We start from the raw sequence: 183,094 nt of genomic DNA, 5'->3' as shown, positions 1-183,094 counted from the left end.
CAGAATCGCCCGTGGCTTCCGCAACTTCCCCAACTACAGACTCAGATGCCTACTCGCCGCCGGCGGCCACCGCCCGCATCGAACTAGACAGACCAACCAAGCCTAAATGCGAAGGGCCGGTCTTGTTGGCTGCCGACGGGATGCCGAATATCCAGATCGAGAAGATCACCGGGTTTTCGGCACCCACGGTTTTGAAGTGGCGCAACCGCTATGCCGAAGGCGGGATCGAGGCCCTCTTCGATGTCCAGCGCCCGGGCCGGGAGCGGGAGATCGACGAGCTCGCCCTGATCGCGGACACCCTGACCAACGACGGAAACCCGCCGGCGGAGCTTGGGATCTCGCACTGGTCTGCCCGCATCATGGCCGAACGCCACGGAATCTCCTTTTCCTCCGTGGCCCGAATCTGGCGGCGGTGGAAAATTCAGCCGCACCGGATCGAGACGTTCAAGTGCTCCACCGACCCCGCCCTGGAGTCCACAGCACGCGGCGACCGCAGCAACCCGGACAACTACAAATCGCGTATTCTCTTGAGAAGTGCAGCCCGGATGGCAGCATGAGCATTCATCTCAGCAGACCATTCCCCGGGAACCTTGAAGAGCCGTTTATCCGCCGGTAAACACCGTACTGTCGGTCCCGGTTCCATGAGGGTGGCAAACGTCGGGCTACAACGGTCCCATGCTGGTGGAACGGATCACGCAAGTGGCAGGGAGAGCACCCGCTGACGGATGGCTGCCGAGAACGGTCAGGATGCTGCACAGCCAATAACTCTGTAGAGTTTGGCCGCCCCCTCGGAATCGACCAAGGCGAAATTTCGGCTTTCTGTCAGTCCACTAGTTCCAGGAAATGGATGGCTCTGGCCGTGTACCTCGGCGGTACCGAAATCTAGTACGTAGTAACTTTGCAGGCTTTGTACAGCTTGACAGACGCGAGGGTCAGACGACATCTCGTCAAGATGCTGCAGGACGGTCCCCGTGGAGTCGTCATAGGTCCCAAACACGTGAGCCGTCAAGGACCGGCGATCGGCCAGCGCGTAGACCAGCGACGCGCCGGTCCAAGGGCTCGCAATCAGGGTGTTTTGGGGTGCGACCGAATTAGGAACTCTGCTCAACAGCTTCCTTTCGTCAGCCGAAAGGAGCGGCGAATGAGCGTCAAACTTATAGTTTTGGGCGGCCTTCGACACTGCAAAGGTCACAGCCCCCCGTTGGACAGCCCCAATGAACAGCAAGACGATGCATACGCCCAAGGCACCTATCACCAATTTGGGTGGCTTGACTGTCATTTTCAGCACCGAATCAGGAAGGGTTATGGAATTGGCTCGCTTGGCTAGGCTGTCCCACAACAACGTCGCGCCATAGGCAGCAACAGGCAGGGCTGCCACTGGCAGGAGCGCCGCAGGTCGGTATGGATCGTTGTACCAAATTCCACCCACAAACGTTCGCAGGGGCCCAAACTTTGCCCCTGAGACAACTACGAACGCAAGACACGAAACGAGAAAGACACCCAAGTACCATCGTGACCCGGAGTCCTTTACAAGGGCAAAGATCCCGGCAATTGTCAGCATAAATATGGCCCAAGGAACGGGTCCGCTAATCGGTGCTGAAGATATAGCCTGACCGATGGCCTGGCTAAGGCTCTGGATCGGCTCCCATGTCGACATTGATTCGTCGGGGCGAAGCGACTTCCAGAGAATGACCATCACGGCTATGTAGCCAAATAGGGCGAGCACCGGCATCCAACGTTGCACTAGTGAGTCGGTATGTTTCGCCCCATCCTTTACGCGACGATAAGTCGCCGTCGCCACTGCCGGTAACGTCCACGGCATTAGGGCTAAGAGTGTACTGGGGTGGGCTAGCGCCAAACCTGGCAGCACAGCGATCAAAAGGCCGGAGCCCAGGGTCCAGCTTTCTTCGACGCTTTTGCCAAGATGCAGAACAACTACGGTCAAGGCTATGGCAGCAGGGAGCATCGCGATAGATAAGAAATTTGGATACAAAACGCCGAAATCAACCATGAGGTACGGGAACGATGCAAAGCCCGACACCAACACACCACTGGCCAGCAATGTAACCGTACGGCTGCCAAACAGGGTGACTACCAACAACATAGAGGACAGCGGCCACAACACGGAAGCGACGATCATGTTTGTAGCATTTACAGATTCCGGAATAGCGGTGCCACTCACTTGCGCGACTAACGAAACAAAGTCATGCCATGCTGCCGGATAGAAACCAGCCTGGCCCGATGATGAAGTGAAGCCAGCGACCAGTAAAGAGGAAGCACGCCCCGTGTCCTCAATGTACCGGATGGCATTTAGGTGGAAAATATTGTCGAACGTTTGGGAGATATTTCCGGGTTGCCCGATAATTTCACCGAAGCGCCAGAGAATCAAAACAAACGGCACAACTAGGGACATCACCGAAACGAGCCTCGGTGCCTCAATCACCCTCGACTTCCGTTTGCGCATATTCAGGTTCGGTTTGCGCCAACGTGTGCAGTGGAACCTACCGACAGCCACCATCACGGCCACGATAATGGCATTGATGACAACCGCGAATACACTCCAAGGTAGGTGGAGAAAGCCTGTGGCGATTGCCGTCACCGCAATGAGCGTGACACTTGTGGGCCCCGCAGTCCCAGCCAGAAGCCAGCCCCGGGCGCCCGCTGCCCTAGCGACAACGAGGCCCGGTACGAGCAAAATTAGAGTTGCTGAGATGAGTGCGGGGGCAAGCTGCCAGTAGATCATAAGTGCTCCGAATAAGATTGCAGTTCAAGCAAGTCCGTGGCCAAACACGACACACCAGTTACGTGCCTGCTACACGGACTTAGAAGATGGCAGGGCGACTAAGCCCGTTATTCTGTCGCTAAGTCTGGCCGCCCCGCTCGCCGCGCAATGACTCGAGTGTAAATATCCCGATATCGGGCCACGAGCTTGCGAGGGTCGAATTCAGTTACGGCGCGTGTACGAACTGCCCTAGACATGGCAAGGCGATCGCTGCTGCTAAGTCCCGCGTACCGATTCATGGCTGCGGCTAGAGCATCGGCATCTCCGGGCGGCACTACATAAGAGTCATCGAAAGCGAAGATGCCCGATTTCCCTACATCAGTTGCAATCACTGGTATTCCCGCACCGTTGGCCTCGACACCCACCATGGGGAACGTCTCGCCATAGAGACTAGAAATAATTAACGCGGACGATGCCCCAAGAACAGCCTGGACGTCATCTGTACTGCCGTTCAGGACTAGAGAACCGTTCTCCAATGCCGCCCTGATACCTGCACCTTCGATGATTTGCAATAGTTCAACATTGCTCAAGTCCAGACCAGGCCCAGTACATACAAGCTTCCAATCTGGATGTTTGCGCAGCACTTCTGCGAAAGACCTGAAAAGCACCGCGTGGCCCTTTACGGGGTGAAATCGTCCGATTGAGCTAAAGATTCGGCTTTCTTCATTGAATAGCGCGGCATCTGGAATATCGGCCGAGTTAGGAATCGAATCAACTAGGTTGCGGAACCCCAAGCGTCGAGCAAAGTTATGGCTCCCGGGAGTTGGAATCGCAGCATCAAAGCGAAACGAGCAGCGGCCCACAACACGCGCAATCAGCTTTGTCAACGGATGGTCCCTCGGTCCGAAACCCTGCGTGTGAATAGTAGTTACCTTGGGCACGCCCGCGGTTCGTGCCAACATCGTGACTAAGTCGGCATGGAACAAATTTGAGTGAATGACATCCGGACGGAAGCGTTTCGCAGCCGATTCTAGTCCACGCACCATTCCCAATAAGTTTCTTGAATGCTCCGAAACGTTTAGATATTCGACTGACTCAAACGCCCGTTCAAGGCGTGAGCTCAGTTGGTCTGGTCCGAGAAGAACGATCAAACCAACATTATCTTCGGGGAACTTTCGCAGCGCAAGAGTCTCAACGAGAGTCTCTGCCCCGCCGATTTTGGCGTCAGTCAGGACATAGAGGATCCTCATATTGGCCTTCTGCTAGACAATTTATAGGTTTTCAATTTATATCCTAAGAACCGTAGAGTCCGAATCGGCTGGCTGGCAGGCCAGCAACGCACGGCGCCATCTGCCCCGTGCATCGACTACTACTGTAAAGGCCGCGGGAAGTAGCCGCCGAGCACGCCGTGCGTAGAACCGTCCCAGTCGCACCGTTCCGCTTACGAAAAGCTCTTTTGCTTAGGTGAGACGTGATCAGAAATCCCGAGATGACAAAGAAGCCGTCAACGCCGACATAACCGCCGGGCAGCCGGAGCGGCCAGAGGTGATTGAGTACAACGAGAATTACGGCTAGCGCGCGAAGCGACTGGATATCGGTGCGGAAGGGCCCTTTCGGGTCCCAGTCGGAACTCCTAGCACCGGAGCGTCCGTTTCACGCTGCGGAGCGCTACACTCCCCCTTAGCGCTGCTGATTCCTGAATTTGTATCCGTCGGGAACTGCACGTGCATCAGCGTGAACTATCGGCCCGGAGCCGCTGTACGGCGTCCTGGACGGGTCCGTCGAACACCACACTGCCATGCCTTAGGACAACCCCTCGGTCACATATCCTGGAGACGAGATCAAGATCATGGCTCACGACCACAAGGGTCTTCCCTGCAGCAGACAGTGCCTTGATCTTGTCCAGGCACTTGCGCTGGAAAGGCTCATCCCCGACAGCGAGGATCTCATCGACCAAAAACACCTCGGGATCTGTATGGACCGCAACTGAAAACGCTAGGCGGAGATACATTCCGGACGAATAGAACTTGACTTCGGTGTCGATGAATTCGCCTATTTCGGCAAACTCGACGATTGAGTCAAATTGTTGATTGATCTGAGGCTCGGTCATCCCTAAGATCGCACCATTGAGGTACACGTTATCGCGACCGGAGAGGTCCGGATGAAACCCTGCCCCGACTTCAATAAGTCCTGCGACACGACCCCGTGTACGAACTGTGCCGGAGTCAGGCAGCATCACTCCAGAGATGTGTTTCAGCAGTGTGGATTTACCCGAGCCGTTGAGTCCCAAGAGCGCGACCGTCTCGCCCGTCTTCACCTCCACCGATACGTTCTTCAGTGCGTGGAATTTTTGGGACAGGTCGCCTTTTCGTCCCTTGGCAAGCCAGACGACAGCTTCCTTGATGGACCGGGTATGCCTCAGCACGAATTGCTTGCTGACATCAGAGACTTCGATTGCGTTGACCACTCACAGCTCCTGCGCGAAGCGGCCTTCGAGCCGCCGAAAAGTGAATTGGCCCAAGACCAGGACCAACAGTGCAATTGCCAGGCCGACCGGAGTCCACAGGCTGAACAAATTCGGAGGCATGGCCACGGATCCGTCCGTTGTCGGGAACCAGAAAGCATAGTGGAACAATTCGACGCCAATAGTCACCGGGTTGGCCTGGTAGACGGCAAAGGCCGCGGTGCCGAGTTTCTGCTCCACCATCGTCCACGCATACATCACAGGTGAGGCCCAAGTCGCTACCATCAGCAACATGTCCACGAGGTTTTCAGAGTCGCGGAAGTAGACGTTGGCGGCGCCGAAGAACAACCCCAGACCGGTTGCAAGCAAGCCAACAATCGCAAAGCCGGCAACGGCCGCAAGAAGCTGGAAGACGTCTGGGTGCCACCCAGCAAAAAGGCAGCCTGCCACCAGCACCACCAGTTGAGGGAAGAAGTGGACGGCCGAGACCCATACGGACGCAACTGGGAATAGCTCGCGCGGAAGATAGATCTTCTTGATCAGGTTGCCATTGTTGACTATCGACCTGGCCGCATTGCCCAACGCCTCAGAGAAAAAATTGATCAGGACGATGCCTGAAAACAGGTAAACGGCGTAGTTGGCCAGGCCCTCAGGGTTCCTCGGACTCCGTTCCAGCCCGAGGAATACACCAAGTGCCACATAGAAAACAATGAACTGCACACCGGGCTTCACGTAGGACCACAGGAGTCCAAGAACAGAACCGCGGTAGCGGACCTTGAGTTCCTTCCGCACCAACAGTTTCAGCAAAAAGCTGGACTGGCGAAGATCGCGCAGGCCGCCGCCCAGTCCGGGCGTCGTTAGTTCCCCGGCACTGGTCCCGCTCACTTGACCTCGTTCTGAGTGTGTTGCTCGAACGTCTTCCTCCAGGACTCAATCGACGTGAGGTCGTTCATTGCGGCCTTGTACTTCCGGCTGAGTTGCGGCCAGTCCTTGAGGAGCTCTGCGTGCAGGCGTGCGCTTTCAGCCAGCATCTTCCGAAGCTGCTTCGGATCCCGCCGGTACCAGGAGGCGCCGGTACCCTCGGCGTTGGACACCACTGCGCTGTCGTACTGGGCCATCCGCCACCAGCGGTTGTCCTGGTGGGCCACAGTCGCCTGCGGCCGCTCGGCATTCGATCCGCTGACTGGAGACGCAAGCTGCCGGATCACGGTCTTGGCTGCCCATGGTAGGAGCGAGAACTTGGACGGCTGTGAGATCCCGTGTCCCCTGCGTGGGGGCTTGGCCATTTTCGGGGCGGGGAACTCGTCCGGGTCGGGGCGGAACACGGAATCTGAGTACCCGGACATCATTTCCCGGATCTGGGGCAGCTTGGACGGGAGCAGGTCCCGTAACGCATCCGGACCCTTCAGGATGTCTTCAAGGGCCCATCCACGGCCTTGCGCGGTGGCGTACTGCATCGACACCAGGTGCTTGACATCGATGTACTGGGATTCCCGGACAACGCGTCCGCCATGTTCATAGGGGCTGTGCAGTAGAGCTGCAACCACCCGGTTACGGGCGTGGAAGTAAGCCTGCCAGCCGACAAGGTCATCCTTGTCGATCCAGGACACGTGCCAGACGGCTGAACCGGGCAGAGAGACCGTGGGGACGCCATGAGCCTTCGCTCGAAGTCCGTATTCTGAATCGTCCCACTTGATGAATAGCGGAAGGGAGAGCCCGATTTCGCGAATCACCTTCGTCGGAATCAGGCACATCCACCAGCCGTTGTAATCCACATCGCAGCGGCGGTGCAGCCAGGACGTCTGCCGCAGGTTTGACGTCATGAAGTCGTGACCCAGGATCATTTCATCACTGGGCAAAGACGGCTGGAACCGGTATGGGTTCACGACTTCGCCGAACGTATGAAGGACTGTCCGGTTGTACAGGTCGAACATGTGTCCGCCGACAATCGTAGGAGTCTTGCAGCGGTCCGCGAACGTCAGCAGCCTTATGATGCTTTCAGGCTCGACGACGACGTCATCATCCATCAGCAGTACGTAATCGCTGCCATTCTCCACAGCTTCGAACATCCCCCGGGCAAAACCTCCGGAGCCTCCGAGGTTGGACTGGTTGATAATCCGCAGTTTCCCCTGCAGGGAATCCCGGACCTCCGCAAAGCCTTCCGCATCCGCAACCTTCTGGGATCCCTGGTCGACGATCAGGATTTCGTGGACGTGTTCCAGCGCCTCGACGCTGTCAGCGAGAAGCCGCAAGTTGTTGAGGCAGAAGTCCGTCTTGTTAAGCGTCGTGATCTGCAGCGTCACGGAACCAGGCTGGCTCTCGGCCGCCGGGCCCTGCCATTCCGCGTCCAGCATGACGAGCGGTTCAGAGCCGGCCACGAGATCGAACCAGTACCAGCCGCCGTCGCCGAACGGTGCCAGGGACAGATCGAAGAAGTTCTCCGAAATTCCCTCCACCCGGCGGGTGTCCACGCGCTGCAGCGAACCGCGCGCATTCGACTTGTAGACGATGACCGATCCGGTTCCCTGCGTGCGCACATGCAGGCGGACGTTCTCAACGGTTGTCCATCGGCGCCAGTAGCTGGCCGGAAAAGCGTTGAAGTAGCTGCCGAAAGAGACGCGCTCCCCGGACCGGACGGACGTCGAGAAACGGGAGAGGAAGTCCTCAACGTGGGCTTCCTTCGTCGGGCTGCTGAAGGCCTGCGGTTTGCTGGCCTTTCCGTCGCGGTCGCCGCCGGTGGGGAGCTGGATACCAGTAGCGGTGCCCATGTCCATGTACAGCGGCACCGTATCCATTTGGCTGGCGCTCGGAAGGATGACGCGCTGCAGCGTGTCCCAGCGCTGTTCGCTGAAATTCAGGCTATCGGTGCCCTTCGGGCTTTGGGTTGAGACACTCATGCGTCTACGCCTCCGCTTTCAAGCTTCGCTCCGCCTTTAAAATGCGGCCGGATCTGGTTGTCGAACATGGTCAGGGCTGAGCCGATGGCCATGTGCATGTCGAGGTACTTGTAAGTGCCAAGGCGTCCGCCGAAGAGCACGTCCTTCTCGGCTGCTGCCAGGTCTCGATACTTCAGCAGGCGTTCCCGGTCCGTGGGCGTGTTGATCGGGTAGTAGGGCTCGTCGCCCTTTTCGGCGGCACGCGAGAATTCGCGCATGACGACGGTCTTTTCCGTCTGGTACTCCCGCTCGGGGTGGAAGTGGCGCGGCTCGATGATTCGCGTGTGCGCCACATCGGCATCGTTGTAGTTGACCACCGACGTTCCCTGGAAATCGCCGACGTCGAGCACTTCCTTCTCGAAGTCGATGGTGCGCCACGAAAGGTCGCCTTCCGCGAAATCGAAGTAACGGTCAACTGGACCCGTATAGATAACGGGGATGTTGCCGACGACCTTGTCCTTGCTGTACTCGTGCGACTCATCGAAGAAGTCGGTGTTGAGCCGGACTTCGATGTTCGGGTGCTCCGCCATCTTTTCGATCCACGCCGTGTAGCCGTTGGTGGGCAGGCCCTCGTACTTGTCATTGAAGTACCGGTTGTCGTAGTTGTAGCGCACCGGGAGCCGGGAGATGATGCCCGCCGGAAGGTCCTTGGGATCGGTCTGCCACTGCTTGCCGGTGTAGTGCTTGATGAACGCCTCGTAGAGCGGCCGCCCGATGAGCTGGATGCCCTTGTCATTCAGGTTCTGCGGATCAGTCCCCGCGAGTTCGCCCGCCTGTTCCTGAATCAGAGCCTGCGCCTGACCTGGTGTCAGGTTGGCGCGGAAGAACTGGTTGATGGTGGCCAGGTTGATGGGCAGTGAGTAGACCTCGCCCTTGTGCACGCCATAGACCTTGTGGACGTAGTTCGTGAAGGTGGTAAACCGGTTGACGTACTCCCACACGCGCTCGTTGGAGGTGTGGAACAGGTGCGCGCCGTAGCGGTGCACTTCGATCCCGGTCTGCTCTTCCTTTTCGCTGTACGCGTTCCCACCGATGTGGTGGCGGCGGTCGAGGACGACCACCTTCAAGCCGAGCTCAGTGGCGGCCTGTTCTGCGATTGTCAGGCCGAAAAAGCCAGACCCTACGATGACGAGGTCAGCGGTCACAAAATCTCCTGGTTCGAAAGCGGGCAGCGCAATGGTGCGCATTGTCTGCTGCACCAGCCTACCCGAGACCCCATCGTGACCTACTAATCCGCCAGCTCAGCCCTTATCCACATACGGCCATCACCCCCACGACACCCGCCTGCCTGATGGCTAGCTTGAAGACAAGCCGACCGTTAGGACTTTCATATTATGCCCATGCACTGCACGCTCGTTCGCAGCCCGGGCGCAGCTCGCCAGGAACCGCCCGTGGAGCTGACCATCGAGGCTCCGGACGGGGCTGCCGGTGCGGAACTGCAGGCCGCGCTGGCGGGCAAATTCGGGACCGGGATTGTGTCCGTCGACAACCTGGATGTCAGTTCGCTCACACTCGGACGGCCTCCGCTGGTCAACGGGGCCACACTCGTCGATGGCGCGGACCTGACGGCACGCAGGTCCAGGCAGCGCGCCTCCGAGGCTCCGGCGTCACTGGCCCTGGCGGTCCATAGCGGTGCCGGCGCAGGGACAGTTGTGCCGCTGCGGCGGGGCACGTACACCATCGGCCGCAGCAATGCCGACATTCTCATCCCCGACGCCGACCTTTCGCGCGCCCACGCACGCCTGGTGGTCACCGAGACTGCCATCACGATTATTGATCTGGACAGTGCCAACGGCACCGACGTGGACGGCGAGCGCGTGCGGAATGCCGTGATTTCCACCGGCTCCACCATTTGTTGCGGAAACTCCACCATGTCGTTGGTGTTCCTTGAGCGTTCCGGCGCCGGCCTGGACGACGCGGGGATGGATGTTCATGAGTCGTTGGTCGTCAACCGCCGCGACGATCCCACGAACCGCGCGGCCCTGCTCCTGACGGCTGTCCTGCCGGTGGTCATCGGCGTGGGCCTTGCCGTTATGACCGGGATGTGGATGTTCCTGGCCTTCACCGCCGTCTCGGCAATCTCCATCCTGGTTCCCGTGATCGGCGGGCGCCGGCAACGCCGCGAACTCGCTGCCGCGGTCAAGACCGCCGTCACCCATGACCAGGAACGACGACGGCGGGCCGCGCCGCCGCTCTCGGACCTGACCATCGGGGGTACTTCAGGTAGGGACCGGGCCTGGCCGGTCACCAACGAGGGCATCTGGCTGCGGCTGGGCCAGGCAATTCAGCCGGCCAACCTCCGGTTCGAGCCGACGGATCCGGGCCGGTCAATTCCTTCAGCCGGCATGATGCCGCTCACGCTCAGTCCTGCCAGGCCCCTCACCACCATCCGCGGGCCCCGCGCCGCCGTCGACGGGCTGGTGCGCTCACTCCTGATGCAGCTCGCCGGCTATCCGCTGGGCCGGAACACCCGGGTGGTCATCCATGGCAAGGCGGAGCATCTCCCCCTCGCCGCACGATATCTGGACGGATTCACGCTTTCCAGTAACTCCAGTAGCGTCGGGACCCTGCTCGAACAAGGCTTCGGACCTACTCATGGACACGGCCTGCTCCTTCTTATGGACGGCACAGAGTCCGCGGCCAGGATCACCGCCACGGCCTTGGAACACGGGTGGCAGGTCATCCATGCCCCGGAAGGCGGGACCGTGCTGACGACAGCCGACGTGGAACTCTGCGAACGCTCTTCCGTGTTCAATCCCGGCGACGAAAGCATCCGCTTCGCCCCTGATCTTGCGCCCGTTGACGTCTTCAACAGGTTTTGCCGTCGTCTGGCGCGGGAGGCCACCAAGCCCGGCGGCGCAGGACGGACCATCCCCACGTCCTGCCCGCTTGCGGACCTGCTCCCCCACGCCACGCACGAAACCACCCGACGGTGGTCAGTGAATAGCAGCCGTCCCGGGCTGGCCGTTCCCATCGGCCGCGGGCTGGACGGTGTCCGTTTGCTCGATCTCCAAACCAACGGCCCGCACCTGCTGGTCGCCGGCACCACCGGCTCGGGAAAGTCCGAACTCTTGCGCACCCTGACCGTAGCCCTGGCCCTCAGCTACGCGCCGGACCGCATCAATTTCCTCTTTGTGGATTTCAAGGGCGGCTCGGGACTCGGACCGCTGACCGGGCTCCCGCACTGTGTGGGAATGCTCACCGACCTGAGCAGCCACGAGCTCGATCGGTCCCTGCAATCCCTCCGCGCTGAAATCAGGTACCGCGAGGAGACCCTCGCAGCAGTTCAGGCGCCGGACCTGACGTCATTCCGGGCGACGTCGGCGGGCAGGGCTTCGCCGCTCCCCCACCTCGTGATTGTCATCGATGAGTTCCGCATGCTGGTGGAGGATGCCCCCGAGTCGCTCAGGGAACTCATGAGGATCGCCGCCATCGGCCGTTCCCTGGGCATCCACCTGATCATGGCCACGCAACGGCCCCAGGGCGCGCTGACTGCCGATATCCGCGCCAACGTCACCACCAGCATCGCGTTGCGCGTCCAGTCGGAAATGGAGTCGGTGGACATCATCAATTCGAAGGCCGCCGCAGGGATCAGCGTGGATACGCCGGGGCGGGCCTACCTGGCGCGCGGAACGGAGACTCCCCTGGAGTTCCAGGCCGGATCCCTGACAGCCGGAGCCATCCGGTCCGAACCGGCCGGAGTCTCGGTATGGTTGGCCGCCGAGTACATTGATGCCCCTGCCGTACCGGAGGGTTCCGGATCCGCCGGCAGCGATCCGACTCCTGCCGAGGCAACCGCCCCGTTGATAGCTTCCATGTCCGGGTTGTGGGAGGCCATGAACCGTCCAGCCATCCGGAAGCCGATTGCTGCACCGCTCCCCTGCCTCCTCCCCGAACCCGCAGGATCGTCTACCCCCGAGGCCGCTGAAGGCGACTCTGACGACGATAGTGCCCGTTATAAAACGAAGGCCGACGGCGGTGGTGCCAGCTGGTCCGTCACGCTCGGCCTGATGGATCTGCCTGCCGAACAGCGAACGGCCCCTTTGACCTGGGAACCTGCCGGCCACGGACACCTGGCGCTGGTCGGCGGAGCGGAATCAGGAGTGCCCGAGGCCATCCGGCTGGCAGTCCTCGGCTTGGCATCCCACTCCCGGGAATCGCACTTGTATGTGCTGGACTCGGACAGTTCGTTCGCGGGGTTGGCTTCCCACTGCCGGGTGGGCGCCAGGGCAGGACTGCACGAGCTTCGCCGCGCCGTACGCATCTTGGAGCGTCTGGCACGGGAGCAGTCACTCCGGCTTGGACGTCCCGCCGCTGACGATGACATACCGCTCGTGTTGGTGATCGCCGGCTGGGGATCCTGGCTCTCGGCCTTCCGTGCCGGGCCGTTGGCGTGGGCCGAGGACGTTCTCCATGACCTTGTCCGTGACGGAAGCCGGGCCGGTATCACGGTGATCATCTCCGGACAGCGGGAACTGGTCACTTCCAGGTTTTTCGCCGCCGTTCCCAACCGCGTGTATTTCCCGACCGGATCAAGCGACGCCAGCCGGATTGCCTGGCCGAAACTGCCTCCGACAGCGCCCGTGGTGGGAAGGGGCGTGGCAGTGGGTGCACTTTCGGGCGGAAGAACGGCAGTTTGCCAGTTCTACACGGCTGCCGGCGCTGAAGCGGTGGATGCGCGGATAACCCAAGCGCAGGATGTGCCCCTAACGAGTCGGCCATTCCGCGTGGAGCCCCTGCCGGCCGTCGTACCGGCGGCCGGGATCCTGAACCGGGCGGCCCCTCAGGTCCCGAAAGGGCTGAAAGCCAGGGTCCCACTTGGGCAGCGCGTCCTCCGCGTCGGCGTGGGCGGCGACGAACTTGAACCGGTATCCGTCCGGGTACCGGCGGGCGGTGTGCTGGCCGTGCTGGGCGGCCCGGCGTCGGGCAAGTCGTCATTTCTCCAGCTCCTGCCGAGGCTCAACCCTGAAGCCGGACCGTGGCTTATGCCGGAGCAGGACACCGAACCGGGAGCCTACTGGTCCGGGATCCTGCGCCAAGCGACATCCGGCGGTCTGGAACGGAACTCGGTGGCCTTGGTTGACGATGCGGACCTGTTGCCGCAGGACGTCAACCGCGACCTTGCCGACCTCAACACGCTCGGAATCACGGTGGTAATGACGGCCGGGTACAGCCCTATACTCCCCCAGCGGGTTCCGCTGGCCCTCCAGGCGCGCAACCTGGGCTGCGGCATCCTGATCGCGCCCCGGACCTTCATGGACGGCGACCTCCTAGGCGTCCGCTTCGAGGCGGAACCCAACCCGCCACCGGGACGGAGCGTCCTCATCCAGAACGGCCGCGCCACCGCCATCCAGCTGGGCTGGGTACCGCCGGATCGGTCGCTGGACGGAGTGGCCGCCTAAATGGCCGGTAATACACCTAGAGTGCCGGGGGCAACCCGCCGGTCCGGGACGCATAGCTGATGACGCGTTTGTCGAACAGGAGCACTATGGCCGCAAGTGCCGGCACCACCATGGCAATCCCTGCCCAGATAACGCCGCCCGTGAGGGTGGGGACGCCGATGGTAAGGACGAACAACTGGGCCACCAGCGCCGCTGCCCGCGTCCACCGGCGCCCACGGAAAAGGAAGTGCCCCACCGAATAGAGCCAGGCCGAGAAAGCGAGCAGCAGGCCCAGGGTAAAAACGGCACCCCAAAAAGACAGGACCGGCGCACCAGTCAGGAGTTCGTAGCCATACCAGGCGGCGGCAATCAACAGCGCAGTGGCCTCGGCGGCAACAACCAGCGCTATCGCCACAACCCCGCGCGGGCGGGCAGAAGGCGACGGATCAGCAGGGTTCATGGGGGGTCTTGACACACTGGCACCCTACCGGAGATAGTCGGACAGTGGCGGGGGTCGCCAATGCCCGTGTGATGTATCGCTCAGCTATCCGGGGATTTCAAGCCCTATTACCCCTTGTTTACACAGCGTTAACATGACAGGCTTGACTGAGATGACCAAGGGGGCCCCTGAGGGCCCTTTTCCTTTGTAGCTACTAGTGAATTATTTCACAAACGGCTTATCCCAGAATTGGAGCAACTGATCAGCATGGATTGGCGTAACCGCGCGGCTTGCCTCGACAAGGACCCGGAACTGTTTTTCCCCGTAGGAAACACAGGGCCTGCCCTCCTCCAGATTGAGGAAGCCAAAAGCGTTTGCCGCCGCTGCCCCGTCGTTGACACGTGCCTCCAGTGGGCTCTCGAGTCCGGCCAGGACGCCGGCGTCTGGGGCGGCATGAGCGAAGACGAACGCCGCGCCCTTAAGCGCCGCGCCGCACGCGCCCGCCGCGCTTCGTAGGCCCAAACACCAAGAGCATTCAGTGGCGATGGCCGCGACCCTTCCGGGTCGCGGCCATCGCCAGTTAAGTCGCCGGTTCGGCCAGCCGCCTACCTGGCCGCCAGGCTGAGGCGGATCTGGACAGCCGTTCCGCCGCCGTCGCGCGGGTGCCACTGGATTGAGCCGCCCAGCTCACTGGTGACCAGTGTGCGGACAATCTGCAGCCCCAGTCCCTCGACGTGCGGCGTATCCGGCAGTCCCACTCCGTCGTCGGCAATGGTGACGGTCAGCAGTTCCTCGCCGTCCTCTTCCTCCGAACGGTCGGCGATAAGCCACACGGTGCCCGTGCGTCCTTCGAGGCCATGCTCGACGGCGTTGGTCACCAGTTCATTGATGACCAGTGCCAGCGGGGTGGCGAAGTCGCTGGGCAGTTCCCCAAAAAGTCCGGACTTCTCGGTCTTGACCTGCTGCGAGGGCGACGCGACCTCAGCGGACAGCCTGAACTGGCGGCCGATCAGCTCGTCGAAGTCAACGCTCTGCGCCAGGCCCTGCGAAAGTGTCTCGTGGACCAGCGCGATGGTGGCCACGCGCCGCATCGCCTGCTCCAGGCCCTGCTTGGCCTCGTCGCTGACCATCCGGCGGGACTGCATGCGCAGCAGGGCAGCCACGGTCTGCAGGTTGTTTTTCACCCGGTGATGGATCTCGCGGATGGTTGCATCCTTGGTGACGAGTTCCATCTCCCGGCGCCGCAGCTCCGAGACGTCCCGGCACAGCACCAGCGCACCAAAGCGCTGCTGCTCATCCCGCAGCGGGATGGCCCGCAGTGACAGGCTCACACCACGGGATTCAATCTCACTGCGCCACGGCATCCGACCCGTCACCACCAGCGGCAGCGTCTCGTCCACCAGCCGCCGGTCCTTCAGTAGCCCAGCGGTCACCTCGGCCAGGGAACGGCCTTCCAGCGACTCGCCGTCGCCCAGCCGCCGGAAGGCCGATACTCCGTTGGGACTTGCGTACTGCACAATTCCTTCGGCATCGAGCCTGATCAGCCCGTCCCCCACACGAGGCGCGCCGCGGCGCGAACCGGTGGGCGAGGCGAAATCGGGCCACAGTCCCAGCGTTCCCATCCGGAGGAGATCGTAGGCGCACTGCCGGTACGTCAGTTCCAGCCGGGACGGCATCCTGGAACTGGACAGGTCCATGTGAGTGGTCACCACAGCCAGGGTCCGGCCGTTGCGGACCATCGGCACAGCCTCCACCCGCAACGCCATGTCCGTGCTCCAGTTGGTCTCACTGGACCGTTCGATGGCGCGGCTGCTCCAGGCCTTGTCCACCAGCGGCTGCAGGTCCTGCCGGATGGGCTCGCCCACAAAGTCGCCGTGGAACACGGTGTGCGTGGTGGACGGCCTGACATGCGCCAGCGCCACATAACCGTGATCCGGGTGCGGGAACCACAACGCCAGGTCAGCGAACGCCAAGTCAGCGACCATCTGCCAGTCGCCCACCAGGAGGTGCAGCCATTCGGCATCGCCCGGCCCGAAATCAGCGTGTTCCCTGATGGGGTCCGTAAAGATTGCCACTGCACCTCCAGTTACGACGCCGGGATTCCTAGCGTCGGACGATTGACCTCAAGAGCCTCAATGCTACCGAGAGTGAGGCCATATCGTCGGCCTCGAGCGAGTTGACCTCGTCAAACATGCTCTTCGCCCTGCCCAGCTGCTCGGCATTCTGGCGTTCCCAGTCCTTCAGCCTGTCCTCGGCAGAGTCCCCGGACGCTGTCGACTCGAGTACCGCCGTCGTCATGTCCGAGACGGTGGAATAGAGGTCATCCCGGAGTGCGGCCCTGGCCAGTGCCTGCCACCTGTCCTGGCGCGGCAGGCTGCTGATCCGTTCCAGCAGCCTGTCAGCGTGGAAGCGGTTGAACACGGTGTAGTAAACCGCCGCAATCTCCTCCACCGGTTCCTTACGGGCATGCACGATCTTGGCGATGTCCAGCAGGGCAAAGCTCTCGAAGAGCTCCGCCCACCGGAAGGCAAGCCCATCCGGAAGTTCCCACCCGTGCGCGGTCTCCAGCCAACTGACAACGCGGTCACGGTCATCACCACGGAGATAATCCAGCAGCCGCGCGCGCATCGGGTCCAGGAGCGGCTTGAATTCGGCCACGGTCTCCGCGATGGGCCGGGACGTGCCGCCCTGGGCCAGCAGCCACCGGACGGCGCGGTCCAGCAGGCGGCGGATGTCCAGGTGGACGGTGCTCCAGTGTTCGGTGGGGAACGACGCCGGCAGGCTGTTCAGCTCCCCCACCATGGTGTTCAGGTCGAAGATCTCGCGGAGCGCCACGAAGGCCTTGGCCACGGCCACCTCCGTGGCGGAGGTTTCCTCCATGGTGCGGAATGCGAACGTGATACCGCCCATGTTGATCATGTCGTTTGCCACCACCGTGGCAATAATCTCGCGTCGCAGCGGATGGGTGTCCAGTTCGGCGTCGAACCGTTCGCGCAACTGCTGCGGGAAATACGCGCGCAGCGTCCCGCGGAACCACGGATCGTCGGCGAGGTCGCTGTCACGCAGCGCCGACGCCAGCTCGATCTTCGCGTAGGCCGCCAGCACCGACAGCTCCGGTGACGTCAGCCCCTGCCCCTGCCCCAGCCGCTCCCGCAGTGTTTCGGTGCTGGGCAGCGCTTCCAGGTCGCGCTTCAGGTCGGCAGACTTCTCCAGCCAGTCCATGAGGCGCTCATAGCTGGGGCTCCACTCGGCAACCCGCATCCGGTCGTTCAGGAGCAGGATATTCTGGTCCACGTTGTCCTCGAGGACCAGCCGCCCCACCTCGTCCGTCATGGAGGCGAGGAAGCCTGCCCGTTCCTCCGGGGTCAGTTTGTCCGCAGCCACCATCCGGTCCACAAAGATCTTGATGTTCACTTCATGGTCGGAGCAGTCGACGCCGGCCGAGTTGTCGATCGCGTCGGTGTTCAGGATGACCCCCTGCAGGGCCGCTTCAATGCGGCCGCGCTGCGTCATGCCCAGGTTTCCGCCTTCGCCCACCACCTTGACCCGCAGGTCCTTGCCGTCCACGCGGATGGCGTCGTTGGCCTTGTCACCCACGGAGGCGTTGGACTCGGTGCTGGCCTTGACGTACGTTCCGATCCCGCCGTTGTAAAGCAGATCGGCGGGGGCGAGCAGAATGGCGCGGAGAAGCTCCGGCGGGCTCAGCTCGGTGGTCGCCTCGGGCAGACCCAGCGCCGCCCGGACCTGCGGCGAGACCGGAATGGACTTGGCCTGGCGGGCGTACACGCCGCCGCCTTCGCTGATGAGGGATTTGTCGTAGTCGTCCCACGAGGACCGCGGCAGTTCGAACAGCCTCCGCCGCTCCACGAACGACGATTCCGCTTCCGGCGCGGGGTCAAGGAAGATGTGCCGGTGGTCGAAGGCTGCAAGCAGCCGGATGTGCCGGGACAGGAGCATGCCGTTGCCGAACACATCGCCGGACATGTCCCCCACGCCCACCACGCTGAACGGCTGGGTCTGGGTGTCCACGTCCAGCTCGCTGAAGTGGCGCTTGACAGACTCCCAGGCCCCGCGGGCCGTGATGCCCATGGCCTTGTGGTCATAGCCCACCGAACCTCCGGAGGCGAACGCGTCACCAAGCCAGAACCCGTATTCAGCCGCCAGCCCGTTGGCGATGTCCGAGAACGTGGCCGTCCCCTTGTCCGCCGCCACCACAAGGTAGGAGTCGTCGTCGTCGTGCCTTACAACGTCCGACGGCGGCACTACAGTTTCGCCCTCAGCTCCCGCGACGAGGTTGTCAGTGAGGTCCAACAGACCCCGGATGAACGTCTTGTAGCTCTCAACACCCTCAGCCATCCACGCCGCACGGTCCGCGGCGGGGTCGGGCAGCCGCTTGGCGAAGAAACCGCCTTTGGCGCCGGTGGGAACGATAACGGCGTTCTTGACGGTCTGCGCCTTCACCAGGCCAAGGATCTCCGTCCGGAAATCCTCGCGCCGGTCAGACCAGCGCAAGCCGCCGCGGGCCACCTTGCCGAAGCGGAGGTGGACGCCCTCGACCCGCGGGGAATAGACCCAGATTTCGAACATCGGCCGCGGGAACGGCAGACCCTCAATCCGGGCAGGATCGAGCTTGAAGCTCAGGTGTTTCTTGTACTGGTAGTAGTTGGTGCGGAGGGTCGCCTCGATCAGGTTCGCCAAGGTCCGCAGCACACGGTCGGCGTCGAGCGTTGCCACCTCTTCAATGGCAGCTGACAAGTCGCCGCGGACCTTCTCCTGCGCCGCAAGGCGCTCGGTCCCACTCAGGGCGGGATCGAACCGGGCCGCGAAAAGAGCCGTCAGGGCCTTGGTGACGTCGGGATTAGCGAGCAGAGTGTCCGCCATGAAGCCCACCGAGTTGGTGTTCCCCATCTGCCGCATATACCGGGCATAAGCCCGCAAGACCGTGATCTGGCGCCACTGCATCCCCTCACGCAGCACCAGCCGGTCAAAACTGTCCGACTCAACGGCGCCGGATACGGCCGCACCGAACGAGTCAGCCAGCAGCTGTCCCGTAGCCAGCGGATCAATCCCGGCAGGGTATTTCAGCCCGAGGTCGTAGAGGAAGAAGTCCCGCTGGTCAGCCGTCTCGATCTCAAAGGGCCGCTCATCCAGCACCTCGAGTCCCAGATTGTGGAAGAACGGCAGGATCTGGCTCAGGCTCTTGGGCTCCAGCATGTACAGCTTGACGCGGGCATCCTCTTCCAGGACTTCACCGGCGCCCTTGGGCAAGTACACGTGGACGCCCGGCCGTTCCTGCCTGGCACCGGCTGCGCGCTCGGCTTCAGCCCCGTATTTCTCGAAACGGGCGATGTCCTCCAGTGCATCTTCAACTTCGTAATCCACCCTGTAGCCGGCCGGAAAAGCCTCCGACCAGATCGCGGCGAGCTGCTTCGCCTCCTCATCAGCGCCGCGTTCCCGCAGGACTTCAACGATGCCCTCACTCCACGAACGGGCCGCCCGGACCAGTCGCGCTTCAAGCTCATCAGCGTTGACGTGGCTGACCTCGGAGCCCTTGGGCAGGCGGATCCGGAAGAACAGGCGTGCGAGGGCCGATTCGGTCATCCGCGCCTCGTAGTCGATGGACTCGGCCTGGAACGTGGTCCGCAGTTCCTCCTCGATGCGGAGCCGGACATTGGTGGTGTACCGGTCACGCGGAAGGTAGACCACCGCGGACATAAAACGGCCGTAGATGTCCGGCCGGAGGAACAGACGGGTTCGTCGCCGCTCCTGCAATCTCTGGATGCCGGTTGCGGTGGCCGCCAGGTCCTCGGTCTCGATCTGGAACAGCTCGTCGCGGGGGTACGTCTCCAGGATCCCCAAAAGGTCCTTGCCGGAGTGTGAGTCCGGCGGGAAGCCGGCATTGCCCAGCACGGCGTCCACTTTCTCGCGCACTATGGGGATGTTCCGGACAGATCCGGCGTAGGCACTGGTCGCGAACAGTCCGATGAAGCGGCGCTCGCCGTTGACATTGCCTGCCGCATCAAAACTCTTCACGCCGATGTAGTCAAGGTACGCGGGACGGTGGACCGTGGACCGTGAGTTTGCCTTGGTGATTACCAGCGCCCGTTTTTCCCGTGCCTTTTTTCGTCCGGCGTCGGTGAGGTGCTGCATATGCGGAGCGCCCGGCTTCGCCCGGAGCAGTCCGAGACCACTGTCTTCACGCAGTTCCAGTACATCTTCACCGTCGACGTTGACGAGGTCGTACTCGCGGTATCCGAGGAAAGTGAAGTTGCCGTCGTCGAGCCAGCGCAGAAGGTCCTGCGCCTGCCGCAGTTCGGCAATCTGGGCCCGGTGGGACACCTGGTCCAGGCTCGCGGCAATCTGTTGGGCCTTGTTGCGCATCTTGGGCCAGTCTTCGACGGCGGCGCGCACGTCTCCCAGGATGCGGTCCAGCCCGTCCAGCAACGACGCCTTTGCCTCGTCGGAGACGCGGCTGATTTCCACGGCGATCCACGACTCCATGTGGGAGGCGTTTTCGCCCTGCGCGATGAGGTGCGACAGCATGGGCATCGCCGCCGTATCACCGCTGGAGAGACCGATATGCGACGGGACGCGGTCAACTTTAACCAGCTGTCCCGTTTCCTGGTTCCGGGTCACCACGAACAGGGGATGAAGGACAAGTCCGATGGCGGCGTTCTGGCGCACAAGCTCGGCGTTAACCGAGTCAACAAGGAAAGGCATATCGTCCGTCACAACATAGACGACACTGCTGTCCTCCTCGTTGACGATCGAAACCTGAGCCTGGCCCGGCAGCCGGTTCGCGGCGACACCGCGGTGGGTTTCCGCCCGGCTGACCAGCACCTCCGGGGAATAAGTCCGGGCATCCTCTTCGGCAAGATGCTGGTAATAATCCGCCAGGAATCCCTCCCGGTCACCAATAGCCAAGGCTTGATCCTCCACGCTGGATCCAGACGACATCGACAAACGCCTCCATCACAAGTTTGATGCTGCACCGTTGCAGCTCCTACGGTGAGCCTAGCCCTTTCACTGAAGCCTCGGTGTGGAAGAAAATACAGAGGATCGGGAAGATCGCTGGACAGGTGCACAAACCAATTCGGCGATCGCCTGCCTGAGCCTGGAATCCGGCGCCGTTTCGAGCAGCAGTGAGCCGCCGAGCAGCGCCGCGTCAGCTGCGGGGCTGTCCGCCGGCAGGAAGGACGCGATCTGCGACGACGGGCCATACCGCCCCCACGCATCCTTCAGCTGGCGTTCCGGGGATCTCCCCACCGCCGCCGCCCGGACCTTGTTCATCACCACAACGGGTGACACGTGCGGTACCGCCAACTCGAGCTCCGCGAGTCCGCGGACCAGCCGGGGAACCCCCACCGGATCGGCGGCCCCCACGGCATAGACGGTGTCCGCCAGTTCCAGGCTCCGCAGGGTCGCGGCATTCCGACGCGGAGCCATCGTGTCGAAGCTGAGTTCTTCGTCCGCCTCCAGGCAGAAGCCGGTGTCCACAACCACGACGTCGGCAACCTCCTTCGCGCGTTCCAGCACCAGCGACAGGGCTGCTGCCCGCAATTCGGTCCACCTGTCCGCCCGCGTGATCCCGGTCAGTACCCGGAAAGTCCCACGCTTGGTGGTGACCGGTGTGGCCACCTTCAGCAACGCATCGGCGTCGAGCAGTCCCTGGTCGGCAAGCCGGCAGGCCTGCGCGATCCCCGCAGATTCGTCCAGCAGGCCCAGGACTGCCGCGATGCTGGCCCCGTAACTGTCGGCGTCGACGAGGAGCACAGACTTCCCATCCGCAGCCAGCTCGCCCGCGATGTTGGCCGCAACGAAGGTCCGGCCGGGTGAACCGGCGGGACCCCATACGGCAATGATCTTGCCCGCCCCGGAGGCCGGTGGCACGTCCGTTTGGTCGGCGGGACGCTGACGCAGCGCGGCACTGGTGTCCCCCAGCCCGCTCCCGAACGTCGTATCTTTGGCCGTGCCGGTCAGCTGGGCAACCGCCTCGGCAATCCTGCCGGCCAGGGCGGCAGACTCCACTCCGGTCAGCGCGGACGCGACGCCGATCCCGCGCAGCCTGGCGGCCTCGTCGGCGTCATCCGTGAGGGCGATGATCGCCACGCCCACGGCGCCGAGCCGGTCAACGAGCGAAGCAGTCAGGCCCTCGCAGCCATCGGCCACAACCGCCGCCCGCGCCAGTCCGCTCTGGCAGGCGGCCAGCAGTTCAGTCAGTTCGGCGCAGCGCCGGACCACCGTGACGGGACCGTGGAGCCGCTCCAACCCGCCCACCACGTCCTCGCGGGCCTGGCCCACGGTGACCACGGGGATGCTCATGAGGCCCCGCCGCCCGGGTTCCACACCACTGAAATTTTGGCTTGGTTCGCCTGCGCGCCGAGGATGGCCGGCATCTGGCTGTCGGCAACCAGCACCATCAACACCGTGTTGCGGGAGGACCCCAAGGCAGTGGAGCCAGCGGTCACCTGTGCAATTTCCGCGCCGGGCAGCAGGAGCTTCGGCTCACCGAAACCGTTGCGCGCATCGGGCAAGGCAACCCAGACATCCACCCGGGTCCCGGCCACCGCCTGCGGCGGCAGTGCTTCATCAATGGTCACGGCCACGGGCTTGCGGTCCAACGCATCCACAGTGGCCAGACTTTCCTTTGGCACCAACTGGTTCCTGCCGATTCTTTGGACTGCCACCAGCCCGCCGGGGAGCCCTGCTGCAACGGTGACGTAGTGCTGTTCGGTCTCACCCAGGCGGACCTTGGCCCGGACCACATTGTCCGCGGTCAGCTTCTCACCCACCGCAATGGAGTCCCGGGCGGCGTAAACCTCGGTGGTCTGGTCAGCGCTGCCAACCAGGGAGATCACTCCCACCACCGATGCCAGGACCAGCAGTACGCCAACCAGCAGGCGGGGATCCTTCCACGACGGCGGTTTCAGCCTGGCACCTGTAGTAGCTGCATCGTGACTCATGCTCTTCTCCCCCTAGCTCCGGTCCAGACGGTTGGCTGCGCCCGGACACCTCATTGTTACGGCATGGGCTCCGGAACAAAAGTCAAAAGACCAAACAACATCAAAGTGTGGATAACCGCACTAGATGGCACCTTCAATGGCAAAATGGAAGTATGCCCAGATTCCTCACTCTCGCCGACGTTGCTGAACAGCTGCAGATCAACTCGCCGGCGGCCTATGCCCTGGTCCGCAGCGGAGAGCTGAAAGCCATCCAGGTGGGTGGCCGCGGGCAGTGGCGCGTCGAGGAAAAGATGCTGGAGCAATACATCGAAGAGCGTTACGCCGAGACCAGCCGCATGATCCAGGAAGCCAAAGCCAAGCAAGGCTGATCCAGGCCCGGGCGTCCGCCGCCGCTACCCCCACGGTCCGCTGAGTTTTTGTCCAGATCGCCTCAAACGGGCCGGAAATCTCGATTATCTGGACAAAAACTCTGGCCCACAGCTACAGATCCCATGCACTCCATGACCGGAGGGCACCCAGCGCCGCAAAGGGAATCGTGGCAACCTCCCGGACCTGCGATGCCCGCCGGGACTCCCCGGGACTGACCAGCGCCAGGTCCAAAAAGTCACTGCCCACCCTGTCAATGACTCCGGCCAGCCCGGCGTCCCTTTCCGGCACGTGGCGCAGAGTAACTGCAAGTTCGGCCCGGTCCCGCGCGAGGCCCCGCAGCGCATGTGCCAATCCGATCCGGCGCCGCACCTGCGAAGTCTCGGCCACGGACACGCGCCCCAGGCCCGCGTAGCGCGTCACCGCGCGATACGGGATCAGGACCTGGTGACGCAACTCGTTCAGGACCAGGGCGTCGGCGCCGGCATGGCTCAGGGTTCCTTCGAAGACGCGACCACACGCCAGGTGCACGGCCACGTGGCTGTTCAGGGAACCCCGCAAGCGGTCAGCCAGGGCCAGGGATGCTGTTTCAGCTCTTGCCCGCTCGGAGATCTCGGCATCGAAGGCCAGCCGCTCGCCCTCGGCGAACTGTGCCTCCATATCACTGAACAGAGCATCCCAACGCATGGGGCCAAGCGTAGGGTGCGGCTTCATTCGCGGTCAATCACCAACAACTTCACTCCAGTCTCTGGACAAATCCCACAAAGCTACGTCAAACTGATTCTACATTTATTAAACTGCATCAAACTGCATCAAACATAAGATAGGAACACCATGACGGCAGGTACAGCACGTGGTCTCCGCGCAGACGCCGTCATGGCAGCGTCCATCTTCCTGTTGGGATTCTTTCTCTGCGTTGCCGGCGGGGGCATGGTGGATCGGTGGCAAGTGTCCACAGCCCGCCGGCAAGGCCCGGACGTCGATGACCTTCTTGGTGCCGTGGCTGTCGCCGCGGGGCTGGCTATCGTGGCGTGGTGGATCTTCTCGATGATTTTGGCGTCAACGGCTGCCGTCCTGGACAGGTGCGGCAATCGGCGGGCAGCCGACAGGGCAGGCAAGTGCTGCCCGGCATTTATGCGGCGGCTCGCTGTGGCCGCACTGTCGGTGCAACTGCTGTCGGCACCGTTGGCTCACGCGGCCGTACCGCCGGCCGGACCCGCATGGGTACCTACGCAGAAAGTGGCCATCCAGGATGCACCGGTTCTCGGCGTTGCCGTCCAGGCCCAATGGTCCCCCTCAAACGGCCACGGGCAGACCCCGGAAGCAGAGAGCACAGCTCCCGGGGACCCAGAAGAACAGGTCACCCAAGCTCCTGCGGCTGCGGTCCGGCCCGACTGGCGTCCCAGCCCCCCGGTCCCGGACCCCGGCCTGATGGCGGCCCAGCCCGTCCGAGCGGAACAGGGCACACCCCCGGCATTGAGTGAAGTTACGGTGCTGGCAGGCGACACGCTGTGGGACATCGCATCCCGCCATCTGGGCCCGTCGGCCTCGGATGTCGATGTCGCCCTCCACTGGCCTCGCTGGTACGAGGCCAACAAATCCCAGATCGGCGAAAGCCCGCACGTCCTGCTGCCAGGGCAGATTTTGAAAGTACCTTCCACGGCCTAGCCGACGTTCCGATATTCATCAGCTCACGACTAAGGGGAATCACATGTACGCAGTTACGCCAATCCGCTCCGCCACGGCCAACCCGGGCCGCGCGGCAGCAGTCCGACAGGTTCCTCTGCGCACCACTACCGCACCGGTCGCGCCGCTGCGTGCCGCAGACGAGAACTCCGAAATCCTGGCGATCACACGCGGTACCGTGCAGGCGGCCATGGAAGTCCTCGCCGGCATCCGGCCGATCCACCAGCTCGCCCGCCGCATGGATCCACGCTGCCTCGCCGTACTGCAGCACCGCGCGGCCCTGATCCGCCGCGAACAGGCCCGGTCCGCCTCGCCATCCCTGGCCCGGCTGCACAGGAACTCCATTGTGCGCTCAGTCCGCGCCTGCGAGGTCGCCCCGGGTATTTATGAGGCAAGCGCCGTGGTGGTTGACGATGTCCGCGCCCGAGCTGTGGCGGTCCGGCTTGAACGCAGCAAGCAGGTCTGGCGCGTGACTGAGTTTTTGGTCGGCTGACCGGTTGCCCACAATTGACGGGAACTGGTCACAGACGAAGAAGTGCCCGGAGCTAATTGCTCCGGGCACTTCTTGTGTCCAGCTACGGCCCTGCAGTTTGTCCTGGAAACTGTGGCTGGATCAGCGGCGCTTTTTCTTGGCCGGACGCTTGGTGGCGTCCTGTGCTGCAGCCTTGGCGGGGTTGCCCGACTTGGATGAGGAGCGCGCCTCCACCCGGGTCTGGGATGCGCCGTCCTCACCGGGTGCCGTGTACTGAAGCTGGGCGGGCTTCTCCGGCGCTTCCAGGCCGGCCGCGTGGATCTGCGGCTCAACGTGCTCGGTGTGGCCACCTGCTGCGTCCGGAACCACCACATCCTGGGCCGGCGTGACCTCAACTTCAAGGTTGAACAGGAAACCGACGCTTTCCTCGCGGATGGCCTCCATCATGCTCTGGAACATGGTGAAGCCCTCGCGCTGGTATTCCACCAGCGGGTCACGCTGTGCCATGGCGCGCAGGCCAATGCCTTCCTTGAGGTAGTCCATCTCGTAGAGGTGTTCCTGCCACTTACGCCCGATGACCGACAGCACCACGCGGCGTTCCAGCTCGCGCATGCTTTCGGAACCGATGGTCTCTTCCCGGGTCTGGTAGACCACGCGGGCGTCGGAGAGCAGTTCTTCCTTGAGGAATTCAACAGTGAGCTTGGACTTGCCCCCGGCTTCCTCGATGATCTCTTCCGGTGTGACGCTGACGGGGTAAAGCGTCTTCAGGTTGGTCCACAGCTGCGTGTAGTCCCAGTCGTCGCCATTGCCTTCGGCCGTGGCGGAGTCGATCAGGGCGATGATGGTGTCCTCCACGAAGAACTGGACTTTCTCGTGCAGGTCGTCACCTTCGAGGATCCGGCGGCGGTCACCGTAGATGGCTTCGCGCTGGCGGTTCAGGACGTCGTCGTACTTGAGGACATTCTTGCGCTGCTCGGCGTTGCGGCCTTCAACCTGGCCCTGCGCAGACGCGATGGCCCGGGAAACCAGTTTCGATTCCAACGCCACATCATCCGGGACGGAACTGTTCATCAGCCGTTCGGCCGCGCCGGAGTTAAAGAGCCGCATCAGGTCATCGGTCAGGGAGAGGTAGAAGCGTGATTCGCCGGGGTCGCCCTGGCGGCCGGAACGGCCACGGAGCTGGTTGTCGATACGGCGGGATTCGTGACGCTCAGTTCCCAGGACATACAGCCCGCCGAGGTTCAGTACTTCCTCGTGTTCGTCCTTCACGGACTGCTTGGCCGTCTCCAGGGCGGCCGGCCAGGCGGCCTCGTACTCCTCGGAATTCTCTTCCGGGTCCAGCGCGCGCTTGGCCAGGTCGGCCACCGCGGTGAATTCGGCGTTGCCGCCGAGCATGATGTCAGTGCCTCGGCCGGCCATGTTGGTGGCCACGGTGACAGCACCCTTGCGTCCGGCCTGCGCAACGATGGCCGCTTCACGGGCGTGGTTCTTGGCGTTCAGGACTTCGTGCCTGATGCCTTCCTTGGCGAGAAGCCCGGAGAGGTATTCGCTTTTTTCCACGCTCGTGGTGCCCACAAGGACCGGCTGGCCCTCTTCGTGACGCTCGGCAATGTCCTTCACCACGGCGTCGAACTTCACCTTTTCGTTCTTGAACACCAGGTCCGACTGGTCGAGTCGCTGCATGTCCCGGTTGGTGGGGATGGCCACCACGCCGAGCTTGTACGTGCCCATGAACTCGGCGGCCTCAGTCTCGGCCGTGCCGGTCATGCCTGCCAGCTTGGAGTACATCCGGAAGTAATTCTGGAGCGTCACCGTGGCCAGGGTCTGGTTTTCGGCCTTGATCTCCACGGCTTCCTTGGCCTCGATGGCCTGGTGCATACCCTCGTTGTAGCGGCGCCCGGCCAGGATCCGGCCAGTGTGTTCGTCAACGATCAGCACTTCGCCGTCGAGGATGACGTAGTCCTTATCCCGCTTGAACAGTTCCTTGGCCTTGATGGCGTTGTTCAGGAACCCGATGAGCGGAGTGTTTGCGGATTCGTAGAGGTTCTGGATGCCCAGGTAGTCCTCCACCTTTTCTATGCCGCTCTCCAGGACGCCGACGGTGCGCTTCTTCTCGTCCGCCTCGTAGTCCTCGCCGGCCTTCAGACGCTGCACCACCTTGGCAAATTCGCTGTACCACCGGTTGGTGTCGCCCTGGGCAGGGCCGGAAATGATCAGCGGCGTGCGGGCCTCATCGATGAGGATGGAGTCGACCTCATCAACGATGGCGAAGTTGTGGCCGCGCTGGACCAGTTCTGATTGGTCCCACGCCATGTTGTCGCGCAGGTAGTCGAAGCCGAATTCGTTGTTGGTGCCATAGGTGATGTCCGCGGCGTACTGCTGCCGGCGCACGGCGGGATCCTGGTTGGACAGGATGCAACCGCTGGTCAGGCCAAGAAAGCGGTAGACCCGGCCCATGAGGTCTGACTGGTATTCGGCAAGGTAGTCGTTCACCGTGATGACGTGGACGCCATTGCCGGTGAGGGCATTAAGGTAAGCGGGCGCGGTGGCCACGAGGGTCTTGCCTTCGCCGGTCTTCATTTCGGCGATATTGCCCAGGTGGAGTGCCGCGCCACCCATAAGCTGGACGTCAAAGTGACGCATGCCCAGGGTGCGGGATGAGGCCTCGCGCACGGCGGCGAAGGCCTCCGGGAGGAGATCGTCCAGTTGCTCGCCGTCCTGGTGGCGGGCGCGGAGGTGGTCAGTTTCCTCGCGGAGCTCAGCATCCGTGAAGGTTTTGAACGAGTCTTCGAGGGCATTGATGGAGTCGGCATAGTTCCGCAGTTGCCGCAGGGTTTTTTTGTCACCCGTGCGGAGAAGTTTTTCGATAAGTGATGCCACGTGAAGATACTCCCAGTCTTATGCTGCCGAATTCTGGCGTTTTTAGTCTACGGGAGAGACACAGGCCACGCGGCCGGTGTTCCCTGAGAGCGCAGCGGACCCGCGGAGACGCAGGGCGCCCGCGAGGGACTCCGCCAGGTCCCCGGCCGGGCTGACCACAATGTCCCCCAGCTCCAGCCACTCAGCCATCAGTTCCAGCTCGGCTGCGAGTTCGACGGCGGTCCCTGGCGGTGCGTCCGGCTCACCGTAGGCGGACCTGACCAGCAGTTTTCCTGCCGCACGGTCCGCTTTAAGATCCACCCGCGCCACGATGGTGTCGCCCAGGAGAAAGGGCAGGACGTAGTACCCGAAGCGCCGGAGGTGCGCGGGCGTGTAAATCTCGATCCGGTAGCGGAACCCGAAGAGCTCCTCCAGCCGGCGGCGCTCGAAGACGAGGGAGTCAAAGGGACTGAGCAGGGCCCGCCCTGCCACCCGCCGCGGCCTTGTGGCACCGGCGTGGAGGTATACCTTCCGGTCCCAGCCTGCGACTGTCACCGGCTCTAGCCTCCCTGTGCTGACCAGATGGTCCACCGACGCGGCAGCCGCCTTGACCGGTGTACGGAAGTAGTCCGCGAAACACTTCACGGTTCCGATGCCATGGGCTTGCGCAGCCGCATCGATGAGCCGATGCATCGCCTCAACAGGGTCCGGGGTGGCTTCGAGGGACAGCCGCCGCGGCAGCACTTTGGCCGTCAGCGTGTACTTTCGCTCGAACTGTTCGGTTCTTGACGCCGCGGAAATGATACCGGCCTCGAACAGGTCTTCAAGCACGCGTTTGACGGCGTTCCAGTTCCATCCCCAGTTGTCGTCCCGCCGCTCCTCCACGTGCCCAATGTTCGCCGTCAGTTCCACCGCTGTCATGGGCCGCCCGGCGGCGAGGGCGCCGAGGATCTTTCCGGCCACCGCGTCGCGCAGCTCCGGGTCCATGGCGGACGCACCCACCCACGTGCGTTTCTGCCACAAGAGGAGGTCCTGGAAGTGCTCGGGCCGGATGAAGCTGGCCTCGTGCGCCCAGTACTCCATCATTCGTCTCGGCGGCGAGCTGGCCATCCGCTGAAGAATGGTGCGGTCGTAGTTGCCGAGCCTTGAAAAGAAGGGCAGAAAGTGACTGCGTGACAACACGTTGACGGAATCGATCTGGACAAGCTGGATCCGGGCAAAGGCACGGCCCACCGTCCGTGAGGTCACGGGGCCGGCGGGCCGTCCTTTGTCGAGTCCCTGAGCTGCCAGGGCGATCCGCCGGGCCTGGTTAAGGCTCAGCGTCGCTGGCACATCGGTCCTTTCATTGAGGGGCGTAAACCGCCCTAGATTTTTGCAGCCTCGTCATCGGAGCGGTAGGCGAGGATCTTTTCTTCGACGGGGGTGTCCCCCGGTTCGCATTCGTGGTCCAGGGTGATCACCCCGTATGTCCATCCACGGCGCCGGTAGACGACCGAGGGTGTGTTGGTGGCTTTGTCCACAAACAGGTAGAAATCATGGCCCACGAGCTCCATGTTGTCCACAGCATCGTCAAGGGTGAGGGAGGCCGCAGGGAAAACTTTGCGCCGGATCAGCACCGGGGAGTCCCCTGCCGGAATGTCGTTCTCGACCTCGTAGGGCGATCGTTCAACGGGCGGCGCCTGGGGTTCGCTGCGATGGCTCGCCTCGACGTATATGGGTTCACTGGCACTTGCGGGCTCCAGTGCCGCGGTGGCCTCACGTACTGCCTTGGGTGTGTGGCGCCCGTGGTGGACCTTCTTGCGGTCCTTGGCGCGGCGGAGGCGTTCAAGCAGTTTGGTGTACGCGAGATCGAATGCGGCGAATTTGTCTGCGGCGCTGGCTTCGGCACGGATTACGGGTCCCCGGCCCAGGACTGTCACTTCAACGGTGAGCTGGTCGCCGGTCTGGCGTGCATTCGTTTCCTTGGAAACCTTCGCGTCAACCCGTTGGACCTTGTCGCCAAGTGACTCGATCTTCGAGATCTTCTCACCGGCGTATTCGCGGAAGCGGTCTGAGACCGTCAGATTTCGTCCGCTAATCATAAACTCCATGGTGCCCTCCAAATGACTTCGGTGACACGACGGCGGCACATCCCAAGGCCGATCTGCTTGACAGTCAAGCCCCTTTCCGAGCCGCCATCGAAAGGTACAACTTGTTCTTGGTACCCACAACCGACGTTAGTTCATAGCCACCTGTTATTCATCCTTTCTTCGTTTATTTTTTTCTAAGACGGGCAGCTTTCCGCCAGCTCCCGGGCCGGGCGATTCGCCGCCAGCTGAATCCGGCGGGCGTGTCGCGGCGAGGACCACCGCCCCCACCACCACGGCGCCGCTGAGGTGGAGCGCGCGGGCTGCTTCCGCCAGCGTGGCCCCCGTGGTGAGGACGTCGTCGACAATGATGCAGCGGCGTCCTGCCACCCGCGCGCCCTGGCGTCCCGGGACCTTCATGGACCCCCTGACCCGGCTCGCCCGGGCACCGCGGCCGAGTCCCTTTTGGCCTCCAGGCAGCCGCTCCAGGGCGGCGCGGCGCCGGGATTTCCGGATCACGTCAACCACCGGCGCTCCGGGAATGGTGGTCCCCCGCCGCAACTCTGCAAGCAGGAGGTGGACCGGGCTGAACCCCCTCTTGACGTAGCCGGCCGTACTGCTGGGCACCGGCACCAGGCAGACGTCGTCGACGCCGGCCAGGGCCGCGTCAATACCCTGCCCCAGCCCCCGCGCCAGGACTGACGTGAGCTGGTGCTGGCCATGGCTCTTGAACGACAGCACGGCCTGCGCCAACTCCTCGCGGTACACCCCGGCCGCCACCACGGGAAGGATCAGTCCGCCGTCGACGTTCATCAGGGCCGGCGCCTGCTCCTCTGCCCGGAACGGGAGCCTGGTCAGCAGTCGGATCTGGCGTTCGCACGCGACGCACAAGGCAAGGTCCTCCGCACCGCAGCAGACGCAGTCCACAGGAATGGCAAGTGCCAGCAGTTCCGCGGCCGCGGCGCCCATCTGGTCGGCGACCCGCAGCCACCGGCTGCGGTGGCCGCCGCGATGCTTGGCGGACTGCAGCGGAGGCGGCAGCAGGTCCGGATCCAGGCTTGCCATACTTCTGGCAGGACGGCCCCCGGCGCGACGCTCAGCACGGCCCTCGGAGCGGCGCGCAGGAGGGTGGCGCGCAGGAGGACGTGCGGGCTGAGCTTCGGTCACACCCCATGGTGGCTTCCCGGCCGCGGCCCCGGAACCCTCAGGCCTCGCTATGTGGATAGCACGCTAGCCGGGGAATGAGGGGTCGATGGGACCCTTAAGCTGGGGCGACCAGCCGTTGCCCAGCCGCTGGAAAATGCCCTCGGCCGACTGTCCGTAGATTTCCTCCACCCCGTTGCCGGCGCTGAGCCACACCAGTCCGGGCCAGGGCGCCAACTGCTGGGGTTGTCCGGACGTGAGGGACAGCAGCTCCGGCGTGACGTTCGAGCCTACCGATGCTTTCATCACGGCAACCGTTGTGTCGTTCACCCAGACTCCCTGGTCCGGATCACCGGAAGCCACCAGGGTGATCGGGGCAGTCAGTTCCCGGGGAGTCCCGTCGGCGTTCCGGATGATCCCGGCAACCTGGACCTTGGTTTTGCCGTTCTGATCCGAAATGACCAGCGCCCGGACACCCTCACGGGAAATCCTCAGCTCCTTGACCGTCCGTCCGGCCAGCCACGACGGAGTGAGCGTAACGGTGGGAACAGCGGCACCTTCGGCCACACCGATGGGCCGGTAGGCGACCACCTCCGTACCGCCGGTAGCTCCCGGCCCTGCGGCCCACACCCAGTCATAAATACTGAAGGACGGGTGCGTGATAGTGCTGCGCGTTGTCAGCGCCCGGGCGGGGTGTCCCGGCACCATGCTGTAGAGCGTCGTCCGGCTTTCGTTGAGGAAGGCAACGGTCTGGGACACCGGGGATTCCGCCGGGTAGCGGGGCCCGAGCGAGGAAACCGGCTGCATATCCGGCAGCGGGGACACCCTGTTGTTCTCGTAGCGAACCAGCTCATTGCCGCTGACGGCGATCTCGCGGACCGGCACGTTTTTGTCCTGCACCGGGGGCAGCACCGAGCCGTTGTCTTCGACCCGGACCAGGTCCTGGTTGGCATGCAACTCCACATTAACGACGTCGGGCTGGCTGCGGAACGTGAGCGAAAGCTGCGTCTGCATCCGGAGCCTGTCCTCCGTGGACGCCTCGGTGAGTTCCTTGGCGGTGAGGTCCACCTGCGCGGCTCCGGACACCACGGGAACGGATTCGCGGGCGAGTTTAATACCGGACGGGAAGGCGCTCACCACCGCGCCCCGAAGGTAAGGCGCGGGGCCGGCAAGAAGGGCGCTGGTCATGGCTTTGACGGTCTTGTTCTTGATGAACCAGCGGACGTCAGGCACGGCATACGTGAAGCTGGGATCGTAGAAGTAGATGGGGTAGGCGCCGTAGATGACCTTAAAGGTTTCCTCCGGGATCGCTGTTCCGTCCGGCATGGCCGAGATCCGCCATTCGCCGTCCACCTGGGTGAGCGTGGCCGGGATGTTCTCGATGGTGCCTTCGGGCATCTGGGTGGCGATGCCGTCAACATCCACGCTGTAGGCAACGTCCAGCTGGTAGTTGTAGACGTTGTCGACGCCGGTGCCCACCACTTTCGCTTCGCGGTACACCAGCGCGCGCTGGTCGGGTTTCCAGGACACTGACGCAGCCTGCGTCAGGTATTCGCGGGCCACCGCGTAGTCCCCTTCGTATCCGGTACCGGCACGGTAGAAGTAATCAATGATGTTTTCCGGAGTAGCGCCGGGCTGGGGCGCGGCCGGGAGGAACACCGGTGCGTTGACGTTTCCGGCGCTGCCTTCCGCGCTCTTCCCGACCGGCCCTGCGGTGGGAATCCGCGCGCAGGAGGCCAGCAGCAGGACAACAACGAGCAGCACAACGCTCCGCTTCAGCATTGCCCGAATTCTTAGTCCCATCATGAAGACTCCTTCGGTGTCGGGGCCGTCCCGGACGGGGCGCGTCCGGCGCCCTGGCCACGCCCGCCAGCGGTGGAATCAGATCCCCCAGTGGGGCCGGGACCCAGGACGAGCACGTTGTTCGCGTGTGGCACGTCTGGGAGGATGATGTCCTCCGGCTCAAGCTGCACGGGTGAGCGGTCGATCTCCTCGCCCTGGCGCAACGGAATAGTCAGCCGGAAGTTGGCCCCCCGGCCCTTGTTTCCCCATGCCTGCAGCCAGCCGTTATGGAGCTTGGTGTCCTCCATCGCGATGGACAGGCCCAGGCCGCTGCCTCCGGTGGTGCGGGCCCGCGCCGGATCCGCACGCCAGAACCGGTCAAAGACCCGGGCGGCTTCGGCCGGGGTCATGCCGATCCCCTGGTCCCGGACAGCAACTCCCACCGCTGACTGGTTGGCCGCGACAGTTACGGTGACCGGCCTGCCTTCACCGTGCTCCACAGCGTTCAGGATGAGGTTCCGCAGGATCCTGTCGATCCTCCTGGCGTCCATTTCCGCGACAATCCCCTCCGCGGGCGCCCGGAGGATGATCTCCGAGCCGTATTCGGCCGCGACGGGCGCCGCCCCGTCAATGACGTGGTTGATCACCTGCAGGATGTCCTCGGGCTCGGCGTCGAGCATGGCCACGCCGGCGTCGAAACGGGAGATCTCAAGCAGGTCGGCCAGCAGGGACTGGAACCTCTCCACCTGGTTGTACAGGAGTTCGGCGGAGCGCTTGTTGATGGGGTCGAAGTCGTGGCGGGCGTCATACAACACTTCCGCGGCCATCCGGACGGTGGTCAGGGGCGTGCGGAGCTCGTGGGAGACATCGGAGACAAACCGCTGTTGCATCTGGGACAACATGGCGAGCTGGGTGATCTGCTCCTGGAGGCTGGCGGCCATGTGGTTGAACGATGCCCCGAGGCGGGCCACCTCGTCCTCGCCTTTGACCACCATGCGCTCCTGCAATTGGCCGGCCGCGAGCTTCTCCGATACCAGGGCAGCGTGGCTGACGGGGCTGACGACATTGCGGGTGACGTACCACGCGATGGCGCCGATCATCAGCACCAGCACCGCGCCGCCGGCCAGGAGGACACCCTGGATTTCGTCGAGCGTCTGCTGGGCCGTGTTGACGTCATAAATCAGGTAAAGCTCGTACACGGTCCCGTTGAATGTAACCAGGTTGCCTACGGCGATGCCCGGCCTGTCCTCGGTACCTACCGGAATCACGGTGGATGCCCAGTACTGGTCCTTGCCTGATTCCTGGACCGCCGTACGGAGTTCAGGCGGGATGACGCTGACGGTCAGCTGGTCCGACGCCCGCGACTCCACCCAGCGGTTCCTGGGTTTGGTCTGCTCGGGCTTGGCTTCGAAAACGTAGCGGCGCTGGATGACAGAGCCGCGGCCCTCCACGACGTTCAGGGTGTCGTAGACCAGGGTGATGACGCTGGACTGGTCGGTGACCTGGGCGCCGTCGAACGTTTCCTGGACCTGTTTGACGTAGTAGCGGGTTTCGGATTCGGCCTGGGTGAGGCGCTCCTGGAACAGGTTGTTGGCGATCTGGTTGGACAAGTAAGCGCCCACGGCGCCAAAGGATGTCACTGCCAACAGCAGCGTGGTGAGGACGGTCCGGAACTGCAGGGACCGACGCCAGCGCCGCCGCAGGGACCGCCCGGCAAAGCGGACCGCAGGGAAGAAACGGGTCACACCGATCCGGACCAGGCGGCCCACCCGTAGCCCCACGATTACTCCACGGCGCCGCCAGATCCGCGCCCGGAACGGCAGCGTTGCCAGCTCCGCCGGCAGTGCATCCGTGTGCTCCGGGCCCTTGGCTGCGGGAAGGTCCGGGGCGCGGTGCGCTTCTGGTCCTGAGGGCTCAGGACCCTGCTTTGTAGCCGACACCACGAACCGTCAATACAACTTCGGGAGCTTCCGGATCCCGTTCAATTTTTGACCGGAGGCGCTGGACGTGGACGTTGACCAGCCGGGTGTCCGCCGCGTGGCGGTAGCCCCAGACCTGCTCCAGCAGCAGCTCGCGGGTGAACACCTGCCAAGGCTTCCGCGCCAGGGCCACGAGGAGATCAAACTCCAGGGGTGTCAGGGAAATCCGCTCATCGGCACGCTTCACAGTGTGGCCGGCCACGTCGATGGTGATGTCTGCGATCCGCAGCGTTTCAGGCGCCTTCTGGTCGCCGGGCCGCAGGCGGGCACGTACGCGTGCCACCAGTTCGGCGGGTTTGAAAGGCTTGGGCACGTAGTCGTCTGCGCCGGACTCAAGGCCGCGGACGACGTCGGACGTATCCGACTTGGCGGTGAGCATCACGATGGGCACGTCCGATTCGGAGCGGATCTGCCGGCAGACCTCGATGCCGTCCACGCCGGGAAGCATCAGGTCAAGCAGCACGAGGTCCGGCTTCGATGAACGGAAAATATCCAGCGCCTGGCCGCCGTCGGCGCAAAAGACCGGCTCAAAGCCGTCATTGCGCAGAACAATCCCAATCATTTCGGCCAGCGCTTCGTCATCGTCAACTACCAGAATGCGTGCCTTCATAGTTATATATTCCCTTATTGAACAGGGTTTGTCCTGTTGAATGGCCTTACGGCATGGCGTCACGCTATGACGCCCGACGCCGGAACTATAGGCTGGCACGACGCGGACAGTCCCGCACGGGGGAAGGAACAGGGTGCCACACCAGGATCCGAACATGCAGCAGCCGCATCCTGCCAGCGAGGCTGGGAGGGGCCAGTCTCCGGGGAGCCAACCTCTGTGGAGTCAGGCTCCGAGGGACCAGCCTCCGTGGGGGCCGCAGCCCGGCCCGGCACAGCCGCCTTGGGGCGGCCAGCCGGTGTGGGGCCCACCTCCGGGTGGTCCGCCAGTGTGGGGCCAACCTCCGCACAACCCCGACGGCGCTCCGCCGCCCTACCAGCAGCCCCGTTATGTGGCCCCGCCCAAACCAGGCATCATTCCCCTGCGCCCGCTGATGTTCGGCGAGATCCTGGACGGCTCCTTCCAGGCGATCCGGCGCAATGCCAAGGCCATGCTGGGCGCCGCACTGCTGGCGCAGACGCTCGCCGCAGTGCTCACGGCAGTCCTCACGGCATTTTCCGCCACGTCCGCGGCGTCGCTGGAGACTTGGGCGGCAGGCCTGACGGAGCAGGACTTGGTCCCGGTGGTGCTCACCTTCGCGTCCGGCATCCTGCTCGTCTCGGTGCTGACCGTTTTTCTCTCGGCGGTGCTGCAGGGCGCCATGGTGGTGCCGGTAGCCAGGTCTGTCCTCAACCGCCCTACTGGCTTCAGGCAGATGTGGTCCCTGGCACGGTCCCGCGCGGGGGCACTGATCCGCCTCGCGGCGCTGCTGGTAGGCGGCGGGCTCCTCGTGGCGCTGCTGTTTGTGGCACTGGCAGTACTGCTGGTCAGCACGGTGGGTGGAGTGGGTGCCCTGATCCTGATCCCGCTGGGGCTGGTGTGCTTTGTGCTGTACGTGTGGATCTACATCAAGCTCATGGTGGCGCCGGCCGCCGTGGTGGTGGAGGAGCTCGGGGCGCTGGCCGGCATACGCCGCTCCTGGGAACTCACGAGCAACAACTGGTGGCGGCTCCTGGGCATCACGCTGGTGGTAGGCATCATGGTGGGGGTCATCGCCCAGATCGTCACCATTCCGGTCTCGCTGCTCTCCGGCTTTTACACCGGTGTGGTCTCACCTCACGGCGGAGCCGAGCAGGCGATCACGGCCGCCGTAGTGGCGGGCGTTGCCACCGCCGTTGTCGGTGCGGTGGTCGGAGCGGTGGGGTTCGCCTTCCAGACCTCCGTGATGGCGCTGCTCTACCTTGACCTCAGGATGCGCCGGGACGGCCTGGATATCGCGCTGCTCCGGCTACTGGAATCCGGCGCAGATCCCGACGGCGTCCCGGGCCGCGGCGTCCCGGTCTACCGGGCAGGACCCGGCCAGAATCCGCGTCCGCCCTACGGGGCACCGCCCGGCGGGGCATGGCCCGATGACCGCTGAACCACCGGTCCTCCCTGGCCGCGACGAGGCCAGCCGCTGGGCCGAAGAAGAACTTGCCAAGCCGGAATACCGTGACGCGGCCCCCGGCTGGCTGGACAGCATGTGGGCGGACATCCTGGACTGGCTGCGGTCCCTGGACGGCGGCTCCGGCCCGGACAGCACCGTGGCGGCACCGTGGATCGGTGTGGCCATCGCCGTGCTGATCGGCGCCGCCGTCATCCTGGCCCGCCCGAGCCTCAACGCGAAGGCCAAGCGGGCCGGAGACGTGTTCGACGCCGACGCAACAGTCAGTGCCGCGACTTACCGCGGGCGCGCGGCGGCCGCAGCCGCAGCAGGCAACTGGAGTGCCGCCGTCGTGGACTGTTTCCGTGCACTGGTGCGCACTGCCGAGGACAGAGCGGTGCTCGACGCGCGGCTGGGCCGGACCGCCGACGAGGTGGCGTATGAACTGGCCACACCGTTTCCGTCCGAGGCCGGCCGTCTGACGGAAGCTGCGCGGACTTTCGACGGGATCCGCTACGGAAATGAGTCCGCCGGCCAGGCTGACTATGCCGCGGTGCGCGAACTGGACAGTGCCCTGCAGTCGCTCACGCCCGCGAGCGCAGCGCTGCCCTCTGAACGTGGCGAACCGGCAGTTCCGCGATGATGCACAGTGCAACGACGCCGGATCGTCTAACGCCCAATCTTCTGACGCAGGGTGGACCGGAGTCGCAGCCGGTTTCCGCAGCTGCCATCGGGTCCGGGGCCGGGTCCCGTGCCGGGTCCTGGCTCCGGCGGCACCGCGGCAGGGCAGCGATCAGTGGGGCCGCCGCCGTCGGACTGGCGGTGGTCATTTCCACCCAACTCGCGCCAAAAGGCGATTCCGTACCCCTCTCCGTCCACAACGCCGGGCCGGACGGCGCCAGGGCGGTCAGCGAGATACTTGGCCGCCACGGAGTCGCGGTCAAGGATGTTGAATCCTTCGACGCGGCCGCTGCGGCACTCTCGGACCGGCCAGGTGCCACCCTCCTCATGTACGACCGGAGCGGGTTCCTGGACCAATCCCGGCTGGACGAACTGACCGCAAGCGCGGGACGGGTGGTGCTGGTGACGCCGCGACTGGGCACGCTGACGGCCCTCGCTACCGGCATCAGCCAGGCCGGCGTGGTGCCGGAGTCAACGGCGCTCCTGGAACCGGGCTGCGGTCTCAGCGGTCCCGCGGCTGCAGGTGCCGTCTCCGGAACCGGCGGATTCCTGTACGACGGCGGCACGGTGTGCTACCACCCGCCGGGAAGCGCCGCCGGGCTACTTGTCGGCACGGACGACGGCGGCCTGACGGTCCTGGGCAGCGCCGCTCTCCTCAACAACGGCGGGCTTGCCGAACACGGCCATGCCGCGCTGGCCCTGCGGACGTTGGGCAGCTCAGGGGACCTTGTCTGGTACCTCCCCGGGCTCGGCGACGCGGCCGCTGCGGATTCAACGCAGACACTGGATGACCTCGCCCCTGACTGGGCGGCTTTTCTGGGGCCATGGCTGGTTTTTGTGGCCGTGCTGACCATCGTATGGCGGGGGCGCCGCCTCGGCCCGCTCGTCTTTGAACCGCTCCCCGTGGTGGTCAAGGCCGTGGAGACCGCCGAAGGCCGTGCCCGCCTCTATCAGGATTCCCACGCACTGGACCGGGCGCGGGACAACCTTCGGGCGGGCACCCTGGTTCGTCTGGCGCAGGCCCTTCGACTGGGATCCGAGGCCACTGCCGACGACGTCGTGCAGGCAGCGGCCCGGCACCTGGGCCGGCCGGCTACGGATATCAGCGGCCTGATCCAGGAACGCCCCGGGACCGCAACCAGGCTGGTGCACTGGTCACAGGAACTGGACAAACTAGAGAACGAGGTCAGGACCCGATGAACGAACCGTACGGCGCCCCGCAGATCATGGAATCTTCCCCGCAGACGCTGGATCCTGCCCGGCAGGCACTCCTGGACGTCCGCCACGAGGTTGCCAAGGCTGTGGTGGGCCAGGATGCCACCGTCACGGGACTCCTGATTGCGCTGCTCTCCCAGGGCCATGTGCTCCTCGAAGGCGTGCCCGGGGTCGCCAAAACACTCTTGGTGCGGGCGCTGTCCGCCGCGCTGAGCCTGGACACCAAACGCGTACAGTTCACCCCTGACCTGATGCCCGGCGACATCACCGGCTCCCTGGTCTACGACTCGCACACCTCGGAATTTAGTTTCCGCGAGGGGCCGGTTTTCACCAACATCCTGCTCGCCGACGAAATCAACCGGACACCGCCGAAAACGCAGGCCTCGCTGTTGGAGGCCATGGAAGAGCGGCAGGTCTCGGTGGACGGAGTGTCCAGGCCGCTGCCGGCAAACTTCCTGGTGGCGGCAACCCAGAACCCCGTCGAGTACGAGGGAACCTATCCCCTGCCCGAAGCCCAGCTGGACCGGTTCCTGCTTAAGCTCACCATGCCGCTGCCCGGCCGGGCTGACGAGGTGGAGGTGATCCGGCGGCACGCGGCCGGCTTTAATCCACGCGATCTCGCTGCCGCCGGAGTCCGGGCCGTGGCCGGCGCAGAGGACCTCGAGCGGGCGCGGCAGGCTGTGGCCACCGTCGCCGTCGAACCGGAAATCATCGGCTACATCGTGGACCTGGTACGCGCAACCCGGCAGGCGCCGTCGTTCCAGCTGGGTGTTTCGCCCCGCGGCGCGACTGCCCTGCTTAACACCTCCCGCGCCTGGGCCTGGCTGTCCGGCCGCGGCTTCGTCACCCCCGACGACGTCAAGGCACTGGCGCTGCCGTGCCTGCGCCACCGGGTGGCCCTGCAGCCTGATGCCCAGATGGACGGAGTCCGCGTGGACGATGTCCTGGGCAGCATCCTGGCGTCCGTCCCCGTCCCCCGCTGATCCGCTTGCACATGGCACTCTCCGGACGTTTCGTCGTGCTGGCACTGCTGGGCCTGGTGCCGGTGCTGCTGTTTCCCGGCTGGGGCACGGTCCTGGGCGTGGTCGTGGCACTCGCCGCGCTCCTTGGCCTGGACCTTGGCCTGGCCGCTTCTCCGCGGTCCATCAACATCGCGCGCGCAGAGCCCGGCAATGTGACGCTGCACGGCACGGCAGCTTCGGTCCTTACGCTGCGCAACAGTGGCCGGCGACGCCTGCGCGCCACTGTCCGGGACGCGTGGCAGCCGTCTGCCGGGGCCGTGAATCCAGTCCAGGACCTGGACATCCCCGCCCTGGAAAGCCGCCGGATGACCGTCCGTTTACAGCCGGTCCGTCGTGGCGACGTGGGCGCCCGGCACGTCACTGTGCGCTCCCATGGTCCCCTTCGGCTTGCGGCACGCCAGCGCACGTTTGACTGTGCCGGCCTCCTGCGGGTCCTGCCGCCGTTCCATTCCCGCCGGCACCTGCCGTCGAAGCTCAGGAAACTCCGCGAACTCGACGGCAAGGCCGCCGTGCAGATCCGGGGCGCCGGCACCGAATTCGACTCGCTGCGGGACTACGTCCGCGGGGACGATGTCCGGTCCATCGACTGGCGCGCAACCGCCCGCCGGTCCGCCGTCGTCGTCCGCACGTGGCGCCCGGAACGCGACCGGCGCGTGGTGATCATGCTGGATACGTCGCGCACGTCAGCGGCGAGGATCGAGGACGAACCCCGGCTGGATACCGGCATCGAAGCGGCGCTCCTGTTGGCGGTGCTGGCCGAGCGTGGCGGTGACAGGGTGGACTTCCTGGCTTACGACCGCCGTCCGCGCGCCAGGGCCGGCTCCGCCACCACCGGCAACCTCCTGGGGCAGCTGGTGCAGGCGATGGCGCCCCTCGAGGCCGAACTGATTGAGCTTGACTGGTCCAGCCTCCCCGGCCAGATCCGGGCGGTCTCCGCCCACCGGTCCCTGGTGGTGCTGCTGACGGCGTTGGACGGCGGGGCTTCGGAGGAGGGGCTCATTCCCGTGGCCGCGCAGCTCGCCCAGCAGCACGTTGTGGTGGTGGCAGCCGTCCGTGATCCGATGCTGGGGCAGATGCTGCGGGAGCGTGAGAACGCCGCCGGCGTATTCCGGGCGGCAGCGGCTGAACGCGTACTCCTTGAACGGGCGGCGGTAAGCGCCGAGCTCCGGCACCACGGGGTGGAAGTGGTGGATGCGGAGCCACACCAGCTACCGCCGCAGCTTGCCGACATGTACATCCGACTCAAGGCGGCCGGTAGATTGTGAATCACTGCAGCGCCACTGACGCTACCGGCCAGGAGGTCACCATGAACGTCCCTATTTACCAGCAGGCCCTGGGCGAGGACTTCCACCGGCTGCAGCCAGAACTGCAGGAGTACTTTTCCCTGACGCCCGGCTCGGGACACTACGGCGTCGGGGAAGGCGTCTTCGACGTTGTGGGCTGCCGGCAGGCGTGGCTGCGGCCGCTGCTGAAGCTCACCTCCGGGGAGGACGCGTTCTTCCCGGATTACGGGGAAGGCATCCCCTTCCGGATTGAAAACCATGCACACCAGGATCCGTTCGGCCGCCCCAGCCTGACCGCCCGGCGGGAAATCCGCTTCCCCGGGCACCTGCGGATTTTCCAGGACACCACGAGCCTCGTGGATTCCGACGGCGGCCCGCGGCTGGTGGACTACCTGGGCCGTTTCCGGCGGATGGTGACCGACCTCAAGCTCAGCGTGACGGAGGAGGGCAGGCTGCGCGGCGTTTCCGAAGCGTCCCGGCTCTTCCTGGGCCCCTTCCGCCTGCCGCTGCCGGCCACTGTGGATGCCAGGGCCTACGCCGAGCAGTGGTGGGACGGCGCCGCCGGCGAGCATGGACAGCACCGGATCCAGGTCAAGGTCATCCAGCCGCAGATCGGGCTGGTCCTGGTCTATGCGGGCGGTTTCGATTACCGCCTGCGACCCTATGTTGGCGGCAGCTCGGCGCAGAGTTTCCTGCCCCGCTACGCCCGGCCGGACCGTTGGGAAAACCGGACGTAGAAGTCTTGCCCTTAGGTCCGCTCAGCGGTGGGCCTGCTCAGCCGTGCGCGCGCTGGTTCAGGCCGTCCGCCACCTGGGTGAGCCGGCCCAGCACCGCTGTGGCGGTGGCCGGCGTGTGGCCGGCGAGTCCAGCCGAGGGGGTGACCCGGATACTGCCCAGGGACGACGCCTGCAGCCCCAGCTGGTGCCACGGCCGCCAGACGGACTCAACGACGTCGGCTACCTGGGGCAGCGTGCCGCGGCTGACGTCCAGGGCGCCGGCCCAGATCCGCTTGCCTGCCTCCACTGCGGTGGCCAACTGCTCCCACTGCCGTGTGGTCAAGGCCCTCAGCGGCACGGCCACGCCGTCGGCGCCGGCGGCAATGATCTGGTCGATCGGGGCCTCAATTTCAGGCACCGAGACAACAATTTCAGCGGCACCCGCGGCGCGCAGCGCCTCGATCACCACCTGCCAGGACTCGGTGACCTCCTGGCCACCCACTGCCCGCAGCGTGCGGTAACCGCTCGACGTCGGAATGGAGCCGGCGAGTACGGCGGCGATGTCAGGCTCGTCGACCTGAACCACCAGCCGCGCGCCCGGGACCGCGCTGGAAATCCGGGACAGGTAGCCGCCAACCCCTGTGGCCAGCGAGTCGGCAATGTCCCGGCGTGCGCCGTAGTCGACCAGTGCCCGTTCGCCGTTGTGCAGGTGCAGGCCGGCGGCAATGCTCAGCGGACCAACCAGCTGGAGCTTAATTTCAGGGGCGGGCGTGTCTTCGGCGCCGGCAACGTCTGCCAGGACGTTGATGTCGGTGGACAGTGCCGACGCGGCCCGGCGGAAATCCTTGCCGGGACGGTCCACCAGCCGCCAGCCGTACGGCTGGACGTCCACGGCCATTTCAACCAAGAGTGCGGCAGTGCGTCCCAAGGTGTCGGAGCCGACGCCGCGGTCCGGAAGTTCTGCCAGGAACGGCAGGTGCGGGCTGCCGAGCTCGCCGCGGATAATGTGGGCAGCTTCCACGGGGTCCTCCCCCGGCCAGGGCCCAAGCCCGGTCGCGGTTACTTCCACTCTGCAGCGGCCTGGTGGTCCTCGGCGATGGCTTCATGATGGCGGATGACCTCGCCGATGATGAAATTCAGGAACTTCTCCGCAAACGCGGGATCGAGGTGTGCATCTTCGGCCAGCCGCCGGAGACGGGCGATCTGGGCGGATTCCCGGCCCGGATCCCCGGCGGGGAGCCGGTGCGCGGCCTTGAGGAAGCCCACTTTCTGGGTGGCCTTGAACCGCTCGGCCAGGAGGTACACCAGGGTCGCATCAATGTTGTCAATGCTGGAGCGGATGGACAGCAGTTCCGCCATCACCGAGTTGTCCACCTGGCCTGCCAGCGAACTCGCGGCGGCATCGTAGGTGTCGGTGTCGGGAACATCATGGTTTTGCTGCGTCATGGTCCAAGTCTATGGGCAGCCGCGGAAATCCCTCCGGTGTTAAGCGGCGGACGGACACCCCGCCTGGTGGGGCGGGATGTCCGTCCGGTGGTGCCGCGACCGTGGGGCCGCTGGCGGTGTCGCTGCTGGTGACTACTGGGCCAGCAGCGCCCGGTGCGCTTCCCGGCGTCGAGCCTGTTCGTCCGGATCAGGGACCGGCAGCGAGGCAATCAGCCGTTTGGTGTAATCATGCTGCGGTGCGCCCATCACCTGGCTGCCGATGCCCTGCTCCACCAGCTTGCCCTTGTACAGGACGCCCACCCACTGCGACAGGATGTCCACCACCGCGAGGTCGTGGCTGATGAACAGCGCCGCAAACCCGAACTCGGCCTGGATTTCCTTGAAGAGTTCCAAGACCTTTGCCTGCACTGAAACGTCCAGGGCCGACGTCGGCTCGTCAGCGATGAGCAGCCGCGGGTTCAGGATCAGCGCCCTCGCCAGCGACGCCCGCTGGCGCTGCCCTCCGGACAGCTCGTGCGGGTACCTTTCAGCGTACGACGCCGGCAGCTGCACCGATTCGAGCAGCTCGGCAACGCGTTTGCGCGCCTGCGCCGGGCTCGGGTTGGTGTGGATGATCATGGGTTCCGCTACGCAGTCGCCGATGGTCAGCTGGGGGTTGAAGGAGGCGGCGGGATCCTGGAACACAAAGCCAATATCCTTCCGGAGGGGCTTGAAGGTCCGCTCTTTGAGGTTCAGCATCTCGTAGCCAAGTACCTTCAGGCTGCCGCCCGTGGTCCGGTTCAGGCCGGCGATGGCCCGGCCGATGGTGGTTTTTCCTGAGCCGGATTCGCCCACCAGTCCAAAGACTTCGCCCTGGGACACGGTGAAGCTGACCCCGTCCACGGCTTTGAAGGCCGGAGTTCCCAGCCTGCCGGGGTATTCGATGGTCAGGTTCGTTGCCTCCACCAGCACCGGCGAGCCCTGGTGGGCGCGTTCCCGGAGGCCCTCCGACGCCGAGTTCCGGCCCAGGTGGGGCACGGCGGCCAGCAGCTTCTTGGTGTAGTCCTGTTTGGGTTCAGCGAACAGCACCCGCGCCGGCGCCTCCTCCACCACATCCCCCTGGTACATCACCACAACGCGGTCCGCGAGGTCGGCCACCACTCCCATGTTGTGGGTGATCAGCACGATCGAGGTGCCGTACTTGTCCCGAAGGTCCCGGAGCAGCTCCAGGATTTCGGCTTGGACGGTGACATCCAGGGCCGTGGTGGGTTCATCGGCCACAATCAGTCCCGGGTTCAGGGCAAGCGCGGCGGCGATCACCACGCGTTGCTTCTGGCCGCCGGAGAACTGGTGAGGATAGTAGTTGACCCGGTGTTCCGGATCCGGGATCCCCACTTTGCGCAGCGCCTCAATGGCACGGGCCTTGGCATCCCTGGCCGAGACGCGCTTCCCGCCGGGACCGCCGGCGTGGGCACGGATGCCCTCGGCAATCTGCCAGCCCACGGTGAAGACCGGGTTCAGGGCCGTGGAGGGCTCCTGGAACACCATGGCCACATCGCGGCCGCGGATCTGCCTCAGCTTCGAGGCGCTGACGCTGATCACGTTGTTCCCGTTGATCAGGACGGCGCCCCCACTGGTAGCGGTCTCCGGCAGCAGCCCAAGGATGGTTTTCGCGGTCACAGTCTTCCCGGAGCCGGATTCGCCCACGATGGCCAGGACTTCGCCGGAGCGGACATCCAGGCTCACGTCCTTTACGGCGTAGACGTCTCCGCCGTCGGTGGCGAAGGTGACTTTGAGGTGGTCGATTTCCAGGACGGGCTGGTCCGCCGGCCTGGACTGGTCAGATACCGAACCAATATTGATGGTCACAGTCCTCTCACATCCGCTGAGATGGCGGCCTGCGCGGCGGCCGGCGAGTCCGGCTTGCCCTTGCTGCCCGCTGCCTTGCGTCCGCGCAGGCGCGGATCGTTCAGGTCATTGATGCTTTCACCCACGAGGGTGAGGCCAACCACCGTCAGGACGATGGCTATGCCTGGGAAGACGCCGGTCCACCAGATGCCGGAGGAGGCATCGGACATCGCCTTATTCAGGTCGAAACCCCATTCAGCGGCCGAGCTGGGCTCGATGCCGAAGCCCAGGAAGCCCAGGCCTGCCAAGGTGAGGATGGCTTCTGAGGCGTTGAGCGTGAAAATCAGTGGTAGTGTCCGCGTCGCGTTGGCGAAAATGTGCCGGCTGATGATCCTGGCGCTCGAGGCGCCAACAACCTGGGCTGATTCCACAAACGGTTCAGCCTTGAGCCGTATGGTTTCAGCGCGGATCACGCGGAAGTACTGCGGCACAAACACTGCAGTGATGGCGAACCCGCAGGCGAGGATTCCGCCCCAGAATCCAGACTGTCCCTTGTTGATTGCAATCGACATGACGATGGCCACAAGGAGTGTCGGGAAGGCGTAAATTGCGTCAGCAATGACCACCAGCACGCGATCCAACCAGCCGCCGACGTAGCCGCTCACCAGTCCGAGGAATACCCCGAGGAAGATGGACATCAGCACGGCTGCAACAATCACCGCCATGGCTGTCTGCGATCCCCAGATCACCCGGGACAGGACGTCGTAGCCGCCCACTGTTGTTCCCAATAGATGCTTGCCACCGGGTTCGGCCTGCGCCGGGAACGAACCGGCGTCGTCGGAAATCTGGGAATAGCCGTAGGGTGCCAGCAACGGCGCGAAGACGGCCGCCACCACAAAAACAGCGCAAAGCACGACGCCGATCAGCAGCATGGTGCGCTGCACGCCAACGCTTTGGCGGATGTGGGAGGAGACCGGGAGCCTGTCCAGCAAGGACTTCTTTTTCGGTTCCAATGTTGTGGTGGCCATCAGTACCTCACCCGCGGATCAATCAGGGCAGCGGCAATATCCACTGCGAAATTGGTGACCGCCACAATGACGGCCAGCAGCATAACGATTCCTTGGACGGCCACAAAGTCACGTGCAGTGAGGTACTGCGCCAACTGATAGCCCAGGCCCTTCCACTCGAAGGTGCTTTCGGTCAGCACCGCACCGCCGAGCAGCAGTGCAATCTGCAGACCCATCACCGTGATGATGGGGATCAGTGCCGGCTTGTAGGCATGCTTTGTCACCAGGCGGTATTCGCTGACTCCGCGGGACCGGCCTGCCTCAACATAGTCCTTGCCCAGCGTGCCGATCACGTTGGTGCGGACCAGGCGGAGGAAGACGCCGGCCGTCAGAAGACCCAGCGCGACGGCCGGAAGGACTGCATGGTGGACGACGTCGCCAAAGGCTGCCAGATTGCCGCTGCGAAGGGCGTCCAGCCAGTAGACGCCAGTGGGCGCTGCCAGCCTGCCCATCGCCAATTCCGTAGTAGTGGAAGCACGGCCGGCCACCGGGAACCAACCCAGGCCCACAGAAAAAGTCAGCTTCAACAGCAATCCGGCAAAGAAGACAGGGGTGGCATAGCAAAGGATGGCGAACATGCGCAGGAAAGCGTCTGGAACCTTGTCGCGTTTGTGGGCTGCAAACATTCCCAGCGGAATGCCTACCAGCAGCGCCACCACAAGGGCGTTGATGCTCAGTTCCAAGGTGGCGGCACCAAATTTGGCAAGCATCTCGACAACGGGCCGGCCATCTGAAATGGTCCGGCCGAAGTTGCCGGTGGCGATGTTGCCAAGGTACTCGATGTACTGAATGAAGAGGTTCCGGTCGTAGCCTGCCTGGTGTACCAAGGCGTCAATTTGTTCTTGCGGGAGGCGTCCGCCCTGCGCCGCCGTAATGGGATCACCGGTGATCCTCATCAGAAAGAAGACCAGGGTAACGAGGATGAAAATTGTCGGGAAAATGAGCAGGAAGCGAATCAGGATGTACTTCCCGAGGCCACCTCCCGCGGACTTGGATGTGGGGGCCGCAACCGTAGGCGGCGGCGCATCAATCAATGTGGCCATGCTGTCCCTGCTTGGTTTGATCTAGAAATTGTGGAGCCAACACGTAGGAGGCAGGGCCGTCCGGCCCTACCTCCTCACGCGGGTTAGTTCGGTGTTGCTTGGAACCAGGTCGCTACTTGGAAACGGTGCCGAGCCGGAACTTGAACGACGCATCCAGGGTGGAATCCACGCCCTTCACATTGGTCCCTGAAACGGCCACCTGGGCACCCTGCAGCAACGGCAGAGTGGAGATGTCCTTGGCAAGCAGGTTCTGGACCTCTTGGATTGTCTTCTCACGTTCAGCCTTGTCTGCGGTGACCAGCTGCTTGGCGACAAGCGTTTCGACCTCAGGGTTTGAGTAGTGGTTGTTCATGAAGCCACCGCCCACAAAGAAGGGTGTCAGGTAGTTGTCCGCGTCGCTGAAGTCCGGGAACCAGCCAAGCTGGAAGACGGGGTAGCTGTCCTTCTTGGACGCCGAGTTATACGTGACCCACTCGGTGGACTGCAGATCCACCGTGAACAGTCCGCTCTTCTCCAACTGGTCCTTGACCATGGCGTATTCGTCACCGGATGACTTGCCGTAGTGGTCGGGGTTGTACTGCAGCTTGATGGTCACGGGGCCTGTGATACCGGCGTCGGCCATGACCTTCTTGGCCTTGTCCACGCTGGGTTTGCCGGAGCCATCCCCGTACGCCAGCTTGAAGGATTCGTTGGCGCCTACGAAACCGGAGGGTACGTTGGACCACATCGGCAAGTAGGTGCCCTTGTAGACCTGGTCCGAAATGGCTTGGCGGTCGATGACGTTGGCAGCGGCCTGCCGGACGGCAAGCGCCTTCTTCGGGTCAGCTTCCGGAGCCTTGGCGCCGTACGGCATGGTGTCGAAATTGAAGACGATGTACCGCATCTCGCCGCCGGGACCGACGTGGACCTTGACGTTGGAGTCCTTCTTGAGGTCGTCGATGTCCGTGGCGCTCAGGCTGCGGTTGGCAACATCGATCTGGCCGCCCTTGACCTCCAACTTCATGTTGGTCTGGTCGGTGTAGTACTTGATGGTGGCCCCTGCGTTGGCCGGCTTGCCTAGTACGCCCTTGTAGTCGGGCCATGCCTTCAGGCTGACCAGTGTGTTCTTGCTGAAGGAGTCAATGACGTATTGGCCGTGGAAGGCGTTGGCCTTGACAATTTCCTCGTCACTGAGGAGCTTGTCTGCCGGGAAGACTTCATCGTCAACGATCGGAGCGGCCGGGCTGGTCAGAATCTGCGGGAACGTTTGGTCGTTCGCCTTCTTCAGTGTGAAAACCACAGTGCTGGCATCAGGGGTAGCAATGGACTCGATGTTGGTCAGCAATGATGCCGGTCCGTTGGGATCGTTGATGGCAACCTGGCGATCAAAGGAGAACTTGACGTCTTTGGAATCAAGCACGTGTCCATTGGCCCATTTGAGGTCGCTCTTAAGCTTGACCGTGAATTCGGTGGGCTTGGTGAACGAGGACGATTCGGCCAGGTCCGGCACGGGATCGGCGCCACCAGGTTTGGAGTTCAACAAGAACGAGTAAATCTGGTTCATCACCATAAACGAACCGTTATCGTACGAGCCCGCCGGGTCCAGTGCGGTGACTTTGTCTGTGGTTCCGTACGCAATGACGCTGCTTGCATTCTCCGATGCTGTACTGCCACCGCCGCCACCGGTTGGGCCCGTGCAGGCCGTCAATGCGAAGGTGGAAACGCCTGCGAGCGCGATTGCGTTCCGCAGGGCTTTAGTGCTCTTGGTCATCTGTGAACTTTCTGTTCGATGAGTACGCGCTCGCCGCCCGCTAATGGGTGTCTTGGCTTGAGCGGGCAGCGCGCTGTCCTGATGCCTAGATTCAACCAGACGCCGGACTCATCAACCGGCTGTTTTGTGAGTTGAGACACAAAATTTACCTGACCAGGGTAAATTTGCTCCGCCTCAGAGCTCCGCGCGCTGCAACGACCGGGCAGCGTCGATGGTGGCCTGGCCCAGGACGCGGCTCCCCTGGTAGAGGACCACCGTCTGGCCGGGCGCCACACCGCGCAGCGGATCGATCAAGGTGACTAGCAGCTGGGGTGCATCCTCGCCGGGCAGCATGCGCGCGGTTGCCGGCACGGGGTCCCCGTGGGCGCGGACCTGGGCGTAGCAGTCAAACTCGGCGCCCGTTTCGATTTCCGCGATGGGCAGGCCGGCCCACGAGACCTTGATGCCGCGGATCTCGTCAATTGCCAGCAGTGCCTGCGGCCCTACCACCACCTTGTTTTCCTTGGGCCGGATCTCCAGGACGAACCTGGGCTTGCCGTCCGCTGCGGGCGTGCCGAGCTTCAGGCCGCGGCGCTGGCCCACGGTGAACGCGTTGGCTCCCGGGTGCTCCCCCACCTTCGTGCCGGTCTCATCCACGATGTCGCCGGTGGTCATGTCGATCTTCTCGGCGAGCCAGCCTGCAGTGTCGCCGTCGGGAATGAAGCAGATGTCGTGGCTGTCGGGCTTGTTGGCCACCGACAGCCCCCGGCGCTCAGCCTCGGCCCGCACCTCAGCTTTGGAAGGCGTGTCCGCCAGCGGGAACATGGAGTGCTTGAGCTGCTCGTGGGTCAGGACGCCCAGAACATAGCTCTGGTCCTTGGCCCAGTCCGCGGCCCGGTGAAGTTCGGGGTTGCCGTCGGCGTCCATGATGACCTTGGCGTAATGCCCGGTGCAGACCGCGTCAAAGCCCAGGGCGATGGCCTTCTCCAGCAGGGCAGCAAATTTGATCCGCTCATTGCAGCGCATGCAGGGGTTGGGGGTTCGGCCGGCAGCATACTCATCGATGAAGTCCTGGACCACGTCTTCCTTGAAGCGCTCCGAGAAATCCCAGACGTAATACGGAATACCCAGCACATCGCAAGCCCGCCACGCATCGCGCGAGTCCTCGATGGTGCAGCAGCCGCGGCTGCCCGTCCGCAGGGTGCCGGGCATCCTGGACAGCGCAAGGTGAACGCCGACGACGTCGTGCCCGGCTTCAACGGCACGTGCTGCGGCAACGGCGGAGTCGACGCCACCGCTCATGGCTGCTAGAACTCGCATGCTGGCTTTCTTTAGGGTTCGGGGGATGCCGGCAGGGGGCGGCTGCCATTCAACCGGCGGCCGCAGGAATAGCACAATGCCTGCCGCACCATTGTATCGCCACGCCGAATCCTCCCCAAAAGACCCTTGACCGCGCCGGCCGTCCACTCTAAAGTCAGGATTAACGGTTTTAGACTTCGAGCACGCACCAGCGGGAATCAGGCGGACATGGCTGAGGACATTGCTAACGCGGGGGACATCGTGATTGCCGGCGGCGGACTGGCCGGGGCCACCGCTGCCAGGACCCTGCGGGCGGAAGGGTTCGCCGGCCCGGTGACGATCATCGGCGCAGAGCGCCATCATCCCTATCTGCGCCCGCCGCTGTCCAAGGAGTATCTGCTGGGCAAGGCCGCAGAGGACGACGTTCCGGTGGTGCCGCCAGGCTGGTACGCGGAGAACGACGTCGGCCTCCGCCTGGGTGCCCGCGTCACGGGCATCCGGCCGGACGCCAGGACGGTGGAGCTGGACGACGGCAGCACGCTGGCATACGGTTCCCTGCTGCTCGCCACCGGGGCGACGCCCCGCACCCTGCGCCTACCCGGAAGCGACCTGGCGGGCGTGTCAACGTTCCGCACGCTGGATGACAGCCGGCGGCTGCGCAGCCGCCTCGCGGCGGGTGGCATGAACGTGGTGATGATCGGCTCCGGCTGGATCGGCATGGAACTTGCTGCGGCTGCCGCCACGTACGGCAACAACGTCACCCTCCTCGGCCTGGAAGACATCCCTTTGGCTTCGGCCATCGGTCCTGACCTCGGACGGTTTTTCCGCGGACTCCACGAAGCCAACGGTGTGAGCTTCCGGCTTCCGGCCTCAGCGCGGGAACTCACCGGCGCCGGCGGGGCTGTCACCGGGGTGATCACCGACTCCGGGGAAGTGCTCCCGGCGGACATCGTGGTCATCGCCGTTGGTGTGGTTCCCGAGACCGGTCTCGCCCAGGCGGCCGGCCTGGCCCTGGACAACGGCATCCTTACGGACGCCTCCCTGCGGACCAGCGCGCCCGGCATTTTTGCCGCCGGCGACATCGCCAACGCCCTGCACCCCTTCACCGGCCAGCACCACCGCAGCGAGCACTGGTCCAACGCCCTGAACGGCGGAAAGGTGGCCGCCAGGGCCATGCTCGGGCAGGACGCCGTCCTGAGCACTATCCCCTATTTCTACACCGACCAGTACGACGTCAGCATGGAGTACTCCGGCTTCCCGGCGCTGGCGGCGGGCGCTGAGCCGGTGATCCGGGGGTCGCTGGAGGACAAGGAGTTCATCGCGTTCTGGCAGCAGGATTCCAGGGTGGTGGCCGGGATGAGCGTCAGCTGGCCGCGAAAGCCACAGCCCGGCGCGCAGAAGACCATCAAGGCCCTCATTTCGGCCAGAACGCCCGTCTCAGCGGAGCGTCTGGCTGACAGCTCCGCTGGACTTGATCAGCTCCTGCCGGAGGACGTCTGACGCGCTACCGTTCCCGCAGTTTGGATCGAGGATTCATGCCCGGCCATCCCTGCCTGGCGGGCGCGCTGGTACGCGCCGGGGAGGGCCGCCAGCAAAGCATCCACGTCCGCGTCGGTTGAGGCGTGTCCCAGGGTGAAGCGCTGCGCGCCGCGGGCTGTGGCCTCATCCAGCCCCATGGCCAGCAGCACGTGGGACGGGCGCGGGACACCGGCTGTGCAGGCTGATCCCGTGGAGGATTCCACCCCCGCCAGGTCCAAGAGGAACAGCAGCGAATCACCTTCGCAGCCAGGGAACGTGAAATGCGCATTGCCGGGCAGCCGTCCGTCCCCCGAGGCGCCGCGGAGCATAGCTTCGGGCACCCGCTCAATGACGCCGTCGATGAGCCTGTCCCGCAGTGCCGCGATCCTCGCGGACTCGGCCGCAAGATGTGTTGTGGCGGCTTCCGCGGCCGCTGCGAAGGCGGCGATGGAAGCCGTGTCCAGCGTCCCGGAGCGCACGTCGCGTTCCTGGCCGCCACCGTGCTGCACCGGGGTCAGCTTGACGGCCCGCCCCAACAGGAGGGCGCCGACACCCACCGGCCCGCCGATCTTGTGCCCGGAAACGGACATGGCGTCCAGTCCAGAGGCCTTGAAATCCACCGGCAACGAGCCGAACGCCTGCACCGCATCCGAATGAACTGGCACCCCGATGGCGTGCGCCAGCTCCACAATCCTGGGCACCGGCTGGATGGTGCCCACCTCGTTGTTGGCCCATATAACCGTCACGAGCGCAATGGTCCCAGGGTCCCGGGCAAGCTCTTCGGCGAGGACGTCCAGGTCCACCACGCCCTCACTGTCCACGGGAAGCCACGTGACGGCGGCGCCCTCGTGCCGCTCCAGCCATGCCACTGTGTCCAGCACGGCATGATGCTCGACCGCGGAGCAGAGGATGCGTCGCCGTGCCGGGTCCTCGCCGGAACGGGCCCAGTACAGGCCCTTGACGGCAAGGTTGTCCGACTCAGTGCCGCCGGACGTAAAGATGACCTCGGAGGGATGGGCGCCAGCCGCCGTCGCGATGGTCTCCCTGGCGTCCTCCACGGAGCGGCGGGCACGGCGGCCCGAGCCGTGCAGGGACGACGGGTTGCCGGTGCGGGACAGTTCCCGGGTCAGGGCTGCCAGCGCCTCGGCAGAGAGTGGCGTGGTGGCTGCATGATCGAGGTAGACGGGCACGCCTCAATTCTAGCGGCGCCCACGGGTGCGCATCCGCGGCCCTGGCTCATCAGGCGTCAGGGCGGGGTGATCCTGGCACAGCACTGGCCCCGCACGCTGTTTGGCGCCACGCGCTCCTCCGGCTCACCGCACGCCGCTGCCGCGCCCTGCAGAAATGACCCGTTCATGGCGCAGACCACGTCCGGGTGCTCTTCCGAGAGCCGACGGAACGGGCAGTTCACCAGCACGAAGCCGCCCGCACCGTCGGGCCGGGGCTCGTAGCCTTCTCCAGCAAGGAAGTCCGCCAGGCTTGCGGCGCCGGAGGCCAGCACCTGGCCCTTGCCGTACGACGTGGCCAGCAGGGAATCGCCCACCGCGCCGCCGGTCGCTGCGGAATGCTCGATCACTGCGACCAACAGCTCAGCGGCGAGATCATAGTTGCGGTCAGGCACGGAGGCGCCGACCTCGCTTGCTGCCTGCCGGTACATTTTCGCCGGCCTACCGGAGCCCGGACCCGACTTCCCGGCAGCCTTGTGGAATTCCACCGCCAGGAGTCCGTCCTGGACCAGCCTGTCGAGGTGAAAGGATGCCGTGCTCCGTGGCAGACCGAGGGCCAGCGCGGCGTCATCGCGCCCGACTGCCGCATCCGAGGCGGCAATCAGCTCAAAGAGCTGCCGGCGCTTCTCGTCGCCCAATGACGCGACGGCCGCCATGCGGCGGCCCCACGGAGGTCTGCGCACCCAGTGCCCCTCACTCTAAAAACAACATCCATTGCTTAATGGTGCCGATCTTTCTAAAATAATGATAGCTACTTTTAGAAGGAGTCCACCATGACAACCAACGCGAAAATCAACGCAGGCGGTCGGTTTCAGGCAACGGCACCGGACCGGCAGGCGTTCTTCCTGCTGCGCACCGTCTTCACCGTCGCACCGATTCTCTTCGGTCTGGACAAGTTCACCAACATCCTGGCCGACTGAACCATCTACCTCGCGCCGGTTGCCAGCTCCGTGGTGCCGGTGTCGGCGCAGACCTTTATGTACATCGTCGGTGTCGTGGAGATCATCGCCGGCATTGCGGTAGCGGTCCGTCCCCGGTTCGATTCCCTGCTGCGCGCTTGCCCTTAACCGCCTTTCCCCCGCCGGGTCCTGGCGCAGGCACGTGGTAACTGGCGCGGCTAATTCGACGGCGGGACCACCAGGAGGCGTTCTGCGACGTCGGCCCGGGCGGCAGCCAGTGTGGCGTCGTCCGGGCAGGCCACGGAAATGTAGACCGATGATGCGGCGGCACCGAACACCCGGGCCATAAGGGCCGTGGACCTGACGCCCGGTTGGCCGGGTCTCTCCAGCACCAGCACTTCGGCCAACGGCCCCGGCTTGCCAGGCTCACCGCCCCACCGCAGCGTCGCGGTCTTCAGATATCCGGGCAGGATGCTTGGATCCAGGTACGTGAAGAGGCCAACAGTTGACTCCTTGTCGTCCTGGAGCGCCAGCGGGGTCTGGTTTGTGCGGACCTTGGCCGCCACCAGGCAGCCGTCGGCCTTCAGGTACTGGCTCTCACCGGCCACGTTCTGCTTGACCTGCTGCCAGCCGGGTGCTTCCTTGAGACCGTCGGAGATCCCCACGGGCACCCCGGCGGCCAGTGAACCGCCAGCGGAGAAGGCCATATCCTTGGCCGCCACCGCTTCTGCGTCGTGGCCGGGGGTGATGGTGGGGGTGGCGAGTGCGGTGACGGTTGGCACTACTTTTAGGGCGGCCGGATCGGGCACGCCAACACTGCAGCCTCCCAGTACTGTGACGCCAAGCAGCGCCCCCGCCACGAGTACAGCCGCCGCCTGTGCCTTCACGTCCACCCCAATATGCTCGCCCCGGACGGCCAGCCTGCCGTCACCTCAAAAGAGTCTAGACGCCGGCCACGGGAACCACTGAGGCCTGCGCAGACGTTGTGTGGGCAGGCCGTAAACTGGGGCCCACCGGGCTGCCTGCCATGGACTGGCCAGACGACAAAAAGGATGAGTGCTTGACCGAGAGCAGCAGCTCCTACTACGAGGTGCTCCGTGTCGCCGTGACAGCCACCGACAAGGAGATCAAGGTGGCCTACCGCCGGGCCGCGCGAAAGGCCCATCCTGACCATGGCGGGGACGCCGCTGCCTTCCGGCAGGTGACGGCAGCATACGAAACCCTGAGAGACCCCACGCGCCGGAAGGCCTACGACCGCTCGTATGCCACAGGGACTGCCCGCAACACCGACGATTCCGCCGCGGGACCGCATTTTGATGCGCCAGCGGCGGGCAGCCATGCCTCGGCCACCGTGCACAGGACCACCACGCCCCGGAATACCGCCGGCGACCCGCCCCTGTACGTCCCGCCCTACGATGCTGCGGCCTTCGAGGCGTCCGGAACGGTGCCGCTCATCCCGTTCGCCCAGGCTGGCCAGCAGGTCCACGGGATGCCGCGAAAACGGGGTATTTTTGGCGCCGAGGCCCGGATCCAGCGCGAACTGCGCACCGTGCAGCTCATCACCCGCCAGGTCCTCCCCGCGATTCCCGCGGCCCGGCTGGTAAATGGCCTGCAGTCCCCCGCCGATAGCAGCCACATCGACCACGCACTCCTGTCCGGCTACCGGCTGGCGCTGATCGGGTCCATGCTGTTGCCAAAGGGCGCCTACGCCTGGGACGGACAGACGCTGAACCACGGCGGACGTTCCATCGCGCCGCCGCAACTGGCCCACGTGGTCCGGGCCATGCAGGACATCTTCCCGGAACTGAACGTCACCGGCTGGACAGTCATCCACAGCGCCGACGGCAACCTCCACGAACCCGTCATCGACCGCCACCGGCGAATAGCTGGCACCTCCGACACCCTCCAGGTGGTGAACGCGGCAGGCCTGGTCCGGGGCCTCAAGCACTTCCTCTCCTCCGGCCCCGCGCCCAACACCGTCAATGTGTCCGTGCTGGCCAGGCTGCTTCGCGGCATGCACTGAGCTGTTGCGTGCGCTGAGCTGCCGGCGCATGGGTTGCATGCACTGAACCGTCAGCCCGGATTGGTTGACTAGGATTGGACGGTGTTCCGAATCCTCTTCCACGCCCCCGAAATCCCCGGCAACACCGGCAATGCGATCAGGCTGGCAGCCATTACCGGCGCCGAACTGCACCTGGTTGAACCCCTCGGCTTTGATTTCTCCGACGCCAAGCTCCGGCGCGCCGGCCTGGACTACCACGACCTCGCCGTCGTCACCGTCCACAAAAGCATCGAGGATGCCTGGCGCGAACTGCAGCCGGAGCGTGTGTACGCGTTCACCTCGGACGGCACCGCCAGCTATGCGGACATCGCCTACCGCCCCGGCGATGTGCTGATGTTCGGACGGGAATCAGTAGGCCTGCCTGAACACCTCAAGAGCGATCCGCATGTCACGGCCACCGTGCGGCTTCCCATGCTGCCGTCCCTGCGTTCGCTGAACCTGGCCAATGCGGCGTCCATTGCTGTCTACGAGGCCTGGCGCCAGCAGGGTTTTTCCGGCGCCCAGATCTGAGCGCCCGCGGCCCATCCGCAGGGCTGCCCGCACCGAATCACTCCTGACAGCAATTCCAGGGCGAGGAAGGAGCGGCAGGTGACACTGCTAGCGACGAGGCGGCCGGCGGCGCCGGCTTCCCCCTCTACCAGGGACAGCACCGGCCGCGATGCTCAGGTTTCACCGCCCGGCGACCTATGCTGGGTAGTGATGGAAACTCCCAACGTGCCAAACTCCGAGGCCCCGGCCGCAGACACAGCCTCACCGGCGGATCTCAGCCATCGCTTGGCCGGGCTGCTCGCCCGCATAGCCGGCGGCGACCAGGCCGCGTTTGCCGAGTTCTACCAATTGACATCGCGCAGGGTGTTCGGCATGGCGCGGCGAGTGCTCGTCGATCCCGAACTCAGTGAAGACACGACGCAGGAGGTTTTCCTCCAGGTATGGCAGAACGCCGCGAAGTTCAACCCGGAAGCAGGCAGTCCGCTCTCGTGGCTGATGACCATTTCGCACCGCCGGGCCGTGGACAAGGTCCGTTCCTCACAATCGGCCACCGACCGTGAGGCCAAGTACGGCGCCAGCAGCCAGGACGTGGACCACGACTCCGTCTCCGCCGAGGTTGACAGCAAGCTCGAGGCCGAGGCGGTGGTCCGGTGCCTGGAAACGCTGACCGATACACAACAGGAATCCGTGCGGCTGGCCTACTACGGCGGCCTCACCTACCGCGAAGTCGCGGAAAAGCTAAACGCAGCAGTACCCACCATCAAGTCCCGCATCCGCGACGGACTGATCCGCTTGAAGACCTGTCTGGGGGTGAGTTGAGATGACAGAAATGAATAGTCAGGGAGGCACCCGCCGTCCCGGCTCGTTCGGAACTGAGATCGCCGCCGATCTGGATTCCGGGCGGGCCGTAGACCTCGCCGAGCTCTATGCGCTGGACGCGATCAGCGATGCCGAACGCGCCGCCATTGACCGCTACATCTCCGCCGCGTCCGACGCCGAGCGCACGTCCTTCCTTGAGCGTGTCCGCCAGGCCAGGGAGACCCTCGCGACGTCCTTTACGGCTGAGGCGGAGCCGCCGGCGGATCTTTTCGCCCGCGTCGTGTCGCAGTTGCCGTTTCTCACGCAGCTGCCAGCCGGTGGGCCCACCGAAGTCATGGCTGCGCCTGCCGCGCCGGCCGCACAGCCGCCGGCAGAAGCCCTGGATGAGCTCGCCGCGGCCAGGGTCCGCAGGGAAGAACGACGCCGCCCTACCGGCGCCCGCCGCTGGCTCACCGCAGTGGCAGCCGCCGCCGTGATTGCCCTCGGTGGCGTTGGCGTGGGCGCCTACATCACCGACCAGAACGATCCCCTGAACCAAGTGGTCCGGGCCGACGACGTCCGTGAGGCCTCCGTTCCCGTCTCCGCCGGCGGCACCGCCACAGTGCTGATTTCGTCATCGAAGGATGCCGTGGTGGTCAAGATGAACGGTGTACCCGCGCCGCCCGCCGGCAAGGTCTACCAGATGTGGCTGATCCCGAAGGACGGCTCGGCACCGGTTTCCCAAGGCCTGATGGACGAAGCAGCCCTGTCGAAGCCTGCCGTGGTGAAGGGCATTGCGTCCGCTGCGGCGCTCGGCATTACCGTGGAGCCGGTTGGCGGTTCGGCCACCCCAACGTTCCCCACCGTGGCTGCCGCACCTTTGGGCGCCTGAGTGAACCCCTCGAGTTTTTGCCCCGTTCCCCGGAGTTCTTGTCCAGATAATGTGCTTCAAACGGCGTTTAGGGCACGTTATTGGGACAAAAACTCACGGGGGCAGGCTCAGAGAAGCCTGACGTCCTAGAAGCCGGCGATGGTCCCGGCACCGTTGACGGCGACCACGTGGAAGGCTTCGGCGCTGCGGCCCTCGGAAAAGCCCGCACGCCGTGCATTCACGTGCAAGCCGTTCCGCACCGCTGCTTCCATGGCCGTGACGTCAGGATGCTGGCTCACGTGCACGTGGATCGCGTCGAGCTTGGCGTCGACGTGTTCGGTGACATCCACAAAGTGGTTCTCCCGCTCCTCCGGCCCGGCATAGAGCCACAGCCACGGCAGCTTGTACGCCGCGAGTCCTGCCTCAGCCAACTCCGGATAGGCGAACGGGTTTTCGACTGCAGGGTAGACAGCCCGGGTCACAGCCTCCCCCACGGCAAGGTGGTCCGGGTGGCTCTTCTGGAGGCGGCTCCAGTTCCGCTCCGGATGCATGGCAAGCACGACGTCGGGACGGATTTCCCGGATCAGCTTCACCACACCTTTCATCACCTCGTGCGTCGATTCCAGGTAGCCGTCGCGCTCATGGAGGTAGTGGATGTCAGTCACACCCACGAGTTCGGCGGCCCTGCGCTGCTCGGCCGCCCTGAGGGCGATGATCTCCGCCCGGTGCGCCGGGTCGAAGCCGCCCGCGTCGCCGTCGGTCATGATGCAGTAGCTGACCGGGATTCCCGCGGCCGTCCAGGCGGCGATGGTGCCGGCCGCACCGAAGTCGATGTCGTCCGGGTGGGCGGCGAAACAGAGCACCCGCCCAATCCGGTGGATGTCCGGGTTGAACGGGCTCTGTGCTGCAGCAGCGGAGTGGGCCAAGGTCAGCCTTTTCGCTTCTTGATTTCTTCGGTGGCCTGCGGAAGGACGTCGAAGAGGTCCCCGATGATGCCAAAATCGGCGATGTCGAAGATCGGCGACTCGGCGTCTTTGTTCACGGCCACGATGACTTTGGCTGTCTGCATCCCGGCTTTCTGCTGGATGGCACCGGAAATACCGGCGGAGATGTAGAGCTGGGGGGATACGGTCTTGCCGGTCTGGCCCACCTGGGCATCGTGGCTGATCCAGCCGGCGTCCGTGGCTGCACGGGAGGCGCCGACGGCAGCACCGAGGGCGTCCGCAAGCTGCTCCACGGGGCCGAAGTCGCCGTCCACTCCGCGTCCGCCGGCCACCACGATGCGGGCGTCCGACAGATCAGGGCGGCCGCTGGCCACCTTCTGCTCGCGGGCGGTGATGCGGGCCGCCGTGGCCGTGCCGTCCGCCGGCACTTCGACGGTTGACGTCTCCGGGGCGGAAGCAACGGATGCCGGCTCCGGAGTGACATTGTTGGCCTTCACCGTCAGCACGGAAACCGCCGTAGTGGTCCTGGCAGCGGTGGTGTAGGAACCCGCGAGGACCGACTTGTGCGCTGTACCGTCGGCGTCGACCGCCACAACGTCAGTGATGACGCCGGCATTGAGCCGGATGCCGAGCCGCGCCGCGATCTCTTTGCCCTCGGGCGAGTTGTCCAGAAGGACCGTGCCGGCACCGGCGGCACCGGCGGCGGCCGCGAGATAAGCTGCCTTCGCCGAGACAAGGTAGTCATCCAGGTCCTGGGCGGAGGGCCGGAAAACGGCGCTGACGCCGTATTCGGCGAGCGTGGCCGAAACATCCTGATGCAGATCGCCGTTCAGGGCAACAGCGGTCTCTCCGAGGGAACGTCCCAGGGTGAGCAGTTCGAGAATGCTCTTCTTCAGGGCATCGCCGGGGTTGTCAATGAATACGAGTACGTTTGCCATGTCTGTGATCCCTCTTAGAGCATCTTCTGGGCGGCCAGGAAGTCGACGAGCTTGATGCCGGCATCGCCTTCGTCGGTGATGATGGTTCCGGCGGTGCGCGGCGGGCGTTCCTCGGCTGCGGTCACAGTGGTCCAGGAGCCGGCGTGGCCCACGTGCGCGGGATCAACTCCGATGTCTGACAGCGACAGCGTGGTGATGCTCTTGCGCTTGGCCGCGATAATGCCCTTGAAGTTGGGGTAGCGCGGTTCGTTGATCTGGTCCGTCACGGATACCACCGCGGGCAGCGAAGCCTCGACGGTCTCCGAGTAGGTGTCGGCGTCGCGGCGCGCGGTGAGCCGCCCGCCGTCGACCGTCAGCGAGGACGCAAAGGTGACCTGCGGCAGGCCGAGGCGCTCGGCGAGCTGGGCCGGGACCAGTGACGTTTCGCCGTCGGTGGATGCCATACCGGTGAGGACAAGGTCCACCGGAGCGCCGGTGCCGAGGTGGCGGATGGCGGCTGCGAGCGCGAGCGAGGTGGCGGCGGCGTCTGAGCCGGCCAGCGCACTGTCCGTGAGGTGCACTCCTTCGGTGGCGCCCATCTGGAGTGACTTCTTCACCGCGTTCACCGCACCGGAAGCGCCCATGCTCAGCGCAATGACCTGGTTGCCGGCTTTGGCGCCACCGCGGGCCTCCGCCAGCTGCAAAGCGGCCTCCAGCGCGTATTCGTCCAGCTCCGAAAGGATGCTTTCGTCACGGTCCGTGGTGTAACCCTCGCCGGTGAGGTGACGGTCAAACTGTGCGTCCGGTACATGCTTGACCAGGACGATGATCTTCAATGTCTCTTCCACTGTATTTACAGCAGCCTTCCATGCTTGTGGACAGCCAGCCGGATGGGGTCATGGCCTCGGAACGCCCGGGGTACGGGTAGATCCTAGCTAACCATATAGCCGTCCCCCGTTGCCGTCCCGTTAACGCCTGTGTCACGGGCCTGCCCGGCGCGCACGGGAACACGTACGACGGCGGCGATCACCTTTGGTGACCTCCGCCGTCGTCCGCGTTTATGGTTTGCCGTGCGTTCTGCTGATCAAGCCCTACTGGTCCGCTGCGGTGCCGAGCGTGACGTTGAACGTCTGTTCCTGGCCGTTGCGCAGGACCGTGAGCTTGACGGTGGAGCCGCCGGCCTGCTCGCGGACGGCCGCGGTCAGCTGGTTGGGCTCGCTGATGACCAGGTCATTGAACTTGGTCACCACATCGCCCACCTTGATGCCTGCCTTGGCCGCCGCTGAGTTTGCCTCGACCGTGGCCACGTCAGCCCCGACGGAGAACCCTGACGTCGTCCCGCTGGAGGACTTGTCCTTGACGCTGACACCCAGCTGGCCGTGGGACGCCTTGCCCGTGTCGATGATCTCCTGCGCCACGCGCTTGGCGTGGTTGATGGGGATGCTGAAGCCCACACCGATGTTGCCGCTCGACGCGGAATCGGAGCCGGCGGACGCGATGGCCACGTTGACGCCGATGATTTCGCCCTTGCTGTTGACCAGGGCACCACCGGAGTTGCCGGGGTTGATGGCGGCATCCGTCTGGATCACGTTGATGGAGATGGACCCCTGGTTCGCGGTGCTTTGGCCCTGGCCACCGTTGGGCGGGGCGAACTGGAAGCCCTGATCTCCGTCCTGGGAAGTGTCGCCTTCCTTGGGTGCTGCCGATGAGGCAACACTGATGGTCCGGTTCAGCGTTGAGACGATGCCGTCGGTGACGGTGCCTGTGAGGCCAAGCGGGGAGCCGATCGCGATGGCCGTGTCACCCACGTTGAGTTTGCCGGAGTCTCCGAGGATGGCAGGGGTGAGCCCGGAAGCGTCGTCCACCTTGATGACCGCCAGGTCAGAAAGGGGGTCGGTGCCCACCAGTGTGGCCTTGAGGACCTTGCCCGCACTGGTGCGGACCTCCAGGGCTGCGTTGGCGCTCTGGCCATCCAGGGTCACCACGTGGGTATTGGTCAGGATGTGGCCCTGGTCGTCCAGGACGATGCCCGAGCCGGTCCCGCCGGAGCTACCGCTGGAAGCGCTGATGGTCACGACGCTGGGGGAAGCCTTCAGTGCGGCCGCCGTGATGGCGTTGACATCGTCCTTGTTGTTAACAATCACGGTCTCAGGCTGGCTGTTGCTGCTCGCCGCCGACGGCGAGCCGTCGTTGAAGAGGTTGCCCGAACCGACTGTCGCTACGCCGCCACCCACGAGGCCGGCGGCAAGGATGCTGGCCACCAGGGTGCCGACGCCGAACGAGGCTTTCCGGCGGGGCGCGTCGGCCGGGTGCGGGGCAGCGTTGTACTGGCCCGAAGCGTACGGGCCTGTGTTGAACTGGCCCGGGCCGTTCTGGCCCGTGGCGCCGCCGGGCGCGGCCGAATGCGCTCCGCGCTGGGCGTACTGGTGGCCGGGAGCCTGTTGGCCCGGCGACTGCTGGCTCGGTGTCTGCTGGCCGTAGAACGGCTCGCGGGGAGGATAAACCGGTCGGGGTGCACCCGGCAGCGGCTGGGTGGGGTTCTCGGGTGCCACGGAGCGGTCCAGCTGCTCGGTCGGATTAGCCTGACCGACAGCGTCGCTCCGGTCCTCCGCAGAGTTCTGCCCGGCATCCGTGTTCTCATCAGGATGCCGGTTCGCAGGCGCTGCACCCGGCGTTGGGTTCTCAGTCATTGGACTTCCTTTCATCCTCGTCTGCATTAACTATGTACCGTCTGGCTGGAACTGTGGCGAACGTAGGCTGGGAGGTTACTGTGAGACCGAATTCCGCTGCCACCAGGCTCTCCCGAGGGTTTCGCTGGTGGCATATTCGCCGCTGTGGACGCACCAAGAGGTGCACCATAGAATCAAAAGGAAATGCCACAGCGACCTGCGGCTTTACACCACGCGTGGGGGCGCTGCTGCATTCTGAGACGCTCATTCGTCCCGAATCGGTGTCAGGCGTGCTGAAGGGTTGCACATGCGGTCAAAGTTCAAACGTATCCTCGCCGTGATCGGCCTGACCGGGCTGCTCGCGGTTCCTGCCGGCGCGGCCTGGGCTGAAGACCCGGTGACTCTGGACCCGGTGACGAAAATTGTCGATACCGCCGGGGTCCTGGGCGGTGACAAAGCCAAGGTTGAGGCCGCCATCAAGAAGCTGGGGACCGACCACGCCACCGTGCTGCACGTGGTCACCGTCAAGAAGTTCGAAAACCCGACTGATCGGGAGGCCTGGACCGACGAAGTTGCCCAAAAGGCCAGCCTGGGACCCAACGCCTTGATTTTCGCGGTTGCCACCGACACCCGGCAGTACAACCTGAACAAGCCCGGCAACAGTAAGATCACCGCTGCCCAAATCGAAAACATCAAGAGCAGCGCCATCGGCCCGCCGTTGGCGGACAGCAACTACGCCCAGGCGGCAATCAACGCCGCGGCGGCCATCGGCGATGCCGCGGGCGGCGGCAGTGGCAATCTTCCCTCAGAAAACGGAGCGGGCACCGCAGTCCTCGTGGGGACCGGTATTGCAGCCGCCGGTGGAGCCGGCGCTTACCTTTACTTCCGCAACAAGCGCAAGAAGGCAGCCCTGGCGTCCAGCGCCAGCTACGGTCCGCAGGGCGCCGAGCTCGATCCGCTGGCTTCACTCAGCATCGAGGAGCTCCGTCGCAAGAGCGGCTCCCTGATCATCGAGGCCGACGACGCCATCAAGTCCAGCGAACAGGAACTCGGCTTCGCGGAGGCCCAGTACGGCGACGCCGCGGTGGGAAACTTCACCAAGGCCCTGGCCGAAGCCAAAGCCCACATGTCCGAATCCTTCAAGCTCCAGCAGCAGCTTGACGACCACATCCCGGACACGGAAGAACAGCAGCGCAGCTGGCTCGGCGAAATCATCCGCCGTTCAGAGGCGGCGCTCGGCTCGCTCCAGGAGCAGAAGGCCGACTTCGACTCGCTCCGCGAGCTCGAGAAGAACGCCCCGCAGGCACTGGCAGCCATCAGCGCCGGAGCGCAGGAAGCCGATGCCAAGATCGCCAGCGCCGAACAGTCACTGACAGCCTTGCGCGCCAAGTACGCGGACAGCGCGCTGGTGCAGGTCGCTGACAACATCACCCAGGCCAAGGAACGGCTGGCCTTTGTGCAAAATGCCACGGCCACCGCCCAGGAGAAGCTCACCGAAGGCGAGGGCAGCCTCGCCGCGGTCGCCGTGCGGGCGTCTGAAGAGAGCCTGCACCAGACCAACGTTCTGCTGGACGCCATCGCCAAGGTGTCAACCAGCCTGGACGAGGCCCGCAACGGACTGGAGGCGGCCGTCGCCGAAACCTCCCAGGACCTCGCGCAGGCGAAGGCCATGATCCAGTCCGGCGAACACCCCGAACTCGCCGGCCCGGTCGCCGGCGTTGAGGCCGCTCTGGGCCAGGTCAAAGCCGAAATCCAGGGCGGGAAAATCGATCCCATCGCCACCCTGCAGCGCGTCGAAACAGCACACCAGGCACTGGACCAGTCCCTCACCGGCATCCGGAACCAGCAGGACCAGGCCCGCCGCGCGCAGGCGTCGCTGCAGCAGACCATCATGTCGGCGCAGGCGCAGATCAGTGCCACTTCGGACTACATCACCGCCCGTCGTGGCGGCGTAGGCACCGAGGCCCGCACGCGGCTCGCCGAGTCCCAGCGGAACCTCGACTACGCACTGTCCATCTCGCGCAACGATCCCGTCACCGCGCTGACTTACGCCCAGCAGGCCCATGCCCTTGCGGCCCAGGCAGCGCAGCTCGCCCAGGCTGACGTCGACAACTTTGGTGGCTACGCCAACCAGGGCTTCGGCGGCGGGGGCATGTTCGGCGGGCGCGGCGGAGGCGGCGGCGGCCTCGGGGGCGCCATCCTTGGCGGTATCCTCATCAACTCCATCCTCAACGGCGGCAGCGGCGGAGGCTGGGGTGGAGGCCACAGTGACGGCGGCGGCTGGGGCGGTGACTCCGGCGGCGGCGATATGGGCGGCGGCTGGGGCGGCGATTCCGGCGGCGGCGGGGACTTCTGATCCGACAAAGGCTAGACGCCGACAGAACGACCCTGCCGGCGAAAAGAAGCGGTACAACAACTGTTCACTGATCTCAGTGGCCACCATTGAGCAGGACGAAAGGTAACACCATGGTTAAGCAGTCCATTTTCGGCCGGATCGCGCAGCTGGCAAAGGCAAACATCAACACTTTGCTGGACAACGCTGAGGATCCGCAGAAGATGCTGGACCAGATGGTCCGGGACTACACAAACAGCATTGCGGAGGCTGAGTCCGCGGTAGCCCAGACCATCGGCAACCTGCGTATGCTCCAGGATGACTACCGCGAGGACATCAAGAATGCCCAGGACTGGGGCAACAAGGCCCTCGCCGCGTCTCGCAAGGCTGACGAATACCGCAGCGCCGGCGACAGCGTAGACGCCGAGAAGTTCGACAACCTCGCGAAGGTAGCGCTGCAGCGCCAGATGTCCGCGGAAAGCGAGGCCAAGGGTGCTGAGCCGAGCATCGCCTCGCAGACCGAGGTAGTGGACAAGCTCAAGTCAGGCCTGGACCAGATGAAGGGCAAGCTCAACGAGCTGACCAGCAAGCGCAACGAGCTGGTTGCCCGCTCCAAGACAGCGGCGGCACAGTCCCAGGTGCACGATGCCATCAAGAGCATCGACTTCATGGATCCCACCAGCGAGGTTGGCCGCTTCGAAGAGAAGATCCGCCGTGAAGAGGCAAAGGTCCGCGGCCAGCAGGAGCTTTCAGCGTCGAGCCTGGACGCCCAGTTCAACCAGCTGGAAGACCTTGGCGAGCAGGTGGAAATCGAGGCACGCCTGGCGGCCCTGAAGTCCGGCGGCGCCAAACCTGCAATCGGTGCTTCCGGTGCGTCAGCCAGGTCTGAGTCCACGGTCGACGAAGCCGACTTCGACAAGCTGTAGCCAGCCGCGGCCGCCGCTGAGCGGGCCAGCCGGGGCCGGGGTTCATCACGAACCCCGGCCCTTGCCATGCCCGGACAGAACCCGCAACCGGCCGTGCGGATGCTGTCGCGGATGTGTAGCGTGGAGGCCATGGTCTCCCCCGCCGCATCCTCCATCGTCTGGCTCCGTGATGACCTTCGACTGGACGATAACCCCGCGCTGTCCCGCGCCGTCGAACTCGGCCTGCCGCTCACGCTGGTCTACATCCTCGATGAGGAATCCCCCGGAATCCGTCCCCTGGGAGGCGCGGCCCGCTGGTGGCTGCACCATTCACTGACGTCCCTGGCGGCGGCGCTTGCTGAAGCCGGTTCCACACTCACCCTCAGGCGTGGACCTGCCAGCCGCGTGATCCGGGACCTTGTTGCCGAAACCGGCGCGCAGCACGTGATGTGGAACCGCCGCTACGGCGGTCCCGAGCGGTCCCTGGACGCGGACATCAAGGCCTGGGCTGCGGAGAACGGCATCGAAGCCGCCAGCTTCCAGGCCAACCTGCTGTTCGAGCCGTGGACCATCACCACCGGCAGCGGCGGCCCCTACAGGGTGTTCACTCCCTACTGGCGGGCCTGCACGGCGGCCAGCGAGCCCCGTGAGCCACTGGATGCGCCGGCCGGCTTTCCCTCCCCCGCCATTGCCTGGTCGAAAAACAAGACGGGCAGCGACACGCTGGCCGAGTGGTCATTGCTGCCCGTGTCCCCGGACTGGAGCGGCGGACTGGCTGCAACCTGGGAACCCGGGGAGGCCGGAGCACACAGCAGGCTTGAGGACTTCCTGGACGGGCCCGCACAGGAGTACGGCACCGGGCGCGACATACCCGGGGTGGAAGGCACCTCCAGGCTGTCCCCCCACCTCCGTTTTGGTGAAATCAGCCCGTTCCGCGTCTGGCATGAGCTCCGCCGCCGCTTCCCCCGCGAGGCCACGCCCGACGTCGGGATCTTCCGGTCCGAACTGGGCTGGCGGGAGTTCTGCTGGCAGCTGCTATATGCCAATCCCCAGCTGGCTACCCGAAACTATCGGCCTGACTTCGACCGCTTCGAATGGCAGCAGCCCACCGCTGCGGAACTGGGCGCCTGGCAGCAGGGCCGGACCGGCTATCCGCTGGTGGATGCGGGGATGCGGCAGCTGTGGCAGACAGGCTGGATGCATAACCGGGTCAGGATGGCCGCGGCGTCCTTCCTCGTCAAGAACCTCCTCGCAGATTGGCGTATCGGCGAGGCCTGGTTCTGGGACACCCTGGTGGATGCCGATGCTGCCAGCAACCCCGCCAACTGGCAGTGGGTGGCAGGCTCAGGCGCCGACGCGTCCCCGTACTTCCGGATCTTCAATCCGGTGACGCAGAGCAAGAAGTTCGACGCCGAGGGCCGGTACCTTCGCGAGTTCATTCCGGAACTCGCCCAGTTGGACCGCAAGGCCATCCATGAACCGTGGAAGCAGCCCGATGTCCAGGGCTACCCCGCACCAGTGGTGGGGCTCCCCGAGTCCAGGGAGCGTGCGCTGGCCACCTACCAGAAGCTTCGGGAGGACCAGCAAGGCCAGGACAACGTTCCGGGCCCGGAAATCAGCGGCTGACTTTGCCCATCAGGGAGGCGATGGGACGAAGGAAGAGGGGACGGGCCAAGAACCAGGCTGCCACCATGGCTGCAACGGACGCGACAAAGACCCAGAATCCGAACCAGCCGGCGTCGTCGCTGCCGCCGTACATGTGGTTCAGGTTCCGCAGTGCACCGGTGGCGAGTACCAGGAAGACATGCACCACGATGAACGCCACGAAATAGATCATGACCGGGAAATGGATGGCCCGCGCGAGCTCAATGGGGTAGGCCTTGTTGAGGGCGGTGGCCTTCTTGGGCCAAGCGGAGGACGTCCGGATACCGGAGATAAAGGCGAGGGGTGCGGCGATGAAGACCGTGGCGAAATACGTCAGCAGCTGGAGCGCATTGTAGTTGACCCATCCGTTGTCGGTGGGCCAGTTCAACGAAGCATACTGAAGCGCTGCGGAGAGAGCATTGGGGATAACGTCCCAGCTGGTGGGCACGATCCGCATCCATTGGCCAGTGGCGAACAGCAGGACGGCGAACACCAGGCCGTTGAGGACCCAGAGCGCGTCCAGCGTCAGGTGCAGCCAAAGCTCCAAGGTGATCTTGGTGGGCGCGTTCTTGGTCTTGATCAGGCCCTTGTTGTTGCGCGTCCATTGGCCGCTGGGCCGCGTGGTGGTACGCACCTGCCAGCCGGTCCTGATGATGAGCAGCAGGAAGAAGCCGTTCAGGAAGTGCTGCCAGGCCAGCCACGCCGGGAATCCCACAGGCGCGCCGTCAGGCAGTTCCGAATGGCCCGGATAGTCAGCCAGGAACGAGGCCACCGCCGGAAGGCCGGTCATCCACTTGGCCAGCAGCACCACGAGCGCCAGCACTACGAGAGCGGCAGGAACACCCCAGTAGAGTCTGGACCGCTTGCTCGTCGAGGAGCCGGGCTTCTTCGTGGGTGTGGACATCGAACAACATTCCTCTCGAGAATGACTGACCAGGTGCTCAAATGGCTTTGCGAACGAGAATACTAGGAACCAGGTGTAATCGGGCAAAAGAAGACCCCGGCCGGCGTACTGCCGGTCGGGGTCTTCTACATGGTTGCGGGGACAGGATTTGAACCTGTGACCTCTGGGTTATGAGCCCAGCGAGCTACCGAACTGCTCCACCCCGCGTCGCAAGATCAACACTACCGTACTTTGGAGTAGGTAAAAACCAATCGGGATTGAGGGCCGCAATAACCCCGTTTTAGGGTCCTATAAAGTCCCAGCCTGCCCGGGTAAAGGACAAACTTGCTGGTACACCGATGACAGGCTCCGCAAGGCCTACCGGGCCCTTGGAACGACTCGGCCGAACCGGGACGCTCTTCACGTGTCTGGGCAAACGTACACACCGGACTGGACGTCGCCTCAAGGACCGACCGGATCGAAGGCTGAACGAACACCACCCAACTTATGCTCGTGCTGCGGACGCATCGTGGGATGTGGGTCGGTCCGATTAAACCAAAAAGTCCGGATTCTGTTTCCAGAATCCGGACTTTCCGCCAGTTGCGGGGACAGGATTTGAACCTGTGACCTCTGGGTTATGAGCCCAGCGAGCTACCGAACTGCTCCACCCCGCGTCGCAAGATCAACTCTACCGTTCGGTGAACGGGGGGCCAAATCCTGGTGGCGTGATGTGCGTCTCGCTGGGTCAATCCCCTTAGTTGCTGGCTGCAGGCGAGGGCGTCACCGTCGGCGTAGCCTCGGGCGACGGCGTGGCTTCAGGGGCCGGCGCCGGGATTTTGCCCTCGGAGTCAATTGCCTTCTGCAGGGCCGCAGCCAGTTTCTTCTGCTCTTCCCCATAGGCTGCAAAGTCGCCGGCTGCCAAGGCTGCCTGGCCGGCCTTGATGGCAGCGTTCGCCTCATCCAACGCGGCCTTCAGGTCAGCCTGGGCCCCTGCGCTCACCGGCGGCGTGGTCCCCGGAGCGGGCGGGGTCTGGCCGGTGTTGTCGGAGTCGCCCGCGGCAGCACCGGAGTCACCGCCGAAGAGTTGCTTCAACGCTCCGTCGAGCGTCGGCGCAAAGCCGACCTTGTCACCGAAAGCCACCAGCACACGCTGCAGGGTGGGGTAGGACGTCTCGCCGGTCGACTTGAGGTAAACCGGCTGGACATACAGGATGCCGCCGCCCACAGGCAGTGTCAGCAGGTTGCCGTTGAGGACCTCCGAGGCACCCTGCCGCAGAAGGTTCAGCGCTTGGGACACGGTGGGATCCGAGTTGAACTTGTTCTGGGCCTGGCCCGGCCCCGGAACCTGGATCTCCGGTGGAATCTGGAGCAGCCTCAACTTGCCATAGCTTTCAGCCTTGACGCCCTTCTCCTTGCCGGCGTCAGAGTCAGCGGCAAGGAAGCCATACAGGACGTTCCGGGCAGTGCCGTTGACAATCTGCGGAATGAAGGATGAGGTCAGTTGGAACGCTGACTTGTCCTGGTCCGGCATCTGCAGTGACATGTAGAACGGCGGCTGCTTGACCTCGGTGTCCACGGTGGGATCGTTGGGAACGCTCCAGACATCCTTCGCCTGGTAGAAGCTGCCCGGATCGGTCACGTGGTAACGGCCCAGGAGCTCACGCTGGACCTTGAAGAGGTCCTCCGGGTAACGGACGTGGCTCATGACGTCCCCCGACATCTCCGAGTACGGCTTCAGGGACGTGGGGAAAACCTTCTGCCAGGCCTTCAGGATGGGGTCCTGGTCGTCCCAGGCATACAAGGTAACTGAGCCGTCATAGGCGTCGACGGTGGCCTTGACGGAGTTCCTGATGTAGTTCACCGAGCTGTTCGGCAAGGCAACCGTCCGGCCTGCAGAAGTCTGCGAGTCCGCGGTGGCGGCAGAAAGCTGCTCCGGCTGCGAGTACGGATAGTGCTGGCTGGTGGTGTACCCGTCCACGATCCATTTGACGCGGCCGTCCACAACCGCCGGGTAGGCGTTGCCGTCCACGGTCAGGTACGGGGCAACCTTCTCGACCCGGTCCTGCGGGCTGCGGTCATACAGGATCTGGGATTCTGCATTCACACCGTCAGAGAGGAGCAGGTCCGAGGACTGGAACTTAATGGAGTAGAGCACCTTGTTGAAGAAGCTGCCCACGTTCGGGCCACCGTTGCCGGCGAAGGTGTACTGGTTGTCCCCCTCGCCCTCCTTGCCGGAGGGCCTGTCTTGCTCACGGGGGGCCGCGCCATCCGGCGCGCCGACAATGGAGTACTCCGGGGAATCCTCGCCGAAGTAGATTCGGGGCTCGTAGGTGGAGTCATCGCCAAGGACACCGGTGGACGGGATGCCCGACTGGAGGAACTCCGGCTTGCCGTCGACGGTGAACTTGTTTCCCTTGGCCGCCACCACGCCGTAGCCGTGGGTGTAGACGACGTGCTGGTTGAGCCAACCTTGCTGGTTGGTGGCGACGTTCGCCGGGTTCAGCTCGCGCACGGCGATGACGGTGTCCTGGATCTTGCCGTCCACCTCGTAGCGGTCGACGTTCAGTGCATCCGGGAACTGGTAGTACGGCCGGTACTGCTCCAGTTGGGAGAATGCATCGGAGATCAGGTTGGGGTCCAGGAGCCGGATGTTGGCGGTGGTCTGGGCGTCCGGAGCCAGCGCACCGGTACTGGCCGTGTTGGTGGCGTCGTAGCGGTCCACCTGGATCTGGTCCAGGCCATAGGCTGCCCGGGTCATCTCGATGTTGCGCTGAATGAACTCCTTCTCCAACGTCTGCTCAGAAGGGCGCACCTGGAACTGCTGGATGACCCACGGGTAAACGCCGCCGGCCAGGATTGAGGTGATGATCAGCATGGCCGTGCCGATGACCGGGAGCCGCCAACGGCCGATAACCGCCGCAATGATAAAGAGTATGGCCACGAGCCCCGCCGCCACGGCGAGGATCGCCTTGGTGGGGATCACGGCGTTCACGTCTGTGTACAGTGCACCGGCCCAGCGCCCGCCGTTGCCCTGCAGGGCGGCGTAGCGGTCCAGCCAGAAGTTTGCGCCGAGCAGGATCAGGAAGGCTGCGCCGGTCACGGCTAGGTGGATCTGTGCCGCGCGGCTGGTGAACACGCCGCGTTCCATCAGCCGGATGCTGCCGTAGAGGTAGTGGGTGAGGATTCCGGCGATGCCGGCCACCACAACCACGCTGATCAGGAACCCTGTGACGAATCCCAGGAACGGAAGAGTCATGAGGTAGAAGCTGATGTCCAAGTTGAACTCAGGATCGCTCTGGCCGAACGGTTCCTGGTTGAAGAACAACAGCACTTTCTGCCATTGGCTGGCCGCGGCGCTGCCCGCGAACAGTCCGAACAGGATGGGCAGGCCCACCATAACGACGCGACGGACCGGTTCAAGCTGGGCCTGGTAACGGTTCAGGTTGTCGCGCATCTCGGAGTCCGGCGCGTAGACGGGCCGTGCGTGGTAGGCAACCCGGATGGCAAAAAAGACGGCCACGAACATAAGCGCGAAGCCGGCGAGGAAGATCCCGATTCGGGAGAGGTTTTCCGTCACAAACACTTCGAAGTAGCCGAGCTGCCGGTACCAGAGGACGTCAGTCCACACGTTGGCGAAGAAGATGAAGCCCACCACTGCGATGGCAACAACAATCAGCGTGGGCGTTAGGGCCCCGCGTCGCGAGGGGGGTCTTCCGGGCGGGATGGGGCTGGTAGGACGGGACAAACTCGGTACCTCATAGCTGGTCGTCAGGTTTACATGAGTAGCGTGCGTGCGGTTGACGTCCGGCGCCGGTCAAGCGTGTGGCAACGTCCGTCATATCTGCCACGAGTGGCGGTAAAGCTTAGTTCCTGGCCTCAGTCTAGTTGCTGGCGCAGACCGGCAAAGCGCCCGTGTCCTGCCCGGATCCGGCGAGTTCGACGGCGCGGCGCGCCTCTGCGATGTTCTCCACTTTGAGCACCTGCAGTCCCTCCGGCACATGGCCCACAACTTCGTCGCAGTTTCCTGCCGGGGCGAGGAATACGGTGGCTCCCCCGGCACGCGCCCCCAGCATCTTCTGCCGGATGCCCCCGATGGGGCCAACGGCGCCGTCGGGGGTAATGGTCCCCGTTCCGGCGACATGCTTGCCGCCGGTCAGGTCCCCCTGCGTCACCGTGTCGATGATGCCCAGCGAAAACATCAGCCCTGCGCTCGGTCCGCCAACCTTGTCCAGGGAAATCTTCACGTCAAACGGAAACGTGAACAGGTACTTGAGCATCACTCCGAGAATGTAGCGGCCCGCACCGTTGTCCATGGGGGTGATGGTCTGCGTGACGGATTCCCCTGCGCGCTGCACCACCAGGCTGGCCGGCGCTCCCTGACCGGCGGCAAGTTCCTCCTGCACAACGGCAAGCGATGTGATGGGCTTGCCGTTGATCGATTCGAAGATGTCGCCGTTTTCAATCTTGCCCGCCGACGGCGAACCGTCGGGGAGCCCCGCGGCCTGGAGTTGCTGGCCGAAGGGAATGTCGAGCTCCTTGAGCGCCGATGCCACAGCATTCTCCTGCGACGAAGTCATGGCCACGGAGCTCTGTTCGTCGGCCTCCTCCTTCGTGGTGCCAGTGGGGTAAAGCAGTTCCACCGGCTGAACGGACTTGGACCCGTCCAGCCATGCGGTGAAGGCACCCAGGACGCTCACGGGGCCGTTGGGTCCCCCGTCAACATAGACGGTGGTCAGGTCCAGATTTCCCCTGGCGGGATAGGTTTCGTGGCCCGTGACGCTGATGACAGGGCTGCCCTGGCTCTGGCCGAGGGTGTTGAAGGTGGGTCCGGGTGATTCCACAACATAAGGCACCGGGACGGTGACAGCCGCGATTCCCAGCCCCAGCGCCAGGACGCCGGACAGCATCATCACGGATACCCGGTCCCCCGGCGGGGAGCTGCGGGGGGCGTACTGCCCGGTTGGCAGGGCGCCGGCCACACCCGTTCCGGGTGCTGCGGCACTCGCTGTGGCGCCGGCGTCGAACTCTGGAGCGTGGTCCTCATGCGGATGATCGCCGCGGGTTGTAGTCACTGAATCAACACTACGCGGTGCCGTCCCCCGCCAGCTCTTTGCCTACAGCGAACGTGACGCCTGTCCGGCAGACAGCCGCCCCGGCCCGGGGTACCGTGAAGTTGAACAGTCACACCGACGATCGGCGGGATCATGACCTCCAACCCACTCAATCCATCCAACGGCGACGATACGCCGAAGGATCCGTTGACCGAGATGCTGCAGAACCTGATGGGCGGCAAGGGCATGGAAAACTTCGACCCCGCCGAACTGGCAAAGGCAGCCGGCCTGCCGAACGACCCCACTCTTCTGGCCCAGATGTTCTCTCAGGTCCAGGCCATGATGAGTGCCCCTTCGGAAGGGCCTGTAAACTGGCAGCTCGCGCACGAGAACGCCCGCCGGGTTGCCGCCAGCAGCGCCGACCCGTCCGTCACGTCCCTGCAGACCCGCGAAGTCGATGAGGCCCTGCGGCTGGCGGAACTTTGGCTCGATCCCGTGACCGACCTTCCTGCCACCGGCCTGATCGGCCGTGCGTGGTCCCGCGCCGAGTGGGTTGAGGCCACCCTCGGAACGTGGAAGCGGCTGACCGAGCCCGTCGCCAACAGCATCGCCAACGCGCTCTCCAGTGCCATGACAGAACAGATGCCCGAAGAGATGAAGTCCACGATGGGCGGGGCCTCTTCCATGTTGCAGAACATGGGCGGCGCGATCTTTGGAATGCAGCTCGGGCAGGCGATCGGCGCACTGTCCGCCGAGGTTGTCAGCTCCACCGACATCGGTGTTCCCCTGGCCGACCTGGAAATGGCACTCCTCCCGGCCAACGTGTCGAAGTTTGGCGAGGGCCTGAGCCTGCCGGAAAACGACATCCGGCTGTTCCTGGCCGTCCGCGAGGCAGCCCACGCGCGGCTGTTTGTCCAGGTCCCCTGGCTGCGTGGCCACTTGCTCGGGGCCATCGAGGCCTACGCCCGCGGCATCCATATCGACACTTCCAGGATTGAAGAGCTGGCCCGCGACCTGGACCCCAGCAACCCTGAAGGCATCCAGGAAGCGCTGTCCCAGGGTGTCTTTATGCCGCAGCGGACCCCTGCACAGGAGCAGGCGCTTGAAAAACTGGAGACTGCCCTGGCCCTCGTTGAAGGCTGGGTGGACGAGCTCACCGCTTCGGCCACGGAGAAGCTGCTGCCCTCCGCCGGCGCGCTCCGGGAAACAGTCCGGCGACGTCGTGCCACCGGCGGTCCGGCGGAGCACGCTTTCTCGTCCCTGGTGGGATTGGAACTCCGTCCCCGCCGCCTGCGCGAGGCTGCCACGCTGTGGGCCGCGCTTAAGGACGAGCGGGGCATTGCCGGACGCGATGCCATCTGGCAGCACCCGGACCTCCTCCCCACCGCCGACGACCTCGATGACCCTCAGGGCTTCAGCGGCCGGCGCAAGCTGGCCGAGGCCAGCGACAGCGAAGTGGACGATGCCCTGCAGAAGCTGCTGAGCGGCGGCTTCGACGACGCACCGCAGGATGATTCCGACGCCAGTGACGACGGGGACCAGCCCGCAGCCGATGGTGAGCAGCCCAAGGGTTAGCCAGACCGCAGGTTAGGCTGCCGGCCGGAACATGTCCTGTTCCGCGGATGGAAGGTACGACGGCGGCCACGCCGCCTTTCTCGGCCACTGGAGGTGCTCGAATGCGCAAGACATCGTCTTTAGCGGCGCCAATTTGGCTTCCACCTTCATGCGGCACGGCCTGATCGACGAATTCCGAATTCTGGTCCATCCCGTGGTTCCGGGGCTGGGCCGGCCGCTGTTCGAGGCCCCTGATGTCCGGATGGCCCTCAGGCTCGAGGGGGCACGGACGTTCGGCAACGGCGTGGTACTGCTCAACTACTCGCGCGACGCCCGGCTCGATTAGTCTGAGGTTCGCGTCACGGTCCCCCTGCGAAGCAACCGTTATCAACGGCCCTTCCCGAACACTGGGCGAAGGTTAGAAGACACGCCTTAGTCGGCGTCGCCTGGCTCTGAGTCGTTGCCGCTCGCGGTCAGGCCCCGGGAGGTGGCGAACGAGACGCCTTCCAGGAAGGCCTTGGCCCGCATCGTGTCGGGGTAGGCCTCCAACAGCTTCCAGAACGCGGCGTTGTGCCCGGCAACGAGCAGGTGGGCGAGCTCATGCAAGAGGACATAGTCGATGACCCACTGCGGCATGGGCCGGAGTTTGTCGGAGAGCCGGATGGATCCTTCCGACGGCGTCGCGGAGCCCCAGCGCGAGTTCTGGTTGCTGACCCAGCGGACGGACGTCGGGACTGCGCGTCCGCCGAAGTATTGGGCCGAAAGGTCTGCGGCGTGGGCGGCCAGCGCGGTATCCGTGGCCGGCTGCTTACTTCCTTTGCGGGAGCGCCGCTCCCCCTGACGGTGCAGTTTCTCCAGCATGCGGTGCACCCATTCAGACTCCTGCGCGGCCGTGAACCGGGCCGGAATGGCCACCACTGCCGTCCCGTTTTCCCAGAAGGCAGCCACGGTCCTGGTCCGGCGGGCCGACCGCCGCACCTCAACCGGCGCTCCGTCCGCCGTCGTGAGGGGCAGGTTGCCCCGTCCTGCCGGCTGGCGGGTCACAGGGTGGTGCTTTCGACGAGCACCCGCAGCACGTCTTCGCCGTATCGTTCCAGTTTGGACGGACCCACGCCGGCCAGTGCCGCCAGTTCCTCCAGCGTGGACGGTTTGGCCTCTGCGATGGCCGTCAGCGTGGCATCGGTGAAGACCACAAACGCCGGCACCTCGGCAGCCAGTGCGATTTCCTTCCGCCACTGCCGAAGGGCATCGAACGTCTGTTCTTCGTAACTGGGAGGACAGTCGTTGCAGCGGCCCACTTTGCGTTCGGCGCCGCTGCCCAGCATGCTCCCGCAGACCCTGCAGGTGGCGGGGGCAGCCGATTTCCGGCGCGGCGCCGGCCCTTTTCCGCGGGCACTGGAGCTGGCCACCGAGTTGGGCCGGAGTCCGTCGAGGAAGCGTGAGGGTTTGCGGTTGGCCCGGCCGCCCGGTGTCCGCGCCGTGGACCAGGAAAGGGCCAGGTGCTCGCGCGCACGCGTGATACCGACGTAGAGCAGGCGCCGCTCCTCATCCACGGCTTCCGGTGTGTCGGCGAAGGAAATGGGCATCAGGCCTTCGCAGAGGCCCACCAGGAACACGGCGTCCCATTCGAGGCCCTTCGCGGCGTGCAGCGATGCAAGCGTCACGCCCTGGACCGTCGGGGCATGCTGCGCCAGCGACCGTTCCTGGAGTTCATTAACAAAGTCACCGAGACTGAACTGCTCGCCGCGGACGTGGACCAGCTCGTCCGCGAGCGCCACCAGCGCTGCCAGCGACTCCCAGCGTTCGCGCAATGCGCCGCCGTTATGGGGCGGGGCGTCCGTGTAGCCAAGCGAGGCCACGATATCGCGGACCAGCTGGCCGAGCGGTTCCGGCGTCGCAGTTTCAGCGACCGCCCTGGTTGCCGCGCGCAGCTGAAGGATGGCATCTCGCACTTCCTTGCGGGCGAAGAACCGCTCACCGCCACGGAGCTGGTAGCTGATCCCGGCTGCCGCGAGCGCCTGTTCGTATGCCTGGGACTGCCCGTTCGTGCGGAAAAGGACAGCGACCTGGCTCGCCGGAGTGCCGGCGTCGAGCAGTTCCTGGACCTTGATGGCCACTGTGGCGGCTTCGGCTTCATCGTCGGTGCATTCGGTGAACTGTGGGACGGGCCCTGCCGGGCGCTGGGCCACCAGCTGCAGCGGAGCCGCCCAGGCGGCATCGGCCACAGGTCCGCCGCCGCGCCGTGCGGCAAGGAGATCGTTGGCCAGCTTGACCACCTGCGGCGTGGAACGGTAATCCCGGATCAGTTTCACCACATTGGCTTCCGGGTACTGGGCCTTGAATCCCAGGAGATGCTTGGGCGAAGCGCCGGTAAACGAGTAGATCGTCTGGCTCGCATCGCCCACAACGCACAGCTCGTCCCGCCCGCCCAGCCACAGTTCCAGGAGGCGCTGCTGCAGCGGAGAAACGTCCTGGTACTCATCCACCACAAAGTGCCGGTACTGCTCGCGGACGGTGGCCGCGACTTTCTGGTCCTCCTGCAGGATCCCGACCGTGATCAGGAGTACGTCCTCAAAATCAATGACGTTGCGGTCGGTCTTGACGTCCTCATAGGACTGGAAGACCCGGGCGACGGCGGTGAGGTCGAACCCGCCGGGGGTTCCCCTGCCCTGCGCGTTCTCCAGGTAGTTGGCCGGGGTCAGCATGGAGACCTTGGCCCACTCGATTTCGGAGGCGAGGTCGCGGATGGAAGCGCGGTCAGTGCTGAGCCGCAGGCGGCGGGACGCTTCGGCGATCATCTGCGCCTTGTGGTCCAGCAGGTTGGGCAGGGTGCCGCCTACCGCCTGTGGCCAGAAAAACTGCAGTTGCCGCAGGGCGGCCGCGTGGAACGTGCGCGCCTGCACGTTGCCCACGCCGAGGTCCCGCAGCCTGCTGCGCATTTCCGCTGCGGCCCGGGCAGTGAACGTCACAGCGAGGAGTCGCTGGGGACTGTAAACGCCGGAGTGCACGCCATACGCAATCCGGTGCGTAATGGCCCGGGTCTTGCCGGTGCCGGCACCGGCAAGGACGCACAGCGGGCCGTTGAGCGTGCTGGCAACCTCACGTTGTTCCGCGTCAAGTCCCCCGAGGATTCGTTCCTCAAGGGACTCTGAACTGTCAAAATTCTCTGTGGTCACTTCTGCTGCTCTGTTGTCGCGACTGCCACATGCTGGCGTCTGGCCAATGGTGCCTGTTCCGGGGCTCAGGTGTCCGTGCGGTCGATGATCCGGCCGCCATACCAGTGCTCAATCAGCGAGCGTGCAATGGACAGCCGGCTGGAGATGGTGATTTCACCGGTAAGCACGGCGTCCTGGAGTTCCTCCCGGCTGAACCAGCGCGCACGGGTTACCTCCACGCCGTCGGGTTTTGCCACGGCGTCTGCGGTGATGGCGGTAAATCCAAGCATAAGGGAGGCCGGGAACGGCCACGACTGCGAGCCCAAGTACTGGCAGCCGGTGACCCTGACGCCCACCTCTTCGTGGATTTCCCTGACGACGGCCTGTTCAAGGGATTCGCCAGGTTCGACGAATCCGGCCAGCGTGGAGTAATTTTTCGCGTCAACGGGCCCGCCGCCGCCGAGCAGCAGCCGTCCGTCCGGCCCTACCACCGTGACGATGATGGCCGGATCCGTCCGGGGGTAGTGTTCCGAGCTGTCCTGGGGGCAGCGGCGCACCCAGCCGCCGGCTTCCACGACAGTGTGGGTTCCGCAGCGGGGGCAGTGCGTATGGCCCGCGTGCCAGTTGGCGATGGCGCTGGCTTCGACGAACAACGCCGTGTCGGTGGGGTTCAGCACGGCGGCGATGTCGCGGAAGCCGGCCCACTGCGCGTTGGCCGGGATTACGGCCGTGCCGGGCTCCGCAGGTTCGGGAAGGACAACAAGGACCACTTCGGTGCCGGCGGCAAGGTCCGAGCCGTTCAGCGCGGCGCCAAGATAGATGACCTGCACTGGGACCGAGCCACGGTCCCGCAGGTCAGCCAGCAACTGGGCGGCTGCGGGCAACAGAAGCTGGTTACCCTGCACCAGGGCCTGCCGCCCGGCAAGGACCACTGCCCGCGTGTGCTCGCTGTCCAGCAATTCCTCAACCATGCCTGGCCGGACACGGTCAGCGGAGCCGCGGTCCACGGCAGCCGGGAGAACCGGCAGTACGGTGTCGAACAGGTGGTTGGCCGGCAGCTGGACTGCCTGCGGCTGGTAGGCCGGTGTAGCGGACTCCGCATGACTCATGTGTCCACCGTACTGATTCGGACAGACAATTTACATTCGGCGGGGACATTCGGCGGGGACATGTGGCGTGGACGTCCGGGCGGGGTGCGGAAGCCGACTTTTGCAGCATATCTGGAGACTCGCCGCCGCACATCGTTGTCTTGGACGCCACTCAATCTACCGTGGAACGGTGAGAAGAAAACCGATCGAACTGGCAGCCGTGGCAACCGCGGCAGTCCCCGGGCTGACCCCAACCGCCGTTAGCTCCGCTGCGGACGATCCCGCGGATTTCGACTCCGCGCTGCTGCTGGATTCGGAAGGCAAACAGTGGCGGGTCAGGTCCCCGCGGCATGCGGAAGCCAGCGCCAGGCTCGAGACGGAGTTCCTTGTCCTCCGGGCGTTCGCGCCGGCCATCCGGGCCGAGCTGCCCTTCCTGATGCCCACCGTGGCCGGCAGCGTCCGGCTGGGCAACCTCAGCACGTTTGTCTACTCCCATCTGGCCGGCGGCACGCAGAGTGTGGAAGAACTCACCGCGGGTCCGGCCGCGCTTGCCCGGGAAATCGGGACAGCCCTGGCGGCCATCCACGATCTTCCGCACGCCCTGGTCAGCAATGCCGATCTGCCCAGCTACACGCCCAACGAATTTCGCCAGCGCCGCCTGAACGAGCTCGACCAGGCAGCCACTACCGGAAAAATTCCCGCATCGCTGCTGCTCCGCTGGGAGCATGCCCTTGAAGACGTCTCGCTGTGGCGGTTCAACCCGTGCGTTGTCCACGGTGACCTCCATGAGGACAACCTCCTGGTGGAAAGCGGCCGCGTCACGGCGGTTACGGGCTGGACGGACCTGCGGATCGGGGATCCCGCCGACGACTTCGCCTGGCTGGTTGCCTCGAACGAACAGGATTTTGTGGACGCAGTTCTTGCCAGTTACACCGGCAGCCGCCGCGACGCCCCGGACCAGCATCTGATCCGGCGGGCCGCTTTGTCTGCCGAGTTCGCGTTGGCGCAATACCTGGTCAAGGGCATCGCTGCCGCCGATACCGGGATGGTTGCCGAAGCCGAAGGCATGCTGGAAACGCTCGCGGCCGACGTCGAAGAGCATGGAGGCCAGGCCATCAGTGTCGAGCCGCTGCCGGCCCCGGCTGCCACGGCCGACGACGCCGCCCAGTCCCCTGCGGCCGACTCCGCGGCAGCGGGCCAGTCCCCCGCAGCCCAGTCCCGGGCGGTGAGTGTTGCCGCAACTCCGGCCGTGACCGTCGTTCCCGTGCCCGTCCTGTCGGTGGAGCCGGTTCCAGTTTTGCCCGCAGTGGAAGTCAGCCCTATCCCGGCAGAGCCCCTCCCGTCCGGCGAAGCACCGGCGGACGAAGAGTCCGCGGACGACGAGCCGGCCGACAATCGGTCAGTACACCGGTCCGCCGAGGACACGTCCACCGCGGCCATCAGCATCGTCGAAGTCAGGAAGCACTGACCTCAGGGAGCACCGACGTCGAGGACGGCGGCCACGATCTGTTCCAGCTCCGCAGCGGAGCCCAGATCGTGCGGCCGCACCACCTGGTTGTCCGCAACGTAGAAGAAGGCGGCCCTGACGTCCTCCACTGCCACGCCCTTGAGCCGGGCCCACGCCAGCCGGTACGCGGCGAGCTGCACCGATTTGGCCCTCAGCTGGGCGGCAGAGGGCCGGCGGCCGGTTTTCCAGTCCACCAGGTCCCACCTCCCGTCTGCGTCCTGGAAGACAGCATCTATGCGTCCTCGGACCACCACGTCGCCCACCCGCGTTTCCACCGGCACTTCCACAAATGCCGGTGACCTGCCGGCCCATTCCGAGGTTTTGAAGGTGGCCACCATGGTGTCGAGGTCGTAGGCGGCGTCAATATGATCGTCGGAGCCGGGGGCCTCGCCGAGATCCAGCATGCCGGCTGCGCCGAAGTACTCTTCAACCCAGGCGTGGAATGCTGTCCCCTTCCGCGCCGACATGCCGGGCTCACGCGGAACGGGTCTTCGCAGCCGGCCGACTACCCCTGCCGGGTCCTCGCCAAGGTCCACCAGCGTGGACGCAGAGATGTGGCCGGGCAGGTGAACGTCCTGCCCGGAGGCGCGCCTGGAACGCCGTTCCAGCAGCAAGGCAGCTTCCCTGGCCCAGCCCGCCGCACTGCCCCGGAGCCTTGGCCCGGACTCATTGGCGGAGGCAGGCTCAAGGACAGGCACCGAGTCCTCAGGAATCACCGGCTCCAAGGCTGCCCGGACACGTGCCGCGGCGCTCTCCATGGCCAGCCGCCTGCCGGGAACAACCCGCAGGCGCTCCCCGGTCCGCGCATCCACCGGGCCTTCGAGGGGGTCATAGGGCCATCCGGCCACCTCAGTTTCGGTAGTCAACGGGCTCTTTTCAGGCAAAGAGGCTTCGTCCACTGACGCCGGGTGCACTATGGCGGCACAGATTTCCGGTGCGTCCGCCGGGGCGGTGTTGGGGTCGGAGCCGACAAGCTGTTCCAGTTCAGCGAGGAACGGTGACATCTCGGCACGGCCTGCCCTGGAGCCCACCCATGCTGCGCTGGAGGCCCAGAGGACGTGCTTCGCCCTGGTGTAGGCCACGTATGCCAGTCGGCGTTCCTCTCCCTCACCATGGACCTGGACCGCAGATTTGAAGTCCTTCTCGGCGTCCAGCCACCCCTTCTGGTCCGGCTGGTCGGTGTCCCACTGGGGCAAATCCGACCGGTCCCCCCGCAGCGGCCACGGCAGGGCCGCCGCGCCGCTGCTCCAGCGGGAGTCCTTGTTGCTGGGGAACGCACCGACGTTGAGGCCCGGAACAAAAACGACATCCCATTCCAGGCCCTTTGACGCATGGACGGTCAGCAGCTGCACAGCCTCGCGGTTGATATCCGACGGCGGGGCTTCGAGGCCGTTTTCCTCGGCCGCGGCAGCTTCAAGCCAGGCAAGGAACGCGAGGATGTCCACCCGGTGCGAGGTCCGCAGGAAGCCGGCTGCCGCGTCCTGGAAGGCATCCAGGTTTCGGCGGGCCTGGTGGATGCTGGTTCCCGGGCGCGCTGCCACTTCGATGTCGAGCAACATGGCGCGTTCCACCTCGCCGAGCAGGGTGGTGAGGTCGTCCCCGAGGTAGCCTCGCAGCTGCCTGAGTTCCGTTGAGAGCCTGCCGAGGCGGTCGCGGGCCGGCCCGGTCAACGTCCGGCCGTGGGAAGAGGTCCAGTCTTCGCGTGGCAGCCAGTCCAGCGCTTCAACCAGGCTGGCACCGTCAGTCAGGTCGCTTTCGATGACCGCCTCGTCGGACGCGTCTGCGGGCCCGTCCTCCGGATTGGCAGCGTTAGCCGGGCGGCCGCGGCGGCGTGCGAGCTGGCTGGACCAGTCGCGGAAGGCCATCAGGTCTGCCGGCCCGATGCGCCAGCGTGCGCCAGCCAGGAGGCGCATCAGGGAGTCCGAGCGTCCGGGATCAGCAAGTACCCGGAGCGTGGCCACCAGGTCAACGATTTCGGGGGTGTCGAGCAGCCCGCCGAGCCCCACGATTTCGTAGGCGATCCCCCGCGCTTCGAACTGCCGCCGGATGGTTTCCATCTGGGCGCGGCGCCGGCACAGGACGGCCAGTGCAGGCGGCACCGGTGTGCCGTCGGCCTCACGTTCAAAGTCCGTGACCCGGTACTTTATAACGTCCTCCGCAAGGGCGGCGGCTTCGTCGAGGTCTGTGCCGAAGCGGCCCAGCACCACCCGTCCGTCCACGGCGAAGGGGCTGGGCTGCAGGGGCGGCACATTCGCCGCAGCGGTGGCCGCAGGGGCGCTGCCGGCAGGGGCCTTCTGAGCCTCGGCGCGCCCTAGTGCCTCTGACATGATGTTGGCGGCGGACAGGATGGCACGGCCGTTGCGCCACGCCGTCGTGAGGTACGACGTAGGGGCCGGCACGAAGCGTCCCTGGCCGTCGTCCCCGTCCACGCGGACAGGGAATTCACGGACAAAGTGGAAGAGCTGCCCTGCCGAAGCACCCCGGAAGCCGTAGATCGACTGGTTGGGGTCCCCCACGGCGGTGACCGCGTGGCCCTCGCCGAAAAGCCGCGAAAACAGGACCAGCTGGGCATACGACGTGTCCTGGAACTCGTCGAGGAGCACCACTTTGTAGCGCTGGCGTTCCATGTCCGCAGCAAGCGGGATCTCCCGGGAGACACGGGCCGCAAGTGCCACCAGGTCGCCGAAGTCCAATGCCCCGCGTGACTTCTTGGCGGCGGCGTAGCGGCCCACCATGTCAGCCACGCTGGCCCTGGTGCGCAGCATCGCGGCCAGTTCACCGGCTGCCTGCGGGGCGTTCTTCTTCGCTCCGGCCAGGTAGGGACGTTCTTCGAACTCAGCAAGGCGCTCCATAAGCCAGGCCTCGACGTCGGCCGGTTCCTGCAGGTGTTCTGCGCACTCCCCCGCGAGCTGGATGACTGCCTTGACCAGTGTGGACTTGGCAGCCTTGAAGTGGCTGTAGTCGCCGTCGAACGCTTCCACCACTTCGCTGGCAAGCTGCCAGGCCTGGGCCCCGCCGAGCAGCACAACGTCGCGTTCCACGCCAAGCCGCAGCCCGTAGTCAGAAACAATGCCGCTGGCAAATGAGTGATAGGTGGACACTTTGGGCTCAAGGGCGTCGCTGCTGAGCAGCCCCGCGGGGAACACGTCATGCCGCGTGTCCTGGGCAGCGACCCGCTGCAGTGCGGCCAGTTTGGCCCGGATCCGGGTGGCCAGCTCGCCGGCCGCCTTCCTGGTGAACGTTACGCCCAGGACTTCCTCAGGTCTGACCGAGCCGTTGGCGACGAGCCAGACGACGCGGTCGGCCATGGTCGCGGTCTTGCCGGAGCCCGCTCCCGCGATCACCAGCCGGGGAGCCAGAGGTGAGGAAATGATGGCGGACTGTTCGGGGGTAGGGGTGTTCTTTTCGCCCAGCAGCCTGGACAGCTGCTCGGGGCTGAACAGGGGCTCTGGAACCTCGGGGTGGCTCATTCGGTGACCTGCTTTCCGCGGACACAGAGCGGACAGACCTCAGGGAGCCTGCAGCCGTGCCCCCCGTGGCTGCTTTTTGCGGGGTCATGCCTGGCTTCGAAGCTGTTGCCGGACATTACTGCGGCGGTATCGGTAACCATGTCCAGCGCCCAGTTATCCTGGGCCTCCAGGGGATCCTGTTGCTGGACGCCCGGGCTCTTGGCGCTTGTTCCGAGCTGCGCCAGCACTGCGCCGCCCGGTACTGGTGAGTCCGGCACTGGCGCGCCGGGTTCTGCTGAGCTGGGCAGTCCGGGTACCTCCGCGAAACCGCCCGCCAGGACCGCCGCCTGGTAGGCCCCCAGCTGGGGATGGCGAGACAACTCTGTCTTGCCAGGCTGCCGTTTGCCCGTCTTGAGGTCCACAATGACCAGCCTTCCTTCGGCGTCGATCTCCAGCCGATCAACCTGGCCGCGGAGCACGGCGGCGCGGGCCTCGCCGCCCTGGCCATCGCCCGGTTCCGCCGCCGGCGTCGGCGTCGACCCCATCACCGGCGGAACGTCGGGCAGCCGGACCTCGAAGTCCTGCTCGACGCCCAGCAGGCTCCGGCCCTCGCTCCGCATCAGCAGGACATACTGGGCGAGCTTGCGCACCATTGTTTCGGCACGCTGGAAGTCGAGTTTGCCTTCCCAGTTGTCCTTCATCCCCAGGGTTGGCCACCGGCGGATGAGTTCGGCGACGTACTCGCCCCCGGAGGCTTCCGGCAGGTCCTGCGCGATGGCGTGGACCAGGGTGCCCAGGCTCCGGGCGAAATCGGTGGCGGCTTCTCCCCCAGCGGCCTGCACAAACCAGTCGAGCGGTGATTTCTGCACGGATTCCACCTTCGACGGCGACACGTAGACGGTCCCTCCCGGCGGGACAACCGGCTCCGACGTCGTCAAGGAAGGCAGGCCCCACCAGCTGTCCGGATGCGCTCCCGGGACAGCCGGTTCCACGGCGGCAAGTCCGGCCAGGACCCTGGCGGCCTCGGCGGCTTCGGGCTCATACCTTCCATCCAGCTGCGCGTACTGCCGCAGTTCTGCCACCAGCGCACGAAGGGTCATGGGCCGTTCCACCGGCGTAAACCCCCTGCCCTCGGCGCCCGGCTCAAGCGGCGCCACATAATCAAGGAAGGACGACGGCTGGTCATCCTCGGACGAAACAGCGGTGCAGATCAGGATCTCGCAGGCCCTGGAAACGGCCGTGGAGAAGCTCCGGAGTTCGTCGTAGCGGATTTCCCGCAGCCGGCTCAGCGGGTCCAGCTGTAAGGCGTAGCTGACGCCGTGTTCAACGGCGTCGGCGTACAGGCTGCTGCCCAGAAGCTCACCGCGGAGCCGGGTATTGGGCCAGACGCCTTCCTGCAGCCCCGCCACAATGACCACGGGCCACTGCCGTCCGGCAGCACTGGCCGGGGTCATCAGCTCGACGGCGTCGTCCACCTGGGCCCGCGCGGCCAGAGTATCCATGGGCAGCTCCTGGTTCAGGAGGTACTCGAGGAACTGCTCCGGCCCGGCGCCCGGCATCTGGTCCACGTACCGCTCAGCGGTGTGGAAGAGCGCCATCATGGCATCGAGGTCCCGGTCGGCGCGGGCTCCGTGGGAACCGCCGGAGAGGGCGGATTCGGTCCACGCGTTGGCCAGTCCGGTGGAGTGCCACAGGGCCCAGAGAACGGTCTCCGCATTGGCTCCGGGCTCGGCGGCGGCGCTCCGCCCGGCCTGGATCATGCGCGCGGTCCGGCGCGCGGAACGGCCTTCCAAGCCCAGCGTCGCGAGGGCGCCGGGTTCCGATAATGCTTCAACCAGCAGGGCGTCGCTGGTCCGTCCGCCGCCGCCCAGCAGTTCCTCCCGCCTGAGCGACTGGCGGAGCCGGCGCAGTTCAATGGATGTGGCTCCCCCGATGCGCGATGTCAGCAGCGCGACGGCGGCCTCCGGGGTCAGCAGTTCGGGATCCAGCGCTATGGCGTAGGCGTCCAACAGCGGGCGCACGGCCACTTCATCGCGGACCGCCGATTCGGCCACCGGAACGCGCACGGGGATCCCCTGGCCCGTGAGGTACCGCTGCAGCTCACCGAGCTGGCCGCCGTTACGCACGATCACGGCGATCTCGGCGAGGTCGCGGCCACGGTTGACGTGCTGGTCCAGGATGCGCTGGGCAACGTACCGCAGTTCGTGGACCGGCGACATAACCAGGTGTGCTTCCACCCTTCCGGCGGACTGCGGTTGGGGTTCGACGACGGCGGCGGGGCCGTGCGCGGTTCCTGCCAGGGTTTCGGGTTGCTCGAGCCGCCTGGCCAGCTGGCCGCCCGCACGCTGCGAGATCCGGCCCGCGACGCCGAGCCAGGCCTCGGCGATGGCGGGGGCGTGCCGATGGGTGTGCCACAGCGGCCGCTCGATGACGCCGGCTTCCGCAGAAAGCAGGCGCGGCAGCTCCGCGACCAGGTCGGGCCTGGCCCCGCGGAATCCCTGCACAACGGTATCCGGGGAGAAGGCGACATAGCAGTCCTTGCCGGCGGCGATGTCAGCGAGCAGTTCGAAAACGGCAGGGTTTGCCTCCTGCACATCGTCCACCAGCACCAGCTGGAGACGATCCCGTTCCGCGGCCAGGAAGTCAGGCTCGTCCTGGAAGATCTGCCGTGCCGTGGTGATGATGCCGGCGGGATCGAAGGCCTCCGGCATGCGCAGGTCCAGGACGTCCCGGTACTCGGCGTACAGTGCCGCCGCAGCGATCCAGTCCGGCCGACCGCACTGATGGCCCAGCTTCTCCAGGTCACCGGCGGTCCGGCCGGATTCGATAATCCGGTCGAAGAGTTGGCGTACCTCGTGGCGGAAGCCCCGTGTCTCCAGCGCCGCTTCCAGGTCCGCAGGCCACGGAAGTTCCAGCCCGGGCATCCGGTGGCCCTCCAGGAGTTCGCGGATGATGAGGTCCTGTTCCGGGCCGGACAGGAGCCGCGGGGCGCGCGGAAGCGGAAGGATTCCTTCTGCCTTTGCCCGGCGGATCAGGTCAAACGCATAGGCTGCCCAGGTCCGGGCCGGCGTGGTGCTCAGGCTCCTGTCCAGCCGTGCGGTGAACCGGTCGCGGAGTGAGTCGGCGGCGAGGCGTCCGGGTGCCAGGATGAGAATCCGCTCCGGGTCCACGCCGTCCTGCAGGGCCCGACGGACGGCGGCCTCGATCAGGACCGTTGATTTTCCGGTTCCCGGTGCGCCGGGAACCAGGACCGGCCCGGAGCCGTGGGGCACGTCGACGGCGTCACGCTGGTCTGCAGACAACGCCGGAACGTCGGCGTGCAGCTGCCGCGGCGGAAGAAGACGCAGGCCCGTTCCGCCGGAACGTCCGGCCGCGGACGCGGGCCTGGCTGACGTGCGTGTGGACTCGGCGGGGTCGACATCAGGGATTGTTACGGTCACACAGACATTTCATCATCAGCGACCGACAATTTATGCAGCCGCCGCTCCAGCTGCTCCACAATAGCGTCGATCCGGTCGAAGTCATCCTCGCCCGGTGCCCAGCGTGCTGCCATCAGGTCCACCCGCCACTTGCCTTCGCCGGTGCGCAGGAAAGCAACGTGGTCGCCGAGCAGCGGCGTCCCCTCCTGCAGGTAGCAGCGGAGGGCTTCGGCCTCGTGGCCTTCCGGACCTTGGCCGCTTGCCTTCAGGATGCGCCACCACCCGACCTGGCTGCCGTAGTGGCTCATGACGTGGCCCACCTGCCGGGGACCGCCGGACCCCAGCAGCTCGGCCACATCACCGTAGGCCAGTGCGGTGCCGGGCGGAACCAGCTCGACCAGCGCGAGCACCGCCTCAATGTACTCAGTCCGCATACATCCAGATTACCGTCAGTGGCGCTGCGGGATCCTGTCGGTGCTGGCCGGTAGCGTTGAAGCATGACCACCTGGAACACCCTTCCCCGCGCAGCCTTCGATCTCGAAACCACCGGACGGAATTCGCGTGCCGCGCGCATCGTCACAGCGTCGGTGACAGTGGTGGACCACAAGGGGGACGTGATTACCGAACACGAATGGCTGGCCGATCCTGGCGTCGAAATCCCAACCGAGGCCAGCGATATCCACGGCATCACCACGGAGCAGGCCCGGCGTGAGGGACGGCCGGCCCATGAAGTCACAGGGGAGCTCGCAACCGTCCTGCAGGACCTGTTCGACGCCGGCATTCCGGTTATTGCCTTCAACGCCAGCTACGACTTCACCATCCTGGCCGCTGAGTCCGCCCGCTACGGCGTCCGGCAGTTGAGCCGGTTCCCCGTCCTGGACCCGTTCATCATGAACAAGCAGGTGGACCGATACCGCAAGGGTAAGCGCACATTGACGGCCCTGTGCGAGGAATACGGCATCACGCTGGACAACGCCCATACGTCGGCCGCGGACGCTTTGGCCACGCTCCGGATGCTGGATGCGATGGCCATCAAGTTCCCCAAGCTCAAGATGCCGGCCAGCCAGCTTCACGAACTGCAAAAGGACTGGGCTGTCAGCCAGGCAGCAGACTTCCAGAACTACCTGCGCAAGACCAAGCCCGCCGCCGTGATCGAAGGGGACTGGCCCGTCCTTCCCCCGGAAGACGCCAGCGGCGACTTCTAGCTGAGAGCTAACTCACAATTGGGCCGGAACCGCGGACTGCGGCCGCCGGAACCCTCGGATTCGGCCGCGTCGGCAGCATTCATTCATCAAATGTTCAGAAAGAGTTTCATTCGTTCTTTTATTCGACTCTTCACCCCTTAGGACATGACTTTATTCGTCCGAAGGCGCTGAAAGCCGGAAATGAGATGATTAAGTTCAGCGGTAATCCCGCCCCGGCCGGCGTTGGGGAGCAAAGCGCCAGGCGCCACACGCGTAGCCTTCGGCCCGGTTGAACTTATGACTCTGATGAAAGTGACTTTCTCATGAAGACCAAAGCCATGAAGTGGCTGACCAGCGTTCCTGTCGCGGTTGCCCTTGCTGTCTCGCTGGCCGCCTGCGGCACGGGGACTGCCCAGCCGAGCGGCACGCCCACTGATGCCCTCGCCGGCAGCGACCAGCAGACGCTGGACAAGTACACCACCGCCGATGTCACGCCGCTGGACCAGATCGACAAGACCAAGCTGGGCCTCAACACCGAAGGCAAGCTGGAGGTTGGCACGCTCTCCGACGCGCCGCCGAACATCTTCATCGACCCCGCCGGCAAGTTCACCGGCTACGACAACGAGCTGCTGCGCGCCGTCGCCGGCAAGCTTGGCCTCGAAGTTGAATTCGTCGCCACCGACTTCTCGGCGCTGCTCTCCCAGGTACAGACCAAGCAGTTCGATATGGGATCGTCCTCGATTTCCACCACGGACGCCCGCCGGGCCAACGTGGGCTTCACCAACGGCTACGACTTCGGCTTTATGGCTGTCGTTGCCAAGACCGACAGCGACGTCAAGGGTTTCGCAGGCCTGGATGCCAATGTCCGCATCGGCGTCGTCCAGGGCACTGTCCAGGACGACTACGTCACGAACACCCTGAAGCTTGAGCCGGTCCGCTTCCCGGACTACGCCACCGTGTACGCCAACCTGCGCAACGGCCAGATCGATGCCTGGGTGGCACCCTCGCAGCAGGCAACCGGCCAGGTGAAGGAAGGCGACGGAACTGTCATCGCAGAGTCCGTCGTGAACACGCAGAACTTCACCGCCTACGCAGTGAACAAGGACAACAAGGCCCTGATCGACGCTTTGAACTCCGGGCTGGACGCTGTGATTGCTGACGGTACCTGGTCCAAGCTGACCAAGGAATGGTACCCGGACCGCGAGACCCCCGCCGACTGGAAGCCGGGAAGCAAAGCTGCTCCGGCTCCCCAGAGCTGATCTGGGCCTAACCGCTTATGGATCTCCTGGACCAGCTGGGTGAAACGTTCCTCAACTGGGAGGAAATGGCGAAAGTCGTTCCCTCCCTTCTCACGGTGGGCTTGCCCAACACCCTGATCCTGGCCTTGGCCTCGGGCATCCTCGGCTCCTTCCTGGGGCTGCTGCTCGCACTCATGGGTATTTCCCGGAATCCGGTGGCCCGCTGGGCAGCGAGGATCTACACCGATCTGTTCCGGGGCCTGCCCGCCATCCTGGTGATCCTGGTGATCGGCATTGGACTCAGCCCCATTGCCCGGGAACTCACCGGTAACCGCAATCCGTATCCACTCGGGATCCTGGCTCTGACCCTGATCGCCGGCGCCTACATCGGTGAGATCTTCCGCTCCGGTATCCAGAGCGTGGAGAAAGGCCAGCTGGAAGCTTCCCGTGCTTTGGGGTTCAGCTACGGCAAGTCAATGCGCCTCGTGGTGGTACCACAGGGCATCCGCCGCGTGCTGCCTGCCCTGGTGAACCAGTTCATTTCGCTGCTGAAGGATTCCTCCCTGGTGTTCGTACTGGGCCTGGCTGCCTCCGACCGAGAGATCTTCCGGATCGGAAATGACGCCATGGCCAACACGGGGAACCTTTCCCCGCTGGTGGCCGCCGGCGTTCTGTATCTGATCCTGACTGTTCCGCTGACCCACTTCGTGAACTTCATCGACAACCGGCTCCGTACCGGCCGGCCGGAGAAGAAGGAACCGGACGAGCTGGCGGCACCTATCGGCAAGGGGGCACAGGCATGACGGAATTTACTTCCGGCACCCTGACCGGCAAGAACCTGCACCTTTCGTTCGGGCATAACCATGTGCTCCGCGGCATCGACCTCCACGTGGAGAAGGGCACCACGGCTTCGGTCATTGGTCCGTCCGGCTCCGGAAAGTCGACGCTCCTGCGGGTCATGAACCGGTTGATCGAACCGGACCAGGGGGACATCCTGCTGGATGGCCGGTCGGTCCTGAAGGACAACCCGGACGAACTGCGACAGCGGATCGGCATGGTGTTCCAGCAGTTCAATCTGTTCCCGCATAAGACGGTCCTGGACAACGTCTCGCTCGCGCTGCGCAAGCTCCGGAAGCTCTCCAACGACCAGGCGCGTGCCGAAGCCCTTGAGCAGCTGGACCTGGTGGGCCTCAAGCACAAAGCTGATGCCCGCCCGGCCAACCTCTCCGGCGGCCAGCAGCAGCGCGTTGCGATCGCCCGCGCGTTGGCCATGAAGCCTGAGGTGATGTTCTTTGACGAGGCCACCTCTGCCCTTGACCCTGAGCTGGTGAAGGGCGTCCTGGCGCTGATGACCGACCTCGCCAAGGGCGGCATGACCATGGTGGTGGTGACCCACGAGATGGGCTTCTCCCGCAACGTCTCAGACACCGTCACGTTTATGGACGCCGGCGTGGTGGTCGAATCGGGTCCGCCCGAGCAGATCTTCACAGCGCCCGCAACGGACCGCCTGAAGGGCTTCCTTTCGGACGTGCTGTAGACGTACCAACAGAAAATCCCCGTCTCCCGGACTTTTCCCCACGCATAGTGCGGGGATTCGTCCGGGAGGCGGGGATTTTCTTAGTTAAGCCGTTGACGGCGCGGGACTAACCTTTGGCGGCCGCTGCGGCCTCGGCGGCGGCCGGGAGAGCGTCAAAGATCCGATTCATCGCGGCGTCGTCGTGGGCGGCCGAGAGGAACCAGGCCTCGAAGACCGACGGCGGCAGGTAAACGCCGGATTCCAGCATCGAATGGAAGAACGGCGCGTACCGGAAGGTTTCCTGGGCCTGGGCGTCAGCATAGTTGTGGACGCCGTTGGCGGACGTGCCGAACGCCACGGAGAAGAGGTTTCCGGCGAACTGGATCGAGTGGTCCACGCCGGCACTGTCCAGGGACGCGGACAGCGCCGAGGAGAGCTCCAGCGAGCGGGCGTCCACAAAGGAGTAGACGTCGCGGGTGGCGTGCGTCAGGGTGGCTACGCCGGCTGCCATGGCCACGGGGTTCCCGGAGAGTGTCCCTGCCTGGTACACCGGGCCGAGGGGCGCAAGGAAGTCCATAACGTCGGCACGCCCGCCGAGGGCCGCCGTCGGCATTCCGCCGCCGATGACCTTTCCGAAAGTGAGCAGGTCAGGAGTCCACGGGTCCGCGGCGTCAGCAGCGCCGCCGGTGAGCCCCCAGTAGCCGGAGTAGCCCGTGCGGAAGCCGGTGAGCACTTCGTCCACGATCAGCAGGGCGCCGTGCTCGCGGGTGATGCGGGACAGCCCCAGGTTGAAGCCCTCCCCCGGTGTCACCACGCCCATGTTGGCGGGGGCGGCTTCGGTGATGACGGCCGCGATGTTCGGCCCGTGCGCAGCAAAAGCGGCTTCGACGGCGGAGAGGTCGTTGTAGGGCAGGACCAATGTTTCGGCGGCAGTGGCTTCGGTGACGCCGGCCGAGCCCGGGAGTGCCAGGGTGGCAACACCCGATCCTGCAGCGGCCAGCAGCCCGTCCAGGTGGCCGTGGTAGCAGCCGGCGAACTTGATGATAAGGTTCCGGCCGGTGAAACCTCGGGCCAGCCGGACTGCCGTCATGGTGGCCTCGGTGCCGGTGGAGACCATACGGACGCGCTCGGCGGCCGGAACGCGCTCCTGGACGATGGCTGCCAGGTTGGCCTCGTCCGGGGTGGACGCGCCGAAGGAGAGGCCGCGGTCAACCGCCGCGTGGACCGCCTCCAGGACGGCCGGGTGGGCGTGCCCCAGCAGCGCCGGGCCCCAGGAGCAGACCAGGTCGACGTACTCTTTGCCGTCGGCATCGGTCAGATATGGACCCTTGGCCGACACCATAAACCGCGGGGTTCCACCCACCGAGCCGAAGGCACGGACGGGTGAGTTGACGCCACCGGGCATCAAGGTCTGGGCACGGGCGAAGAGGGCTTCGGAACGAGTCATGCCCCTATTCTTCCATCCCGGGCGGTGGTATCCGGCGCCACGCCAGAAGCGGGCGCCGGATACAGTGGCCGCCTGCCTCAGCGATCCGCGAGCATGTCTGCAAGCTTGTCTGCAACGAGTGGTGCCACCTTGGAACCGAACAGTTCGATGGAGCGCATCATCTGCTCGTGGGGCAGCGTGCCGCTGCTGTACTTCATCTCGAAGCGGTCCGCCCCGAGGGTGCCCTTGAGCCTGGCGACCTTCGCCGCCACCGTTTCCGGCGAACCAATAAACAGGGCACCGTCCTCGTCGGCCGCGGCTTCGAACTCGCCGCGCCCGGCCGGCCCCCAGCCGCGCTCCGCCCCGATCTTGTTCCTGGTGGCGAGCCAATGCGGGTAGTACTCCTCGAGGGCCTGCTCGTCAGTCTCGGCCACATAACCGGGAGAGTGCACGGACAGAGCCTGCGGATCGTGGCCCTTCTCGGCAAGCGTACGGCGGTAGAGGTCGGCGTAGGGACGGAAGCGCTCGGGCTCGCCGCCGATGATGGCCAGGACCATCGGGTAGCCGTAGGTTGCGGTGCGGACCACGGACTGGGGTGATCCGCCCACGCCGATCCAGGTGGGAAGCAGGCGCCCATCCACGTGCGGATAGACCATCTGGCCGCGGAGGCTGGCCCGCGTGCGGCCGTCCCAGTTCACCGGGTTCTGGGACCGTACCCGGTCATAGATGTCCAGCTTCTCCTCGAACAGGGCGTCGTAGTCGCCGAGGTCGTAGCCAAAGAGCGGGAAGGATTCGGTGAACGAACCCCTGCCCAGGATCACCTCGGCGCGGCCGTTGGAGACGGCGTCGAGGGTGGCGAAGCGCTGGAAAACGCGGACAGGATCGTCCGAGCTCAGGACCGTGACCGCACTGCCGAGCCGGATGTTTTCCGTGGCCGTGGCGATGGCTGCCAGCACCACCTCCGGCGCACTGACAGCGAAGTCCCTGCGGTGGTGCTCCCCCACGCCGAAGGAGTGGAGTCCGACGGCGTCGGCCACCTTGGCCTGTTCCACCACCTGGCGCAGCACCTCGGCGTGGTGCTTGGGTGCCCCGTCGGCAGCCAGGTCGACGTCGCCGAAGGTACTGACGCCAAGCAGGATGGTATCCGCAGGGACGGGGGCGGTGGGGTTGCCCGAGGTTGGCGAAGTGGTTACGGAAGGCTCGGTATTTTCATGCATACGCATACAAACCACGGCGCATCCGGAAACATTCCCTGCCGCGTCAGGATTCCTTGAGCCAGCCTGCAACTTCGGAGGCCCAGTAGGTCAGCACGGTGTTGGCGCCGGCCCGTTTGATGCCCAGGATGGATTCCGTGATGGCACCCCGCCGGTCGATCCAGCCGTTGGCGGCAGCGGCCTCGATCATCGCGTATTCACCCGAGATCTGGTAGGCCGAGACAGGCACGGGGCTCATGGCGGCGACGTCGGCCAGGATATCCAGGTAGCTCATGGCCGGCTTCACCATGACCATGTCTGCGCCTTCCTCAAGGTCCAGCTCCACCTCGAGAATGGCTTCGCGGCGGTTGGCGGCGTCCATCTGGTAGGTGCGGCGGTCGCCCTTGAGCTGCGAATCCACGGCTTCCCGGAAGGGACCGTAGAAGGCGGAGGCGTACTTGGCCGCGTATGCCAGGATGACGGTGTTTTTGTGGCCGGATTCCTCGAGGGCCTGGCGGATAACGGCGATCTGGCCGTCCATCATGCCCGAGGGCCCCAGCACGTGGGCGCCGGCATTAGCCTGGGCCACGGCCATCTGGCCGTAGATTTCCAGGGTGGCATCGTTGTCCACGTAGCCGTCGGCATCCAGGACACCGCAGTGGCCGTGATCGGTGAATTCGTCCAGGCAGACGTCGCCCATAATGACCAGATCATCGCCCACCTCGGCGCGGACGTCGCGGATGGCCTTGTTGAGCACGCCGTCCGGGTCCAAAGACGCGGTGCCGCGTGCATCGCGCACGGCGGGAACGCCGAACAGCATGATGCCGCCGACGCCCAGCTCCACGGCTTCCGCGGCGGCACGCTTGAGCGATTCGGTGGTGTGCTGCACAACACCGGGCATGGAGGTGATAGGCGACGGATCGCTGAGGCCTTCACGGATGAACGCCGGCAGGATCAGGTCCGCGGGGGCCAGGCGGTATTCGGCGGTGAGCCGGCGCATGGCGGGTGTGGTGCGGAGGCGGCGCGGCCGGTGGTTCGGAAAGCTCATCGGGTGTTCCCTTCGTTGGCGAATACGGTGCCCAGCGCGGCCACTATGCCGTCCGGGGTGGGGACTTGGGCGGTGGCGGCCACCGGGATTCCGAGGGCGGCAGCCTCCGCCGCCGTCGGGCCTCCGATGGCGATGAAACGGCAGCGGCCCAGTGGCAGGAGGGTCGCGGCGATGCGGCGTGCAGCGCTCGGCGAGGCGGCCACGACGGCGTCGAGCGTCCCCGCGTCGAGCTCCATGCGGGTCTGCGACTGGCTGAGCTCACGGGGAGAGCCAGGGAGGGAGACCCCGACGGCGGACGGCAGTTCCGCCTCCAGGCGGAGTTCCGGCCGGGCCGGGTAATCCACGGTGTGGTAGGCCACAACAGGGGTGACGTCGGCTCCTTTTGCCGCCAGACCATCGCGCAGGGCAGGTGCAGCGATGTCTGCCTGTGGCAACAGCACGCGCGCCGGGGCGTCAGTCCAGAGGTCCACGAGCCCTTCGGCGGATTGGATGTCCGCCGGGGCGAGCGCCACGGCGATGCCGGCGGCCTCGAGGATCCGCCGGGAGGACGGGCCGATCGTGGCCACGCGCGTTCCCGCCGGCACCAGTGCAGCCGGCGTGGTCCCGCGCTCGGCCGCCTTTTCCACGAGCATGCGCACCGTGGTTATGCTGCTGACCACAAGCCAGTCGAAGCTGCTGGCCGCCAGGGCATCCAGGGCGGCATCGAGAGCCGGCTGGTCCGCGGCCCGTTCAAAGTCGATAAGCGGCAGGACCAGCGGTTCGGCCCCCAGGCTACCGAGCAGCGCTGCCAGCGGCCCGGCACGGTCGGCGCTCCGGGTGATCAGGACGCGCCGACCGCCGAGAGTGCCCGCCGGGGAACCTGGTGCATCAGGATGCGGCAAGGTCCGCGATCTCCGCGGCGCCGGCAGCCAGCAGGAGCTCGGCCACCTCGATGCCGAGCAGCGTGGCACCGACTTCAGTGAGACCGTCCGTTGCCTTCTTTTCGCGCACCGTCCTGGTGCCGTCCACGGCGCATACCACCGCCTCGAGGTACAGGATGCTGCCCTTGCGGTAGGCGAAGGCACCCACCGGGGCGGCGCAGCCGGCCTCGAGGCGGGCCAGCACGGCACGCTCGGCGGTCACGGCGAGGCGGGTGTCCTCATCGTTGAGCGCGGCCAGGGCCTGCGCCAAAACACCTTGCGACCCTTCGGTGGAACCTGCCTTGCGGGGGGCGTCGGCCGTCCGGCATTCGATGGCCAGCGAACCCTGCCCTGGCGCCGGCAGCATCACGTCCACCTCGAAGAATTCGCTGACGGCGTCCAAGCGGCCGATGCGTTCCAGGCCGGCGGCGGCCAGTACGACGGCGTCGAGGTCGCCTGGTGCGCCTGCTGCGTTTCCGGGGAGGCCGGGCACGCGGCCCAGGCGGGTATCAACATTGCCGCGGATGTCCTGCACGTCCAGGTCAGGGCGGGCGGCACGCAGCTGCGCAGCGCGGCGCGGAGAGCCGGTTCCCACCTTGGCGCCCAGCGGCAGATCAGCCAGTTTGAGTCCGTCGCGTGCGCACAGGACATCCCGCACGTCGACACGTTTGGGCGTTGCGGCGATGGTGAGGCCCAGTGCGGCGCCCGTGGGGAGGTCCTTGAGCGAGTGCACGGCGACATCGCAGGTGTCCTGCAGCAGGGCATCGCGCAACGCGGCGACAAACACGCCGGTGCCGCCCATCTGGGACAGTGACCCTGTCTTGACGTCGCCTTCGGTGGTGATGTGCACCAGCTCCACCGGGAAGCCTCCGACGGCGGCCAGCTGGTCCGCCGTCTGCTGGGTCTGGGTCAGGGCGAGCTTGCTGGCCCTGGTTCCAATCCGTACGGTCACGGGTTTCCTTCTCTCCCGGCAGCGCCCGCAGATGCGGCCGGATATGCGTCATGTCCGGTGCCGACGGTGGTGTCGGCTCCGGCGATGGTGGGCTTCTCGCCGCGGAAATTCGCGCAACAGCCCGGCCGGCAGACGTCGTACCAGGGGCCCAGGCCGGTCACGGCGGGCCGGTCGCTGATGTTGTTGGCGAGCGTCCGTTCGGAGATGAGGTCCACCAGTCCGTTCACAAACTTCCGGTGAGAGCCCGGGGTGGGTACACGTGTGGCCGCCAGGCCCAGGTTGCGGCAGGTCTCCAGGGCTTCGGTGTCCAGGTCCCAGACGACTTCCATGTGGTCGCTGACGAAGCCCAGCGGGACGATGACAATGCCCTTGACGCCCTGGCCCGAGAGCTCCTCGATGGCATCGTTGATGTCCGGTTCCAGCCACGGCACATGCGGGGCACCAGAGCGGGACTGATAGACGAGGGACCAGGGCGCGGTCAGGCCTGACTCTGCCTCAACCCTCATGATCACGGCCGCCCCCGTTGCCAGATGTTGGGCAACGTAGGCGGAGCCTTCCTCAAATTCTCGCGGCTCAGCCTCGGACCGTCCAGCGGCGTCGGCATCCCGGGTAGGGATGGAGTGGGTGGCAAAGAGGATGTGCACGGGGGCGTCCGGGGTGCCGGCAGCAGCGAGCTGCGCCCGCACGTCCGCCAGCCCGGCCGCGGTTCCCTCAATGAACGGCTCCACAAAGCCGGGGTGGTCGAAGTACTGTCGGACCTTGTCCACCTCGAGCCGGCCGTCCAGCCCGGTCTCCGTCAGCGCCATCCCGATGTCTTCGCGGTACTGGCGGCAGCTGGAGTAACAGGAGTAGGCACTCGTGGTGACCATCAGCAGTCTGCGGTGGCCGGCGTCGTACGCGTCCTGCAGGGTCTGCGGAATGTAGGGGTCCCAGTTGCGGTTCCCCCACAGCACGGGAAGCTCAATGCCGCGGGCGGTGAGCTCCGCTTCGAGGGCAGCCTTGAGCTCCCGGTTTTGCTGGTTGATGGGGCTGATGCCGCCGTTGGCCCGGTAGTGGTGGGAAACCTCTTCGAGCCGCTCGTCCGGGATGCCGCGGCCGCGGGTGACATTGCGCAGAAACGGGATAACGTCGTCCTGGCCCTCGGGCCCGCCAAAGGAGGCCAGCAGGACCCCGTCATAGTTTTTGGGCGCCATCCGGCCGGCTTCGGTGACCGGGTTGATTCCGGTGACCACGGAGCCCGCCGCGGGATCGGGCTGGGTCATGCGAGGACCTCAGCGACTTCTGCTGCGGTGATGCGGCGGCCGGTGTAGAACGGGATTTCCTCCCGTACGTGGTTGCGTGCTTCTGTGGCGCGGAGGTGGCGCATCAGGTCCACGAGGTCCACCAGTTCGGGGGCTTCCAGTCCCAGGATCCACTCCCAGTCGCCCAGGGCGAAGGAGGATACCGTGTTGGAGATGACCTGCGGGAACTCCCGGCCCAGCATGCCGTGGTCGCGCAGCATCTTGCCGCGCTCGTCGTCGGGCAGGATGTACCACTCGTAGGAGCGCACGAACGGGTAGACACAGAGCCATTCGGCGGGGGCGACACCACGTGAGTAAGCAGGGGTGTGGTTCTTGGCGAACTCAGCTTCCCGGTGGACGCCCATGGCGGACCAGACAATTTCGGTTCCGGCGAAAAGCGTGCTGCGGCGGATGTCGCGGATGGCCTGCTGCAGCGCTTCGGGCTTCGGGCCGTGGAGCCACACCATGACATCGGCATCGGCACGCATCGCGGAGACGTCGTAGCTGCCGCGGTGCGTCACGCCGGCCTCGGCCAGGCGGACCAGCAGGGCATCGAAATCGGCGGCAGCGTCAGCGCTGCGAACGAGTTCCTCAGACCGCTTGAAAACAGTCCAGAGAGTGAAGAACTGCTCGGCTGATTCTTCGGTTTTAGGGACAGATTCGGCAGAAGTGTGGCTCATGGTTACCAGTTTGCCCCTTCCATACCGCCAAGTCGAAACCAGCGACTTCTACAAGACGTAGAAGTGCTTAATGTCACAGGTTCGGCGCAGAATGGGACTTGAACCGATTCCGCACCGAGGTCAAATCCGGCGGATCCGGGCAAAGAGGAGGCCTGCAGCTCCGGCGGACCCCACCAGCCCCACACCAAGCCAGACCTTTGCAGGTTCGGCCGCCGCGGCTGCCTCTGTGGCCGACACCATATTCTCCCGGTTAGCGGGCGCGTTTCCGGGGCGCCTTGGGTTGGAGACACTGGTGGCGTTGCTGCTGTGGGCATCCTGCGTGGGCTGGTCCGCAGTGGGATCGTCGTCCTGTCCGGCACCCTGCGTCCCCTCGGCGGGGGCATCGGGTTGGCCGTTCGGCTGCGTGCCTGCCGGCGAACCTGCGGCATCCGGGGATGTGCTGAGCGGCGCCGGAGCGCTCGACGGCGGGACGGCACCTTGGGGAGCCATGCCCTGCGGAGCTGTGCCCTGCGGGGCCGGGCTGGCAGACGTCGTCCGAGCAGACGACGTCGGCGCCGTGGACGTAGGGGCAGGAGACGATGTAGCCGTGGCCGTCGGAGTGGAAGAGGTTGAGGGTGCGGAAGTCGATTCGGGCGAAGCTGTGGAACGTCCGCCGGAACCGCCCAGGAGGCCCTTCAGCAGGCCGTTGACCCCGTCGATGTCTCCGTCGGCTGCAACCTCTGCGGACCCGGTGAGATCTGCACTGCCATCATCCGCCTGGGATGCCGGCACGCCGGCGGACAGAACCAGTACCGCTCCGACGGCAGCCGCTGCAGCGCCACGCCGGAGTCCCCCATGGAGGCTGGTCCGGGAACGGGAAAATTCGGACCTGTAGATAACCATAGTTATCGACCCTAACCACATCAGTGGGTGGATTGAAAACCGGAAACTGTGCCTCGGAGTGGTCTCTTCAACGCCCATATTCCACTGAACAGGGGCGATGGTCAGCTGAGCAGGCTGCGAATTTCTTTTCGCGTATCGGCCACCACGGCGGCGAGTCCGTTGCCGGCCACCCACCCGCCCACAATGCCGAGGCCGGCCTCTGCCGCGCAGAGTTTCCTGACCTCGGCCACCCGGGCCCTGTGTCCCACGGCCGCGAACGGCAACGCCCCTTGCCACCTGACAACATCCCAGCCGACAACGTCGGTCCCCCGCACCGGGACGTCCAGCAGGGCCGAAGCGTCATGCAAGGCAGCAGCCAGGAGTTCTATATCGAGGGCTGGGACGGAGCGGCCGGTTTCCGAGGTCGCGGGTTCCGAGGCCTCCAGTCGGCCGTAGGAGAGCCGCAGCACGTGCGTCCCGGGACCTGCCGCAGCGGCCAGCCAATCCCACTTCGCGGTTGCGTGCGTGAGGGCTTTTGCCTGGATACCGGGTGTCTGGGGGGCTACCAGGATCCCGGTGCCCCGCGGCCTGCGGTCCAGTTCGGGCAGGTCCACCACCAGGGTGACGAGCCTGACGTCCGGACCGCTTTCCGGGTTCCTACCGGCAAGGGCGGGTACGGCCTCCTGTAGCAGCCCCACGGCTGCCGGGCCGGGCAGCGCCAGCACCAGCAGGACGCCGTCGTACGTTGTGTCACCGGCGGTGACCCGCCACCCGTCCGCCGTCCGTTCGACGGCGTCCGCGGCTGTTCCACTCATCAGCGTGACCCCGCGGCTGCGGAGATCGCTGAGCAGGGCCACCACCAAGGTGTGCATCCCGCCTTCCAGGCCGGCGACGGCGGAACCCGCCTTCGCGACGGACGGCTGGGTGGCACCACGCCGCTGGGCGGCCACGGCCGCTGTGAGGGACCCGTGCTCGCGGATTCCGGCTCGGAGGCCGGGGGCCACCATGTCCACGTCCAGGAGACCGGGGTCCGCTGAGTGCACGCCGCCCACCACCGGGGCCACGAGTCGATCCAACACGCGGCGGCCCATCCGGGCGCGCACCAGCGCCGCGACGCTGGTGACGTCCGCCGACGCGCCGATCGATGCCGGCAGGTACTTATCCAAGGACGCCCGGAGCGAGCCCACAAATCCCAACGACCGCCTGACCTCCGGGTCCCAAGGGTTGGCGGGAATGCCCAGGACTCCGGTCTTGGGCAGTTCGCGCGGGCCGTCCGGAAGCTGCACCCAGGCGCCGCCCGGGCGGGGCGCCACAATGTGGCGACCGAGTCCAAGTTCATCAGCAAGGTCAGCCACGGCCGAGGAGCGCGTGGCGAAGGACTCTGCTCCGCTGTCCAGGGTGAGGCCGGCCACCACGTGGCTGCCCACGCAGCCGCCCCAGGATGCTGTGGCTTCCAGGACGGTCACTGTGCGTCCGGCAGCCGCCAGCTCCCGTGCGGCCAGCAGGCCGGAGATGCCGCCGCCCAGGACGAGGGCGGCCTGGGGCGGGGTCACGGAGCTGCCCACGGTCCTACTCCGGGGAAATGGAGTGGATGAGTTCTACAACCCGGGTCAGGACCGTGGGGTCGGTTTCCGGCGGCACCCCGTGGCCAAGGTTGAGCACGTGGCCGGGCGCAGAGGCGCCGGCCGCAATGACCGCACGCACGTGGGCCTCCAGCACGTCCCACGGCGCGGACAGCAGCGCGGGGTCGATGTTGCCCTGCAGCGGCACCGTTCCGCCCAGGCGCCGGTTGGCCTCATCCAGCGGAAGGCGGTAGTCCACGCCCACCACGTCCACGCCGACGTCGCGCATGGCAACCAGCAGTTCTGAGGTTCCGGTACCGAAATGGATCAGCGGTGCGCCGAGGTGGCGGACGTGGTCCAGCGCGCGGGCCGAAGCCGGTGCAACGAACTTGGTGTAGTCGGCCAGGCCAAGCGATCCCGCCCAGGAGTCAAAAAGCTGTCCGGCGGAGGCTCCGGCTTCCAGCTGGGCGCGGAGGAACATTCCCGAGGCGTCGGCGGCCCAGTTGGCCAGCGCTGTCCAGGTTTCCGGGTCCGCGTGCATCATGGTGCGCGGGCCCAGGTGGTCACGGGAGGGTTTGCCCTCCACCATGTAGGCGGCAAGGGTGAACGGGGCGCCGGCAAAACCGATCAGCGGGGTTTTACCCAGCTCGGCGACGGTCAGCCGCACGGCTTCGCGGATGGGTTCCAGCGCTTCCCAGGTCAGCTGCGGCAGGGCGGCAACGTCTTCAGCCGTGCGCACCGGCTTGTCCAGCACGGGGCCCACTCCCGGCACAATATCCACGCCAACGCCGGCGAGCTTCAGCGGAATGACGATGTCGGAGAAGAAAATGGCAGCGTCCACGTCATGACGCCGGACGGGCTGCAGCGTGATTTCGGCCGCGAGCTCGGGGCGCAGGCAGGAATCCAGCATGGCCACGCCTTCGCGCACCTTCAGGTATTCCGGCAGTGAGCGCCCGGCCTGCCGCATGAACCACACCGGCCGCCGCGACGGCTTGCCGCCGCGGTAAGCGGTGATGAGCGGCGAATCTGCGGTGCGGCCGTCCATCAGCGGATGGCCGGCAGCAAGGGCACCGGCAGCAGACATGGCATTGGACACGGCGGAGCTGGAAGTCATGCCTTTGATTGTGCCCAAAATCGGCCCTAAAAGATAACGACAGCCTGTCACCTGCAGCCGCGCCGGACGCACCGTGGCAGGAATCACGGCCCTCCACCGCCCGTGGCCGCTTGGCGGGTTGTTCTACCGGGCTGCGAAAAAGCTATGATTGATCTGCTGTGGTTCTTTTTTCATTGGTGGCTACACACGCCGACATCGATCTTGAGACCGTTGCTCAACTGAGCAACGGTGCTTCCGGGATCGCCACATCCGCACTCTCCGGATCGCCGGCAGTGACGGGTGCGGTGGTGCTTGCCACCTGCAACCGGTACGAAATCTACGGCGAAGCGCCCCACGCTGACGATGTTGAGGCTGCCCGGGCGGCGCTCGTGTCCGAGATCAGCGGCCTCAGCGGACTCAACGAACAGCTCGTGTCCCGCTCCTTCAGCACACGCACCGGCCCCGAAGTCAGCCAGCACCTTTTCGCCGTCAGCGCCGGACTGGACTCCGCTGTCGTGGGTGAACGTGAAATCGCCGGCCAGGTCCGCCGCGCACTCATCACTGCCCAGCACGAGGGCACGGCAAGCTCCGGCCTGGTCCGCCTCTTCCAGGCCGCGTCCAAGACGGCCAAGGATGTCGGGGCACAGACCGCCCTCGGTTCCCGGGGCCTGTCCATCGTTTCAGTGGCACTGGATCTGGCCACCGATCTTTCCGAGAGCCCCGACTGGTCAGCGAAGAAGGTCGTGGTATTCGGCACTGGTGCCTACGCCGGCGCCACCATGGCGCTGCTCCGCGAAAGGGGCTGCACCGACATCTCCGTGTTCTCCTCTTCGGGACGTGCCGAAGCGTTCGTCGCCACCCGCGGCGGAACAGCGCTGGATAGCGATTCCCTGCCTGTAGCCGTGGCCGCAGCCGACGTTATGATCGGCTGCAGCGGCTCCGACACCCGGGTCGAAGCCGGCGAACTTGCCGAGATCCGAGCGGACTCTTCCCAGCCGCTGATCGCGATCGACCTCGCCCTTACCCATGATTTTGACCCGGAAGTCGGCCAGCTCGACGGCGTCGAGCTGCTCACGCTGGAATCCGTGCGTTTGGCGGCACCCCAGGAACAGGCCGAGTCCCTCACCCAGGCCAGTAGCATTGTGTCCGGCGCCGCCCAGGCCTTCGAGCAGGAACGGGAAGCCCGCTCGGTGGATTCCGCCATCGTAGCGCTCCGCCGGCACACCATGAACGCCCTGGACGCGGAAATGGAGCGCGTCCGAGCCCGCCACGGCTGCACGGCTGCCGCCGAGGAAGTGGAATTCGCCCTCCGCCGGATGGTCAAGCAGCTGCTGCACGTGCCCACCGTCCGCGCCCGTGAGCTCGCCGCCAACGGCCAGCAGGACGACTACGTATCGGCACTCGAAACCCTCTACGGCATCACCGTGGAGCAGCCGGCCACGGCAACTCCGGCGGAGTGCCCCGTGGACCACAGGGGCCTCGAAACCGCCTGACACCCGTCAGTAGACCGGCTTCTGCGGCTCCACGTCGCGCACCCATGCCAGGATTCCGCCGTCGAGATGGCTGACCCGCTGGTAGCCGGCCTTCCGCGCAGCCTCCAGCACGTTGGCTGACCGCGTGCCGGCCTTGCAGTGGAACACAATGTCCTTGTCCTGCGGGAGTTCCGCCCAGGCCTCCCCCGCAAGGATCCGGCCCTGCGGGATCAGCACCGAGCCGTCGATGTTCACAATGTCGTGTTCGCCGGTTTCCCTGACGTCCACCAGCTCGAAGTCCTTCAGGCCTGCCTTCCGGGACGCCAGCATGGTGGCCAGCTGGGTTGCCGTCACGGTGTGCTCCGTGTCTGCGGAGACGGCAGGGGTGATGCCGCAGAAAGCTTCGTAGTCCGACAGTTCCGTAATGGGTTCCGCCGCCGGGTCCTTGGACACGCGGATCTCGCGCCAGCTCCCGCCCAGCGCATCAAACAGTGCCACCCGGCCCAGGAGTGAACGCCCGACGCCCGTGATCAGCTTGACTGCCTCCGTCACCATGAGTGATCCCACGGCAGCGCAGAGCATGCCGAAGACGCCACCCTCGCCGCAGGAGGGCACGGATCCGGCCGGCGGGGCCTCGGGATAGAGGTCCCGGTAGGTGGGACCGTGCTCTTCCCAGAACACACTCACCTGGCCGTCGAAGCGGAAGATCGACCCCCACACATAGGGCTTGCCGAGGATGGCGGCGGCATCGTTGACCAGGTAGCGGGTGGCGAAGTTGTCCGCCCCGTCCAGGATCAGGTCGTAGTCCGCGAACAGTTCGAGTGCGTTGGAGGCATCCAGCCTGACGTTATGCAGCCGGACCTCCACGAGCGGGTTCAGTGCGGCGATGGCGTCCCGCGCGGATTCGATCTTGGGCCGTCCTACGTCGGCGACTCCGTGGATCACCTGGCGTTGCAGGTTGCTGAGGTCAACGTCGTCGTCGTCGATGATTCCCAGGGTTCCCACACCCGCTGCCGCCAGGTAGAGCAGCGCGGGCGAACCCAGTCCCCCGGCACCGATGACCAGCACCTTGGCGTTCTTCAGCCGCCGCTGCCCCACCGCTCCGATTTCGGGAATGATGAGGTGCCGCGAGTAGCGTTCCACCTCGGCCGGCGTCAGTTCACCGGCGGGCCCCACCAGCGGCTTAAGCGATACAGAGGAATCATTTGCGGTCAAAGTCGAAGCCATACTTCAATGTATGCCCCGAGATGCCGCACGGTCATATTACCGCGCAGTATTGTGTAGGTAACGGCAAGCGAAAGTAGGGCAACTGTGGTCCATGAAGCACGGGCTGACCGGGCGTCCGGCGGCGAACCGGCCGCACCTCAACGGACCCCGGGCCAGCGGTCCGCCCGGCTTCCCCGGGATGAGCGCCGGGCGCAGCTCCTCGCTGCGGCGCAGGAGGTTTTTGTCGCCAACGGCTACCATGGCGCCGCCATGGATGAAATCGCCGAAACGGCCCATGTCAGCAAACCGGTGCTGTACCAGCACTTCCCGTCCAAACGGGAGCTGTATCTTGCCCTGCTGGACAGCCATCTCGCGTCGCTGACGGACCTGGTGCTCGGTGCCTTGAGCTCCACTACCGACAATAACGAACGTGTCCAGGCGGTGATGCGCGCTTACTACCGCTTCATCGCCAGCGACGACCAAGCCCACCGCTTGGTCTTCGAATCGGACCTCATCAACGATCCCGATGTCAGTTCACGCCTCGAGACATTTAACAAGACGTTCGCGGACGCCGTAGCCCGCGTGATTGCCGAGGACACCAAACTGCCCCAACTGGAGGCGCAGCTTCTGGGGCGCGGCCTGGCCGGCATGGCCCAGGTCAGCGCGCGGTATTGGCTGGAAACGGACGGAAACCTGGACCTCGATGTGGCCAGCGACCTCATTTACCGTTTAGCTTGGCGCGGAATCTCGCGCTTCCCCAAAGAGTCCTAGACTACAAATAAGAGAACCCAAGAAACTTTGATTGGCTGGGAGGCCCCCTTTTGGAAATTAAGATCGGCATTCAGAATATTGGCCGCGAAATCGTCCTGGAATCGGCTCAGGATGCTGACACCGTAGCCACGGTCGTTGAAGAAGCCATCACTAAGGGCACCGAACTCCGCCTCAAGGACGACAAGGGACGCATCATCATCGTTCCCGGCAGCGCCTTGGGCTACGTGGAAATCGGCGCCGAAGAGGCCCGCAAAGTCGGTTTCGGCCAGTTCTAGCACGTCCGCGGCCAGCCGCCTTGGCGGTTGGCCGCTGCTTTCCGAGGAGATTCCATGCTTTCGCTGACCATCGTTGTCCTGGTCACAGTGGCCGCAGGCTTTGTTGTCTGGGCCAATGACAAGCGCCACACCCGGTACGGCACGGGGTTGCCCCCAGGGGTTGCCGTTGTAGTGGGTGCAATCAGCTGGATCATCTTCATTGCGGCAGGTTTTGGCTACCAGCCGGGCCTGACGTGGATTCCCTGGGTCCTGCCCATGGCGCTCGGCGCCGTCGCTGCCATCGGGACGGCCATTTACCTGGGCCGGACGCGCGAAAGCCACGATATGCAGCGGCTGACGCAGGCGCTCAAGCTGTAGGCCCGGGCCCGTTTCCTTACGTACCGGTGACCACCACCCAGCAGGGTGGTGGTCACAATCCGTTAAGTCACCGGTTGGGCAGTGGCGCCGAGCCGGGCGGCAGCGGCGCTCACTGCCAACGCGGCAGCGGCATCCCGCTCAGTGACCTTGCCGCCGGCGTCGTGGGATGTATAGCGGAGATGCACCCTGTTGAAGCGCCAGTCAAGGTCCGGATGGTGGTTCTGCTCTTCCGCCAGGCGTCCGACGGCGGCAATCAGCTCGAGTGCGGCGGCCGCCGTCGGCGTCTTATAGACAGCGACGAGCCCGCCCAGCCGGTACTGCCAGCCGGGCAGCGCGGCGAGGACGGCCTCGATCCGCTCCCGCGTGAGTGTGTCTTGCTTGCCGGCCATGGCGGCCTCCTTGGCTCGTCCTTTGAGCCCGCCCGTGCGGCTGGTCACGGGGCCGGGCCTGGAGAAAACGGCCTACAGAAATTCTGCCCGTCCTTCCATGGCCGATGACGCCAAGGCGTGCTCGCGGCGCGGAATCCTGCCGGCCGCTTTCGCCAGCCTACCGGCGATGACGGCGTGTTTGAAGGCCTCCCCCATAAGTGCCGGGTTCTGCGCACGCGTGACTGCAGTGGCCAGCAGCACGGCATCACAACCAAGCTCCATGGCCAGAGCGGCGTCGGACGCCGTGCCGATGCCGGCGTCCAGCACCACGGGCACCGAGGCGCGCGAGACGATCAGTTCGATATTGTGTGGATTCAGGATTCCCAGGCCGGTGCCGATGGGCGCTCCGAGCGGCATAACCGCGGTGGCACCCAGGGTTTCCAGCCGCAGGGCCAGGACCGGGTCATCGTTGGTGTAGGCGAAGACTTTGAAGCCCCGGTTTACAAGCTGTTCCGTAGCATCCACGAGCTCCACGGCGTCCGGCAGCAGGGTCTGTTCGTCGGCGATGACTTCCAGCTTGATCCAGTCGGTTTCCAGCGCTTCGCGGGCGAGTTCCGCCGTCATGACCGCGTCCCGGGCGGTGAAGCAGCCTGCGGTGTTGGGCAGGATCCGGATCCCGTGGTCCACCAGGAGCTGGAAAAGGGACCCCGATTCAGCGGGCGAATAGCGCCGCATGGCCACCGTGGTCAGTTCGGTTCCGGACGCCAGCAGGGCGGCGCCCAGCCCGTCGAGGCTCGGCGCGCCACCCGTGCCCATGATGAGGCGGGAGCCGAGCTCGACGCCGTCGATGACCAGCCTGTCTGCGGCCACGGGACGGTTTTGTGTGCTGATGTTGCTGGTTACTGTCATGGTGTCAGCCTCCCTGGACTGCGGTGACCAGTTCGACGTCGTCACCTTCGGCGAGGGCCGTGACGAACCACTGGCTGCGGGGTACTACTTCGGAGTTATGGGCGACGGCGACGCCGATTTTCTGCCCGTCTGTCGCCTGGCCGTTGGCTGCGAGCAGGCGGCCCGTGATCTGGCTGATGAGGGTGGTGATGGAGGCGTCATCCGCCACGGAATGGCGCGAGCCGTTGAGGGTGATGTTCATGCTGATTCCTTCTGTGGGTCGAGGTCCTTCGTGCTGCTGATGTCCTTTCGCGGGGACTGTGTGCCGGCTATGTGGTGCTTTCCTGAAAAGCGGGCCGGACTGAGCGCCCCCCATCGCGGGTCCGTCCGGCCGTCCAGCAGGTCCCGGCAGATGGCCGCCGCCGCCGGAGCAAGCAGCACTCCGTGGCGGAAAAACCCGGTGGCAACAATGAGCCCGGCAATGATCCCCGTGTTCCCTGTGCTTGGTGCGGACACCGGTACGCGGCCGAGGAGAGGTGCGTTGTCCGGGGTCGCCGGTCTTGCCCGTGCTGTGCATTCCAGGAGTTCAAGCTCCGAGACGGCCGGCACCAGGACCTGGGCGTCACGCAGCAACTGGTAGACGCCACCGGCCGAGACAGCAGCGTCGTCGCCTGAACCGGCGAGCGCGTCCTCTCGCTGCGTTGCCCCGATCACCACCGTGCCGTCCTGCCGGGGAACGATGTAGACGGGCACGCCATGGACCATCCCGCGGACCGTCGAGGTGAGGAGCGGGCGCAGGTGCTGCGGAACAGCCAGTCGAAGAATGTCACCGTAGACGGGCCGTAGCGGCAGGTGCAGTCCAACCGGCAGGCCATCCAGCGACGCCGCCTGCAATCCGTTGGCCACGATGGTCTCCCCGGCCTGGACACTTCCGCCGTGGGCGAGCTTCACGCCGCTGACGCGGCCGTCCTCCCAGAGAAGGGCAGCGGCCCTTTGGTCAACGGCGAATCCCCGGCGGGCACCTGCCACGGCGGTTCCTGCTCCCGGTTCGTGGACGGCCAGGACTTCCTGGAGGCACGCCAACAGTTTCCGTGGATCCACCTGGTGGTCTGCGGGGATGTCCAGGGCGCAGGATATGGCCGGGCTGAGCAGGGATTCCCTCGTCCTGGCCACACGGACAGTCAGGGGTTCCACCACCAGGCCGCTGGCCTGCTGCACGGCCCGAAGGTCCATCAGCGCCCGGCGGTCCGCAGCGTCCGCGCCGATGGCGAGGGTCGGCGTCGTCAGATATCCGGTATCTCCAGCCCCGGCCAGTGCGAGGTCTGCCGCGAACGCAGGCCACAGGCCGGAGGATGCAAGCATCAGCTCAAGGAGGTCTTCCTCCTGGTAATGCAGCTCGCTCACAGGAGCAAGCATGCCAGCGGCTGCCCAGCTGGCGCCGTTCCCGGGCGCGTCATCGATCAGCACCACGGAACGGCCGGATCGCCGAGCCGCCCAGGCTATGGCGTGGCCGATGACTCCGCCGCCGATGACTGCCACGTCGGCGTGCAGGACTGCGGCCGGGCCGGCTGATGCAGTCTCAGGTGGGCTGCTTATTGCAGGGGGCACGTGGTTCCTTCCCTACGCCGGTACTAGCCGGATCAGGTCAAGCGGTCGGCTCTGACGCCCTCTCAGCCCGGCCGCTTTGTGACGGCTGCAACGGGCTCCCGCAGTACCCGCCCAGTTTAGGGGAATTAGGCTGGTTTCCATGAACTCGCAATCCATCGCCGCTGCAGGCACGTCCTCCGCCAGCTCTTCCACCCCCGCATCTTTGACCGGAACAGACCCCGCTGGCGGCATAGGCACCGGCCTCCCGCACAGCGCCAGGCTGTACCTGTGCACCGAAGCGCGCCGGGACCGCGGGGACTTTGGCGAGTTTGTGGACGCGGCTTTTGCCGGCGGCGTCGACATCATCCAGCTCCGCGACAAGGCGATCGAGGCGGCCGAGGAACTGGAGTTGCTGGCCGTGCTTCAGGCAGCGGCCGAACGCCACGGAAAGCTGTGGGCAGTCAATGACCGTGCCGATATCGCGATGCTGTCCGGCGCCCCTGTCTTCCACATCGGGCAGAAGGACCTGCCGGTTGCTTCCGCCCGCACGCTCCTGGGCGGGCGCACAGCCATCGGGCTTTCCACGCACACCGCCGAACAGATCGAAGGCGCCATCCGGCTGTCCGGTGGGCTGACTGCCCAAGGCGGCCTGGACTACTTCTGCGTCGGACCGGTCTGGGCCACTCCCACCAAACCCGGCCGGGCCGCCGTCGGCCTTGACCTGGTGCGGTACGCGGCCGAAGCAGTCCGCGCTGCCGGTGGCACACAAGCCACGCTGCCCTGGTTTGCCATCGGAGGCATCGATCTCGGCAACGTAGAACAGGTGGTGGACGCCGGTGCCGGCAGGATTGTTGTGGTGCGTGCCATTACCGAAGCCTCCGATCCCGCAGCGGCCGCCGCGGCACTCCTGGCGGCCCTGGACGCGGGCGCATCCTGACAATCCCCGCGTGGCGGGCGGCGGGCGTGCACGATCCGTGGAAATCGGGCTAACCTGACTTTCGTGTCACATCATCGGTTGGCCCCCAATGTCCACGAGCAGACCAACGACCTCGCGGCGGCGCTGAGCGCCCTGCGGACCGAGCTGGAACTGCCGGGACCCTACCCGGCGGAGGCGGTCCGGGACGCGGAGGCGGCAGTGGCCGCACACGAGTTGCCGGGCGCTGACCTGACGGACGTGGACTTCCTCACCATCGATCCGGCATCATCCACTGACCTGGACCAGGCGCTGTTCATCGAGCGCGCGGGCACTGGCTACCGGGTGCTTTACGCCATCGCTGATGTGCCGTCCTTTGTCCGCCCCGGCGGCGGACTGGACGCAGAGACCCGCCGCCGCGGCCAGACGTTCTACGCCCCTGACGGCCGTATCCCGCTGCACCCGGAGGTCATCAGCGAAGGGGCCGGCAGCCTCCTCGCCGGGCAGCTGTGTTCCGCATATGTCTGGGAGTTCGGGCTGAACGACGCCGCGAAAGTCTCCAAGGTGGCTGTCCGAAGGGCCACCATCCGCAGCCGCGCCAAGCTGAGCTACAAGGGAGTCCAGGCCGAGCTCGACGCCGGAACAGCCGGTCCCGTCCTGCAGCTCCTGAAGGAAGTGGGCCTCAAGCGCGTCGAGCTGGAGCGCCGCCGCGGCGGTGCCAGCCTAAACATGCCTGAGCAGGAAATCGTCCAACTGCCCGACGGCGGCTACCGGATTGCCGCGGCGCCGCAGCTTCCGGTGGAGGACTGGAACGCCCAGATCTCCCTGATGACGGGAATGGCGGCGGCAAACCTGATGTTGGCAGGAAAAGTGGGCATCCTGCGCACCATGCCCGCCCCGGACGAGCGCTCCCTGCGTCACTTCCGCCTCCAGTCCGAGGCGTTGGGCAAGCCGTGGGACGGCAAAATCAGCTACGGCGAATACCTCCGCAGCCTTGATCCGACAGAGCCCCGGCAACTGGCCATCCTGCACTCCGCCGGCATGCTGTTCCGCGGCGCCAGCTACACGGCGTTCGACGGCACAGTGCCGGACGACGCCATCCAGTCCGCCATCGGCGCCGCCTATGCCCACACCACAGCACCGCTCCGGCGTCTTATCGACCGCTTTGTCCTGGTGATCTGCGAAGCCCTGAGCAACGGCAAGCCGGTACCGGACTGGGCGCGGGAAGCCCTGCCGTCCCTGCCGGAGATCATGGCCGGATCCGACCAGCTGGCATCGCGGATGGAACGCATGGCCCTGGACACCGTGGAGGCCGCACTCCTGGTCAACCATGTGGGCCAGGACTTCGATGCGATCGTGATTTCCGGCTCCAAGCCACAAAAAGACAACGGAAACGGCAACGGGAAAAACGGCAACGGCACCAAGATTGGCGCTGCGAAAAACGGGAGCGGTCCCTCGGGGATCATCCAGATCGCCGAACCCGCCGTGACGGCCCGCTGCGCTGGCGACCTGGAATCCGGCACCAAGGTGCGGGTCCGCCTGATCTCCTCCGATATTGCCGCGCGCGAGGTCCACTTCGAGCTCCTTGCCTGAACGATTAGCGCCCTGCCTGTTCGGCCCAAAGCCGGGATTCCGGGTCCGTACGGCTAGACTGAAGAAGTAGATATGGATGCCCGGTCGTTGATTTCCTTGATTTTGAATTCAACAAGCCCGCCCCTACGCGATCTTGAGATGCACCCGTTGGTCACCAGTGCCAGCATTTTGATAGCCCGCGATCGGCTTCCACTGGATTTGCTTGCGCGCCAGAGCGTGCTCCGGAACGGCCACGTTGGCCGGCCCGTTGAGCAGGCAGCGCCAATGCCCAAATGAATAAGGAAACTCCCCTGTGAGTGAATTGCATACCCACCAGATCCTGACTGATGACTCCGGCATCGAGACGATCGAACCCGAAGAAACCATCATCTCGGACGAGAAGCCGCACGAGATTGAGGAGAAATCCTTCGCTGACTACAACGTCCGCGCCGACATCGTGGAGTCCCTCGCCGACGCCGGGATCACCCACCCCTTCCCCATCCAGGCCATGACCCTGCCGGTGGCGCTTTCGGGCCACGACATCATCGGGCAGGCCAAGACCGGCACCGGCAAGACCCTCGGTTTCGGCATTCCCGCCCTGCAGCGCGTGGTAGGTCCGGACGACGCCGGCTATGACAAGCTCGCCGTTCCCGGCGCACCGCAGGCCCTGGTCATTGTGCCCACCCGCGAGCTGGCCGTTCAGGTGGCCAACGATCTCCAGAACGCGTCCCGGAAGCGCAACGCCCGCATCACCACCATCTACGGCGGCCGTGCCTACGAGCCCCAGGTGGAGGCCCTGCAGAACGGCGTCGAGGTTGTCGTTGGTACTCCCGGCCGCCTCATCGACCTCTACAAGCAGAAGCACCTCGTCCTGAAGAACGTCAAGATGGTCATCCTTGACGAGGCCGACGAAATGCTGGACCTCGGCTTCCTCCCGGACGTGGAAACGCTCATCGCCGGTACCCCTGCGGTCCGCCAGACCCTGCTGTTCTCCGCCACCATGCCCGGCCCGGTCATCGCCATGGCCCGCCGGTACATGACGCAGCCCACCCACATCCGGGCCGCTGATCCGGACGACGAGGGCCTCACCAAGCGCGATATCCGCCAGCTCATCTACCGTGCCCACAGCATGGACAAGATCGAAGTTGTTGCCCGCATCCTGCAGGCCCGCGGCCGCGGGCGGACCATCATCTTCACCAAGACCAAGCGCACTGCCGCGAAGGTTTCCGAGGAACTCGTGGACCGCGGCTTCGCCGCTGCCGCCATCCACGGTGACCTCGGCCAGGGCGCCCGCGAGCAGGCTCTCCGCGCCTTCCGCAACAACAAGGTGGACGTCCTGGTGGCCACCGACGTCGCCGCCCGCGGCATCGACGTCGACGACGTCACGCACGTTATCAACTACCAGTGCGTTGAGGACGAAAAGATCTACCTGCACCGTGTGGGCCGCACCGGCCGCGCGGGCAACAAGGGCACCGCCGTGACCTTCGTTGACTGGGACGACATGCCGCGCTGGGGCCTGATCAACAAGGCTCTGGGACTCAGCGTCCCCGAGCCCGTGGAAACGTACTCCTCCTCGCCGCACCTTTACGAAGAGCTGGACATCCCGGAAGGCACCAAGGGCCGCCTGCCCCGCAACAAGCGCGTGCTGGCCGGGGTCGACGCCGAGGTCCTCGAGGACCTGGGCGAGACCGGCAAAAAGAACACCCGCCCCAGCGGTGGCCGTGACGGCGGCCGCGATGGCGGCCGCGATGGCGGCCGCGACAGCAACCGTGACGCCGGCCGCTCCACCAGCCGCCGCACCGGCGAGCCCGGCGGACGCTCCGGTGACCGCCGTCGTCGTACGTCTGATGCGGCGACGGCCGGCACCAGCCCCGCCCCGGAACCGGCTACAGCGGCTCCGGCCGACGGCGAAGTGGACCCCCGTGCCCGCCGCAGCCGGACCCGGACCCGCCGCCGCAACGGCGAAGTGGTGGCCGGCGCCGACAACGGTGCGCAGCCCGGCAGCACCGAGGCATAACAGCCTCGATGACTGACACCGTCTGGGCGCCGGACGGCAGCAACCTGGTGGTTCACGCGGACAACGCGGAGTTCCTCCCCTCGCTGCCGGACGGCGCCTTCACCTTGATATACGTTGACCCGCCGTTCAACACCGGCAGGGTCCAGAAGCGCCAGGAAACCCGGATGGTGCTGAACACCGACGGTGACGGCGACCGCGTGGGCTTCAAGGGGCGTTCCTACGACACCATCAAGGGCGCCCTGCACCGGTACGATGACGCCTTCAGTGACTACTGGTCATTCCTGGAACCCCGGCTGGTGGAGGCCTGGCGGCTGCTGGCAGACGACGGCACGCTCTACCTCCACCTGGACTACCGGGAAGTCCACTATGCCAAGGTGATGCTTGACGCGATCTTCGGCCGCGAGTGCTTCCTCAACGAGATCATCTGGGCGTACGACTACGGTGCCCGCGCCAAGTACCGCTGGCCCACCAAGCATGACAACATCCTCGTGTACGTCAAAAACCCGGCGAAATACCACTTCGACAACGCCGAGGTGGACCGTGAGCCATACATGGCACCCGGCCTGGTGACACCGGCCAAGCGGGAGCTCGGGAAGTTGCCCACCGACGTCTGGTGGCACACCATCGTCTCCCCCACGGGCAAGGAAAAGACCGGGTACCCCACGCAGAAGCCTGAGGGCCTCATCCGCCGTGTGGTGACGGCGTCAAGCCGGCCCGGTGACTGGTGCCTGGACTTCTTTGCCGGTTCCGGGACGCTCGGCGCCGTGGCGGCCAAACTGGACCGGAAGTTCGTGTGCGTGGACCAAAACCAGCCCGCAATCGACGTGATGGCCAAGCGGTTGGGTGCCAAGGCGACCTTTTCGTCGTTCCCGGCCATCTAGGCCGCACTTAACGTCGTTATGGGCGCCCAAAACGACGTTAAATGCGACTTGCTTGTCAGCCGGTGGTTCTATCCGCACCCATGCATCAGCTGGATGCCGTGGTCAGACTGCCGGTTGTCCAGAACGACGCCGTTGGAGTCACAGTGCGCGTTGACCAGCAGCGCATGGCTGCCGTTCTGGAAGTTCCCCTTCTGGCCGATGGGCGCCGTTGGGTCAAGCTCCTTGAGCGATCCCGGCGGCACGAAGATCCAGGCGTTGTCCGCGACGCTGTAGGCCCAATTGCCTTTAACATAGAGCTGGAAGCCCGGGAACGGCTCGTAAAAAGTGGCCCCGGTGAGATTGTCCGGGCGGCTGGCGTTGGTACAGTCCAGCGCATTGGCGGCTGTGGGAACAAACATAAAGGCGGCAGCAAGGCCAGCCGCGGCCAGGGATTTCTTGAACATCGATTCTCTCCGTCACTCGTTGGACACTGCTTGAGACGAGACCTCCAATGGCGCGGCCTGCGCCGCTCCCCAGTAAGCGCTAGAGTACTCAGCGTCGACGACTAGTCAATACGCTGTAGTATGCTACGGCTCCGCACGCACCACGGCGGTTCCCGTGCCGAGTTCCTCGATCCGTGCCAGCACCTCTGCAGTCGTGAGGTTTTCTCCGAGCAGGTTCGGTTTGCCCGTTCCGTGGTAGTCCGATGAGCCCGTGATCAGCAGTCCGTGCTTGGCTGCAAGTCCCCTGAGGAAATCGCGCCCCTCCTCCGGGTTGTCGCGGTGGTCGATCTCCAGGCCCGCCAGGCCGGCGTCGATCATGTCGCGGTACGTGCGCTCCCCCACGATCCGGCCCCGGCCGGACGCCACGGGGTGGGCGAACACGGGAACGCCTCCTGCGGCCCGGACAAGTTCGACGGCGGTGGCTGGGTCGGGTGCGTAGTGCTGGACAAAGTAGCGCGAATGGGACGTCAGGATGGACGTGAACGCCTCCGAGCGGTCAGACACCACACCGGCCGCCACCAGGGCATCAGCGATGTGCGGCCGGCCCAAGGTAGCCCCGGGAGCCACATGGTGGATGACGTCGTCCCACGTCAGCGGGTAGTCTTCGGCGAGCAAAGTCACCATGCGTTCCGCCCGGGTGACGCGCGCGTCCTTGGCCTTGGTGATCTCTTCAAGCAGCCCAGGGTGGGCAGGATCGTGTAGGTAACTCAACAGATGCACACTGATGCCCTGCCCGGTCCGGCAGGAAACCTCCATGCCGGGAACCAATGCCACCCCGTTTTCCAGCGCCGCGAGGGACGCCTCAGCCCAGCCATCCGTGGAGTCATGGTCGGTCAGCGCCACCACGTCCAGGCGCGCCCGGGCAGCCGAAGCCATCACGTCGGCGGGGGTTTCGGTGCCGTCCGAAACATTCGAGTGGGCATGCAGGTCAATCCTCACTTGCCCAGCCTAGTTGACCGCGCCCGCGCCGGTATTGGCCCCGCCTCGGTGCTGGTGAGACGATGGTGCCGTGAACGACGCCGAAAATACCCTGAACTCTGCCTCCCAGCCCCTCGACGAGCGCGTCAACAACCGCTCGCAGCGGCCCAGTTCCGCTGCCTTCAAAACCTTTATGGCCAGCAACTGGGCGCCTTCCGAGCAGCAACTGCCGGCGCTCGACGCCGTGGCCAACTACGCCGCGGCCCGGCGCAAGGCCATCTCGGAGAAGTTCCAAGGCGAACGCCTGGTCATCCCCGCCGGTGCGCTGAAGGTCCGCTCCAACGACTGCGACTACAGGTTCCGTCCGCATTCGGGGTTTGCGCATCTCACCGGCCTGGGCCTGGACCATGAGCCTGACGCCGTCCTCATTCTGGAACCCGCTGGTGAAGGAAAGGGCGACGGCGGCGGTCACCACCGCGCCACGCTGTACTTCCGCCCGCTGGCCGGCCGGGATACTGAACAGTTCTACGCCGACTCACGTTCCGGCGAGTTCTGGATCGGTGCCCGGCCCACACTTGCCGAGTTCGAAGCGCGCCTGGGCTTGGCCACCGCCCATATCGATGGACTCGAGGCTGCGATCACCAAGAACGTGGGCGCCCCCGAGATCGGCGGCATCTCCATCCGGCTGGTCCGCAAGGTGGACGAGAACATCGACGCCCTGGTGGATACTGCCCGGTACAACACTGCCAAGGACCCGGACAACCTGGACCTCGCTGTCCTCGATGCACTGGATGAAAAGCTTTCCGAAGCGCTGTCCGAGCTCCGCCTCCTGAAGGACGAGTGGGAAATCGAACAGATGATGACGGCGGTAGCGGCGACTGTTGAGGGCTTCGTGGAGGTAGTCAAGGCCCTGCCTCGTGCCCTCTCCCATGCCCGCGGCGAGCGCGTCGTCGAAGGCGCGTTCTTTGCGCGTGCCCGCGAGGTCGGCAACGAACTGGGCTACGACACCATCGCCGCTGCCGGCAACAACGCCACCGTGCTGCACTGGACCCGGAACACGGGCAGGATCAACGCCGGCGAGCTGCTGCTGCTGGACGCCGGGGTTGAAGCGGACTCGCTCTACACCGCAGACGTCACCCGGACCCTGCCGGCCAACGGCACGTTCACCGAAGTCCAGCGCAAAGTCTACGAGGCAGTCCTGGATGCTGCCGACGCCGGATTCGCCGCTGCCCGGCCGGGTGCCAGGTTCCGGGACGTCCACACCGCCGCCACCATGGTGCTGGCGGAACGCCTCGCAGAGTGGGGCCTGCTGCCCGTGAGCGTGGAGGAAGCCGTCAGCCCGGAGGGCCAGCAGCACCGCCGCTGGATGCCGCACGGCACCAGTCACCACCTTGGCCTGGATGTCCATGACTGCGCCCAGGCAAAACGTGAACTGTACCTTGACGGCATCCTCACGGAGGGCATGGTCTTCACCATCGAACCCGGCCTGTATTTCAAGAACGAGGACCTCGCCATCCCCGCAGAGTACCGCGGCATCGGAGTGCGGATTGAAGACGACATCCTGATGACCGCCGATGGTCCGGTGAACCTCAGCGCCGCACTGCCCCGCAAGGCCGACGACATCCAGTCCTGGATGGCAGGCATCTACCAGGAACTGGACGGCGGGTTGGCAAGCGGCGCTGACCGCTAGCGGACGTTGCGTCCAGCGCATCCCCGCGGGGATGCGTTGGACGACCATACCCCTTAGGGAAGCTCTCATAAGGTTTTTGGCAATCGCTTGCCAAGAGTTGGCGTTGGTGAGGGCAGATAACGCGCCGCAGCTCCACCTCGGCGTTGCGGACCCTCACGCTGCGCCGCCAACCCCTCACCACCCAGTGGCTACTCGAGTCCATCGACGACGGCAGCTGATGTCCTCAGCCATCATCGGCAGGCCCATCAGCGACCTGGTCTGGGAATCCATCAGGGCCGAGTTCACCTTGCCTACCCTGGAGCAGGTCGGCGCCGGCTCTCCGAACGCATGGAAGTCCCGGACCCGGTGATGCGGCAGCTCGTCCGGGTCTTCTTATCCGGACTATCGAGGTTGGGAAGGGTTGCAAGGGTGGGCGTCCGTAGAGGCCTTGACCCACGGCATTAGGCTAAGAGCAATCGGCTACCGGCAGGGGAGAACCAAGATGAATGCTCGAGCTGTCCTCGTCGCCCTCGTCGGAACTGCTTTCTTGGTATTCGCATTTCCCTATATTTTTTCTTCTTTCAGTGCTCCTCCGAACGGCACCGAGACGCTCTTGCTCGTTGTGGCTCTGTGGATTGTCCGCTGGGGAACCGACCGCGTATGGGACAAGCGCCGCCGGTTGAACCGCTGACGAAAGGCCTCGATTCACGAGTTCTCCTTGGCCCGGCTGAGAATTTGAGTGCGTATTCAGTGGTGTCCTCATCAGCGCTCTTTGGCTTCGAATCGAACTCGTGGGATCCCGAGTTCGACGACCTCGCGGTCGTCGTGGTTCTGCATCTTATGCATCTGGGCGAGTTTCAGTTCGGCGCTGTTGAGCGTGACACGGAGGCCTTCGACGTCGCCGATCCAGCCGTGTTGTTTAGCTTCAGTGATGCGTTCTTCGAGATTGTCGATGATGTCCTGGAGCCGGCGAATCTGGGCTGGGTCGGGGCGGAGGAGCGCGCAGCGCAGGCAGGCGTGTTCGTGTTGACAGCCTGTTCCGTATGCCCGTCCGCAGCTGCCGAGGCTGAGTTTGCGTTGCACGAATGGGCTTCGAATTCGTCCCATTCGGCGGCGGTTGGTTCGCGGTATTCTTCGGTGGGCCGAATGACCCGTCGCTTTTCGATGAAGGTGCGGTGGTGCCGAATGACGTCCCTGGGATAAATCGCTGCGTATCCCTGAGTCGTCGCCAGACTGGCGTGCCCCATCAGCACCTGCACGATGTGTGGAGGCAAGCCGCTGGCAAGTGCCTCGGTCGCGAAGATGCGACGGAAATCGTGCGGGGTGAACCTCACCTCGGCACCGCTGACCTTGATACGCGCGCGTCGCGCCAAGTCATTGAGCAGCGTGGAGACGGTGGCCGTCGTCATCACGTTCGGCGGTCCGGCGCCACGGCGGCGGACGAACAGGTGCGGAAGAGGTGAGCTCAGCACTTTCTCAGCTGAGTCCCATCGCTGTGTCAGTGGTGCACCACCAGTGTCCTTGGTGACACGCGAAAGCACTCGGTAGAGCACGTGCACGAGCTCGGGGCCTGCCACCATCAGACGCTCGGTATCGGTCTTGCTCGGAGCGAAGTGCAGCAGCGGTATGGTCTCCCCGGTCCCTGGAACCTTATAGGGCTGGATGCTCATGTGCACCAACTCGAGGACTTCTTCGATCCGTGCACCGGTGTGTCGAAGCGTCTCAACAAGCGCCCAAGTCCAGAAGGCGTTGTCCTCTTCAAAGGACAGGTCCCGGTCCTTTCCATTGCGCCGAATCCGTACATGCGCATGTTCACTGCTCTGGAAGACTTCCCAAGCCTCACCTTCCATGTCGATAGTTTGGCCGGCGCCTGCCATCTTGGCATCCGCCAGGGTTGCTTCTGCTGCGCGGAGGGCCTGTTCGGCAGCCTCCACCAGACGGGGCAACACGGGAGCCAGTTCACGGGTGCGCTGCTGCATCGTTGCGATGGTCGCGCGCCGGTGCTTCACGTAACCACGGGTTTCCGCGAAGGTTACGGGGCTTGGGGCGACCCATTGCGCCCAGAAGGCATCTTCGAGTGCCCATTGGCTGATGTCGAGATAGAACGCCCGGACGGAGAAGAAGACGCTGTAAACTTCCCGGCGCGGCGAGCCGTCGGCCTTGACTTTGACCCTGGCTTTCCAGCCAGCAGCCTGCTTCGGAGTCAGTGCGAAGCTGCGTTGGCCTGGGTAGTGCTTGACGATGTCGGCGAAGAAGAGGCCGGCAAGATACCTGCCCAAAGCACAGAGCGAGGCGTAGTCGAGGCCAGCCGACCGGACCTGAAGATAGCGTATGAGTGGTTCCCGGCAGGGGCCGGTGATGTCGTAGTAGTCGACCATCTCATCCACCGTTTTCGGTCCGACGCGGAGCCGTGTGGGCATGGTCCCGGAATCGTGTCTGATCCATCCCAGCCCGTGCAGCACGGGCCATACGGCGGTCAGCCCGCTGCGGCTGACGTCGATCAGCTTCCCGGGAAGCTGGGTAGTCCGGTCGAGGATGTCTTCGGCTGTGAGCTGGCGGATCGATTTGCCTGTATGGGCCTGAATGCGACCTAAGGTAAGGATCCCGCTAGTGGCCTGGGCCGGTGAAGCCTTCGCATGGCGGAGGGCGTTTTCGAGTTTAGCTGTGTGGGCGGGATCCCGGAACCGGCTGAGTGCTTTCCAGAAGGCAAAGCGCTGACCCGCGATCCACCGGTGGGACGGGCGCATGACGTCCAGAGCCAGCAGCGGTCCCATCGCCGCATTGAGTCCTTCGACCTCGTTGCGATTCTTCGTGTTCTTGCTTGAACCGCCGACTATTCTGAGCCGCCACATCAGAGCGTCATGCCCGACCTGGCCCTCGAACAGCGCCCAGCGGTCCTGCCAGGTTTCACCCGGCAACTGCCTCAAATGACCGAGTAGGCGCCGAATGCGCGCCCTGTGCTCATGCACCTGTGGCCAGTACTGGCTGCAGTCCTCAAGACGGTTGATGATGTCCTCAATGCTGGCGCTGGTCAGCGGTCCAGAAGGGATGGGCGGCAGTGCAGGCGGTTGTTGTTCCTGTGGTGGCGGCGTGTGGTCATTCCAGCTTCGTCGTGCGGTCTGGATCTTATTGATGGGCGGAGTTGTCACTGGTTCCCCCAAAGCACGCGCAACTCATCGGGGTTATAGGGCTGACCGGCCGGTGAACTGTCAGCGGCAGGGGAAGTCCTGCTGCTCAGATGGGCCCGGTAATGCTCGATGACTTCCTCCATATGCGGAACCGCATAGACCGTGGTCGTAGTCAGCGACTGGTGACCCAGTAACTCTTGGACTTCGTGAAGGCCCATCCCGCCCTCGAGCGCTCGGATCGCGAACGTGTGCCGCAGATCGTGCAGCGTCCAGTTCGAACCGAGCAGGTCGTTGCAGCGTCTCAGTACGGCGCGCATGGCTTCGTAGGTCAGAGGACGGGGCTCGCCCCGCAGCGTGAGCCAAACCGGTTCATCCGGGCCGGCGACGCCTCCTTCGAGCTGATAGAGCCGAAGCCATACGAAAGCATCAGGCGCAGCGGGTAACCATTGCAGCTGGCCGCCTTTGCGGTAAACGCCGATCAGCTGGTCTCCCACGTTGACCCGGTCGCCCGTGATCCCGAGCAGCTCGCTCGCCCGCGCACCGCTGCTGACATAAAACGCCACCAACGCCCGGTCCCTGTTGGACCGCAAACGCCGAAACAGATCGTTGAACTTTCCATCCGGGATTGATTTGGGCACCCGGTGTGCCTCGCGCTGACGCAAGGGCTGGCGCCGCACCGGGGCAAACTCCCGCTGAGGATCATGATGCGCATGGGCTCGGCCACGGCGCAGCTCGAAAGGATTCACGATGGGCCCCTCACCCACCCGAAGCTGGAAAGCGTAAAACTCCTTGCACACCGTCGTCGTGTGGTTGATCGTCGCGGGTGAGTAACGCATTCCGAGATGCCTCTTTCCCGTGACAAGGTTCCGGCTCCCCCGCCGCTGCGGGACGTTACGATTCCCGACGAACTTCTCGGCCTGGCGCGCCCACAACACGAAGTCACGCGCTTCAAGGGACGTTGCCTGCTCCCAGCTGACCCCGACAGCCCACAAAAATCGAAGGAACCGAAGCAACGACAAGGCATAGGTTCGTACCGTTTGAGGCGAACGGTCCGACGCTGCCAGCTCAAGCAGATACTCCGTGGCAGGAGCGAACTCCTCGCCCACCGCGTCGAGGACCACGAACCCAGGAACACCGGAACGAGGAATCACCCGCCCGACGTTCGCGACAGTCAGTCCCTCCGCTCGATGCCGATCCGAACTGCAATCCGAGAAATCCATGACCAAAGCATGACGCTGACAGAGCTCGTCCCAGGCCGGCGACACGCGCCGTTAACCATCGACTTAGTCCGGTAAACAGATCATCGGCGAGGGAACGTACTGCCCGGGCTTCCAGTTCGTCCGCGGCGGCCAGGTCCACCCTGCCGTGGCGTCCCTGTTCCGGCACGCCCTGGAACTACGGATACCGCACAATTACTTCACTGCCTGGATGATCACACCCGACCGGGACCTCGGCGGGGCACGGCCGGTGGACTGCCTCCACCGGGTACCGCAGCTGCACCGCGCCCTGGGGGCTTCGCCGCGCAGCAGCCGGGAGCCAGACGAGCCAACTAGGCTGATGCTCGGGCCGTGGGCAACCCAGGCCTCCGGCGGCGCCGCCTAAGGTGTGGATTCGCCGGAGTCCTTGGCCGAGTCAGGCTGGGACTGCGTCCGGGACCGATCTGCGGCGGGCTGGCCTGTGCTGGCCTGTTCTGTGCCGGGCTGGCCTGTGGTGGCCTGGTCAGTGACGCGGACGCCGTACTGGGGCCGGCCGTCAGGGAGGTCCGGGTAGCGGACGGCGCCAACGGGAGCCTTCGCCGGCTGGGCCGCCGCCTCCGGCTGCGCGCCCTGGTCCGGCCCGGCGGCGTGGACCTGGCCGACGCCTTGGGCTGCCCCCTGGACCGGGGTGCCGGCACCCTGCTGTCCATAGGGGTCATTCCAGCTTGCAGGGCGTGCGGGTGCCGGACCCGGCTGATTGCCCGGCTGACCTTCCTGGCCGGGCTGCTGACCCTGCTGGCCCGTCTGGCCGGACGGCTGGTTCTGGTAGCCCTGGGGATTGTATGGGGCGGCTGCTGCGTCCGAGCGGGTCATGGGCAGCTGCTGGAGCAGCCGGCGCGCATCATGGGCAGCTTCCACCGACACCACCACGTCGTAGTTGGTGGCCACCACCTGGCTGGTGGAGGTGAAATCCCGCTTTCCGCGCTGCATGGCATACGTGACGATGCCGAACAGCATAAAGAAGGCGGCCCCCATCAGCACAGATGCCAGGATGGAGAAATAGCCGGGCGCCGGTGCGAAGAAGGAAAGCATGACGCCAACGAAGAGGCCAAACCACATACCGCTGAGCGCCCCGGAGAGAGCCACCCGAGGGTAGCTGAGGCGGCCGGTCACCCGCTCAACCATCTTCAGTTCGTTGCCCACGATGGAAACCATCTGGACCGGGAACTGCTGGTCGGCGAGGTAGTCCACCGCCTTCTGGGCATCCAAGTAGGAGGTGTACGAGCCTACGGTGTCACCGGTGGGCACCGTGCGGGCGTCGTCGGGCCCGCTGGGGCCACCGGCCTTGGGAGCACCAAAAATGTTTGACATACACCCATTCTTGCCCATCAGCATGTATGCCGCCTGTAAATTCAGCTAAAAGAGAGCAGACTCGGTAGCCTGTAGACGTGAGCACAAATCTTTCGCGCGTCTTCGTGGCCCGCCTGCTGGGTCTTGACGTCTTCGACCCCTTGGGCGACCGCCTGGGCAGGTTGCGCGATGTGGTGGTGCTCTCGCGTGGCAGCCGCGGTGCCCCGCACGTGGTGGGTATCGTCGTCGAAGTTCCCGGCAAAAAGCGGGTCTTTGTGCCGATGACACGCATTACCTCCATCGACCAGACTCAGATCATTTGCACGGGCCTGGTCAACCTCCGGCGCTTTGAGCAGCGCGGAGCGGAGACGCTGGTGGTCGCGGAAATGTTCGACCGCCGCGTCACTCTCCGGGACGGCAGCGGCGACGCCACAATCGAGGACATCGCCATGGACCAGCACCGGTCCCGCGACTGGTTCGTGAGCAAGCTGTTCGTCCGCCGGGGCCACTCCCTGTCCCCACTCAGCCGGCTGCGCCGGAACGAGACCATGATCATCGACTGGGCCGACGCGCTCCAAGGCGCCCGCACCGAACCCCAGGCAGCCACCCAGTTCGTGGCCAACCACGAGGACCTCAAACCCGCAGACTTCGCCGAGGCCCTGCAGGAAATGAGCGACAAACGCCGCTTCGAAGTGGCCAGCGAACTCCAGGACGAACGCCTTGCCGACGTGCTGCAGGAAATGCCCGAAGACGACCAGGTGGAGATCCTCTCCGCCCTCGACGTCGAACGCGCGGCGGACGTCCTGGAGGAAATGGACCCCGACGACGCCGCCGACCTCCTCGCCGAGCTCCCCACTGCACAGGCGGAGGAGCTTCTCCGCCTCATGGAACCCGAAGGCGCCGAGGACGTCAGGCGGCTCCTCGAATACGACGAGGACACCGCCGGTGGCCTGATGACGCCTGTTCCGGTGATCCTCCCCCCGGAGGCAACTGTCGCCGAGGCACTGGCCCACGTCCGCCGTGAGGAACTCTCTCCCGCCCTCGCCTCGTCCATCTTCATCACCCGGCCCCCGTTGGAAACCCCCACGGGACGGTTCCTGGGCGTTGTGCACATCCAGCAACTGCTCCGCTATCCGCCGCCGGAACCCCTGGGCAACCTCGTGGACAAGAACCTTGAGCCGGTCTCCGACCAGGCCCACATCAGCGAGGTGGCGCGCACCCTCGCCACCTACAACCTGAACTGTCTTCCCGTGGTCAATGACGCAGGCCGGCTCGTGGGGGCGGTGACTGTTGATGACGTTTTGGATCATCTGTTGCCGGATGACTGGCGCGCCTATGATGGCGAAGCCCCGATAAGAAAACTGGGAGGCCGCATTGGCTGACACCGGCGCCACTAAGAATCCCAATAAGAAGGCGTCGGCCAAGGGCGGACTCGACACACCCCTAAGTGGCCGCCAGCGCATCCTGCCGAAGTTCTCACCCGACCCGGATGCATTCGGGCATGCGACGGAAGGCTTCGCCCGGTTTATGGGCACGCCGCAGTTCCTGGTCTACATGACCGTCTTCGTCGTCGTCTGGCTGGTCTGGAACACGTGGGCACCGGCGGAGTGGCAGTTCGATTCGCGCCTCCTGGGCTACACCCTCCTGACACTAATGCTTTCGCTGCAGGCCTCATACGCGGCCCCGCTGCTGCTGCTGGCCCAGAACCGGCAGGACGACCGCGACCGGGTCTCCCTCCAGCAGGATCGCCAACAGGCGGCACGCAACCTGGCCGACACCGAGTACCTCACCCGGGAGCTGGCTTCACTGAGGATCGCGCTGCGCGAGGTTGCCACCCGCGACTACGTCCGGGCCGAACTGCGATCGCTCCTAGAGGACATGCTGGAAGCCCAGGAAGAGCTGCGGACCCACGATCACGCCGGTGCCGGCAGCCACGAGTCTCCGCGCGAGAAGATCAAGGACAGGCTTAAGGAAAAGCGCGATAAGCAGCGGAATCCCCGCACCCAGCTTCCCAAGCTCAAGCCCGGCCACGCCGTCAAGGACCAGGCCGCGAAGGAGCCATCCGTTCAGGACCCGGCTATCCCAAAGCACAACCCCATCACCGAAAGCTGAGCACTGCCGGCATGAGCGACCCCCTGGAGCAGGCAGTCCACGCTGCACTGACAACTGTGATCGATCCTGAGCTCCGCCGTCCCATCACGGAACTGGGAATGGTGGAGTCCGTGGACATCTCCGCGGACGGCCATGTCAGACTGGCCGTCCTGCTGACCATCGCGGGCTGTCCCCTGCGCGGGACCATTACTGCCGACTCCGAAAAGGCGCTGTCCGCAGTTCCGGGCGTGACCGCCGTCGAGGTTGAACTGAAAGTGATGAACCAGGCCCAGCGGGACGCCCTGAAGGAACAGCTCCGCGGCGCCTCCGGCCAGCGCGGGATTCCGTTCAACGAGCCGGGGTCGCTGACCAAGGTGTTTGCGGTGGCCAGCGGAAAGGGCGGCGTGGGCAAGTCATCGCTGACGGTCAACCTGGCCTGCGCCCTGGCCGCCCAAGGGCTCCGTGTGGGCATCGTGGACGCCGACGTCCATGGCTTCTCGATCCCGGCCCTGATGGGCATCACACAGGCTCCCACCCGGGTGGACGACATGATCCTGCCGCCGGTGGCCTACGGTGTGAAAGTGATTTCCATCGGCATGTTCGTCGCCGGAAACCAGCCGGTTGCCTGGCGCGGGCCGATGCTCCACCGGGCCCTGGAACAGTTCCTGACCGACGTCTACTTCGGCGACCTCGACGCCCTTTTCCTCGACCTGCCGCCCGGCACCGGTGACATCGCGATTTCGGTGGCCCAGTTGCTGCCGAAGGCCGAGATCCTGGTGGTCACCACGCCGCAGGCTGCAGCTGCCGACGTCGCCGAGCGCGCCGGTGCCATCGCCACCCAGACAGGTCAGACGGTGGCCGGCGTCATCGAGAACATGTCATACCTGGAAATGCCCGACGGCGGCAGGATGGAGCTGTTTGGAAGCGGCGGCGGGGCGGTCCTCGCCGAAAGACTCACAACGACGGTGGGCACCGAGGTGCCGCTCCTGGGACAGATCCCGCTGGACATCCTGCTGCGGGAAGGCGGCGATACCGGCGCGCCCATAGTGCTTGGCCGGCCAGAGACACCGGCGGCCATTGCCCTGACCGAAATCGCCGGAAAACTTGCAGCCAGACCCAGAGGCCTGACGGGGATGAAGCTGGGCCTGCAACCCCGCTAGCGCATCATCGCCCACCAGAGGCGACGTGGCCCTAGGTTGCTTCGGTATCGAACGGCGCGGGTTCGCCCAGCGGCAGCCATTGGACCACTCGTTCCGGACGGGAGGGAGCCGTCCCGCCTGTGGTAACGGCCCCTGCACCGGCGACGGCAGCTACCGCGGCCGGCGCGCCGGCACTGAGGGGTTTGGCGTCGTCGTCCAGGAGGGCTTCCTTGATGATGCGCCGCGGATCATACTGGCGGGGATCGTATTTCTTCCAGTCGACATCGTCGATGTCGATGCCGACTTCTTCCTTGATCTGCTCCCGTGCACCGGAGGCCATCCGGCGGACTTCCTTCACCAGATTCGCAAGTTTCTGGGTGTATTCGGGCAGGCGCTGGGGGCCGATCACCAGGATGCCGATGATCAGCAGGAGGAAGAACTCCGGGCCGTTGATTCCAAACACTTTAGGAAGATTACCCTCTCCGGAGCCCCGCTGACGATTCCAGCCCGCCAGCGTCGCAAAGTGCCTGTATCACGGAACCAGCATCTCCCCGAGTTTGCGGATTCCCCGCTCCAACCGGTCCGTGGGAGAGTCGTCCGCTGCGGTCACCGGGGGGGCGTCAGGCGCCGTGCTGACACCCGCGTTAAGTCCTTCAACGGCGAGGAGGCTGAGCCGCTGCAGCACCGGAACGGCGTCGTTGGCCTGTTCCGTCGGGAGGTCGGACTCAACCCTAAAAATGCCTGCCGCGGTCTCAACGGTGGCCGTCCAGGGCGCCAGGTTGCTGACCAGCGGCTTCCCATCGATCTGACCGGAGTTCTGCTCAGGGGTCTGTTCGGCGTCCGCGGGATGCTGTTCGACGATGGTGGCGTAGTGCCGCCCATCGGACAGGTGCATTTCCACCGCCGGCAGGCCATTGAGTGTTATGGCATTGGCGCTCCGGACGTGGAAGCCGAGTGACTCCAGCTCCGGACAAACCCAGCCTTCAGAGCGAAGGGCCAACAGCTGCGGGGCACTGAGCTCCCTGCCGTCGGCCGGCAGCTGGGCCGTATGCTGCACCAGGCTCCCATTGATGGCCGTTTGGGCTACGGGCAGGCTGTCCCCCGCCAGCGCAAACGCGCTGACAGCAAGAATTCCAGCGGCTGCGGCTGTCCCGCCGGCGGCGAATGCCAGGACTCTCGCGGCCCGGTAGGGGCTCGGGGCTGGCTCCGCTGCGGCCGCGAGCAGCTGCGTCCTGGCCAGTAGCCGGGCCGTCAGGTCATCGCTGGCAGGCGGCACGGCTGCGTCACGGAGCCGCTCGATGTACTGGCGTTCACGCTTCAGCGCCGCTGCACAGTCTGCGCAGGTCTGCACGTGGTCGGCACCGCGGTGATGCCGGCGGCCGAAGGGGTTCTGGGGCGTCATGGTGCCGATCAGAGGATGCTGGCGATGCGTGGCAGCGAAAGCTTCGGCTTTCGTCCTTGCTGTGGCCGGGGATCGCGGTGGGCCAGCTTTTCGCGCAGCATGGTCCGGCCCCGGTGGATACGGGAACGGACGGTACCCAGTTTGACGCCGAGTGCTGCGGCCACTTCGTCGTAGGACAGGCCTTCCAGGTCGCAAAGCACGACGGCTGCGCGGAAGTCCGGGGGCAGTTCTTTCAAGGCAGCCTGGACATCGAGGTCCAGGTTGTTCAGTTCGAAGCTCTGTTCCGGTCCGGGCTCCCGCCCGGGAATCCGGGATTCGGCGTCATCGGTCAGCGCGTCAAACCGGATGCGGGTTTTCCGGCGCGCCTGGTCCAGGAACAGGTTGGTGGTGATGCGGTGCAGCCAGCCATCGAGTGTCCCTGGCTTGAAATTCTCCAGTGACCGGAAGACGCGGACAAACACCTCCTGGGTGAGGTCCTCGGCGTCGAACTTGTTCCCGGTCAGGCGGTAAGCGAGCCGGTAGACCTTGGCGGAGTGGTTGGCCACCACTTCCTCCCAGGTGGGCCTGACCCACACAGCGGCGGAAACTTCCGTTACAGGGACAGGTGCCACACCTGATGCTGACATCGTCCACTCCCATCGTGGATTGCTATCGCCCGGATACTGTTGACATCTCTGGTTCGGCGCCGATCACCTCACGGATGACCGGATATCCATCATTTCAAAGTTGGCTGGGAATTTCCTGACCGGGGCGGTTCTTCAGCCAGAGGCGCAACGATTCCCTTCCGCGGCTGGCACCCCCGCACACAGTAGGCTGTACTAAACACTCCCCTGCCGCCCAGAAAGCGAATCACATGAGCGCCGACAAATCCACGAGCTGGTCCTATGCAGAAGATCTGCCCGCAGAGGATGAGGTCATGCTTCGTGCCAGGGAGCGCTCCTTCGAACTGGGCGTAACGCCCATCGGCGCAGGCGTTGGTGCGGTCCTGACGGTGTTGGCTGCGGGCTCTAAGGCCCAGACTGCCGTCGAAATCGGGACAGGCGCAGGCGTCTCGGGGGTCTGCATCCTGCGGGGGCTTGGGCCGCAGGCCGTGCTGACCACCATCGACGTGGACGTGGAACATCTGAAGGCGGCACGTGAAGCGTTTTCGGAGGCTGGCAGCCCGGCCAACCGCACCCGTACCATTTCCGGCCGCGCTGGCGATGTCCTGCCGCGCCTGACCGACTCCGCTTATGACCTGGTGTTTGTCGACGCCGACAAGCCCGGCCTGCCCGGCTACGTGGAACAGGCCGTCCGGCTCCTGAAGGCCGGCGGGCTGCTTATCATCAATGACGCGCTGGACAAGGACCGCGTGGCCAACCCGGCCGTCCGGGAGGCCAACACCGTTGTGCTCCGCCAGGTGGGCAAGGCCATCCGCGACGACGACCGTCTGGCGTCCGCGATGCTTCCCACCGGCGACGGACTGCTGGTCGCGGTCAAGAAGTAAATCCGCAAGAAATAAGCCAGGGTCCGCAGCCGGTTGGCTGCGGACCCTGGCCCTGCGGGATTATTCGGCAACGCCGAACAGGATTATTCAGTCACGCCGACGAGGCATTCCTTAAGGTTGGCCGCCTCCGCAGCGTTCAGTTCCACCACAAGCCGTCCGCCGCCTTCGAGCGGTACGCGCATGATCAGGCTGCGGCCCTCTTTGGTGACTTCCATAGGGCCGTCGCCGGTGCGTGGTTTCATAGCCGCCATGAGGAATTTCCCCTCCATTTAGTCCCAGGACATATCAGCCCGGATGGGCTGTGTCCGCATGGTCAAATCAAGCCGCTATGGCGGCCCGTGCTGATGCCGCCATGGCTAAACATTTCTGAATGCTTTTTGTCCCTGCTTACTTACTATTATCCCGTAATGACCCGCGCGTAGCTAATCGATGGACATTTACGGCCGCGTCGGATTCCCCAATCCGCTGGCCAGGCGCCGCCCGCGATCACGGCGGATAATCGCCGCCGCCCGGAAGCTGCGCCCACGCCCACAGCCAGACGATCCACACGATCTGGAGCAGGACGAACATGGTCAGGACTGTGCCGCGGTAGGCCTTGGACCGGGACAGCAGCGCGGCAGCCAGGGCCAACGGAAACAACGGGAGCAGCATCCGGAAAGTACTGGTCTGGGGGTGGAGGAACAGCAGGAGGTAACCCATATAGCAGGCGCACCACAGGCGCATTTCCACACCAAGCCGGAGCACCGGCGGGGAGAGCAGCAGGAGCACAAAAAGGCCTGCAAAGACGAAAGGCGCCACGATCCCCAGGACGGGACCAAAGAGGTCGACGCCGGTGTCGAACCAGGGCTTGAAGGGCACCAGGTCGCGGCCGCGCCACACTGTTTCGGTTTTGGTGTACGCCGCGATGTCCCCGGTGGCGGCCCAGGCCGTTGCCGGCCACAGCAGGGCCGAGGCGCCGCACACAAGGGTAAGGCCCGCCAGGGAGGCCAGCTCCCCCAGGCTGTGGGTGCCCGGCCGCTCCTCGCGCCCCCGTTCCACGAGTCGCCAGAGAAAGAGGAGTCCCACCACGGCGGCAAAAGGAACGCCCACGGGACGGGATAGGCACAGCAGCAGTACCACCGGCATGGCCCGGACATAATGACGCCTGATGAGCAACAGCAGCGCCGCAGCTAGCAGGAAAATGGTCAAGGGCTCCGCATACGGGACTTGGAGAATAGCCGACACCGGAAAGGTCGCGAAGAACGCAACCCCCCAAAGCGCCGCAGCGTGCGAAGCCTTGTGTCTGAACAGGCCGTACACAGCCAGCGCCGCCCCCAACCCCGAAAGCATGGCGATGACCGTCAGCGCCGCGGCAGGGCTGATTCCGGTAAGTCCTGCGAGCGCCCGGCCCAGGGCCGGGAAGAGCGGGTAGAACGCCCACGCATTTTCCTGCACGTTGCCGGCGGCGTCCGTTGGAAGAGATGCCGGATAGCCGTCAGTGATGATCCGGCCATACCATCGCGCGTCCCAGATATTGATGAAGTTCCAGTAGTCGGGGACGGCCGGAAACCATGGGTTGGGCCCTTGGTGCAGGGCGGCTGCCATGAAGATGCATGCGCTGACCAGCCGGGCGGCGGCATAGAGGACGGCAACCTGAAGCCACCATGGCCAGCGTTGGACCGCGCCCGCGGCACGGGCGCCGAATGCGATGATCAACGCCGTCGGGCCCGTCCGGTCCCCCGTGTCAGTGCTCAAGCGCCGGCCTCCGGGCGGCGCGCCGCCCGTTCAACTTCCAGCAGCCGTGCCCGGAGCCTGCCCATTTCTTCGTCTTTGGCGGCGATCTGGTCCCGCAGTTCGTCCAGGACCTGATCCACCTGGTCCATCCGGTACCCACGCAGGCCGAGGGAGAAGCGGACCCGGTCGACGTCGGCCGGGGCAGCCTCTGTGGGCAGCAGCACCGGCGGAAGGTTGGCCGGCGGCTGCCCGAGCCCCGGGTAGAGAATCGGATTCTCCGGGACCTCGGCGCCGACGGCAGGTTCGCTGCCCCGACGGAGGCTGCGCAGGATGCCGCGGCGGCCACCGGCGCCTGCCCACAGGGTGGCGGCGATCAGCACGATGGCGAGGTAAACCAGGAAAAAACTCACAGCACCCATCGTGCCAGATATGGGCCGGCGGGCTATTCGGGCCGTTGTTCGCCGTTGGTGGGGACCGGGGCTGTCCCGTGGAGCACCAGTTCCACCGCTTCGGCGGGATCGTCCACCACCTGGATGAGGTCCAAATCCTTTTCGGAGACCATTCCTTCGGCCACGAGGGTGCCCCTGATCCATTCGATCATCGGCCCCCAGAAGTCGACGCCGAGGAGCACGATCGGGAACGAGGTCACCTTCCGGGTCTGGACCAGGACCATGGCCTCGAAAAGTTCATCCAGTGTGCCCAGCCCGCCGGGAAGAACGATGAAACCTTGGGCATATTTGACGAACATGGTCTTCCGGGCGAAGAAGTAACGGAAGTTGATGCCGAGGTCCACCCACTGGTTCAGGCCCTGTTCAAAGGGCAATTCAATGCCCAGGCCCACGGAGACGCCGTTGCCTTCCACGGTGCCACGGTTGGCGGCCTCCATGGAGCCAGGACCGCCGCCAGTGATGACAGCCACGCCCGCGGCGGCCAACTTCCGGCCCACCTCCATGCCCATTTCGTAGTACGGGCTGCCAGGCTTGGTGCGCGCCGAGCCGAAGACACTGACTGCGGGCCCCAGATCGGCAAGGGCGCCGAACCCCTCGACAAACTCGCTCTGGATCCGAAGGACACGCCAAGGGTCTGAATGGACGAACTGTCCGGCGCCCTTGGTATCAAGCAGATGCTGGTCGGACATTTCCACAGCCGCCTGCTTGCGGCGGAGTTCAAGGGGCCCCTTACGGCGCGGCTGGGAGGTTTTGGCCGGATCTGCGTTGATGCTCATCCCCCAAGGCTAATGCCAAGGCCAGCGTGCCGGTGGCAGGTATCTCTTGAATCACGATCCGCGGGAACTTGGCGTGATTCACCTCATAACCAGCCAATGTTCGCTAGATTCTTCTTATGACTACTCATGTGCCCGGCGATGCGCTCGTCTCCCTGAATGGTGTGAATAAGCATTACGGTCAGTTGCACGTTTTGAAGGACATCAATCTCCACGTCCGTAAGGGCGAAGTGGTGGTGGTCATTGGCCCGTCAGGCTCAGGAAAGTCCACGTTGTGCCGTGCCATCAACCGTCTGGAAACCATCGAAGGCGGCACCATCAGCATTGACGGAAAGGTGCTGCCGGAGGAGGGGAAGGAGCTGGCCCAGCTCCGCGCCGACGTCGGCATGGTCTTTCAGTCCTTTAACCTCTTCGCGCACAAGACCATCCTTGAGAACGTGACGCTCGGTCCCATCAAAGTTAAAGGCGTCGCCAAGGCGCAGGCCGACAAAGATGCCATGGCATTGCTGGAACGCGTAGGTGTGGGTCACCAGGCCCCCAAACTCCCGGCGCAGCTCTCCGGCGGCCAGCAGCAGCGTGTGGCCATCGCCCGCGCCCTGGCCATGAAACCGAAGGTCATGCTCTTTGATGAGCCCACCTCTGCGCTGGACCCCGAGATGATCAACGAGGTCCTCGACGTCATGATCCAGCTGGCCAAGGAAGGCATGACCATGGTGGTGGTCACGCACGAAATGGGCTTCGCCCGGAAGGCGGCCGACCGTGTGGTGTTCATGGCGGATGGCCAGATCGTGGAGGATACCAAGCCGGAAGAATTCTTCACCAATCCGAAGAGTGACCGCGCGAAGGACTTCCTGTCCAAGCTGCTTACCCACTGATTTTCCATCAACGAACACACACTCCAGTTCTCACCCAGGCCGTGACCCACGGCCGACCAATGAAAGGAATGTCATGAAGGCATTTATGACCCGCCGGAAGTCGTTCTTCGTGGCGGCTACTGCTGCCCTGGCGTTGTCCCTGAGCGCATGCGGCGGCACCACCCCCGGTACCACCAGCGATCCCACTGTTGCCGACAAACCGACGTTTGCCGCCGGCACCACCATGGCCAAGCTGTCCGCCGCAGGCACCATCAAGATCGGCACCAAGTACGACCAGCCGCTCTTCGGCCAGGTGGGCCTGGACGGCAAGCCGGTGGGCTTCGACGTCGAGATGGGCAAGCTGATCGCAGCCAAGCTGGGCATCGCTGCGGACAAGATCGAATGGTCAGAGACAGTCTCAGCCAACCGCGAGCCCTTCATCGAGCAGGGCAAGGTGGACCTTGTTATTGCCACGTACACCATCAATGACAAGCGCAAGCAGGTTGTCAGCTTCGCGGGACCGTACTACGAGGCCGGCCAGGCGCTGATGGTGAACAAGGACAACACCTCCATCACCAAGCCCGAGGACGTCGCAGGCAAGAAGGTCTGCTCCGTGACCGGTTCCACCCCGGCCGCGACCATCGTGGACAAGTACAAGGCCGAGCTCGTTCCGGCAGCCACCTACTCCGCTTGCCTTGAGCCGCTGCGCAACAAGCAGGTCGAAGCGATCACCACCGACAACGTGATCCTGGCCGGCTTTGTGGACAAGGAACCGGATGCCTTCAAGCTGGCATCGGATAAAACCTTCACCAAAGAGCCGTACGGCATTGGCCTGAAGAAGGACGACACCGAGTTCCGCAACTGGATCAATGACCAGCTTGAGGCGTTCGGCAAGGACGGGTCCTACAAGAAGGCCTGGGAAGCAACGGCAGGTTCGGTCATCAAGACCGCCCCTGAACTTCCTGCCATCAACCGCTACTAGGTAGCCGCGGCGGCTTCCGGGGAATTCGTTGAACGCGTTCCCCGGAAGCCGCCCGCCTGCTTTTTGACCCCCTACGCCCAGAGCCGAAGGATCCTATGGAAGTCATCATTGAAAACCTCCCCCTGTATTGGGAAGGCCTTCTCCGCACCCTTTTCCTGTCCGTCGTCTCCGGGATCATCGCCCTTATCCTCGGAACACTCCTGGCAGCAGCCCGCGTTTCCCCCGTTGCGGCCCTCCGGGGATTCAGCACCGTCTACGTGGAAATTCTCCGGAACACTCCTCTGACCATTGCCTTCTTCTTCGCAGCGATCGTCCTGCCCCGTCTCGGCGTGACATTCCAGCAGTTCGAGGTCGCAGCGATCATCGCCCTCAGCGCCTATACAGCGGCCTTCATTGCCGAAGCAGTCCGCTCAGGCGTTAACAGCGTCCCGCTCGGCCAGGCTGAGGCCGCGCGCAGCATCGGCATGAACTTCGGCCAGGTCCTGAATCTCATCATCCTGCCGCAGGCGCTTCGGACCGTGATCCCGCCGCTGATCAATATCCTGATCGCCCTGGTCAAAAACTCCTCCGTCGCCGGCGCGTTCTTTGTCCTGGAACTGTTCGGCTACGGCCGCCAAATGGCCAACGCCAACGGTGACCAGGTCATGGCAGTACTGCTGGGCGTAGCGTTCTTCTATCTGCTCCTCACCATTCCGCTGGGCATCCTGGCCAGCACGGTGGAACGAAAGGTGGCGATTGCCCGATGACTTCAGTCCTCTACGACGTTCCCGGCCCCAAAGCGCGCCGGGTCTCGCTGATCGGTTCCGTGGTTGGAACCGTGCTGATCCTGGGCCTCCTGGCTTGGATCGTCATGATTCTCGCCCAGCAGGGCATTTTCGAAGGTCGCCGCTGGGCGATCTTCACCCGAGGCGACGTCTGGACGCTGCTCGCCAATGGCCTCGGCGCCACGCTCAGCGCCGCCGCCCTCGCCGCAGTGATCGCGTTCCCCCTCGGCCTGATGTTCTGCCTGCTGCGCATCTCGCTGGTTGCCTGGATCCGGATTCCTGCCCGCGTGGTCCTGGAATTCCTGCGCGGCATGCCGGTTGTCCTGATGATGCTCTTCGTTCTGCTGGTATTCGGGACGAGTTCCTTCGTCGCAGTGGTGGCCGGGCTTGTCCTCTACAACACCGCTATCTTCGCGGAGATCATCCGGGCCGGCATCCAATCACTGCCGAAGGGACAGCGGGAGGCGGGCCTGACCATCGGCCTGACCAGTTTCCAGTCCCGGATGCTCATCGAGCTGCCGCAGGCCGTCCGCCGCATGATGCCGTCGCTGGTTGCCCAACTCGTGGTGCTCCTGAAGGACACCTCCCTGGGCTACATCGTGGCGTACGGCGAACTTCTGCGCGCAGTACAGGTCATGGCGGACTTCCTCGGGAACGCGTTCCTGTTCCCCATCTTCTTTGTGGCTGCCGCCATCTACATTGTGATCAACATCTGCGTTTCCCGGCTCGCAATCTGGATCGAGCGCCGGGGTTCCACGAGGGTGGCCGGCGGCGTGGCAAAAGCCCCAACCGCCGTCGTTGCTCCGGAACTGCCGGACGTACGGGAACCCAAGTAGCAACACCTCCACACAAGCAGAAGGGTCCGCAGCCTGCAGGCTGCGGACCCTTCTGCTTGCGGGCTACGCTGCGAGCCAGCTCCGCAAGGCCCGCAGGCACTCCCGGATGGCGTCGGCGTCGACGTGCTCGTTGTCTTTGTGCGCCAGCAGCGGGTCCCCGGGGCCGAAGTTCACCGCCGGGATCCCCAATTCGCTGAAACGTGCGACGTCGGTCCAGCCGTATTTCGGTTTCGGCTCCGCTCCGACGGCGGCCACAAAGGCCGCGGCGGCAGGGTGGTTCAGTCCGGGCCGGGCGCCAGCGGCAGCGTCCGTGCGGACCACAGCGAAGCCCGCCAAAATTTCGCGGACATGTGCCTCCGCCTGGTCCGGGGACTTGTCCGGGGCGAAGCGGTAGTTGATTTCCACGACGCAGCGGTCCGGGATCACGTTGCCGGCTGTGCCGCCGTGGATCTTCACCGCATTCAGGCTCTCGCGGTAGTCCAGGCCATCCACGTTGATGGTCCGCGGCTCGTAGTCCGCAAGCCGGGCCAGGATGGGTGCCGCCGCGTGGATGGCGTTGCTGCCCATCCATGCACGGGCGGAGTGCGCTGCCTCGCCCACCGTGGTGGCCTCAAAACGGCTGGTGCCGTTGCAGCCGCCCTCGACGGTGCCATGTGTCGGTTCCAGGAGGATGGCAAAATCGCCGCCCAGGAGGCTGCCGTGGTTCCGGACCAGACGGGCCAGACCACTCTTGACCGCTTCCACTTCCTCGTGGTCGTAGAACACGAAGGTGACGTCCCGCTCGGGCGCCGCGCCGCCGTCGAACATTGTGGCCGCCAGCGCGAGCTGCACGGCGACGCCGCCTTTCATGTCAGTGGCTCCGCGCCCGTAGAGTACGCCTTCCCCCGGGACACCTGATTCCCAGGTGGACGGGACGGTTCCGCGTGCTCCCTCGGTGACCGGCAACGGCACTGTGTCCAGGTGTCCGGCGAGGATGACGCGTTCCGCCCTGCCCAGTTCCGTGCGCGCGATGATGGAGTCACCGTCGCGAACCACCAGGAGTTCCGGGATGGCCCGCAGCGCCACTTCGACGGCGTCAGCCAGTTCCGTCTCGTTCCCGGACACACTGTTGATGTCCATCAGGGCGGCGGTCAGCACGGAGACGTCCTGGCGGAGGTCCAAAGGCGCGGTGATCGATTTAGGGGCGGTTTCGGCAGTCACGTTGCCAGTCTAGTTCGAACGGGATGCCCGCCTCTCGCTAGACTGGGGCCATGACTGAGACCGCTACCTCCGCCGCGCCCGAGAACCAAAACGCAACTTCCGAAGCCCGCTCCGCCTACGGCTTCGGCTTGGCAACCATCGCCAGTGCCACGGGCGAGGAAAATGCCGAAGCCACCGTCCTTGACGTCTGGTTCCCCGCGCCCGCCCTGGGCGTTGCGGCCGATAACCTGCGCGCCGTGGAGAATGCGGACGAAACCCTGATCCAGCTCGCCGCAAGCGGCACCGACGCGGACCGAGGGACCGAGCAGAAGGTGGTCTTCGTCCAGATCAACCTCGATGAAGCTCCGGCTGACACCGCCGACGCGTACCTCCGCCTGCACCTCCTCTCCCACCGGCTGGTCCGGCCCAACACCATCAACCTGGATGGCATCTTTGGCAAGCTCCCCAACGTGGTGTGGACCAACTTCGGCCCCGCCGCCGTGGAAGGCTTCGAGCTGACCCGCGCCAAGCTTCGCCGCCGTGGCGCCGTCACCGTATACGGCGTGGACAAGTTCCCGCGCATGGTGGACTACGTAGTGCCCTCCGGTGTCCGGATCGCCGACGCCGACCGCGTCCGCCTCGGTGCCCACCTCGCCGAAGGCACCACTGTGATGCATGAAGGCTTTGTGAACTTCAACGCCGGCACCCTGGGCTCTTCCATGGTGGAAGGCCGCATCTCGGCCGGCGTCGTCGCCGGCGACGGCAGCGACGTGGGAGGCGGCGCGTCGATCATGGGCACCCTCTCCGGGGGCGGCAAGGAAAAGATCGTCATCGGTGAGCGCGTCCTGCTGGGGGCGAACTCCGGGGTCGGCATCAGCATCGGCGATGACTCCGTGGTAGAGGCAGGCCTCTACGTCACCGCAGGAACCCGCGTACTCGTTCCCGGGCCCAAGGACGAGGATGGCGAGGACACCGCCAAGATCGTCAAGGCAGCCGAGCTGTCCGGGGTCTCCAACCTCCTGTTCCGCCGCAACTCCACCACCGGCGCCGTGGAGGCCTTGCCACGCAAGGGCCAGACAGTGGAACTCAACGACGCTCTCCACGCCAACTGACCCGTCCGTGGCACGTGGACGCAGTTTCGTTCGCCCCACCGTGCTGCTGCTCACCCTGGCGCTGGCGGGCGCAGGCATCTACACGGCGGTCTCTCTCCTGCAGCGCTCCGAAACCCTGGTCTCGGAGCGCTGCACGGCCGACGTCGGGACCCAGAGCGGGGAGCTTGCCACGGACCAGGCGGTTAATGCCTCACTGATCACAGCGGTGGCGGTGCAGCGGGGGCTGCCTCCCCGGGCAGCCAGCATCGCCCTTGCCACCGCCATGCAGGAATCCAAGCTGCGCAACATCGCCCATGGCGACCAGGCCGGCCCGGACTCCCGAGGACTCTTCCAGCAACGTCCCTCGCAGGGGTGGGGAACCGAGGCCCAGGTCATGGACCCGTACTACGCTGCCAATGCCTTCTACGATGCGCTGGTCAAGATTCCCGGCTATGAATCCCTGGAGATCACCGACGCCGCCCAGCGCGTCCAGCGCTCGGCCTATCCCCTCGCCTACGCACAACACGAAGATATGGGCCGCTCCTTCGCATCCGGCCTGACTGGCCAGACTCCCGCCTCCGTGCTCTGCACTTTGCGCGCACCGCAGGAACCGGGCATCCCCGCCGCCGTCGAGTCCGAGCTTGCCCAGGCGTACGGGCCGCTCGCAATCACCACGGAGAATGAATCCCTGGTGGTGGAAGCTGACGGCACCCAGGCGTGGTCAGTGGCACAGTGGGCAGTTGCCAACGCCAAGGGCCTGGCGGTGACGCGCGTGGATGTTGCCGGCCGGAGCTGGGACCGCGGAGATCAGGGCGGCTGGCAGGAATCCGACGCGCCGGCCGGCCAGGTCCGCATTACTGTGGCACCGGCCGGCAGCGGCAGCTGACTGCTTGGGTGCTGATGCCCGCGTGCTGAGTGCCTGCCTGCCGAGTGCCAGGGTGCTGACCGCGCAGCCTCAGACCAGGATGTCCACCACGGGCTGGACGTAGCTGCGGAAGAGCTCCGGCGCGGACATGAGGTTATGGCTCATGATGATCTTGTCCGGCTCCAGGTACCACGCCCGCTGTTCGTTTAGCGGCAGTTCGATGATGGTCAGGGTGAAGTCCCGTGACCCCCGGCCCACCTCCAGCAGGCGGTCATCCACCAGGTCGCCCAACAGCTGGTCCGAACCGCTGGCCACCCGTTCGGCTTCCAGTCGGACGTACTCGCTGCGGCGCTCCCGTGCCCAGGTGAGGGCTGACCCGAAATGCGCCTGCAGGACACGCTGGAGGGCCGGTGAATTTCCGAATTCCCCAAAATCCGGGGGGGACAGCTCCGGTGACGTCTGGGGGTGTGCCTTCAGCAGCTGCTCCCACCAGGCTTCCCATTCGGTCTTGAGCGCACTCTGCCCGCCGACGTCGGCGGTGAGGTGAGAGTGGTCGGCATGGCGGATCTTCGGCGCGGCATGCGACAACGCAGGGTGGCCGGCGCCGTCGAGTCCTGCCGCATCACGGACAAAGAGCGCGATCATCAGGGGCCCGGACGTATCCGTGGTGATCTGCCAGCCGGAACCACCTGTGTGATGCATCCCTACTCCTCCTGTGGCCTGCCTGTACCGGCCTGACCAGCCGGTTCCGCTCCCCCGGCTCCCAGTCTATTCCCGATGCCACCGGACGGTAATGTCAGGCGGCCAGGCTCCTCAGGTGCCGGTCCAGGACGTCATGGCACATCTGTGCCGTCATCCAGGCGGACTGCAGGAGGGCGTGCATGCACAGCCCGTCCAACGTGGCCAGCAGTCTCTCTGCCTCGACCGCCAGCGACTGCTGCCCGACGCCGTCGTCCGGCACCAGGGCCGTGATCACCTGCCCGACGACGGCAGCCACCTCCCGGTGGCTCCGATCGGCCTCAGCTGCGAGGAAGGGACGGATCCTGGCCGCGTTCTTAAAGGCCATCCACACACAGGCGTCCACGGCACGATCCTCGTCGAGCGGCAGAAATTCACTCAGCAGGGTTAAAACCGCCTCACGATGCGGGCCGGTCCCGGGCTCGTTGGCGGCTATCGCCGGCAATGCCGCTGTGAGCCGGCCCGTGATCCGGTCCACAACGGCGGCAAAGGAATGGCTGAGCAGTTCTTCACTGCCGGCAAAGTAGTGCCGGACGGAGCCCACGGCGAGGCCTGCTTCATCTGCCACCTCCCGCAGCGACGCGCGCTCGAGGCCGTCGACGGCGATTATCCTGAAGACCGCTTCAACGATCTCTGCGCGCCGGGCTTCGGCATCAACAATTTTGGGCACCCCTATTATTTAGCACACCTGTGCTGAAATCCTCGCATCCGCGGATTGGGATAGCGTGGGGGCATGAAAATTCTGGTCACAGGTGGCACCGGGTACATCGGTTCGCACACAGTCTTGTCCCTGCAGGAAGCCGGCCACGATGTGGTGGTGATCGATAATCTGATGAACTCCAGCGAGGAGTCACTGCGCCGGGTAGCCGAACTCAGCGGCAGGACCGCGGAATTCCACAACGTGGACCTGGTGGACGAAGCCGCAGTGGAAGGCGTCTTTGCCGCCCACACGATCGACGCCGTGATCCACTTTGCCGGGCTCAAGGCCGTGGGTGAGTCGGTCCGCGAGCCCCTCAAGTACTACTACAACAACCTCGTAGGCACGCTGAACTTGATCCGGGTTATGGACCGCCACGACGTCCGCTCCATCGTCTTCAGTTCGTCCGCCACCGTGTACGGCGAGCACAATCCCATCCCCTACGTGGAAAAGATGGAGATCGGCGCCAACAACCCGTACGGCCGCACCAAGGAACAGATCGAAGACATCCTCGCCGATCTGGGCGCCGCTGACAGCCGCTGGCACATTGCCCTGCTGCGCTACTTCAACCCGGTGGGCGCACACCCGTCAGGCCGCATCGGCGAGGACCCCCAGGGCATCCCCAACAACCTGGTGCCCTTCATCGCCCAGGTGGCCGTGGGACGCCGCGACAAGCTCATGGTGTTCGGCGGGGACTACGACACCCCTGACGGCACCTGCCTGCGGGACTACATTCACGTGGTGGACCTCGCCGAAGGCCACGTGGCAGCCCTCAACCACGTCGCGGACCGCTCAGGCGTCTACCGCTGGAACCTTGGCTCCGGGAAGGGTTCCTCTGTGCTGGAGGTTCTGCGGTCCTTCGAGAAGGCCGTGGGCCAGCCCATCCCGTACGAGATCACCGGACGCCGGGCGGGCGACCTCCCCGCGTTCTGGGCTGACGCCAACTCAGCCCTTGCCGACCTGAGCTGGTCCACCACCAAGACCGTGGACCAGATGTGCGAGGACCACTGGCGCTGGCAGAAGAACAACCCCCTCGGCTACGACACCTAGCATCGATTGCTCCGCACGGGCCCTTTTGAGCGCCAAAAACGGCCGTGGGCCCACGCCAGCAGGGTTCCCTGGCCGAGCGGTGGGGAGCAATCGATGGTGCTTAACGACGGCGGCCGCCGTCGTCCGTCAGGTGGCGTTACCGGGTCAGCGGACCGGGTAGTCACGCTCAGGCTCGCCGATGTACAGTTGGCGCGGGCGGCCGATCTTCGTGTTCGGGTCGCTGATCATTTCACGCCACTGGGCGATCCAACCCGGCAGGCGGCCGATCGCAAACAGCACAGTGAACATCTTCTCCGGGAAGCCCATGGCCTTGTAGATCAGGCCGGTGTAGAAGTCCACGTTCGGGTAGAGCTTGCGCTGGATGAAGTAGTCATCGTTCAGCGCCTTCTCTTCCAGGCGCATGGCGATCTCGAGTAGTTCGTCGTTGCCGCCGAGCTTGCTGAGGATCTCGTGGGCGGTGGCCTTGACGATCTTGGCGCGCGGATCGTAGTTCTTGTAGACGCGGTGTCCGAAGCCCATAAGGCGGACGCCGTCTTCCTTGTTCTTGACCTTCTCCATGTAGTCCTCGGGCTTGGTGCCGTCGGCCTGGATCTGGCGGAGCATCTTCAGCACTGCCTCGTTGGCGCCGCCGTGGGCGGGGCCGAAGAGGGCGTTGATGCCGGCTGACACCGAGGCGAAGAGGTTGGCGTTGGAGGAGCCCACCAGCCGCACGGTGGAAGTGGAACAGTTCTGCTCGTGGTCAGCGTGCAGGATCAGGAGGAGATCCAGCGCCTTGGCGATGACCGGGTCAACCTCATACTGCTCGGCGGGAAGGCCGAAGCTCAGGCGCAGGAAGTTCTCCACGAGGTTGTGGGAGTTGTCCGGGTACAGCATGGGCTGGCCGATGCTCTTCTTCAGGGCGTAGGCCGCGATGACCGGCATCTTGGCCAGCAGCCGGTACGTGGACACCTCGACCTGCTCGGCGTTGAACGGGTCCAAGGAGTCCTGGTAGAACGTGGACAGCGCCGACACGGCCGAGGACAGCACGGGCATCGGGTGGGCGTCACGCGGGAAGCCGCTGAAGAAGCCCTTGAGCTCCTCGTGCAGCAGGGTGTGGTGACGGATGCGCTGGTCGAAGGCTTCCAGCTCGGTGGGGCTGGGCAGGTTGCCGTAGATCAGCAGGTAGGAAACCTCGAGGAAGCTGGAGTGCTGCGCCAACTGCTCGATGGGGTACCCGCGGTAACGCAGGATGCCCGCATCGCCGTCGATGTAAGTGATAGCGGAGGTGGTTGCTGCGGTGTTCATGAAGCCGGGGTCAAAGGTGACTGCGCCCGTCTGCTTGAGCAGCTTGGAAACGTCGTAGCCTTCGTTTCCTTCAACAACCTGGATGCGCGGGAGCTTGAGCTCGCCTCCTGCATGGTGCAGGGTTGCGCTGTTGGTCTCAGTCATGGAGTCCCCTTCATGAGGCGCGTGGGCCTCTGTCGAAAGCTTGATCCAACATCCGGTGAGCCGTGGCACTGACCCTGTTCATCCAGGAATCCAACACCCGGGCTGCCTTCTTGTAGAAAGCCACCATCGATAGTCACTTAAAAAGTACCGCCCGATTGCGGGTGTCACTAATCGGAAGCGTGGGAAACCCCCGTAAAATGCCGTCTTTGTGGTGCGAGTCACATGATTGTTACGGCGTCGTGGCCAGCCTGGCCACGGCGGCGTCAATCCGCTCGTCCGTGCCCGTCAGTGCGACACGCACAAACCCGTTGCCGGCCTCGCCGTAAAAGACGCCCGGCCCCACCACGATGCCCCGCTCAGCCAGCCGTGCCACGGTGTCCCAGGTGCTCTCTCCGGCGGTGGACCACAGGTACAGTCCGGCGTCGGAATCCTTGATCTCCAGCCCAAAGCCCTGCATTGCCGGCACCAGGCGGTCCCGGCGTCCGCGGTAGAGGTCCTTCTGGGCCTGAACGTGGGTGTCGTCGCCCAGTGCAACCCGCATTGCTTCCTGCACCGGGTAGGGGACGATCATGCCTGCATGCTTGCGGCTGTTGACGAGGTTGGCCATGATGGCCGGGTCACCGGCCACAAACGCTGCGCGGTAACCTGCCACGTTGGACTGCTTGCTCAGCGAGTACACGGCCAGAAGGCCCTCGTGGGACCCGCCGGATACGCGCGGATCCAGGATGCTGGGCACGGGCTCGCCGCCGCGCTGTGCGTCCCAGGCGCCCCACCCGAGTTCGGCATAGCACTCGTCCGACGCCACCACGGCACCCAGGTCGCGGGCCTGCGCCACAATAGATTTGAGGGAATCAACATCCCTGACGCTTCCGGTGGGGTTGCCCGGGGAGTTCACCCAGATCAGCCGCACTCGTGAGCGGGTGGCATCGTCCAACTCGTCGAGGTGGTCGGTGGCGACACAGGTGACGCCGGCGAAAGTAGCCCCGATGTCATAGGTGGGGTAGGCAACCTTGGGACGGACGACGACGTCGCCCGGCTTCAGCCCGAGCAGGAGCGGCAGCCACGCCACCAGTTCCTTGGAGCCCACGGTGGGCATAACGTTCCTGGGGTCCAGGCCGGGGACGCCGCGGCGGCGCTCAAACCACGCCGCAATGGCTTCCCGCAACGGAACGGTGCCGTGGACCGTGGGGTATCCCGGGGCGTCCGCGGCGGCCCTGAGGGCAGCCTGGATCAAGGCCGGAGTAGGGTCGACGGGCGTGCCGATTGAGAGGTTCACGGCCCCGCCGGGGTGTTCGGAGGCTTTGGCCAGGTACGGTGCCATGGCCCCCCACGGGTAGTCGGGCAGACTTAGGCCAAAGCTGTTCACGGCTGCGGTCAACGCGATGCCCGGCTCAGTGGTCTTGGTTCTGCAGCGGCAGGGCGGCGATCATCGGGTGGTCCTTGCCCGTGTTGCCCACCTTGGCGGCGCCGCCGGGCGAACCCAGGTCATCGAAGAATTCGACGTTGGCCTTGTAGTAGTCAGCCCACTCTTCGGGAGTGTCATCCTCGTAGTAGATGGCCTCCACCGGGCATACCGGCTCGCATGCACCACAGTCGACACACTCGTCGGGGTGGATGTACAAGGAACGCTCACCCTCATAGATGCAGTCAACGGGGCATTCCTCAATACATGCCTTGTCTTTGACATCTACACACGGCTGCGCGATTACGTACGTCACGTCCCTTGCCTCTCCACGATATTTCCCGGCAGTGGCCGGCGCTTGAATCCGGCACCGGCCGGACTGTTGACTTCCGAGCCTATTATCTCCCAGCCCGTCCACGCGAACCTAGCGGGCCACCTTAGTATGAACTGGTGAGTCCCGCCCAGCCTACGCCCCGAGAATTTCTGGCCACCGCTCCGCCCGGAACACGGGTTGTGGTCCGTTACCGGATCGACGGCGGCCTGACCGATGCCTTGGGGCATCTGGTGGCCACTGACGACGGCGGCTGCACAGTCCGCACGCGGAAGGCCGACGTCGTTATCCCTTTGGACCTGGTGGTGGCTGCCAAGGAGGTGCCACCGGCGCCGGAGCGGCGCCCAGCCCGCGTCCGCAACTGACGCTTTCCTGACATAAAGGAAACTGCCGGCACGACGGCGGGATTCCCGCCTGCCGTACCGGCAGCTTCAGTTACGTGCTATTTAGGACTAGGCCTTGGCGCGTGCCCGGGTGGACTTGGCGCGCTGGTTGACGTCCAGGATGAGCTTCCGGATGCGGATGGACTCCGGGGTGACCTCGACGCACTCGTCTTCGCGGGCGAATTCGAGGGACTCTTCCAGGGTGAGGTCGCGCGGCGGCGTCAGGTTCTCGAAGGTGTCCGAGGAAGCGGCACGCATGTTGGTGAGCTTCTTTTCCTTGGTGATGTTGACGTCCATGTCGTCGGCGCGGGAGTTCTCGCCGACGATCTGGCCTTCGTAAACCTCGGAGGTGGGGCGAACGAAGAAGGAGCCACGTTCCTGCAGGTTGATCATGGCGAACGGCGTCACAACTCCGGCGCGGTCGGCCACCATCGAACCGTTGGTGCGGTACTCGATCGGGCCGGCCCAGGGCTCGTAGCCCTCGGAGATGGAGGCTGCGATGCCGGCGCCGCGGGTGTCCGTGAGGAACTTGGTGCGGAACCCGATCAGGCCACGGGCCGGAACGATGAACTCCATGCGGCACCAGCCGGTGCCGTGGTTGGCCATGTTGGTCATGCGGCCCTTGCGGGCGGCCATCAGCTGAGTGACGGCGCCGAGGTACTCTTCCGGAACGTCGATGGTCATGTGTTCCATCGGCTCGTGGATCTTGCCGTCGACGGTCCGGGTGACAACCTGCGGCTTGCCGACAGTCAGTTCGAAGCCTTCACGGCGCATCTGCTCGACCAGGATGGCCAGCGCGAGCTCGCCACGGCCCTGTACTTCCCAGGCGTCGGGACGCTCGGTGGGGAGAACCTTGATGGAGACGTTACCGATCAGTTCCTTGTCCAGGCGGTCCTTAACCTGGCGGGCCGTGACCTTGGCGCCCTTGACCCGGCCGGCCAGCGGCGAGGTGTTGATACCGATGGTCATGGAGATCGCGGGATCGTCCACGGTGATCAGCGGCAGCGGCTGCGGGTTGTCGACATCGGTCAGGGTTTCACCAATGGTGATTTCCTCGATGCCGGCGACGGCGACGATTTCGCCCGGGCCTGCAGACTCGGTGGGAACACGGTCCAGTGCCTTGGTGGCCAGCAGTTCGGTGATCTTGACGTTCTTGAGCTCTCCGTTGGCGCGCGCCCAGGCAACGGTCTGGCCCTTGCGAAGGGTGCCGTTGTAGATGCGCAGCAGGGCAAGACGGCCCAGGAACGGGGAGGCATCCAGGTTGGTGACGTGTGCCTGGAGCACGCCGTTCGGGTTGTATGTCGGAGCCGGGATGTGCTCGATGATGGTCTTGAACAGCGGCTCAAGGTCCTCATTGTCCGGAGCGGAGCCGTCGGCGGGCTGGTCCAGGGAAGCGCGGCCTACCTTCGCTGCTGCGTAGACGACCGGCACTTCGAGGATCTTGTCCAGGTCCAGGTCCGGAACTTCGTCGGCGAGGTCCGAGGCGAGGCCCAGGAGGAGGTCCATCGACTCGTGGACAACTTCCTCGATGCGGGCGTCGGGGCGGTCCGTCTTGTTGACGAGGAGGATAACCGGCAGGTGCGCGGCCAGGGCCTTGCGCAGCACGAAGCGGGTCTGGGGCAGCGGGCCCTCGGAAGCGTCAACGAGGAGTACAACGCCGTCCACCATGGACAGACCGCGCTCTACTTCGCCGCCGAAGTCGGCGTGGCCGGGGGTGTCGATGACGTTGATGGTGATGGTTTCACCGTTGGAGGACGGTCCGTTGTAGGCCACGGTGGTGTTCTTGGCCAGGATGGTGATGCCCTTTTCGCGCTCCAGGTCACCGGAGTCCATGACGCGGTCTTCGAGGTGGTTGTGTTCGGCAAAGGAGTTGGTCTGCTTGAGCATGGCATCGACCAGAGTGGTCTTGCCGTGGTCAACGTGGGCCACGATCGCGACGTTGCGGAGGTCACTGCGTGATGCAGTGGCTACCGCGGTGTTGGTGGTGGTTTCAGACATGCGTGATTGCTCGATTCAGTGGTGAAGTCAGCTGTTGTATCGCGACATTTCCAACCGGAACGCACGACGGATTAGCCCAATAACACAGGGCTCCTTCCCTCATTCTAAACGCTGAGCCTATTGTTGGCCTAAAAATCTCGGATCGGCACAGTTCGGCCGGCGGGTAGTTTCGGCGCGCCACGCCCCAAAGAGTGACCAAGCTCACTGGATTTTTGTGACTGGATGCCACATCATTGCTCTGATAGCCACAGCAAGCCCGGAGAACCCCTGATGCGAAATGCCTCGGCTCTGACCCGCTTTGTCGCATCTGGAATCGCGGTAGCCGCGCTCCTGGGCGGCTGCGGACAGGCCCCAGCAGCCACCCCGGATTCCGGCGCGCCGTCCCCGGTACAGGCGGCCGCGGCCGGCGCATACCAGGCCCGCGGCGGCGATCCGATCGGCCTGCCTGCCGGTTCTGTGTACCGCAACCCGGCCAGCGGGCGTGACGAGGTGGTGGTGCCGGATATGCGCCACACTGCCCTCCTGATCGGCGATTCCCAATCCGAGCCCGCTGACGGCTGGCCGCGTCTTGGCCTTGCCGCCGTTGGCTACAAGGTCCACTTCTGCGGGCTCGGCGGAACGGGATTCGTGGCGTCCAACGGCAAAACGGGCAACTACATCGACGCCTTAAAGCGCGGCGACTGGAAGCTGCCGTACGGGACACCCGCGCTGATCGTCATCCAGGGCGGCGGCAACGACGCCGCGCGCGGTGCTACCGATGCCCAGATCGTGGCCAACGCCGACCGTCTGATCGGCGCACTCCGGGACCGCTATCCAGGCGTCGGGATGGCCATGATCGGCACCCTGGCCCGCGGCGCCGACCACGGCGGCGGGCGCAGGACGCAGGTGGACGCGCTGCTGGGTACCGCGGCGGCCCGGCACGGCATACCTTTTGTGGGCGTGGGCGACTGGCTGTCGAAATACAACCTCGCGAAGAACCTGGCAGATGCCGTCCACATGGATGCCGCAGGCCGCAGGTCACTGGGCGGGCTGCTTGAATCCAGGCTTCGGCAGTTGGGGCTCGAAGGCCCACCGCTGGACGACACAATACCGGTGGCAGCTTCCGCAGCAACCCCGGCGGACTAAACAGACTCTTATCCGACGAACAGTCCGTTAAAGGCGATGGAGCCGGTGCCCTGAGGCACCGGCTCCATCCTTAACCCGGAATACTGCGGCCGTATCAGGCCACTTCGGGCGGAAGCATCAGCTTCGCACCGGGAATGGCGTTGAGCAGTGCCTTGGTGTACTCCTGTTGAGGGGACTCGAAGACATCGTCCGTGGAACCGGTCTCCACCAGCTTGCCCTTTTCCATCACACAGACGTGGTCGGCGATCTGCCGCACCACAGCCAGGTCATGGGTGATAAAGAGGTAGGTCAGCCCGAGATTGGCCTGCAGGTCCGCAAGCAGGTTGAGTACCTGCGCCTGGACCAGCACGTCCAGCGCGGACACGGCTTCGTCGCAGATGATCACCTCGGGGTCCAGGGCCAGGGCCCGCGCAATCGCAATGCGCTGACGCTGGCCACCGGAGAGTTCATTCGGGTACCGCAGCATGGTCGACTGAGGTAGGGCCACCTGGTCCAGGAGTTCGCGGACCTTCTTTTCACGGCTGGCGGCGTCACCGATTTTGTGGACCCGCAAGGGCTCCTCGATGGTGCGGAAGATGTTGTACATCGGGTCCAGGGAGCCGTATGGATCCTGGAAAATCGGCTGTACTCGCCGCCTGAACTTGAACAGTTCCGAGGACTTCAACAGCGAGGTGTCGACGCCGTCGAAAAGGATCTTCCCGTCGGTAGGCTTTTCGAGTTGCAGCACCATCTTTGCCACGGTGGATTTGCCCGAGCCGGACTCCCCCACGATAGCCGTGGTGGTGCCCCGCTTAACATCGAAGCTCACCCCGTCAACAGCCGCGAAGTCCGTCGTTTTCCCCAGGCCCTGGCGGAGCTTGTAGACCTTGCGCAGGTCCTGGATCTGCAGGAAGTTGTCCGCGGCAGCTGCCTCCGCAGCAGGAGCCAGAAGGTCTGACGCTTCGAGACCCTGTTCCTTGGCGACCTGAATCCTTCGGCTCGCCAGTGACGGCGCAGACTCAACCAGCCGCTTGGTGTACGGGTGCTGCGGATTCTGGAGCAACGCCAGCGAAGGCCCAGCCTCCACCACCTGCCCCCGGTACATCACCACAACTTTGTCCGCCCGTTCTGCGGCCAGCCCCAGGTCATGGGTGATCAGCAGGACGGCTGTACCCAGGTCCGTGGTCATGGTGTCCAGGTGATCCAGGATCTGCCGCTGGACCGTGACGTCCAGTGCCGACGTCGGCTCATCCGCGATCAGCAGGCGCGGCTGGCAGGACAGTCCGATGGCAATGAGGGCGCGCTGGCGCATCCCCCCGGAGAACTCATGCGGGTACTGTTTGGCGCGCCGGTGGGCATCCGGCAGTCCCGCCTCGGACAGTACCTGGGCGATGTCATCCGGGCCGCTGGGCCTGCCGTTGGCGCGGAGAGTTTCCTTGACCTGGTAGCCGATCTTCCAGACCGGGTTCAGGTTGGACATGGGGTCCTGCGGGACCATGCCGATCGTATTGCCTCGCAGTTCGATCATCCGCTGCTCCGTGGCGTGGGCGATGTCCTCGCCGTCGAGCAGGATCTGTCCGGCGGAAACGCGGCCGTTATTGGGCAGCAGGCCGATGGCTGCGAGTGCCGTAGTCGACTTGCCTGAGCCCGACTCCCCCACGATTGCCACGGTTTCTCCCGGCATGATGGTGAGGTGCGCGTTGCGGACGGCCTGGACTTCACCGCTGCCGGTGGTGAACGTGATGGCCAGGTCGCGGATTTCCAGCAGTGGCTTCACTCCCGCAGATCCGGCCTCATCGATGTGGATTTCTGGAGCAGTCATCTCTTTCTCTCTCATCGCTGCCGGCTCTTGGGATCGAGGGCGTCACGGACCGCGTCGCCGAGCATAATGAAGCTCAGCACGGTAATGGACAGCGCCGCCGCCGGATAGAGCATGATTTCCGGCCTGGTTCGAATTGAAGCCTGTGCACCGGCGATGTCGTTTCCCCAGGACATGATGCTCTGCGGCAGGCCGATGCCCAGGAAGGACAGGGTGGCTTCCGCCACGATGAAGACGCCCAGTTCGAGGGTGGCCAGGACGATAATCGGTGCCAGGGCGTTAGGGAGGACGTGGCGGACCAGCGCGCCAAACTTTGAAACGCCCAGTGAGCGGGCGGCCGTGACAAAGTCGGCATTGCGCACTTCAATGACCGCGCCGCGCGTGATGCGTGCCATCTGCGGCCATGCCAGCAGCGAAATGACAAACACGACGCTCCAAACGCTCTTGTTTTCACGGAAAAAGGGCAACTGGGTGATCACCAGTGCACCAAGAATCAGGGGCAGCGCAAAGAAGATGTCGCCGAGGCGGGCAAGCACGGCATCGATCCAGCCGCCGTAGTAGCCCGCAAGGGCTCCCACGGTCACACCGATAACCAGGACGCAGAGCACGGAGAGCAGACCCACTGAAAGCGAAGCCTGGGTTCCGTGGACCACACGGGAATAGATGTCGCAGCCCTGGAAGGTGAAGCCGAAGGGATGACCGTCCGTGGGGCCGCCTTCCGAGTTGGCCAGTACGCAGCCGTCGTTCGGAGCGACGGACGAAAAAAGGCCCGGGAACAGCGCCACCACGGCAAGTGCCAGGATGAGCAGCGCCGAAATAATGAACAGCGGACGACGGCGAAGCTTGCGCCAGGCGTCCGACCACAGACTCAGCGGTGCCTGGTCAGTCTTGACGGTGTCGGTTGCCAGCAACGGAGTTTCGTCGATGGGCGCCACAAAGTGGCTGATATTACTGGTCATAACGGATCCTCGGGTCAAGCCAGGCATACAGGAGATCAACGAGCAGGTTGGCCACCACGAAGACCAGCACCAGTACGCTGACGATGGAGACGATGGTGGGGCCTTCGCTGCGCAGGACGGCCTGGTAGAGCTTGTTGCCGACGCCGGGGACGTTGAAGATGCCCTCCGTCACGATCGCACCGCCCATCAGACCGCCAAGGTTGGCGCCCAGGTACGTGACCACCGGAATCAACGAGTTACGCAGGATGTGTGCGATGACCACCCGGGGCCGTGACAGGCCTTTGGCGGTGGCAGTTCGCACGTAGTCGGCATTCATGTTTTCGCTGACAGAGGCGCGCGTCAGGCGGAGAACATAGGCGAACGACACCAGGCCCAGGACCACTGCCGGAAGCAGCAGGCTGCCCCAATCGGCGTTGGCGCCGACGGTGGGTTTCGCCCATTCGAGTTGTACGCCAAAGACGAGTTGAAAAACAAAACCCAGAACGAATGTGGGGACCGCGATGACAACCAGCGAAACTACCAGGACGGTGGAGTCAAACCAGCCGCCACGGCGGAGGCCGGCGAAGACGCCAAAGGCTACGCCGAAGATTGCCTGGATGGCCAGTGCTTCAGCGGCGAGCATCGCCGTGACGGGGAAGACCCGCGCCAAGCTTGCCGCGATGGGCTGGCCGGTGAAGTCGTTGCCGAGGTTGAAGGTGAAGAGGTTCTGCAGGAAGAGTCCGTACTGGACCCAGAAAGGTTCGTCCAGGTGGTACTGGCTGCGCAGGGTATCGATGACTGCCTGCGGGGGCTGGCGGTCTCCGAAGAGCGCCGCAATGGGATCGCCGGGAAGGGCGAAGACCATGTAGTAGACCAAAAGTGTGGTGCCGATGAAGACGGGGATCACTTGGAGGAGTCGTCGCAGAATAAAGCGGACCACCGGATCACCAGCCTTCTGGATGCGAAGAGAGGTGTTTCATTTGTGCCTTCCTGCCGTGCAGGACAATGGGGGCCCGGCTTTGTGCCGGACCCCCATTTGCCTGGCGGCAAGTTAGATCCTGGAGACTACTTGGCCGTGATGTTGTAGTAGAGGATTCCGCCGTTCCAGCCGGTTTCGGCCTTCACTACGTTTTCGCTCCACACGATCGGCTTTGTATAATCCCAGAGCGGCAGTCCGGGAAGGTCCTCGAAGAGGATCTCCTGGGCCTGGTTGAACTTGTCGTTCGCCGCACCGGTGGTCTTGGCGGCAAGCCCTTCCTGGAGCAGTTTGTCGAACTCGGGGTTCGAGTACTTCTCGTAGTTGGAGGATGCGCCTGTTGCCCAGACCGGTCCGAGGAAGTTGTACAGCGACGGGTAGTCGCCCTGCCAGCCGGCGCGGCTCAGACCCGGGAGGGACTGGGACTTGCGCAGGTTCAGTACTTCAGCGAACTTGGCGAAGGGCTGGATTTCGGCCTGGATGCCGAGGTTGTTCTTGAAGCCGTTGGCTACGGCGTCAATCCATTCCTTGTTGCCACCATCAGTGTTGGAGGCAATCTGCAGCGGCTTGGAGCTGTCGTACGGCTGGATCTTGTCAGCCTGGGCCCACAGGTCCTTGGCCTTGGCAGCATCGAACGTGAGGATTTCGCTGCCCTTAAGGTCTTCCTTGAAGCCATCGATGACCGGCGGGGCGTAAGCCTTGGCCGGGGTGCGGGTGCCGTTGAAGACTACCTTGGCGATCTCTTCGCGGTTGATGGCGTAGGACAGAGCCTGGCGGCGCAGCTTGCCGGCTTCACCCTGGAAGTTCGGGTTGTAACCCGGGATGTTCAGGGTGGAGTTGGTGGCCACGGCCTTGGTGGCGTTGCGGTCCTGGAAGTCCGTGACATAAGTCTTCAGTGCGTTGGACGGCAATACGTCGGTGACGTCCAGGTTGTTGCCCTGAAGATCCGTGTATGCGGGGCCCGGATCGGTGTAGAACTTGAAGGTCACGCCGCCGTTCTTCGATTCGCGGGGACCGCTGTATTCAGCGTTCTTGACGAGGGAGATCGACTGGTCATGTACCCAGGAACCGCTCTTTTCGAACTTGTACGGACCGTTGCCTACCGGGTTTTCGCCGAAGGTCTTCGGATCCGCCAACGCTGCGGACGGCAGCGGGAAGAACGCTGAGTAGCCAAGGCGGAGCGACCAGTCAGCTTCCGGCTGTGCCAGCTTCACCACGAGGGTCGAATCGTCTGTAGCCGTCAGACCTGACATCGCTTCGGCGGTGGGCGCCGGCGTGGTGGTGGTCTTGCCATCAGCTGCTGTTTCGGTGGTCACGGCCGAGACATCTGCATAGCCCTCGATGGACTCGAAGAAGAATCCGTTGTTCTGCAGGTTTTTGGAGTTCGCCGCGAAGTTCCAAGAATCAACAAACGTCTTGGCGGTGATCGCTTCGCCGTTCGTGAATTTCTGGCCCTGCTTGACCTTGATGGTCCAGTTCTGCGCGTCAGGCGACTCAATGGACTCTGCAAGCGAGTTGACCGGCTTGCCGTCGGCGTCGTAACTGCGAAGGCCTTCGAAGAGCAGCTCGACAACGCGGCCGCCGTAAACTTCGTTCGTATTTGCCGGCAGCAAAGGGTTCTGTGGTTCGTTGCTGTACGCGGTGATCACCTTGTTGGGATCGCCGGCCGACTGGCTGGCACCGTCATTGCTGCCGCCTCCAGCGCCGCAGCCGGTCAGGGCAAGGGCAGCGATCGCCACCATGCCGAGTGCTTTGGAAGTGCGCGTGAAACGCATTCCGCCTCCTATGAGTTGTGGGAGATATTCAGGGGAAATCTTTTGCTCCCCGGCAGGCCCGTCACAGGTTCCCACTGTGACCTGGCCTACATATACGAGTAGCCTAACCGCACAAAGTCCAAATAGTGGTACTCCGTTGCTAAACCGTAACCAGTTAACCGTGAACAACTAGCCGGTCCCCGGAAGTTGCGCAAGTCACATGCTACTCGTCGGTAGGAGATGCTGCGAATCGAGGACGGGGCCGGGCTGCCACAACAGCGACAAGCCGCCAGGACGGTCTATTTCAGGTGCCACTCCCACACATTCCACCAGACGCCCAAAGGGCCGGAGCTGGGCTTGATACCCGTCACGCGACTGCTGAAAGCGACGGTTCCAGTGGTCTGGTAGAGCGGCAGCCCGTAGGCGCTTCGCCACACGCGTTTGTCAGTGTCGGCCAACAGTTCGTCCTGCTTTGCCAGGTCCGTGGTGCCGGCCAGCTGCTCCATCGCCTTGTCCGCGTCGCCGTCGGAAAATCCGTTGAAGTTGCTGCCGCCTCCGGTTTTGAATATCTGCGGGACGCGGCTGACGCCGACCGCGGGGCCGATAGAGCCGAGGATGGCGGCGTCGTAACTGCCGCCGCCGAGCGCTTTTACCCAGTCCGAGCTGCCGAGGCCCGCGTCTTCAACCGTGAATCCGGCGAGGCGGGCCGAGTCGCGGATCAGGGCAAAGGCCCGCACCCGGTTGGGGTTGTCCCTGTTGTACAGGATGCGGACCGTCGGAGCAGCATCGCGCAATTGCGACTTTGCGCCTTGGATGTCAAGGTCGGAGTATTCGGCCGAACCGTTGTCCTTCACGGCATCCGGATACTTCGGATGGGCGGGCAGGAAGACGTGTGAGTCCAGCGGTTTCGCGTCGGCGACGAATCCGCCCACCACGTCATCCACGATCTCCTGCCGCGGAACGGTCTTCAAAAACGCTTCCCGGACGTCCTTGTCCGCGAACGGTCCCGAAAAGTTGAGATCGAGGTGGTCGTAACCGGACTGGCTGTAGCGCTGGACGGTATTGCCCTGCTCCACCAGTCCGTCGAAGAGGCTTTCGGTAGCGGCAGAGGGCTGCGGGGCGATGATGTCCGCCTGGCCGTTCCTGAGCGCGGCGATGGCGGTAGAGGCGGCACCGGTGAACCGTACGGTGATGTCATCCAGGTAGGGCTCCGGTCCCCAGACATAGTCCCTGTTCCGGACCAGCCGGATCGAGGCGTCCGGAACGATGTCCCTGACAATGTAGGGGCCGCTGGAAAGGTACATGGCAGGGTCATCAGGAAGCGTCTTGGTGTCGAAGCCTGAGTTCCAGAAGTCGCTGACCCGCTTCAGCGGGGCGTTGACCAAGGGCTGTTTGGAGTCACCCCGGGGCGAGTCCCTGATCAGGTCGACGAGATCGTCTTCGTCGTTGAGGCCGCTTTTGGCGGCGACAACATGGGCGGGGAGCCCGACGTCGAACGATACTTCCCAATCCGCGTACGGCTCGGCGTATTCCAGGGTGATGGAACGCCCGTCGCTGCCGATCTCCGGGAGTGCGGTGGCCGCCAGGCCGCTCTTGTCAGCTGCGGCCGAAAAGTACGATGTGCCGGTCCCCGCTTGGGGTTCAGCGTCGTCGAAGTAGCCCGAGCCGGCTGTCCAGGACAGGAGGAGGTCGCCGGCGTCGATGGCTTCGCCGTCGGACCATTTCACACCCTCATTGACGGTGTACTTCACCTTCAGCGGCTTGTCGGAGATCTTTTCGTACCGGCCGAATTTCTCGTTCCGGACCACCTTTTCGGTGTCATCCACGTAGTAGAACCCGGAATGAGTAATGTGGCCGATCTTGGTGTTGATGTCCGTGTTTCCGTCGGCACTGAACGGGTTGAAGGAGGTAAAGGCATTCACCTCGGCCACGGTGACGCTGCCGCCGCGGTTCGTCTCACCGACCACCACCGGAGGCGCTCCCCCCGAAGCGGAGCAACCCGAGATAACCAGCGCCGCAGCGACGGCCCCGGTGATGACCTGAATCAGACGCCTCACGGGCATGCCGTCTCCTTTGCCTGTCCGGAATCAGACGTTGAAGCGGAACCTACCTTATATACCCGCGCAACGTTGAAGGTCGTTGTTTTCCTTGAATTCTAGCGGCTCAAGGGGTGGGCCAATGTCGCCTAAAACTGCACCCTTCTGGACCTCTTGCGGACTTTCTGCGGACTGAAGGCTGTGCCAGACTGGGCCGCATGACTGAATGAAAGGCCTACCAGCACGCCAACTGCTGCCCTTGCCACACGACGCGGAAGATTGCTTATAGCGTCGATGAGGCCGCAGCCAGAGTCGGACTGAGCTCGCGCACCCTGCGGGATCAGATCGCGGACAATTTACCTGCTGGCCCGATATGCCAACACGAAAGCACTTATCGCGCATGAGGACCTAGTTACCTGGTTCAATAGCCTGCCGACTGAGGCCAAGTAGCACCGCCGGCGGGCACCGGCAAGAACTCGTAGTCAGGTTCCATGTCCTCATGCGGGGACCGCACCACCGGCGCCAGCAGGTCATCCAGCATCTTTCCTACTGCTTCAACGTCTATCTTCACCATGGCGCGGACGTTACCCGATAGGCACGACAGGGCATTCTTGTTCGGGTGGTGCCGGGCAGCAAAAAACCCCCACGGCACGAGTCAAGTTACGTGGGGGTCTTTCTCTGCAGCCTCACATATTGGGGGACGTGAAAGATGCTCACACAAAGATAATAGACAGCATGCTTATCTTCCAAATGGCGGGACTGCTGAGCGCATTTAGCACACCTGCGCTGTTTCCCGCTGGGCCAGGACTCATTCCGGCGATCTATACCCTGCGGCCGGTTGTAGCCATGTGCGCTTTCGCGGGCCTTCGGCTGGGCGAGGCCGCGGCGGTGCAGCTCACTGACATTGCCTTCCTCAGGCGCACGCTGAAAGTCCAGCGGCAGGTGCAGCGTGCGGGCAAGGGTGAGGTCAGCATCACTCCCCCGAAGTATGGTTCAGAGCGCCTGGTGCATATCCCTGACGGTCTGGTGCAGATGCTCGCCCAACACGTCGAGCACATTGGAGTGCATAGCGTCCATCAATGGCTGTTCATCGGCGATGGTGGGCTGCCTCCGCACCAGAACACGACGGGCTACTGGTGGCGCAAGACGGTCAAGGCTGCGGGGCTCTCAGGCGTCCGCTTGCACGACTTGAGGCACTTCTACGCGTCCGGGCTGATAGCGGCCGGCTGTGACGTCGTGACGGTCCAACGGGCACTAGGCCATGCCAAGGCAACCACCACCCTGGACACGTATTCGCACCTGTGGCCGACGGCGGAAGACCGCACAAGGTCCGCGGCCGGAGCCATGATGACGGAAGCTCTCGAAATTCCTGCGGACTCTGTGCGGACTGGCCTAGCCTAAACTCACTGTTTACGCGGGAAAATTGGTCACATCAGACGTTGAAGCGGAACTCGACCACATCGCCGTCAGCCATCACGTACTCTTTGCCTTCAATGCGAACCTTGCCGCGGGACTTGGCTTCAGCCATGGACCCTGCCTCGATGAGGTCATGGAAGGAAACCACTTCTGCCTTGATGAAGCCTCGCTGGAAGTCGCTGTGGATGACGCCTGCTGCCTGCGGCGCGGTGTCGCCCTGGTGGATGGTCCAGGCGCGCGTTTCCTTCGGACCGGCCGTGAGGTAGGTCTGGAGGCCCAGGGTGTGGAAGCCCACGCGTGCCAGCTGGTCGAGGCCGGACTCGTCCTGGCCGTTCATTTCCAGCATTTCGCGCGCCTCCTCCTCGTCCAGCTCCACGAGGTCGGATTCGAGCTTCGCATCAAGGAAGATGGCGTCGGCCGGGGCCACCATGGCCCGCAGTTCGTCCTGCTGCTCCGGACTGCCCAGAATGCCTTCGTCGGCGTTGAAGACGTAGATGAACGGCTTGGCGGTCAGGAGGCTGAGCTCCTTGAGGTGCCCCATCTCCAGCTTGTCGCTCTTGATCGAGGAGAATATGGTGTCGCCGCGTTCCAGGACCGCCTGCGCAGCCTCGATGGCTGCCAGCTCGGCGGCTTCCCGCTTCTTGATCTTGACTTCTTTTTCGATCCGGGGAAGCGCATTTTCGATGGTCTGAAGGTCAGCCAAGATCAGCTCGGTGTTGATGGTTTCCATATCCGAGCGGGGATCCACCTTGCCGTCGACGTGGATGACGTCGGGATCATCAAATACCCGTACCACCTGGGCGATGGCCTCGGCCTCACGGATGTTGGCTAGGAACTTGTTGCCCAGGCCTTCGCCCTCGGACGCCCCCTTCACGATTCCGGCGATATCCACGAAGGACACCGGAGCCGGCAACAGGCGCTGCGAGCCAAAGATCTCCGCGAGCTGCTTCAGCCGGGGATCAGGGAGGTTCACGACGCCGACATTGGGTTCGATCGTTGCGAATGGATAGTTCGCCGCGAGCACCTGGTTGCGGGTCAGTGCGTTGAAGAGAGTTGATTTGCCGACGTTGGGCAGTCCGACGATGCCAATAGTAAGAGCCACGAGCATTGATTCTACCGGTTGCGGGGGGCATGGGCCCCAGGCCGTCTCCAGCAGTGTCGGCGCCTTGGTGGACGCAGGGTCGAATATGTCGCTTCCGTAAATTGTCACAGGGTCGTGCCACAGTGAGGATATGGATGCTTTAGCCCTGATTCTTGCCCTGTTGATGCTGCTGGTGGGTGCCGTCGCCGGCGCCGCCGCCGCCTACTTTTCCTTACGCCGGCACAGTCGTGCCCTGGAGGAAGACTTCGACGCCGTCTCTTCGCGCCTTTCCGAGGTCAGCGCGCAGTTCGCCGCCGCAGATGCGGAGCGCCGCCTCCTCTCCCTGCAGAACCGGGAGCTCGGCGAGTCCCGCAGCCAGGACGGGAGCGTACTCCGTGCACTCGCCCCGGTGGCGGAAAAGCTGACGGCGGTGCAGCAGCAGGTGGCCCTGTTGGAACGTGACCGCCTTGAACAGTACGGCCAGCTGGCGCAACAACTGCAGGAGGCCAGGCTGTCCGATGCCCAGCTGATCCGTTCCACCCATGCCCTTGAGTCGGCCCTGCGCTCCAACAGTGCGCGTGGACAGTGGGGTGAAGTTCAATTGCGCCGGGTGGTTGAAGCATCCGGGATGCTCAAGCACGTGGATTTCCTGGAGCAGGTCCACAGCGCCGGATCCGATTCAGCGGTCCGCCCCGACCTCGTCGTCCAGCTGCCGGGCGAGAAGCAGCTGGTGGTGGACGCCAAAGTGCCGTTGTCGTCTTACTTGGAAGCCCAGGAGCTGGGGGCAAGGCAGGATTCGGGCACTGCGGGGAACCCCGGCAGCCAGCAATCCCTGCTGGCTGCCCATGCCAAGGCGCTGCGGGCCCATGTGGACTCGCTCAGCAGCAAGAAGTACTGGGACATCCCCGGGAACTCCCCCGAGCTGGTCATCTGCTTCCTGCCGGCCGAATCCATCCTGGCGGCAGCCTTGACGGCTGATGCGACCCTATTGGACCATGCACTGTCGAGGAATGTGGTGCTCGCCTCGCCAAGCACCCTGCTTGCGGTGCTCAAATCGGTGGCCTTCACGTGGCGCCAGGATGTGCTGACGGACAGTGCGCGCGAACTGTTCGACCTCGCGCGTCAGCTGTACGAACGCATGGGAACGCTCGGGGAAAACGTGGGCAAGCTGGGTTCTTCCCTGAAGTCTTCGGTGGACCGATACAACTCCATGATCGGCACCCTGGAAGCCCGGATCCTTCCGACGGCACGGAAGCTCAATGCCATGGATGAATCCGGATTGCTCACTCCGCCGGCACTCGAGGTCACGCCGCGTTCATTGGCGGCCCCGGAGTTTCAGCAGGACGAAGCAGCCGCCTGACGCGTGGGCAAGCGGCGGGACTGGTCAGGCACGGGACACGTCAATCACGGAAGATGCAAATAGCGGAAGATATCAGTTGCGGGAGCGGCGTCCGCCGAGCGCCCGGCTGACGTCTCCGGCTTCCTTCAGGGTTGCGCGGAGCTCCTTGGGCAACGAGAAAAGGAGGTCTTCCTCGGCCGTGACAACTTCTTCCACGGAGCCATAGCCGTAGTCGGCCAGCAGGCGCAGGACGTCGTTGACCAGGACCTCCGGAACGGACGCCCCTGACGTGACTCCGACCGTTGCCACGCCTTCAAACCATGCCTCGTCGACTTCGTTGGCGAAGTCCACGCGGTAGGAGGCCTTGGCACCGTATTCTAATGCAACTTCCACCAGGCGGACCGAGTTCGAGGAGTTGGCCGATCCCACCACAATGACCAGGTCAGCCTGGGGGGAAATCTTCTTGATGGCCACTTGACGGTTGGTGGTGGCGTAGCAGATGTCGTCGCTGGGCGGATCCTGCAGGGTGGGGAACCGATCCTTCAGCAGGCGGACCGTTTCCATGGTCTCGTCCACGCTGAGGGTGGTCTGGGAGAGCCAGATGACCTTTTCTGGATCCCTGACGGTTACCTTGTTCACTTCGTGGGGACCGTTAATGATCTGGATGTGTTCCGGGGCTTCGCCGGCTGTCCCTTCAACTTCTTCGTGACCATCGTGGCCGATCAGCAGGATGTCGAAGTCATCTTTGGCGAACCTCACAGCTTCCTTATGAACCTTCGTCACCAAGGGGCACGTGGCGTCAATGGTGCGCAGACCGCGGTCCTCGGCTGACTGGACGACGGCCGGCGATACGCCATGGGCGGAAAAGATCACCAGGGCGCCTTCCGGGACCTCGTCAGTTTCATCGACGAAGATGGCGCCCTGTGCCTCCAGCGAGCTCACCACGTGGACGTTGTGCACGATCTGCTTCCGGACGTACACCGGCGGACCGTAGTGCTCCAAGGCCTTCTCTACGGCGATCACGGCTCGGTCCACACCGGCGCAATAGCCGCGTGGCGCAGCCAGGAGTACCTTTTTGGGACCGGTCACCGGAGCCGCGGCGGCTACCTCCTCCGGCGAGCGCCGCCTGCGCGGGACAGTTGGCATCGAGAGGGGCACAGCTGAGGAAGTCATCCCTCCATGCTACCGGCTTGAGGGCCGCCGCCCCGGCGAGGCGATCCGGAGCACAAGGGCCGCCGCGACAAGCACACCGCCGGTTATCGCGGCACCACCGACCCAGGATTGGAAGCTGCTGGAAGCGGCCGCCACAAACGCATCCTTGAACATATCCGCAAGCCCGTTGCCGCTCGCCGTCCCCAAGACAGCATCCCTGGTGAGTTGCGAGCCGGCAGACCACAGGCCGGCCAGTACCAGCGCCGCAAGTCCCACAGCGAAAACCACTGTCCAGCGACGGCGGGCGGAAACCAGCGCAAGCGCAAAGGCAATTCCCGCTCCGATGGCAAGGGAGTAGCCGAGCGGCGAGTAGGCGGACACCCTCTCGACCAGCTGGCGCTGCTCCGGCTCTCCAACGTTGACCAGCGTCTGCTCCGGCACAGTTAGCGGCAGGCCGGTGGTCCTCGCGAGCTCCTCCGTCGCCAGCGCGACCAGTGGCGCCACGTCCAGGGTGAGCGACGATTGGGAGTCCGGTTCGGCAGGAGCGGATGCAGGTCCGGCGAAGCTGAGCCGGTGGCTCTTCCGCAGTGTCTCCTCCCAGGCCGCCGGATAGCCGGGCAACGCTGAGAGGGAACCCGCAGCAGCCTCGAGCACCGGCCTGACCAGACCTGCCAGGGCATCCGGAATGGCCCCCGTGTCTATGGTGCCCACAGCGGCCTCGGCGAGCCGCTGCTGGAATTCTGCGTCCTGCCCGAGCGGAGCAGCCAGCGCTACAAAGCCATCCTCCTGAACCACATTGCGGTCAAGCCAGATGGCGGGAACGGCGAGGGCGGACAGTAAAACGCCCAGGACGACGGCGACGGCTGAAACGAAAGTGCGCAAGAACAGATCCTCACTGGTTGACGGCGGCACAGCCATCATAGGGCTGGTGTCTGGACAAAGAATGTCAGTCTCGGGTGATACAGCTTATGGATAAGGTTGAATGGCAACCGCCAGCTCCGATAGCAGTCCGTTGACTGATAGCCGCCATTCAAACACGAACCGCCACCTGCCGAACAAAGGACCACCATGCCGCCACCCACAGCCTCCGGGGGCAGCGGACATGTCTGAACAGGCCGCCCTGCCAGGCACTGCTGCCACCACGCTGCCTGCCACAGCCGCTGAGACCAGCCCGGACAATCCATGGCCGCTGCAGTTGCTGTCCCAGAAACTCAAAGCCCATATCGACCGCACGCCGTCGGCGTGGGTCGAGGGCCAGGTCATCGAGATGAACCGCCGCGGCGGCAACGCGTACCTCACCCTCCGGGACGTGGACGCGGAAGTTTCCCTGCCGGCGTCGGTCTGGACCAAGGTTCTGGACCGCCAGAACATGCCCCTGGAGCGTGGCTCCCGCGTGGTGGCCTTGCTCAAGCCGGAGTTCTGGCTGAAGACCGGGCGGCTCAATATGCAGGTCAGGGACATCAGGCCTGTAGGGCTTGGCGATCTGCTGGCGCGGATCGAACGGTTGCGCCAGGCCCTCGCCGCCGAGGGGCTGTTTGCCGATTCACGAAAGAAAGCGCTGCCGCTGCTCCCGCACCGTATCGGCCTGATTACCGGACGGGACTCCGACGCCAAAAAAGACATCGTCCAAAACGCCGCACTGCGCTGGCCCGCCGTCGAGTTCGAGATCCGGGAGGTGGCGGTCCAGGGCAACACCGCGGTTTCGCAGATCATCCGCGCCCTTCAGGAGCTGGACGGCCGCCCTGACGTGGACGTCATTGTCATCGCCCGGGGCGGCGGAGCGTTGGAGGACCTGCTGCCTTTCAACAGCGAGGAACTGGTCCGTGCCGTCGCGACCACGGCTACCCCGGTAGTCAGCGCCATCGGACATGAGGCGGACCGTCCCCTTCTCGACGACGTGGCGGACCTCCGCGCGTCCACGCCCACTGATGCTGCCAAGCGGATCGTGCCTGACGTTGCCGAGGAACTGGCCGGCGTGCGCCAGGCACGCGAGCACCTGCGCGGGAGCATCGGCAGGCTGGTGGACAGGGAATCGGACCGGTTGTCTGCACTCCATTCCCGGCCGGTTCTGGCCACCCCCGAAGCGATGGTCACCGGACGCGCGGAGGAAATCGAACGCCTCCTGAGGAGGTCATCGGCCGCCGTCAGTTCAACGGTGGTGCGGGCGGCTGACCAGCTGGTTCACCTGCAGGCCCAGGTCCGTGCCCTGTCACCGCAAAAGACGCTGGACCGCGGCTACGCGGTGGTCGAACTGGCCAACGGCCGGCCGGCCCGTGCCACTGAGGCTGCCGGCCACGCTGTGGTCCGCGACCCTTCGGAGGCGCCGTCGGGAACTGCGTTGTCCGTCCGCGTGGCCCAGGGCCTGTTCGGCGCCACATCCACTGGGGAATTTCAACGAGGAGAAGCACATGCCCGAGACAAAGCCTGACCCGGAAATCGAAGCACTGAGCTATGAGGAAGCCCGCGAACAGTTGGTGCAGGTGGTGGGGAAGCTTGAGGCGGGCGGCGCCAGCCTCGAGGAATCCCTGGCACTCTGGGAACGCGGCGAAGCCCTGGCAAAGCGCTGCGAGGAGTGGCTGGAGGGCGCCCGCAAGCGGCTCGCTGCAGCCCGCGACCAGCCGCTCTGACCAGCCCTGCTCCGCGGGACAACCGGACGGGCTCAGCTGATGGCGTTAGGACCGCTCTGTCAGTTCGCGTTCAGTAGCCACATCGAACTCCGCTTTGGGCCATTCCAGTTTCATGTCTGACAGCGCCGCCAACACCAGCTGCTGGACGGCGATCCTGGCAAACCACTTCTTGTTGGCCGGGACCACGTGCCACGGGGCCAGCTCGCTGTTGGTGTTCTCGAAGGCAGCCTGGTAAGCATCCATGTAATCGCCCCAGAAGGCCCGCTCCTTCAGGTCGGCGCTGCTGTACTTCCAGTGTTTGGCGGGGTTGTCCAGCCTGGCCAGGAGCCGCGACTTCTGTTCATCCTTGCTGATGTTGAGCATCACCTTGATGATTTTAGTTCCGGCATCGGTCTGACGCGCCTCGAACTCATTGATGGCCCGGTAGCGGCGCTTGAGTTCGTCGGGCGTCGCCCAGTTGTGGACCCTGTGGATCAGGACGTCCTCATAGTGGGAGCGGTCGAAGATCCCCACCATGCCCGCTGCCGGGACAGCCTTCTCGATCCGCCAAAGGAAGTCGTAGGATTTTTCCTCGTCAGTGGGTGCTTTGAAGGCCTTGAACTGGACACCCTGCGGATCCATGATGGCCATGACATGGTTGACGATCCCCCCCTTGCCTGCCGTGTCCATGGCCTGCAGGACCAGGAGGATCCGCTTCTTCCCGCCGAACTGGGACTCCGCGAAGAGCCTCTCCTGCAGCTCGGCCAGTTTCCCGTCCAGGTCCGCCAAAAGGGCCTGGCCGTCGGCCTTGTTGCCGGCGTAGCCGGGGGTGGAATCCGGGTCAACATCCGGCAGGGCGAAGCCATCCCCAACCTTCAGCGTTTGGGACGGGTGCTGCTCGAACTCAACCAAACCGGCCATGGCGTTCCTTTGTCCGCAGTTACCGCACCGAAGGGCGCGTCACCACAGGCTAGTTCCCCTGGTACCGGCTAAGGAAGTCCCCCATGCGTCCGATCGCTTCTTCAATGTCCTTGACGTTCGGCAGCGTGACCATGCGGAAGTGGTCAGGCCGGACCCAGTTGAATGCCCGGCCGTGTGACACCAGGATCTTCTGCTCCCTCAGCAGGTCCAGGACAAATTTCTCGTCATCACGGATATGGAAGACCTCCGGATCCAGGCGCGGGAACAGGTACAGCGCGCCACGGGCCTGCTGCGTGCTCACACCCGGGATGGCGTTGAGCATGTCGTAGGCCTTGTTCCGCTGTTCCAGCAGCCTGCCGCCGGGCAGGATAAGGTCGTTGATGCTCTGGTAGCCGCCGAGGGCGGTCTGGATGGCATGCTGGGCGGGCACGTTGGCACAGAGGCGCATGTTGGCCAGGAGGCTGATGCCCTCCAGATAGTCCGAGGCATCCTTCTTCGGACCCGAGATGGCCATCCAGCCGGCACGGTAGCCGCAGACGCGGTAGGCCTTGGACAGCCCACTGAAGGTGAGGCAAAGGACGTCGTCGCCCGTAAGCGCTGCCATGTTGATATGCACGGCGTCCTCGTACAGGATCTTTTCGTAGATTTCATCAGCGAAAAGGATCAGGCCGTGCTTCTCGGCCAGCGCCACAATCTTCTTCAGCGTCTCTTCCGGATAGACCGCGCCCGTGGGGTTGTTGGGGTTGATCACCACGATGCCCTTGGTTCGCGGCGTGATCTTGGCTTCAAGATCTTCAAGGTCCGGCTGCCAGCCTGATTCCTCATCGCAGAGATAGTGCACGGGCTTCCCGCTGGCGAGGGCGACGGAAGCCGTCCACAGCGGGTAATCCGGTGTGGGGATCAGCACTTCATCGCCGTCGTTGAGCAGCGCCATGAGGGACATGGTGATCAGTTCGCTGACGCCGTTGCCCAAGTAGATATCGTCCACATGGATGTTCTGGATTCCGCGCGTCTGGTAGTACTGGGAGACGGCGGTCCGGGCCGAGAAGATGCCCCGGGAGTCGCTGTAACCCTGGGCATGGGGCAGATGACGGATCATGTCCACCAGGATCGCGTCCGGGGCTTCAAATCCAAACGGGGCCGGGTTTCCGATGTTCAGTTTGAGGATCCGGTGACCCTCCGCCTCCATCTGCTGGGCGGCCTGAAGGATCGGTCCACGGATGTCGTAAAGGACGTTGTGAAGCTTGGTGGACTGCTTGAATTCTGCCATTCATCAAATATGCCATATGACGGATGTACTTCCGTTGAGACCTCGCACACACGGACGACGGCGGCTGCTGGCCCGTGCGGGTCCGGCAGCCGCCGTCGTGATTTGCGTTTTGGAGTCAGGCGTTACTTGACGATGCCCTTGTCCTTGAGCCAAGTGGCCGCTGCGTCTTTGGCGTTTTGCTTCTGGCTGCCGCTGACTGCGCGGTTGAGGTTGAGCAGGTCGTCAGTGGTCAGGATCTTCGATACGGCATTGAGCGCGTCTTTGGCCTTGTCGGTCATATTCGCCTTGTTGTAGAGCGGCAGAACCTGCTGGGCCTTGAAGTTGTTTTTGGGATCCTCCAGCACCACCAGGTCGTTGTCCGCGATGGACGGTGTGGTGGTGTAGATGTCAGCGACCTGGACGTCGTCGGTCAGCAGTGCCTGCAGGGTCAGGTTGCCGCCGCCGTCGTTGAAGGGCTTCAGGGCCTTGAGTTCGCAGCCGTAGTTCGCTTTGAGCCCGGGCAGACCATAGGCCCGTGTTTCGAACGTGGCCGGGGCCGCCATGGTCAGGTCCTTGCAGACTTTGGCCAGGTCCTCGATGGACTTCAGCTGGTACTTCTCTGCGGTGGCTTTGGTGACCACCATGGCGTCCTTGGACTCAGCTTTGGATGCCTCCAGGACTGCCAGCCCTTCGGGGAGCTTCCCCGGCAGGGCCTTGTAGATGTCGTCGGCCGAGACCTCGGCAGCTTCAGGATTCACGTGCGAGAGCAGGTTGCCTGAGTAGTCCGGGACGAGGTCAACAGAACCGTCCTGGACCGCCTTGAAGTAGATTTCGCGGGCACCGATGTTGGGCTTGGTGGTTGCCGTGACGCCTGCCGCAGTCAGTGCGCCGGCATAGATCTCAGCCACGATCTGGCTCTCCGGGAAATCAGCCGAGCCGACCACCAACGATCCGCCGCCGGCGCTTCCGGCGCTGGTGCTGGGGGTGGCCAACGGGTCACTCCCGCCGCAGGCTGTCAGCGCGACGGCCAGGCCGACGCCGGCAGCCATGCCAGCTAGTCCCCTGCGGGTAAGGATTGTCTTGGTGTTCTCTTTCATGGGGTACCTCCTTGAACGGCAGCTGGCGCAGGCGCGGCAGCTGGGAGATCAGCGACGGCCTTGTGGCCACCGTGCAGATCGGTTTTGAGGCCGGGCGAACGAAGGACTCTTTGCACCGCGGCCAGGATGAGGTCAACAACGATGGCCAGCCCTGCAATCAGCAAGGACCCGGCAAGCATCCGCGGAAAGTCCTGCAGCACCAGGCCGTCAAAAAGGTAGCGACCCAGCCCGCCCAAGGGCAGATAGGCAACCACAGAAACCGTGGCAATGACCTGCAGAACGGCGGTTCGGACACCGCCGAACATAACCTGCAGCCCGTTGGGCAGCTCAACCCGGAACAGGATCTGCAGCTCGGTCATGCCCATGGCCCGGGCAGCGTCCACCACGGCCCTGTCCACGCTCGAAATGCCGGCGTACGTTCCGGCAAGGAGCGGCGGCACGGTCAGGATGACCAGCGCCCACACCGGTGGCATCAGGCTGCTTCCGGCCAGGAGGGCGAAGAGGACCAACAGGCCCAGGGTAGGCAGGGCCCGCAGCGCACCTGCCACGGCAACGGCCACCACGCGTCCACGCCCTGTGTGCCCGATGTAGAGTCCCGCCGGAACCGCGATGGCAGCGGCAATCACCAGGACCAGCCCGCTGTACTGGAGGTGCTCCAAGAGCCGGACGGGGATGCCGGAACTGCCGGTCCAGTGCAGGGGATCGGCAATCCAGGCCAGGGTGTCCACAAAAATGTTGTTCACGGCGCGGCCCCCGCATGGATGTTGGCATCGGCCAGGTAGCCGGCGCCAACAGGCGCCGAGGGGCCGAGCCCTTTAGCGGCGCGGGTCCACGGCGTCAGCAGCCTTTCAAGGAGGACCAGCACGGCATCCATCAGCAGGGCGAGCACCAGGATGGCGATGATCCCCACCACCACTTCGGTGACGAAATTCCGTTGCAGTCCGTCGGTAAACAGCATGCCCAGGTTTCCCACCCCCAGCAGTGCTGCGACGCTCACCAGGGAGATGTTGCTGACGGAGACCACCCTCAGCCCGGCAAACAGGACCGGAAGGGAGAGCGGCAGGTCGATCTGGACAAAGCGGAGCCAAGGCTTGTACCCCATGGCAATGGCAGCCTGCCGGAGATCCTCCTCCACGGAGTCAAAAGCATCCAGCGCGGCCCGGACCAGCAGCGCCACCGCGTAGATGGTCAGGGCAACAATGACGTTGAGCGGATCCAGGATCCGGGTTCCGAGAATCGAGGGCAGGATGATGAACAGCGCCAGCGACGGGATGGTGTACAGCAATGAACTGGCGGTCACCACCACCGACCGCAGCGCCGGGTGGGTCCGCGCCAACTGCGCCAATGGAATGGAAATAAGCAGCCCCAGGACCATCGGAATGAGGGCAAGGACCAGGTGCTGGCCTGCCAGTCCCGTGACCATGCCGCTGTTCGCCAGGAACCACTCCATCAGAGAGCAGCCTGCCTGACCTGGCGGGCTTCTTCTATGACACCGAGGACTTCCTGTGCCCTGACGGTCCCCACGACCCGGCCGTCTCCGTCCACTGCCACACCTTGGCCGGAAGGGGACGAAAGTGCCGAGTCCAGTGCCCGCCGCAGGGTCTCGCCGGGGCGGAAGAGTGACCCGCCGGGGATGAGCTCAGAGTCCGTCCCCGGCCTTGCCCAGCCCAGAGGGCGCAGGTCCGGATCCACCACCAACTGCCAGTCGGTCACCGCGGCGGGATCGCCGGCGAACTGGCCGGCACTCATAACGAGCGTCGGCACCGGATGGATGGTCACAGCGTCGGACGTGGTGAACCCCAGGTGGCGGAAACCACGGTCCCGGCCCACGAAGGACGCCACAAAATCATTGGACGGTGCCCGGAGGATCTCCTCAGGGGTGGCGTACTGGGCAAGCCGGCCGCCGAATGCGAAGACGGCCACCTTGTCGCCGAGAATGGTTGCCTCGTCGATATCGTGCGTGACGAAAACGATGGTTTTTGCGAGGTCTTTCTGCAGCCTCAGGAGTTCCTGCTGCAGTTCATCACGCACCACGGGGTCAACGGCACTGAACGGTTCGTCCATCAGCAGGACGGGCGGATCGGCGGCGAGCGCCCGGGCTACACCGACGCGCTGCTGCTGGCCGCCGGAGAGCTGGGACGGGTACCGTTTCCCGAGCGCGGAAGCCAGCCCGACGACGTCGAGCAGTTCCGTAGCGCGCTTCCGGGACTCTGCCTTGGAAACGCCGTTAAGCCGGGGCACGGTGGCGATGTTGTCCAGCACGGAACGGTGGGGCATGAGTCCGGAGGACTGCATGACGTAGCCCATGGACCGTCTCAGCTCCGCGGCAGGAACCGAGGTCACGTCCCGCCCGTCCACGGTGATCACGCCGGACGTCGGTTCCACCATGCGGTTGATCATCCGCAGCGAGGTGGTCTTGCCGCAGCCGGACGGCCCCACAAAGACGGTGATGGAGCCCTTGTCGATGGGCATCGTGAGCTGGTCCACGGCCGGGTGCCCGCCCTGATACTGCTTGGTGACGCTCTGGAACTCAATCATGGCTTGGTCCATTACCGGACTTACCTGTTCTATTGGACGGCATCGGACAGTGTTGGGTCATCAGCTCACTGATATTTACGGTAACGCAATCCACTGCCAGCGTAACCGGATCAGCAGGCAATCCGGGCAAGAGAATCCCTACTGTAATCATTCGTTGTACAACCGCGCGCGGATGGGTCGCTTCGATCACCCGGTGCAAGGTCTGCGCTTACGCCTGGTTCTGTCCCCGCCTATTGTTGGACTGTGACCAACTTGGAAGTGGCTCCCCAGCAGGAACTTTGTCCGCCCGCAGGCCCCGAAGGCACGTCAGGCCCTTGCCTGCAGCTGTGGCCCGAACGGGAAGTTCCCCTGGGCGGCGTGCGGGCCATGAACGTCCGGCGCACCCTCCCGCAACGTGGCCTGCCCACCATCGGCGCCTGGTGTTTCCTGGACAGTTTCGGTCCGGACCGCACCGCCATGTCCGTGCTCCCGCACCCGCACACCGGGTTGCAGACGGTCACTTGGCCGCTCGCCGGGAACGTCCGGCACCGGGACAGCGTGGGCAGCGACGTTGTGGTCCGGCCCGGTGAGCTGAACATCATGACCGCCGGACACGGGGTGTCCCACTCCGAGTTTGCCGTCCTGCCGGATCCCGACGCTGGCGCGCCGCTACCCGTGCAGCGCGGCCTGCAGCTCTGGGTAGCGTTGCCGGACGCGGAACGCCACCGCGAACCCGCGTTCGAGCAGCACCGGCAACTGCCATCTGTGACGGGGCCAGGGTTCACTGCGACGGTGATGGTGGGCGAATTCGCCGGGGCGGTGTCACCGGCCACGATGTACTCCCCCATCGTCGGAGCAGACATCTCCTGCGAGGGCCTGGCCGTCCTGCCATTGAACGCGCACTTTGAGCATGCGGTGCTGGTGCTCGACGGCGGGCTGACGCTGGACGGGCAGGAGGTCCCGCCCGGTCCGCTGGGCTACCTGGGCGCGGGACGCGCGTCGCTGGAGTTCCAGGCCCTGCCGGGCACGCGGTTCCTCCTGATCGGCGGGGAGCCGTTCCAAGAGGAACTGCTGATGTGGTGGAACTTCGTGGGCCGCACGCACGATGAAGTGGAGCAGGCCCGTGCGGAGTGGGAAGCGCAGGCGGTCCTGGCGGACGATGCCGCCCGCGGGGCCCGCTACGGGCTGGTTGAAGGGCACGGCCCCGATGCCGGCGTTGGAGCCGGCCGCATCCCCGCTCCCGTCATGCCGGCCGTCAGGTTGACGCCGCGGAAGCGGTCAGTCGGCCTCTGACTCTTCCGACACCACCTTCAGGACGCCAAACACGGGGTCCCGGTCCAGGACACGGACATCCGTGACGCGGGCGGCCGCCAGGTGGCTCCGGAAAGAGTCCTGCAGCGGGACCACGTTCATGCCCAGTCCGCCGCCGAGAATGACCGGGCCGTCGATTCCAAGCTTCCGCAATGCCTGGGCAGCAAGCCCGGCGAGGTCCCTACCCGCCTGGTCCAGCAGCTCCTGGCTGGCCGCATGGCCCGCCGCTGCCGCGTCCACCACCAGGCCTGCCTGCTGGGCCCAGAACCGGCGGCCGGTATCGGGGGAATGGAAAAGCGCAATCAGCCTGTTGGGGTGGTCCACTCCGCACGCGGAGAGCAGCGCATCGGTCAGCTGGTCCGCCGGGAGTCCTTGGTTCATCCGGCGCAGGCTGTGCCGGACGGCCTCACGGCCCAGCCAGTAGCCGCTGCCTTCATCCCCGAGCAGGTAGCCCCAGCCGCCCGCCCGGGCCTCGTCGCCGGCGGCGTTCCGTCCCCAGGCGGCGGAGCCGGTTCCGGCAATGACGGCCACGCCGATGCTGGCACCGCCCGCAGCCAGCAGCAGCCGCGAATCGTGGACCACGGTGACTTTGGCTCCCGGAACATGGGGTTCGATCAGCGCTGCCAGAGCGGCAGCGTCGTCGTCGGTGTCTATGCCCCCAGCTCCCGCATACACCTGGGCCACCTGGCGGCCGCCGATCCGGGCGAACAGATCCGCGAGGTTCAAGGCCGCCTGTTCGCGGCTGACGTTCTGGACGTTGGAGCTGCCGGCGGACTCGTCAGCCACGGCAACTCCGTCCTCAAACCTGACACCGCGGGTCTTTGTACCACCGATGTCCAAGCCGATGATGACTCCCGTGAGGGGTACCGGGGCGGACGCGGCGCCGACCACCGGTTGGTTTCGGGACGTTGTGGTCTGGGGGTGCTCGCTGTCAGTCACGTCCCCAGCCTACTGAACTGCTGCCGGCCCGCGGGCCGGCGTCGTGTCTCAACATGCCAGGCCTATCCGCTCCCTGAACGGGCGGCAACCTGGCCTGCCAGCAATTGGGGACCCTCCTGCAGGACCATCTCCCGGAACAATCGGACAGGATCTGGCTCGGCGTCGGGGCCGGGTTTCCGCCGGCGCCAGCCCAGCCCGATTTCCCGGTACGCAAGTCCGGATTCCAAGGCCAGCTCGACCCAGCCCAGATTGCCCGTTTCCGGGCTGATGTGGCGCCCCGGTGCGTTGCCCCCGGGTGGCAGAATGCTGACACCAAGGCCCGTGGCAACCAGGCCACGGGCGGTGTGGGTGTCCTGGCTTTCGAACGCAATCCGCGGCCGGAAACCTGCCTCGCGGAAAAGCGCATCGGTCAGTGACCGCATGCCGTACCCAGGCTCCAACGCCACGAAGGGGTCCCGGCGGATGTCCTGCACCCTGACGCTGTCCCGGCCGGCCAGCGGGTGGCCGTGGTGAACCACCAGGCGGAGGGGCTCTCGGTAGAGCGACGCCGAGGACATGGTGCTGCTTGCCGCCGGAACTGGGGCTGTCAGGGCCAGGTCCGCCTGGCCCGAGGCGAGCTCCGCGAGGCAGGTGTCCCGTGCCCCCTGACTAAGGATGAAGCCGGCCTCCGGGTGGCGGCTGCGGAAGGCACTGATGAGCAGGGGCAGGGTGGCCTCGCCGAACGTGTGCTGAAAAGACAGGGACACTTTCCTCCGCACCACGTCCGACTGGTGCCGGACCAGGTCCAGTCCGGCCTGGAATTCGGTCAGGGCCGACTCGATGTACGGCAGCAGTGTCCGGGCGGCCGCTGTGAGGCGGATGCCCCGTCCGTCGCGGATCAGCAATTCGGTTCCGACGACGGCGCTGGCCCGGGACAGTGCCCGGCTCACCGTGGACTGGGGTACTCCAAGGAGCTCCGCCGTTTCCGTGACGTGCTGGGTCCTGCCCAGTTCAGCCAGGATGGGGAGCAGCGGCAGGAGCTTCACCAGCTGTTTGTGGTCCGCGTGCATGGCCGCACCCTTCCAAACGTTGCACTCTCGATATCAATCGTAGCTAAAAGATGCATTGGAAGCATATATTTCAGAAGCCTACCCTTGAGCTATGCCACAGAATGCCGCAGCCCCAGATACCCTCACCCCACCGCAGGGTGACTGGGCGGGACACCCCAAAGGCTCCGCTGCCTACAACAAGATCCTTGCCGGCCTGGCCTTCGCGGGCGTGGCAACGTTCGCCCAGCTCTACTCCACCCAGGCGGTATTGCCGCTCCTGGCCGCAGACCTGAAGGTGACCGCGGCAGAGGCCGCGTTGACCATTTCGCTGGCCACTGTTGGCCTGGCCATCACCGTCATTCCCTGGTCATTCCTGGCGGACAGGATCGGCCGGGTCAAGGCCATGGCATGGGGCATCTCCGCTGCCACCGTCCTGGGCCTGCTGGTGCCGCTCGCCCCGAGCTTCGGCGCGCTGCTTGCCTTGCGGCTGCTCGAGGGCATGGCACTGGGCGGGATCCCGGCCATCGCCATCGCCTACCTGAACGAGGAAGTGAACAGGTCCCATGCGGCCATGGCCGCAGGCAGCTACGTTGCCGGCACATCGCTGGGCGGGCTGGCCGGCCGGCTGGTGGCAGGCCCGGCAGGAGAGCTATGGGGCTGGCGCACAGCCGCCCTGGCTGTGTCGCTGCTGGCAACAGTGGCCGCCGTGCTCTTCCTGGTCCTGGTGCCGAAGGCGAAAGGGTTCACCGCCGCCAAGGCCTCAGGGCTGCGCGGTGCCGTCGCGACGCTAGGCCGGCATGTGCGCAATCCCAGGCTGCTGGCGCTCTACATCCAGGCCTTCCTGATGATGGGCGGGTTTGTCGCCGTCTACAACTACCTTGGCTTCCGTCTGTCCGCTGAGCCCTTCACACTGCCCGCCACCATCATCAGCCTGATCTTCCTGGCCTACCTTTCGGGAACGGTCTCCTCCCGGTGGGCCTGCGGGCTGACGGCCAGATTTGGCCGCAGGAATGTGCTACTCGTGGGCCTCGTCCTGATGGTGCTTGGGCTGGCGCTGACGCTGACACAGGTGCTCGCCGTGATCCTTGCCGGTCTGGTGATCTTCACCGGGGGCTTCTTCGCGGCCCACAGCATCGGCGCCGGCTGGACCGGAAGCATCGCCACCACCGGCCGCGCCCAGGCGTCGTCGCTCTACAACCTCGCCTATTACCTGGGCTCAAGCGTTATTGGCTGGGCGGGCGGACTGGTGTTCCAGTCCCTGGGCTGGGCCTCGCTTGCCGCGGCAATCATGGTCCTGGCGTGCATCACTGCGGTGACAGTCGCCGTCGTACATCCCCGGGGGAACGACGAAACCGCGCGGCCCGGCACACGAGGGCGGACGGAAGCCGCGCAGCCGTAGAACTATCAGCCACCAAATGGCAGGTGCATCTGGCGAATGTTCGGAGAGAGGGACGCGTTCTGGGGTGATCGGCCGGAATCCGGCGTCTAGGATGAACTGACGGACATTCAAGGAGATTCCATGAGCAGCAACCCAAAAAACATCCGGCCGGCCAGCCACTTTGAGCCGCTGGATGCCATTGATGAACGGCTTCTCGCCGCCTTGGTGGACGATGCACGGATCTCCAACAAGCAGTTGGCAGAACTCGTGGGCATCGCCCCGTCCACCGCGCTCATGCGGACCCGCGCATTATCCGAACGTGGCATCGTCCAGGGATTTGAGGCGAAGCTCAGCCTCTCGGCCATCGGCAGGTCCGTCCAGGCGCTCGTAGCGGTCCGGTTGAGGGCCCACGACCGGGACCAGATCGACCGTTTTACCGCCCGCGTTCCGCACCTGCCCGCAGTTCTCTCCACGTTCCACACGTCGGGCTCCGTGGACTACCTGCTGCACATCGCCGTTGCCAGCACCGAGGACCTGCGGGACTGGGTGCTGGACAATCTCGCCACCGATCCCGTGGTGGGCCACACCGAGACCACCCTCGTCTTTGAGCACATCCAGGGGAACCACGGTCCGCTGCCGGACTGAGCTTCACCCGCCTGGCAGCGCCCTGCGCACTCTCCTACCGGCTATTGCGCTCCGACTATTGCGCTCCGCGCTCTAGCGCTGTCCGAAGCGTGACGGCGGACAGCGCCAGTGCGGCAGCGCTGCACAGCACCACAAAGCCCATGACCGCCGTCGGCAGCCCGAACACTGCTGTGGCCCAGCCCAGCCCGATGACCGGCACGGCGCTGCCCAGGTACGTGATGACATAAACGGTGCTGATGACCTGGGCATGCTGTGACGATTCCACCTTGGCGGCCACATCATTGAAGACCGCGCGGAAGGCGACACCCTGTCCCAGCCCCGCGCAGACGCTGGCAGCGGCCAGAAGCAGCGGACTGCTCCAGGCGGCTGCTGCGGCCAGGAGCAGCACCGAGGCTCCCAGGACTGCCAGCCCGGCGGGCACCACAAAGCGGCCCCGCACGGACAGCACCTGGCTCAGGGCTGAGGCGGCGAGCGTCATCCCGGCCAGGGCGCCGATCAACGGACGTGAATCCGTGTGGACGATCGGGGCGAAATAGGCCGGTGCCAGCGACAGGCAAAATCCAAAGACGGAGAAGCTGAGGAATCCGACGGCGGCCGCAAGCCAGAACGCGCCCCTCGCCTCGGTGGACACCGAGGGCCGGCGGGGAGCCAGGACCAGGACGGGTCGCCGGCCTGCCGGAGGCTTGATGGCTGGCCGGGCCTGAAGCAGGTAGAGCGGCACCAGCAATCCCGCCAGGACAAGTGAGTGAACGTAGTACGGGGCGGTGGTGGGCCCCGGCAGGAGCGACAGCAGGCCGCCGATGACCGGACCGGCCGCCACGCCTCCCGCCGTTGCCAGCAGGGTGAAGCGGGTGGCCCACTCCGGCCGGGACGGGAGCAGTTCCCGCAGCGCGGCGGCACTGGCACCCGTGGCCAAGGCAACGGCCACACCTTGAAGGGCCCGTCCAGCAGAGAGCGCCACCAGGTTTTCTGCCTGCGAGAAGACCCCGCTGCCCGCCAGTCCGGCGAGGACAGCCAGGATGAGCGCCGCCCGCCGGCCGATGTGGTCCGACCAGTGGCCGGCCAGCATCAGCGTTACCACCAGGGCCAGGACATAGCTGGCAAAGGCCGCCGTGACCCCGAGTGCCGAGAGGCCGAGGTTTGCCTGGAGCAGCGGATACAGGGGTGTGGCCAGGTTCGCTCCGACCAGCAAGGTGAAGATAACGGCACCGGCCATCACCAGCCGAGCGGTGGTGGATGCATCCCAGCCGTGACGCCCGGCGGTGGCCGGACGCATGCGGAGTTCATTGAAGACTGTCATTGCTGCTGCCTTGGCGTCGACCGGGGCGGGAGGTCCTTGTGGGAAGCCGCCCCGGGTGGAAATTGATACCTAAAGAATGCTTCACTGTTGACTGATTTGGCCCTTTTTGATGGAACAATTGATCAAAATACTCAGTTTCTTGTGTCTCCAATAACTGAAAGTGACAGTTTGCCTACCCTTGATCCCACTGATTTGAAGATCCTGCTGGAACTCATCCGCGATCCCCGCGTCCAGATCGGCGAGTTGGCCGATCTGCTGGGCATTGCGCGCAACACGGCGCAGTCGCGCGTGCGGCGTCTGCTCCGCGCGGGGGTGCTGCACGACGGCGGCCGCGAGATCGACCTCGAGGCGGTGGGGTACGACGTCGTCGCTTTCGTCACGATTGAAGTGACGCACCGGGAGCTGGACGGAGTTGTGGGCGCCCTCCGGCTGCTCCCCCAGGTCCTGGAGGTCCATGAGATCTCAGGGCGAGGTGATGTCTGGTGCCGTGTGGTGGCCACCGATACGCACAATCTGCAGTCCGCCCTCCGGCAGATCCTCCGCATCAAGGGCGTCATCCGGACCGAAACTGTCCTGGCTCTCCACACCCACATTCCGTACCGCACCGAACCCCTAATCAACCGCCTCGCACAGGCCGTGCCCGGCAGCCCAACACGGTCCAAGTAATTGTCCGGGCGCGGTGGTGGGTCCCCCGAAGGCAGTTAGGATTCGAGCATGGATTGGCTTTTACAAATTTCACAGATCAACTGGCTCGCCGTGGCGCTGGCCTTCATCTCGAGCATGGCTATCGGCTTTGTCTGGTACATGCCGGCCGTGCTGGGCAAGCGGTGGATGGCCGCCATCGGAAAGACTGAAGAGGACCTCAAAAACATTGGTGGCGGCGCGGGGATCTGGGTTCCCATGGTGGTTGCCGCCGCCCTGACCGCCGTCCTGCTGGCGGTCCTGATCAGCCAGCTGGGCCTGGACAGCGCAGTGGCGGGCGGCTGGTTCGCCCTGATGCTGGCGCTGGTGTTCCGCGCCGGCGGGCACGTCATCCACAACGGGTTCGCCGGCCGTCCCACGGCTGTCACCGTGATCGATTCCGGACACGACCTGCTCGCCATGACGGTGGCCGGCGCGATCATCGGGGCCATGGCCTGACGTGACCATCATCGACAATGCCGTCTACGTGGACGGCGCCCGCAGCGCAGAGCCGGAGAGCCTGGAACAGACCTTCGAAACTCTCTCGGAGCACGGGGGTATGGCCTGGATCGGGCTGTACCGGCCCACGAAGGCGGAAATGACGGCCGTGGCCAACGAGTTCGGGCTGCATGCCCTGGCGGTGGAGGACGCCATTTCGGCGCACCAGCGGCCCAAGCTTGAACGCTACGAGGACAACCTCTTTACGGTGCTGCGCCCGGCGCGGTACCTGGATGCCACCGAGACCGTGGAGTTCGGCGAGCTGCACATCTTCACCGGCCGGAATTTTGTGGTCACCATCCGCCACGCCGAAATGGCCGGCGTTGCCCGGGTGAGGCGGCGCCTGGAGGGCCGCCCCGATCTGCTCCGGCACGGCCCGGAAGCCGTTCTCTACGCGCTGCTGGACCTGGTGGTGGACGACTACGCGCCGGTGGTGGCCGGCCTGGAAAACGACATTGACGAGATCGAGGACCAGCTCTTCAGCGGGGACAGCACCGTCTCCCGTCGCATCTATGAACTGGCCCGCGAAGTCATCCAGTTCCAGCGCGCCATCCATCCCTTGCCGGACATGATGCAGCAGCTCAAGCGGGGCTTTGAAAAGTACGGCGTGGATTCTGAACTGCAGCACAGCCTGCGGGACGTCGAAGACCATGTGGAGCGGGTCATCTCGCGCGCAGATTCATTCCGTGACCTGTTGCAGAACGCGCTCACGCTGGACGGAACCCTGACCGCCAACCGGCAGAACGAGGCCAGCGCGGAACAGAACGAACAGGTCAAGAAGATCTCGTCCTGGGCGGCGATCTTCTTTGCACCTTCCATTGTGGCCGGCGTGTACGGCATGAACTTCGACCACATGCCCGAACTCCACTGGGCCGTTGGCTACCCGATGGCCATCGCGCTGATGGCAGGTACCGCAGCCCTGATGTACGCCATTTTCAAAAGGAAAGGCTGGCTGTAGGGTCGGAGGCGATGAAGTGCTTTAGGCGGCGCGGGGACTCAGGCGACCTGCAGGTCCACAGTCCCGTGGCCCGAGGCTTCAGCGCTGAAGACCAGCCGGCGGTTGGCGATCTTGTCAGTAAAGAAGCGGTCGTGGCTGACCACCACCACAGCCCCCGGGAAATGCAGCAGGGCGCGTTCCATGACCTGGGTGCTGGAGAGGTCCAGGTGGTTCGTGGGCTCATCCAAAAGCAGGACCGAAGCACCCGAGAGCAGGCATTGGGCCATGGCCACACGGGCGCGCTGGCCACCTGAGAGATTGCCGACTTTTTGCTTGAGATCAGCTTCGGAGAACTGGAACATCGCCAGGAACCTGTTCACCGACTTCTTCGTGGCAGTCAGAGCCAGGCTGTCAGGCATCGCGTTGACCGCATGGGTGACGGTGTCGTCGTCGTCCAGTTCTTCCAGCACCTGGTTGTAGGAGACCATCCCGGCGCCCTTGGCCCAAGCCACGCTGCCTGAATCCGCCGGCTCTTCGCCGGTGAGCGCCCGGAGCAACGTGGTTTTGCCGCTGCCGTTGGACCCGATGACGGCGATCCTGTTACCGCGCCCGATCTCGAAACTAAGGCCGCTGAACAGTGTCCGGCCGCCGTAGGCCTTGCTCAGGGATTCCACCCGGCACAGGACGTCTTTGACGTACAGACCGCCGTAGATCTCCGTGATGATCTGGTCCACTGGACGGGGCGCCCGGGACTTCTTGATCCTGGCCAGCTGGTTTGCGAGTCCCTTGCCTGCCGCCTTGGCCGCTTCCCGCCGGTCTGAGATGCCTTCGGCTTCGAAGGCCAGCAGCTCAGACTCATGGACGAACTGGCTCTCCAGGCTCTTGAGTTTGAACTGCTTCGCCACCACGTATTCGGCGAAGTTGCCCGGGTATTCGTGGAGGTGGAAGTTCTCCACCTCCATGATCCGGTTGACAACGGAGTCCAGGAACTTCCGGTCGTGCGAGACGATGATCGCGGCGCCTTTGAAGGTCCGAAACCAGCCTTCAAGCCATTCGACGCCGGCCACATCAAGGTAGTTGGTGGGTTCATCAAGCAGGAGGACGTCCGGGGCTTCCAGCAGGATCTTTGCCAGCGCGGCCCGGTTCCGCCAGCCGCCGGAGAGTTCGTCGATGGCGCAGGTGCGGTGGTGTTCGCTGAAGCCCAGGGTGGTGAGTACTTTGTCGATGCTGCGCTGATAGTCCCAGCCATTCAGCCGGTCCATGGCCTCAAAGAGTTCGGACTGGCGGTGGATCAGTTCATCCAGCCGCGCCGCGTCCGAGGAGTCGGCGGCGATGGCCGCATCGATGCCGGCGAGTTCGGCTTCGATCTCCTTCACATGCGTGAACAGCCCGTCCAGGACTTCCGCGATGGTGGATTCGCCGTTCAACTCTGAGAACTGCGAGAAGTAGGCGGCCTTGGTTCCGAGCTCGACGGCGACGGTCCCGGAATCGGGAGCCACCTGGCCCTGGATCAGTTTCAGGATGGTGGACTTGCCGGAACCGTTCTTGCCGATCAGACCGACCCTGTCCCCTGCCTCAAGCTTGAAAAAGGCTTCGCGGAGAACCTTGATTTTGTCAAAGCTCACGTTGACGTCGTTCAACCGGATCAAACTCATTGATGGTGTCCAATCCAGTGCTGGCTAGCTGCGGGCCTGGGAACACGGTTCTGGCCAGACAGATGATGTGTGGAGCTAAGGAGATTCGAACTCCTGACCTCTTCGATGCGAACGAAGCGCTCTACCAACTGAGCTATAGCCCCGGAACAGTCCGCGTCCCCGGGAGGAAAGGCGGTACCGGTGACCTTAGGCTACAAATTTTCGTCCCGCAATGCGAATTGACACTCCGCACCCGGACTGGCAACCGGCGTGGGCTGCTTTTGTCGACCCTTGTGAGGTATATCAGGCGCGGCGGCGCTGAAGGACGTCGTCGAGGTTGCTCAGGGCGCTCTGCGCCTTGGTGAGGGGCTTGGCGGCAGGCGCGGCGGGAGTGGCTGCGGGAGCGCCCTGTTTCAGGGACGGCTTTCCGACGGCTTTGGGCGCCTCGGGGAGATCAAGCGGCTGGGGAGCCGCACGCTCGGCCTTCGCGGCCTCAACGTACACCGGCTTCGGCACGTCCACCGGTTCCCAGGTTGTGTCAGCCGGCGCCAGAGACGCCCCGACGGCGCTGGCATCTCCGGCGGCAACAGCGACAGCCAGTGCGGCTTCCCGGAGCTCCATCGCTGTAAGGGGCTTGGGCTTCGGCTTGGGCTGGTGGGCCTCGGCGTCAAAGAGCCGGCTTTCCGGCCGGGCGGCGGGACGCGCCGCGGTGTCCGTGGCGACAGACTCCTGACGCCGCACGGGGGCACTCATCGCTGAGCGGAACGCGGCGTTCACCTTCGCTTTGCGGTCCCGCACGGCCAGGAGGCGGAGCACGGCCACAGCTGCGACGGTGACGGCAAGGCCGGCGACCGGCAGCAGCGCGCTTCCGATTCCGAACGGCAGAAGAACACCCGAAACAAACGCGGTCAACAACGCCAGGACACCAACGAGGGCGATCCCTGTCCTGCCATAGCGGATCCGGAACGCGCCGCCCGTCGTCGCACTGCCGGACTTTTCCGTTGCGGTCTCGGGGCTCTTCCTGATCTCCATGGCTTTCTCCTGCTGGGCGGTGATGTTCTGTACCGTCCCGGCTCTCGGTTCCGATGATTCAATGGCTGGCATTTCCGCCAGGAAGTCGCCAGCGGCCTGGGCCTGGTGCCGGCGGTTCCGCAGAACGTAGGGCGCAACCCACACGATCCAGAGCACAACGGCAACCACAAGGATCACTGAGCTGCTTAGGGGAAAGTCCACAATCAAAACCGTATGAGTATTACGGCAACCGCCCCCGCATTAGCCACGGTGTGTCGCCCGCAACGTGGCAATTCATTGGATTTATGACCTTGGAAGTACACATGGAGGGTTCAGGTCCGGAGGGTCAGGACCGGGATGCGAGCCACGGGACGAGCAGCCCCTCCGGGACCTCTTCAGCGGTCAGCGCGAAAGACCGGTGGTCCGCCCACTCGCCGTTGATGTGCAGGAAGTGCGGACGGTAGCCTTCGTCGCGGAAACCCAGTTTCTCAACCACGCGCAGGCTGGGGCCGTTCTCGGGCCGGATGTTGATCTCCATCCGGTGCAGGCCGAGGGCCTGGAAGCAATGGTCCGTGGCCATGGCCACCGCGGTGGGCGCGATGCCGTGACCGGCACGCGCCTGGTCAACCCAGTACCCTAGTGTGGCCATCATGGCCGAACCCCACACAATCGAGGACACAGTCAGTTGGCCAACAATGACCGGGGCGGCCAACCTGGGCGTGCGCTCAGTGATCAGGAACGGCAAGGCTGTCCCTTGGGCGGCCTGGATTTTCAAGGATCGAACCATCTGCCGGTAGTCAGGCAGCGCACCGCCAGGTGCCGGGTTGGATGCTTCCCAAGGCGCCAGCCACTCGCTGTTGCGCCCCCGGACCTGGGTCCATTCCTTCTTGTCCCGGTACCGGATGGGGCGCAGGATCAGGTCGCCGCATTCGAGTGTTACGGGCCAGATGGGTCCGGGGCGCACGGCAGCTATTTAGCGAGGCCGGCCGTGAAGCCAGGCAGCCACTCCCGAAGGCCAGGGCCGAGGTCGTCGCTGTCAATGGCGAGCTGGACGCAGGCCTTGAGGTAGCTGAGCTTGTCGCCGGTGTCGTAACGGCGGCCGCGGAAGACCACGCCATAAACTCCGTAGCCGTCGCCTTCGCCGGCTGCCAGTTCCTGCAGGGCATCGGTCAACTGGATCTCCCCGCCCCGGCCGGGGCCCGTGTGCTCCAGCACGTCAAAAACTGCCGGGTGGAGGACGTAGCGGCCGATGACGGCCAGGTTTGAGGGCGCATCGTCCACGTCGGGCTTTTCGACGAGCTTGTTGATCCTGACGTAGCCTTCACCGTCGATCTCCTGCACGTCGGCACAACCGTAGGCACTGATCTGGGAGGGTTCCACCTCGATGAGGGCCACCACGGATCCGCCGGTCTTGGACTGGACCTCGATCATGGTGCTGAGAAGTTCGTCCCGGGCATCGATCAGGTCGTCGCCGAGGAGGACAGCAAACGGTTCGTTGCCGACGTGCTGCTTTGCACGGAGTACAGCGTGACCCAGTCCGTGGGGATCACCCTGGCGGACGTAGTGGATGTCACCGAGGTTGCTGGCTGCCTGGATGGACTCAAGTTTGGCCAGGTCGCCCTTGGCTTCCAAGGTGTCCTCCAGCGAAGGAACCCTGTCGAAGTGGTCCTCCAGGGCACGCTTGTTGCGTCCCGTGATCATCAGGATGTCGTTAAGGCCAACGTTGACAGCCTCTTCAACCACGTACTGGATGGCCGGCTTGTCCACTACCGGGAGCATTTCCTTGGGCATGGCTTTTGTGGCCGGCAGGAACCTGGTACCGAGTCCGGCAGCGGGAATAACGGCCTTGCGTACTGTCTGCTGAGTGGTAGTCACTGGACTAATCTAACGGAGGGGCTGATCATTCAGTAATTATTGGTGGCTCCTGAGCCAGCGCGCCGCAGACACTGCAACGCCCCACTGAACAGCAAGAAGGAGCAGCATGTCCGAAGGCAGCAGCGCAGCCAAAGCGGACATCCGCGCACGCCATCGTGCGCGCCGCGCGGCGACGGATCCCACC

General features: G+C 64.9%; 162 protein-coding genes, 3 tRNA genes and 1 riboswitch (1 of these 166 cut by a window edge). Of the genes, 64 read left to right on the top strand and 101 right to left on the bottom strand.

Annotated features, from left to right (window positions below; all coding sequences use genetic code 11):
- Positions 1–557: helix-turn-helix domain-containing protein (locus ACZYZ4_RS02520; RefSeq protein ID WP_463857858.1), on the top strand; the 557-nt coding region annotated here is incomplete at its 5' end.
- Positions 558–742: 185 nt separating this feature from the next.
- Here the strand turns inward: ACZYZ4_RS02520 and ACZYZ4_RS02515 are convergent.
- The 6 genes from ACZYZ4_RS02515 to glf form a co-directional block, all read right to left on the bottom strand.
- The gene (locus ACZYZ4_RS02515; protein WP_463857856.1) at positions 743–2,743 is read right to left on the bottom strand and encodes a DUF6541 family protein; all 2,001 of its coding nucleotides are present in this window, start codon (positions 2,741–2,743) and stop codon (positions 743–745) included.
- Between the two features lie 107 nt (positions 2,744–2,850).
- Positions 2,851–3,972 (bottom strand): glycosyltransferase, encoded by a 1,122-nt coding sequence (locus tag ACZYZ4_RS02510; protein ID WP_463857854.1) that lies wholly within the window; start codon positions 3,970–3,972, stop codon positions 2,851–2,853.
- A 479-nt stretch (positions 3,973–4,451) separates the two neighbouring features.
- Positions 4,452–5,189: an ABC transporter ATP-binding protein gene (locus ACZYZ4_RS02505; RefSeq protein ID WP_463857852.1), complete on the bottom strand. Its 738-nt coding sequence runs from the start codon at positions 5,187–5,189 to the stop codon at positions 4,452–4,454.
- Positions 5,190–6,071: an ABC transporter permease gene (locus tag ACZYZ4_RS02500; RefSeq protein ID WP_463857850.1), complete on the bottom strand. Its 882-nt coding sequence runs from the start codon at positions 6,069–6,071 to the stop codon at positions 5,190–5,192.
- Positions 6,068–8,083 carry a glycosyltransferase gene (locus ACZYZ4_RS02495; RefSeq protein ID WP_463857848.1) on the bottom strand — a complete coding sequence of 672 codons (2,016 nt, stop codon included), beginning with the start codon at positions 8,081–8,083 and terminating at the stop codon, positions 6,068–6,070. The genes ACZYZ4_RS02500 and ACZYZ4_RS02495 overlap by 4 nt, the downstream gene beginning before the upstream one ends.
- Positions 8,080–9,267, bottom strand: coding sequence for a UDP-galactopyranose mutase (glf, locus tag ACZYZ4_RS02490; protein WP_463857846.1), 1,188 nt, complete (start codon positions 9,265–9,267; stop codon positions 8,080–8,082). Before glf ends, ACZYZ4_RS02495 begins: the two co-directional genes overlap by 4 nt.
- A 246-nt stretch (positions 9,268–9,513) precedes the next feature.
- On the opposite strand from glf, the gene ACZYZ4_RS02485 reads away from it, so the two are divergent.
- Positions 9,514–13,524, top strand: a complete 4,011-nt coding sequence (locus ACZYZ4_RS02485) for a type VII secretion EssC family protein (RefSeq protein ID WP_463857844.1) — start codon at positions 9,514–9,516, stop codon at positions 13,522–13,524.
- A gap of 16 nt (positions 13,525–13,540) precedes the next feature.
- Here ACZYZ4_RS02485 and ACZYZ4_RS02480 read toward each other — a convergent pair whose 3' ends face one another.
- Complete coding sequence (locus ACZYZ4_RS02480) at positions 13,541–13,978, bottom strand: hypothetical protein (protein WP_463857842.1); 438 nt, start codon at positions 13,976–13,978, stop codon at positions 13,541–13,543.
- Between the two features lie 231 nt (positions 13,979–14,209).
- On the opposite strand from ACZYZ4_RS02480, the gene ACZYZ4_RS02475 reads away from it, so the two are divergent.
- Positions 14,210–14,458: a WhiB family transcriptional regulator gene (locus tag ACZYZ4_RS02475; protein WP_003804966.1), complete on the top strand. Its 249-nt coding sequence runs from the start codon at positions 14,210–14,212 to the stop codon at positions 14,456–14,458.
- An 89-nt stretch (positions 14,459–14,547) separates the two neighbouring features.
- On the opposite strand, the gene ACZYZ4_RS02470 is transcribed toward ACZYZ4_RS02475, so the two are convergent.
- From ACZYZ4_RS02470 to ACZYZ4_RS02455, 4 genes are all read right to left on the bottom strand, one after another.
- Complete coding sequence (locus tag ACZYZ4_RS02470) at positions 14,548–16,017, bottom strand: sensor histidine kinase (RefSeq protein WP_463857840.1); 1,470 nt, start codon at positions 16,015–16,017, stop codon at positions 14,548–14,550.
- 28 nt (positions 16,018–16,045) lie between these two features.
- Complete coding sequence (locus ACZYZ4_RS02465) at positions 16,046–20,899, bottom strand: NAD-glutamate dehydrogenase (RefSeq protein WP_463857838.1); 4,854 nt, start codon at positions 20,897–20,899, stop codon at positions 16,046–16,048.
- 66 nt (positions 20,900–20,965) lie between these two features.
- Positions 20,966–22,264: a CpaE/TadZ family protein gene (locus tag ACZYZ4_RS02460; protein ID WP_463857836.1), complete on the bottom strand. Its 1,299-nt coding sequence runs from the start codon at positions 22,262–22,264 to the stop codon at positions 20,966–20,968.
- Positions 22,261–22,905, bottom strand: coding sequence for a hypothetical protein (locus ACZYZ4_RS02455; protein WP_463857834.1), 645 nt, complete (start codon positions 22,903–22,905; stop codon positions 22,261–22,263). Before ACZYZ4_RS02455 ends, ACZYZ4_RS02460 begins: the two co-directional genes overlap by 4 nt.
- Positions 22,906–23,057: 152 nt before the next feature.
- Here ACZYZ4_RS02455 and ACZYZ4_RS02450 point away from each other — a divergent pair, with 152 nt between their 5' ends.
- Positions 23,058–23,273, top strand: a complete 216-nt coding sequence (locus ACZYZ4_RS02450) for a helix-turn-helix domain-containing protein (protein WP_463857832.1) — start codon at positions 23,058–23,060, stop codon at positions 23,271–23,273.
- A gap of 112 nt (positions 23,274–23,385) precedes the next feature.
- Here ACZYZ4_RS02450 and ACZYZ4_RS02445 read toward each other — a convergent pair whose 3' ends face one another.
- Complete coding sequence (locus tag ACZYZ4_RS02445; RefSeq protein WP_463857830.1) at positions 23,386–23,958, bottom strand: hypothetical protein; 573 nt, start codon at positions 23,956–23,958, stop codon at positions 23,386–23,388.
- Positions 23,959–24,105: 147 nt separating this feature from the next.
- On the opposite strand from ACZYZ4_RS02445, the gene ACZYZ4_RS02440 reads away from it, so the two are divergent.
- Both ACZYZ4_RS02440 and ACZYZ4_RS02435 read left to right on the top strand, forming a co-directional pair.
- The gene (locus ACZYZ4_RS02440) at positions 24,106–24,939 is read left to right on the top strand and encodes a LysM peptidoglycan-binding domain-containing protein (RefSeq protein WP_463857828.1); all 834 of its coding nucleotides are present in this window, start codon (positions 24,106–24,108) and stop codon (positions 24,937–24,939) included.
- Positions 24,940–24,982: 43 nt separating this feature from the next.
- Positions 24,983–25,450, top strand: coding sequence for an Rv3235 family protein (locus ACZYZ4_RS02435; RefSeq protein ID WP_463857826.1), 468 nt, complete (start codon positions 24,983–24,985; stop codon positions 25,448–25,450).
- Between the two features lie 120 nt (positions 25,451–25,570).
- On the opposite strand, the gene secA is transcribed toward ACZYZ4_RS02435, so the two are convergent.
- From secA to mtrA, 7 genes are all read right to left on the bottom strand, one after another.
- The gene (gene secA, locus ACZYZ4_RS02430) at positions 25,571–28,309 is read right to left on the bottom strand and encodes a preprotein translocase subunit SecA (protein WP_463857825.1); all 2,739 of its coding nucleotides are present in this window, start codon (positions 28,307–28,309) and stop codon (positions 25,571–25,573) included.
- Between the two features lie 42 nt (positions 28,310–28,351).
- Positions 28,352–29,620, bottom strand: a complete 1,269-nt coding sequence (locus tag ACZYZ4_RS02425; protein WP_463857823.1) for a winged helix-turn-helix domain-containing protein — start codon at positions 29,618–29,620, stop codon at positions 28,352–28,354.
- 32 nt (positions 29,621–29,652) lie between these two features.
- Positions 29,653–30,378, bottom strand: a complete 726-nt coding sequence (gene hpf / locus ACZYZ4_RS02420) for a ribosome hibernation-promoting factor, HPF/YfiA family (protein ID WP_463857821.1) — start codon at positions 30,376–30,378, stop codon at positions 29,653–29,655.
- Positions 30,379–30,522: 144 nt separating this feature from the next.
- A complete protein-coding gene (locus ACZYZ4_RS02415; protein WP_463857819.1) occupies positions 30,523–31,419 on the bottom strand; it encodes a ComF family protein in 897 nt (298 codons plus the stop codon).
- A 165-nt stretch (positions 31,420–31,584) separates the two neighbouring features.
- Positions 31,585–33,279 carry an LpqB family beta-propeller domain-containing protein gene (locus ACZYZ4_RS02410; protein WP_463857817.1) on the bottom strand — a complete coding sequence of 565 codons (1,695 nt, stop codon included), beginning with the start codon at positions 33,277–33,279 and terminating at the stop codon, positions 31,585–31,587.
- 20 nt (positions 33,280–33,299) lie between these two features.
- Positions 33,300–35,048 (bottom strand): MtrAB system histidine kinase MtrB, encoded by a 1,749-nt coding sequence (mtrB, locus tag ACZYZ4_RS02405; RefSeq protein WP_463857907.1) that lies wholly within the window; start codon positions 35,046–35,048, stop codon positions 33,300–33,302.
- Between the two features lie 145 nt (positions 35,049–35,193).
- Positions 35,194–35,868, bottom strand: coding sequence for an MtrAB system response regulator MtrA (gene mtrA / locus ACZYZ4_RS02400; protein ID WP_354146011.1), 675 nt, complete (start codon positions 35,866–35,868; stop codon positions 35,194–35,196).
- Positions 35,869–35,921: 53 nt separating this feature from the next.
- Here mtrA and ACZYZ4_RS02395 point away from each other — a divergent pair, with 53 nt between their 5' ends.
- The 7 genes from ACZYZ4_RS02395 to ACZYZ4_RS02365 are packed head-to-tail and all read left to right on the top strand — an operon-like array spanning position 35,922 to position 42,265.
- Positions 35,922–36,299 (top strand): pentapeptide repeat-containing protein, encoded by a 378-nt coding sequence (locus ACZYZ4_RS02395; protein WP_463857815.1) that lies wholly within the window; start codon positions 35,922–35,924, stop codon positions 36,297–36,299.
- Positions 36,194–37,324, top strand: coding sequence for a DUF7847 domain-containing protein (locus tag ACZYZ4_RS02390; RefSeq protein WP_463857813.1), 1,131 nt, complete (start codon positions 36,194–36,196; stop codon positions 37,322–37,324). The genes ACZYZ4_RS02395 and ACZYZ4_RS02390 overlap by 106 nt, the downstream gene beginning before the upstream one ends.
- Positions 37,314–37,970, top strand: a complete 657-nt coding sequence (locus ACZYZ4_RS02385; protein ID WP_463857811.1) for a DUF4129 domain-containing protein — start codon at positions 37,314–37,316, stop codon at positions 37,968–37,970. The genes ACZYZ4_RS02390 and ACZYZ4_RS02385 overlap by 11 nt, the downstream gene beginning before the upstream one ends.
- Positions 37,967–39,208, top strand: a complete 1,242-nt coding sequence (locus ACZYZ4_RS02380) for a DUF4350 domain-containing protein (RefSeq protein WP_463857809.1) — start codon at positions 37,967–37,969, stop codon at positions 39,206–39,208. The genes ACZYZ4_RS02385 and ACZYZ4_RS02380 overlap by 4 nt, the downstream gene beginning before the upstream one ends.
- Complete coding sequence (locus ACZYZ4_RS02375; protein WP_463857807.1) at positions 39,205–40,206, top strand: AAA family ATPase; 1,002 nt, start codon at positions 39,205–39,207, stop codon at positions 40,204–40,206. Before ACZYZ4_RS02380 ends, ACZYZ4_RS02375 begins: the two co-directional genes overlap by 4 nt.
- Positions 40,207–40,217: 11 nt before the next feature.
- Positions 40,218–41,510, top strand: coding sequence for a DUF58 domain-containing protein (locus ACZYZ4_RS02370; RefSeq protein ID WP_463857805.1), 1,293 nt, complete (start codon positions 40,218–40,220; stop codon positions 41,508–41,510).
- 41 nt (positions 41,511–41,551) lie between these two features.
- Positions 41,552–42,265 carry a DUF4166 domain-containing protein gene (locus ACZYZ4_RS02365; RefSeq protein ID WP_463857803.1) on the top strand — a complete coding sequence of 238 codons (714 nt, stop codon included), beginning with the start codon at positions 41,552–41,554 and terminating at the stop codon, positions 42,263–42,265.
- A 37-nt stretch (positions 42,266–42,302) separates the two neighbouring features.
- On the opposite strand, the gene ACZYZ4_RS02360 is transcribed toward ACZYZ4_RS02365, so the two are convergent.
- The 7 genes from ACZYZ4_RS02360 to mnmA form a co-directional block, all read right to left on the bottom strand.
- On the bottom strand, positions 42,303–43,265 hold the full coding sequence (locus ACZYZ4_RS02360; protein ID WP_463857801.1) for a uroporphyrinogen decarboxylase/cobalamine-independent methonine synthase family protein: 963 nt from the start codon (positions 43,263–43,265) through the stop codon (positions 42,303–42,305).
- 38 nt (positions 43,266–43,303) lie between these two features.
- The gene (locus ACZYZ4_RS02355; RefSeq protein WP_056343785.1) at positions 43,304–43,690 is read right to left on the bottom strand and encodes a chorismate mutase; all 387 of its coding nucleotides are present in this window, start codon (positions 43,688–43,690) and stop codon (positions 43,304–43,306) included.
- Positions 43,691–43,822: 132 nt separating this feature from the next.
- Entirely contained in the window at positions 43,823–45,538 is a 1,716-nt protein-coding gene (locus tag ACZYZ4_RS02350) for an ABC transporter ATP-binding protein (protein ID WP_463857800.1), read from the bottom strand.
- The gene (locus ACZYZ4_RS02345) at positions 45,535–46,545 is read right to left on the bottom strand and encodes an ABC transporter permease (RefSeq protein ID WP_463857798.1); all 1,011 of its coding nucleotides are present in this window, start codon (positions 46,543–46,545) and stop codon (positions 45,535–45,537) included. Before ACZYZ4_RS02345 ends, ACZYZ4_RS02350 begins: the two co-directional genes overlap by 4 nt.
- A complete protein-coding gene (locus tag ACZYZ4_RS02340; RefSeq protein ID WP_463857796.1) occupies positions 46,545–47,627 on the bottom strand; it encodes an ABC transporter permease in 1,083 nt (360 codons plus the stop codon). The genes ACZYZ4_RS02345 and ACZYZ4_RS02340 overlap by 1 nt, the downstream gene beginning before the upstream one ends.
- Positions 47,628–47,739: 112 nt before the next feature.
- Positions 47,740–49,377 (bottom strand): ABC transporter substrate-binding protein, encoded by a 1,638-nt coding sequence (locus tag ACZYZ4_RS02335; protein WP_463857794.1) that lies wholly within the window; start codon positions 49,375–49,377, stop codon positions 47,740–47,742.
- Positions 49,378–49,551: 174 nt separating this feature from the next.
- A complete protein-coding gene (gene mnmA, locus ACZYZ4_RS02330; protein ID WP_463857792.1) occupies positions 49,552–50,676 on the bottom strand; it encodes a tRNA 2-thiouridine(34) synthase MnmA in 1,125 nt (374 codons plus the stop codon).
- A 207-nt stretch (positions 50,677–50,883) separates the two neighbouring features.
- Here mnmA and ACZYZ4_RS02325 point away from each other — a divergent pair, with 207 nt between their 5' ends.
- The gene (locus ACZYZ4_RS02325; protein WP_463857790.1) at positions 50,884–52,155 is read left to right on the top strand and encodes an NAD(P)/FAD-dependent oxidoreductase; all 1,272 of its coding nucleotides are present in this window, start codon (positions 50,884–50,886) and stop codon (positions 52,153–52,155) included.
- Here the strand turns inward: ACZYZ4_RS02325 and ACZYZ4_RS02320 are convergent.
- Both ACZYZ4_RS02320 and ACZYZ4_RS02315 read right to left on the bottom strand, forming a co-directional pair.
- On the bottom strand, positions 52,131–53,363 hold the full coding sequence (locus tag ACZYZ4_RS02320) for a cysteine desulfurase family protein (protein ID WP_463857788.1): 1,233 nt from the start codon (positions 53,361–53,363) through the stop codon (positions 52,131–52,133). The two genes, ACZYZ4_RS02325 and ACZYZ4_RS02320, sit on opposite strands and share 25 nt — an antisense overlap.
- Before the next feature lie 56 nt (positions 53,364–53,419).
- Positions 53,420–54,082: a helix-turn-helix transcriptional regulator gene (locus ACZYZ4_RS02315; protein WP_463857786.1), complete on the bottom strand. Its 663-nt coding sequence runs from the start codon at positions 54,080–54,082 to the stop codon at positions 53,420–53,422.
- Between the two features lie 90 nt (positions 54,083–54,172).
- On the opposite strand from ACZYZ4_RS02315, the gene ACZYZ4_RS02310 reads away from it, so the two are divergent.
- Entirely contained in the window at positions 54,173–54,319 is a 147-nt protein-coding gene (locus tag ACZYZ4_RS02310; protein ID WP_463857784.1) for a hypothetical protein, read from the top strand.
- A 197-nt stretch (positions 54,320–54,516) separates the two neighbouring features.
- Here the strand turns inward: ACZYZ4_RS02310 and ACZYZ4_RS02305 are convergent, their stop codons facing one another.
- The gene (locus ACZYZ4_RS02305) at positions 54,517–55,191 is read right to left on the bottom strand and encodes a hypothetical protein (RefSeq protein ID WP_463857782.1); all 675 of its coding nucleotides are present in this window, start codon (positions 55,189–55,191) and stop codon (positions 54,517–54,519) included.
- A gap of 167 nt (positions 55,192–55,358) precedes the next feature.
- On the opposite strand from ACZYZ4_RS02305, the gene ACZYZ4_RS02300 reads away from it, so the two are divergent.
- From ACZYZ4_RS02300 to ACZYZ4_RS02285, 4 genes are all read left to right on the top strand, one after another.
- On the top strand, positions 55,359–56,321 hold the full coding sequence (locus tag ACZYZ4_RS02300) for a J domain-containing protein (RefSeq protein WP_463857780.1): 963 nt from the start codon (positions 55,359–55,361) through the stop codon (positions 56,319–56,321).
- A gap of 81 nt (positions 56,322–56,402) precedes the next feature.
- Complete coding sequence (locus ACZYZ4_RS02295; RefSeq protein WP_463857778.1) at positions 56,403–56,870, top strand: tRNA (cytidine(34)-2'-O)-methyltransferase; 468 nt, start codon at positions 56,403–56,405, stop codon at positions 56,868–56,870.
- A gap of 189 nt (positions 56,871–57,059) precedes the next feature.
- Entirely contained in the window at positions 57,060–57,668 is a 609-nt protein-coding gene (gene sigK / locus ACZYZ4_RS02290) for an ECF RNA polymerase sigma factor SigK (protein ID WP_463857776.1), read from the top strand.
- Between the two features lies 1 nt (position 57,669).
- A complete protein-coding gene (locus ACZYZ4_RS02285; protein ID WP_463857774.1) occupies positions 57,670–58,539 on the top strand; it encodes an anti-sigma factor in 870 nt (289 codons plus the stop codon).
- 125 nt (positions 58,540–58,664) lie between these two features.
- Here the strand turns inward: ACZYZ4_RS02285 and ACZYZ4_RS02280 are convergent, their stop codons facing one another.
- The 4 genes from ACZYZ4_RS02280 to ACZYZ4_RS02265 form a co-directional block, all read right to left on the bottom strand.
- Positions 58,665–59,444, bottom strand: coding sequence for a PIG-L deacetylase family protein (locus ACZYZ4_RS02280; protein WP_463857772.1), 780 nt, complete (start codon positions 59,442–59,444; stop codon positions 58,665–58,667).
- A gap of 2 nt (positions 59,445–59,446) precedes the next feature.
- On the bottom strand, positions 59,447–60,400 hold the full coding sequence (locus ACZYZ4_RS02275) for an electron transfer flavoprotein subunit alpha/FixB family protein (RefSeq protein ID WP_463857770.1): 954 nt from the start codon (positions 60,398–60,400) through the stop codon (positions 59,447–59,449).
- A gap of 14 nt (positions 60,401–60,414) precedes the next feature.
- A complete protein-coding gene (locus tag ACZYZ4_RS02270; RefSeq protein ID WP_463857905.1) occupies positions 60,415–61,215 on the bottom strand; it encodes an electron transfer flavoprotein subunit beta/FixA family protein in 801 nt (266 codons plus the stop codon).
- 255 nt (positions 61,216–61,470) lie between these two features.
- Positions 61,471–63,069, bottom strand: a complete 1,599-nt coding sequence (locus tag ACZYZ4_RS02265) for a trypsin-like peptidase domain-containing protein (protein ID WP_463857768.1) — start codon at positions 63,067–63,069, stop codon at positions 61,471–61,473.
- Between the two features lie 286 nt (positions 63,070–63,355).
- On the opposite strand from ACZYZ4_RS02265, the gene ACZYZ4_RS02260 reads away from it, so the two are divergent.
- From ACZYZ4_RS02260 to ACZYZ4_RS02250, 3 genes are all read left to right on the top strand, one after another.
- Positions 63,356–65,404: a TPM domain-containing protein gene (locus ACZYZ4_RS02260; protein ID WP_463857767.1), complete on the top strand. Its 2,049-nt coding sequence runs from the start codon at positions 63,356–63,358 to the stop codon at positions 65,402–65,404.
- A 110-nt stretch (positions 65,405–65,514) separates the two neighbouring features.
- Positions 65,515–66,306, top strand: coding sequence for a PspA/IM30 family protein (locus tag ACZYZ4_RS02255; RefSeq protein WP_463857765.1), 792 nt, complete (start codon positions 65,515–65,517; stop codon positions 66,304–66,306).
- A 129-nt stretch (positions 66,307–66,435) separates the two neighbouring features.
- Positions 66,436–67,911 carry a cryptochrome/photolyase family protein gene (locus ACZYZ4_RS02250; RefSeq protein ID WP_463857764.1) on the top strand — a complete coding sequence of 492 codons (1,476 nt, stop codon included), beginning with the start codon at positions 66,436–66,438 and terminating at the stop codon, positions 67,909–67,911.
- Here the strand turns inward: ACZYZ4_RS02250 and ACZYZ4_RS02245 are convergent.
- From ACZYZ4_RS02245 to ACZYZ4_RS02225, 5 genes are all read right to left on the bottom strand, one after another.
- Complete coding sequence (locus ACZYZ4_RS02245) at positions 67,901–68,833, bottom strand: cytochrome b/b6 domain-containing protein (protein ID WP_463857762.1); 933 nt, start codon at positions 68,831–68,833, stop codon at positions 67,901–67,903. The genes ACZYZ4_RS02250 and ACZYZ4_RS02245 overlap by 11 nt on opposite strands.
- 130 nt (positions 68,834–68,963) lie before the next feature.
- Positions 68,964–69,040, bottom strand: a tRNA-Met gene (locus tag ACZYZ4_RS02240).
- Between the two features lie 372 nt (positions 69,041–69,412).
- Positions 69,413–69,486 (bottom strand) — tRNA-Met (locus ACZYZ4_RS02235).
- Positions 69,487–69,566: 80 nt separating this feature from the next.
- Positions 69,567–72,557 carry a UPF0182 family membrane protein gene (locus tag ACZYZ4_RS02230; protein WP_463857761.1) on the bottom strand — a complete coding sequence of 997 codons (2,991 nt, stop codon included), beginning with the start codon at positions 72,555–72,557 and terminating at the stop codon, positions 69,567–69,569.
- Positions 72,558–72,693: 136 nt separating this feature from the next.
- Positions 72,694–73,884, bottom strand: coding sequence for a YlbL family protein (locus tag ACZYZ4_RS02225; RefSeq protein WP_463857759.1), 1,191 nt, complete (start codon positions 73,882–73,884; stop codon positions 72,694–72,696).
- A 132-nt stretch (positions 73,885–74,016) separates the two neighbouring features.
- Between ACZYZ4_RS02225 and ACZYZ4_RS02220 the strand changes: the two genes are divergently transcribed.
- Together ACZYZ4_RS02220 and ACZYZ4_RS02215 are read left to right on the top strand one after the other, a co-directional pair.
- Positions 74,017–75,438 (top strand): zinc-dependent metalloprotease, encoded by a 1,422-nt coding sequence (locus ACZYZ4_RS02220; RefSeq protein WP_463857758.1) that lies wholly within the window; start codon positions 74,017–74,019, stop codon positions 75,436–75,438.
- Between the two features lie 133 nt (positions 75,439–75,571).
- Positions 75,572–75,763 (top strand): dihydrofolate reductase family protein, encoded by a 192-nt coding sequence (locus tag ACZYZ4_RS02215; RefSeq protein ID WP_463857756.1) that lies wholly within the window; start codon positions 75,572–75,574, stop codon positions 75,761–75,763.
- A gap of 86 nt (positions 75,764–75,849) precedes the next feature.
- Here the strand turns inward: ACZYZ4_RS02215 and ACZYZ4_RS02210 are convergent, their stop codons facing one another.
- The 3 genes from ACZYZ4_RS02210 to nudC all read right to left on the bottom strand — a co-directional run bounded on the left by ACZYZ4_RS02210 (position 75,850) and on the right by nudC (position 79,681).
- A complete protein-coding gene (locus tag ACZYZ4_RS02210; RefSeq protein ID WP_463857754.1) occupies positions 75,850–76,461 on the bottom strand; it encodes a M48 family metallopeptidase in 612 nt (203 codons plus the stop codon).
- A complete protein-coding gene (locus ACZYZ4_RS02205; protein WP_463857752.1) occupies positions 76,458–78,593 on the bottom strand; it encodes an ATP-dependent DNA helicase UvrD2 in 2,136 nt (711 codons plus the stop codon). The genes ACZYZ4_RS02210 and ACZYZ4_RS02205 overlap by 4 nt, the downstream gene beginning before the upstream one ends.
- A gap of 65 nt (positions 78,594–78,658) precedes the next feature.
- Positions 78,659–79,681: an NAD(+) diphosphatase gene (gene nudC, locus ACZYZ4_RS02200; protein ID WP_463857750.1), complete on the bottom strand. Its 1,023-nt coding sequence runs from the start codon at positions 79,679–79,681 to the stop codon at positions 78,659–78,661.
- A gap of 169 nt (positions 79,682–79,850) precedes the next feature.
- Between nudC and ACZYZ4_RS02195 the strand changes: the two genes are divergently transcribed.
- Positions 79,851–81,128, top strand: coding sequence for a macrolide 2'-phosphotransferase (locus ACZYZ4_RS02195; protein WP_463857748.1), 1,278 nt, complete (start codon positions 79,851–79,853; stop codon positions 81,126–81,128).
- Positions 81,129–81,130: 2 nt separating this feature from the next.
- Here ACZYZ4_RS02195 and ACZYZ4_RS02190 read toward each other — a convergent pair whose 3' ends face one another.
- The 3 genes from ACZYZ4_RS02190 to ACZYZ4_RS02180 form a co-directional block, all read right to left on the bottom strand.
- A complete protein-coding gene (locus tag ACZYZ4_RS02190) occupies positions 81,131–84,637 on the bottom strand; it encodes an ATP-dependent helicase (RefSeq protein WP_463857746.1) in 3,507 nt (1,168 codons plus the stop codon).
- Complete coding sequence (locus ACZYZ4_RS02185) at positions 84,634–87,963, bottom strand: ATP-dependent helicase (protein WP_463857903.1); 3,330 nt, start codon at positions 87,961–87,963, stop codon at positions 84,634–84,636. Before ACZYZ4_RS02185 ends, ACZYZ4_RS02190 begins: the two co-directional genes overlap by 4 nt.
- 89 nt (positions 87,964–88,052) lie before the next feature.
- Complete coding sequence (locus tag ACZYZ4_RS02180) at positions 88,053–88,469, bottom strand: MGMT family protein (RefSeq protein ID WP_463857744.1); 417 nt, start codon at positions 88,467–88,469, stop codon at positions 88,053–88,055.
- Positions 88,470–88,532: 63 nt separating this feature from the next.
- Between ACZYZ4_RS02180 and ACZYZ4_RS02175 the strand changes: the two genes are divergently transcribed.
- The 4 genes from ACZYZ4_RS02175 to ACZYZ4_RS02160 all read left to right on the top strand — a co-directional run bounded on the left by ACZYZ4_RS02175 (position 88,533) and on the right by ACZYZ4_RS02160 (position 91,994).
- Positions 88,533–89,240 carry a 3'-5' exonuclease gene (locus ACZYZ4_RS02175; RefSeq protein WP_463857742.1) on the top strand — a complete coding sequence of 236 codons (708 nt, stop codon included), beginning with the start codon at positions 88,533–88,535 and terminating at the stop codon, positions 89,238–89,240.
- 302 nt (positions 89,241–89,542) lie between these two features.
- Positions 89,543–90,478: an ABC transporter substrate-binding protein gene (locus ACZYZ4_RS02170; protein ID WP_463857740.1), complete on the top strand. Its 936-nt coding sequence runs from the start codon at positions 89,543–89,545 to the stop codon at positions 90,476–90,478.
- Positions 90,479–90,495: 17 nt separating this feature from the next.
- Positions 90,496–91,260, top strand: coding sequence for an amino acid ABC transporter permease (locus ACZYZ4_RS02165; RefSeq protein ID WP_463857738.1), 765 nt, complete (start codon positions 90,496–90,498; stop codon positions 91,258–91,260).
- Positions 91,257–91,994: an amino acid ABC transporter ATP-binding protein gene (locus tag ACZYZ4_RS02160; RefSeq protein ID WP_111908517.1), complete on the top strand. Its 738-nt coding sequence runs from the start codon at positions 91,257–91,259 to the stop codon at positions 91,992–91,994. The genes ACZYZ4_RS02165 and ACZYZ4_RS02160 overlap by 4 nt, the downstream gene beginning before the upstream one ends.
- 106 nt (positions 91,995–92,100) lie before the next feature.
- Here the strand turns inward: ACZYZ4_RS02160 and hemL are convergent, their stop codons facing one another.
- The 10 genes from hemL to hemE all read right to left on the bottom strand — a co-directional run bounded on the left by hemL (position 92,101) and on the right by hemE (position 102,988).
- Positions 92,101–93,420: a glutamate-1-semialdehyde 2,1-aminomutase gene (hemL, locus tag ACZYZ4_RS02155; RefSeq protein ID WP_463857736.1), complete on the bottom strand. Its 1,320-nt coding sequence runs from the start codon at positions 93,418–93,420 to the stop codon at positions 92,101–92,103.
- Positions 93,421–93,497: 77 nt separating this feature from the next.
- A complete protein-coding gene (locus tag ACZYZ4_RS02150) occupies positions 93,498–94,616 on the bottom strand; it encodes an LLM class flavin-dependent oxidoreductase (RefSeq protein ID WP_463857735.1) in 1,119 nt (372 codons plus the stop codon).
- A 43-nt stretch (positions 94,617–94,659) separates the two neighbouring features.
- Positions 94,660–95,640: a porphobilinogen synthase gene (gene hemB, locus ACZYZ4_RS02145; RefSeq protein WP_463857734.1), complete on the bottom strand. Its 981-nt coding sequence runs from the start codon at positions 95,638–95,640 to the stop codon at positions 94,660–94,662.
- Positions 95,637–96,521: a uroporphyrinogen-III synthase gene (locus ACZYZ4_RS02140; protein WP_463857732.1), complete on the bottom strand. Its 885-nt coding sequence runs from the start codon at positions 96,519–96,521 to the stop codon at positions 95,637–95,639. Before ACZYZ4_RS02140 ends, hemB begins: the two co-directional genes overlap by 4 nt.
- Entirely contained in the window at positions 96,508–97,491 is a 984-nt protein-coding gene (gene hemC, locus ACZYZ4_RS02135) for a hydroxymethylbilane synthase (RefSeq protein ID WP_463857731.1), read from the bottom strand. Before hemC ends, ACZYZ4_RS02140 begins: the two co-directional genes overlap by 14 nt.
- On the bottom strand, positions 97,488–98,753 hold the full coding sequence (locus ACZYZ4_RS02130; protein WP_463857729.1) for a ferrochelatase: 1,266 nt from the start codon (positions 98,751–98,753) through the stop codon (positions 97,488–97,490). Before ACZYZ4_RS02130 ends, hemC begins: the two co-directional genes overlap by 4 nt.
- Positions 98,750–99,451, bottom strand: coding sequence for a hydrogen peroxide-dependent heme synthase (hemQ, locus tag ACZYZ4_RS02125; RefSeq protein ID WP_463857727.1), 702 nt, complete (start codon positions 99,449–99,451; stop codon positions 98,750–98,752). Before hemQ ends, ACZYZ4_RS02130 begins: the two co-directional genes overlap by 4 nt.
- Before the next feature lie 120 nt (positions 99,452–99,571).
- Positions 99,572–100,333: a hypothetical protein gene (locus tag ACZYZ4_RS02120; protein WP_463857726.1), complete on the bottom strand. Its 762-nt coding sequence runs from the start codon at positions 100,331–100,333 to the stop codon at positions 99,572–99,574.
- Positions 100,334–100,434: 101 nt separating this feature from the next.
- Positions 100,435–101,865 carry a protoporphyrinogen/coproporphyrinogen oxidase gene (locus ACZYZ4_RS02115; protein WP_463857724.1) on the bottom strand — a complete coding sequence of 477 codons (1,431 nt, stop codon included), beginning with the start codon at positions 101,863–101,865 and terminating at the stop codon, positions 100,435–100,437.
- Positions 101,866–101,881: 16 nt separating this feature from the next.
- On the bottom strand, positions 101,882–102,988 hold the full coding sequence (gene hemE, locus ACZYZ4_RS02110; RefSeq protein WP_463857722.1) for a uroporphyrinogen decarboxylase: 1,107 nt from the start codon (positions 102,986–102,988) through the stop codon (positions 101,882–101,884).
- Positions 102,989–103,146: 158 nt separating this feature from the next.
- Here hemE and ACZYZ4_RS02105 point away from each other — a divergent pair, with 158 nt between their 5' ends.
- Positions 103,147–104,460 (top strand): glutamyl-tRNA reductase, encoded by a 1,314-nt coding sequence (locus ACZYZ4_RS02105; RefSeq protein WP_463857721.1) that lies wholly within the window; start codon positions 103,147–103,149, stop codon positions 104,458–104,460.
- A 6-nt stretch (positions 104,461–104,466) separates the two neighbouring features.
- Here ACZYZ4_RS02105 and moeB read toward each other — a convergent pair whose 3' ends face one another.
- Positions 104,467–105,666 carry a molybdopterin-synthase adenylyltransferase MoeB gene (gene moeB / locus ACZYZ4_RS02100; RefSeq protein WP_463857719.1) on the bottom strand — a complete coding sequence of 400 codons (1,200 nt, stop codon included), beginning with the start codon at positions 105,664–105,666 and terminating at the stop codon, positions 104,467–104,469.
- A gap of 84 nt (positions 105,667–105,750) precedes the next feature.
- Between moeB and ACZYZ4_RS02095 the strand changes: the two genes are divergently transcribed.
- The 3 genes from ACZYZ4_RS02095 to ACZYZ4_RS02085 are packed head-to-tail and all read left to right on the top strand — an operon-like array spanning position 105,751 to position 107,048.
- Positions 105,751–106,416, top strand: coding sequence for a TetR/AcrR family transcriptional regulator (locus ACZYZ4_RS02095; protein WP_463857717.1), 666 nt, complete (start codon positions 105,751–105,753; stop codon positions 106,414–106,416).
- A 50-nt stretch (positions 106,417–106,466) separates the two neighbouring features.
- On the top strand, positions 106,467–106,691 hold the full coding sequence (locus tag ACZYZ4_RS02090) for a DUF3107 domain-containing protein (RefSeq protein ID WP_463857715.1): 225 nt from the start codon (positions 106,467–106,469) through the stop codon (positions 106,689–106,691).
- Positions 106,692–106,745: 54 nt separating this feature from the next.
- Entirely contained in the window at positions 106,746–107,048 is a 303-nt protein-coding gene (locus tag ACZYZ4_RS02085) for a hypothetical protein (protein ID WP_463857713.1), read from the top strand.
- A 62-nt stretch (positions 107,049–107,110) separates the two neighbouring features.
- Here ACZYZ4_RS02085 and ACZYZ4_RS02080 read toward each other — a convergent pair whose 3' ends face one another.
- From ACZYZ4_RS02080 to thiO, 4 genes are all read right to left on the bottom strand, one after another.
- On the bottom strand, positions 107,111–107,437 hold the full coding sequence (locus ACZYZ4_RS02080; protein WP_463857711.1) for a 4a-hydroxytetrahydrobiopterin dehydratase: 327 nt from the start codon (positions 107,435–107,437) through the stop codon (positions 107,111–107,113).
- Between the two features lie 72 nt (positions 107,438–107,509).
- Entirely contained in the window at positions 107,510–108,325 is an 816-nt protein-coding gene (locus ACZYZ4_RS02075; protein WP_463857709.1) for a thiazole synthase, read from the bottom strand.
- Positions 108,326–108,329: 4 nt separating this feature from the next.
- The gene (gene thiS, locus ACZYZ4_RS02070) at positions 108,330–108,566 is read right to left on the bottom strand and encodes a sulfur carrier protein ThiS (RefSeq protein ID WP_463857707.1); all 237 of its coding nucleotides are present in this window, start codon (positions 108,564–108,566) and stop codon (positions 108,330–108,332) included.
- A complete protein-coding gene (thiO, locus tag ACZYZ4_RS02065) occupies positions 108,563–109,912 on the bottom strand; it encodes a glycine oxidase ThiO (protein ID WP_463857706.1) in 1,350 nt (449 codons plus the stop codon). Before thiO ends, thiS begins: the two co-directional genes overlap by 4 nt.
- A riboswitch (TPP riboswitch) is annotated at positions 109,904–110,024 on the bottom strand. It overlaps the preceding gene by 9 nt.
- Positions 110,025–110,051: 27 nt before the next feature.
- On the opposite strand from thiO, the gene thiE reads away from it, so the two are divergent.
- From thiE to ACZYZ4_RS02045, 4 genes are all read left to right on the top strand, one after another.
- Positions 110,052–110,828: a thiamine phosphate synthase gene (gene thiE / locus ACZYZ4_RS02060; protein ID WP_463857704.1), complete on the top strand. Its 777-nt coding sequence runs from the start codon at positions 110,052–110,054 to the stop codon at positions 110,826–110,828.
- Between the two features lie 63 nt (positions 110,829–110,891).
- Positions 110,892–112,397 carry an RNB domain-containing ribonuclease gene (locus ACZYZ4_RS02055; RefSeq protein ID WP_463857702.1) on the top strand — a complete coding sequence of 502 codons (1,506 nt, stop codon included), beginning with the start codon at positions 110,892–110,894 and terminating at the stop codon, positions 112,395–112,397.
- A 292-nt stretch (positions 112,398–112,689) separates the two neighbouring features.
- On the top strand, positions 112,690–114,393 hold the full coding sequence (locus ACZYZ4_RS02050; protein ID WP_463857701.1) for a DEAD/DEAH box helicase: 1,704 nt from the start codon (positions 112,690–112,692) through the stop codon (positions 114,391–114,393).
- Between the two features lie 8 nt (positions 114,394–114,401).
- Positions 114,402–115,274: a DNA-methyltransferase gene (locus ACZYZ4_RS02045; RefSeq protein ID WP_463857699.1), complete on the top strand. Its 873-nt coding sequence runs from the start codon at positions 114,402–114,404 to the stop codon at positions 115,272–115,274.
- Positions 115,275–115,342: 68 nt separating this feature from the next.
- Here the strand turns inward: ACZYZ4_RS02045 and ACZYZ4_RS02040 are convergent, their stop codons facing one another.
- Both ACZYZ4_RS02040 and ACZYZ4_RS02035 read right to left on the bottom strand, forming a co-directional pair.
- Positions 115,343–115,717 carry a hypothetical protein gene (locus ACZYZ4_RS02040; protein WP_463857697.1) on the bottom strand — a complete coding sequence of 125 codons (375 nt, stop codon included), beginning with the start codon at positions 115,715–115,717 and terminating at the stop codon, positions 115,343–115,345.
- Between the two features lie 123 nt (positions 115,718–115,840).
- The gene (locus ACZYZ4_RS02035) at positions 115,841–116,695 is read right to left on the bottom strand and encodes a PHP domain-containing protein (RefSeq protein ID WP_463857696.1); all 855 of its coding nucleotides are present in this window, start codon (positions 116,693–116,695) and stop codon (positions 115,841–115,843) included.
- A 70-nt stretch (positions 116,696–116,765) separates the two neighbouring features.
- Here ACZYZ4_RS02035 and ACZYZ4_RS02030 point away from each other — a divergent pair, with 70 nt between their 5' ends.
- Together ACZYZ4_RS02030 and ACZYZ4_RS02025 are read left to right on the top strand one after the other, a co-directional pair.
- Positions 116,766–118,364, top strand: a complete 1,599-nt coding sequence (locus ACZYZ4_RS02030) for an aminopeptidase P family protein (RefSeq protein ID WP_463857694.1) — start codon at positions 116,766–116,768, stop codon at positions 118,362–118,364.
- Between the two features lie 217 nt (positions 118,365–118,581).
- Positions 118,582–118,713, top strand: a complete 132-nt coding sequence (locus ACZYZ4_RS02025; protein WP_463857693.1) for a hypothetical protein — start codon at positions 118,582–118,584, stop codon at positions 118,711–118,713.
- Between the two features lie 487 nt (positions 118,714–119,200).
- On the opposite strand, the gene ACZYZ4_RS02020 is transcribed toward ACZYZ4_RS02025, so the two are convergent.
- Together ACZYZ4_RS02020 and ACZYZ4_RS02015 are read right to left on the bottom strand one after the other, a co-directional pair.
- Entirely contained in the window at positions 119,201–121,492 is a 2,292-nt protein-coding gene (locus tag ACZYZ4_RS02020) for a tyrosine-type recombinase/integrase (RefSeq protein WP_463857691.1), read from the bottom strand.
- Positions 121,489–122,691 carry a tyrosine-type recombinase/integrase gene (locus ACZYZ4_RS02015; RefSeq protein ID WP_463857689.1) on the bottom strand — a complete coding sequence of 401 codons (1,203 nt, stop codon included), beginning with the start codon at positions 122,689–122,691 and terminating at the stop codon, positions 121,489–121,491. Before ACZYZ4_RS02015 ends, ACZYZ4_RS02020 begins: the two co-directional genes overlap by 4 nt.
- A 208-nt stretch (positions 122,692–122,899) precedes the next feature.
- Between ACZYZ4_RS02015 and ACZYZ4_RS02010 the strand changes: the two genes are divergently transcribed.
- Entirely contained in the window at positions 122,900–123,073 is a 174-nt protein-coding gene (locus ACZYZ4_RS02010; protein WP_463857687.1) for a hypothetical protein, read from the top strand.
- Here the strand turns inward: ACZYZ4_RS02010 and ACZYZ4_RS02005 are convergent.
- Positions 123,070–124,038, bottom strand: coding sequence for a YflT domain-containing protein (locus ACZYZ4_RS02005; RefSeq protein WP_463857685.1), 969 nt, complete (start codon positions 124,036–124,038; stop codon positions 123,070–123,072). The two genes, ACZYZ4_RS02010 and ACZYZ4_RS02005, sit on opposite strands and share 4 nt — an antisense overlap.
- Before the next feature lie 77 nt (positions 124,039–124,115).
- Between ACZYZ4_RS02005 and ACZYZ4_RS02000 the strand changes: the two genes are divergently transcribed.
- The 3 genes from ACZYZ4_RS02000 to ACZYZ4_RS01990 are packed head-to-tail and all read left to right on the top strand — an operon-like array spanning position 124,116 to position 127,268.
- Entirely contained in the window at positions 124,116–125,399 is a 1,284-nt protein-coding gene (locus ACZYZ4_RS02000; protein ID WP_463857683.1) for a magnesium transporter MgtE N-terminal domain-containing protein, read from the top strand.
- Positions 125,392–126,129, top strand: coding sequence for a DUF1003 domain-containing protein (locus ACZYZ4_RS01995; protein WP_463857681.1), 738 nt, complete (start codon positions 125,392–125,394; stop codon positions 126,127–126,129). The genes ACZYZ4_RS02000 and ACZYZ4_RS01995 overlap by 8 nt, the downstream gene beginning before the upstream one ends.
- 11 nt (positions 126,130–126,140) lie before the next feature.
- Positions 126,141–127,268, top strand: coding sequence for an Mrp/NBP35 family ATP-binding protein (locus tag ACZYZ4_RS01990; RefSeq protein ID WP_463857679.1), 1,128 nt, complete (start codon positions 126,141–126,143; stop codon positions 127,266–127,268).
- Between the two features lie 31 nt (positions 127,269–127,299).
- Here ACZYZ4_RS01990 and ACZYZ4_RS01985 read toward each other — a convergent pair whose 3' ends face one another.
- The 3 genes from ACZYZ4_RS01985 to sigE form a co-directional block, all read right to left on the bottom strand.
- On the bottom strand, positions 127,300–127,710 hold the full coding sequence (locus ACZYZ4_RS01985; protein ID WP_463857678.1) for a twin-arginine translocase TatA/TatE family subunit: 411 nt from the start codon (positions 127,708–127,710) through the stop codon (positions 127,300–127,302).
- 69 nt (positions 127,711–127,779) lie between these two features.
- Complete coding sequence (locus tag ACZYZ4_RS01980) at positions 127,780–128,649, bottom strand: anti-sigma factor (protein ID WP_463857676.1); 870 nt, start codon at positions 128,647–128,649, stop codon at positions 127,780–127,782.
- An 8-nt stretch (positions 128,650–128,657) separates the two neighbouring features.
- Entirely contained in the window at positions 128,658–129,275 is a 618-nt protein-coding gene (gene sigE / locus ACZYZ4_RS01975) for an RNA polymerase sigma factor SigE (RefSeq protein WP_463857674.1), read from the bottom strand.
- Between the two features lie 227 nt (positions 129,276–129,502).
- Here sigE and ACZYZ4_RS01970 point away from each other — a divergent pair, with 227 nt between their 5' ends.
- A complete protein-coding gene (locus tag ACZYZ4_RS01970) occupies positions 129,503–130,135 on the top strand; it encodes an O-methyltransferase (RefSeq protein WP_463857673.1) in 633 nt (210 codons plus the stop codon).
- 83 nt (positions 130,136–130,218) lie between these two features.
- Here ACZYZ4_RS01970 and ACZYZ4_RS01965 read toward each other — a convergent pair whose 3' ends face one another.
- From ACZYZ4_RS01965 to ACZYZ4_RS01950, 4 genes are all read right to left on the bottom strand, one after another.
- A complete protein-coding gene (locus ACZYZ4_RS01965) occupies positions 130,219–130,386 on the bottom strand; it encodes a DUF3117 domain-containing protein (protein ID WP_009357720.1) in 168 nt (55 codons plus the stop codon).
- Between the two features lie 235 nt (positions 130,387–130,621).
- On the bottom strand, positions 130,622–131,869 hold the full coding sequence (locus tag ACZYZ4_RS01960; RefSeq protein ID WP_463857671.1) for a putative hexosyltransferase: 1,248 nt from the start codon (positions 131,867–131,869) through the stop codon (positions 130,622–130,624).
- Positions 131,866–132,267, bottom strand: a complete 402-nt coding sequence (locus tag ACZYZ4_RS01955) for a DivIVA domain-containing protein (RefSeq protein ID WP_463857669.1) — start codon at positions 132,265–132,267, stop codon at positions 131,866–131,868. Before ACZYZ4_RS01955 ends, ACZYZ4_RS01960 begins: the two co-directional genes overlap by 4 nt.
- Positions 132,268–132,290: 23 nt before the next feature.
- A complete protein-coding gene (locus ACZYZ4_RS01950; RefSeq protein WP_463857667.1) occupies positions 132,291–133,073 on the bottom strand; it encodes an LOG family protein in 783 nt (260 codons plus the stop codon).
- A gap of 116 nt (positions 133,074–133,189) precedes the next feature.
- Here ACZYZ4_RS01950 and ACZYZ4_RS01945 point away from each other — a divergent pair, with 116 nt between their 5' ends.
- The 4 genes from ACZYZ4_RS01945 to ACZYZ4_RS01930 all read left to right on the top strand — a co-directional run bounded on the left by ACZYZ4_RS01945 (position 133,190) and on the right by ACZYZ4_RS01930 (position 136,506).
- Entirely contained in the window at positions 133,190–133,945 is a 756-nt protein-coding gene (locus ACZYZ4_RS01945; protein WP_463857665.1) for an amino acid ABC transporter ATP-binding protein, read from the top strand.
- 73 nt (positions 133,946–134,018) lie between these two features.
- Positions 134,019–134,906 (top strand): glutamate ABC transporter substrate-binding protein, encoded by an 888-nt coding sequence (locus ACZYZ4_RS01940; RefSeq protein WP_463857663.1) that lies wholly within the window; start codon positions 134,019–134,021, stop codon positions 134,904–134,906.
- Positions 134,907–135,001: 95 nt separating this feature from the next.
- The gene (locus ACZYZ4_RS01935; RefSeq protein ID WP_056343998.1) at positions 135,002–135,652 is read left to right on the top strand and encodes an amino acid ABC transporter permease; all 651 of its coding nucleotides are present in this window, start codon (positions 135,002–135,004) and stop codon (positions 135,650–135,652) included.
- Positions 135,649–136,506, top strand: coding sequence for an amino acid ABC transporter permease (locus ACZYZ4_RS01930; RefSeq protein ID WP_463857661.1), 858 nt, complete (start codon positions 135,649–135,651; stop codon positions 136,504–136,506). The genes ACZYZ4_RS01935 and ACZYZ4_RS01930 overlap by 4 nt, the downstream gene beginning before the upstream one ends.
- 63 nt (positions 136,507–136,569) lie before the next feature.
- Here ACZYZ4_RS01930 and dapE read toward each other — a convergent pair whose 3' ends face one another.
- Positions 136,570–137,706 carry a succinyl-diaminopimelate desuccinylase gene (dapE, locus tag ACZYZ4_RS01925; RefSeq protein ID WP_463857659.1) on the bottom strand — a complete coding sequence of 379 codons (1,137 nt, stop codon included), beginning with the start codon at positions 137,704–137,706 and terminating at the stop codon, positions 136,570–136,572.
- A gap of 50 nt (positions 137,707–137,756) precedes the next feature.
- Between dapE and dapD the strand changes: the two genes are divergently transcribed.
- Both dapD and ACZYZ4_RS01915 read left to right on the top strand, forming a co-directional pair.
- Entirely contained in the window at positions 137,757–138,797 is a 1,041-nt protein-coding gene (gene dapD, locus ACZYZ4_RS01920) for a 2,3,4,5-tetrahydropyridine-2,6-dicarboxylate N-succinyltransferase (protein ID WP_463857657.1), read from the top strand.
- Between the two features lie 7 nt (positions 138,798–138,804).
- Positions 138,805–139,662 (top strand): hypothetical protein, encoded by an 858-nt coding sequence (locus ACZYZ4_RS01915; RefSeq protein ID WP_463857655.1) that lies wholly within the window; start codon positions 138,805–138,807, stop codon positions 139,660–139,662.
- A 69-nt stretch (positions 139,663–139,731) separates the two neighbouring features.
- Here the strand turns inward: ACZYZ4_RS01915 and ACZYZ4_RS01910 are convergent, their stop codons facing one another.
- Both ACZYZ4_RS01910 and ACZYZ4_RS01905 read right to left on the bottom strand, forming a co-directional pair.
- Positions 139,732–140,343 (bottom strand): hypothetical protein, encoded by a 612-nt coding sequence (locus ACZYZ4_RS01910; RefSeq protein ID WP_463857653.1) that lies wholly within the window; start codon positions 140,341–140,343, stop codon positions 139,732–139,734.
- A gap of 94 nt (positions 140,344–140,437) precedes the next feature.
- Complete coding sequence (locus ACZYZ4_RS01905) at positions 140,438–141,049, bottom strand: TetR/AcrR family transcriptional regulator (protein ID WP_463857651.1); 612 nt, start codon at positions 141,047–141,049, stop codon at positions 140,438–140,440.
- Between the two features lie 63 nt (positions 141,050–141,112).
- On the opposite strand from ACZYZ4_RS01905, the gene galE reads away from it, so the two are divergent.
- A complete protein-coding gene (gene galE, locus ACZYZ4_RS01900; RefSeq protein WP_463857649.1) occupies positions 141,113–142,126 on the top strand; it encodes a UDP-glucose 4-epimerase GalE in 1,014 nt (337 codons plus the stop codon).
- Positions 142,127–142,270: 144 nt separating this feature from the next.
- On the opposite strand, the gene ACZYZ4_RS01895 is transcribed toward galE, so the two are convergent.
- The 3 genes from ACZYZ4_RS01895 to fdxA form a co-directional block, all read right to left on the bottom strand.
- Positions 142,271–143,554, bottom strand: coding sequence for a citrate synthase (locus tag ACZYZ4_RS01895; RefSeq protein WP_252567441.1), 1,284 nt, complete (start codon positions 143,552–143,554; stop codon positions 142,271–142,273).
- A gap of 229 nt (positions 143,555–143,783) precedes the next feature.
- Complete coding sequence (dapC, locus tag ACZYZ4_RS01890) at positions 143,784–144,932, bottom strand: succinyldiaminopimelate transaminase (RefSeq protein WP_463857647.1); 1,149 nt, start codon at positions 144,930–144,932, stop codon at positions 143,784–143,786.
- A gap of 13 nt (positions 144,933–144,945) precedes the next feature.
- Positions 144,946–145,272 (bottom strand): ferredoxin, encoded by a 327-nt coding sequence (gene fdxA / locus ACZYZ4_RS01885; RefSeq protein ID WP_056344030.1) that lies wholly within the window; start codon positions 145,270–145,272, stop codon positions 144,946–144,948.
- 134 nt (positions 145,273–145,406) lie between these two features.
- Here fdxA and ACZYZ4_RS01880 point away from each other — a divergent pair, with 134 nt between their 5' ends.
- Positions 145,407–145,652, top strand: coding sequence for a putative acetyltransferase (locus ACZYZ4_RS01880; RefSeq protein WP_082575922.1), 246 nt, complete (start codon positions 145,407–145,409; stop codon positions 145,650–145,652).
- Positions 145,653–145,739: 87 nt separating this feature from the next.
- Here ACZYZ4_RS01880 and typA read toward each other — a convergent pair whose 3' ends face one another.
- The gene (gene typA / locus ACZYZ4_RS01875; protein WP_058931842.1) at positions 145,740–147,668 is read right to left on the bottom strand and encodes a translational GTPase TypA; all 1,929 of its coding nucleotides are present in this window, start codon (positions 147,666–147,668) and stop codon (positions 145,740–145,742) included.
- 270 nt (positions 147,669–147,938) lie between these two features.
- On the opposite strand from typA, the gene ACZYZ4_RS01870 reads away from it, so the two are divergent.
- Positions 147,939–148,793, top strand: coding sequence for an SGNH/GDSL hydrolase family protein (locus tag ACZYZ4_RS01870; RefSeq protein ID WP_463857644.1), 855 nt, complete (start codon positions 147,939–147,941; stop codon positions 148,791–148,793).
- A 94-nt stretch (positions 148,794–148,887) separates the two neighbouring features.
- Here ACZYZ4_RS01870 and ACZYZ4_RS01865 read toward each other — a convergent pair whose 3' ends face one another.
- From ACZYZ4_RS01865 to ACZYZ4_RS01840, 6 genes are all read right to left on the bottom strand, one after another.
- Complete coding sequence (locus ACZYZ4_RS01865; RefSeq protein ID WP_463857642.1) at positions 148,888–150,594, bottom strand: dipeptide ABC transporter ATP-binding protein; 1,707 nt, start codon at positions 150,592–150,594, stop codon at positions 148,888–148,890.
- An 11-nt stretch (positions 150,595–150,605) separates the two neighbouring features.
- Positions 150,606–151,550: an ABC transporter permease gene (locus tag ACZYZ4_RS01860; RefSeq protein WP_463857640.1), complete on the bottom strand. Its 945-nt coding sequence runs from the start codon at positions 151,548–151,550 to the stop codon at positions 150,606–150,608.
- Positions 151,540–152,469: an ABC transporter permease gene (locus tag ACZYZ4_RS01855; protein WP_463857638.1), complete on the bottom strand. Its 930-nt coding sequence runs from the start codon at positions 152,467–152,469 to the stop codon at positions 151,540–151,542. The genes ACZYZ4_RS01860 and ACZYZ4_RS01855 overlap by 11 nt, the downstream gene beginning before the upstream one ends.
- 125 nt (positions 152,470–152,594) lie before the next feature.
- A complete protein-coding gene (locus tag ACZYZ4_RS01850; RefSeq protein ID WP_463857636.1) occupies positions 152,595–154,280 on the bottom strand; it encodes a peptide ABC transporter substrate-binding protein in 1,686 nt (561 codons plus the stop codon).
- Between the two features lie 278 nt (positions 154,281–154,558).
- Positions 154,559–156,322 carry an ABC transporter family substrate-binding protein gene (locus tag ACZYZ4_RS01845; RefSeq protein ID WP_463857634.1) on the bottom strand — a complete coding sequence of 588 codons (1,764 nt, stop codon included), beginning with the start codon at positions 156,320–156,322 and terminating at the stop codon, positions 154,559–154,561.
- A 394-nt stretch (positions 156,323–156,716) separates the two neighbouring features.
- On the bottom strand, positions 156,717–156,869 hold the full coding sequence (locus ACZYZ4_RS01840) for a hypothetical protein (RefSeq protein WP_463857632.1): 153 nt from the start codon (positions 156,867–156,869) through the stop codon (positions 156,717–156,719).
- 161 nt (positions 156,870–157,030) lie between these two features.
- Between ACZYZ4_RS01840 and ACZYZ4_RS01835 the strand changes: the two genes are divergently transcribed.
- The gene (locus ACZYZ4_RS01835; RefSeq protein WP_463857630.1) at positions 157,031–157,696 is read left to right on the top strand and encodes a site-specific integrase; all 666 of its coding nucleotides are present in this window, start codon (positions 157,031–157,033) and stop codon (positions 157,694–157,696) included.
- A 31-nt stretch (positions 157,697–157,727) separates the two neighbouring features.
- Here ACZYZ4_RS01835 and ychF read toward each other — a convergent pair whose 3' ends face one another.
- Positions 157,728–158,813 carry a redox-regulated ATPase YchF gene (gene ychF, locus ACZYZ4_RS01830; RefSeq protein ID WP_463857628.1) on the bottom strand — a complete coding sequence of 362 codons (1,086 nt, stop codon included), beginning with the start codon at positions 158,811–158,813 and terminating at the stop codon, positions 157,728–157,730.
- A gap of 130 nt (positions 158,814–158,943) precedes the next feature.
- Between ychF and ACZYZ4_RS01825 the strand changes: the two genes are divergently transcribed.
- Positions 158,944–160,152 carry a DNA recombination protein RmuC gene (locus ACZYZ4_RS01825; protein ID WP_463857627.1) on the top strand — a complete coding sequence of 403 codons (1,209 nt, stop codon included), beginning with the start codon at positions 158,944–158,946 and terminating at the stop codon, positions 160,150–160,152.
- Between the two features lie 72 nt (positions 160,153–160,224).
- On the opposite strand, the gene ACZYZ4_RS01820 is transcribed toward ACZYZ4_RS01825, so the two are convergent.
- On the bottom strand, positions 160,225–161,304 hold the full coding sequence (locus ACZYZ4_RS01820) for a 4-hydroxy-3-methylbut-2-enyl diphosphate reductase (RefSeq protein WP_463857625.1): 1,080 nt from the start codon (positions 161,302–161,304) through the stop codon (positions 160,225–160,227).
- Positions 161,305–161,313: 9 nt separating this feature from the next.
- Positions 161,314–162,165, bottom strand: a complete 852-nt coding sequence (locus tag ACZYZ4_RS01815) for a folate/biopterin family MFS transporter (protein WP_463857623.1) — start codon at positions 162,163–162,165, stop codon at positions 161,314–161,316.
- Positions 162,166–162,385: 220 nt separating this feature from the next.
- Here ACZYZ4_RS01815 and xseA point away from each other — a divergent pair, with 220 nt between their 5' ends.
- Both xseA and ACZYZ4_RS01805 read left to right on the top strand, forming a co-directional pair.
- Positions 162,386–163,711: an exodeoxyribonuclease VII large subunit gene (gene xseA / locus ACZYZ4_RS01810; protein ID WP_463857621.1), complete on the top strand. Its 1,326-nt coding sequence runs from the start codon at positions 162,386–162,388 to the stop codon at positions 163,709–163,711.
- Positions 163,692–163,910: an exodeoxyribonuclease VII small subunit gene (locus tag ACZYZ4_RS01805; RefSeq protein WP_056344066.1), complete on the top strand. Its 219-nt coding sequence runs from the start codon at positions 163,692–163,694 to the stop codon at positions 163,908–163,910. The genes xseA and ACZYZ4_RS01805 overlap by 20 nt, the downstream gene beginning before the upstream one ends.
- 45 nt (positions 163,911–163,955) lie before the next feature.
- On the opposite strand, the gene ACZYZ4_RS01800 is transcribed toward ACZYZ4_RS01805, so the two are convergent.
- The 6 genes from ACZYZ4_RS01800 to ACZYZ4_RS01775 all read right to left on the bottom strand — a co-directional run bounded on the left by ACZYZ4_RS01800 (position 163,956) and on the right by ACZYZ4_RS01775 (position 169,706).
- Positions 163,956–164,810 carry a polyphosphate kinase 2 family protein gene (locus tag ACZYZ4_RS01800; protein WP_463857619.1) on the bottom strand — a complete coding sequence of 285 codons (855 nt, stop codon included), beginning with the start codon at positions 164,808–164,810 and terminating at the stop codon, positions 163,956–163,958.
- 49 nt (positions 164,811–164,859) lie between these two features.
- Positions 164,860–166,080 (bottom strand): pyridoxal phosphate-dependent aminotransferase, encoded by a 1,221-nt coding sequence (locus ACZYZ4_RS01795; protein ID WP_463857618.1) that lies wholly within the window; start codon positions 166,078–166,080, stop codon positions 164,860–164,862.
- Between the two features lie 122 nt (positions 166,081–166,202).
- Positions 166,203–167,156 carry an ABC transporter substrate-binding protein gene (locus tag ACZYZ4_RS01790; RefSeq protein WP_463857616.1) on the bottom strand — a complete coding sequence of 318 codons (954 nt, stop codon included), beginning with the start codon at positions 167,154–167,156 and terminating at the stop codon, positions 166,203–166,205.
- Positions 167,153–167,899: an ABC transporter permease gene (locus tag ACZYZ4_RS01785; RefSeq protein ID WP_463857615.1), complete on the bottom strand. Its 747-nt coding sequence runs from the start codon at positions 167,897–167,899 to the stop codon at positions 167,153–167,155. Before ACZYZ4_RS01785 ends, ACZYZ4_RS01790 begins: the two co-directional genes overlap by 4 nt.
- Entirely contained in the window at positions 167,896–168,606 is a 711-nt protein-coding gene (locus ACZYZ4_RS01780; RefSeq protein WP_463857614.1) for an ABC transporter permease, read from the bottom strand. The genes ACZYZ4_RS01785 and ACZYZ4_RS01780 overlap by 4 nt, the downstream gene beginning before the upstream one ends.
- Complete coding sequence (locus tag ACZYZ4_RS01775; protein WP_463857612.1) at positions 168,606–169,706, bottom strand: ABC transporter ATP-binding protein; 1,101 nt, start codon at positions 169,704–169,706, stop codon at positions 168,606–168,608. Before ACZYZ4_RS01775 ends, ACZYZ4_RS01780 begins: the two co-directional genes overlap by 1 nt.
- A gap of 231 nt (positions 169,707–169,937) precedes the next feature.
- Here ACZYZ4_RS01775 and ACZYZ4_RS01770 point away from each other — a divergent pair, with 231 nt between their 5' ends.
- Positions 169,938–170,966, top strand: a complete 1,029-nt coding sequence (locus ACZYZ4_RS01770; protein ID WP_463857610.1) for a pirin family protein — start codon at positions 169,938–169,940, stop codon at positions 170,964–170,966.
- Here the strand turns inward: ACZYZ4_RS01770 and ACZYZ4_RS01765 are convergent.
- Both ACZYZ4_RS01765 and ACZYZ4_RS01760 read right to left on the bottom strand, forming a co-directional pair.
- The gene (locus ACZYZ4_RS01765) at positions 170,952–171,875 is read right to left on the bottom strand and encodes an N-acetylglucosamine kinase (RefSeq protein WP_463857901.1); all 924 of its coding nucleotides are present in this window, start codon (positions 171,873–171,875) and stop codon (positions 170,952–170,954) included. The genes ACZYZ4_RS01770 and ACZYZ4_RS01765 overlap by 15 nt on opposite strands.
- A 110-nt stretch (positions 171,876–171,985) precedes the next feature.
- Positions 171,986–172,972 carry a LysR substrate-binding domain-containing protein gene (locus ACZYZ4_RS01760; RefSeq protein WP_463857608.1) on the bottom strand — a complete coding sequence of 329 codons (987 nt, stop codon included), beginning with the start codon at positions 172,970–172,972 and terminating at the stop codon, positions 171,986–171,988.
- Between the two features lie 91 nt (positions 172,973–173,063).
- Here ACZYZ4_RS01760 and ACZYZ4_RS01755 point away from each other — a divergent pair, with 91 nt between their 5' ends.
- The gene (locus ACZYZ4_RS01755) at positions 173,064–174,350 is read left to right on the top strand and encodes an MFS transporter (RefSeq protein WP_463857606.1); all 1,287 of its coding nucleotides are present in this window, start codon (positions 173,064–173,066) and stop codon (positions 174,348–174,350) included.
- A gap of 120 nt (positions 174,351–174,470) precedes the next feature.
- Positions 174,471–174,974 (top strand): Lrp/AsnC family transcriptional regulator, encoded by a 504-nt coding sequence (locus tag ACZYZ4_RS01750; RefSeq protein ID WP_111908434.1) that lies wholly within the window; start codon positions 174,471–174,473, stop codon positions 174,972–174,974.
- 55 nt (positions 174,975–175,029) lie between these two features.
- Here ACZYZ4_RS01750 and ACZYZ4_RS01745 read toward each other — a convergent pair whose 3' ends face one another.
- Complete coding sequence (locus ACZYZ4_RS01745; protein WP_463857604.1) at positions 175,030–176,274, bottom strand: MFS transporter; 1,245 nt, start codon at positions 176,272–176,274, stop codon at positions 175,030–175,032.
- A 168-nt stretch (positions 176,275–176,442) separates the two neighbouring features.
- On the opposite strand from ACZYZ4_RS01745, the gene ACZYZ4_RS01740 reads away from it, so the two are divergent.
- The 3 genes from ACZYZ4_RS01740 to corA are packed head-to-tail and all read left to right on the top strand — an operon-like array spanning position 176,443 to position 178,411.
- A complete protein-coding gene (locus tag ACZYZ4_RS01740) occupies positions 176,443–176,940 on the top strand; it encodes an Lrp/AsnC family transcriptional regulator (RefSeq protein ID WP_463857602.1) in 498 nt (165 codons plus the stop codon).
- A gap of 48 nt (positions 176,941–176,988) precedes the next feature.
- The gene (locus ACZYZ4_RS01735) at positions 176,989–177,414 is read left to right on the top strand and encodes a DUF1761 domain-containing protein (protein WP_463857600.1); all 426 of its coding nucleotides are present in this window, start codon (positions 176,989–176,991) and stop codon (positions 177,412–177,414) included.
- 1 nt (position 177,415) lies between these two features.
- The gene (corA, locus tag ACZYZ4_RS01730) at positions 177,416–178,411 is read left to right on the top strand and encodes a magnesium/cobalt transporter CorA (protein WP_463857598.1); all 996 of its coding nucleotides are present in this window, start codon (positions 177,416–177,418) and stop codon (positions 178,409–178,411) included.
- Between the two features lie 38 nt (positions 178,412–178,449).
- Here the strand turns inward: corA and ACZYZ4_RS01725 are convergent, their stop codons facing one another.
- The 5 genes from ACZYZ4_RS01725 to galU form a co-directional block, all read right to left on the bottom strand.
- Positions 178,450–180,045 (bottom strand): ABC-F family ATP-binding cassette domain-containing protein, encoded by a 1,596-nt coding sequence (locus ACZYZ4_RS01725; RefSeq protein WP_463857596.1) that lies wholly within the window; start codon positions 180,043–180,045, stop codon positions 178,450–178,452.
- A gap of 70 nt (positions 180,046–180,115) precedes the next feature.
- Positions 180,116–180,188: transfer RNA gene (locus tag ACZYZ4_RS01720), tRNA-Ala, on the bottom strand.
- Between the two features lie 139 nt (positions 180,189–180,327).
- Positions 180,328–181,233, bottom strand: a complete 906-nt coding sequence (locus tag ACZYZ4_RS01715; protein ID WP_463857899.1) for a hypothetical protein — start codon at positions 181,231–181,233, stop codon at positions 180,328–180,330.
- A gap of 148 nt (positions 181,234–181,381) precedes the next feature.
- A complete protein-coding gene (locus ACZYZ4_RS01710; protein ID WP_463857594.1) occupies positions 181,382–181,999 on the bottom strand; it encodes a GNAT family N-acetyltransferase in 618 nt (205 codons plus the stop codon).
- 5 nt (positions 182,000–182,004) lie between these two features.
- A complete protein-coding gene (gene galU, locus ACZYZ4_RS01705) occupies positions 182,005–182,910 on the bottom strand; it encodes a UTP--glucose-1-phosphate uridylyltransferase GalU (RefSeq protein ID WP_463857592.1) in 906 nt (301 codons plus the stop codon).
- Between the two features lie 106 nt (positions 182,911–183,016).
- Between galU and ACZYZ4_RS01700 the strand changes: the two genes are divergently transcribed.
- On the top strand, positions 183,017–183,094 hold the 5' portion of the coding sequence (locus ACZYZ4_RS01700) for a 5-formyltetrahydrofolate cyclo-ligase (RefSeq protein WP_463857590.1). Its footprint extends 543 nt past the window's final position; the window shows 78 of its 621 coding nt (coding positions 1–78); it begins with the start codon at positions 183,017–183,019; its stop codon lies beyond the right edge, outside the window.

Source organism: Pseudarthrobacter adonitolis (assembly GCF_055412845.1).
The sequence above is the reverse complement of the archived record's forward strand: the minus strand, read 5'-3'. Positions and strand labels throughout refer to the sequence as shown.

Excerpts from the sequence above, each read along its gene's own strand:
- ACZYZ4_RS01980 (WP_463857676.1), bottom strand. The coding sequence starts at position 128,649 with ATGACGCCCCAGAACCCCTTCGGCCGCCGGCATCACCGCGGTGCCGAC.
- ACZYZ4_RS02265 (WP_463857768.1), bottom strand. The coding sequence starts at position 63,069 with ATGACTGAGAACCCAACGCCGGGTGCAGCGCCTGCGAACCGGCATCCT.
- ACZYZ4_RS02190 (WP_463857746.1), bottom strand. The coding sequence starts at position 84,637 with ATGAGCCACCCCGAGGTTCCAGAGCCCCTGTTCAGCCCCGAGCAGCTG.
- mnmA (WP_463857792.1), bottom strand. The coding sequence starts at position 50,676 with ATGCGAGTTCTAGCAGCCATGAGCGGTGGCGTCGACTCCGCCGTTGCC.
- typA (WP_058931842.1), bottom strand. The coding sequence starts at position 147,668 with ATGTCTGAAACCACCACCAACACCGCGGTAGCCACTGCATCACGCAGT.
- ACZYZ4_RS02005 (WP_463857685.1), bottom strand. The coding sequence starts at position 124,038 with ATGTCAAACATTTTTGGTGCTCCCAAGGCCGGTGGCCCCAGCGGGCCC.
- ACZYZ4_RS01935 (WP_056343998.1), top strand. The coding sequence starts at position 135,002 with ATGGAAGTCATCATTGAAAACCTCCCCCTGTATTGGGAAGGCCTTCTC.
- ACZYZ4_RS01840 (WP_463857632.1), bottom strand. The coding sequence starts at position 156,869 with ATGGTGAAGATAGACGTTGAAGCAGTAGGAAAGATGCTGGATGACCTG.
- ACZYZ4_RS02025 (WP_463857693.1), top strand. The coding sequence starts at position 118,582 with ATGTCCTCAGCCATCATCGGCAGGCCCATCAGCGACCTGGTCTGGGAA.
- ACZYZ4_RS01955 (WP_463857669.1), bottom strand. The coding sequence starts at position 132,267 with ATGGGTGCTGTGAGTTTTTTCCTGGTTTACCTCGCCATCGTGCTGATC.
- ACZYZ4_RS01895 (WP_252567441.1), bottom strand. The coding sequence starts at position 143,554 with ATGACTGAGACCAACAGCGCAACCCTGCACCATGCAGGAGGCGAGCTC.
- ACZYZ4_RS01755 (WP_463857606.1), top strand. The coding sequence starts at position 173,064 with ATGCCACAGAATGCCGCAGCCCCAGATACCCTCACCCCACCGCAGGGT.
- ACZYZ4_RS01790 (WP_463857616.1), bottom strand. The coding sequence starts at position 167,156 with ATGAAAGAGAACACCAAGACAATCCTTACCCGCAGGGGACTAGCTGGC.
- hemQ (WP_463857727.1), bottom strand. The coding sequence starts at position 99,451 with ATGAGCCACACTTCTGCCGAATCTGTCCCTAAAACCGAAGAATCAGCC.
- ACZYZ4_RS02045 (WP_463857699.1), top strand. The coding sequence starts at position 114,402 with ATGACTGACACCGTCTGGGCGCCGGACGGCAGCAACCTGGTGGTTCAC.
- ACZYZ4_RS02310 (WP_463857784.1), top strand. The coding sequence starts at position 54,173 with ATGACAACCAACGCGAAAATCAACGCAGGCGGTCGGTTTCAGGCAACG.
- ACZYZ4_RS01820 (WP_463857625.1), bottom strand. The coding sequence starts at position 161,304 with ATGACTTCCTCAGCTGTGCCCCTCTCGATGCCAACTGTCCCGCGCAGG.
- ACZYZ4_RS02245 (WP_463857762.1), bottom strand. The coding sequence starts at position 68,833 with ATGTCCACACCCACGAAGAAGCCCGGCTCCTCGACGAGCAAGCGGTCC.
- ACZYZ4_RS02180 (WP_463857744.1), bottom strand. The coding sequence starts at position 88,469 with ATGCGGACTGAGTACATTGAGGCGGTGCTCGCGCTGGTCGAGCTGGTT.
- ACZYZ4_RS02455 (WP_463857834.1), bottom strand. The coding sequence starts at position 22,905 with ATGAGTCACGATGCAGCTACTACAGGTGCCAGGCTGAAACCGCCGTCG.
- ACZYZ4_RS02515 (WP_463857856.1), bottom strand. The coding sequence starts at position 2,743 with ATGATCTACTGGCAGCTTGCCCCCGCACTCATCTCAGCAACTCTAATT.
- ACZYZ4_RS01800 (WP_463857619.1), bottom strand. The coding sequence starts at position 164,810 with ATGGCCGGTTTGGTTGAGTTCGAGCAGCACCCGTCCCAAACGCTGAAG.
- ACZYZ4_RS02075 (WP_463857709.1), bottom strand. The coding sequence starts at position 108,325 with ATGACAGTAACCAGCAACATCAGCACACAAAACCGTCCCGTGGCCGCA.
- ACZYZ4_RS01795 (WP_463857618.1), bottom strand. The coding sequence starts at position 166,080 with ATGGCAGAATTCAAGCAGTCCACCAAGCTTCACAACGTCCTTTACGAC.
- ACZYZ4_RS01780 (WP_463857614.1), bottom strand. The coding sequence starts at position 168,606 with ATGGAGTGGTTCCTGGCGAACAGCGGCATGGTCACGGGACTGGCAGGC.
- ACZYZ4_RS02435 (WP_463857826.1), top strand. The coding sequence starts at position 24,983 with ATGTACGCAGTTACGCCAATCCGCTCCGCCACGGCCAACCCGGGCCGC.
- hemB (WP_463857734.1), bottom strand. The coding sequence starts at position 95,640 with ATGAGCTTTCCGAACCACCGGCCGCGCCGCCTCCGCACCACACCCGCC.
- ACZYZ4_RS02175 (WP_463857742.1), top strand. The coding sequence starts at position 88,533 with ATGACCACCTGGAACACCCTTCCCCGCGCAGCCTTCGATCTCGAAACC.
- ACZYZ4_RS01845 (WP_463857634.1), bottom strand. The coding sequence starts at position 156,322 with ATGCCCGTGAGGCGTCTGATTCAGGTCATCACCGGGGCCGTCGCTGCG.
- ACZYZ4_RS01970 (WP_463857673.1), top strand. The coding sequence starts at position 129,503 with ATGAGCGCCGACAAATCCACGAGCTGGTCCTATGCAGAAGATCTGCCC.
- ACZYZ4_RS01725 (WP_463857596.1), bottom strand. The coding sequence starts at position 180,045 with ATGAGTTTGATCCGGTTGAACGACGTCAACGTGAGCTTTGACAAAATC.
- ACZYZ4_RS01860 (WP_463857640.1), bottom strand. The coding sequence starts at position 151,550 with ATGACCAGTAATATCAGCCACTTTGTGGCGCCCATCGACGAAACTCCG.
- ACZYZ4_RS02340 (WP_463857796.1), bottom strand. The coding sequence starts at position 47,627 with ATGGCCACATTGATTGATGCGCCGCCGCCTACGGTTGCGGCCCCCACA.
- ACZYZ4_RS02395 (WP_463857815.1), top strand. The coding sequence starts at position 35,922 with ATGGCGTCACGCTATGACGCCCGACGCCGGAACTATAGGCTGGCACGA.
- ACZYZ4_RS02410 (WP_463857817.1), bottom strand. The coding sequence starts at position 33,279 with ATGCTGAAGCGGAGCGTTGTGCTGCTCGTTGTTGTCCTGCTGCTGGCC.
- ACZYZ4_RS02415 (WP_463857819.1), bottom strand. The coding sequence starts at position 31,419 with ATGGCAAGCCTGGATCCGGACCTGCTGCCGCCTCCGCTGCAGTCCGCC.
- ACZYZ4_RS02120 (WP_463857726.1), bottom strand. The coding sequence starts at position 100,333 with ATGGTTATCTACAGGTCCGAATTTTCCCGTTCCCGGACCAGCCTCCAT.
- ACZYZ4_RS02255 (WP_463857765.1), top strand. The coding sequence starts at position 65,515 with ATGGTTAAGCAGTCCATTTTCGGCCGGATCGCGCAGCTGGCAAAGGCA.
- ACZYZ4_RS01835 (WP_463857630.1), top strand. The coding sequence starts at position 157,031 with ATGCTTATCTTCCAAATGGCGGGACTGCTGAGCGCATTTAGCACACCT.
- ACZYZ4_RS02220 (WP_463857758.1), top strand. The coding sequence starts at position 74,017 with ATGACCTCCAACCCACTCAATCCATCCAACGGCGACGATACGCCGAAG.
- ACZYZ4_RS02440 (WP_463857828.1), top strand. The coding sequence starts at position 24,106 with ATGACGGCAGGTACAGCACGTGGTCTCCGCGCAGACGCCGTCATGGCA.
- ACZYZ4_RS02165 (WP_463857738.1), top strand. The coding sequence starts at position 90,496 with ATGGATCTCCTGGACCAGCTGGGTGAAACGTTCCTCAACTGGGAGGAA.
- ACZYZ4_RS01850 (WP_463857636.1), bottom strand. The coding sequence starts at position 154,280 with ATGCGTTTCACGCGCACTTCCAAAGCACTCGGCATGGTGGCGATCGCT.
- ACZYZ4_RS02150 (WP_463857735.1), bottom strand. The coding sequence starts at position 94,616 with ATGCATGAAAATACCGAGCCTTCCGTAACCACTTCGCCAACCTCGGGC.
- hemE (WP_463857722.1), bottom strand. The coding sequence starts at position 102,988 with ATGACTTCCAGCTCCGCCGTGTCCAATGCCATGTCTGCTGCCGGTGCC.
- ACZYZ4_RS01745 (WP_463857604.1), bottom strand. The coding sequence starts at position 176,274 with ATGACAGTCTTCAATGAACTCCGCATGCGTCCGGCCACCGCCGGGCGT.
- ACZYZ4_RS01965 (WP_009357720.1), bottom strand. The coding sequence starts at position 130,386 with ATGGCGGCTATGAAACCACGCACCGGCGACGGCCCTATGGAAGTCACC.
- ACZYZ4_RS02170 (WP_463857740.1), top strand. The coding sequence starts at position 89,543 with ATGAAGACCAAAGCCATGAAGTGGCTGACCAGCGTTCCTGTCGCGGTT.
- mtrA (WP_354146011.1), bottom strand. The coding sequence starts at position 35,868 with ATGAAGGCACGCATTCTGGTAGTTGACGATGACGAAGCGCTGGCCGAA.
- ACZYZ4_RS02495 (WP_463857848.1), bottom strand. The coding sequence starts at position 8,083 with ATGAGTGTCTCAACCCAAAGCCCGAAGGGCACCGATAGCCTGAATTTC.
- ACZYZ4_RS02510 (WP_463857854.1), bottom strand. The coding sequence starts at position 3,972 with ATGAGGATCCTCTATGTCCTGACTGACGCCAAAATCGGCGGGGCAGAG.
- ACZYZ4_RS02475 (WP_003804966.1), top strand. The coding sequence starts at position 14,210 with ATGGATTGGCGTAACCGCGCGGCTTGCCTCGACAAGGACCCGGAACTG.
- ACZYZ4_RS02130 (WP_463857729.1), bottom strand. The coding sequence starts at position 98,753 with ATGACCCAGCCCGATCCCGCGGCGGGCTCCGTGGTCACCGGAATCAAC.
- ACZYZ4_RS01760 (WP_463857608.1), bottom strand. The coding sequence starts at position 172,972 with ATGCACGCGGACCACAAACAGCTGGTGAAGCTCCTGCCGCTGCTCCCC.
- ACZYZ4_RS02260 (WP_463857767.1), top strand. The coding sequence starts at position 63,356 with ATGCGGTCAAAGTTCAAACGTATCCTCGCCGTGATCGGCCTGACCGGG.
- ACZYZ4_RS02325 (WP_463857790.1), top strand. The coding sequence starts at position 50,884 with ATGGCTGAGGACATTGCTAACGCGGGGGACATCGTGATTGCCGGCGGC.
- hpf (WP_463857821.1), bottom strand. The coding sequence starts at position 30,378 with ATGGAGTTTATGATTAGCGGACGAAATCTGACGGTCTCAGACCGCTTC.
- ACZYZ4_RS01775 (WP_463857612.1), bottom strand. The coding sequence starts at position 169,706 with ATGGACCAAGCCATGATTGAGTTCCAGAGCGTCACCAAGCAGTATCAG.
- sigE (WP_463857674.1), bottom strand. The coding sequence starts at position 129,275 with ATGTCAGCATCAGGTGTGGCACCTGTCCCTGTAACGGAAGTTTCCGCC.
- ACZYZ4_RS02375 (WP_463857807.1), top strand. The coding sequence starts at position 39,205 with ATGAACGAACCGTACGGCGCCCCGCAGATCATGGAATCTTCCCCGCAG.
- ACZYZ4_RS02250 (WP_463857764.1), top strand. The coding sequence starts at position 66,436 with ATGGTCTCCCCCGCCGCATCCTCCATCGTCTGGCTCCGTGATGACCTT.
- hemL (WP_463857736.1), bottom strand. The coding sequence starts at position 93,420 with ATGACTCGTTCCGAAGCCCTCTTCGCCCGTGCCCAGACCTTGATGCCC.
- ACZYZ4_RS01805 (WP_056344066.1), top strand. The coding sequence starts at position 163,692 with ATGCCCGAGACAAAGCCTGACCCGGAAATCGAAGCACTGAGCTATGAG.
- ACZYZ4_RS02465 (WP_463857838.1), bottom strand. The coding sequence starts at position 20,899 with ATGTCGTCTGGATCCAGCGTGGAGGATCAAGCCTTGGCTATTGGTGAC.
- ACZYZ4_RS02370 (WP_463857805.1), top strand. The coding sequence starts at position 40,218 with ATGGCACTCTCCGGACGTTTCGTCGTGCTGGCACTGCTGGGCCTGGTG.
- ACZYZ4_RS01950 (WP_463857667.1), bottom strand. The coding sequence starts at position 133,073 with ATGAGCATCAACGCAGATCCGGCCAAAACCTCCCAGCCGCGCCGTAAG.
- ACZYZ4_RS01990 (WP_463857679.1), top strand. The coding sequence starts at position 126,141 with ATGAGCGACCCCCTGGAGCAGGCAGTCCACGCTGCACTGACAACTGTG.
- sigK (WP_463857776.1), top strand. The coding sequence starts at position 57,060 with ATGGAAACTCCCAACGTGCCAAACTCCGAGGCCCCGGCCGCAGACACA.
- ACZYZ4_RS01945 (WP_463857665.1), top strand. The coding sequence starts at position 133,190 with ATGACTACTCATGTGCCCGGCGATGCGCTCGTCTCCCTGAATGGTGTG.
- nudC (WP_463857750.1), bottom strand. The coding sequence starts at position 79,681 with ATGAGTCATGCGGAGTCCGCTACACCGGCCTACCAGCCGCAGGCAGTC.
- ACZYZ4_RS02345 (WP_463857798.1), bottom strand. The coding sequence starts at position 46,545 with ATGGCCACCACAACATTGGAACCGAAAAAGAAGTCCTTGCTGGACAGG.
- thiS (WP_463857707.1), bottom strand. The coding sequence starts at position 108,566 with ATGAACATCACCCTCAACGGCTCGCGCCATTCCGTGGCGGATGACGCC.
- ACZYZ4_RS01910 (WP_463857653.1), bottom strand. The coding sequence starts at position 140,343 with ATGCATCACACAGGTGGTTCCGGCTGGCAGATCACCACGGATACGTCC.
- ACZYZ4_RS02080 (WP_463857711.1), bottom strand. The coding sequence starts at position 107,437 with ATGGCCGGCAAGCAAGACACACTCACGCGGGAGCGGATCGAGGCCGTC.
- ACZYZ4_RS02085 (WP_463857713.1), top strand. The coding sequence starts at position 106,746 with ATGCTTTCGCTGACCATCGTTGTCCTGGTCACAGTGGCCGCAGGCTTT.
- ACZYZ4_RS02385 (WP_463857811.1), top strand. The coding sequence starts at position 37,314 with ATGACCGCTGAACCACCGGTCCTCCCTGGCCGCGACGAGGCCAGCCGC.
- ACZYZ4_RS01930 (WP_463857661.1), top strand. The coding sequence starts at position 135,649 with ATGACTTCAGTCCTCTACGACGTTCCCGGCCCCAAAGCGCGCCGGGTC.
- ACZYZ4_RS02275 (WP_463857770.1), bottom strand. The coding sequence starts at position 60,400 with ATGGCAAACGTACTCGTATTCATTGACAACCCCGGCGATGCCCTGAAG.
- ACZYZ4_RS02460 (WP_463857836.1), bottom strand. The coding sequence starts at position 22,264 with ATGAGCATCCCCGTGGTCACCGTGGGCCAGGCCCGCGAGGACGTGGTG.
- ACZYZ4_RS02285 (WP_463857774.1), top strand. The coding sequence starts at position 57,670 with ATGACAGAAATGAATAGTCAGGGAGGCACCCGCCGTCCCGGCTCGTTC.
- ACZYZ4_RS02380 (WP_463857809.1), top strand. The coding sequence starts at position 37,967 with ATGATGCACAGTGCAACGACGCCGGATCGTCTAACGCCCAATCTTCTG.
- ACZYZ4_RS02355 (WP_056343785.1), bottom strand. The coding sequence starts at position 43,690 with ATGACGCAGCAAAACCATGATGTTCCCGACACCGACACCTACGATGCC.
- ACZYZ4_RS02445 (WP_463857830.1), bottom strand. The coding sequence starts at position 23,958 with ATGCGTTGGGATGCTCTGTTCAGTGATATGGAGGCACAGTTCGCCGAG.
- ACZYZ4_RS02365 (WP_463857803.1), top strand. The coding sequence starts at position 41,552 with ATGAACGTCCCTATTTACCAGCAGGCCCTGGGCGAGGACTTCCACCGG.
- moeB (WP_463857719.1), bottom strand. The coding sequence starts at position 105,666 with ATGGCTTCGACTTTGACCGCAAATGATTCCTCTGTATCGCTTAAGCCG.
- ACZYZ4_RS02040 (WP_463857697.1), bottom strand. The coding sequence starts at position 115,717 with ATGTTCAAGAAATCCCTGGCCGCGGCTGGCCTTGCTGCCGCCTTTATG.
- ACZYZ4_RS01750 (WP_111908434.1), top strand. The coding sequence starts at position 174,471 with ATGAGCAGCAACCCAAAAAACATCCGGCCGGCCAGCCACTTTGAGCCG.
- ACZYZ4_RS01825 (WP_463857627.1), top strand. The coding sequence starts at position 158,944 with ATGGATGCTTTAGCCCTGATTCTTGCCCTGTTGATGCTGCTGGTGGGT.
- ACZYZ4_RS02335 (WP_463857794.1), bottom strand. The coding sequence starts at position 49,377 with ATGACCAAGAGCACTAAAGCCCTGCGGAACGCAATCGCGCTCGCAGGC.
- xseA (WP_463857621.1), top strand. The coding sequence starts at position 162,386 with ATGTCTGAACAGGCCGCCCTGCCAGGCACTGCTGCCACCACGCTGCCT.
- dapD (WP_463857657.1), top strand. The coding sequence starts at position 137,757 with ATGACTGAGACCGCTACCTCCGCCGCGCCCGAGAACCAAAACGCAACT.
- ACZYZ4_RS01735 (WP_463857600.1), top strand. The coding sequence starts at position 176,989 with ATGGATTGGCTTTTACAAATTTCACAGATCAACTGGCTCGCCGTGGCG.
- ACZYZ4_RS01940 (WP_463857663.1), top strand. The coding sequence starts at position 134,019 with ATGAAGGCATTTATGACCCGCCGGAAGTCGTTCTTCGTGGCGGCTACT.
- thiE (WP_463857704.1), top strand. The coding sequence starts at position 110,052 with ATGAACTCGCAATCCATCGCCGCTGCAGGCACGTCCTCCGCCAGCTCT.
- ACZYZ4_RS02015 (WP_463857689.1), bottom strand. The coding sequence starts at position 122,691 with ATGGATTTCTCGGATTGCAGTTCGGATCGGCATCGAGCGGAGGGACTG.
- galE (WP_463857649.1), top strand. The coding sequence starts at position 141,113 with ATGAAAATTCTGGTCACAGGTGGCACCGGGTACATCGGTTCGCACACA.
- ACZYZ4_RS02010 (WP_463857687.1), top strand. The coding sequence starts at position 122,900 with ATGATCACACCCGACCGGGACCTCGGCGGGGCACGGCCGGTGGACTGC.
- ACZYZ4_RS01870 (WP_463857644.1), top strand. The coding sequence starts at position 147,939 with ATGCGAAATGCCTCGGCTCTGACCCGCTTTGTCGCATCTGGAATCGCG.
- ACZYZ4_RS02450 (WP_463857832.1), top strand. The coding sequence starts at position 23,058 with ATGCCCAGATTCCTCACTCTCGCCGACGTTGCTGAACAGCTGCAGATC.
- ACZYZ4_RS01865 (WP_463857642.1), bottom strand. The coding sequence starts at position 150,594 with ATGACTGCTCCAGAAATCCACATCGATGAGGCCGGATCTGCGGGAGTG.
- ACZYZ4_RS02160 (WP_111908517.1), top strand. The coding sequence starts at position 91,257 with ATGACGGAATTTACTTCCGGCACCCTGACCGGCAAGAACCTGCACCTT.